224 protein-coding genes, 2 tRNA genes and 4 pseudogenes are annotated in these 214,729 nt (G+C 61.7%); 139 read left to right on the top strand and 91 right to left on the bottom strand.

What is annotated here, in order from left to right:
• The 28 genes from NKH33_RS13105 to rplQ form a co-directional block, all read left to right on the top strand.
• Window positions 1–86, top strand: an 86-nt coding sequence (locus NKH33_RS13105; RefSeq protein ID WP_455749504.1) for an EF-Tu C-terminal domain-related protein, incomplete at its 5' end; no start/stop codon positions are given.
• 63 nt (window positions 87–149) lie between these two features.
• Entirely contained in the window at window positions 150–458 is a 309-nt protein-coding gene (gene rpsJ / locus NKH33_RS13100) for a 30S ribosomal protein S10 (protein ID WP_006205468.1), read from the top strand.
• A gap of 96 nt (window positions 459–554) precedes the next feature.
• Window positions 555–1,283, top strand: coding sequence for a 50S ribosomal protein L3 (gene rplC / locus NKH33_RS13095; RefSeq protein WP_352451050.1), 729 nt, complete (start codon window positions 555–557; stop codon window positions 1,281–1,283).
• The gene (rplD, locus tag NKH33_RS13090) at window positions 1,283–1,903 is read left to right on the top strand and encodes a 50S ribosomal protein L4 (protein ID WP_023675140.1); all 621 of its coding nucleotides are present in this window, start codon (window positions 1,283–1,285) and stop codon (window positions 1,901–1,903) included. The genes rplC and rplD overlap by 1 nt, the downstream gene beginning before the upstream one ends.
• A complete protein-coding gene (locus NKH33_RS13085; protein WP_023675139.1) occupies window positions 1,900–2,193 on the top strand; it encodes a 50S ribosomal protein L23 in 294 nt (97 codons plus the stop codon). The genes rplD and NKH33_RS13085 overlap by 4 nt, the downstream gene beginning before the upstream one ends.
• A gap of 22 nt (window positions 2,194–2,215) precedes the next feature.
• A complete protein-coding gene (gene rplB / locus NKH33_RS13080; protein WP_023675138.1) occupies window positions 2,216–3,049 on the top strand; it encodes a 50S ribosomal protein L2 in 834 nt (277 codons plus the stop codon).
• A 16-nt stretch (window positions 3,050–3,065) separates the two neighbouring features.
• Window positions 3,066–3,344, top strand: coding sequence for a 30S ribosomal protein S19 (gene rpsS, locus NKH33_RS13075; protein ID WP_006205463.1), 279 nt, complete (start codon window positions 3,066–3,068; stop codon window positions 3,342–3,344).
• A gap of 2 nt (window positions 3,345–3,346) precedes the next feature.
• The gene (gene rplV / locus NKH33_RS13070) at window positions 3,347–3,736 is read left to right on the top strand and encodes a 50S ribosomal protein L22 (protein ID WP_006205462.1); all 390 of its coding nucleotides are present in this window, start codon (window positions 3,347–3,349) and stop codon (window positions 3,734–3,736) included.
• Window positions 3,736–4,461, top strand: a complete 726-nt coding sequence (gene rpsC, locus NKH33_RS13065) for a 30S ribosomal protein S3 (protein ID WP_023675137.1) — start codon at window positions 3,736–3,738, stop codon at window positions 4,459–4,461. Before rplV ends, rpsC begins: the two co-directional genes overlap by 1 nt.
• Before the next feature lie 27 nt (window positions 4,462–4,488).
• Window positions 4,489–4,902, top strand: a complete 414-nt coding sequence (gene rplP, locus NKH33_RS13060) for a 50S ribosomal protein L16 (RefSeq protein ID WP_006205460.1) — start codon at window positions 4,489–4,491, stop codon at window positions 4,900–4,902.
• A 13-nt stretch (window positions 4,903–4,915) separates the two neighbouring features.
• On the top strand, window positions 4,916–5,116 hold the full coding sequence (gene rpmC / locus NKH33_RS13055) for a 50S ribosomal protein L29 (RefSeq protein ID WP_006205459.1): 201 nt from the start codon (window positions 4,916–4,918) through the stop codon (window positions 5,114–5,116).
• A gap of 11 nt (window positions 5,117–5,127) precedes the next feature.
• Window positions 5,128–5,367: a 30S ribosomal protein S17 gene (gene rpsQ, locus NKH33_RS13050; protein WP_023675136.1), complete on the top strand. Its 240-nt coding sequence runs from the start codon at window positions 5,128–5,130 to the stop codon at window positions 5,365–5,367.
• Between the two features lie 82 nt (window positions 5,368–5,449).
• A complete protein-coding gene (gene rplN, locus NKH33_RS13045) occupies window positions 5,450–5,818 on the top strand; it encodes a 50S ribosomal protein L14 (protein ID WP_006205457.1) in 369 nt (122 codons plus the stop codon).
• A 12-nt stretch (window positions 5,819–5,830) separates the two neighbouring features.
• On the top strand, window positions 5,831–6,145 hold the full coding sequence (rplX, locus tag NKH33_RS13040) for a 50S ribosomal protein L24 (protein ID WP_254817150.1): 315 nt from the start codon (window positions 5,831–5,833) through the stop codon (window positions 6,143–6,145).
• Entirely contained in the window at window positions 6,138–6,716 is a 579-nt protein-coding gene (gene rplE, locus NKH33_RS13035; protein ID WP_008875670.1) for a 50S ribosomal protein L5, read from the top strand. The genes rplX and rplE overlap by 8 nt, the downstream gene beginning before the upstream one ends.
• Before the next feature lie 27 nt (window positions 6,717–6,743).
• Window positions 6,744–7,049, top strand: coding sequence for a 30S ribosomal protein S14 (gene rpsN / locus NKH33_RS13030; protein WP_352451046.1), 306 nt, complete (start codon window positions 6,744–6,746; stop codon window positions 7,047–7,049).
• 12 nt (window positions 7,050–7,061) lie between these two features.
• Window positions 7,062–7,460, top strand: a complete 399-nt coding sequence (gene rpsH, locus NKH33_RS13025; protein ID WP_006205453.1) for a 30S ribosomal protein S8 — start codon at window positions 7,062–7,064, stop codon at window positions 7,458–7,460.
• A gap of 89 nt (window positions 7,461–7,549) precedes the next feature.
• The gene (gene rplF / locus NKH33_RS13020; RefSeq protein WP_023675133.1) at window positions 7,550–8,083 is read left to right on the top strand and encodes a 50S ribosomal protein L6; all 534 of its coding nucleotides are present in this window, start codon (window positions 7,550–7,552) and stop codon (window positions 8,081–8,083) included.
• Between the two features lie 85 nt (window positions 8,084–8,168).
• Window positions 8,169–8,528, top strand: a complete 360-nt coding sequence (gene rplR / locus NKH33_RS13015) for a 50S ribosomal protein L18 (RefSeq protein WP_023675132.1) — start codon at window positions 8,169–8,171, stop codon at window positions 8,526–8,528.
• Window positions 8,529–8,611: 83 nt separating this feature from the next.
• On the top strand, window positions 8,612–9,175 hold the full coding sequence (gene rpsE / locus NKH33_RS13010; protein ID WP_006333394.1) for a 30S ribosomal protein S5: 564 nt from the start codon (window positions 8,612–8,614) through the stop codon (window positions 9,173–9,175).
• Between the two features lie 24 nt (window positions 9,176–9,199).
• Window positions 9,200–9,397: a 50S ribosomal protein L30 gene (gene rpmD, locus NKH33_RS13005; RefSeq protein WP_006205449.1), complete on the top strand. Its 198-nt coding sequence runs from the start codon at window positions 9,200–9,202 to the stop codon at window positions 9,395–9,397.
• 22 nt (window positions 9,398–9,419) lie between these two features.
• Window positions 9,420–9,893: a 50S ribosomal protein L15 gene (gene rplO, locus NKH33_RS13000; RefSeq protein ID WP_292660428.1), complete on the top strand. Its 474-nt coding sequence runs from the start codon at window positions 9,420–9,422 to the stop codon at window positions 9,891–9,893.
• 191 nt (window positions 9,894–10,084) lie between these two features.
• Window positions 10,085–11,425, top strand: a complete 1,341-nt coding sequence (secY, locus tag NKH33_RS12995) for a preprotein translocase subunit SecY (protein ID WP_352471807.1) — start codon at window positions 10,085–10,087, stop codon at window positions 11,423–11,425.
• A complete protein-coding gene (locus NKH33_RS12990; RefSeq protein WP_352471809.1) occupies window positions 11,422–12,033 on the top strand; it encodes an adenylate kinase in 612 nt (203 codons plus the stop codon). The genes secY and NKH33_RS12990 overlap by 4 nt, the downstream gene beginning before the upstream one ends.
• Window positions 12,034–12,231: 198 nt before the next feature.
• Window positions 12,232–12,600, top strand: coding sequence for a 30S ribosomal protein S13 (gene rpsM / locus NKH33_RS12985; RefSeq protein WP_006205445.1), 369 nt, complete (start codon window positions 12,232–12,234; stop codon window positions 12,598–12,600).
• A 139-nt stretch (window positions 12,601–12,739) separates the two neighbouring features.
• Entirely contained in the window at window positions 12,740–13,129 is a 390-nt protein-coding gene (gene rpsK / locus NKH33_RS12980) for a 30S ribosomal protein S11 (protein ID WP_006205444.1), read from the top strand.
• A 104-nt stretch (window positions 13,130–13,233) separates the two neighbouring features.
• On the top strand, window positions 13,234–14,244 hold the full coding sequence (locus NKH33_RS12975) for a DNA-directed RNA polymerase subunit alpha (RefSeq protein WP_023675128.1): 1,011 nt from the start codon (window positions 13,234–13,236) through the stop codon (window positions 14,242–14,244).
• Window positions 14,245–14,360: 116 nt separating this feature from the next.
• Complete coding sequence (rplQ, locus tag NKH33_RS12970; protein WP_023675127.1) at window positions 14,361–14,792, top strand: 50S ribosomal protein L17; 432 nt, start codon at window positions 14,361–14,363, stop codon at window positions 14,790–14,792.
• 64 nt (window positions 14,793–14,856) lie between these two features.
• On the opposite strand, the gene NKH33_RS12965 is transcribed toward rplQ, so the two are convergent.
• Window positions 14,857–15,483 (bottom strand): hypothetical protein, encoded by a 627-nt coding sequence (locus NKH33_RS12965; protein WP_352919821.1) that lies wholly within the window; start codon window positions 15,481–15,483, stop codon window positions 14,857–14,859.
• Between the two features lie 132 nt (window positions 15,484–15,615).
• On the opposite strand from NKH33_RS12965, the gene NKH33_RS12960 reads away from it, so the two are divergent.
• From NKH33_RS12960 to NKH33_RS12915, 10 genes are all read left to right on the top strand, one after another.
• Window positions 15,616–17,103, top strand: coding sequence for a DegQ family serine endoprotease (locus tag NKH33_RS12960; protein WP_352919818.1), 1,488 nt, complete (start codon window positions 15,616–15,618; stop codon window positions 17,101–17,103).
• A 43-nt stretch (window positions 17,104–17,146) separates the two neighbouring features.
• Window positions 17,147–18,457 (top strand): replication-associated recombination protein A, encoded by a 1,311-nt coding sequence (locus tag NKH33_RS12955; protein WP_352919815.1) that lies wholly within the window; start codon window positions 17,147–17,149, stop codon window positions 18,455–18,457.
• Window positions 18,458–18,593: 136 nt separating this feature from the next.
• A complete protein-coding gene (locus NKH33_RS12950; RefSeq protein ID WP_352919812.1) occupies window positions 18,594–19,424 on the top strand; it encodes an aspartyl/asparaginyl beta-hydroxylase domain-containing protein in 831 nt (276 codons plus the stop codon).
• Window positions 19,425–19,455: 31 nt separating this feature from the next.
• On the top strand, window positions 19,456–19,842 hold the full coding sequence (crcB, locus tag NKH33_RS12945; RefSeq protein ID WP_352833520.1) for a fluoride efflux transporter CrcB: 387 nt from the start codon (window positions 19,456–19,458) through the stop codon (window positions 19,840–19,842).
• A 125-nt stretch (window positions 19,843–19,967) separates the two neighbouring features.
• Entirely contained in the window at window positions 19,968–20,339 is a 372-nt protein-coding gene (locus NKH33_RS12940) for a CrcB family protein (RefSeq protein WP_352919809.1), read from the top strand.
• On the top strand, window positions 20,336–20,674 hold the full coding sequence (locus NKH33_RS12935; RefSeq protein ID WP_352451038.1) for a DUF190 domain-containing protein: 339 nt from the start codon (window positions 20,336–20,338) through the stop codon (window positions 20,672–20,674). Before NKH33_RS12940 ends, NKH33_RS12935 begins: the two co-directional genes overlap by 4 nt.
• A 62-nt stretch (window positions 20,675–20,736) precedes the next feature.
• Window positions 20,737–21,717 (top strand): RluA family pseudouridine synthase, encoded by a 981-nt coding sequence (locus NKH33_RS12930; protein WP_352451037.1) that lies wholly within the window; start codon window positions 20,737–20,739, stop codon window positions 21,715–21,717.
• A 68-nt stretch (window positions 21,718–21,785) separates the two neighbouring features.
• The gene (locus NKH33_RS12925; protein ID WP_502906732.1) at window positions 21,786–22,643 is read left to right on the top strand and encodes a DMT family transporter; all 858 of its coding nucleotides are present in this window, start codon (window positions 21,786–21,788) and stop codon (window positions 22,641–22,643) included.
• Window positions 22,644–22,645: 2 nt separating this feature from the next.
• Window positions 22,646–23,437 (top strand): ATP12 family chaperone protein, encoded by a 792-nt coding sequence (locus NKH33_RS12920; protein WP_352919803.1) that lies wholly within the window; start codon window positions 22,646–22,648, stop codon window positions 23,435–23,437.
• A gap of 186 nt (window positions 23,438–23,623) precedes the next feature.
• The gene (locus NKH33_RS12915) at window positions 23,624–25,513 is read left to right on the top strand and encodes an MFS transporter (RefSeq protein ID WP_352822244.1); all 1,890 of its coding nucleotides are present in this window, start codon (window positions 23,624–23,626) and stop codon (window positions 25,511–25,513) included.
• 75 nt (window positions 25,514–25,588) lie between these two features.
• On the opposite strand, the gene NKH33_RS12910 is transcribed toward NKH33_RS12915, so the two are convergent.
• A complete protein-coding gene (locus tag NKH33_RS12910) occupies window positions 25,589–25,783 on the bottom strand; it encodes a DUF2735 domain-containing protein (protein WP_352451032.1) in 195 nt (64 codons plus the stop codon).
• A 319-nt stretch (window positions 25,784–26,102) separates the two neighbouring features.
• On the opposite strand from NKH33_RS12910, the gene NKH33_RS12905 reads away from it, so the two are divergent.
• The gene (locus NKH33_RS12905; RefSeq protein WP_023717535.1) at window positions 26,103–27,143 is read left to right on the top strand and encodes a glutamine synthetase beta-grasp domain-containing protein; all 1,041 of its coding nucleotides are present in this window, start codon (window positions 26,103–26,105) and stop codon (window positions 27,141–27,143) included.
• A 115-nt stretch (window positions 27,144–27,258) separates the two neighbouring features.
• Here NKH33_RS12905 and glnA read toward each other — a convergent pair whose 3' ends face one another.
• Both glnA and NKH33_RS12895 read right to left on the bottom strand, forming a co-directional pair.
• Window positions 27,259–28,668 carry a type I glutamate--ammonia ligase gene (gene glnA, locus NKH33_RS12900; protein ID WP_352457514.1) on the bottom strand — a complete coding sequence of 470 codons (1,410 nt, stop codon included), beginning with the start codon at window positions 28,666–28,668 and terminating at the stop codon, window positions 27,259–27,261.
• A 54-nt stretch (window positions 28,669–28,722) separates the two neighbouring features.
• Window positions 28,723–29,061 (bottom strand): P-II family nitrogen regulator, encoded by a 339-nt coding sequence (locus NKH33_RS12895; RefSeq protein WP_019857988.1) that lies wholly within the window; start codon window positions 29,059–29,061, stop codon window positions 28,723–28,725.
• Window positions 29,062–29,418: 357 nt separating this feature from the next.
• On the opposite strand from NKH33_RS12895, the gene NKH33_RS12890 reads away from it, so the two are divergent.
• The 3 genes from NKH33_RS12890 to NKH33_RS12880 are packed head-to-tail and all read left to right on the top strand — an operon-like array spanning window position 29,419 to window position 32,947.
• Window positions 29,419–30,948, top strand: a complete 1,530-nt coding sequence (locus NKH33_RS12890) for an NAD(P)H-hydrate dehydratase (RefSeq protein WP_352471820.1) — start codon at window positions 29,419–29,421, stop codon at window positions 30,946–30,948.
• Window positions 30,945–32,819 (top strand): hypothetical protein, encoded by a 1,875-nt coding sequence (locus tag NKH33_RS12885; protein ID WP_352919800.1) that lies wholly within the window; start codon window positions 30,945–30,947, stop codon window positions 32,817–32,819. The genes NKH33_RS12890 and NKH33_RS12885 overlap by 4 nt, the downstream gene beginning before the upstream one ends.
• Window positions 32,774–32,947: a hypothetical protein gene (locus NKH33_RS12880; RefSeq protein WP_352919798.1), complete on the top strand. Its 174-nt coding sequence runs from the start codon at window positions 32,774–32,776 to the stop codon at window positions 32,945–32,947. Before NKH33_RS12885 ends, NKH33_RS12880 begins: the two co-directional genes overlap by 46 nt.
• Window positions 32,948–32,991: 44 nt before the next feature.
• On the opposite strand, the gene NKH33_RS12875 is transcribed toward NKH33_RS12880, so the two are convergent.
• Genes NKH33_RS12875 through NKH33_RS12865 form a run of 3 tightly spaced genes read right to left on the bottom strand, consistent with a single transcriptional unit; the run spans window position 32,992 to window position 35,604 of the window.
• Window positions 32,992–33,675, bottom strand: coding sequence for a M48 family metalloprotease (locus NKH33_RS12875; protein ID WP_352919795.1), 684 nt, complete (start codon window positions 33,673–33,675; stop codon window positions 32,992–32,994).
• Window positions 33,651–34,064, bottom strand: a complete 414-nt coding sequence (locus NKH33_RS12870; RefSeq protein ID WP_352919792.1) for a hypothetical protein — start codon at window positions 34,062–34,064, stop codon at window positions 33,651–33,653. Before NKH33_RS12870 ends, NKH33_RS12875 begins: the two co-directional genes overlap by 25 nt.
• 7 nt (window positions 34,065–34,071) lie before the next feature.
• Entirely contained in the window at window positions 34,072–35,604 is a 1,533-nt protein-coding gene (locus tag NKH33_RS12865; protein ID WP_352919789.1) for an acyl-CoA carboxylase subunit beta, read from the bottom strand.
• Between the two features lie 387 nt (window positions 35,605–35,991).
• On the opposite strand from NKH33_RS12865, the gene NKH33_RS12860 reads away from it, so the two are divergent.
• Complete coding sequence (locus tag NKH33_RS12860) at window positions 35,992–37,410, top strand: DEAD/DEAH box helicase (protein ID WP_352833540.1); 1,419 nt, start codon at window positions 35,992–35,994, stop codon at window positions 37,408–37,410.
• A gap of 101 nt (window positions 37,411–37,511) precedes the next feature.
• On the opposite strand, the pseudogene NKH33_RS12855 reads toward NKH33_RS12860, so the two are convergent.
• Window positions 37,512–37,664, bottom strand: a pseudogene (locus NKH33_RS12855) (alpha/beta hydrolase); the annotation flags it as partial.
• Between the two features lie 28 nt (window positions 37,665–37,692).
• Entirely contained in the window at window positions 37,693–38,514 is an 822-nt protein-coding gene (locus tag NKH33_RS12850) for an SDR family oxidoreductase (RefSeq protein ID WP_352502944.1), read from the bottom strand.
• Window positions 38,515–38,729: 215 nt separating this feature from the next.
• Here NKH33_RS12850 and NKH33_RS12845 point away from each other — a divergent pair, with 215 nt between their 5' ends.
• The 6 genes from NKH33_RS12845 to NKH33_RS12820 all read left to right on the top strand — a co-directional run bounded on the left by NKH33_RS12845 (window position 38,730) and on the right by NKH33_RS12820 (window position 43,465).
• Window positions 38,730–39,764, top strand: a complete 1,035-nt coding sequence (locus NKH33_RS12845) for a cysteine synthase A (RefSeq protein WP_352457507.1) — start codon at window positions 38,730–38,732, stop codon at window positions 39,762–39,764.
• The gene (locus NKH33_RS12840; protein ID WP_352502943.1) at window positions 39,764–40,507 is read left to right on the top strand and encodes an alanyl-tRNA editing protein; all 744 of its coding nucleotides are present in this window, start codon (window positions 39,764–39,766) and stop codon (window positions 40,505–40,507) included. The genes NKH33_RS12845 and NKH33_RS12840 overlap by 1 nt, the downstream gene beginning before the upstream one ends.
• A gap of 35 nt (window positions 40,508–40,542) precedes the next feature.
• Window positions 40,543–41,394, top strand: a complete 852-nt coding sequence (gene sseA, locus NKH33_RS12835; RefSeq protein WP_352613573.1) for a 3-mercaptopyruvate sulfurtransferase — start codon at window positions 40,543–40,545, stop codon at window positions 41,392–41,394.
• Window positions 41,395–41,399: 5 nt separating this feature from the next.
• Complete coding sequence (locus tag NKH33_RS12830) at window positions 41,400–41,963, top strand: GNAT family N-acetyltransferase (protein WP_352448953.1); 564 nt, start codon at window positions 41,400–41,402, stop codon at window positions 41,961–41,963.
• Between the two features lie 150 nt (window positions 41,964–42,113).
• Window positions 42,114–42,920: a 4-hydroxy-tetrahydrodipicolinate reductase gene (gene dapB, locus NKH33_RS12825; RefSeq protein ID WP_352448952.1), complete on the top strand. Its 807-nt coding sequence runs from the start codon at window positions 42,114–42,116 to the stop codon at window positions 42,918–42,920.
• Window positions 42,921–42,997: 77 nt separating this feature from the next.
• A complete protein-coding gene (locus tag NKH33_RS12820; protein ID WP_352705489.1) occupies window positions 42,998–43,465 on the top strand; it encodes a DUF1203 domain-containing protein in 468 nt (155 codons plus the stop codon).
• A 246-nt stretch (window positions 43,466–43,711) separates the two neighbouring features.
• Here NKH33_RS12820 and ald read toward each other — a convergent pair whose 3' ends face one another.
• A complete protein-coding gene (gene ald / locus NKH33_RS12815) occupies window positions 43,712–44,827 on the bottom strand; it encodes an alanine dehydrogenase (RefSeq protein WP_352502940.1) in 1,116 nt (371 codons plus the stop codon).
• Window positions 44,828–44,984: 157 nt separating this feature from the next.
• On the opposite strand from ald, the gene NKH33_RS12810 reads away from it, so the two are divergent.
• The gene (locus tag NKH33_RS12810; protein WP_023675099.1) at window positions 44,985–45,458 is read left to right on the top strand and encodes an Lrp/AsnC family transcriptional regulator; all 474 of its coding nucleotides are present in this window, start codon (window positions 44,985–44,987) and stop codon (window positions 45,456–45,458) included.
• A gap of 13 nt (window positions 45,459–45,471) precedes the next feature.
• On the opposite strand, the gene NKH33_RS12805 is transcribed toward NKH33_RS12810, so the two are convergent.
• Entirely contained in the window at window positions 45,472–46,128 is a 657-nt protein-coding gene (locus NKH33_RS12805) for a 5-formyltetrahydrofolate cyclo-ligase (RefSeq protein WP_352471829.1), read from the bottom strand.
• A 180-nt stretch (window positions 46,129–46,308) separates the two neighbouring features.
• Here NKH33_RS12805 and NKH33_RS12800 point away from each other — a divergent pair, with 180 nt between their 5' ends.
• The 7 genes from NKH33_RS12800 (at window position 46,309) to NKH33_RS12770 (ending at window position 53,111) form a co-directional block, all read left to right on the top strand.
• Window positions 46,309–47,574, top strand: a complete 1,266-nt coding sequence (locus NKH33_RS12800) for an NAD(P)/FAD-dependent oxidoreductase (protein ID WP_352919783.1) — start codon at window positions 46,309–46,311, stop codon at window positions 47,572–47,574.
• Window positions 47,575–47,705: 131 nt separating this feature from the next.
• Window positions 47,706–49,685: a bifunctional 2',3'-cyclic-nucleotide 2'-phosphodiesterase/3'-nucleotidase gene (locus tag NKH33_RS12795; protein WP_352919780.1), complete on the top strand. Its 1,980-nt coding sequence runs from the start codon at window positions 47,706–47,708 to the stop codon at window positions 49,683–49,685.
• Window positions 49,686–50,056: 371 nt separating this feature from the next.
• Window positions 50,057–50,191 (top strand): hypothetical protein, encoded by a 135-nt coding sequence (locus tag NKH33_RS12790; protein WP_292655342.1) that lies wholly within the window; start codon window positions 50,057–50,059, stop codon window positions 50,189–50,191.
• Window positions 50,192–50,294: 103 nt separating this feature from the next.
• Entirely contained in the window at window positions 50,295–50,582 is a 288-nt protein-coding gene (locus tag NKH33_RS12785; RefSeq protein ID WP_254817185.1) for a Dabb family protein, read from the top strand.
• Between the two features lie 306 nt (window positions 50,583–50,888).
• Window positions 50,889–51,776, top strand: coding sequence for a VOC family protein (locus NKH33_RS12780; protein WP_352541999.1), 888 nt, complete (start codon window positions 50,889–50,891; stop codon window positions 51,774–51,776).
• Complete coding sequence (gene kdsA, locus NKH33_RS12775) at window positions 51,773–52,624, top strand: 3-deoxy-8-phosphooctulonate synthase (RefSeq protein ID WP_352542000.1); 852 nt, start codon at window positions 51,773–51,775, stop codon at window positions 52,622–52,624. The genes NKH33_RS12780 and kdsA overlap by 4 nt, the downstream gene beginning before the upstream one ends.
• Window positions 52,625–52,745: 121 nt before the next feature.
• A complete protein-coding gene (locus NKH33_RS12770) occupies window positions 52,746–53,111 on the top strand; it encodes a PRC-barrel domain-containing protein (protein WP_023675091.1) in 366 nt (121 codons plus the stop codon).
• Between the two features lie 92 nt (window positions 53,112–53,203).
• Here the strand turns inward: NKH33_RS12770 and NKH33_RS12765 are convergent, their stop codons facing one another.
• A complete protein-coding gene (locus NKH33_RS12765) occupies window positions 53,204–53,326 on the bottom strand; it encodes a hypothetical protein (protein ID WP_084642452.1) in 123 nt (40 codons plus the stop codon).
• A gap of 202 nt (window positions 53,327–53,528) precedes the next feature.
• On the opposite strand from NKH33_RS12765, the gene eno reads away from it, so the two are divergent.
• From eno to NKH33_RS12710, 11 genes are all read left to right on the top strand, one after another.
• Window positions 53,529–54,803 carry a phosphopyruvate hydratase gene (gene eno / locus NKH33_RS12760; protein WP_352471834.1) on the top strand — a complete coding sequence of 425 codons (1,275 nt, stop codon included), beginning with the start codon at window positions 53,529–53,531 and terminating at the stop codon, window positions 54,801–54,803.
• Window positions 54,804–54,937: 134 nt separating this feature from the next.
• Window positions 54,938–55,258: an FtsB family cell division protein gene (locus tag NKH33_RS12755; protein ID WP_352874372.1), complete on the top strand. Its 321-nt coding sequence runs from the start codon at window positions 54,938–54,940 to the stop codon at window positions 55,256–55,258.
• A gap of 222 nt (window positions 55,259–55,480) precedes the next feature.
• On the top strand, window positions 55,481–56,470 hold the full coding sequence (gene pdhA, locus NKH33_RS12750) for a pyruvate dehydrogenase (acetyl-transferring) E1 component subunit alpha (RefSeq protein WP_352815660.1): 990 nt from the start codon (window positions 55,481–55,483) through the stop codon (window positions 56,468–56,470).
• Between the two features lie 15 nt (window positions 56,471–56,485).
• Window positions 56,486–57,889: a pyruvate dehydrogenase complex E1 component subunit beta gene (locus tag NKH33_RS12745; RefSeq protein WP_352919777.1), complete on the top strand. Its 1,404-nt coding sequence runs from the start codon at window positions 56,486–56,488 to the stop codon at window positions 57,887–57,889.
• Window positions 57,890–57,907: 18 nt separating this feature from the next.
• Window positions 57,908–59,284, top strand: a complete 1,377-nt coding sequence (locus NKH33_RS12740) for a pyruvate dehydrogenase complex dihydrolipoamide acetyltransferase (protein WP_352919774.1) — start codon at window positions 57,908–57,910, stop codon at window positions 59,282–59,284.
• A 17-nt stretch (window positions 59,285–59,301) separates the two neighbouring features.
• Window positions 59,302–59,721, top strand: a complete 420-nt coding sequence (locus NKH33_RS12735) for a hypothetical protein (protein ID WP_352448942.1) — start codon at window positions 59,302–59,304, stop codon at window positions 59,719–59,721.
• Window positions 59,718–60,356, top strand: a complete 639-nt coding sequence (locus NKH33_RS12730) for an SGNH/GDSL hydrolase family protein (RefSeq protein WP_352502931.1) — start codon at window positions 59,718–59,720, stop codon at window positions 60,354–60,356. The genes NKH33_RS12735 and NKH33_RS12730 overlap by 4 nt, the downstream gene beginning before the upstream one ends.
• A gap of 11 nt (window positions 60,357–60,367) precedes the next feature.
• Window positions 60,368–61,813, top strand: coding sequence for a dihydrolipoyl dehydrogenase (gene lpdA / locus NKH33_RS12725; RefSeq protein ID WP_352919770.1), 1,446 nt, complete (start codon window positions 60,368–60,370; stop codon window positions 61,811–61,813).
• 98 nt (window positions 61,814–61,911) lie between these two features.
• A complete protein-coding gene (locus NKH33_RS12720) occupies window positions 61,912–62,169 on the top strand; it encodes a GlsB/YeaQ/YmgE family stress response membrane protein (RefSeq protein WP_352919768.1) in 258 nt (85 codons plus the stop codon).
• A 137-nt stretch (window positions 62,170–62,306) separates the two neighbouring features.
• Entirely contained in the window at window positions 62,307–63,272 is a 966-nt protein-coding gene (gene lipA / locus NKH33_RS12715) for a lipoyl synthase (protein ID WP_352471839.1), read from the top strand.
• 10 nt (window positions 63,273–63,282) lie between these two features.
• Window positions 63,283–63,744, top strand: coding sequence for a type II toxin-antitoxin system RatA family toxin (locus tag NKH33_RS12710; protein ID WP_352471840.1), 462 nt, complete (start codon window positions 63,283–63,285; stop codon window positions 63,742–63,744).
• On the opposite strand, the gene NKH33_RS12705 is transcribed toward NKH33_RS12710, so the two are convergent.
• Together NKH33_RS12705 and NKH33_RS12700 are read right to left on the bottom strand one after the other, a co-directional pair.
• Window positions 63,720–64,229 carry a CinA family protein gene (locus NKH33_RS12705; protein WP_352833569.1) on the bottom strand — a complete coding sequence of 170 codons (510 nt, stop codon included), beginning with the start codon at window positions 64,227–64,229 and terminating at the stop codon, window positions 63,720–63,722. The two genes, NKH33_RS12710 and NKH33_RS12705, sit on opposite strands and share 25 nt — an antisense overlap.
• A complete protein-coding gene (locus NKH33_RS12700) occupies window positions 64,226–65,446 on the bottom strand; it encodes a bifunctional 2-C-methyl-D-erythritol 4-phosphate cytidylyltransferase/2-C-methyl-D-erythritol 2,4-cyclodiphosphate synthase (protein ID WP_352502929.1) in 1,221 nt (406 codons plus the stop codon). The genes NKH33_RS12705 and NKH33_RS12700 overlap by 4 nt, the downstream gene beginning before the upstream one ends.
• Window positions 65,447–65,627: 181 nt before the next feature.
• Between NKH33_RS12700 and dusB the strand changes: the two genes are divergently transcribed.
• From dusB to hflX, 8 genes are all read left to right on the top strand, one after another.
• A complete protein-coding gene (gene dusB, locus NKH33_RS12695) occupies window positions 65,628–66,653 on the top strand; it encodes a tRNA dihydrouridine synthase DusB (protein WP_352542008.1) in 1,026 nt (341 codons plus the stop codon).
• On the top strand, window positions 66,650–67,792 hold the full coding sequence (locus NKH33_RS12690; RefSeq protein ID WP_023675075.1) for a two-component system sensor histidine kinase NtrB: 1,143 nt from the start codon (window positions 66,650–66,652) through the stop codon (window positions 67,790–67,792). The genes dusB and NKH33_RS12690 overlap by 4 nt, the downstream gene beginning before the upstream one ends.
• Window positions 67,789–69,249 (top strand): nitrogen regulation protein NR(I), encoded by a 1,461-nt coding sequence (ntrC, locus tag NKH33_RS12685; RefSeq protein WP_254817199.1) that lies wholly within the window; start codon window positions 67,789–67,791, stop codon window positions 69,247–69,249. The genes NKH33_RS12690 and ntrC overlap by 4 nt, the downstream gene beginning before the upstream one ends.
• 128 nt (window positions 69,250–69,377) lie before the next feature.
• Window positions 69,378–71,663 (top strand): sensor histidine kinase NtrY-like, encoded by a 2,286-nt coding sequence (locus tag NKH33_RS12680; protein WP_352502927.1) that lies wholly within the window; start codon window positions 69,378–69,380, stop codon window positions 71,661–71,663.
• Window positions 71,653–73,014: a nitrogen assimilation response regulator NtrX gene (gene ntrX, locus NKH33_RS12675; protein WP_352471845.1), complete on the top strand. Its 1,362-nt coding sequence runs from the start codon at window positions 71,653–71,655 to the stop codon at window positions 73,012–73,014. The genes NKH33_RS12680 and ntrX overlap by 11 nt, the downstream gene beginning before the upstream one ends.
• A gap of 88 nt (window positions 73,015–73,102) precedes the next feature.
• A complete protein-coding gene (locus NKH33_RS12670) occupies window positions 73,103–73,966 on the top strand; it encodes a D-amino-acid transaminase (protein ID WP_352682711.1) in 864 nt (287 codons plus the stop codon).
• A gap of 145 nt (window positions 73,967–74,111) precedes the next feature.
• Entirely contained in the window at window positions 74,112–74,357 is a 246-nt protein-coding gene (gene hfq, locus NKH33_RS12665) for an RNA chaperone Hfq (RefSeq protein ID WP_006202172.1), read from the top strand.
• Window positions 74,358–75,749: a GTPase HflX gene (hflX, locus tag NKH33_RS12660; protein ID WP_352502925.1), complete on the top strand. Its 1,392-nt coding sequence runs from the start codon at window positions 74,358–74,360 to the stop codon at window positions 75,747–75,749. It begins immediately after the preceding gene.
• Window positions 75,750–75,755: 6 nt separating this feature from the next.
• On the opposite strand, the gene mazG is transcribed toward hflX, so the two are convergent.
• Both mazG and NKH33_RS12650 read right to left on the bottom strand, forming a co-directional pair.
• Window positions 75,756–76,580: a nucleoside triphosphate pyrophosphohydrolase gene (mazG, locus tag NKH33_RS12655; protein ID WP_352471848.1), complete on the bottom strand. Its 825-nt coding sequence runs from the start codon at window positions 76,578–76,580 to the stop codon at window positions 75,756–75,758.
• Window positions 76,581–76,716: 136 nt separating this feature from the next.
• Complete coding sequence (locus tag NKH33_RS12650; RefSeq protein WP_352919764.1) at window positions 76,717–77,901, bottom strand: amino acid aminotransferase; 1,185 nt, start codon at window positions 77,899–77,901, stop codon at window positions 76,717–76,719.
• 218 nt (window positions 77,902–78,119) lie between these two features.
• On the opposite strand from NKH33_RS12650, the gene NKH33_RS12645 reads away from it, so the two are divergent.
• Genes NKH33_RS12645 through NKH33_RS12630 form a run of 4 tightly spaced genes read left to right on the top strand, consistent with a single transcriptional unit; the run spans window position 78,120 to window position 80,742 of the window.
• A complete protein-coding gene (locus NKH33_RS12645; protein WP_502896504.1) occupies window positions 78,120–78,653 on the top strand; it encodes a sigma-70 family RNA polymerase sigma factor in 534 nt (177 codons plus the stop codon).
• On the top strand, window positions 78,650–79,423 hold the full coding sequence (locus NKH33_RS12640; protein WP_352471852.1) for an anti-sigma factor family protein: 774 nt from the start codon (window positions 78,650–78,652) through the stop codon (window positions 79,421–79,423). The genes NKH33_RS12645 and NKH33_RS12640 overlap by 4 nt, the downstream gene beginning before the upstream one ends.
• 24 nt (window positions 79,424–79,447) lie before the next feature.
• Window positions 79,448–80,155, top strand: a complete 708-nt coding sequence (locus NKH33_RS12635; RefSeq protein WP_352919760.1) for a Bax inhibitor-1/YccA family protein — start codon at window positions 79,448–79,450, stop codon at window positions 80,153–80,155.
• Window positions 80,156–80,187: 32 nt separating this feature from the next.
• Window positions 80,188–80,742, top strand: coding sequence for a DUF2076 domain-containing protein (locus tag NKH33_RS12630; RefSeq protein WP_352542012.1), 555 nt, complete (start codon window positions 80,188–80,190; stop codon window positions 80,740–80,742).
• 102 nt (window positions 80,743–80,844) lie between these two features.
• On the opposite strand, the gene NKH33_RS12625 is transcribed toward NKH33_RS12630, so the two are convergent.
• From NKH33_RS12625 to NKH33_RS12585, 9 genes are all read right to left on the bottom strand, one after another.
• Complete coding sequence (locus NKH33_RS12625; RefSeq protein ID WP_352471855.1) at window positions 80,845–81,435, bottom strand: hypothetical protein; 591 nt, start codon at window positions 81,433–81,435, stop codon at window positions 80,845–80,847.
• 203 nt (window positions 81,436–81,638) lie between these two features.
• Entirely contained in the window at window positions 81,639–82,457 is an 819-nt protein-coding gene (locus NKH33_RS12620) for an MBL fold metallo-hydrolase (protein ID WP_023675062.1), read from the bottom strand.
• Window positions 82,458–82,460: 3 nt separating this feature from the next.
• Entirely contained in the window at window positions 82,461–83,255 is a 795-nt protein-coding gene (locus NKH33_RS12615) for a TatD family hydrolase (protein WP_352919756.1), read from the bottom strand.
• Window positions 83,255–84,838 (bottom strand): methionine--tRNA ligase, encoded by a 1,584-nt coding sequence (gene metG, locus NKH33_RS12610; protein WP_352772954.1) that lies wholly within the window; start codon window positions 84,836–84,838, stop codon window positions 83,255–83,257. Before metG ends, NKH33_RS12615 begins: the two co-directional genes overlap by 1 nt.
• Window positions 84,839–84,960: 122 nt before the next feature.
• The gene (locus tag NKH33_RS12605; RefSeq protein ID WP_352682722.1) at window positions 84,961–86,016 is read right to left on the bottom strand and encodes a DNA polymerase III subunit delta'; all 1,056 of its coding nucleotides are present in this window, start codon (window positions 86,014–86,016) and stop codon (window positions 84,961–84,963) included.
• Window positions 86,013–86,687, bottom strand: coding sequence for a dTMP kinase (gene tmk / locus NKH33_RS12600; protein WP_352682724.1), 675 nt, complete (start codon window positions 86,685–86,687; stop codon window positions 86,013–86,015). The genes NKH33_RS12605 and tmk overlap by 4 nt, the downstream gene beginning before the upstream one ends.
• Before the next feature lie 64 nt (window positions 86,688–86,751).
• A complete protein-coding gene (locus tag NKH33_RS12595) occupies window positions 86,752–87,912 on the bottom strand; it encodes a D-alanyl-D-alanine carboxypeptidase family protein (RefSeq protein ID WP_352471861.1) in 1,161 nt (386 codons plus the stop codon).
• A gap of 101 nt (window positions 87,913–88,013) precedes the next feature.
• Window positions 88,014–89,237, bottom strand: coding sequence for a septal ring lytic transglycosylase RlpA family protein (locus NKH33_RS12590; protein WP_352919751.1), 1,224 nt, complete (start codon window positions 89,235–89,237; stop codon window positions 88,014–88,016).
• Window positions 89,238–89,511: 274 nt separating this feature from the next.
• Window positions 89,512–90,243, bottom strand: coding sequence for a hypothetical protein (locus NKH33_RS12585; RefSeq protein ID WP_352919748.1), 732 nt, complete (start codon window positions 90,241–90,243; stop codon window positions 89,512–89,514).
• Between the two features lie 460 nt (window positions 90,244–90,703).
• Between NKH33_RS12585 and NKH33_RS12580 the strand changes: the two genes are divergently transcribed.
• From NKH33_RS12580 to rimO, 4 genes are all read left to right on the top strand, one after another.
• Window positions 90,704–90,793, top strand: a tRNA-Ser gene (locus tag NKH33_RS12580).
• Window positions 90,794–91,069: 276 nt separating this feature from the next.
• Complete coding sequence (locus NKH33_RS12575; RefSeq protein ID WP_352471864.1) at window positions 91,070–91,477, top strand: DUF930 domain-containing protein; 408 nt, start codon at window positions 91,070–91,072, stop codon at window positions 91,475–91,477.
• 190 nt (window positions 91,478–91,667) lie between these two features.
• Window positions 91,668–92,327 (top strand): TerC family protein, encoded by a 660-nt coding sequence (locus NKH33_RS12570; RefSeq protein WP_023675054.1) that lies wholly within the window; start codon window positions 91,668–91,670, stop codon window positions 92,325–92,327.
• Between the two features lie 152 nt (window positions 92,328–92,479).
• Complete coding sequence (gene rimO, locus NKH33_RS12565) at window positions 92,480–93,793, top strand: 30S ribosomal protein S12 methylthiotransferase RimO (protein WP_352448918.1); 1,314 nt, start codon at window positions 92,480–92,482, stop codon at window positions 93,791–93,793.
• Window positions 93,794–93,857: 64 nt separating this feature from the next.
• Here the strand turns inward: rimO and NKH33_RS12560 are convergent, their stop codons facing one another.
• The 8 genes from NKH33_RS12560 to NKH33_RS12525 form a co-directional block, all read right to left on the bottom strand.
• Window positions 93,858–94,925 (bottom strand): BMP family ABC transporter substrate-binding protein, encoded by a 1,068-nt coding sequence (locus tag NKH33_RS12560; RefSeq protein WP_352542018.1) that lies wholly within the window; start codon window positions 94,923–94,925, stop codon window positions 93,858–93,860.
• A gap of 47 nt (window positions 94,926–94,972) precedes the next feature.
• Complete coding sequence (locus tag NKH33_RS12555; RefSeq protein ID WP_352448916.1) at window positions 94,973–95,947, bottom strand: ABC transporter permease; 975 nt, start codon at window positions 95,945–95,947, stop codon at window positions 94,973–94,975.
• Complete coding sequence (locus NKH33_RS12550; RefSeq protein ID WP_352448966.1) at window positions 95,947–97,059, bottom strand: ABC transporter permease; 1,113 nt, start codon at window positions 97,057–97,059, stop codon at window positions 95,947–95,949. The genes NKH33_RS12555 and NKH33_RS12550 overlap by 1 nt, the downstream gene beginning before the upstream one ends.
• The gene (locus NKH33_RS12545) at window positions 97,056–98,648 is read right to left on the bottom strand and encodes an ABC transporter ATP-binding protein (protein WP_502898600.1); all 1,593 of its coding nucleotides are present in this window, start codon (window positions 98,646–98,648) and stop codon (window positions 97,056–97,058) included. The genes NKH33_RS12550 and NKH33_RS12545 overlap by 4 nt, the downstream gene beginning before the upstream one ends.
• Window positions 98,649–98,800: 152 nt before the next feature.
• On the bottom strand, window positions 98,801–99,778 hold the full coding sequence (locus tag NKH33_RS12540) for a quinone oxidoreductase family protein (RefSeq protein ID WP_352919744.1): 978 nt from the start codon (window positions 99,776–99,778) through the stop codon (window positions 98,801–98,803).
• 18 nt (window positions 99,779–99,796) lie between these two features.
• Window positions 99,797–100,573: a phosphatidylcholine synthase gene (gene pcsA, locus NKH33_RS12535; protein WP_502896505.1), complete on the bottom strand. Its 777-nt coding sequence runs from the start codon at window positions 100,571–100,573 to the stop codon at window positions 99,797–99,799.
• Window positions 100,574–100,608: 35 nt separating this feature from the next.
• Window positions 100,609–101,223: a DUF1326 domain-containing protein gene (locus NKH33_RS12530; RefSeq protein WP_352471871.1), complete on the bottom strand. Its 615-nt coding sequence runs from the start codon at window positions 101,221–101,223 to the stop codon at window positions 100,609–100,611.
• A 14-nt stretch (window positions 101,224–101,237) separates the two neighbouring features.
• Window positions 101,238–102,134 (bottom strand): DUF2182 domain-containing protein, encoded by an 897-nt coding sequence (locus NKH33_RS12525; RefSeq protein WP_352919741.1) that lies wholly within the window; start codon window positions 102,132–102,134, stop codon window positions 101,238–101,240.
• A gap of 103 nt (window positions 102,135–102,237) precedes the next feature.
• Between NKH33_RS12525 and NKH33_RS12520 the strand changes: the two genes are divergently transcribed.
• Entirely contained in the window at window positions 102,238–103,446 is a 1,209-nt protein-coding gene (locus NKH33_RS12520; RefSeq protein ID WP_352502442.1) for a UbiH/UbiF family hydroxylase, read from the top strand.
• A gap of 221 nt (window positions 103,447–103,667) precedes the next feature.
• On the top strand, window positions 103,668–103,991 hold the full coding sequence (hspQ, locus tag NKH33_RS12515; RefSeq protein ID WP_023675043.1) for a heat shock protein HspQ: 324 nt from the start codon (window positions 103,668–103,670) through the stop codon (window positions 103,989–103,991).
• A 110-nt stretch (window positions 103,992–104,101) separates the two neighbouring features.
• Here hspQ and NKH33_RS12510 read toward each other — a convergent pair whose 3' ends face one another.
• On the bottom strand, window positions 104,102–104,731 hold the full coding sequence (locus NKH33_RS12510) for an invasion associated locus B family protein (RefSeq protein ID WP_352873374.1): 630 nt from the start codon (window positions 104,729–104,731) through the stop codon (window positions 104,102–104,104).
• A 231-nt stretch (window positions 104,732–104,962) separates the two neighbouring features.
• On the opposite strand from NKH33_RS12510, the gene NKH33_RS12505 reads away from it, so the two are divergent.
• A complete protein-coding gene (locus NKH33_RS12505) occupies window positions 104,963–106,783 on the top strand; it encodes an extracellular solute-binding protein (RefSeq protein WP_352919738.1) in 1,821 nt (606 codons plus the stop codon).
• Between the two features lie 23 nt (window positions 106,784–106,806).
• Entirely contained in the window at window positions 106,807–107,484 is a 678-nt protein-coding gene (locus NKH33_RS12500; protein ID WP_352471875.1) for a DsbA family oxidoreductase, read from the top strand.
• Between the two features lie 6 nt (window positions 107,485–107,490).
• Here the strand turns inward: NKH33_RS12500 and NKH33_RS12495 are convergent, their stop codons facing one another.
• Window positions 107,491–107,925 carry a hypothetical protein gene (locus tag NKH33_RS12495; RefSeq protein WP_352613631.1) on the bottom strand — a complete coding sequence of 145 codons (435 nt, stop codon included), beginning with the start codon at window positions 107,923–107,925 and terminating at the stop codon, window positions 107,491–107,493.
• Window positions 107,926–108,549: 624 nt separating this feature from the next.
• Between NKH33_RS12495 and NKH33_RS12490 the strand changes: the two genes are divergently transcribed.
• Window positions 108,550–110,439 carry an ABC transporter ATP-binding protein/permease gene (locus NKH33_RS12490; RefSeq protein ID WP_352682747.1) on the top strand — a complete coding sequence of 630 codons (1,890 nt, stop codon included), beginning with the start codon at window positions 108,550–108,552 and terminating at the stop codon, window positions 110,437–110,439.
• 268 nt (window positions 110,440–110,707) lie between these two features.
• On the top strand, window positions 110,708–112,072 hold the full coding sequence (mgtE, locus tag NKH33_RS12485) for a magnesium transporter (RefSeq protein WP_352919733.1): 1,365 nt from the start codon (window positions 110,708–110,710) through the stop codon (window positions 112,070–112,072).
• Between the two features lie 58 nt (window positions 112,073–112,130).
• Here the strand turns inward: mgtE and gor are convergent, their stop codons facing one another.
• The 3 genes from gor to rpiA form a co-directional block, all read right to left on the bottom strand.
• Window positions 112,131–113,519, bottom strand: a complete 1,389-nt coding sequence (gene gor, locus NKH33_RS12480; protein ID WP_352919730.1) for a glutathione-disulfide reductase — start codon at window positions 113,517–113,519, stop codon at window positions 112,131–112,133.
• Between the two features lie 117 nt (window positions 113,520–113,636).
• On the bottom strand, window positions 113,637–114,215 hold the full coding sequence (locus NKH33_RS12475; protein ID WP_352448901.1) for a DUF2059 domain-containing protein: 579 nt from the start codon (window positions 114,213–114,215) through the stop codon (window positions 113,637–113,639).
• On the bottom strand, window positions 114,202–114,933 hold the full coding sequence (gene rpiA, locus NKH33_RS12470; protein WP_023675034.1) for a ribose-5-phosphate isomerase RpiA: 732 nt from the start codon (window positions 114,931–114,933) through the stop codon (window positions 114,202–114,204). Before rpiA ends, NKH33_RS12475 begins: the two co-directional genes overlap by 14 nt.
• A 144-nt stretch (window positions 114,934–115,077) precedes the next feature.
• Between rpiA and NKH33_RS12465 the strand changes: the two genes are divergently transcribed.
• Together NKH33_RS12465 and NKH33_RS12460 are read left to right on the top strand one after the other, a co-directional pair.
• Entirely contained in the window at window positions 115,078–115,761 is a 684-nt protein-coding gene (locus tag NKH33_RS12465; RefSeq protein ID WP_352919728.1) for a phosphoglycolate phosphatase, read from the top strand.
• Between the two features lie 103 nt (window positions 115,762–115,864).
• Window positions 115,865–115,939, top strand: a tRNA-Val gene (locus NKH33_RS12460).
• A 108-nt stretch (window positions 115,940–116,047) separates the two neighbouring features.
• Here NKH33_RS12460 and NKH33_RS12455 read toward each other — a convergent pair.
• The gene (locus NKH33_RS12455; RefSeq protein ID WP_502906731.1) at window positions 116,048–116,773 is read right to left on the bottom strand and encodes a DUF4145 domain-containing protein; all 726 of its coding nucleotides are present in this window, start codon (window positions 116,771–116,773) and stop codon (window positions 116,048–116,050) included.
• A 292-nt stretch (window positions 116,774–117,065) separates the two neighbouring features.
• A protein-coding gene (locus tag NKH33_RS12450; protein ID WP_352919724.1) for an IS3 family transposase occupies window positions 117,066–118,255 on the bottom strand; the annotation gives its coding sequence in 2 pieces (ribosomal slippage) (window positions 117,066–118,006 and window positions 118,006–118,255; 1,191 coding nt in all).
• 202 nt (window positions 118,256–118,457) lie between these two features.
• Between NKH33_RS12450 and NKH33_RS12445 the strand changes: the two genes are divergently transcribed.
• Window positions 118,458–118,601: an H-NS family nucleoid-associated regulatory protein gene (locus NKH33_RS12445; protein ID WP_352919827.1), complete on the top strand. Its 144-nt coding sequence runs from the start codon at window positions 118,458–118,460 to the stop codon at window positions 118,599–118,601.
• A 1-nt stretch (window position 118,602) separates the two neighbouring features.
• On the opposite strand, the gene NKH33_RS12440 is transcribed toward NKH33_RS12445, so the two are convergent.
• Window positions 118,603–119,625, bottom strand: coding sequence for a hypothetical protein (locus tag NKH33_RS12440; protein ID WP_352919721.1), 1,023 nt, complete (start codon window positions 119,623–119,625; stop codon window positions 118,603–118,605).
• A 13-nt stretch (window positions 119,626–119,638) separates the two neighbouring features.
• Window positions 119,639–120,121: a hypothetical protein gene (locus NKH33_RS12435; protein WP_352919719.1), complete on the bottom strand. Its 483-nt coding sequence runs from the start codon at window positions 120,119–120,121 to the stop codon at window positions 119,639–119,641.
• A 518-nt stretch (window positions 120,122–120,639) separates the two neighbouring features.
• Here NKH33_RS12435 and NKH33_RS12430 point away from each other — a divergent pair.
• The 3 genes from NKH33_RS12430 (at window position 120,640) to NKH33_RS12420 (ending at window position 122,534) form a co-directional block, all read left to right on the top strand.
• Window positions 120,640–120,891, top strand: coding sequence for a PepSY domain-containing protein (locus NKH33_RS12430; RefSeq protein ID WP_023675031.1), 252 nt, complete (start codon window positions 120,640–120,642; stop codon window positions 120,889–120,891).
• 127 nt (window positions 120,892–121,018) lie between these two features.
• Entirely contained in the window at window positions 121,019–121,495 is a 477-nt protein-coding gene (locus tag NKH33_RS12425) for a hypothetical protein (RefSeq protein WP_352682807.1), read from the top strand.
• Window positions 121,496–121,585: 90 nt separating this feature from the next.
• Window positions 121,586–122,534, top strand: a protein-coding gene (locus NKH33_RS12420; RefSeq protein WP_352503943.1) for an IS630 family transposase whose coding sequence is annotated in 2 segments (ribosomal slippage) — window positions 121,586–121,921 and window positions 121,923–122,534 — 948 coding nt in all. Because the reading frame shifts where the segments join, the coding sequence is not laid out codon by codon here.
• Window positions 122,535–122,555: 21 nt separating this feature from the next.
• Here the strand turns inward: NKH33_RS12420 and NKH33_RS12415 are convergent.
• A complete protein-coding gene (locus NKH33_RS12415; protein WP_352919716.1) occupies window positions 122,556–124,448 on the bottom strand; it encodes a L,D-transpeptidase family protein in 1,893 nt (630 codons plus the stop codon).
• 219 nt (window positions 124,449–124,667) lie between these two features.
• On the bottom strand, window positions 124,668–125,414 hold the full coding sequence (locus NKH33_RS12410; protein ID WP_352471883.1) for a 3-oxoacyl-ACP reductase family protein: 747 nt from the start codon (window positions 125,412–125,414) through the stop codon (window positions 124,668–124,670).
• A gap of 98 nt (window positions 125,415–125,512) precedes the next feature.
• Between NKH33_RS12410 and NKH33_RS12405 the strand changes: the two genes are divergently transcribed.
• Complete coding sequence (locus NKH33_RS12405) at window positions 125,513–126,127, top strand: TetR/AcrR family transcriptional regulator (protein WP_352919713.1); 615 nt, start codon at window positions 125,513–125,515, stop codon at window positions 126,125–126,127.
• A 33-nt stretch (window positions 126,128–126,160) separates the two neighbouring features.
• Here the strand turns inward: NKH33_RS12405 and NKH33_RS12400 are convergent, their stop codons facing one another.
• Window positions 126,161–127,069, bottom strand: coding sequence for an alpha/beta hydrolase (locus NKH33_RS12400; protein ID WP_352682765.1), 909 nt, complete (start codon window positions 127,067–127,069; stop codon window positions 126,161–126,163).
• A 47-nt stretch (window positions 127,070–127,116) separates the two neighbouring features.
• Here NKH33_RS12400 and NKH33_RS12395 point away from each other — a divergent pair, with 47 nt between their 5' ends.
• Window positions 127,117–127,569, top strand: a complete 453-nt coding sequence (locus NKH33_RS12395) for a MarR family winged helix-turn-helix transcriptional regulator (protein ID WP_254817243.1) — start codon at window positions 127,117–127,119, stop codon at window positions 127,567–127,569.
• A 26-nt stretch (window positions 127,570–127,595) separates the two neighbouring features.
• Here NKH33_RS12395 and NKH33_RS12390 read toward each other — a convergent pair whose 3' ends face one another.
• Complete coding sequence (locus NKH33_RS12390) at window positions 127,596–128,207, bottom strand: pyridoxamine 5'-phosphate oxidase family protein (RefSeq protein WP_352766587.1); 612 nt, start codon at window positions 128,205–128,207, stop codon at window positions 127,596–127,598.
• Between the two features lie 158 nt (window positions 128,208–128,365).
• On the opposite strand from NKH33_RS12390, the gene NKH33_RS12385 reads away from it, so the two are divergent.
• Window positions 128,366–128,872, top strand: a complete 507-nt coding sequence (locus NKH33_RS12385; protein WP_352919710.1) for a nuclear transport factor 2 family protein — start codon at window positions 128,366–128,368, stop codon at window positions 128,870–128,872.
• Window positions 128,873–128,896: 24 nt separating this feature from the next.
• Here NKH33_RS12385 and NKH33_RS12380 read toward each other — a convergent pair whose 3' ends face one another.
• The gene (locus NKH33_RS12380; protein WP_023717628.1) at window positions 128,897–129,250 is read right to left on the bottom strand and encodes a gamma-butyrobetaine hydroxylase family protein; all 354 of its coding nucleotides are present in this window, start codon (window positions 129,248–129,250) and stop codon (window positions 128,897–128,899) included.
• Window positions 129,251–129,448: 198 nt separating this feature from the next.
• On the opposite strand from NKH33_RS12380, the gene moaA reads away from it, so the two are divergent.
• Together moaA and NKH33_RS12370 are read left to right on the top strand one after the other, a co-directional pair.
• Entirely contained in the window at window positions 129,449–130,444 is a 996-nt protein-coding gene (gene moaA, locus NKH33_RS12375) for a GTP 3',8-cyclase MoaA (RefSeq protein WP_352502428.1), read from the top strand.
• A gap of 107 nt (window positions 130,445–130,551) precedes the next feature.
• Window positions 130,552–130,974: a hypothetical protein gene (locus NKH33_RS12370; RefSeq protein ID WP_352471889.1), complete on the top strand. Its 423-nt coding sequence runs from the start codon at window positions 130,552–130,554 to the stop codon at window positions 130,972–130,974.
• Window positions 130,975–131,011: 37 nt separating this feature from the next.
• On the opposite strand, the gene NKH33_RS12365 is transcribed toward NKH33_RS12370, so the two are convergent.
• The gene (locus NKH33_RS12365; RefSeq protein ID WP_352919706.1) at window positions 131,012–131,737 is read right to left on the bottom strand and encodes a DUF1579 family protein; all 726 of its coding nucleotides are present in this window, start codon (window positions 131,735–131,737) and stop codon (window positions 131,012–131,014) included.
• 197 nt (window positions 131,738–131,934) lie between these two features.
• On the opposite strand from NKH33_RS12365, the gene NKH33_RS12360 reads away from it, so the two are divergent.
• The 11 genes and pseudogenes from NKH33_RS12360 (at window position 131,935) to NKH33_RS12310 (ending at window position 140,007) form a co-directional block, all read left to right on the top strand.
• Window positions 131,935–132,291, top strand: a complete 357-nt coding sequence (locus NKH33_RS12360) for a hypothetical protein (protein ID WP_352448884.1) — start codon at window positions 131,935–131,937, stop codon at window positions 132,289–132,291.
• A 121-nt stretch (window positions 132,292–132,412) separates the two neighbouring features.
• A complete protein-coding gene (locus NKH33_RS12355; RefSeq protein ID WP_352919703.1) occupies window positions 132,413–133,333 on the top strand; it encodes a DMT family transporter in 921 nt (306 codons plus the stop codon).
• 58 nt (window positions 133,334–133,391) lie between these two features.
• Window positions 133,392–134,021, top strand: a complete 630-nt coding sequence (mobA, locus tag NKH33_RS12350) for a molybdenum cofactor guanylyltransferase MobA (RefSeq protein WP_352502423.1) — start codon at window positions 133,392–133,394, stop codon at window positions 134,019–134,021.
• Complete coding sequence (gene mobB, locus NKH33_RS12345) at window positions 134,018–134,527, top strand: molybdopterin-guanine dinucleotide biosynthesis protein B (protein ID WP_352774121.1); 510 nt, start codon at window positions 134,018–134,020, stop codon at window positions 134,525–134,527. Before mobA ends, mobB begins: the two co-directional genes overlap by 4 nt.
• A gap of 211 nt (window positions 134,528–134,738) precedes the next feature.
• A complete protein-coding gene (locus NKH33_RS12340; protein ID WP_352471894.1) occupies window positions 134,739–135,521 on the top strand; it encodes an ABC transporter substrate-binding protein in 783 nt (260 codons plus the stop codon).
• A 118-nt stretch (window positions 135,522–135,639) separates the two neighbouring features.
• Window positions 135,640–136,353, top strand: coding sequence for an ABC transporter permease (locus NKH33_RS12335; RefSeq protein ID WP_023675013.1), 714 nt, complete (start codon window positions 135,640–135,642; stop codon window positions 136,351–136,353).
• A complete protein-coding gene (locus tag NKH33_RS12330) occupies window positions 136,350–137,177 on the top strand; it encodes an ABC transporter permease (RefSeq protein ID WP_023675012.1) in 828 nt (275 codons plus the stop codon). The genes NKH33_RS12335 and NKH33_RS12330 overlap by 4 nt, the downstream gene beginning before the upstream one ends.
• A gap of 58 nt (window positions 137,178–137,235) precedes the next feature.
• Window positions 137,236–138,111, top strand: a pseudogene (locus NKH33_RS12325) (NAD(P)-dependent oxidoreductase); the annotation flags it as partial.
• 9 nt (window positions 138,112–138,120) lie between these two features.
• Window positions 138,121–138,825 carry a DNA alkylation repair protein gene (locus NKH33_RS12320; RefSeq protein WP_352919700.1) on the top strand — a complete coding sequence of 235 codons (705 nt, stop codon included), beginning with the start codon at window positions 138,121–138,123 and terminating at the stop codon, window positions 138,823–138,825.
• Entirely contained in the window at window positions 138,785–139,366 is a 582-nt protein-coding gene (locus NKH33_RS12315) for a GNAT family N-acetyltransferase (protein WP_352682780.1), read from the top strand. Before NKH33_RS12320 ends, NKH33_RS12315 begins: the two co-directional genes overlap by 41 nt.
• Before the next feature lie 68 nt (window positions 139,367–139,434).
• Complete coding sequence (locus tag NKH33_RS12310) at window positions 139,435–140,007, top strand: DUF3299 domain-containing protein (protein WP_352682782.1); 573 nt, start codon at window positions 139,435–139,437, stop codon at window positions 140,005–140,007.
• A gap of 11 nt (window positions 140,008–140,018) precedes the next feature.
• Here the strand turns inward: NKH33_RS12310 and NKH33_RS12305 are convergent, their stop codons facing one another.
• From NKH33_RS12305 to NKH33_RS12290, 4 genes are all read right to left on the bottom strand, one after another.
• Window positions 140,019–140,510, bottom strand: coding sequence for an Lrp/AsnC family transcriptional regulator (locus NKH33_RS12305; RefSeq protein ID WP_023675006.1), 492 nt, complete (start codon window positions 140,508–140,510; stop codon window positions 140,019–140,021).
• Window positions 140,511–140,711: 201 nt separating this feature from the next.
• Window positions 140,712–141,329, bottom strand: coding sequence for a uracil-DNA glycosylase family protein (locus tag NKH33_RS12300; protein ID WP_502901202.1), 618 nt, complete (start codon window positions 141,327–141,329; stop codon window positions 140,712–140,714).
• A gap of 13 nt (window positions 141,330–141,342) precedes the next feature.
• On the bottom strand, window positions 141,343–141,954 hold the full coding sequence (locus NKH33_RS12295) for a glutathione S-transferase (protein WP_352919697.1): 612 nt from the start codon (window positions 141,952–141,954) through the stop codon (window positions 141,343–141,345).
• A 41-nt stretch (window positions 141,955–141,995) separates the two neighbouring features.
• Window positions 141,996–142,619 carry a thermonuclease family protein gene (locus NKH33_RS12290; protein ID WP_352744177.1) on the bottom strand — a complete coding sequence of 208 codons (624 nt, stop codon included), beginning with the start codon at window positions 142,617–142,619 and terminating at the stop codon, window positions 141,996–141,998.
• A 75-nt stretch (window positions 142,620–142,694) separates the two neighbouring features.
• Between NKH33_RS12290 and NKH33_RS12285 the strand changes: the two genes are divergently transcribed.
• Entirely contained in the window at window positions 142,695–144,209 is a 1,515-nt protein-coding gene (locus NKH33_RS12285) for a sensor histidine kinase (protein ID WP_352919694.1), read from the top strand.
• Between the two features lie 4 nt (window positions 144,210–144,213).
• Here the strand turns inward: NKH33_RS12285 and NKH33_RS12280 are convergent, their stop codons facing one another.
• The gene (locus tag NKH33_RS12280) at window positions 144,214–145,212 is read right to left on the bottom strand and encodes a nicotinate-nucleotide--dimethylbenzimidazole phosphoribosyltransferase (RefSeq protein ID WP_352774145.1); all 999 of its coding nucleotides are present in this window, start codon (window positions 145,210–145,212) and stop codon (window positions 144,214–144,216) included.
• A 215-nt stretch (window positions 145,213–145,427) separates the two neighbouring features.
• On the opposite strand from NKH33_RS12280, the gene NKH33_RS12275 reads away from it, so the two are divergent.
• Entirely contained in the window at window positions 145,428–145,661 is a 234-nt protein-coding gene (locus NKH33_RS12275) for a DUF1289 domain-containing protein (protein ID WP_352919691.1), read from the top strand.
• 13 nt (window positions 145,662–145,674) lie between these two features.
• On the top strand, window positions 145,675–146,379 hold the full coding sequence (locus tag NKH33_RS12270) for a TIGR02281 family clan AA aspartic protease (RefSeq protein ID WP_352540527.1): 705 nt from the start codon (window positions 145,675–145,677) through the stop codon (window positions 146,377–146,379).
• An 8-nt stretch (window positions 146,380–146,387) separates the two neighbouring features.
• Here the strand turns inward: NKH33_RS12270 and dusA are convergent, their stop codons facing one another.
• Entirely contained in the window at window positions 146,388–147,380 is a 993-nt protein-coding gene (gene dusA, locus NKH33_RS12265; RefSeq protein ID WP_352815609.1) for a tRNA dihydrouridine(20/20a) synthase DusA, read from the bottom strand.
• Window positions 147,381–147,544: 164 nt separating this feature from the next.
• A complete protein-coding gene (locus NKH33_RS12260) occupies window positions 147,545–148,216 on the bottom strand; it encodes a GntR family transcriptional regulator (protein ID WP_352448871.1) in 672 nt (223 codons plus the stop codon).
• Window positions 148,217–148,356: 140 nt separating this feature from the next.
• Between NKH33_RS12260 and NKH33_RS12255 the strand changes: the two genes are divergently transcribed.
• The 8 genes from NKH33_RS12255 (at window position 148,357) to NKH33_RS12220 (ending at window position 157,177) form a co-directional block, all read left to right on the top strand.
• Complete coding sequence (locus NKH33_RS12255; RefSeq protein WP_352766565.1) at window positions 148,357–148,944, top strand: amino acid synthesis family protein; 588 nt, start codon at window positions 148,357–148,359, stop codon at window positions 148,942–148,944.
• On the top strand, window positions 148,937–150,736 hold the full coding sequence (locus NKH33_RS12250) for an alpha/beta fold hydrolase (RefSeq protein WP_352919687.1): 1,800 nt from the start codon (window positions 148,937–148,939) through the stop codon (window positions 150,734–150,736). Before NKH33_RS12255 ends, NKH33_RS12250 begins: the two co-directional genes overlap by 8 nt.
• A 5-nt stretch (window positions 150,737–150,741) precedes the next feature.
• On the top strand, window positions 150,742–151,800 hold the full coding sequence (locus NKH33_RS12245; RefSeq protein ID WP_352919684.1) for an LLM class flavin-dependent oxidoreductase: 1,059 nt from the start codon (window positions 150,742–150,744) through the stop codon (window positions 151,798–151,800).
• A complete protein-coding gene (locus NKH33_RS12240; RefSeq protein WP_352540532.1) occupies window positions 151,797–153,272 on the top strand; it encodes an aldehyde dehydrogenase in 1,476 nt (491 codons plus the stop codon). Before NKH33_RS12245 ends, NKH33_RS12240 begins: the two co-directional genes overlap by 4 nt.
• Window positions 153,273–153,355: 83 nt before the next feature.
• A complete protein-coding gene (locus tag NKH33_RS12235; RefSeq protein WP_352919680.1) occupies window positions 153,356–154,375 on the top strand; it encodes an ABC transporter substrate-binding protein in 1,020 nt (339 codons plus the stop codon).
• A 66-nt stretch (window positions 154,376–154,441) separates the two neighbouring features.
• Complete coding sequence (locus NKH33_RS12230; RefSeq protein ID WP_352919824.1) at window positions 154,442–155,302, top strand: ABC transporter permease; 861 nt, start codon at window positions 154,442–154,444, stop codon at window positions 155,300–155,302.
• Between the two features lies 1 nt (window position 155,303).
• A complete protein-coding gene (locus tag NKH33_RS12225; RefSeq protein WP_352919677.1) occupies window positions 155,304–156,104 on the top strand; it encodes an ABC transporter permease in 801 nt (266 codons plus the stop codon).
• Window positions 156,101–157,177 carry an ABC transporter ATP-binding protein gene (locus NKH33_RS12220; RefSeq protein WP_352575042.1) on the top strand — a complete coding sequence of 359 codons (1,077 nt, stop codon included), beginning with the start codon at window positions 156,101–156,103 and terminating at the stop codon, window positions 157,175–157,177. The genes NKH33_RS12225 and NKH33_RS12220 overlap by 4 nt, the downstream gene beginning before the upstream one ends.
• 585 nt (window positions 157,178–157,762) lie before the next feature.
• Here the strand turns inward: NKH33_RS12220 and NKH33_RS12215 are convergent.
• From NKH33_RS12215 to NKH33_RS12200, 4 genes are all read right to left on the bottom strand, one after another.
• Window positions 157,763–158,800 carry a phosphatidylglycerol lysyltransferase domain-containing protein gene (locus NKH33_RS12215; protein ID WP_352471917.1) on the bottom strand — a complete coding sequence of 346 codons (1,038 nt, stop codon included), beginning with the start codon at window positions 158,798–158,800 and terminating at the stop codon, window positions 157,763–157,765.
• Window positions 158,801–159,067: 267 nt separating this feature from the next.
• Complete coding sequence (locus NKH33_RS12210) at window positions 159,068–159,790, bottom strand: glycosyltransferase (RefSeq protein ID WP_352448862.1); 723 nt, start codon at window positions 159,788–159,790, stop codon at window positions 159,068–159,070.
• Between the two features lie 108 nt (window positions 159,791–159,898).
• Complete coding sequence (locus NKH33_RS12205; protein WP_352919674.1) at window positions 159,899–160,672, bottom strand: glycosyltransferase family 2 protein; 774 nt, start codon at window positions 160,670–160,672, stop codon at window positions 159,899–159,901.
• Window positions 160,673–160,785: 113 nt separating this feature from the next.
• The gene (locus tag NKH33_RS12200) at window positions 160,786–161,949 is read right to left on the bottom strand and encodes a glycosyltransferase family 4 protein (protein WP_352919671.1); all 1,164 of its coding nucleotides are present in this window, start codon (window positions 161,947–161,949) and stop codon (window positions 160,786–160,788) included.
• Between the two features lie 221 nt (window positions 161,950–162,170).
• On the opposite strand from NKH33_RS12200, the gene NKH33_RS12195 reads away from it, so the two are divergent.
• Window positions 162,171–163,151, top strand: a complete 981-nt coding sequence (locus tag NKH33_RS12195; RefSeq protein ID WP_352471921.1) for a glycosyltransferase family 2 protein — start codon at window positions 162,171–162,173, stop codon at window positions 163,149–163,151.
• Between the two features lie 30 nt (window positions 163,152–163,181).
• On the opposite strand, the gene NKH33_RS12190 is transcribed toward NKH33_RS12195, so the two are convergent.
• The 11 genes from NKH33_RS12190 to NKH33_RS12140 form a co-directional block, all read right to left on the bottom strand.
• Window positions 163,182–163,877 carry a sulfotransferase family protein gene (locus tag NKH33_RS12190; protein WP_352613686.1) on the bottom strand — a complete coding sequence of 232 codons (696 nt, stop codon included), beginning with the start codon at window positions 163,875–163,877 and terminating at the stop codon, window positions 163,182–163,184.
• 14 nt (window positions 163,878–163,891) lie between these two features.
• Window positions 163,892–164,671 carry a sulfotransferase domain-containing protein gene (locus tag NKH33_RS12185; RefSeq protein ID WP_352471923.1) on the bottom strand — a complete coding sequence of 260 codons (780 nt, stop codon included), beginning with the start codon at window positions 164,669–164,671 and terminating at the stop codon, window positions 163,892–163,894.
• 301 nt (window positions 164,672–164,972) lie between these two features.
• Window positions 164,973–166,151, bottom strand: a complete 1,179-nt coding sequence (locus tag NKH33_RS12180; protein WP_352919667.1) for a glycosyltransferase family 9 protein — start codon at window positions 166,149–166,151, stop codon at window positions 164,973–164,975.
• A complete protein-coding gene (locus tag NKH33_RS12175; RefSeq protein ID WP_352613690.1) occupies window positions 166,141–167,325 on the bottom strand; it encodes a glycosyltransferase family 9 protein in 1,185 nt (394 codons plus the stop codon). Before NKH33_RS12175 ends, NKH33_RS12180 begins: the two co-directional genes overlap by 11 nt.
• 9 nt (window positions 167,326–167,334) lie before the next feature.
• Window positions 167,335–168,516, bottom strand: coding sequence for a glycosyltransferase family 9 protein (locus NKH33_RS12170; RefSeq protein ID WP_352919664.1), 1,182 nt, complete (start codon window positions 168,514–168,516; stop codon window positions 167,335–167,337).
• Window positions 168,517–168,522: 6 nt separating this feature from the next.
• Window positions 168,523–170,310 (bottom strand): ABC transporter ATP-binding protein, encoded by a 1,788-nt coding sequence (locus NKH33_RS12165; RefSeq protein WP_352471929.1) that lies wholly within the window; start codon window positions 170,308–170,310, stop codon window positions 168,523–168,525.
• Window positions 170,311–170,547: 237 nt separating this feature from the next.
• Window positions 170,548–171,174, bottom strand: coding sequence for a class I SAM-dependent methyltransferase (locus tag NKH33_RS12160; RefSeq protein WP_352919661.1), 627 nt, complete (start codon window positions 171,172–171,174; stop codon window positions 170,548–170,550).
• 304 nt (window positions 171,175–171,478) lie between these two features.
• Window positions 171,479–171,733: a DUF6894 family protein gene (locus NKH33_RS33230; RefSeq protein ID WP_352977186.1), complete on the bottom strand. Its 255-nt coding sequence runs from the start codon at window positions 171,731–171,733 to the stop codon at window positions 171,479–171,481.
• Between the two features lie 215 nt (window positions 171,734–171,948).
• Window positions 171,949–172,173: a hypothetical protein gene (locus NKH33_RS12150; protein WP_352502409.1), complete on the bottom strand. Its 225-nt coding sequence runs from the start codon at window positions 172,171–172,173 to the stop codon at window positions 171,949–171,951.
• 261 nt (window positions 172,174–172,434) lie between these two features.
• A complete protein-coding gene (locus NKH33_RS12145; RefSeq protein WP_352919659.1) occupies window positions 172,435–172,980 on the bottom strand; it encodes a hypothetical protein in 546 nt (181 codons plus the stop codon).
• A gap of 6 nt (window positions 172,981–172,986) precedes the next feature.
• Entirely contained in the window at window positions 172,987–173,364 is a 378-nt protein-coding gene (locus NKH33_RS12140) for a hypothetical protein (protein ID WP_352919657.1), read from the bottom strand.
• On the opposite strand from NKH33_RS12140, the gene NKH33_RS12135 reads away from it, so the two are divergent.
• Window positions 173,357–174,682, top strand: a complete 1,326-nt coding sequence (locus NKH33_RS12135) for a methyltransferase family protein (RefSeq protein WP_352919655.1) — start codon at window positions 173,357–173,359, stop codon at window positions 174,680–174,682. The two genes, NKH33_RS12140 and NKH33_RS12135, sit on opposite strands and share 8 nt — an antisense overlap.
• Window positions 174,683–174,715: 33 nt before the next feature.
• Here NKH33_RS12135 and NKH33_RS33225 read toward each other — a convergent pair whose 3' ends face one another.
• Window positions 174,716–175,288: a DUF982 domain-containing protein gene (locus NKH33_RS33225; RefSeq protein ID WP_502893790.1), complete on the bottom strand. Its 573-nt coding sequence runs from the start codon at window positions 175,286–175,288 to the stop codon at window positions 174,716–174,718.
• Here NKH33_RS33225 and NKH33_RS12125 point away from each other — a divergent pair.
• From NKH33_RS12125 to otsB, 4 genes are all read left to right on the top strand, one after another.
• Window positions 175,274–176,335, top strand: a complete 1,062-nt coding sequence (locus tag NKH33_RS12125; RefSeq protein ID WP_352919652.1) for a glycosyltransferase family 4 protein — start codon at window positions 175,274–175,276, stop codon at window positions 176,333–176,335. The genes NKH33_RS33225 and NKH33_RS12125 overlap by 15 nt on opposite strands.
• 47 nt (window positions 176,336–176,382) lie before the next feature.
• On the top strand, window positions 176,383–178,545 hold the full coding sequence (locus NKH33_RS12120) for an amylo-alpha-1,6-glucosidase (protein WP_352540550.1): 2,163 nt from the start codon (window positions 176,383–176,385) through the stop codon (window positions 178,543–178,545).
• Between the two features lie 178 nt (window positions 178,546–178,723).
• Window positions 178,724–180,505, top strand: a complete 1,782-nt coding sequence (locus NKH33_RS12115; RefSeq protein WP_352919648.1) for an alpha,alpha-trehalose-phosphate synthase (UDP-forming) — start codon at window positions 178,724–178,726, stop codon at window positions 180,503–180,505.
• Entirely contained in the window at window positions 180,502–181,263 is a 762-nt protein-coding gene (gene otsB, locus NKH33_RS12110) for a trehalose-phosphatase (RefSeq protein ID WP_031211298.1), read from the top strand. Before NKH33_RS12115 ends, otsB begins: the two co-directional genes overlap by 4 nt.
• Window positions 181,264–181,280: 17 nt before the next feature.
• On the opposite strand, the pseudogene NKH33_RS12105 reads toward otsB, so the two are convergent.
• Window positions 181,281–181,490: pseudogene (locus tag NKH33_RS12105) on the bottom strand (ABC transporter ATP-binding protein); the annotation flags it as partial.
• On the opposite strand from NKH33_RS12105, the gene NKH33_RS12100 reads away from it, so the two are divergent.
• On the top strand, window positions 181,486–181,878 hold the full coding sequence (locus NKH33_RS12100) for an MmcQ/YjbR family DNA-binding protein (protein WP_352474256.1): 393 nt from the start codon (window positions 181,486–181,488) through the stop codon (window positions 181,876–181,878). The pseudogene NKH33_RS12105 and the gene NKH33_RS12100 sit on opposite strands and share 5 nt — an antisense overlap.
• Window positions 181,879–182,071: 193 nt before the next feature.
• Window positions 182,072–183,529 (top strand): NCS1 family nucleobase:cation symporter-1, encoded by a 1,458-nt coding sequence (locus NKH33_RS12095; protein ID WP_352474257.1) that lies wholly within the window; start codon window positions 182,072–182,074, stop codon window positions 183,527–183,529.
• A 30-nt stretch (window positions 183,530–183,559) separates the two neighbouring features.
• On the opposite strand, the gene NKH33_RS12090 is transcribed toward NKH33_RS12095, so the two are convergent.
• From NKH33_RS12090 to tpiA, 5 genes are all read right to left on the bottom strand, one after another.
• Window positions 183,560–184,099, bottom strand: coding sequence for a DUF1697 domain-containing protein (locus NKH33_RS12090; RefSeq protein ID WP_352795444.1), 540 nt, complete (start codon window positions 184,097–184,099; stop codon window positions 183,560–183,562).
• A gap of 10 nt (window positions 184,100–184,109) precedes the next feature.
• Entirely contained in the window at window positions 184,110–185,738 is a 1,629-nt protein-coding gene (gene pyrG / locus NKH33_RS12085; protein ID WP_352448839.1) for a CTP synthase, read from the bottom strand.
• A 147-nt stretch (window positions 185,739–185,885) separates the two neighbouring features.
• Window positions 185,886–187,007, bottom strand: a complete 1,122-nt coding sequence (locus NKH33_RS12080) for a L,D-transpeptidase (protein WP_352919645.1) — start codon at window positions 187,005–187,007, stop codon at window positions 185,886–185,888.
• A gap of 199 nt (window positions 187,008–187,206) precedes the next feature.
• On the bottom strand, window positions 187,207–187,659 hold the full coding sequence (gene secG, locus NKH33_RS12075) for a preprotein translocase subunit SecG (RefSeq protein WP_352919642.1): 453 nt from the start codon (window positions 187,657–187,659) through the stop codon (window positions 187,207–187,209).
• A 163-nt stretch (window positions 187,660–187,822) separates the two neighbouring features.
• Window positions 187,823–188,590, bottom strand: coding sequence for a triose-phosphate isomerase (gene tpiA / locus NKH33_RS12070; RefSeq protein WP_352795442.1), 768 nt, complete (start codon window positions 188,588–188,590; stop codon window positions 187,823–187,825).
• 142 nt (window positions 188,591–188,732) lie between these two features.
• Here tpiA and NKH33_RS12065 point away from each other — a divergent pair, with 142 nt between their 5' ends.
• Genes NKH33_RS12065 through NKH33_RS12045 form a run of 5 tightly spaced genes read left to right on the top strand, consistent with a single transcriptional unit; the run spans window position 188,733 to window position 194,163 of the window.
• Window positions 188,733–190,625: a SurA N-terminal domain-containing protein gene (locus NKH33_RS12065; RefSeq protein ID WP_352919639.1), complete on the top strand. Its 1,893-nt coding sequence runs from the start codon at window positions 188,733–188,735 to the stop codon at window positions 190,623–190,625.
• Window positions 190,622–191,632, top strand: a complete 1,011-nt coding sequence (gene trpD, locus NKH33_RS12060) for an anthranilate phosphoribosyltransferase (RefSeq protein WP_352919636.1) — start codon at window positions 190,622–190,624, stop codon at window positions 191,630–191,632. Before NKH33_RS12065 ends, trpD begins: the two co-directional genes overlap by 4 nt.
• A gap of 4 nt (window positions 191,633–191,636) precedes the next feature.
• The gene (gene trpC, locus NKH33_RS12055; RefSeq protein WP_352919633.1) at window positions 191,637–192,449 is read left to right on the top strand and encodes an indole-3-glycerol phosphate synthase TrpC; all 813 of its coding nucleotides are present in this window, start codon (window positions 191,637–191,639) and stop codon (window positions 192,447–192,449) included.
• A 2-nt stretch (window positions 192,450–192,451) separates the two neighbouring features.
• Window positions 192,452–192,958: a cyclic pyranopterin monophosphate synthase MoaC gene (gene moaC / locus NKH33_RS12050; protein WP_352474267.1), complete on the top strand. Its 507-nt coding sequence runs from the start codon at window positions 192,452–192,454 to the stop codon at window positions 192,956–192,958.
• Window positions 192,958–194,163 (top strand): molybdopterin molybdotransferase MoeA, encoded by a 1,206-nt coding sequence (locus NKH33_RS12045; protein WP_352919630.1) that lies wholly within the window; start codon window positions 192,958–192,960, stop codon window positions 194,161–194,163. Before moaC ends, NKH33_RS12045 begins: the two co-directional genes overlap by 1 nt.
• Window positions 194,164–194,170: 7 nt before the next feature.
• On the opposite strand, the gene NKH33_RS12040 is transcribed toward NKH33_RS12045, so the two are convergent.
• Window positions 194,171–195,001 (bottom strand): hormone-sensitive lipase, encoded by an 831-nt coding sequence (locus NKH33_RS12040; RefSeq protein ID WP_352502397.1) that lies wholly within the window; start codon window positions 194,999–195,001, stop codon window positions 194,171–194,173.
• Window positions 195,002–195,096: 95 nt separating this feature from the next.
• The gene (gene kynU, locus NKH33_RS12035) at window positions 195,097–196,344 is read right to left on the bottom strand and encodes a kynureninase (RefSeq protein ID WP_352919627.1); all 1,248 of its coding nucleotides are present in this window, start codon (window positions 196,342–196,344) and stop codon (window positions 195,097–195,099) included.
• Window positions 196,345–196,791: 447 nt separating this feature from the next.
• Between kynU and lexA the strand changes: the two genes are divergently transcribed.
• Window positions 196,792–197,526: a transcriptional repressor LexA gene (lexA, locus tag NKH33_RS12030; RefSeq protein ID WP_023674949.1), complete on the top strand. Its 735-nt coding sequence runs from the start codon at window positions 196,792–196,794 to the stop codon at window positions 197,524–197,526.
• Here the strand turns inward: lexA and NKH33_RS12025 are convergent.
• Window positions 197,520–199,984, bottom strand: a pseudogene (locus tag NKH33_RS12025) (ComEC/Rec2 family competence protein). The gene lexA and the pseudogene NKH33_RS12025 sit on opposite strands and share 7 nt — an antisense overlap.
• A 96-nt stretch (window positions 199,985–200,080) precedes the next feature.
• Here NKH33_RS12025 and gltX point away from each other — a divergent pair.
• Window positions 200,081–201,502 (top strand): glutamate--tRNA ligase, encoded by a 1,422-nt coding sequence (gene gltX / locus NKH33_RS12020; protein ID WP_352502394.1) that lies wholly within the window; start codon window positions 200,081–200,083, stop codon window positions 201,500–201,502.
• A 179-nt stretch (window positions 201,503–201,681) separates the two neighbouring features.
• Window positions 201,682–203,010 (top strand): citrate synthase, encoded by a 1,329-nt coding sequence (gene gltA, locus NKH33_RS12015; RefSeq protein ID WP_023674946.1) that lies wholly within the window; start codon window positions 201,682–201,684, stop codon window positions 203,008–203,010.
• Window positions 203,011–203,144: 134 nt separating this feature from the next.
• On the opposite strand, the gene lpxB is transcribed toward gltA, so the two are convergent.
• The 11 genes from lpxB to pyrH all read right to left on the bottom strand — a co-directional run bounded on the left by lpxB (window position 203,145) and on the right by pyrH (window position 214,530).
• On the bottom strand, window positions 203,145–204,311 hold the full coding sequence (gene lpxB, locus NKH33_RS12010) for a lipid-A-disaccharide synthase (protein WP_352919624.1): 1,167 nt from the start codon (window positions 204,309–204,311) through the stop codon (window positions 203,145–203,147).
• Window positions 204,301–205,203 carry an LpxI family protein gene (locus tag NKH33_RS12005; RefSeq protein ID WP_352919622.1) on the bottom strand — a complete coding sequence of 301 codons (903 nt, stop codon included), beginning with the start codon at window positions 205,201–205,203 and terminating at the stop codon, window positions 204,301–204,303. Before NKH33_RS12005 ends, lpxB begins: the two co-directional genes overlap by 11 nt.
• A 6-nt stretch (window positions 205,204–205,209) precedes the next feature.
• Entirely contained in the window at window positions 205,210–206,043 is an 834-nt protein-coding gene (gene lpxA, locus NKH33_RS12000; RefSeq protein ID WP_352474276.1) for an acyl-ACP--UDP-N-acetylglucosamine O-acyltransferase, read from the bottom strand.
• Window positions 206,044–206,056: 13 nt separating this feature from the next.
• Window positions 206,057–206,521: a 3-hydroxyacyl-ACP dehydratase FabZ gene (gene fabZ / locus NKH33_RS11995; RefSeq protein WP_352502391.1), complete on the bottom strand. Its 465-nt coding sequence runs from the start codon at window positions 206,519–206,521 to the stop codon at window positions 206,057–206,059.
• Window positions 206,514–207,572, bottom strand: coding sequence for a UDP-3-O-(3-hydroxymyristoyl)glucosamine N-acyltransferase (lpxD, locus tag NKH33_RS11990; RefSeq protein WP_352613730.1), 1,059 nt, complete (start codon window positions 207,570–207,572; stop codon window positions 206,514–206,516). Before lpxD ends, fabZ begins: the two co-directional genes overlap by 8 nt.
• A gap of 179 nt (window positions 207,573–207,751) precedes the next feature.
• Window positions 207,752–210,106: an outer membrane protein assembly factor BamA gene (gene bamA / locus NKH33_RS11985; RefSeq protein ID WP_352613732.1), complete on the bottom strand. Its 2,355-nt coding sequence runs from the start codon at window positions 210,104–210,106 to the stop codon at window positions 207,752–207,754.
• A 217-nt stretch (window positions 210,107–210,323) separates the two neighbouring features.
• Window positions 210,324–211,466, bottom strand: a complete 1,143-nt coding sequence (rseP, locus tag NKH33_RS11980) for an RIP metalloprotease RseP (protein ID WP_352919617.1) — start codon at window positions 211,464–211,466, stop codon at window positions 210,324–210,326.
• 103 nt (window positions 211,467–211,569) lie between these two features.
• On the bottom strand, window positions 211,570–212,403 hold the full coding sequence (locus tag NKH33_RS11975; RefSeq protein ID WP_352448820.1) for a phosphatidate cytidylyltransferase: 834 nt from the start codon (window positions 212,401–212,403) through the stop codon (window positions 211,570–211,572).
• Between the two features lie 3 nt (window positions 212,404–212,406).
• Window positions 212,407–213,129: an isoprenyl transferase gene (locus tag NKH33_RS11970; RefSeq protein WP_352448819.1), complete on the bottom strand. Its 723-nt coding sequence runs from the start codon at window positions 213,127–213,129 to the stop codon at window positions 212,407–212,409.
• 32 nt (window positions 213,130–213,161) lie between these two features.
• On the bottom strand, window positions 213,162–213,716 hold the full coding sequence (gene frr / locus NKH33_RS11965; protein WP_084640965.1) for a ribosome recycling factor: 555 nt from the start codon (window positions 213,714–213,716) through the stop codon (window positions 213,162–213,164).
• 91 nt (window positions 213,717–213,807) lie between these two features.
• The gene (gene pyrH / locus NKH33_RS11960; protein ID WP_023674934.1) at window positions 213,808–214,530 is read right to left on the bottom strand and encodes a UMP kinase; all 723 of its coding nucleotides are present in this window, start codon (window positions 214,528–214,530) and stop codon (window positions 213,808–213,810) included.
• Window positions 214,531–214,729 lie beyond the last annotated feature (199 nt).

Below are 214,729 nucleotides of genomic sequence, written 5' to 3'. Positions count from 1 at the left end.
TCGCCATGGAAGAGAAGCTGCGCTTCGCTATCCGTGAAGGCGGCCGCACCGTCGGTGCCGGCATCGTCGTCACCATCAAAGAGTAATTTGGACTTAAACCGATCTGTCGCGGGCGCTGCCCGCGCCGCGCCAGAACAAGGAAGTGACGCATGAACGGACAGAATATCCGCATCCGCCTGAAGGCGTTTGATCACCGGGTGCTCGACGCCTCGACACGGGAAATCGTGTCGACCGCCAAGCGCACCGGCGCCAACGTCCGCGGCCCCATTCCGCTGCCGACGCGGATCGAAAAGTTCACGGTCAACCGGTCGCCTCACGTCGACAAGAAGAGCCGCGAGCAGTTCGAGATGCGCACGCACAAGCGTCTGCTCGACATCGTCGACCCGACCCCGCAGACGGTCGATGCTTTGATGAAGCTCGACCTGGCCGCCGGTGTCGACGTCGAGATCAAGCTCTAAGGAACCAGAGGTCAGCGGGGCGACCCGGAACTCTGAAGGAACAAGAGGCGTGGAGGGGCGACAGCCCCGACAGGGAACTCTAAAGGAATTGAACCGATGCGTTCAGGTGTGATTGCAAAGAAGGTGGGAATGACCCGCATCTACAACGATGCCGGGGAACATGTTCCCGTCACTGTTCTCCAGATGGAGAACTGCCAGGTCGTGGCGCAGCGCACGCAGGAGAAGAACGGCTATACCGCCGTCCAGCTCGGCGTTGGCCTTGCCAAGGTGAAGAACACGTCGAAGGCGATGCGCGGCCATTTCGCGACCGCTTCCGTCGAGCCCAAGGCCAAGGTTGCCGAGTTTCGCGTCTCTGCCGACAACATGATCGATGTTGGCGCCGAGATCACCGTCGAGCACTTCGTCGTCGGCCAGAAGGTCGATGTGACGGGCACCACGATCGGCAAGGGCTTCCAGGGCGTCATCAAGCGGCACCACATGGGTGGCGGCCGCGCAACGCACGGCAACTCGGTGTCGCACCGTACACACGGCTCGACCGGCCAGCGCCAGGATCCGGGCAAGGTGTTCAAGGGCAAGCATATGGCCGGCCACATGGGCGACACCCGCGTCACCACGCAGAATGTCGAGGTCGTCTCGACCGACGCCGATCGCGGCCTGATCCTGATCCGCGGTGCGGTCCCGGGTTCGAAGGGTGCATGGATCCTGGTCCGCGACGCGGCCAAGGTGGCGCTTCCGGCCAATGCGCCGAAGCCCGCCGCGATCCGCGCCCTTGCGACTGACGGTGCCGCCACGAACGAGGCCCCGGCCACAGAGGGAGCGGAATAATGGACCTCAAGATTACAACGCTTGGCGGCAAGGACGCCGGCAAGCTGAAGCTCTCCGAAGAGATTTTCGGCCTCGATCCGCGTGAGGACATCCTGCAGCGCGTCGTGCGCTGGCAGCTTGCCAAGAAGCAGCAGGGCACGCACAAGGCCAAGGGTCGCGCGGAAATCGCCCGCACCGGCGCCAAGATGTACAAGCAGAAGGGTACGGGCCGCGCCCGTCACCATTCGGCTCGCGCTCCGCAGTTCCGCGGCGGTGGCAAGGCCCATGGCCCGGTCGTGCGCAGCCACGAGCACGATCTGCCTAAGAAGGTGCGTGCGCTCGGCCTGAAGCATGCGCTTTCGGCCAAGGCCAAGAGCGCGTCGATCATCATCATCGACGAGCTGAAGCTGACCGAGGCCAAGACCAAGGCGCTGATCGCGAATTTCGCGACGCTGGGCCTGAGCAACGCCCTGGTGATTGGCGGCGCCGAGCTTGACAAGAACTTCAAGCTGGCAGCGACCAACATCCCGAACATCGACGTGCTGCCCATCCAGGGCATCAACGTCTACGACATTCTGCGCCGCGGCACGCTGGTCCTTTCCAAGGCCGCCGTCGAGGCTCTCGAGGAGCGCTTCAAATGACCGACCTTCGTCATTACGACGTGATCGTCTCGCCGGCGATCACCGAAAAGTCGACCATGGCTTCCGAGCAGAACCAGGTCGTCTTCAACGTCGCCAAGAAGGCGTCGAAGCCGGAAATCAAGGCCGCCGTCGAAGCGCTGTTCGGCGTCAAGGTGATGGCCGTGAACACGCTTGTCCGCAAGGGCAAGATCAAGCGCTTCCGCGGCACGATCGGCCGCCAGAGCGACGTCAAGAAGGCGGTTGTGACGCTGGCCGAAGGCCAGTCGATCGACGTCGCGACGGGTCTCTGAGCAAGGTCGCGAGGACAGAACAATGGCACTGAAAAAATTCAACCCGGTAACGCCGAGCACCCGTCAGCTGGTCATCGTCGATCGCTCGGGCCTCTACAAGGGCAAGCCCGTCAAGGGTCTGACCGAGGGCCTGACCAAGTCGGGCGGCCGCAACAATTACGGCCGCATCACAGCCCGCTTCATCGGCGGCGGTCACAAGCGCACCTACCGCATCATCGACTTCAAGCGCCGCAAGTTCGACGTCGTCGGCACGGTCGAGCGTATCGAGTACGATCCGAACCGCACCGCCTTCATCGCGCTGATCAAGTATGACGATGGCGAGCTGTCCTACATCATCGCCCCGCAGCGTCTGGCTCCCGGCGACAAGATCGTGGCCGGTGAATCGGTCGACGTGAAGCCGGGCAATGCGATGCCGCTGGCCTCGATGCCGGTCGGCACGATCGTCCACAATATCGAGCTGAAGCCCGGCAAGGGCGCTCAGGTTGCCCGTTCGGCCGGCGGTTATGGCCAGCTCGTCGGCCGCGACCAGGGCATGGCGATCCTGCGCCTCAATTCGGGCGAGCAGCGTGTCGTCCACGGCTCCTGCATGGCCACTGTCGGCGCCGTGTCCAACCCGGACCACGGCAACATCAATGACGGCAAGGCAGGCCGCACCGTGTGGCGCGGCAAACGTCCGCACAATCGCGGCGTGACCATGAACCCGGTCGACCATCCGCATGGCGGCGGCGAAGGCCGCACCTCGGGTGGCCGCCATCCGGTTTCGCCCTGGGGCAAGCCGACCAAGGGCAAGAAGACGCGGTCCAACAAGGCGACCGACAAGTTCATCCTGCGCTCGCGCCATCAGCGCAAGAGCTAAGAAGAGGTAACGCCAAGTGACTCGTTCGATTTGGAAAGGCCCCTTCATCGACGGCTACCTTCTGAAGAAGGTGGACAAGGTTCGTGAAGGTGGTCGCAATGAGGTGATCAAGATGTGGAGCCGCCGCTCCACCATCCTGCCGCAGTTCGTCGGCTTCACCTTCGGTGTCTACAACGGCCAGAAGCACGTTCCCGTCTCGGTGAACGAGGACATGGTCGGTCACAAGTTCGGTGAATTCGCTCCGACCCGGACCTATTACGGTCACGGCGCGGATAAGAAGGCGAAGAGGAAATAATCATGGGCAAGGCCAAAGCTCCGCGCAGGCTTGCTGACAACGAAGCGCGCGCCGTGTTGCGCACGATCCGTATCAGCCCGCAGAAGCTGAACCTGGTTGCCGCGCTGATCCGCGGCAAGAAGGTCGCGACAGCGCTTTCCGACCTCGAATTCTCGGCCAAGCGGATTTCCGGCACGGTCAAGAAGACGCTGGAATCGGCGATCGCCAACGCGGAAAACAACCACGACCTCGACGTCGATGCGCTGATCGTGGCGGAAGCCTATGTCGGCAAGTCGATCGTCATGAAGCGGTTCCATGCCCGTGGCCGTGGGCGCGCCAGCCGTATCGAGAAGCCGTTCTCGCACCTCACGATCGTCGTTCGTGAAGTCGAAGAAAAAGGGGAGGCCGCATAATGGGCCAGAAAGTCAATCCGATCGGTCTGCGTCTCGGCATCAACCGCACCTGGGATTCGCGCTGGTTCGCGAACACCGGCGAGTACGGCAAGCTGCTGCACGAGGACATCAAGATCCGCAAATATCTTGAGAAGGAACTCAAGCAGGCTGCGATCTCGAAAGTCGTGATCGAGCGTCCGCACAAGAAGTGCCGCGTCACCATCCATGCGGCGCGTCCGGGCCTGATCATCGGCAAGAAGGGCGCCGACATCGAGAAACTTCGCAAGAAGCTCATGGAGATGACCAAGTCCGAGACGCATCTGAACATCGTCGAAGTGCGCAAGCCGGAGATCGACGCGACCTTGGTCGCCCAGTCGATCGCCCAGCAGCTCGAGCGCCGCATCGCGTTCCGCCGCGCCATGAAGCGTGCCGTGCAGTCGGCGATGCGCCTCGGTGCCGAAGGCATCCGCATCAACTGCGCCGGCCGTCTCGGCGGCGCCGAGATCGCGCGCATGGAATGGTATCGCGAAGGCCGCGTGCCGCTGCATACGCTGCGTGCCGACGTCGACTACGGCACGGCCGAGGCGAATACGGCCTACGGCATCTGCGGCGTCAAGGTCTGGGTGTTCAAGGGCGAAATCCTCGAGCACGACCCGATGGCTTCGGAGCGCCGCGCCACCGAGGGCGATCATGCGCATGGCGGTGGTGGTGAGCGCGAACGCGGTCGCCGTCGCGAAAACGCGTAAGACATTTAGGAATTTGGAGTTAGAACGATGCTGCAGCCAAAGCGCACAAAGTTCCGCAAGCAGTTCAAGGGCCGCATCCACGGTACCGCCAAGGGCGGCACCAACCTGGATTTCGGTGGTTTCGGGCTGAAGGCGCTTGAGCCGAACCGCGTCACCGCGCGTGAGATCGAGGCGGCCCGCCGCGCGATCACCCGCGAGATGAAGCGTGCCGGCCGCGTGTGGATCCGTATCTTCCCGGACGTGCCGGTGACGTCGAAGCCGACCGAAGTCCGTATGGGTAAGGGCAAGGGCGCGGTCGACTACTGGGCGGCACGCGTCAAGCCGGGCCGCATCATGTTCGAGATCGACGGCGTCAACGAGGAAACCGCCCGTGAGGCGCTGCGTCTCGGCGCGGCCAAGCTCTCGGTCAGGACGCGCTTCGTACAGCGCATCGCAGAATAAGGACGGGCTGATCATGAAAGCCGAAGACATCCGGACCAAGACCCAGGACCAGCTGACCGACGACCTGGCCAGCCTGAAGAAGGAGCAGTTCAACCTGCGCTTCCAGAAGGCCACCGGCCAGCTTGAGAAGACCGCGCGCGTGAGGCAGGTCCGCAAGGACATTGCGCGTATCAAGACCATCGCTGCGGAAAAGTCCGCGGCCAAGAAGGCTTAAGGACGAAAACCATGCCAAAGCGCATTCTGCAGGGCACCGTCGTCAGCGACAAGAACGAGAAGACGGTTGTCGTCAAGGTCGAACGGCGCTTCACGCATCCCGTGATGAAGAAGACCGTGCGCATGACCAAGAAGTACAAGGCGCACGACGAGAACAACGCCCACAAGGTCGGCGATCAGGTGTTCATCCAGGAATCGAAGCCGATTTCCAAGGACAAGCGCTGGGTCGTGGTGTCTTCGGACCAGGCCTGATCAGGGCCAACGAAACGAATTTTGGACAGACCGGGGAGGGGTGAGAAACCCGTCCCGTTAGAAAAGAAGAAGGCGGCCAGTCATGATTCAGATGCAAACAAACCTCGACGTCGCGGATAATTCCGGCGCCCGTCGTGTCATGTGCATCAAGGTGCTGGGCGGCTCGAAGCGGAAATACGCTTCCGTGGGCGACATCATCGTGGTGTCGATCAAGGAAGCCATCCCGCGCGGCCGCGTCAAGAAGGGCGATGTGATGAAGGCGGTCGTGGTTCGCACGGCCAAGGACATCCGCCGCCCGGACGGCAGCGTGATCCGTTTCGACAAGAACGCAGCCGTTCTCGTCGACAACAAGAAAGAGCCGATCGGCACGCGTATCTTCGGACCGGTTCCGCGCGAACTCCGCGCCAAGAACCACATGAAGATCATCTCGCTCGCGCCTGAAGTGCTGTAAGGAGCCGGACCAATGCAGAAGATTAGAAAAGGCGACAAGGTCGTCGTGCTGGCCGGCAAGGACAAGGGCCGTTCGGGCGAAGTCCTCTCGGTACAGCCGAAGGACGACACCGCGCTGGTGCGCGGCGTCAACCTGATCCGTCGTCACCAGAAGCAGTCCCAGTCCCAAGAGGGCGGGATCATCACCAAGGAAGCGCCGATCCAGCTGTCGAACATCGCGCTGGCCGACCCCAAGGATGGCAAGCCGACCCGCGTCGGCTTCATCTTCCAGAAGGACGGCAAGAAGGTGCGCGTCGCCAAGCGCTCGGGAGAAGTCATCAATGGCTAAGGCTCAAACCAAGCAGGCAACTGCCCAGAACACGCCGCGCCTCAAGCAGGTCTACAACGAGACCATCCGCAAGGCGCTGCAGGAGCAGTTCGGCTACGAGAACGAGATGCAGGTTCCGCGCATCGACAAGATCGTGCTGAACATGGGCGTCGGCGAGGCGACCGGCGATTCGAAGAAGCCTTCGATCGCGGCGGAAGACCTTGCGATGATCGCCGGCCAGAAGGCCGTCGTCACCCGCGCCCGCAACTCGATCGCCGGCTTCAAGGTCCGCGAGAAGATGCCGATCGGCGCCAAGGTCACGCTGCGCAAGGAACGCATGTACGAGTTCCTCGACCGCCTCGTGAACATCGCACTGCCGCGCGTCCGCGACTTCCGCGGACTTAATCCGAAGAGCTTCGATGGCCGTGGCAACTATGCCATGGGCATCAAGGAACACATCGTGTTTCCGGAGATCAACTACGACAAGGTTGATCAGATCTGGGGCATGGACGTCATCGTTTGTACGACTGCGAAGACGGACGACGAAGCCAGGGCATTGCTCAAGGCCTTCAACTTCCCCTTCCGCCAGTAACGGCAGCGAGAAAAGGAAAAATCTGAAATGGCAAAGACCAGCTCAGTCGAGAAGAACAACAGGCGCCGCAAGCTTGCGGACCAGTTCGCTGCCAAGCGCGAGGTGCTCAAGGCGATCATCATGGATCAGTCCAAGCCGATGGAAGAGCGCTTCCGCGCCCAGCTGAAGCTTTCGGCGCTGCCGCGCAACTCGGCCAAGACCCGCATCCGCAACCGCTGCGAAGTCACCGGACGTCCGCGTGCCTATTATCGCAAGCTCAAAGTATCGCGTATCGCGCTTCGTGATCTCGGCAATAACGGCCAGATCCCGGGCCTGGTCAAGTCGAGCTGGTAAGGAGGACATAACATGTCATTGAGCGATCCTCTCGGCGATATGCTGACCCGCATCCGCAACGCATATGGCCGCAAGAAGTCGAGCGTTTCGACGCCGGCCTCGCGCCTGCGTACCCGCGTCCTCGACGTGCTGAAGGCGGAAGGCTATATCCGCGACTACAGCCAGACCGACTTCGACAACGGCAAGTCCGAAATCGAGATCGAGCTGAAGTATTTCGATGGTGCGCCGGTGGTGCGCGAAATCGCTCGGGTCTCGAAGCCCGGCCGCCGCGTCTACGTTTCGGCCAAGTCGATACCGCACGTCGCCAACGGCCTCGGCATCGCCATCCTTTCGACGCCGAAGGGCGTGATGGCCGACCACGAAGCGCGTGAACAGAATGTCGGCGGGGAAATCCTCTGCCAGATCTTCTGATCTGGTATGTGACCCGGTTGGAAACAGGTTTTCGGGATCTAGTCCCGAAAGCCGAGACCTGAAACAAGAGAAGTGACGAGGACAACAAAATGTCTCGTATTGGAAAGAAACCCGTTTCGCTGCCGCAGGGCGTGACCGCGACCGTCAACGGCCAGACCGTGACGGCGAAGGGTCCGAAGGGCGAGCTGAAGTTCGTGGTGAACGACGAAGTGCTGGTCAAGATGGAAGGCAGCGAGATCGCTGTCCAGCCGCGCGACCAGACCAAGACTGCCCGTTCCAAGTGGGGCATGTCACGCACGCAGATCGTCAACATCCTGCAGGGCGTCAAGGACGGCTTCGAAAAGAAGCTCGAGATCACCGGCGTCGGCTATCGTGCCGCCATGCAGGGCAAGAACCTGCAGCTGGCGCTCGGCTTCAGCCATGACGTCGTCTACGAGACGCCGCAGGGCGTGACGATTTCGGTGCCGAAGCCGACGGAAATCACGGTGACCGGCATCGATAAGCAGCAGGTCGGCCAGGTTGCCGCCGAGATCCGCGAGTATCGCAGCCCCGAGCCCTACAAGGGCAAGGGTGTCCGCTATGCTGGCGAGAAGATCGTCCGCAAGGAAGGCAAGAAGAAGTAATTTTAACGCCGCGGGGAGCGGTCGCGGGAGGCTTGTCCTACCGCATATGGTTGCCCCCGTTTTTTGAAGGCAAGGAACTGATAGCATGGGCTCGAAAGAATCCACCCAACGCCGCGCTCAGCGCGTCCGCCGCCAGATCAAGAAGGTTGCCGGCGATCGTCCGCGCTTGTCGGTCCATCGCACATCGAAGAACATCTACGTCCAGGTGATCGATGACGCCAAGGGCCACACGATCGCGGCTGCTTCGACGCTCGAGAAGGAGCTCAAGGGTTCGCTCAAGACCGGCGCCGACACGGCGGCGGCCGCTGCCATCGGCAAGCTGATCGCCGAGCGTGCCTCGAAGGCCGGCGTCAAGGAAGTCGTCTTCGACCGCGGCGCCTACATCTACCACGGCCGTGTCAAGGCGCTTGCCGAGGCTGCCCGTGAAGGTGGTCTGAGCTTCTAAAAACGAAATTCGCCCCCGGCGACCCACAGAGGCGCCGGATATCATCATCAACCGTGCTTCCGGAAAAAAACAAGGAACAGGATATGGCACAGGAACGTAGGGATGGCGGCCGCGGCCGTGATCGCGAAGAGCGCGACGACGGCATGGTCGACAAGCTTGTCCACATCAACCGTGTCGCCAAAGTCGTCAAGGGCGGCCGGCGCTTCGGCTTTGCGGCACTTGTTGTCGTCGGCGACCAGAAGGGCCGCGTCGGCTTCGGCCACGGCAAGGCGCGCGAAGTGCCGGAGGCGATCCGTAAGGCGACCGAATCGGCCAAGCGCGACATGATCTTCGTGCCGCTGCGCTCAGGCCGCACGCTGCACCACGACGTCGAGGGACGCTGGGGCGCGGGGCGCGTTCTGCTGCGCGCCGCCAAGCAAGGTACCGGCATCATCGCCGGCGGCCCGATGCGCGCCGTTTTCGAAACGCTCGGCATGCATGACGTGGTCGCCAAGTCGATGGGTTCTTCGAACCCCTACAACATGGTTCGCGCCACGTTCGACGCGCTGAAGAGCCAGATGCATCCGAAGGATGTGGCTGCTGCGCGCGGCATCAAGTACTCGACTCTTCAGGCCCGCCGCGGCACCGCCGTTGCGGCTGAAGAATAGTCGACGCTGACCAGGGATTTGACCATGGCCAAGAAAGCAACCAAGACCATCACCGTCGAGCAGATCGGTTCGCCGATCCGCCGGCCGAAGGAGCAGCGCGCAACGCTGGTCGGCCTCGGCCTCAACAAGATGCACAAGCAGCGCACGCTGGAGGATACGCCCTCGGTGCGCGGCATGATCGCTGCCGTCCAGCATCTCGTCCGCGTCGTGGACGAGGGCTGAACCAGAGCGCAGGAGAACCCAGATGAAACTCAATGATCTGCGTGACAAGGACGGCGCGACGCACTCCAAGAAGCGTCTCGGCCGTGGCATCGGTTCCGGTTCGGGCAAGACCGCCGGTCGCGGCGTCAAGGGCCAGAAGGCGCGCTCCGGCGTCGCCGTCAACGGCTTCGAGGGTGGCCAGATGCCGCTCTACCGCCGCCTGCCGAAGCGCGGCTTCAACAATATCTTCGCCAAGAGCTTCACCGTCGTGTCGCTGGCCCGCATCCAGGCGGCGCTCGATGCCAAGAAGCTCGACGCCAAGACAGTTGTAACGGCCGAGGCGCTGGTTGCGGCTGGCGTCATCCGTCGCGTCAAGGACGGCGTGCGCATCCTTTCAGACGGCGACATCAAGGCCAAGCTTGCCTTCGACGTAGCCGGAGCCTCCAAGGCCGCGATCGAGAAGATCGAAAAGGCCGGCGGCTCGGTGAAGCTGCCTGAGAAGGCAGCCGCCGAGTAACGGCAATTTGAAGCACGGCCGGCAAAGGTGGAATTCGGTTTTGCCTGCGGTCGTGCTTTGATCCGACAGATGTGACGGCCGCATCAACGCGGCCGCTTGCATGTTTGCAGTCCGGAGCTTATCTCGTGAGTTTCGGTGACACGCGCCGCCTGAGCTGCGGGCATCGAGCGTGACCAAGCGGAGAATCAGGCATGGCTTCGGCTGCTGAACAACTAGCCTCGAATCTGAATTTTTCGGCCTTCGCCAAGGCCGAGGATCTGAAGAAGCGCATCTGGTTCACCATCGGCGCGCTGCTCGTCTACCGTCTTGGCACCTATATCCCGCTGCCCGGCATCAATCCGGACGCCTTTGCCCACGCCTTCTCGTCGCAGAGCAAGGGCGTGCTTGGCATGTTCAATATGTTTGCAGGCGGTGCCGTGCAGCGCATGGCGATCTTTGCCCTCGGCATCATGCCCTATATCTCCGCCTCCATCATCATGCAGCTGATGACCTCGGTCATTCCGTCGCTGGAAGCGCTGAAGAAGGAAGGCGAGCAGGGCCGCAAGATTATCAACCAGTATACGCGCTACGGGACCGTGCTTCTGGCGTTGGTCCAGGCCTACGGCATTTCGGTCGGGCTCGAGGGCGGAAACGGCATCGTCAACGATCCCGGCATCTTTTTCCGCATCTCGACCGTCGTCACGCTGGTCGGCGGCACCATGTTTCTGATGTGGCTCGGCGAGCAGATCACCGCCCGCGGCATCGGCAACGGCATTTCGCTGATCATCTTCTCCGGCATTGTCGCCGGCCTGCCGCGCGCCATCTCCGGTACCTTGGAGCTAGGCCGCACCGGAGCGCTGTCGACCGGCCTGATCCTGGCGATCATCGTGCTCGCCATTATCGTTATCGGCCTGATCGTCTTTTTCGAGCGCGCCCAGCGCCGCCTGCTGATTCAGTACCCCAAGCGCCAGGTCGGCAATCGCATGTTCCAGGGCGATACCTCGCATCTGCCGCTGAAGCTCAACACATCCGGCGTCATTCCGCCGATCTTCGCTTCGTCGCTATTGCTGCTGCCGGCGACCGTCGCCGGTTTCTCGCAGACAACGAACATGCCCGCTTGGGCCAGCACCATCCTGGCGTCGCTCGGTCATGGCCAGCCGCTCTACATGGCCTTCTACGCGGCGATGATCGTGTTCTTCGCCTTCTTCTACACGGCGATCGTCTTCAACCCGAAGGACACCGCGGACCAATTGAAGAAGCATTCGGGCTTCATCCCGGGCTATCGCCCGGGCGAGCGTACCGCGGATTATATTGACTATGTGCTCACCCGCATCACAGTCGTCGGCGCCATCTATCTGGTGCTGGTGTGTCTGCTGCCCGAGTTCCTGATTTCAGCGACTGGCGTACCGTTCTACCTTGGTGGCACTTCGCTCCTGATCGTGGTCAGTGTAACGCTCGATACGGTGGCGCAGATTCAGGGTCACCTGATCGCGCACCAGTATGAGGGCCTGATCAAGAAGTCGAAGCTGCGCGGGGGGAAAAAGGCCAGATGAGGTTGATATTGCTTGGACCGCCGGGGGCGGGCAAGGGGACACAAGCACTGAGACTGGTAGAACGACACGGCATCCCACAGCTTTCCACGGGGGACATGCTGCGTGCTGCTGTCCAGGCCGGCACCGAAGTCGGCAAGCGCGCCAAAGCGGTGATGGACGCTGGCGAACTGGTGTCCGACGCTATCGTCAACGCCATTGTGGCCGAGCGCATCGATCAAGCTGATTGCGCAAACGGCTTCATCCTTGACGGGTATCCCCGAACTCTGGTGCAAGCGGACGCCGTTGAGGAAATGCTGTCGGATCGCGGACTGGAGCTAGATGCGGTCATCGAATTTGTCGTCGATGACAAGGCGCTGGTTGGCCGAATCGTCAAGCGCGCCGAAGAAGCCAAGGCCGCAGGCCTGCCGGTGCGCAAGGACGACAGTCCAGCGGTGTTCGAAGAACGCTTGAGGGAATATTACAAGAAAACCTCGCCGCTGATCGGCTACTACTACGCCAAGGGTAAACTCAGGGGCGTCGATGGCATGGCCGACATCGATGCGGTGACGCAGCAGATCGAGGCGGTGCTCAGGGCGACGACCCGGCGGGTTGGCCAGGCGGCCGGCTAGAGAATCGAACGATTGCGCTTGACTGGAGCGGTCCGCTGGGGTATGGCGGCCCGTCTTCCTATCAGGCATGAGGCTTGCTTGTCCGCAAGGGCAAGGCAGGCCGCTTTGAACTGGAAACTCCCGCAAGGGCCGGCCTCCACCGGACGCGGGGCAACTTGAAGCGCCGGCTCGCCCGGCCTATATGGAGAAGAGAAGAACATGGCTCGTATAGCCGGCGTCAACATTCCGACCAACAAGCGCGTTGTCATTGCGCTTCAATACATTCACGGCATTGGCAAGAAGTTCGCCCAGGAGATCGTCGACAAGGTCGGCATCCCGGCCGAGCGCCGCGTCAACCAACTGACCGACGCGGAAGTGCTGCAGATCCGCGAGACCATCGACCGCGACTACCAGGTCGAGGGCGACCTGCGCCGCGAAGTGTCGATGAACATCAAGCGGCTCATGGACCTCGGCTGCTACCGCGGCCTGCGTCACCGTCGCTCGCTGCCGGTTCGTGGCCAGCGCACGCACACCAATGCGCGCACCCGTAAGGGCCCGGCCAAGTCGATTGCCGGAAAGAAGAAGTAATTTAGGGCAGTAAGGGGGTAGGGCAGTAAGGCAATAGGGACGGCAGACATACTGCCCTACTGCCATATTCCCCTACTGCCTTCTCCCTGGTGGAGCCGCTGGCATTACGGCGGTGTAGAGATCAACTGAAAGGACTATCATGGCCAAGGAAGCCGCTCGTGTTCGCCGTCGCGAACGCAAGAATATCTCGTCGGGCGTTGCCCACGTCAATTCGACCTTCAACAACACGATGATCACCATCACCGACGCACAGGGCAATTCGATTGCCTGGTCGTCGGCCGGAGCACAAGGCTTCAAGGGATCGCGCAAGTCGACCCCTTTCGCTGCCCAGATGGCTGCCGAAGATGTTGCCAAGAAGGCTCAGGAACACGGCATGCGCATGCTCGAGGTCGAGGTCTGTGGACCCGGCTCCGGTCGTGAATCGGCGTTGCGCGCACTGCAGGCAGCAGGGTTCACCATCACCTCGATCCGTGATGTGACGCCGATCCCGCACAACGGCTGCCGTCCGCGCAAGAAGCGCCGCGTCTAAAGAATTTACCGAACGCCGCGCGAGCGCCTCAAGGGCGCTCCTCCACGGCATTCCAGGTCGCCCGCCACGATTGGATGGTGGCGGGACAACGGAAGGAAAGCACTATGATCCAGAAAAATTGGCAAGAACTGATCAAGCCGAACAAGATCGAGTTCTCGTCGAAGAAGAAGACGCTGACCACGCTGGTCGCCGAGCCGCTCGAGCGCGGCTTCGGCCTCACCCTAGGCAACGCGCTGCGCCGCGTGCTTCTGTCTTCGCTGCGTGGCGCGGCTGTAACCGCCGTGCAGATCGACGGCGTTCTGCATGAATTCTCGTCCATCGCCGGCGTCCGCGAGGACGTGACCGACATCGTTTTGAACATCAAGGAAATCGCCATCCGCATGGAAGGCGACGGCCCCAAGCGCATGGTCGTCCGCAAGCAGGGACCGGGCGCGGTTCTCGCCGGCGACATCCAGACGGTCGGCGACGTCGAGATCCTCAATCCCGACCACGTCATCTGCACGTTGGACGAAGGCGCTGAAATCCGCATGGAATTCACCGTCGATACCGGCAAGGGCTATGTGCCGGCCGACCGTAACCGCGCCGAGGACGCGCCGATCGGGCTGATCCCCGTCGACAGCCTATATTCGCCGGTCAAGAAGGTCTCCTACAAGGTCGAGAACACCCGCGAGGGCCAGGTTCTCGACTATGACAAGCTGACCATGACCATCGAGACCGACGGTTCGATTTCGGGCGAGGACGCGGTGGCCTTCGCCGCTCGCATCCTGCAGGACCAGCTCGGCCTGTTCGTCAATTTCGACGAGCCGCAGAAGGAAGTCGCTGCCGAACAGGTTACCGAGCTTGCCTTCAACCCGGCGCTGCTCAAGAAGGTCGACGAACTCGAGCTTTCGGTGCGTTCGGCCAACTGCCTGAAGAACGATAACATCGTCTATATCGGCGATCTGATCCAGAAGACCGAAGCCGAGATGCTGCGCACCCCGAACTTCGGCCGCAAATCGCTGAACGAGATCAAGGAAGTCCTGGCGGCGATGGGCCTTCATCTCGGCATGGAAGTGCCGGACTGGCCGCCGGAAAACATCGAAGACCTCGCCAAGCGTTACGAAGATCAATATTAAGCATGATCCCGAACCGAAGGTCAGCGCAGCAAAAAGTTGCAGACTTTTCGGACAAGATCATGCGGCTAACCAACTGAGGCTCAGGCCTCTTGAAACCGCAATGAAGGAGAAGAGCCATGCGCCACGGATTTAAAGGCCGCCGGTTCGCCCGCAGCATAAGCCATCGCAAGTCGATGTTTGCCAACCTTGCCGTGTCGCTTATCGAGCACGAGCAGATCCTCACCACGCTGCCGAAGGCGAAGGATTTGCGTCCGATCGTCGAAAAGCTGGTGACGCTCGGCAAGCGCGGCGACCTGCACGCCCGCCGCCAGGTTATTGCCCAGATCGGCAATGAAGGCGTCGTCAAGCGCCTGTTCGATACCATCGCGCCGCGCTACGCCACCCGCAACGGCGGCTATCTGCGCATCATGAAGGCCGGCTTCCGCCACGGTGACAATGCCGCAATGGCGGTCATCGAATTCGTCGACCGCGACACCTCGGCCAAGGGCGCCGGCGACCGTGCCCGCATCGAGGCCGAAGGCACCGAAGAGGAAGCCGCAGCCGCATAAGGCTTGGTTTTTCTGAGTGAGTTTAAGGGGCCTGCGGCCCCTTTTTCATTGGGGTGGCTGCCTCTTACCGAGCAAAGTTGAGGTAGTTTCTTCCGCTTATTGACTTCCAATCAATCGCCTTTGTTATTTGCTCGATTGCGGGATGCGAATAGGAATAAATACTGTCGACCTCCGTTCGGTGATCGATATCGCTTATCAATTGGGACACAGTCACGCCGTTCAGATATTTTTCGGCGTCCCGATCTTCGATGAAGTCGGTATCAACGCGGAAATGAATCTGAATGGGACCCGCGCAGATGTTCAGGTCGATATCATTCCTCGATGCGACGTAGAAGACCATAGCTTCTTCTGGTGTCCACAGGCCTGCAGCCAGGAATTCCGATGGCTTTGTTCTGCTGTCGAACCCATCCATTGAAAGAGCAAATTGGTCGGTTATGCGCTCGGTCTTGCCGCGGATGGCATGCACATGTTCGATCTGAAACCAATTCAGATTGTGAGGCGGCTCGTTATCAAAGGAAGCTTCGAGCTGACCATATATCCAATAGACGGGAATCGTCTCGGCATACTTGGTGATCCAATCATCCGGCGCGCCGAACGCTTCGGCAATTTCGATCATTTTCATGCCGGGGATAACAGGCCCCAAAGTGCCGGTCACCAAAAAATCACGGAATGAAACGAGCTGTTTTTTCATTTGCCGACACGGCTTTCCGGTTTCGCCTCGACCTATAACTGCTTTGCCGCCCAAAATAATCGGATTTCAGCGGCTTAGCCTTTCATTTTGCACAATCGTCAGGACAATGGCGCCCGACTTGGAGGATTCGGAATGCGCGTTAAACGGCTGTCCCTTGTTCTGATCTGCGCCTTGATGGCGCTGGCCATCGTGCCGGCGGCCAGGCACGCGCTGGCGGAGGAGAACAAGCCAGACCCCGGTTTGTCCGACGTGCTGACGGATCTATTGCATGGCGTCGAAGGCGAAAACGCCACTTCCGGCCCCGACAAGCGCGTGCCGTTCGGCCGCGAGGAGGTGCAACTGTCCTTCGCGCCGCTGGTCAAGCAGACAGCGCCGGCCGTGGTCAATGTCTACGCCTCGCAAACCGCCAAGGTGACGTCGCCCTTCGACGGCGATCCGTTCTTCGAGGAGTTCTTCGGCCGTTCGCAGCCGCGCGCGCAGTCTTCGCTCGGTTCGGGGGTGCTGGTCGATCCCACCGGCGTTGTGGTCACCAATTTCCACGTCGTCAAGAACGCTGACCAGGTCAAGGTAGCGACCGCCGACGGGCGCGAATTCGACAGCAAGGTGCTGCTCAAGGATGAGACGCTCGACCTCGCCGTGCTCAAGATTTCTTCTGACAAGCCGTTCCCGGTGATCGCTATCGGCGATTCCGACGCGCTCGAGGTCGGTGATCTGGTGCTGGCGATCGGCAATCCGTTCGGTGTCGGCCAGACCACCACCAGCGGCATCATTTCGGCGGTGGCGCGCAGCCATATCGGCGTCTCCGATTCCAGCTTCTTCATCCAGACCGACGCCGCCATCAACCCCGGCAATTCCGGTGGCGCGCTGGTCAACATGGGAGGGCAGCTGATCGGCATCAACACGGCGATCTATAGCCGTAGCGGCGGCTCGATCGGCATCGGCTTTGCCATCCCTTCGAACATGGTTCGCGCCTTCGCCGACGCGGCTAAGGCCGGGCTCGACTTCTTCGAGCGGCCGTATGCCGGTGCCGAGTTCGAGGCGGTGACGCCGCAGATTGCCGAATCGCTCGGCATGGACAAACCGACCGGTGCGCTGGTTTCTTCGGTCGAAGAGGCGGGACCCGCCGCCAAGGCAGGGCTCAAGCCGGGCGACGTAGTGCTGTCGCTCAACGGCAAGCCGGTCGAGAGCGTCGGGGCGCTGGACTACCGGATGGCGACGCTGTCGATTGGTACGAATGCCAGCTTCGGCGTTCTGAGCAAGGGTCAGCAGGCGACGATGGACATCGCGCTGGAACGGCCGCCTGAGGGCGCCAAAGCGGCGGAACTCACATTGCGCGGCCGCAGCCCGTTTTCCGGTGCCAAGGTTGCTGAACTGTCGCCACGGCTTGCCCAACGGCTCGGTCTGCGCACCGATGCCAAAGGCGTCACCGTGGTTGACACCAACCGCGATTCGCCTGCTGCCGATTTTGGCTTCCAGCCAGGCGACATCGTGCGTGAGGTCAATGGCCTGACGATCGACAAGGCGGCGACCTTGGAACAGGTAGCCCAGCAGGATACGCGCTGGTGGCGCTTTACCGTCGAGCGCGGCGGGCAGATACTGCGCCAGGTGTTGCGTTACTGAGCCCGACCGTCAGCATGATCGGACTCCAGGCAGAAGAAGTTGCATGGCCGATCTGTTCAGTGTCGACGAACCGGAAAAGACGCCGCCCGGCAGGCCGCTGGCGGACCGTCTGCGCCCGAAGAACCTCGGCGAGGTCGTCGGCCAGGAGCATCTGACCGGACCCGACGGCGCGCTGACGCGGCTGATCGGCTCCGGCTCGCTCGGCTCGATGATCTTCTGGGGCCCGCCCGGCACCGGCAAGACAACGGTCGCACGGCTGCTTGCCGGCGAGACAAGCCTCGCCTTCGAACAGATCTCGGCCGTGTTTTCCGGCGTTGCCGACCTGAAGAAAGTGTTCGAGGCAGCGAAGCTGCGCCGCTCGAACGGCCGCCAGACGCTGCTGTTCGTCGACGAGATCCATCGCTTCAACCGCGCCCAGCAGGACAGTTTTCTGCCCGTGATGGAAGACGGCACCGTCGTGCTGGTCGGCGCCACCACGGAGAATCCATCCTTCGAGCTTAACGCCGCGCTTTTGTCGCGCGCGCGTGTGCTGGTCTTTCACTCACTCGGCGAGGACAGTATCGCCAAGCTGCTGGCGCGGGCCGAAGAGGCAGAGGGCAGGGCGCTGCCGCTCGATGAAGACGCGCGGGCGATGCTCATCCGCATGAGCGACGGCGACGGCCGCGCGGCGCTGACGCTCGCCGAAGAGGTCTGGCGCGCAGCGAAATCAAAGGAGGTGTTCGGCGCCGAAGCTCTGCAGCGCATCGTCCAGCGCCGCGCGCCGATCTACGACAAGGGACAGGACGGCCACTACAATTTGATCTCCGCCTTGCACAAATCGGTGCGCGGCTCCGACCCCGACGCGGCACTCTACTATCTCGCCCGCATGTTCGACGCCGGCGAAGATCCGCTTTATCTCGGGCGCCGGTTGGTGCGCATGGCGATGGAGGATATCGGGCTGGCCGACCCGCAGGCGCTCGTCGTCGCTAACGCCGCCAAGGACGCCTATGACTATCTGGGCTCGCCCGAGGGCGAACTGGCCTTCGCCGAGGCGACCGTCTATCTCGCCACCGCGCCGAAATCCAATGCAGTCTATACCGCGTTCAAGGCCGCCACACAGGCGGCGAAGGAATTCGGTTCGCTGCTGCCGCCCAAGCACATTCTCAATGCTCCGACCAAGCTGATGAAACAGGAAGATCACGGCGCCGGCTATCGCTACGACCACGACGAGCCCGACGCTTTTTCCGGCCAGGACTATTTTCCGGAGAAGATGGGAAGGCAGACATTCTACGACCCGCCCGAGCGCGGCTTCGAGCGCGATATCAGGAAGCGGCTGGATTATTGGGCCAAGCGGCGCAGCGAGCGGGAAAAGTAGCTGCCAGTCGCACACTGGTGTGATCGCCGTTGTCTGGCGGGATAAAAAACCCTATCAAGATGCGCCTTCGGCCGGCGGACAGGCCAGAAACGTACCGACGATATTCAGAACGGAATCGCGCCTGGCGCGTGGAAAAATGACAAAAAGAACTCGCAAGACCCTCCGGAAGTTCGCCATAGCGATCCCGCTGCTGGCGCTCGGCTTCTATTTCATTCCCATCCTGACGACAATTTTCATTGTCCTCGGCCTGATCGACGTGTTGCGCAACGACAACAAGAACTGGGCCCTGTTCAGTGGTTATTTCCTCGGCAACGGCATCTTCACCTGGCTGCTTTCGCCCTTCAATCTGCTGGTCGATCTGCTGTGCTACAGAAACCGCGGTGTCTGGAAACTGGACCAGTTTCCTCCGGACTATCAGCGTGAGGTCAACGAGGTTCTGGACGTCTTCAAAGCGCGCAAGGACGAGATCATCGCCGATATCGACGCCAATTTCGGCAGCGGCCGGCGCGGCATGTATGTCTACCAGTGGTATGGCAAGCACAAAATCGACAGCGTTGCCGAATTCAACAAGGATTTCAAATACATCAAGACCATCGCCGTGTCGGTGTTTAGGGGCAGGGAATCGACCTCCTGGCATTTCGGACCGCTGCGGCTCAGCCTGCGCATTCTCTACAATCTTCTCCCGGTGAAGGCCGAGGTTTTCGTCGAGTGCAACAACGCCAGGAACTACTGGCACGACAATCCGCTCTATATTTTCGACGACACGCTGCTGCACCGATCGGTCAACGAATATGATGGGCGCCGCTACTGCGTGTTCATGGACATCATCCGGCCATCGCCATTTCCCGGCCTGATTGCCGCTCTTCTCGCCATCGTTTCGGTCAGCGTCGAGCGCATCAATGCCATGTTCTACAAGAACTGGAAGATGATCGGCTCCAGCAAGCCGAAGAAGGCCGGAGCCGCCTGACACCATGGTGTGACCGGCGCGAGGGAGCACGATGTATCATCTGTTGCTTGTCTGCCTTGGTGGCGCGATCGGTGCAATGGCCCGCTTCTTCCTGTCCGGCTTCGTCGCCCGCCGGGTCGGCGAGACCTTTCCCTGGGGCACTATGGCCGTCAATGTCTCGGGAGCGTTTGCAATCGGCGTCGTTGCGCATGCGGTGGCGCGCGACGGCATGCCCGCCATCTGGGCCTTTACCGTTACCGGCGGCCTCGGCTGCTATACCACGGTTTCTTCCTTCAGCCTGCAGACGCTGGCGCTGGCGCGCGAGGGCGAATGGCGGCGCGCCGGCGGAAATGTGCTGCTTTCGGTTTTTCTGAGCCTCGGCGGCGTGACGCTAGGCTTTGCCGCCGGAAGTCTTCTGATTGGCGGCGGGGCGCGGTGAGCGGCCCGCGGAAGCTCCGCCACGACGGGACGGACACTGCCGCGGCAGGGCATGCGGCGCGCCTCATTGGCCGTCGCAGAACCAACGAAACGGTTCGGCTCTATGCGACCGTGGCCGCAGGCAGCATGATCGGCGGTGTGTTGCGGGCGCTTGCCTCATCGACGAGCACTGCCCTGTGGGGCGCTGGATTTCCCTTCGGCACGCTCCTCGTCAATATTGTTGGCTCGTTCCTCATCGGCTTCTACGCGACATTGACGGGACCGGATGGTCGCGTCTTCGCCGGTCCGCTGCAACGTCAATTCTTCCTGGCCGGCTTCTGCGGCGGCCTGACGACCTTCTCCGCTTTCAGCCTTGAAACACTCATCCTCGCGCAAGGGGGGAGGTTTGTGGCGGCGGGACTCAATATCGCGATCTCCGTGGTGGCCTGGCTTGCCGCCGTCTGGCTTGGCCACATCTTTGCAGTTCGGCTCAACCGGCTGAGAGGGTCCAGGCAATGAAGATACCAACACAGGCACAATTGCTGCGCATCTTTATCGGCGAAAACGACAGGGCAGATGGCCGTCCGCTGTATGAGGTTATTGTGCTGAGGGCCCGCGAAATGCAAATAGCCGGCGCGACCGTCCTGCGCGGCGCGATGGGGTTCGGCCATTCCAGCCGGCTTCACACCACGAAGATCCTCCGCCTATCGGAGGATCTGCCACTCGTCATCGAGATCGTCGATGACGAGGAAAAATTGGCCGCTTTCCTGCCCGTGCTTGAAACAATCATGACAAGTGGTTTGATTACGCTGGAGAAAGTTCAGGTTCTGCAATATGGAACCGACAACGAATAAGCGAGTGAGATTGCGGGTACCGGCGAATGCCGTTGCATGCCTGCAAAACGGCGATTGGAATCATGGCAGGCGTTGAACAGATCACAGTGGACGCCGGCGAGGCGGGCATGCGGCTCGATCGCTGGTTCAAGAGCCATTTCCCCGGTCTCGGTTTCGGTCATCTGCAGAAGCTGCTGCGTTCCGGCCAGATCCGCGTCGACGGCGGCAGGGTGAAGGCCGATACCCGCGTCGAAGCCGGCCAGACGGTGCGTGTGCCGCCGCTCGAAGTGGACAAGAAAGGCGAAAGCCCGCTCACCGGTCATTCGATCCGCAACCAGGGCGACGCCGACGTTTTGGCAAAGATGCTGATCCATGAGGACCCGAAGGTCTTCGTCTTCAACAAGCCGGCCGGCCTGGCAGTGCAGGGCGGCTCGGGCGTCACCCGCAATGTCGACGACATGCTGGAAGCCTGGCGCAACCAGAAGGGCGAGAAGCCGCGCCTGGTGCACCGGCTCGACCGCGATACGTCGGGCGTGCTGGTTGTCGCCCGTACAAGGCTCGCCGCCATGAAGCTCGCCGAAGCGTTCCGGGCGCGTGAGACGAAGAAAACCTACTGGGCGCTGGTCAAGGGCGTGCCGCCGAAGCGCGAGGACAAGATCTCGACCTGGTTGATCAAGGAACCGACGCCCGACGGCGATCGTGTGCGCATAGCCAAGCACGGCGAAAAGGGCGCCGATCACGCCGTGTCCTATTACCGCATAGTCGAGCAGGCGGCGCAGACGCTGTCCTGGCTGGAAATGGAACCCTACACCGGGCGCACCCACCAGCTTCGCGTCCATGCCGCCCATATCGGTTGCCCGATCATCGGCGACCCCAAATATTTCGAGGCCGACACCAATTGGGATTTTCCAGGCGGCATGCAGAACCGGCTGCATCTGCACGCGCGCCGCATCGTTATCCCGCATCCCGACAAGGGCTTTGTCGACGTCACCGCACCGATGCCGCCGCATATGCGCCAGAGCTGGAACCTGCTCGGTTTCGACGAGCAGAGTGCCGAGGACTAGCGCTGGTGGGCGTCGCCACAGAAACCCTCGACCGCCGTGACGCGGTCGATCTGGCGGCAGCCGCCATCATGGTTGGGCTGACTTTTTCCTGGGGGCTGAACTACGTCGCCGCCAAGATCTCCTATGCCGGCTACGATCCCGTTTTCCTGTCGATCGCCCGCTCGGTGATCGGCGGCTTGTGTGTTTTCGGCTGGTGCCGCTGGCGCGGCATTGCGCTGTTCACGCCCGACAAGACCCTCGTCGCCGGCATTCTGGCCGGCGCGCTTTTCGGTTTCGAGTTCCTGTTTCTCTATGTCGGGCTCGAGCACACCACTGTCGTGCGCAACACTTTGCTGGTCAACACCATGCCGTTCTGGATGCTGGTCGGCGGTCATTTCCTGCTGGGCGAAAGCATCACGGTACGCAAGCTCGTTGGTCTTCTGCTCGCTTTCGCCGGACTGATCGCGGTGTTTTCAGATAAACTGAGCGCCAATGGCGGCGCAACATTGGGCGGCGATTTGCTCAGTCTCGGTGCCGGCATTCTGTGGGCCGTGACCAATATCGTCATCAAGCGGTCGAAGCTGGTGACGGCCAGCGCCGAAAAGCTGCTGCTCTATCAGCTGGCCGGAGCCGCTGTCGTCGGCATTTTGGTGATGCCCTTTGCCGGGCCGCCCGTCCGCAGCTTTACTCTTCTGCCGACCTTGGCTCTGCTGTTCCAGGCCGTCTATGTCGTCGCCTTCACCTATGTGCTGTGGTTCTGGCTGCTGCGGCGCTACCCTGCATCTGGACTGTCGAGCTTCACTTTCCTGTCGCCGGTGTTTGGTGTGCTGTGCGGCGCCGTGTTCTTGAACGAGCCGCTGACCGTTCGTATCTTCCTGGCACTCGCCCTGATCGCCGCCGGACTCATCATCGTCAACCGGCCGGTCCGAAAACAAAGTCCCGGATGAGCATGCGCGATATATTGAACGACCTCGAAGCTGGAAAGCAGCTCTCCGATCCGGACCCGGTGCGTCGCGCCCAGATCCAGATGAAGACGCCGCTGCCGAAGCGCTTCTACAAGACCGTCGCGGTAGCACCGGTCGAAGACGGTTTTGCCGTCCATCTCGACGGCAAGCCCGTCCGCACGCCGGCCAAGGCGCTGCTGGCGCTGCCGACCGAAAAGGCGGCTGCTCTGGTCGCCGAGGAATTCGCCGCACAGGAGGAGACCATCAACCCGGTGACGATGCCGGTGATGCGTCTGGTCAATACGGCAATCGATGGCGTCGCCAGTGATCCCCAGGCCGTGCTGGAGGACATCCTGCGCTTTGCCTCGTCCGATCTGCTCTGCTACCGCGCCGATGCGCCCCAAGGACTCGTCGACCGGCAGAACGAGCTTTGGGATCCGGTCATCGACTGGGTGCGCAGCGCTCTCGGCGCCCGGTTCCATCTTGCCGAAGGCGTGATCCATGTCGAACAGCCGCGCGAGAGTATCGCGCTGCTTGGCCAGCATCTTGCCCAACGTGCCGATCCGCTGCGCCTTGCCGCCATCCACGTCATGACGTCGCTGACCGGATCGGCGCTGCTGGCGCTGGCCGTCGACTTCGGCGAGCTCGACGGCGAGGCGGCCTGGGCTGCCGGTCATGTCGACGAGGACTGGCAGGCCGAGCAATGGGGCCATGATGCCGAGGCCGTCGCGCACCGCGCGGCCCGCAAGCGCGACATGATGGCGGCAGTCACGCTGCTCGAAGCTCTCAAAGGCTGACCGCACCGTCGTTTCTATTTCGCACTGCACATTAGACCAAAGTCATAATCCCAAAGACGGTCTGCCTCTGGACGGCGCTTTCTGTCATTTTTGTACTGGTGGCTGCACTGAGTCTGCGTTCCGAGGAAACGCGGACGATGACGCGCAGCATCGAGGACTGATGGAATCACACGGGAGGATACGCTCATGGCAATGGCATCGACCGCCGGCAAAACAAGCCGCGGCATGACGCGCGAGGAGAAGAAGGTCATCTTCGCTTCCTCGCTCGGCACCGTTTTCGAATGGTACGATTTTTATCTCTACGGCTCGCTGGCAGTGTTCATTGGCTCGACTTTTTTCAGTCCAACCATTCCGGAAGCGACGCGCAATATTTTCGCGCTGCTGGCGTTTGCCGCTGGCTTCCTCGTGCGCCCGTTCGGCGCACTGCTGTTCGGCCGCATCGGCGACCTTGTCGGCCGTAAATACACTTTCCTTGTCACCATGACGATCATGGGCCTGTCGACCTTCCTGGTCGGCTTGCTGCCTGGCTATGCGACTTTGGGCATCGCCGCTCCCGTGATCCTGATCATCTTGCGCATGTTGCAAGGCCTGGCGCTCGGTGGCGAGTATGGCGGTGCCGCCACCTATGTCGCCGAGCATGCACCCGACGATCGCCGCGGCTACTACACGTCGTGGATACAGACGACGGCAACGCTCGGCCTGTTCCTGTCGCTGATCGTCATCCTGATCGTCCAGGGGTCGATGACCAAGGAAACCTACGCCGCCTGGGGCTGGCGCATTCCGTTCATCGTTTCCTTCCTCCTCCTCGGCATTTCGATCTGGATCCGGCTGTCGCTTTCTGAATCGCCGACCTTCCAGCGCATGAAGGACGAAGGCAAAGGCTCCAAGGCGCCGCTGTCAGAAGCCTTCGGTCAGTGGAAGAACGCCAAGATCGCGCTGCTGGCGCTGCTCGGCCTCACGGCCGGTCAGGCCGTAGTTTGGTACAATGGCCAGTTCTACGCGCTGTTCTTCTTGCAGAACGTGCTCAAGGTCGATCCGCAATCGGTCAACATCATGATCGCGATTGCTCTGGCTGTTGGCTCGATCTTCTTCGTCGTGTTCGGCTGGCTCTCCGACAAGATCGGCCGCAAGCCGATTATCATGGCCGGCCTTGCACTGGCGATCGTCTGCACCTTCCCGTTGTTCAAGGCGCTGACCTGGGCAGCCAACCCGGCGCTCGCCACAGCGCAGCAGAACACCCGTGCGACGGTGACCGCGGCACCGGGAGACTGCAAGTTCCAGTTCAACCCGGTGGGCACGGCGAAGTTCACCACGTCCTGCGATATCGCCACCTCGTTTCTGACCAAGAACTCGGTGCCTTATGACGTAGTGGCCACGGCAGCGCCCGGCACTGCTGCGTCGGTCAAAATCGGCAACGAGACGGTTGAGTCGTATGACGCCACCGCAGCCGGCGATCAAGCCAAGGCCAAGGACGCTGTTTTCGCCAAGGCGGTAAACACGGCGCTTCAGGACGGCGGCTATCCGCTGAAACGGGCAGCGGCGAAGGTGCCGGATCAGAAGCTCGAAGCCTTCATCGCGGCCAATCCCGAACTGAAGCTCGATGCGGCCGCGATCCGCGCCGGCGAGAAGGCGATGGTTCCGACCGACCAGGCGATCAAGGACAAGCTGCTGACTGCCGATGAGGCTGCGGGAGCTCCCGAGGTCACCGTCTACACCGTACCGGGCGGCGGTCCCTTCGCCATGTTCGCCGACCCGGCGGCGGTCAACTGGCCGATGACGATCGGTATCCTGCTCATCCTCGTGATCTTCGTCACGATGGTCTACGGGCCGATCGCCGCGATCCTGGTCGAGATGTTCCCGACCCGCATCCGCTACACCGGCATGTCGCTGCCCTACCATATCGGCAATGGCTGGTTCGGCGGGCTGCTGCCGGCGACGGTGTTCGCGCTCAGCGCCTACAAGGGCGATATCTACTACGGACTCTGGTACCCGGTGGTGATCGCGGCGATGTCGCTGATCATCGGCATGGTCTTTGTCAGGGATACGCTCGGAACGGACCTGCACACCAAACAGTAGCCGGCCTGTCCGGTTCAAAGCAAAGCCCGGCGCGAGCGCTCGCGCCGGGCTTTTTCAATTTATCGAGCGCAGGGCTTAGCTCTTCCGATCCTGGTTCGCTTCCTCGATCGCTGCCTCATGATACCAGGCACTTCCGAAATCCGTGCGGTTGCGCAACGAAGCAAGTTCTGCCGCGAACTTAGCCTTTCCGCTTAAATTTGAGGCAGAAGCGCGCGCTGCCACGGGGAACATCAGGATTTTGGCCGACTGACGAGTGGAAGTGATTTCCATTGTCGGTTTCCTTTCTTCGACAGAACCTTGCCGATTCAACCTTTCCCCAACATAGGTTCAGCAATCGAAATAGGCAATATGATTACGAAAAGATCAGTACTTGCATATTATTTGTGCAAAATGTGCTTGTGGATGATCCGAACGCAGCATGACAGCGGACCAGCGATTTTGGGCGGATACAACCTCACTTTTGCCGCATCCATCGCCGGCGAGAATGGCACACGAATTGCATTTTAGTAATCCGGCAGGTCGGCTGCTGGATAGGCCGGCTCGCCCCGGCGCCATCCAGGGTTCGGTGATCAAGCAACGAGAGGCTAGAATGACGAAATACAAGCTCGAGTACATTTGGCTCGATGGATACACCCCGGTTCCCAATCTTCGCGGAAAGACGCAGGTCAAGGACTACGCCGAGTTTCCGACGCTCGACCAGCTTCCGCTGTGGGGCTTCGACGGTTCTTCGACCATGCAGGCCGAGGGCCACAGCTCCGACTGCGTTTTGAAGCCGGTCGCCGTTTATCCGGATCCCGCCCGCACTAATGGCGCGCTCGTCATGTGCGAGGTCATGATGCCGGACGGCGTCACGCCGCATGCGTCCAACAAACGCGCCACCATCCTCGACGACGAGGGCGCCTGGTTCGGCTTCGAGCAGGAGTATTTCTTCTACAAGGACGGCCGCCCGCTCGGCTTCCCCGAGAGCGGCTATCCGGCGCCGCAAGGCCCGTACTATACCGGCGTCGGCTATAGCAATGTCGGCTCCGTCGCCAGGCAGATCGTCGAGGAGCATCTCGACCTTTGCCTTGCCGCCGGCATCAACCATGAAGGCATCAACGCCGAAGTGGCCAAAGGCCAGTGGGAATTCCAGATCTTCGGCAAGGGCTCCAAGAAGGCCGCCGACCAGATGTGGATGGCACGCTATTTGATGCAGCGCCTGACCGAGAAATACGGCATCGACATCGAATATCACTGCAAGCCGCTCGGCGACACCGACTGGAACGGCTCGGGCATGCATGCCAACTTCTCGACAGCCTATATGCGCGAAGTCGGCGGCAAGGCGTATTTCGAAGCGCTGATGGCGGCTTTCGACAAGAACCTGATGGATCATATCGCCGTCTACGGGCCGGACAACGACAAGCGTTTGACCGGCAAGCACGAGACCGCGCCGTGGAACAGGTTCAGCTATGGCATCGCCGATCGCGGTGCCTCGATCCGCGTGCCGCACTCCTTCATCAACAACGGCTACAAGGGCTATCTCGAGGATCGCCGGCCGAATTCGCAGGGCGACCCCTACCAGATCGCCTCGCAGATATTGAAGACGATCGCCTCCGTCCCGACCAGCGCCGAGGTTTCGGCCGCGGCTTGAGCATTCGTCATGGCGTGGACCTCAGGTCTGCGCTGTGACTTTCTCTCCAATCGCACCACAATAAAAAACCCCGGCGTCTCTGCCGGGGTTTTTTTATTGGCTGCAACGATCCGGATCACACCGAATAATACATATCGTATTCGACCGGATGCGGGGTCATTTCGAAGCGCATTACCTCGGCCATCTTGAGCTCGATATAGCTGTCGATCTGGTCGTCGTCGAAGACGCCGCCGGCCTTCAGGAAGCCGCGGTCCTTGTCGAGGCTCTGCAGGGCTTCGCGCAGCGAGCCGCAGACGGTCGGGATTTTCTTCAATTCCTTCGGCGGCAGATCGTAGAGATCCTTGTCCATCGGCTGTCCCGGGTGGATCTTGTTCTTGATGCCGTCGAGGCCGGCCATCAGCATGGCGGCGAAGGCGAGATAGGGGTTCGCGCCCGGATCGGGAAAGCGGACCTCGACGCGCTTGGATTTCGGCGATGAGCCGAACGGAATGCGGCAGGAGGCCGAGCGGTTGCGTGCCGAATAGGCGAGCAGCACCGGCGCCTCATAGCCCGGCACCAGGCGCTTGTAGGAGTTGGTCAGCGGGTTGGTGAAGGCGTTGATCGCCTTGGCATGCTTGATGATGCCGCCGATATAGAACAGGCAGCTTTCCGACAGGCCGGCATATTCGTTGCCGGCGAAGGTCGGCTTGCCTTCCTTCCAGATCGACTGGTGGACATGCATGCCCGAGCCATTGTCGCCGAACACCGGCTTCGGCATGAAAGTGGCCGTCTTCCCATAGGCGTTGGCGACCTGGTGCACGACATATTTATAGATCAGCATCTTGTCGGCGTTGCGGACCAGCGTGTCGAACTTGATGCCGAGCTCGTGCTGGGCGGCGGCCACTTCGTGATGGTGCTTTTCAACGCGCACGCCCATCTCGGCGAGCACGGTGAGCATTTCCGAGCGCATGTCCTGTGCCGAATCGACCGGCGGCACCGGGAAATAACCGCCCTTGATGCGCGGCCGGTGACCGAGGTTGCCGGTCTCGTAGTCGGTATCGTCATTGGACGGCAGTTCGGTGGAATCCAGCCTGAAGCCGGTGTTGTAGGGGTCGGCCTTATACTTGACATCGTCGAAGACGAAGAACTCGGCTTCCGGGCCGACGAAGATCTGGTCGCCGATGCCTTCGGCCTTCATGTAGGCCTCGGCTTTTTTAGCGGTGCCGCGCGGGTCGCGATTGTAGGACTCCCCGGAGATCGGATCGAGGATGTCGCACAGGATGACCATGGTCGACTGCGCGAAGAACGGGTCCATATGCACCGTATCGGAATCCGGCATCAGCACCATGTCAGACTCGTTGATCGCCTTCCAGCCGGCGATCGAGGAACCATCGAACATGACGCCATCGGCAAACATGTCTTCCTCGACCTCGACGACATCCATCGTAACGTGCTGCAGTTTGCCCTTCGGATCGGTGAAGCGCAGATCGACGAACTTAACGTCGTTGTCCTTGATCTGCTTCATGATGTCTTTGGCTGTCGTCATGTCCCTGCTTCCCTATGTGATGACGTTTTGAACATGGCCTTTTAACGGGAAAATTCAGACGGCGTCCATGCCGGTTTCGCCGGTGCGAATGCGCACCACTTCCTCGATATTGGAGACGAAGATCTTACCGTCGCCGATGCGGCCGGTCTGGGCCGCCTTGCGGATGGCTTCGATCGCGGCTTCGACCGCATCGTCGCCGAGCACGACTTCGATTTTCACCTTCGGCAGGAAGTCGACGACATATTCGGCGCCGCGATAAAGCTCGGTATGGCCCTTCTGGCGGCCAAACCCTTTGGCCTCGGTAACGGTGATACCTTGCAGGCCGGCCTCCTGAAGCGCTTCCTTCACTTCGTCTAGCTTGAACGGCTTGATGATCGCTTCGATCTTTTTCATGTAAAAAGTGGCCTCCACTGCCAAAAAAGACGGGTTGTGAGCCCCGCTTGCGCCTCAATCAAGCACGAACTGTGCCAATTGATGGGGCGCCGAACGGCCTCACATGATTTGGATACCATGCCACGCGGGAATGTACATTCGCGTCATTCGCAGCGTTGGATGCGCCATGAATGCCGCGAGCCTACACACCGCCGGTCCTGCCGTCCGCACAAAAATTGGGCAGATCGGGTATTTCATGGGCAGCTGCGCGCCGTCGTCCCGAACGATGTACGCCGCCAAATTGCTTGGAGACCTTCGTGGTTTGCGTCGGATCAAAAACTGGACAATGCTTGGGGAAATGATGTGCATGTCGCCCGCATGAGCAATGAACTTCTGTCTCCGTCCGAAATGGCTGAGGCCGACCGGCTGGCGATTGCCGCTGGTCCATTCGACGGCATCGGCCTGATGCGCAATGCCGGTGCTGCGGTTGCTGCCGTAGTACTCAAGCGCTACCCGAACGCAACGCGCGTCCATGTGCTTTGCGGCCCCGGCAACAATGGCGGCGACGGCTATGTCGTGGCGCGCATCCTTCGAGAGAGCGCCGTCGACGTCTCGGTATGGGCGTCCGGATCGCCTAAAGGCGGCAGCGATGCGGCAGTCGCTGCCTCGGAGTGCCCGGTTGAAGCTCGGCCGCTGTCGGATTTCGTTGCCGAGACGGGCTCGATCGTGGTCGATGCGCTTTACGGGGCGGGGCTGTCCAAGCCGCTATCCGGCGACCCCGCCAAGGCGATCGATAATGTGGCGGAGTTGAATTCGCCGGTCGTCGCGGTCGACCTGCCGTCGGGCGTCTCCGGTGAGAGCGGCAATGTCCTCGGTCAGGCTTTCCACGCCCGAATCACCGTGACCTTTGCGCGAAAAAAGCCAGGCCATCTTTTGTTACCGGGGCGCGAGCTGTGCGGCGAAATCGTGCTCGCTGATATCGGCATAAGCGACAGTGTTGTTGCGCAGCTTGAACCACGAACATTCGAGAACATTCCGGCGCTCTGGCTTGGCCGCTTTCCGGTTCCGGCCGTCGACGCCCATAAGTATAAACGCGGCCATGTCGGCGTCTTTTCCGGCGGGCCGTCGGCGACGGGTGCTGCGCGGCTGTCGGCGCTTGCCGCGGCCAGGAGCGGGGCAGGGGCCGTCACCTTGCTGTCGCCGGCGAACGCCATCCATGTGAACGCGGCGCATCTGACCTCGATCATGCTGCGCAAGCTAGACACTGTCGCGGATGTGGACGAATTCGTCGGCAGCCGCCGGCCATCGGCCTTCGTGCTCGGCCCGGGATTTGGCATTGGTGAGAAGACGCGCGAATTCGCCCTGGCCGTGCTGAATGGCGCCCATGGGCAGGGCGGCGGGATTGAGGCCTTGGTGCTCGACGCCGACGGCGTCACCTCGTTTCGCGACGCGCCGGATGCCCTGTTCGAAGCCGCCAGCCGGCCGAGCGCGCCGGCTCTGGTGATGACGCCGCATGACGGCGAATTCGCCAGGCTTTTTTCAGATATCGCCGAGGACAAGGACCTGTCCAAACTCGCCAAGGCACGCGCCGCAGCCGAACGGGCCAACGCCACTCTCGTCTACAAGGGTGCCGACACTGTGATTGCGGCCCCCGATGGCCGGGCAGCGATCAACGACAATGGCGCGCCTTGGCTGGCCACCGCCGGTTCGGGCGACGTGCTGTCGGGTATCATCGCCGCGCTGCTGGCGCAGGGCATGCCGGCCTTTGAAGCGGCCTGTGCGGCAGTCTGGATCCATGCCGAGGCCGGCAGCCGTTTCGGACCGGGGCTGATCGCCGAGGACCTGCCGCTGGCGCTGGTGCCGGTCCTGCGCGAGCTCGTTGAAAGCCGCGGGAAGGCTGCCGAATGAACCGCCTGATTGCGCTGCTCGTTGCGATCATTAGTGCCATATCCATGGCGCAGGCCGCGAACGCCGGAACTCCGCTGACCATCGTCGACGACCCGGCCGTTCTCGCCCAGCTTGACGCCAAGGGCTTTGGCCTCGCCGGCATTTTCGGCGTCGATGGCAAGGGCGATTTGAAGACGCTTTACGACAAGGCGCCGGCCTATCACGCGATCGTCGAAACGATTGCAAGCGACGTCGCGGCATTGCGGGCCGAGATGAAGGCCGGCGGGCGCACGCTCTACGAGGTGACCGACGGCAATGTCGGCCGCATCATGGACATGCGCTGGCTGAAGACCGAGGCGGCGCGCTTCCGGCTGGTCGGTATCGTCAACAGGCTCGACCGGCGCGATTTCACCGCGCTGAAAGGTGACGGAAGTTGCGGCGAGGTGCGCCTCATCTATCGCCTAGCTTACAGTTTCCGCAAAAACGGCAAGGTTCTGGCCTCGCGTCTGCCATTCAACTTCAACGCCGTCTACAGCGTGGCGCCCGATGTCGACGGCGGTTGTGTCGGCGTCGCGGGACGCTGGGCACCACAACTCGACGAGAGCGTCGATGCCGGCTGGCTGACCGGTGGGCCGCTGGAAAGGACGGCGCTCACCTTCAAGCAGCTCGAGCTCAATGCGCAAGTGGTGCGCTTCCCCTCCGGCCAGGAGACCGAATTCGGCGGGCAGGCTGCCTATCTCATGCGAATTTTCGGCATCGATGGAGCGGCTGTCAGCGAAAAGCCGCTGGAAAACACGCCCGACGCGGCACGTCTCGCCGAAGATGCTGCGCTGAAAGCAAGACTTGCCGACTATGTCCGCACCAATGTCGCGGCGGTCGATCTCGGCGTCTACGAGATTCCCGAGGAATTCCTGGCAAGGAAGGTCATCTCTTGGTCGACCTTCGGCAGTGCGAGGCAGGCCAACCACCTGTTCACGCCACTGTTCCAGTCCGCGGATTTCGCTGGTGTCGATTTCTCTGCTATGAAGCTGGTGCGCACGCCGGAGGCACTGGCCGAGCGGCTGGACAACGGCGCCTGCCAGGGCTGCCATCAGGCGGGCTCGACCGCCGGCTTCCATTTTATCGGACTTGACGACAAGACAACCTCGCCGCTCAACCGCATCGAGGTCGGCATCTCGCCGCATCTCCACGCCGACATCCCGCGCCGCGTCGCCTGGCTGCACGCGACTACCGACGGCAAGGAACCGAACCGCTTCCGCCCGCTGTCCTTCGCGCCGCCGGCGACATGGAACGATGCCGGCGAAATTGCCTATTCGCCGGCCGAAATGGCGATGCCGTGCTTCATGCCGGAAGATGCGGCCCGCTTCGGCGCGACATGGCAATGCGGTGGCGGCACCGTCTGCACGCCGTTGACAACCGCGTCCGGCGTGCGCACCAAGCTGGCGCAATGCCTGTTGCCCAAGGACAGCGAAGATATGTTTTCCGGCCACCCTTGTTTAACGGGATCCATCGCCAGCAACCCGGCACAGCCTTTCAATGACCGGTATACCATCACCGGTCAGTTCGCCGCGTTCGCACCAAGCATTTCGCGCGCCGCCTACACCTGCCGACGCCGAAGATCGGTGTGCCGGCGGGTATCGCCTATCGCGGCTGCGATGACCGGGATCGCAGCTTTGCCGCCTTCAAGACGGGCAAGCCGATGCCGAACGAGATTTGCGGGCTGGTTGGCGGCAAGAAATTCGACACCTGCGTGGCGACCAATAATTTCGATCAGTGCCTGGGCGGCGCCGTCAATCGCGGCAATCGTCCTGCCTGCTCGGCCGACCATTTCTGCCGCGAGGATTACATGTGCCAGTCGCTGCCGCCCGATACACCCGGTATCGGCAAAGTGAAGGGCATCGGCTTCTGCTCGCCGACCTATTTTATCTTCCAGATGCGCATCGACAATCACGCCACGCCGTGGTCGGGCGCTGTCCGCGCGACGATGGGAGCCGGGTTCGGAGCAGCGGAAGCGGAATAGGCCGACGACCCTGACATTGGCCGCAGTAGCTCTAGGGCGGACAGCTATCGATCGAGGTCGTCGGCGATGTTCGATGTCCATTCACCGTCGAAATGCCGGACGCGTTCGGCGACCACCTCATCGCTCAGCAGGCTCGACAAGGCGGAAACCAGAACTGGTTCTATCTCTGGAGCCGAGCTAAATCCAAGAGCATTCAAACGTTCGGACCAGGGCGGATGATCCGCGCTTTCGTTATCTGGCGCGTCCCAGGCCTTTTGCGCATATTCTTGCAGGATGGGAAGCCTCGACAGGTGACTGGCGGCCGCCAGAATTCTTTCGAGTGGTGGACGAGGCGGTACCATGGTGCCAAGCAGTTCACGTTTAAGCGGAATATACACTTGGTAATCGAAGAACGCACTGGCGGCACCGACCAGCAGCAGGGCGCGGGCCGCTTCATATGCATCGCCGGACATCGCTGCATGACGATCCGCGTCAATTTCCGCCCGCCGCGACAACCGTATTTCTTCGCGCTCCAGCGTGCGCGACAGCGGGCCAAGCATCCAGTAGAACAGGCTGCCCGAAACTGTTTTTCCCGGTGGGGCGAAGTCGAAGATTAGATCGAAGCTCTTTTCGAGTTCGGCCAGGTTGAGCCCGCCATTTGTATCTTTATTTTTCAGATGGGCGTCCTCATGGGCCAAGATCGCCGCAAACCCCTTTTGGTCGGTCACTGCGAGCAGCGGCAGGCCCACGGTGAGAATTGCCCTGCGACCAAGCAGGCCCAGAAACGGCCGCTCTTCACCGATGCTAGCGTTGAGATCGGGGGGCTCAGCACGATGGTAGTCCGGCTGGCGCGGTGTTTGCCGGCAATACTCTCCCAGATGGCCCATAATTTCGGGGCTGATTCCCGAGTAATCCCGTCCACCTTGCTGGGTCGAAAACCGGCGAACAATGTCCCGATCAACAGAACCATGCCCAGCATCGCAGCTGGGATCGCAACAACGCCAGCCGCGATGACGGCGAGCGGATGCCGGTCGAGAAACCAGAACCATAAGACTGTTGGGCAGAACAGCGGCAGAGCGAAAAGCAGGACGGCAAACCTGCCGAAGCGCGCTCCCATGTAGAAGACCAGGCGCGACATCAACCCCTCACAGCGGAATGTTGTCGTGCTTCTTCCAGGGGTTTTGCATATCCTTGTTGCGCAGCATCCTGAGCGCGCGGGCGATGCGGCGGCGGGTTGAATGGGGCATGATCACCTCGTCGACATAGCCACGCTCGGCGGCAACGAAGGGCGACAGGAAGCGATCTTCGTAAGCCTTTGTGTGTGCTGCAATTTTCTCCGCGTCGCCGATGTCCTTGCGATAGATGATCTCGACCGCGCCCCTGGCGCCCATCACCGCAATCTGCGCCGTTGGCCAGGCATAGTTCATGTCACCGCGCAAATGCTTTGACGCCATGACGTCATAGGCGCCGCCATAGGCCTTTCTGGTGATGACGGTGATCTTTGGCACGGTCGCTTCGGCATAGGCGAACAGAAGCTTGGCGCCGTGCTTGATCAACCCGCCATATTCCTGCGCGGTGCCGGGCAGGAAGCCTGGCACGTCGACGAAGGTGACGATCGGGATCGAGAAGCAGTCGCAGAAGCGCACGAAACGAGCCGCCTTGCGGCTGGCATCCGAATCGAGCACGCCGGCCAGCACCATCGGCTGGTTGGCGACGAAGCCGACGCTGCGGCCCTCGACACGGCCGAAGCCGGTGACGATGTTCTTCGCAAAATTCTGCTGGATCTCGAAAAAGTCACCCTCGTCGGCAACTTTAAGGATCAACTCTTTGATGTCGTAGGGTTTGTTGGCGTTGTCGGGGATCAGCCTGTCGAGCGACAGATCGTGATCGGTGACCGATTGGTAGCATTCGATCTCGGGAATTTCCGCCGTGTTGGATGCGGGCAGCAGATCGACCAGCCGGCGCATCTGCAGCAGCGCCTCGACGTCATTGTCGTAGGCTCCGTCGGCGATTGAGGACTTCGTCGTGTGGACGGAAGCGCCGCCGAGGCTTTCGGCGGTGACCGTCTCGTTGGTGACGGTCTTCACTACATCCGGCCCGGTGACGAACATGTAGGAGGTGTCGCGGACCATGAAGATGAAGTCGGTCATCGCCGGCGAATAGACGTCGCCGCCGGCGCAAGGGCCCATGATCAGTGAAATCTGCGGAATGACGCCGGAGGCAAGCACATTGCGTTGGAAGATCTCGGCGTAGCCGCCGAGGGCTGCCACGCCTTCCTGGATGCGGGCGCCGCCGGCGTCATAGAGGCCGATGATCGGCGCGCGATTGCGCAGTGCCATCTCCTGCACCTTCACCACCTTTTCGGCATGCGCCTCGGACAGCGAGCCGCCGAACACGGTGAAATCCTTGGCGAAAAGATAGACCGGGCGACCGTTGACGGTGCCCCAGCCGGTAACGACGCCGTCGCCGGCGATCTTGGTTTTCTCCATGCCGAAGTCGGTCGAGCGGTGCTCGACATACATGTCGAACTCCTCGAACGAGCCCTCGTCTAGAAAGACGTCTATGCGTTCGCGGGCGGTCAGCTTGCCCTTCTTGTGCTGGGCGTCGATGCGGGCCTGGCCGCCGCCCATGCGGGCGATCTCGCGGCGGCGCTCGAGTTCCTTCAGCACGTCCTTCATGACCGGTCCCCGAAACGGAAAGCTGCATTGTGGTAATCATGCCCGCGAGAGAGCGCAAGCGCCGCTTCCTCATGGCTTTTGCTGCGCTGCAACATCAGGCCCCTTGCATTTCGATGCGAACTGGGCCATATGCGGCGGCATAGGCGCTTGGGCCGGGACACTCCGGCCTTCTCGATGAATGAGACTGGTTGCGTCTGTTTTCCCTCTTCCCGACATATCGGCAAGGTGGCGAAAAAGCCCCGTGGCATGAAGCCTGCGGGCACGACAGCGCAGCCGTGCGGACGATGACGTCCGCCCGCCTTGTCGTTTCATGACAATTTTCGACGGCAGGTTGCGCCCTGCCGCCATCGATGTTTGCGGCCAGGAGCCGCATGAAAGAAGAATATTTTGACCAATGAAAACACTTTGACCGGTAAGGACACTGCGGAACCGAACGGTTTCGCCGCACTTGGAATCACCGGCGCACTGCTCAAGGCCACCAATGCCGCCGGCTTTACCGATCCGAAGCCGATCCAGGCCCAGGCGATCCCGCCGCAGCTCGAAGGCCGCGACATTTTCGGCATCGCCCAGACCGGCTCGGGCAAGACGGCGGCGTTCGCGCTGCCGATCCTGTCGAAGATCATCGCACTTGGTACCAAGCGCCGGCCGAAGACGGCCCGAGCGCTGATCCTGGCGCCGACACGTGAACTCGCGGTGCAGATCGAGGAGATGATCAAGCTGCTCGCCAAGGGCGCGCATGTCTCGACCGCGCTCGTGCTGGGCGGCGTCTCGCGCTTCAGCCAGGTGAAGAAGGTTGCGCCCGGCGTCGACATCCTGATCGCAACGCCCGGTCGGCTGACCGACCTTGTGCGTGAAGGCGACCTGATGCTTGCCGACACCAAATGGCTGGTGCTCGACGAAGGCGACCGCATGCTCGACATGGGCTTCATCAACGACGTGAAGCGCATCGCCAAGGCGACGGCGCCGGACCGTCAGACGGTGCTGTTCTCGGCGACCATGCCGGCCGAAATCGCCGAACTGGCGAAAGGCCTGCTGAAGAACCCGATTCGCGTCGAAGTCGCTCCTCACAGCACCGCGGCCGCCGAGATCGTGCAGGGCGTCGTCTTTGCCCGCACCAAGCAGAAGCGCCAGGTGCTGGCCAACATGCTTGCCGATGAGGCGATGAAGTCCGTCATCATCTTCTCGCGCACCAAGCATGGCGCCGACAGGGTGACCAAGGATCTCGAGCGCGACGGCTTCAAGGCCGCCGTCATCCACGGCAACAAGTCGCAGAATGCCCGTCAGAAGGCACTCAACGATTTCCGTGAGGGTTCGGTGCGCATTCTCGTGGCGACCGACATTGCGGCACGCGGCATCGACGTGCCCGGCATCAGCCATGTGGTGAATTTCGACCTGCCGGACGAGGCGGAGAGCTATGTCCACCGCATCGGCCGCACCGGCCGCAACGGCATGGACGGCATCGCTATCACACTCTGCGACCCGTCTGAAAACAGCAAGCTGCGTCAGGTCGAGCGCATCATCCGCACCAAGCTGCCGATCGTTGCCGACCATCTCGGCAGCCCCGATCCGCAGCGCAATCCCGCCGAGAAGCACGAGCGCAGCTTCGAACCGGCCAATGATCGCAACGACCACAATGGCCGTCGCGACGGCAGGCGGCCCGGCGGCGCAAACAACGGCTTCGGCAAGAAGCGGTTCGGCGACAAGCCGGCCTTTGCGGGCGAGCGCAAGCCGGAAGGCGCCAAGCCCTTCAAGGGCAATAACAAGCGCCGCTTCGGCGGTAAGCGGCCAGCAGCGCGGGCCGCATAATCTGACCGTGTTGCGGTCGGCCAAGCGTGGCTTGGTAGAATACGATTGAAGAGGGCGACCGGAGCGATGCTTCGGTCGCCCTCTTGCTTGGGGCCTTTGGTTCACTTTACCACCGCCTCGACCCACACGACGATCCGCTGCGCGAGGAAAGCCGTGGTCGATGGCGACAGCGCGTCGCCGGCAATGACGTGGTTGTCCGGGTCGCCGGTATCGTCGACCGGCACCAATTCATGTCCAGCGCCCCAGCGACCCGCAAACACGATCGCTCGCCCATCACCGATCCTACTCGACTGGCGGCTTGCGGTCGAAATTCAGCGGCCGCGCATTCCAGCGGGTGACCGTGCTGATCACCCATCGGCAGAACGGCCTCGGCAGCATCCTGAGCAGCTTCAGCGTCCAACTCAGGCGGCGTGGGAAAGTGACTTCGAAGCCGCCGTATTCGATGCCTTGCGCGATGCGGCGCGAGGCCAGATTGACAGGCATCAAGCCCGGCATCGGCAGGAAGTTCTTTTCGGTCAGCCGCGTGTCGACAAAGCCCGGATTAATCACCTGGATGCGGACGTTCATCTTGTCAAAATCGTATTTCAGCGACTCGGCCAGGATATTGACGGCCGCCTTGGTGCCGCCATAGGCGGCGGTGGTGGGCCAGCCGAAATAGGCGGTGACCGAACCGATCAGCACGACGTGGCCGCGCGAGCGCACGCGCATGCGTTCGATGACCGGCAGCAGGCCGTTGATGATGCCGAAATAATTGACTTCGAAAGACCGACGAAAATTGCGCGCCACAAGATCCTCGCCCGGCGTTGCGATATAGCTTCCCGCGTTGAACACTGCCAACACGATCGGACCGAGATCTTTCTCGATCGCCGCAACCGTCTTTGCCATGCGTTTTTCGTCGGTCACGTCGCAGGGAAAGGCTGCGACACGGCCCGCCATCTGCGCCGTTTCGACGATGAGCGTATCGATCGGATGGTCATCTGGCGCAGTCACCGCGACGACATAGCCCCGAGCGGCAAGATCCTTGGCCAGCGAACGGCCGATACCGCTGCTGCCGCCCGTAATCCAGGCGACGCCATGCTTCGGATTGGCCCGATAGAGTGTCATGTTGCGCCCCGCCGGCTCTTCTTAGCCTGTGCTCTACCGGTGAAGAAATCGAATGAAAAGAGTGCTTTTCGGTACATGGTTGAAATGAATACCGATCGGGCGCCCCTGGCTGCAGGAATTGCAGTGTGCGAAATGCGACTGGACCAGGCAAATTCTTGCCTTGAAACCGAAGCTTCGGGTTTCTAGGGTTTCGCCGCACCCACAAAGGAATCTCCATGCCCCGTTCTGTGATCGACGTGATCGGCAACACGCCCCTGATCCGCCTCAACAAGGCCTCGGAAGCAACCGGCTGCGAGATCCTGGGCAAGGCCGAATTCATGAATCCCGGGCAGTCGGTAAAGGACCGCGCCGGCCTGTTTATCATCCGCGATGCGGAGCAGCGCAGGCTGCTGCGGCCCGGCGGAGTCATCGTCGAGGGGACGGCCGGAAATACCGGCATCGGATTGACACTGGTTGCCAAGGCGCTCGGCTACCGCACGGTGATCGTCATTCCCGACACCCAGAGCCAGGAGAAGAAGGATACCATCAAACTGCTCGGCGCCGAGTTGATCGAAGTGCCGGCCGTGCCTTACAAGAACCCGAACAACTACGTGAAGCTGTCGGGCCGGCTGGCCGAGCAGATGGCCAAGAGCGAGCCGAACGGCGCGATCTGGGCCAACCAGTTCGACAATGTCGCCAACCGTGACGGCCATATCCGCACCACGGCCGAAGAAATCTGGAACCAGACCGACGGCAAGGTGGATGGTTTCGTGTCGGCGGTCGGTTCCGGCGGCACTCTGGCAGGCGTCGGTTTCGGGCTGAAGGCCAAAAACAACCAGGTCAAGATCGCGCTGGCCGATCCGCTGGGGGCAGCGCTCTATTCCTTCTACACCAGCGGCGAGCTGAAATCCGAGGGCAGTTCGATCACCGAAGGCATCGGGCAGGGGCGGATCACCGCCAACCTCCAAGGCTTTACACCCGATTTTGCCTTCCAGATCCCCGACGAGGACGCGCTGCCGATCGTATTCGACCTGATCCAGGAGGAGGGGCTTTGCGTTGGCGGTTCGACGGGCATCAACATTGCCGGCGCCATTCGCCTGGCGCGCGAGCTAGGCCCCGGCCACACTATCGTGACCATGCTTTGCGACTACGGCACGCGCTACCAGTCGAAGCTGTTCAATCCTGAATTCCTGCGCGAAAAGAAACTGCCGGTGCCGGGGTGGATGGAGCAACAGAGCACGATTTCAGTACCGTTCGAAAGGGTTGCGTGATGGCGCACAAGACCGAAGCGCTGTTTCGTGACGACGCCTATCTGGGGACGGCCGACGCCACCGTCGTCGCAGTCAATGATCGCGGCGGCATCATTCTGGACCGGACGGTGTTTTACGCCACATCGGGCGGGCAGCCGGGCGACACCGGCAGCCTCGAACGCGCCGACGGCACCGGCATAGCGATTGCCGCTACGATCACCGGCGAAACCAAGGACGAGATCATCCATGTACCGGCGCCGGAGCAGGCAGTTCCAAAGGTGGGCGAGCGCATGAGGCTTGCCATCGACTGGCCGCGGCGGCAGTTGCTGATGCGCATGCATTCTGCCTGCCACCTGCTTACCGTCGTCTGTCCGTTCCCGATCACCGGCGCCGCGGTTTCCGAGGACGACAGCCGTATCGATTTCGACATCCAGGATGCCGGCTTTACCAAGGAAGGCGTGACGGCCAGACTGATGGAACTGGTGCGAGCCGACCACCCGATCTTCACCCGGCTCATTTCCGACGAGGAACTGGCATCCAATCCGGGCCTGGTGAAATCCAAGAATGTGCGGCCTCCGGCCGGCACGGGAAGGATCCGATTGGTCTGCATCGGCGAGAACGCTTCGATCGACAGCCAGCCTTGCGGCGGCACCCATGTAAAGAGCACCAGCGAAATCGGCGAGATCCATATCGGCAAGATCGAGAAGAAGGGCCGCGAGAACCGGCGCTTCCGCATTCGCTTTGGTCCTATGCCGCCAGCCTGATATAGGACTGCGACGGGCGGGACAGGAGAGAAAAGATGGCCGACGACAGTCCTTTCACCATCGATGCCGATTGGTTACAGAAGCGGCTCGGCGAACCCGGCCTGACGATTGTCGACGCGTCCTGGTATCTGCCGGCGCAAAAGCGTGACGCGCGCGCCGAGTACGACGCAGCGCATATTCCAGGCGCCCGCTTCCTCGACCAGGATGCGGTTTCGGACCCCGACGCGGCTCTGCCGCACACGCTGCCGTCGCCGCAGCATTTCGCGCAATATGTCGGCGCGATGGGTATTTCGGCCGATGACACGATTGTTGTCTATGACGGGCCAGGGTTCTTTTCTGCACCGCGCGCCTGGTGGTTGTTTCGCGTCATGGGCGTGTTCCAGGTCTATATACTCGACGGCGGGTTCGATCGTTGGAAAGCCGCCGGACGGCCGGTGACGGCGGAGCCGACGAAGATCGCGCCTTGCGTGTTTTATGCCAACTTCGATGCCGCCCGCGTCGCCAGCCTTGCCGACATGCGCCGGATCGTCGAGACGGGGGAGAGCCAGATCGCCGACGCGCGCTCGCCTGGCCGTTTTGCCGGCACCGAGCCGGAGCCGCGCCCCGGCATACGCTCCGGCCATATGCCGGGCGCGCACAACGTGCCATTTTCGGCGCTTTCGGAAAACGGCGAATTGTTGCCGAAGGACAGGCTGCGCAAAGTGATCGAAGGAGCCGGCATCGACCTGTCGAAGCCGGTCGTCACCTCCTGCGGGTCGGGCGTCACCGCGGCAGCTGTCACGCTGGCTTTGGAGACGCTTGGCCATGCCGACAACAGGCTTTATGACGGTTCATGGACCGAATGGGGCGGGCTTTCCGACACGCCCGTCGTGACGGGCAAGGACTGACGGGGATGGAAGACGGATCGCTGGAAGACATCGACGTCACCGTGACGTTTCTCGAAATGCATGTGCCACCTGCCTATTCGCCGCCGCTGCCGTACAACCGCCAGATCGCGCTGCTCAAGACCAAAGACATTCCGCTGCATTTCTACCGCTATTTGATGGATCGGGTGGGCCGCAAATGGCACTGGGTCAATGTGCTGAGGCTGAGCGACGAGGAGCTTGCGGCGGGCATCCACCGCGAGGACCGCGACATCAGGGTGCTTTATCTGGATGGTGCGCCGGCCGGCTTCTTCGACCTCAAGCCGCATTTGCCGGAGGAAGTGGAACTCGCTTATTTCGGAATGATGGAGCACGCGACCGGGCAAGGCATCGGCCGCTGGTTCCTCGGTGCGGCAATCGCCGCGGCATGGTCGCACGGGCCAAAGCGGGTGACGGTGCAGACCTGCACCCTCGATCACCCAGCAGCACTGCCGCTCTATCAAAAACTCGGCTTTACGCCAGTGGCGCAAAAAAAGGAGGTCGTACATCCGATGTCTTTTGCCGAGCGCGCGGCCAGCGTCATGCGGCCCTGATTTTCAGGCCCGTTCATCCGAGCTTCAGCTTGTCTTTGCAATGTCCCAGAGCCTCTGGATCAACACTCAAAGGCGAGCCTGACTTGAATGAGCTTGGCTCTTTCCATATCGCTATCGTCTAAAAACCGATGGGTGATGGAGGATCGCACGATGGCAATACGCGTGGTAATGGCCGGCGCGACCGGCTGGGTCGGCAAAGCGCTGGTTCCGGCGATCGGGGCGCAAGGCGACATGGCGCTGGCCGGGGCTGTATCACGCAGCGGCGCGGGGCAGGATTCCGGTCTGCTGGTTGGTATGCCGGCTAATGGTATTGCCGTTTCGGCCTCGCTGGCCGAGGCGCTGGAGGCGCCGTCGGACGTGCTGGTCGACTTCACCAAGCCGCATGTCGTGAAAGACCATGTGCTGCTCGCCATCGACAACGGGCGGCACACGGTGATCGGCACGTCGGGACTGGGAGCTGCCGACTATGCCGAGATCGACGCCGCGGCGCGCGCCAATGGCGTCGGCGTTGTTGCCGCCGGCAACTTTTCCATCACCGCCACGCTGATGAAGCGGTTTGCACTTATGGCGGCAAAATACGTGCCGGATGTCGAGGTCATCGATTATGCTAGTGCAAAAAAGCCCGACGCGCCCTCCGGAACCGCACGAGAGCTTGCTGAAGCGCTGGCCGACATCCGCAAGGCCTCAACGGCAAAGCCGGTCTCCGAGGTCTCCGGCGTGCCGGCCACACGCGGTGGTGCGGTCGGCGCAGGCGAGGGGGTGCAAGTGCACGCGCTTCGCCTGCCGTCCTACATCCTGTCCTGCGAGGCGCTGTTCGGTCTGCCAGACGAGCGGCTGACCATACGCCACGACGCCGGCTCGTCCGCGGCGCCTTACGTGGCGGGCACGCTGCTCGCCATCAGACGGGTACAGCAGATCAAAGGTCTGGTTCGTGGTCTCGACGCGCTGATGGATTGATCCATTTCGGCAGGAATCGGGTGGGAAACTCTGTCTTGCGAGCATAATTTCCGGTCGACGACACCGGAGATTTTGCCATGACGCTAAAATTCAAACCCTTGCCAACCAATGCTGTCCGGGCACTTCAGCGCGGCGGGCCGGATGCTTATGGCTTGAAGCCAGAGCGGCAAGTTTCGGATGGCGACGGCGTGCCTTGCCGTCATTGCTTGAAAAATATTGCTGTGGGAGAAGCCTATCTTGTTTTGGCCTATCGGCCTTTTCCGGAGCTGCAGCCTTATGCCGAAACGGGGCCGATCTTTCTGCATGCGAAAGAATGCGAACGCGCCGCCGAGGGGAAAACGCTTCCCGAAATGCTCGAAAGCAGCGATTACATTGTGCGCGGTTATGGCAAGGACGACCGCATCGTTTACGGCAGCGGCGGCGTCATTCCGACCGACGCCATTGCCGCACGGGCAGAGACGTTGTTCGAACGCGACGACATCGCTTACGTCCACATCCGCTCGGCGCGCAACAATTGCTATCAGTGCCGGATCGACCGCGCGTAACCGGACAGTTGCACCGGCTTGGGGCTGTCGTACTCCCGTCGCATACAAGCGGTAGAAAGACACCATCGATCGATTTGCCGACCGCGGATGAACCGGCGGGAATTTTCGACTACCGAGGAAGCGGGGCTTTGGCTCCGCTTTTTTGTTGTCCGGTTATTCCGCGCGCCCGACACTTTTCAGTTTTTCGACATAAGAAAAACCCGTCGGACGACTCCGATGGGCACTGGAGAGGCAGATTCGGACAGCTCAGGCGGCGAGAACGGCCTTCGGTTCGACCAGCTCGTAACCGAGCGCTTCGGCCACCGCGCGATTCGTGATCTTGCCCTTGTGGACGTTCAGCCCGTTGCGCAGATGGTGGTCGTCTACCAGCGCCTTGAGGCCCTTGTCGGCGAGCTGCAGGCCATAATGCAGCGTCGCATTATTGAGCGCGTGGGCCGAGGTGACCGGCACCGCACCCGGCATGTTGGCGACGCAATAGTGGATGACGCCGTCGACCTCATAGGTCGGCTCGGCATGGGTGGTGGCGTGCGAGGTCTCGAAGCAGCCGCCCTGGTCGATGGCGACGTCGACCAGCACGGCGCCTTTCTTCATGCCCGACAGCATCTCGCGCGTCACCAGCTTGGGCGCTGCTGCCCCCGGGATCAGCACGGCGCCGACGACGATGTCAGCCGAAAAACATTCTTCTTCCAGCGCCTCGACGGTCGAGTAGCGGGTGTGGACGCGGCCGCCAAAGATGTCGTCGAGCTGACGCAGGCGCGGGATCGAGCGGTCAATGATGGTGACGTCGGCGCCAAGGCCGGCGGCCATCCGTGCAGCATGCAGGCCGACGACGCCGCCGCCGAGCACGGTTACCTTGCCGGGGAGCACGCCGGGCACGCCGCCAAGCAGCACGCCGCGGCCGCCATTGGCCTTTTGCAGCGCCGTTGCACCCGCCTGGATCGACAGGCGGCCGGCAACTTCCGACATCGGCGCCAAGAGCGGCAGACCGCCGCGCTCGTCGGTGACGGTCTCGTAGGCTATCGCGGTCACGCCGGAGGCCAGCAGGCCCTTGGTCTGCTCCGGATCCGGGGCAAGATGCAGATAGGTATAGAGGATCTGGCCGTCGCGGAGCTGAACCCATTCGTTGGGCTGCGGCTCCTTGACCTTCACGATCATGTCGGACTTGGCAAAAACGTCGGCTGCCGTCTTGGCGATCGTGGCGCCGGCGGCACGATACGCGTTGTCGTCGGCGCCGATGCCGGCGCCGGCGCCGGTCTCGATCAGCACTTCATGGCCATGCGCGACATATTCGCGGACCGAACCCGGCGTCAGGCCGACGCGATATTCGTGATTCTTGATTTCCCGGGGGCAGCCGATGCGCATCGTTTTTCTCCTGATCCGGCCCTTTGAGGCTCGTTCCCTGTCTAGAGATAGTGAACCACGAATCGTTCGGTAAGTGTTTGCGAATGCGCTTGCCTGAGAAGCCACTGTTCGATAATCGTTGCGCAAAACATTGGAATTGTCGCAGGAACCCGTAAAAATGCCGCTCGACAGGATTGATATCGCCATTCTCGAGACGTTGCAGAAGGATGGGCGGATACCCAATGCAGCGCTCGCCGAGAAGGTCGGCCTATCGCAGTCGGCCTGTTCGCGGCGGCTGGACAATCTGGAGAAATCCGGAACCATCCGCGGCTATCACGCCCGGCTGTCCAACGCCGCACTTGGGCACCAGATGACGGCGATCGTGCATATATCGCTGTCCGGGCAATTCGAGAAGACGTTGTCGGATTTCGAGGCAGCGATAAAGCGCTGCCCGAACGTCCTGTCCTGCCATTTGATGTCGGGCGAATATGACTACATCCTGCGCATAGCGGCAAAGGATCTCGTCGACTACGAACGTATCCACAAGGAGTGGCTGTCGGCAATGCCGCATGTGACGAAGATCAATTCGTCTTTTGCCTTGCGCGAAATCGTCGATCGCACAGCCGTGGGAATGAAGCCTGAACTCGCCTAGGCCCCGAACTCGCCTAGGCCTTGGATGCCTCAGTCACCACACGGTCCATCGGAATATCGTGCGGCTGCGGGTAGATGGTGGTGATGCGCTGCAACTCGTAGCCGACGCCGATGACCAGCGGCTTGAACGGCATCGCGGCAAGCGTGCGATCGAAGAAGCCGCCGCCATAACCCAAGCGGAACTGCCCGGGATCGATGCCGACGATCGGCGAAATGACGACGTCGGGCAACACCGGATCACCGTCAGCCGGTATCGGGATATTCCAGACGCCCTTCTCCAGCCGGTCTCCGTGGGCATAGGCGCGAAAGACAAGCGGCCGGTCTTTCTCGACGACGACGGGCAACGCCGTGCGCCCGCCTCGCGCGTTAACGGTTTCCATCCAAGGGCGCAGGTCCGGCTCGCCGCGAAACGGCCAGTAGAGGCTGACCAAACGGCCGGCGATGTCGCCGATCACCGCGTCGAGCCCTTCGGCAATACGCTGCGACATAGCTGCGCGCGTGTCGGCTGAAACGGCAAGGCGGGATGCGATCAACCGCTCGCGCTCGGCCTTGCGCCAGCGCCTTACGTCGGTCCAGTCGGATAGCGGCGCTTGAAACTCCGGATCGAGCTCGTGCATAAAACAAGGCGGCGAGGCGTACTGCGCTGAGCCTTCGTCTTCATCGCTAGCCATGCTTCACCTGCAATATACAGTTCCAACCAAGTCGTATCCGGGACGTAAGCTATATCCGGGAATGAGTCTGCAGCATGCGTATTCACGACATCAAGCGACGACTCCCACGCAGTTGCAGCGCAGGCATTGCTGCACTGCACAAGGATACTTACATCACCCTTGGCGAGAGGGATGAGTGAGATGAATACAGCCAACCATCACGTCGTCGTCGTAGGCGCCGGATTCGGCGGCCTCGAATTCACCCGCGCACTAGCCGGCTCACCGGTGCGCATCACGATGATCGACAGGCGCAATCATCACCTCTTTCAGCCGCTACTCTACCAGGTGGCGACGACGGCGCTGGCAACCTCCGAAGTCGCCTGGCCGATCCGCCATCTCCTGCGCAAACGCAAGGACGTGACGACGCTGCTTGCCACCGTGACTGGCATCGACCGCACCGGCAAGCGCGTGCTGCTGCAGGATGGCGGAGCGGTCGCCTACGACACGTTGCTGTTGGCCACCGGTGCGCGGCACGCCTATTTCGGCCATGACGAATGGGAGCCGTTCGCGCCGGGCCTGAAGACACTGGAGGACGCCACCACCATTCGACGGCGTATTCTTTTGGCTTTCGAGCAGGCCGAGCGGGAAACCGATCCCGCCCAGCGCCAGGCATTGCTGACCCTGGCGATCGTCGGCGGCGGGCCGACCGGCGTGGAATTGGCCGGCACGATTGCCGAACTGGCGCATGACACGCTGCGCGGCGAGTTCCGCAACATCGACACGCGCGAGACGCGTGTGGTGCTGATTGAGGCCGGCGAACGCATCCTTGCCAATTTCGCGCCGGAACTCTCCGATTATGCAACGAAGGCGCTCGAACGGCTCGGCGTGACCGTCGAACTCGGCCGGGCGGTTACGCGCTGCGATGCCGAGGGTGTCGTCTTCGGCGACACACATTTGCCGGCCAGGACAATCCTGTGGGCGGCGGGCGTCGCCGCTTCGCCGGCCGCCGAATGGCTCGGCGCGGCAGCGGACCGCGCGGGCAGGGTGCTTGTCGAGCCCGACCTCACTGTACCGGGAAACCCGGAGATTTTCGTCATCGGTGACGCAGCGCACGTCCTGCGGCCGGATGGCCGGCTGGTGCCGGGCGTCGCGCCCGCCGCCAAGCAGCAGGGACGGCATGTCGCCGCGACGATCAAGGCAAGGCTTACCGGTGACACGACACCGCGTCCTTTCAGCTACAGGCATGACGGCGACCTGGCGACGATCGGCAAGCGCGCCGCGGCCATCGATTTCGGCTGGATCAAGCTTACCGGCCGGCTTGCCTGGTGGCTATGGGGCTTGGCGCATATCTACTTCCTGATCGGCTTTCGTAACCGGCTTGCGGTTTCCCTGAGTTGGCTATGGATCTACTTCACCGGTCAGCGCAGCGCGCGGCTGATCACGCAGGGCGACGACGACAAGGGCTGATTGTTCGCTGCCGGACATTCATCGGCGCGTCACCTCCTCTTGATGGAATCGGCTTCTGGACTCGACTGGATTTCGGCGCGAAGCTTTGCTTCGGGCAGGACTTGTCACGTCGTGGAAGAAAGAGAAAACGAATGTCCCAATTGCGCCACCTCGTCTCACGCCGCGATTTCCTCGCCAGCGTCGCCGCCAGCGGAGCGCTGATCATGCTGCACCCGTTCTCCGCCCGGGCTCAAGCCAATCAGGCGCATCTGAGGATTATGGAGACGACCGACATCCACGTGAATGTGCTGCCTTACGACTACTACGCCGACAAAGCTAACGACACGATGGGGCTGTCGCGAACGGCATCGTTGATTGAAGCCGTGCGCAAGGAAGCAACCAACGCGATGCTGATCGATAATGGCGACCTTCTGCAAGGTAACCCGATGGGCGACTACATCGCCTACGAGAGGGGGATGAAGGATGGCGATCTGCATCCGGTCATGAAGGGCATGAACCTGCTCGGCTACGAATGCTCGACGCTCGGCAACCACGAGTTCAACTACGGCCTGTCGTTCATGGACAAGGTGCTGGCCGGTGCCAATTTCCCGTTTGTCTGCGCGAATTTGATCCGCGGCACGGAGCTCGCCGCGAACCCGCGCGACGACAGGCTTTATCTCAAGCCTTACGTCATCCTCGACAGGAAGATCAAAGACGGGTCGGGCGCCGAGCAACCGATCAGGATCGGCATCATCGGCTTCGTGCCGCCGCAGATCATGGTCTGGGACCTGAAAAATCTCGAGGGCAGCGTCAAAACACGCGACATCGTCGAGGCGGCCAAGGCGTGGGTGCCGCAAATGAAGGAAGAAGGCGCCGACATCGTCATTGCGCTCTCCCATTCCGGCATCGACGTGAAGCAAAGTGACATGATGGAGAACGCCTCCTTCTTCGTTGCCGGTGTCGAAGGTATCGATGCGGTGTTCACCGGTCACCAGCATCTGGTCTTCCCCGGCAAGAAGGACTTTCAGTCGCTGGAAGCCGTCGATACGGCGAAAGGCACGTTGCAAGGCAAGCCCGCCGTCATGGCCGGCTTCTGGGGCTCGCACATGGGGCTGATCGATCTGTTGCTGGAGCGCGACGGATCGACGTGGAAAATCGTCTCGGCGACCTCTGAGGCCAGGCCGATCTTTGAGCGGGTCGACAAAACGAACAAGCCGACCGTCGCGGACGACCAGCGCATCATCGACGCGCTCAAACAGGACCACGAGACGACGCTTGCCTATGTGCGCCGGCCGGTCGGCAAAACCTCGGCGCCGCTCTATTCCTATTTTGCGCTGGTCGCCGATGATCCATCGGTGCAGATCGTCAGCCAGGCGCAGAACTGGTACTTGAAGGACATCCTGAAGAACACAGAGTGGAAGGATATGCCGCTGTTGTCGGCGGCGGCACCGTTCAAGGCGGGCGGGCGCAACGGCGCCGACTATTACACCGACGTGGCGGTGGGCGATATCGCCATCAAGAACGTCGCCGACCTCTACCTCTATCCAAACACGGTGCGCGCCGTTGAAATCACCGGGGCAGAGGTGAAGGAATGGCTGGAAATGTCGGCCGGCATCTTCAACCGGATCGAACCGGGCAAAGCCGACCAGGCGCTCATCAACACTGACTTCCCATCCTATAATTTCGACGTGATCGACGGCGTCACATACAAGATCGATCTGTCGCAGCCACCGAAATATGATTCGAAGGGCGGGCTGGTGAATGCTGGCTCGACCCGCATCATTGACTTGATGTTCGACGGCAAACCGATTGATCCCAAGCGGAAATTCGTCGTCGCCACCAACAACTACCGAGCCGGCGGCGGGGGCAATTTCCCGGAGATCAATGCCTCGAAGATCATCTACGAAGCGCCCGACACCAACCGCGATGTGATCGTGCGCTATATCGTCAGCAAAGGCACCATCAACCCGTCGGCGGACGCCAACTGGTCGTTTGCGCCACTGCCGGGAACCCGCGTCGTATTCGAGACCGGCGCCAAGGCGAAGGAGTTTATTGCGCAAGTGAAGTCGCTGAAGATCGAGCCGGCGGGCGAGGGCGAAGCGGGCTTTGCAAAATACCGCATCACTCTTTGAGGCGAGGATTTGAACGTCGGCTCGAAACTGTCTCAGCGTTAAGATACTGCCCCGATACGGCCAATCCGTTTGAGACAGGGGGCCTCTTCAAGCAGGTGGTGCGAAACGCCGCTTGACGGCGGCATGACCAGATCCAGCGCGTCCGTCGAAATCCCGCCGGAATAATGGTGTGGCAGTCGGTCGATCGAGGCGGGAAGCGGTCGTCGAAGCCGAGCGGGGTTATCTTTCCAAGGCGCCCTGTGGCGGTAGCGCCATTCTGGCCAGCAAGCATCGCAGCAGACAGACCACAAAGGCCATTAAAATTCGGGGAGGGTCCCCAGCAGCGTTGGAATCGCTATGGTTGCAACCGTCCATATGCGCTAGTTTTAGTCATGCGTTATGTCATCGTCATCACGACCGTCACCTTTTTCCTGATCTGGGACGGCATTTACAACCAAGGCCGCTACCTCGACAGGACGGTCAGGGAGGTGACCCGCATCGTGCACTATGTAACCAGCATGGTGTAGTTTCTCTTCGCAGCTATGGTTCGCAGACGCGACAAACCTGCCGATTGACGGCACGCTGCCGCTGACACAAAAGAACGCCGGTCCAACGGTCGAGGAGGCTGGGTTGATCCGGCATATCGTTTTCTTCAGCGCACGGCATAAAGCGGATGTCGAGGCAGTGCGCACGGGCCTCCTGGCGCTTGGCAAGATACCTCATTCGCGTCATTTCGAGGTAACGCTCAACACCAAGGTCGACCCGCTCTCGGATGAGATCGATGTGGTCGTCTACGCCGAGTTCGAGGACGAAGCGGCGCTCGCCGCCTACAAGGCGCATCCGCTCTATGCAGAGACGACCAGCCGGGTCAAACCTCTGCGCGAATTACGCTATTCGGCCGACATCGTTGCAAGTTGACCGCCTCCCAAGGCAGATTTGACGTCGCGGAGGGGCTCCGCGCCGTAGCCCGCTTCACTCCGTCTGAGCCGCGGAGGTTTCGGTCGGATCGACGCCCGGCCGCTTTGGCGCGTTCCAGATCAGCACGGCGATAACTGCTATCGCAATAACGGCTAGGGCGATGAAAAGGTCTCTTCCCATAGCAATGAGCTAGGATGATTTTTGCGGGCGGCAAGTCGGCTCCTCGCGGCCGAGGCCTGCGATCGCCGCTGAGGCACCGGCTAAGCCCTTGAACCATTTTCAGGAATGAGGCACATCGCGCGGGACATGACCGAAAACACCCCCGCAAGGCCTCATCCGCTCGATCACCTGGTGCTGCCGACAGCAAGCCTCGATGTTGCGCGGGCGCGCTTGGCCCTGCTCGGCTTTACCGTTGCGCCGACAGGTATCCACCCTTTCGGAACGCAAAACTGCTGTGTCTTTCTCACCGACGGCACCTATCTCGAGCCGCTCGCGGTCGCTGACCGGCAGGCCGTGGCAACGGCGATCGCGAACCGCAATGTCTTTGTCGTGCGTGATCGCACGTATCGCGAAGAAAACGGCGATGAAGGATTTTCTGCCGTGGCGCTGGGCACCGAAAGCGCCGCCGCGGACCACGCGCGCTACATGGAAGCCGGTCTGTCGGCGGGAGACGCGCTAAGCTTTTCGCGCGCCTTCACCGATGCGGCGGGAAAGAGCGATACCGCATCGTTCAAACTGGCCTTCGCGGCTACAGGCAAGACAGCGGACGCTTTTCTCTTCGCCTGCGAGCGGATCAATGCGCCGAACGTCGACCGCACTGCGTTGCAGGCCCACGCTAATGGCGCAACCGGCATTGTCGAAGTCGTGGCAGTCACTGGCGAACCTTTCGAACAAGGCCGTTTGATTTCGATCGCAGCCGGAATCGAGGCGCAGGGCGGCGGCACTGTCTATGAGCTGCCGAATGCCGTCGTGACCGTTCTGGATCCTGCAGCCTATTCGGCACGCTTCGGCATTCCTGCCGGCGCACCATCTGAACTCCGCTTTGCTGGGATCGTCTTTTCGATTAGGCACGGCGATGCCGTCGCCAAGCTGCTTGCAGCCAATTCTGTGGAACACCACATGCGCGGCGGTGATACCATCGTGCCGCCGGCGCCAGGGCAGGGCGCAGCCTTCATTTTCCGGGAGATCGCATGAACAAGCTCAATCCACTGATGCCGAACTCTTCCGTTGCGGTCGGCAAAGTCATTTTCGGCAACAGCGCGCCCCTATCGCTGATCGCTGGTCCATGCCAGCTGGAATCGCGGCAGCACGCTTTCGACATGGCCGGTGCGCTAAAGGAATTGACCGACAGGCTCGGCATTGGGCTCGTCTACAAGACCAGCTACGACAAGGCCAATCGCACCTCGCTTGGCGGCACGCGCGGCGCGGGACTTGAAGCGGCAATGCCGATCTTCGACGACTTGCGCAAGAATTTTGCCTTGCCGATCCTGACCGACGTCCACACTGAGGAACAATGCGCGATCGTCGCGCTTCATGCCGATATCCTGCAGATTCCTGCCTTCCTCAGCCGCCAGACCGATTTGCTGATTGCTGCGGCAAAAACCGGCAAGGTGGTCAATGTGAAGAAGGGGCAATTCCTCGCGCCGTGGGACATGAAGAACGTCGTCGCCAAAATCATCGGCTCCGGCAACGCCAATGTCTTGGTCACCGAGCGCGGCGCATCCTTTGGTTACAACACCCTGGTGTCCGACATGCGGGCGCTGCCGATCATGGCCGAGATCGGCGCGCCGGTGATTTTCGATGCCACCCATTCCGTGCAGCAGCCGGGTGGGCAGGGCGGTTCGTCTGGAGGCGACCGGCGCTTTGTCGAGACGCTGGCGCGCGCGGCCGTCGCGGTTGGCGTCGCCGGCGTCTTCATCGAGACGCACCAGGACCCCGACAACGCGCCTTCCGACGGTCCCAACATGGTGCCGCTAAAGGATCTTCCCGCATTGCTTGAACGGCTGATGGCGTTCGATCGCGTTGCCAAAAGCGTGGGTTGAACCAGCAGTTGCGCCACAGCAGCGCCGCCAGGAAACTTTGAAGAATTTCGAACCCGCCTGGAACCTTAGCCCGCGGCCCTCATTGTCAAAATCTAATGTCAACGACGACGAGGAGCACACCATGACGACCCAGACGGGACACACCGAAGCCATCGCCGCTTCGCGGGTTATCGGCACATCGGTCTACAATACGGAAGGCACTCATATCGGCGACATCGAGGACGTCATGCTCGACAAACTGTCGAACGGAATCATGTTTGCCGTGATCGGTTTTGGTGGATTTCTCGGCATCGGCGAGAAATACCACGCCATTCCGTGGGCGAGCCTTGACTATGACGAGAACAAGGGCGGCTATGTCGTGCCGTTCACCAAAGACCAGCTGATGGCCGCTCCTTCCTATTCGATCAACGAGTTGACCGGCGCCGACGGCGAGGCCGCGCGTGATGCCTCATACAACTACTACAAGGTCGAGCCTTACTGGCACTGACCTTACTGGCACTGACCTTACTGGCACTGACTAAGTCTCCTGGAATCAAAAAGGCCCCCGGGAAATCGGGGGCCTTTCGATGTGGCGGGATGCTACTGCGCAATCTGCAGGGCCGGCAAAGGCGACGATCCCTGCGGGGGTTGCTGATTGTCGCACGACGTCAGGAACGCAGCCGCGATCAGGAACAAACTCACAATACCGCTCAACTGGGACATGGCGAAACTCCTCCTGTTTCGCCCCGCGCGACAACAGCCATAAACCAGAAACCGGCATGCCGCGTATGACAAATGATGACAGCGCTTCGTGCTTCGTGAATCCGTAGCGCACGGGCAATATTTGCAAGTGCCCCGATTGCGTTTCGCGGCGCTTTGGCTAAGAGGTGCGCGACGCTTCAATCGATCAATCGGGGACATCGCAATGACGGCCATCATCGACATTGTCGGGCGTGAAATCCTGGACAGCCGCGGAAATCCGACCGTCGAGGTCGACGTCGTGCTCGAAGACGGTTCGATGGGTCGCGCCGCGGTGCCTTCCGGCGCCTCGACCGGCGCGCATGAGGCGGTCGAACTGCGCGATGGCGGCCCCCGCTATCTCGGCAAGGGCGTGCTCACGGCGGTCGAGGCGGTGAACGGCGAGCTGTTCGAGGCGATCGGCGGCATGGAGGCAGAGAATCAGATCCATATCGACCAGACCATGATCGAGCTCGATGGTACGCCCAATAAGAGCCGGCTCGGCGCCAATGCCATCCTCGGCGTGTCGCTGGCTGTGGCCAAGGCTGCGGCCGAAGCGGCCGACCTGCCGCTCTATCGTTATGTCGGCGGCACCAAGGCCCATGTGCTGCCGGTGCCTATGATGAACATCATCAATGGCGGCGCGCATGCCGACAACCCGATCGATTTCCAGGAATTCATGATCCTGCCGATCGGCGCGCCGACGCTGCGCGACGGCGTGCGCTGGGGCTCGGAGATCTTTCATACGCTGCGAAAGAAGCTGAAGGACGCCGGCCATAACACCAATGTCGGCGACGAGGGCGGCTTTGCCCCCAACCTGAAGAGCGCGCCGGCCGCGCTCGACTTCATCATGGAATCGATCGAGCAGGCTGGCTTCAAGCCCGGCGAGGAGGTTGCGCTGGGCCTCGACTGCGCGGCGACCGAATTCTTCAAGGATGGCAACTACGTCTATGAAGGCGAGAGGAAAACCCGCGACCCGAAGGTGCAGGCCAGATATCTGGCCAAACTTGCTGCCGACTACCCGATCATCACCATTGAGGACGGCCTGGCGGAGGATGACTGGGACGGTTGGAAAATACTGACCGATCTCATCGGCAAGCAAACGCAGCTGGTTGGCGACGATCTGTTCGTCACCAACACGGCGCGGCTGCGCGACGGCATCCGCATGGGCGTCGCCAATTCGATCCTGGTCAAGGTCAACCAGATCGGCTCGCTTACCGAAACGCTCGACGCCGTCGAGACCGCGCACAAGGCCGGCTATACCGCGGTGATGTCGCACCGCTCGGGCGAGACCGAGGATTCGACCATCGCCGACCTCGCCGTTGCTACCAATTGCGGGCAGATCAAGACGGGCTCGCTGTCACGCTCGGATCGCATGGCCAAGTACAACCAGCTCATCCGCATTGAGGAGGAGCTCGGCAAGCAGGCGCGATATGCCGGCAAGTCGATCGTGAAAAGCTGATTTCGAGAGAAAATCCGTGGCGACGAGGGCGGGGACATTCCCGCCCTTTTTTGCTTCCAGGCACTGAATCCAACAGGCTGTAACCGTCCATTAAGCACAATCGGGCGACAAAGGCGGCGTAGAGGATTCGGACCATGTGGACACGCCAGCACAAGCAAAGAAACACCGGCCGGCTGATCATCCCCTCGCTCTGCGTGGTGTTCCTGACTTATTTCGGTTTCCATGCCTATCATGGCGAGTTCGGCATCTATTCCAAGTATCAGCTCGAAGCTGAGACTGCCGAATTGCAGGGCAGGCTCAATGCCGTCAGGGCGCGCCGGATCGATCTCGAGCGCCGCGTTCAGCTGATGCATGAGGGCACGCTGGAGAAGGACATGCTGGACGAGCAGGCGCGCAAGGCGCTTAATCTGTCCCACGCCGACGAGATCACCATCATGCTGCCGGTCGCAAGATAACTTGATCTCAGTTAATCAGCGATATTTGCAATGATTTTAATTGCTTAGATGCATGACAGCCATGCGTTTTCGGCATGGCGAAAGCCTTCCCTGCATGTTAGCCTGCCTCAAATCGGTGGGAGAGCTGATCTCCCTCGCTGTCCGCCAAGAGACGCCAACAGGGAGTGATGCATGGCCACCGCCACCAGAAAAGCGCCTGCCAAATCCAAATCAGACGGCAAGATGCCGGGCCTTTCCACCCCGAAGCCTGTTGAATTCACCAAAGACCAGGAGCTTGCCGCCTACCGGCACATGCTGCTCATCCGCCGCTTCGAGGAAAAGGCCGGCCAGCTTTACGGCATGGGCTTCATCGGCGGTTTCTGCCACCTCTACATCGGCCAGGAAGCGGTCGTTACCGGCATGAAGATGGCGCTGATCGACGGCGACCAGATGATCACCGCCTATCGCGACCATGGTCATATGCTGGCCATGGAGTTGTCACCACGCGGCGTCATGGCCGAACTGACCGGGCGCCGTAGCGGTCTGTCGAGAGGCAAGGGCGGCTCCATGCACATGTTCTCCAAGGAGAAGCATTTTTACGGCGGCCACGGCATCGTCGGCGCGCAAGTGTCGCTCGGCACCGGCATTGCCTTCGCCAACCGCTATCGCGACAACAACAATGTGACGCTGACCTATTTCGGCGATGGCGCGGCGAACCAGGGCCAGGTTTACGAAAGCTTCAACATGGCCTCGCTGTGGAAGCTTCCGGTGATCTACATCATCGAGAACAACCGCTACGCCATGGGCACCTCGGTCTCGCGCTCGTCGGCCGAGACGGATTTCTCGCACCGCGGCGCGTCCTTCAAGATTCCAGGCATCCAGGTCGACGGCATGGATGTGCGCGCTGTAAAGGCAGCCGGCGACCTCGCCGCCGAATGGTGCCGCGCCGGCAACGGGCCGCTCATTCTCGAAATGCAGACCTATCGTTACCGCGGCCATTCGATGTCAGATCCGGCAAAATACCGCTCCAAGGAAGAAGTGCAGAAAATGCGCTCCGAACGTGACCCGATCGAGCAGGTCAAAGCGCGGCTGCTCGACAAGAAATGGGCAAGCGAGGACGAGCTCAAGGCCATCGACAAGGAAGTCCGCGACGTTGTCGCCGACGCCGCAGAATTTGCCCAGAACGACGCGGAGCCGGATCCGTCCGAGCTCTGGACCGACATCGTACTTTAACGAGAGGGCAAGGACATGCCGATCGAAATTCTCATGCCCGCCCTCTCGCCGACCATGGAAGAGGGTAATGTTTCCAAGTGGTTGAAGAAAGAGGGCGACAAGGTCGCGGCGGGTGACGCCATTGCCGAGATTGAGACCGACAAGGCAACGATGGAAGTCGAAGCCGTGGACGACGGCACGCTTGCCAAGATCGTGGTTCCTGCCGGCACCGAAGGTGTCAAGGTCAACACGCTGATCGCTGTGCTGGCCGTCGATGGCGAAGACATCGACGAGGCAGGCGAAGGTATCGGCGAGGAGGCTGTTGAGGCGCAAGCAGCAGCGCCCGCGGCTGCTCCGCCCCCCGTTGCTGCTCCGGCCAAGAGCGAAGCGGCAGCACCTGTTGCCGCCGCACCCAGGCTGGAAATTGCCGCCGATCCGGACATCCCGGCCGGCACCGAAATGGTCTCGACCACGGTGCGTGAAGCGTTGCGCGACGCAATGGCTGAGGAAATGCGCCGCGACGGCGACGTCTTCGTCATGGGCGAGGAAGTCGCCGAGTACCAGGGCGCCTACAAGATCACACAAGGCCTGTTGCAGGAATTCGGTCCGCGGCGCGTAGTCGACACGCCGATCACCGAGCACGGCTTTGCCGGCGTTGGTGTTGGCGCGGCGATGGCCGGCCTGAAGCCGATCGTCGAATTCATGACCTTCAACTTCGCCATGCAGGCGATCGACCAGATCATCAATTCAGCCGCCAAGACGCTCTACATGTCCGGCGGCCAGATGGGCGCCCCGATCGTCTTTCGCGGCCCGAACGGCGCGGCTGCCCGCGTCGCCGCGCAGCATTCGCAATGCTATGCCGCCTGGTACAGCCATGTTCCCGGGTTGAAGGTGGTGATGCCCTATACCGCCGCCGACGCCAAGGGTCTGCTCAAGGCGGCGATCCGTGACCCGAACCCGGTCATCTTCCTCGAGAACGAAATCCTTTACGGCCACTCCTTCGACGTGCCGAAGATGGACGATTTCGTGCTGCCGATCGGCAAGGCGCGCATTCACAAATCCGGCAAGGACGTGACCATCGTCTCGTTCGGCATCGGTATGACCTACGTGATCAAGGCCGAGGCGGAGTTGCGCGGCATGGGCATCGATGCCGAGATAATCGACTTGCGCACCATCCGCCCGCTCGACTTCGACACGATCATCGCCTCGGTCAAAAAGACCAATCGCCTCGTGGTGGTCGAGGAAGGCTTTCCGCAGAACTCGGTCGGCGACCATGTCGCCAATCAGGTCTCGCAGCGCGCCTTCGATTTCCTCGATGCACCGGTCATTACAATTGCCGGCAAGGACGTGCCGATGCCCTATGCGGCGAACCTCGAAAAGCTGGCGCTGCCCAATGTCGGCGAGGTCGTCGAGGCGGTCAAAGCCGTCACGTATCGCTGAGCAGGGCGGGAGGACAAAATGCCGATCAACATCACCATGCCGGCGCTTTCGCCCACAATGGAAGAGGGCAACCTTTCCAAGTGGCTGGTCAAGGAAGGCGACAAGGTCTCGCCGGGCGACGTGATTGCCGAGATCGAGACGGACAAGGCAACGATGGAAGTCGAAGCCGTCGACGAAGGCACGGTTGCCAAGCTGGTGGTTCCGGCCGGCACTGAAGGCGTCAAGGTCAATGCGCTGATCGCGGTATTGGCGGCTGAGGGGGAGGATGCTGCTTCTGCCGTCAAAAGCGGTGATGGCGCTGCGCCGGCCAAGGCTGAGGCTCCGAAAGCGGAAGCCGCCAAAGCGGAAACATCAAAGCCCGAAGCGTCGAAGCAGGAGCCTGCCGCACCTACGCCTAAGGCGGACGCGGTGCCGGTCGCCAACGGCCACGCAAACGGTGAGCGCATCTTCGCCTCGCCGCTGGCCCGGCGCATCGCCAGCGAAGCTGGTATAGATGTCGCGGCGCTGACAGGCTCCGGCCCCCGCGGCCGCGTGGTAAAGGCCGATGTCGATGCCGCAATTTCCAGTGGCGGCGCCAAGGCGGCACCAGCAGCAAAAGCGGCGCCCGCCGGCGCTCCGGCGCCTGCGGCCGCAGCACCCAAACCAATGTCCGACGAGCAGGTGCTCAAACTGTTTGCCGAAGGCTCCTACGAGCTGGTCCCCCACGACAATATGCGCAAGACCATTGCGCGGCGGCTGGTCGAGGCCAAAACCACCATCCCGCATTTCTATCTGACGCTCGACTGCGAGCTCGACGCGCTTCTGGCCCTGCGCACGCAGATCAATGCGGCCGCCCCGGCGAAGAAGACCGAGAAGGGCGAAACGCCGGCCTACAAGCTTTCGGTCAACGACATGGTTATCAAGGCTCTGGCCATGGCGCTGATGGCGGTGCCGGATGCCAATGTGTCGTGGATAGAAAACGCCATGGTCAAGCACAAGCATGCCGATGTCGGCGTTGCCGTGTCGATCCCCGGCGGCCTGATCACCCCGATCATCCGGCGTGCCGATGAAAAGACGCTGTCCGTCATCTCCAACGAGATGAAGGATCTTGCCGGCCGCGCCCGTAGTCGCAAGCTGAAACCGGAAGAATATCAGGGCGGCACCACGGCGGTGTCCAATCTCGGTATGTTCGGCGTCAAGGATTTTTCTGCCGTCATCAACCCGCCGCATGCGACGATCCTGGCGGTCGGCGCCGGCGAGCAACGCGCAGTGGTGAAGAACGGCGAGATCAAGATCGCCACGATCATGTCGGTGACGTTGTCGACCGATCACCGCGCCGTCGACGGTGCGCTCGGCGCCGAGTTGCTCGTCGCCTTCAAACGCATGGTCGAAAACCCGATGGGCATGCTGGTTTAAGAGAGGGGAACAGGGCGGTGCGGAAATTCTTCACCAGCCTTTTTGCCTTTTTTCTTTCCGGTTTGGCGGGCGGATTGGTGGCGCAGTGGCTCGCCGTCGCCACCAATGCCGACGTAGAGTACATCCTTGTGTTCATGATCTCGGTTCTCGTCACCGTCCTCGTGACGGTCGCGTTCTTCATCGCACAATTCATGTCGGACCCACGACGGGCAACAAAGCTGACGGCGACCATAGGGGTAGCGTTTTTTGTGCTCGTTGGAGTTGCCCTGATCGGCTGGACTTTCTCCCAGCCCCCAGGCAAGAGCCAGTGGTCGGGCGATCTTCCCGTAGTCGCCGGTCTCGTTCTGCCGGGCATCGCTACAGTGCTGGTCCAGTGGCTTTTCGTGCGCTGGCGATTGGCGCGCTCGCAACCAGGTTTCGGCGGGGCAGGCACATGAAGACGGTCCTCTGCTACGGCGATTCGCTGACCTGGGGCTATGACGCGGCAAACCTCGGCCGTCATCCGCCGGCGGATCGCTGGCCGAGCGTGCTGCAGGCAACATTGGGCAGCGGCGTCGAGGTCATCGCCGAAGGCCTGAATGGCCGAACCACCGCCTTCGACGATCACTTGGCCGGGGCGGACCGCAATGGCGCAAGGCTGTTGCCAACAATCCTGACGACGCACGCACCGATCGACTTGATCGTCATCATGCTCGGAGCCAACGATATGAAGCCGTGGATTCACGGTAATCCGGTCGCGGCCAAACAAGGCATGCAACGCCTGATCGACATCGTGCGCGGTCACGATTACCCGTTCGATTGGCCGGCGCCGCAGATCCTGATCGTCGCGCCGCCCGTAGTCAGCCGCACGGAAAACGCCGAGTTCAAGGAAATGTTCGCCGGCGGCGATGACGCGTCAAAGCGGCTGGCGCCGCAATATTCCGCCCTTGCCGACGAGGCCGGCTGCGGCTTCTTCGATGCCGGCACGGTGGCCAAAACCACGCCGCTCGACGGCGTCCACCTGGACGCGGAAAACACGCGGAACGTCGGGCAAGCGCTGGCGCCGCTCGTGCGCCTCATGTTGGAATTGTGAAGGAGAAAGCCGTGGCTGAGAACTACGACGTCATCATCATCGGCTCCGGCCCCGGCGGCTATGTCACTGCAGTGCGTTCGGCCCAGCTTGGCTTCAAGACGGCGATCGTCGAGCGCGAGCACTTGGGCGGCATCTGCCTCAACTGGGGCTGCATTCCGACCAAAGCGCTGCTGCGCTCCGCCGAGATCATGCACTATTCGGATCATCTGAAGGACTACGGCCTGAAGATCGATGGCAAGGTCAGCGTCGACACAGCCGCCGTCGTCGATCGCTCGCGAAAGGTCTCGCTGCGGCTCAACGGCGGCGTCGGCTTCCTGATGAAAAAGAACAAGGTTGACGTCATCTGGGGCGAAGCCAAGCTGACCAAACCTGGCGAGATCGTCGTGTCGAAATCGTCGAAGAAGCCGATGGAGCCGCAGCCGCCGGCGCCCAAGGGCGTCAAGGGCGAGGGCACCTACAGCGCCAAGCATATCATTCTGGGGACCGGAGCGAGGCCGCGCGCATTGCCCGGCATCGAGCCGGACGGCAAGTTGATCTGGACCTATTTCGAGGCCATGGTGCCGAAAGAGATGCCGAAATCGCTGCTGGTGATGGGCTCGGGCGCCATCGGCATCGAGTTCGCCTCGTTCTACCGCACCATGGGCGCCGAGGTGACGGTGGTCGAACTGCTGCCGGCTGTGATGCCGGTCGAGGACGCCGAGGTCTCGAAATTCGCGCAGAAGCAGTTCGAGAAGCAGGGCATGAAGATCATTCTAGAAGCCAAGGTGACCAAGGTCGAGCAGGGCACTAACTCGGTCACGGCGCATGTCGAGATGAAGGACGGCAAGGTCGAGAAGATCACCGCCGATCGTATGATCTCGGCCGTCGGCGTACAGGGTAACATCGAAAACCTCGGCCTCGAGACGCTCGGCGTGAAGACGGACCGCGGTTGCGTCGTCGTCGACGGCTACGGCAAGACAAATGTGCCGGGCGTCTACGCCATCGGCGACGTTGCCGGACCGCCGATGCTCGCCCACAAGGCCGAGCATGAGGGCGTGGTCTGTGTGGAAAAGATCGCCAATTTCCCCGGCGTGCATGCCATCGACAAGCTGAAGATCCCGGGCTGCACCTATTGCAATCCGCAAGTCGCCTCGGTCGGACTGACGGAAGCCAAAGCGAAAGCCGATGGCAAGGACATCCGCGTCGGCCGCTTCCAGTTCGCCGCAAACGGCAAGGCGATTGCGCTGGGCGAAGACCAAGGTTTCGTCAAGACCATTTTCGACAAGAAGACCGGCCAGTTGCTGGGTGCCCACATGGTCGGCGCAGAAGTAACCGAACTGATCCAGGGCTTCGTCGTGGCGATGAATCTGGAGACCACCGAGGAAGAGCTGATGCACACGATCTTCCCGCACCCGACGCTGTCGGAGATGATGAAGGAGAGTGTACTCGACGCCTATGGCCGCGCACTGAATGCATGATAAATTAGTGGGGCGAGTCTCACACGGAAGACACAAAGGAACTCGACGGCAGAGCAATTCGTTTCGCAGGCATGATCCATCATACAAGGAGAGGGCATATGGAAATGAACGGCGTGGGCTGGGTTGCAGCCATCATCATCGGCGGCCTGGCGGGATGGCTCGCCGAGATGGTCATGAAGAGCAATACCGGCATCCTCATGAACATCGTTCTCGGCATTGTCGGCGCAATCGTGTTGAACGCCATCTTGCAGATCCTGAACATCGGCATCTTCGGCGTCGGCTGGATAGCCTATCTGATCACCGGCTTCATCGGTGCCTGCATTCTGATTGCGGTCGGACGACTGGTGCGCCGCTAACCTCTGTCGGCACTTGCTATGCGAAAAAGGCCACCGCGGCATGCGTGATCGCGGCCTTTTTCTTTTCGCCGAAAAGTCCTAGATGACGTGGGTAGAGCGAGCGCTGGACAAGCGCTTGCCAATGAGCCGGGTTTCACATGGTCACCGTCCTCGACACGATTGCCAATGCGCCGCGCCTGCGGCATCCCGAAAAGGCGCACAAGCCGGATCAGGACGTACTGCGCAAGCCTGACTGGATCCGCGTCAAGGCGCCGATGTCGAAAGGCTATGCCGAGACGCGCGAAATCGTGAAGTCTCACAAACTGGTGACGGTTTGCGAAGAGGCGGGCTGCCCCAATATCGGCGAGTGCTGGGAGAAGAAGCACGCCACCTTCATGATCATGGGCGAGATCTGCACGCGGGCCTGCGCCTTTTGCAATGTCGCCACCGGCATCCCGACCGCACTCGATCCCGACGAGCCGGCGCGTGTCGCGCATGCGGTCAAGCAAATGGGCTTGAGCCATGTCGTCATCACCTCCGTCGATCGCGACGATCTGGCCGACGGCGGGGCCCAGCATTTTGCTGATGTCATCCGTGCGATCAGGGCAGCAACCCCGTCGACGACGATCGAAATCCTGACGCCCGATTTCCTGCGCAAGGACGGTGCGCTGGAGATCGTGGTGGCGGCCAGGCCGGATGTTTTCAACCATAATCTCGAGACCGTGCCGTCTAACTATCTGACGGTTCGGCCGGGCGCGCGCTATTTCCACTCGATCAGGCTCTTGCAGCGGGTCAAGGAGCTTGACCCCTCGATCTTCACCAAGTCCGGCATCATGGTCGGCCTTGGCGAGGAGCGGAACGAAATTCTGCAGCTGATGGACGATTTGCGTTCGGCCAATGTCGACTTCATGACCATCGGCCAATATCTGCAGCCGTCGAAGAAGCACCATCCGGTGATCCGCTTCGTCACGCCGGAGGAATTCAAGTCCTTTGAGACGATCGGCAGGACCAAGGGCTTCCTGCTGGTAGCGTCGAGCCCGCTGACGCGCTCGTCGCACCATGCCGGGGACGACTTTGCCAGGTTGCGCGCGGCGCGCGAAGCGTTTCTCAAAAAGTCCGCCTAACACTGGTTTTATGCCACAATTCGAAGCCCATCGCCGCGTTGCGCATACGCCGGAGCAGATGTTCGCTCTGGTCGCCGATGTCGAATCCTATCCGCAATTCCTGCCGCTTTGCGAGGCACTGACGGTTCGCTCACGCAAGGAACGCGACGGGCGCACCTTGCTCATCGCCGACATGAGCATCGGCTACAAGGCGATCCGCGAGACCTTTACCACGCAGGTGCTGCTGAAGCCGGACGAGAACGCCATAGATGTCAAATACATCGACGGCCCTTTCAAATATCTGAGCAATGTCTGGCGCTTCGACCCGGCGGACGGCGCTGGTTGCAACGTCTGCTTCTTTATCGACTACGAGTTCAAGAGCCGCATTTTGGGTGCGTTGATGGGAACCATGTTCGACCGCGCCTTCCGCATGTTCTCCGAGGCGTTCGAGAAACGGGCCGAAATCATCTACGGCGCGCCATCGACGGCCTGATCCGCAGCGAGCGCGCGCAGACCCAGTTCAAGCGCATGACGGACCGTCTCCCTGCGGATGTAATCGCGGCCCTTGTCGGCGAACAGCTGGCATTCGCTGACTACCGGCCGGCCAGCCACGGCAACGCCGAACCAGACCAGGCCGACAGGTTTTTCCGCCGAGCCGCCGTCCGGACCGGCGATGCCGGTCACCGCCAGGGCGAGCCCGGCCGGCGAATGCGCCAAGGCTCCGGCCGCCATCTCCACCGCAGTCTCGCGCGAGACCGCGCCGTGCGCCTCGAGCGTAGCGGCCGAGACGCCGAGCATCTCGGTCTTGGCCTGGTTGGAATAGGTGATGAAGCCGCGATCGACCACCGCGGAAGAGCCGGCGATGTCGGTCAGCGCGGCGATGATCATGCCGCCGGTGCAGCTCTCCGCCGTCGCCAGCATCATGCCGCGCTGCTGGCAGGCCTTAAGCAGGGCATCTGCGAGACCGCTATTGCTCATTCAGGGACATCCCCTGGAAACACAACGCTGGCAGTCGCGATGGCCGCTATGCCTTCCTCACGGCCGACGAAGCCGAGCTTCTCATTGGTTGTCGCCTTGATCGAGATGCGATCGCGCGAAATTCGCAGCATTGCCGAAAGCGCTTCGGTCATGGCCTCGCGATGCGGGCCGACGCGCGGCGCCTCGCAGATCAGGGTGATATCGGCGTTGGCGATGCGTCCGCCGCGCGCGCGCACCAGCTTCACCGCGTGTTCGACGAAGATGCGTGAAGCGGCCCCTTTCCACTGCGGGTCGGAGGGCGGGAAATGCGTGCCGATGTCACCGGCGCCGCAGGTGGCGAGCAGGGCGTCGGTCAAGGCGTGGAGACCGACATCGGCATCCGAATGGCCGGACAACTTCCTATCGTGTGGAATGGCGACGCCGCACAGGGTGACATGGTCGCCGGGCACGAACGCATGGACGTCATAGCCATTGCCGGTTCGGATGTCGGGAAAACGCGGGGCGCTGGAAAGCCGCTGATCCGCCATTGCAATATCCCGTGCCCAGGTCAGTTTGACGTTGTCCGGCGAGCCGGGAACGATCTTCACCGGAATATGCGCCCATTCGGCGATTGCCGCATCGTCGGTGAAATCCGCTTTGCCCAGATGATGAGCCTTTTCGTGCGCAGCCAGGATCGGCCAGAACGGAAAGCCTTGCGGTGTCTGTGCGGCATGAAGCCCGGCCCTGGACACGGTTTCGCCGATCATGCCTTCGGCCGTTTCGCGCTTGAGCGTATCGGCAACCGGCAAGGCAGGCAGTGCCCCCTGGCGCTCGCCAATGGCGGCGATCGTGCGGTCTATCAGTTCCGCATCGACAAACGGCCGGGCCGCATCATGGATCAAGACCCGGCCCGGCGCATTGCTTCTCAACGCCAGCAGTCCAAGGCGGACGGACTCCTGCCGTGACGTACCGCCGGTCACCGCGACGACACGGTCGGCGTTCGCACCGGCCGCACGGCGGAAAAGCGCGCCGTCGTCGGCATGGATAGCAACGACGACAGGTCCAATCTTCGGATGCGTCAGAAAGGCGCCGAGCGTGCGTGCGATAACGGCGCCGCCGCCGATTTGCTGGTACTGCTTCGGCCCCTTGGCCTGTCCGGCGCGCGCGCCGCGGCCGGCAGCAACGATGACCACGGCGACCTTGTCGTCCGCAGCTTGCTTTTCGCTCGCATCTCTCATGCCGAGACGCTTAACGCATGATCCCGAAAAGTGGTATCGCTTTTGGAAGACCCAGGATTGATGCGGTGCGGCGATCCGTATTTTTCCCAAATGCGCCTTAATGTCACGACATTGCGCGTTGCACATTGCCGCCGTTCTGGCTAGAGAATGTGCAGCAACCGAAGGTGCTTGGTTTTTGTGCATGCCTGATGTGACCAAATTGGCTTCGCCGCTGGATGTGGGTGGCGTGAGAATCCGCAATCGCGTATTTCTCGCGCCCATGTCGGGCATCACCGACGAACCGTTCCGGCAACGCGCCCATGCGCATGGCGCCGGGCTGGTCGTATCGGAAATGGTGGCGAGCGGCGAGCTTGCAAAGGGCAGGGCTGGTTCCGGCCTGCGCATCCGTCATTCCGGGCTGCCTGTCCACATGGTCCAGCTTGCCGGCCGTGAGGCGGCGCACATGGCCGAGGGCGCGCGAATCGCAGCCGGCGAAGGCGCCGACATCGTCGACATCAACATGGGCTGTCCGGCCAAAAAGGTGACGGGCGGCTATGCCGGTTCGGCACTGATGCGAGATCTCGACCACGCGCTGTCGCTGATCGAAGCGGTAGTCGGCGCGGTCGACGTGCCGGTCACGGTCAAAATGCGGCTCGGCTGGGACGAAGGCGCGCTCAACGCGCCGATGCTGGCGCGACGCGCCGAGCAGGCCGGGGTGATGATGGTGACGGTGCATGGCCGCACACGTTGCCAGTTCTATCAGGGCACGGCCGACTGGCGTGCCATCGCACGCGTCAAGCAGGCCGTCTCGATCCCTGTGGTTGCCAATGGCGATGTCGGCTCGCCGGCAGAGGCTGCGTCGATCCTTGACCAATCCGGCGCCGACGCGGTGATGATCGGCCGTGCGCACTATGGCGCGCCGTGGACCGCCGGCAGCATTGTAGCGGCCGCGCTGGCCGAGCCGGTATCCGGCATGCCGGAAAGCCCGCAAGCGCTGACCGATTACGTCATTGCCCATTACGAAGACATGCTGACGCTCTATGGCGTGGAAAGCGGATTGCGCCAGGCGCGCAAGCATCTCGGCTGGTATCTCGACCGCCACGCCGCCACAAGCGACGACCGGCGCAAGGCCATACTCACGTCTTTCGAGCCTGGGCGCGTCATTTCCTTGCTGCGCGACGTATTTTCAAGCGCTCCCGAAGCAGCGAACCTGCGGAGTGCGGCATGAACGCCACCGTCACACAGAGCACGGATATGGCGGACGCCGCGCATATTGTGCTCAACACCATTCGTCGGCCGGTGATCATGGTCGATCCGCAAGGCTTCATCACCTTCGCCAATGCCGATGCCGAGGATTTTTTCCGTTCGAGCGCCACGATGCTCGCCCGCAACACGCTGCACAAGCTCATTCCTTTCGGCAGCCCGCTGCTGACGCTTGTCGACCAGGTGCGCGAGCGCCGGGCGCCAGTCAACGAATACCGGGTGGACGTGTCGTCGCCGCGGCTCGGCATCGAGAAGGTGGTCGATCTCTACGTCGCGCCTGTGACGGAATTTCCAGGCTCCGTCGTGGTAATGTTCCAGGAACGCTCAATGGCCGACAAGATCGACCGGCAGATGACGCATCGCGGTGCGGCGCGCTCGGTCACCGGCCTTGCCGCGATGCTTGCCCATGAGATCAAGAACCCGCTGTCCGGCATTCGTGGTGCCGCGCAGCTGCTTGAACTGTCGGCGTCCGACGAGGATCGCGCACTGACCAGGCTGATCACCGACGAGACCGATCGCATTGTCTCGCTGGTCGACCGCATGGAGGTGTTTTCGGACGAGCGGCCGATCGACCGCTACCCCGTCAACATCCATGTCGTGCTCGACCATGTCAAGGCAATCGCCAAGAACGGTTTTGCCAAGCGGATCAAGATATTGGAGGATTATGATCCATCATTGCCTCCGGTTTTTGCCAATCGCGACCAGCTCATCCAGGTCTTCCTCAATCTGGTAAAAAATGCCGCCGAGGCGATCGGCAGCGATCCACAGGGCGAGATCATGCTGTCGACCGCCTTCCGCCCGGGCATTCGCGTTTCTGTGCCCGGAACGCAGGACCGCGTGTCGCTGCCATTGGAATTCTGCGTGCGTGACAACGGTTCGGGTGTCTCCGAAGATATCCTGCCGATCCTGTTCGATCCCTTCATCACCACCAAGCCGAACGGCTCCGGTCTCGGTCTGGCGCTGGTCGCAAAGATCGTCGGCGAGCATGGCGGCATCATTGAATGCGAATCGACGCCGCGCGGGACCACCTTCCGTATCCTGATGCCGGCATGGAAAGAAACCCAGTTTGGCACCGACGACGACGGTGAAGGAGACCGCAAATGACCGTTCGCGGCAATATTCTCGTCGCTGACGACGATGCGGCCATCCGCACAGTCCTCAACCAGGCGCTTTCGCGCGTCGGTCACGACGTGCGCGTCACCTCCAATGCCTCGACGCTGTGGCGCTGGGTGGCGGCGGGCGAGGGCGATCTGGTCATCACCGACGTTGTCATGCCCGACGAGAACGCCTTCGACATGCTGCCGCGCATCAAGAAGGCGCGACCGGAACTGCCGGTCATCGTCATGAGTGCGCAGAACACGTTCATGACCGCGATCCGGGCCTCCGAAACCGGAGCCTATGAATATCTGCCGAAACCGTTCGACCTGACGGAACTGCTCAACATCGTCAACCGCGCGCTTTCCGAGCCGCGGCGGCCCAAGATCGATACGCGTGCCGACGAGCCGCCTGAAACGATGCCGCTGGTCGGCCGCTCGGCGGCCATGCAGGACATCTACCGCATGCTGGCGCGCATGATGCAGACCGACCTGACGGTGATGATCTCGGGCGAATCGGGTACCGGCAAGGAACTGGTGGCGCGCGCGCTGCATGAATATGGCCGTCGTCGTGGTGGCCCCTTCGTCGCCATCAACATGGCGGCGATCCCACGCGACCTGATCGAATCGGAACTATTCGGGCACGAGAAGGGCGCCTTTACTGGCGCACAGAACCGCTCCACTGGCCGTTTCGAGCAGGCCGAAGGCGGCACGCTCTTCCTCGACGAGATCGGCGACATGCCGATGGAAGCGCAGACGCGGCTGCTGCGTGTGCTGCAGCAGGGCGAATACACCACGGTCGGCGGCCGCACGCCGATCAAGACCGACGTGCGCATCGTGGCTGCCACCAACAAGGACCTGCGCACGCTGATCAATCAGGGGCTTTTCCGCGAGGACCTGTTCTACCGCTTGAACGTTGTGCCGCTCAGGCTGCCGGCGCTGCGCGAGCGCTCGGAGGACATTCCGGACCTCGTCCGCCACTTCTTCAAGCTCGGCGTCAGTGAAGGCTTGCAGACCAAGCGCATTTCCACCGGCGGCATCGAGCTGATGAAGCGCTACCCATGGCCCGGTAATGTGCGCGAACTCGAAAATCTCATCCGCAGGCTGGCCGCACTGTATTCGCAGGACGAGATCTCCGCGGAGATCATCGAGGCGGAGTTGAAGACCGGCGAAAGGCCTGTCGTTCCAGGTGGCGGCAACCTCATTCCCGACGACCTTTCCATCGGCCAGGCGGTGGAGCATTTCCTGCAACGCTATTTTGCCTCGTTTGCCGGCGACTTGCCCCCGGCCGGGCTCTATCAGCGAATCCTCTCCGAGGTCGAATATCCGCTGGTCCTCGCCTCGATGACCGCAACGCGCGGTAACCAGATCAAGGCTGCGGAATTGCTGGGGCTCAACCGCAACACGCTGCGCAAGAAGATTCGCGAACTCGGCGTCAACGTCTACAAGTCGTCCAGGCAGGTCTAGACGAATCCCTTTAAGAGCGCTTTCCAGGGGATCGATTGCCGAAAGATTTCCGTCTCGGCCACACTTGTTGCATAATCGCCACAATGCGTTGCATACATCCGACGCAATCACTGGCTCTAGACGGCGACATGGCCCTGCACGCACCGACACTGAGCAAATCGCTTTTCAGCAATACCGGCGCGCGAGACGGTCGCCGGCTGCTTGCGCTGCCGGGCGTGATCGCCGTTGCCGGTGCGCTGGTGACGGCGGCGATCTCCTTCGCCATTCTGGTCGGCGCGACGCCGATCACGCCCGACGCGAGGACGACGCTGGCGCTGATTGCGCTTAATGCGGCGTTCGTCCTGTTTCTGATCTTGCTGGTCGGCCGCGAGGTGCATCGCATCCTGATGGCACGCCGGCACGGCAAGGCTGCGTCGCGCCTGCATGTCCGCATAGTCGCGATGTTTGCGCTGGTCGCCGCCATCCCCGCGATCATGGTGGCGATCATCGCGTCGATCACGCTCGACATCGGCCTCGACCGCTGGTTCGAGATCCGCACCAAGACGATCGTCAATTCGTCGTTGTCGATCGCCGACGCCTATGTGCAGGAAAACGCGCGAAATCTTCAGGGCACGACGTTGTCGATGGCTTACGACCTCGACGCTTCGCGCACGCTCTACGGTCTCGATCGCACCGGGTTCCTCGATCTCATGAACAAGGAGGCGGTGGGACGCTCGCTGGCGCACGCAGCACTCATCAAGCCCGATGGTTCCTTCGTTATGAGCGCCAAGACCGACGCGGACTTTGCCATGCCGGAGCCGCCTGAGGGCGCCGTGGCAAGCGCTGCCGACGGCAAGCCGGTGCTGATAGAGCCGCGCACCCGCAACATCATGGGTGCGATCGTCAAGCTGCGCGAGATCGACGGGCTCTATCTCTACACCATCCGCCTCGTCGATCCCGAGGTGATCAAGGCACGGCAGATCGTCAAATCCAACACCGCCGAATATCGCGGTCTCGAAGACAATCGCCGCACCTCGCAAGTGGCTTTCGCGCTTCCCTATCTGTCGCTGACGCTGATCATCATCCTGTCTGCCATCTGGACCGGCATTGCGGTGGCCGACCGCCTGGTGCGGCCGATTCGTCAGCTCATCGGCGCGGCCGATGAGGTCGCCACCGGCAATCTCGACGTAGCCGTGCCTGTCCGCCCCTCCGACGGTGACGTCGCCTCGCTCGGCGACACCTTCAACAAGATGCTGATGGAGCTGAAATCGCAGCGCAACGAGATCCTGTCGGCCAAGGATTTGATCGACGAGCGGCGGCGCTTTTCGGAGGCGGTGCTTGCCGGCGTCACCGCCGGGGTCATCGGCGTCGATCCATATGGCATCGTCACCATCGTCAACCGTTCGGCGGAAACGATGCTGGCCATATCCGCCACGGCAGCGCTTGGGCAGAACCTTTCGGCCGTGCTGCCGCATGTCGGCCGCGTCTTCGAGATCGGCCGCAAGTCGGGCAAGCCGGTCTATCGCGAACAGGTCACCTTCTATCGTGCCGGCACTGAACGGACCTTCAACGTACAGATCACGATCGAAGCCGGCGACGACGGTTCGGAGGATAAATCCTACGTCGTTACAGTCGATGACATTACCGATCTGGTCCAGGCACAGCGTTCCTCCGCATGGGCCGACGTGGCGCGACGCATCGCCCACGAGATCAAGAATCCACTGACACCGATCCAGCTTTCGGCCGAGCGTATCAAGCGGCGTTACGGCAAAGTCATCACCGAGGACCGTGAGGTTTTCGATCAATGCACCGACACCATCATCCGGCAAGTGGAGGACATCGGCCGCATGGTCGACGAGTTCTCGGCGTTCGCCCGCATGCCGAAACCGGAAATGAAGGCCATCGATCTGCGCGATTCGTTGCGCGAAGCCTCGTTCCTGGTCGAAGTGAGCCGGGCCGACATCACCTTCGAGCGCGTCTTCGGCAATGAGCCGCTCAAAGGCACGTTCGACAGCCGGCTGATGGCGCAGGCTTTCGGCAACGTCATCAAGAATGCTGCCGAAGCCATCGACGGACTTGATGCAGAGGATCGTCCGCACGGCATAATCCGGATTCAAGCCGGGCGTCAGAATGGCGCGATTCGAATCGACGTCATCGACAACGGCAGGGGCTTGCCGCGCGAGAACCGGCAGCGCTTGCTCGAGCCTTACATGACGACACGCGAGAAAGGCACCGGGCTTGGCCTCGCTATCGTCAAGAAGATCGTGGAGGACCATGGCGGGCGACTCGAATTGCACGATGCACCAGCGGACTTCCACGATGGGCGGGGTGCAATGATCAGCATCATCCTGCCGGTTGCCGCCACCGTTCCGGTACGCGGCGAGGGCAAGACGGAACACGAAAAAGAAACTGAAAAGGTCGGTAATGGCGTCTGATATTCTCATCGTCGATGACGAGGAAGACATCCGCGAACTCGTCGCCGGCATCCTGAGCGACGAAGGTCACGAAACACGCACGGCGTTTGATGCCGACAGCGCGCTGGCGGCGGTCGCCGACCGGGCACCCAGGCTGATCTTCCTCGACATCTGGCTGCAGGGCTCGCGGCTCGATGGCCTGGCCTTGCTGGACGAGATCAAGACGATGCACCCGAACCTGCCGGTGGTAATGATCTCGGGCCACGGCAACATCGAAACGGCAGTCTCGGCCATCCGCCGCGGCGCCTATGATTTCATCGAAAAGCCATTCAAGGCCGACAGGCTGATCCTCATTGCCGAACGGGCGCTCGAAACCTCCAAATTGAGACGCGAGGTTTCGGATCTCAAGCTGCGCAGCGGCGAGACTTTCGACCTCATCGGCATGTCGTCGGCAATGAGCCAATTGCGCCAGACCATCGAGCGCGTCGCGCCGACCAACAGCCGCGTCATGATTATCGGCCCCTCCGGCTCGGGCAAGGAACTGGCGGCGCGCGCCATCCACGCACTGTCGGCGCGCAAGAGTGCACCGTTTGTGACGCTGAGCGCCGCCAACATCACGCCTGAGCGTATGGAGATCGAGTTGTTCGGCACCGAATCGAACGGCGTCGAACGCAAGGTCGGCGCGCTGGAGGAAGCCCATCGCGGCATTCTCTACATCGATGAAGTGGCCGACATGCCGCGTGAGACGCAAAACAAGATCCTGCGCGTGCTGGTCGAACAGCAGTTCGAGCGGGTAGGGGGCACCAAGCGGGTCAAGGTCGACGTGCGCATCGTCTCGTCGACCTCGCAGAACCTGGAAGCCATGATCGCCGACGGCCGTTTCCGTGAGGACCTTTATCATCGCCTGGCCGTGGTTCCGGTCATGGTGCCGGGACTGGCCGAGCGTCGCGAGGACATTCCTTATCTGGTCGACAATTTCATGAAGCAGATCGCTCGCCAGGCCGGCATCAAGCCGCGCCGCATCGGCGACGACGCGCTGGCGGTGCTGCAGGCGCATAACTGGCCGGGCAACGTTCGCCAGTTGCGCAACAATGTCGAGCGGCTGATGATCCTGGCGCGCGGCGACGATGTCGATGCGCCGATCACCGCCGATCTCCTGCCTGCCGAGATCGGCGACGTCATGCCGCGCACTCCAAACAAATCCGATCAGCACATAATGGCGCTGCCGCTGCGGGAAGCGCGCGAACAATTCGAGAAGGACTATCTGATCGCCCAGATCAACCGTTTTGGCGGCAATATCTCGAAGACGGCAGAGTTTATCGGCATGGAACGCTCTGCATTGCACCGCAAGCTGAAGTCGCTGGGCGTCTGACAGCCAAACCAGTCGTGGCCCACGCAATTATCGGTTACGGCGGTCTTGGAATCGCATAAGAAAGCTGGACTTCTTTCAGGGGTTAGCCATGCCGCGCATTGCGTATGTGAACGGGCGCTACGTCGCTCACGCCGAAGCTTCCGTGCATATCGAGGACCGTGGCTATCAATTCGCCGACGGCGTCTACGAGGTCTGCGAGGTGGCACGGGGCTTCATCGTCGACATGCCCCGCCATCTCGCCCGATTGAACCGCTCACTTGCCGAACTCTCGATCGATTGGCCGATCACGCGCGGCGTGCTGCCGCTCGTCATGCGCGAGGTGGTGCGCCGCAACCATGTCGTCGACGGCCTGGTCTATGTCCAGGTGACACGCGGCGTCGCCAGCCGCGAGTTTTTCTTCCCGCCGGCGGAGACGAAGCCGTCGCTGGTGGTGACTGCCAAAAAAGCCGATCCTGCAGCTGCCGCGAAGCGGGCCGAGAGCGGGATCCGGGTTATCACAGTGCCGGAGAACCGGTGGGATCGGGTCGATATCAAGTCGGTCGGCCTGCTGCCGAACGTGCTGGCCAAGCAGAAAGCCAAGGAAGCCGGCGCTCAGGAGGCCTGGTTCGTCGATGTCGACGGCACCGTCAAGGAAGGTGGATCGTCGAACGCCTGGATCATCACCGGGGATGGCGTGCTGGTGACGCGGCCGGCCGAGCACGGCATCCTGCGCGGCATCACCCGTACGACGCTGTTCGACGTGGCCGCCAAGCTCGGCCTGACGATCGAGGAGCGCGGTTTTTCGGTGGCCGAAGCCAAGGCCGCGCGCGAGGTTTTCATCAGCTCCGCGACCACGATTGCCATGCCGGTGGTGGCGATCGATGGCGCTCCCGTCGCCAACGGCCACCCGGGCTCGATAACAGTTTCATTACGGCAGGCCTTTTTTGACGTTGCGGAAAAAAGTCCAGCCTGATAACCGCACAGATGGAATGAACATCAATATATCTCGTTCTGCTTGTCGTTACTGACGGCAAGATGGTGTTTGCGTGCTTGACATGTGCCGGCTAATTTGGCGCATTGGCCTGCAAACCGAAGGGGATCGGCGAAAGACAAGAACAATGGCGGAACGATCGCAAAATCTTCAGGACCTGTTCCTGAATTCAGTTCGCAAGAGCAAAAATCCACTCACCATCTTTCTCATCAACGGCGTGAAGCTGACCGGCGTGGTCACTTCGTTCGACAATTTCTGCGTTCTGCTGCGTCGCGACGGCCATTCCCAGCTTGTCTACAAGCACGCTATTTCCACGATCATGCCGAGCCAGCCGGTTCAGATGTTCGATGGTGAGGAAAGCCAGGGCGCCTGATTGGCACGTGAGAAAGACGCGGACCGCCGCGTTCGCGGAAAACCAGCACATCAGACCGGGACAGAGGCCAACGGCCCGACCCGGGCGGTGGTAATCGTGCCGGTGCTTACCCGGCAGCCGCGTGGCGACGACGACACCAACCGCCCCCGCCTGACCCGTTCCGCCGAGGCTCGTCGCGACGAGGCCGTCGGCCTCGCCAGCGCCATCGACCTCGACCTGGTCCACACGGCGGTGGTGACCGTCAACGATCCACGCCCGGCGACCTTGCTCGGCAGTGGCAAGGTGGCGGAGTTCGCTGAGATCGTCAAAGAGGGCCACGCGGAAGTGGTCATTGTCGATCATCCGCTGACCCCGGTACAGCAGCGCAACCTCGAAAAAGAGTTGAACGCCAAGGTGCTCGACCGCACCGGGCTGATCCTGGAGATTTTCGGCGAGCGCGCCCGCACCAAGGAAGGCACGCTGCAGGTCGATCTTGCCCATCTCAACTACCAGAAAGGCCGCCTTGTGCGGAGCTGGACCCACCTCGAGCGCCAGCGTGGCGGCGCCGGCTTTCTCGGCGGCCCTGGCGAGACCCAGATCGAGTCGGATCGGCGTGTGCTGCAGGACAAGATCACCAAGCTGAAGCACGAGCTCGAAACTGTGCGCCGCACCCGCGACCTGCACCGCGCCAAGCGCAAGAAGGTGCCATTTCCGGTAGTGGCGATCGTCGGCTACACCAATGCCGGCAAGTCGACTCTGTTCAACCGGCTGACCGGAGCAGGGGTGCTGGCCGAAGACATGCTGTTTGCCACGCTCGACCCGACGCTGCGCCGCGTGCGTCTGCCGCACGGCACGCCGATCATCCTTTCCGATACGGTCGGCTTCATTTCCGACCTGCCAACGCATCTGGTCGCGGCCTTCAGGGCGACGCTGGAGGAAGTGGTCGAGGCAGACCTCGTCATTCATCTGCGCGACATCTCCGATCCCGATACGGCCGCGCAGGCCGAAGATGTCGAGCGCATCCTTGCCGATCTCGGCGTCGATGCCCGCGATAGCAAGCGCGTCATCGAAGTATGGAACAAGATCGACCGGCTCGACGAGGGCAACCGGGCGCGGCTGCTTGCCGATGGTGCTGACGGCAAGAAGGCACCGCCGATCGCCATATCGGCGGTAACCGGCGAGGGCATCGATGCGCTGAAGGCGATCATCGAGACGATGATGTCGGGCGAACTGGAGACCTTCACCGTCACACTCAAGCCCGACCAACTCGGCGTCGTCGACTGGCTTTACCGCAACGGCGACATCATCTCGCGCGACGACAATGAGGATGGCAGCGTAACCGTCGCGCTCAAGGCTACACACAGCGCTCGGCAGGAGATCGAAAGCCGATTGCGCCGTCAAAACAACGGGTAGAGGCGTTTACTTCGCGCTTTTTGCCTGCTGCCAGAGCGCTTCCATCTCGTCCAGCGTCGCCTCTTCGAGGCTGTTTCCCGACGCTTGCAGCGTCCGCTCGACATAGTGGAAGCGCGACCGGAATTTTTCGTTGGTGCCGCTGAGTGCCGCTTCGGAATCAATTTTGAGGTGCCGGCCGAGATTGACGACCGCAAACAGCATGTCGCCGAACTCGTCCTTGATCGGCGCAGTGTCGCCTTTGGCCAGCGCCTCGCGTAGTTCGCCGATCTCCTCCTCGATCTTGTCGAGGATCGGCGCCGCCTCGCTCCAGTCGAAGCCGACGCGGGCGGCCTTTTCCTGCAGCTTGAGCGCCCGGGTCAGCGCGGGCAGGGCGACCGGCACGCTGTCGAGAAAGCCCTTGCCATGGTCTTCCGGGTCGAGCCCACGGGCGAGGCGCGCACTGCGCTTCTCCGCCTTTTCCTCTGCCTTGATCTTTTCCCACATGCCCTTGGCCATGCCGGCGCTGCGCGCCTTGTCGTCGCCGAAGACATGGGGGTGGCGGCGGATCATTTTTGTGGTGATGGCCAGGACCACATCGCCGAATGAAAATTCGCCGGCCTCCTCGGCCATTTGCGCGTGGTAGACCACTTGCAGCAGGAGATCGCCGAGTTCATCCCGCAGATCGTCCAGATCGCCACGCGCAATGGCGTCCGCCACTTCGTAGGCTTCCTCGATCGTGTACGGCGCGATTGTCGAAAAGTCCTGCTCGATATCCCACGGGCAGCCGGTTTCCGGCGCCCGCAGCGCTGCCATGATCTCGATCAGTCGGGAAATGTCTTTCGAGGGTTTCATCTGGGAAACGCTATCCTGTACACGGCTGTGCGGCCAACGGCTTCAGCCGGTGAGGGCGCCTTGTCCACAGACGGGCCGCCAGACCATGATACGAAAGTGGAAGCCGGTTTCCGGAAGATCCTAGTTAGCAAAAGCATCAGTCGAGCACGGAGACTATCGCCTTGGCGAGCGCATCCATGCCGTCCTCGGGCAGGCCGGCAACGTTGATGCGGCTGTCGCCGACCATATAGATGGCATGCTCGGCGCGCAGCCGCTCGACTTGCGCTTCCGACAGGCCAAGCCGGGAAAACATGCCGCGATGGCTGGCGACGAAATCGAAACGGTCGGAGTTGGACTGCCGCCGCAGCGCCTCGGCGAACTGGACGCGCAGCCGCAGCATGCGCAGCCGCATCTCTTCAAGCTCTGCCTCCCAGTCGGAACGCAATGCGGGGTCTTCAAGCACGACGCGCACCGCCGCCGCGCCGTGGTCCGGCGGCATCGAATACATGGCGCGCGCCGCCGACAGCATCTGGCCCATCGCCAAATCCGCCTGCGCGCCACCTTTCGCCATGATCAGCGCTGCACCGACTCGGTCGCGATAGACGGCAAAGTTCTTCGAGCAGCTGGAGGCAACGACCATTTCCGGAACTTTTGCCGCCAGAAGGCGCAAGCCGGCGGCATCCGCATCAAGTCCCTCGCCAAAGCCCTGATAGGCGATGTCGACAAAGGGCAGCAGGCCGCGCTCAACGACAAGATCGGCAATGGCAGCCCATTGCCAGATGTCTAGATTGGCGCCTGTCGGGTTATGGCAGCAGCCATGCAACAATACGACGTCGCCAGGATTCGCGGTTCTCAATGCATTCAGCATGTCGTCGAAGCGAACCGCACCAGAAGCAGCGTCGAAATAGGGATATTCGCGTATCTGCAGGCCAGCGGCGCGCATCACCGGCATGTGGTTCGGCCATGTCGGATCCGACAGCCAGACCATCGCGTCGGTGCGGGTCCTTTTCAGCAGCTCTGCTACCAGCCGCAGCGCGCCGGAGCCGCCTGGCGCCTGCGCCGCACGAATGCGCGTCATGTCGGCGGCTGGGCCGAACACCAGCCTGGCCATCGCCGCGTTGAACGCGGTATCGCCGGCAAGGCCGAGATAGGTCTTGGTATTCTGGCCCTGCAGCAGCCGCTTTTCGGCTTCGCGTACCGCGCGCATCACCGGCGTCTTGCCGTCGCGATCCTTATAGACGCCGACCCCAAGATCGACCTTGTCGGGGCGCGGGTCGGCGCGATAGAGGCCGATCAAGGCCAGGATCTTGTCGGCAGGCGCGGGCTGGAGATTTTCGAACATCGATAAGGTTCCGTTGGCGGCGGAGTGATACGCAAACCGGCCGTGCTTTGCCAGCAGTTTCATATGCGCCAACTCGGCGCCGGTTTGCCTCGAAGGCGGCCGATACTATCTGGCGGGCGAGAGCGGGCCCGATATCTCCCAGGACGAGAACGCGGCGAGCCGTAAGAAAATTTCGGGGAGAGCGGGATTAACATCCCGACCTGCTCCGTAAACAGGACATGAAACGGCCGATGCCACGCTTCGATATTCTGGGACAGCTCGGTTCGCTGCGCCGCTATGCACGCTCGCTGACGCGCGACAGCGCCGATGCAGAGGATCTGGTGCATGATGCGCTGGTGCGTGCCTATGAGCGACGCGGCAGCTTCCGCTCCGGCGGAAATCTTCGCGTATGGCTGCTGTCGATCGTCCATAATGCATTCATCGACGGTCTGCGGTCCCGCAAATCCGAAGCAATGCGCATCGAACAGGCCGGCTATCTCGCCGAGGCGAATGTCCCGGCGCCGCAGGAACATTCGGTCCGTCTGGCCCAGGTGCGCGAAGCGTTTTTCGAATTGCCGGAGGAGCAGCGTTCGGCGTTGCATCTCGTCGCCATCGAGGGGCTTAGCTACAGCCAGGCCGCTGAGGTGAGTGGCGTGCCGCTTGGCACGCTGATGTCGCGCATCGGCAGGGCGCGTGCGGCCCTGCGCGAGATGGAGGACGCGGTGCCGGCACGCGCGAAAGGCCATCTGAAGATCGTCGGAGGTGGATCATGAACCAACTGCGCGATCCCGTCACCGACACTGATCTCGACGCCTATGTCGACGATCAGCTGGACGTGGCTCGTCGCATCGAGGTCGAGGCGTTCCTTTCGGCCCGCCCGGACGCGGCCGCGCGGGTGATGTCCGACTTACGGATGCGTGACGAATTGCGCGTGGCGCTTGCCGGATCGAAAGGCATGGCGCGGCCCGCGACGGCCGATGCTGCACGGCGGCTGGAGCGGGGATTGGCGCGCGGCCGCGTCCTTGGTGCTTTGCAGCGAGCTGCGGCAGTTGCTGTCTTCGTCGCTGCCGGCTGGCTTGCGAACGGGCTCATCGGACCGATATCGGTGACGGAAGTCGTCGCTTCGACCCATCCGCCGGCCTATGTGGAGGACGCGGTCCGGGCGCACCGCACGACGCTCGTGCGCGAGGCGATGTCGTCGCAACCCGAAGCACCCGGCTACAATGCCGACGAAATCCGCGCCGCGACGGCGATCGTGATGCCATCGCTGCCGGCGGACTGGACGGTCCGTGACGTGCAGATCTATCCATCGCAATTCGGACCGAGCGTCGAGATGGCTGTCGAGACGAAAGAGATGGGGCTGGTCTCGTTGTTCGCGATCAGGCCCGGAACATTCGACGTCGTCAAGCCGACCGTCGTTCCCTCGGGCGAAGTTTCCTCGGCTTATTTCCAGATCGGCGAGGTCGCCTACGCGGTCGTCGGACGCAGCGATGTCGGCGGTCTCGATCGCACGGCCGAAGCGCTCGCCAAAACGCTTTACTGATCGACCTGCAAGAAGGAGAACCACATGAACAATCTCGGATATATCGGGGCCGGAGCCCGAGCCGGAGCCGTCTACGATGAAGGCCTGCGCCGGCACATGCTGCGCGTCTATAACTATATGGGCCTTGGCCTCGTCGTTACGGGCGTGATCGCGTTCGTGGTGGCTTCCACGCCCGCTCTTTACGTGCCGATCTTCTCCACACCGCTGAAATGGGTGGTGATGCTGGCCCCGCTGGCCTTTGTGCTCTTGTTCTCGTTTCGGATGCAGGCGATGTCGGCAGCCGGCGCCCAGGCGATGTACTGGGCATTCTGCGCGGTCATGGGCCTGTCGCTGGCTTCCGTGTTCCTGGTCTTTACCGGCACCAGCATCGCACGCACCTTCTTCATCGCCGCCACCATGTTCGGCGCGACCAGCCTTTACGGGTACACGACCAAACGCGACCTGACGCAGTTTTCGTCGTTCCTGATCATGGGCCTGATCGGCGTGGTGATCGCCAGCATCGTCAATATCTTCCTGGGCTCGACCGCGCTCCAATTCGCGATCTCTGTGATCGGCATCGCCGTCTTCATAGGCCTCACCGCCTGGGATACCCAGACGATCAAAGAGCAGTATGCGGAAAACTTCGGCGCGGAATCACAGCAGAAACTCGCTGTCTTCGGTGCATTCTCGCTCTATCTGAACTTCATCAACATCTTCCAACTGCTGTTGAACTTCACCGGCGAGCGCGAATAGCCGGCGTTGAACCAAGACCGGAGTTGGACATCATGGACAGAAACGATCAGCAAGCGATCGGACAGCTCTTCGAGAAGTTGGCAAGCGCCGAGCGCCAGGCGCCCCCGCGCGATGCCGAAGCAGAGCGCTTCATCCAGGACCAGATCACCCAGCAGCCTGGGGCGCCATATTACATGGCCCAGACGATCGTGGTGCAGGAGCAGGCCCTGAACGCAGCTCAGGCGCGCATAGAAGAACTGGAGGAGCAGGCGCGGCAGCCGGCCGGCGGTGGACCGCTCAGCGGCTTCTTCGGCCGCAGCGGCGGCAGGCGCTCAGGCTCGGTTCCGCGGGTAGGGCGCACCGCCTCCGTTGCAACTGAAGGGCCGCAGGACACGCCACAGCGGGCAGGCGGCGGTTTTCTTGCCGGCGCCGCGCAGACCGCGATGGGCGTGGCGGGCGGCGTGCTGCTCGGCAACGCGATCGCCGGCGTGTTTGGCGGCAGCGAAGCGAAGGCAGCTGAACAGCCGACGCCGCAGCCGGACGAAGCCGATCAGGCAGGCGATGCCAGCTCCGACAATGGCGGTGACTTCGGTGATATGGAGTTCTGATGAGCGACCCAGACTGTGCCTGTACCGGCGCTGGGGACGATTGCGGGTAAGCATAGGCGAGATGGCGAGGGCAACATCCGGGAAGCGAGCCCTCGCCGGCGGCTAATAACCCAGGCGCTTCAGTTCAGCCTTGACCGCTGCGATCGTCTTGAAGCGGAAGTGCTTCGTTGTGCCGTCGCGCCAATGGCAGTCGCATGTGGCGTCGAACTTCCGGCTCGCTTTCAATTGAGTCAGCGCCTTCTGGCCTGGCTTGGGGCCATCGAAGATGCGAACTTCGTAGAGCGTCCCTTCGACATCGTAGTGCATCTGAGCCCAGGAAAGTATCACGATCAGTTCCTTTGCCGGGTCGTGGTCGGCGTTGGCGAGGCCGAGCGCGATGTCCGGTGTGTCGCCCTCTTGTTCACCGAGCGTGACCTGGATTGCGCGATATCTGTTGTCAGCTAGCCGTTGCAGCGCGACGAGCGGGCGTTCCGGATATTCCTCGGCGGTCTGGTAATCGACGAAGAGTGTCTGGAGGCCGTTCCAGCTCACGGCTGTGGTGTGCGGATCAGCATTGTCGGCGAACCCAACAACACGTTTGGCGAAAGCCAGGTCGTTCTCGCCTGGCGTACGACTGACATCCTGAGCTCGCGCATCGGTGAGCGCGCAGGCGAGGGTGAGGGCAAGACCTGCAAGCAGCGGAAGCGTCTTCATGATTCGCAATCCTAGCATGCCCGTTGCCCCACAGCGCTGTTGCGAACGTCTACGAGTGACCGGCCTGATCTCGCCGCCATCGGATGCTATAGGCGTAGTCGCATAAGATAGATTATGGAACTGGCATGGCCGATTGGATGTGACGTGAAGCTAGCACCTCGCGAGATCCAACTCGGGAACCCAGGCCATAAAATCTTGGTCTTTCACGCTGATTCGTAAGGGATTTCGATCGTCATGCCGTCATAAGCAGGCTCGACGTTGGCCGGCGTCTCGGCCATTACCGTAGCGTAGTCGAGTGGCACATGCATATGCGTCAGCACCGCGTTCTTCGGCGCCAGCCTTTCGATCCAGCCAAGCGCCTGGCCAAGCGACAGATGGCTCGGATGGACGGTGTATTGCAGCGCGTCGATGACCAGCATGTCCAGCCCGCGCAAACGCTTGGCGGTCGCCTCCGGAAAGTCGCTGACGTCAGGGCAATAGGCCAGCCCACCGATGCGGAAACCCAGCGAGGTGATGTCGCCATGGAGCTGCAGCAGCGGTTCGAGGGTGAGGGCGCCGCCCTCGCCTGCGATCACCACCGGCCTGTGGTGGTCGATGATATGGGCGTTGACGATCGGCGGATACGAACTGCCTTTCGGTGTTTCGAAACAGTAGCGGAACGCCTCGCGTAGGCGCAGCATGGTAGCCTGATCCGCATGGATGTCGATCCGGTGGCGCTGCTCGAGCACGAAGCCGCGCAAATCGTCGATGCCGTGGATATGGTCGGCATGCGGATGTGTATAGACCACCGCATCGATGCGCTTGACCGATGCCAGCAGCATCTGCTCGCGGAAATCCGGGCCGGTGTCGATGACGACCGTGGTCCGGGCGCCACTCGCCGCGATCCGCTCGACGAGCGCTGCGGTGCGCGTGCGCCGGTTCCGGGGGTTCGCGGGATCGCAATTGCCCCAGTCGCCGGTGATGCGTGGCGTGCCCGGCGATGAGCCGCAGCCGAGGACGGTAAGACGTAGCCGGTCGCTCATGCGTCAGGCGCCCGGCGCGCTCGGGCGCGGCATTTTCCTGAACAGCCGGAAGAAATTATCCGTGGTGATATTAGCGATCTCGGCCTCGCTGAAGCCGATCGTCTCCGCCAGCACCTTGGCTGCATACGCGACATAGGCGGGCTCATTACGCTTGCCGCGAAACGGGATCGGCGCAAGGTATGGCGCGTCGGTTTCGACCAGCAGACGGTCGCGCGGCACATCGGCGGCGACGGCGCGCAGCTCGGCGGAGTTCTTGAAGGTCAGGATACCGGAAAACGAGACGTAGCCGCCGAGCGCCACGCCGATCTCGGCCAGCCGACGCCCCGACGAAAAACAGTGCAGGATGAAGGGGAAGGCGCCCTTCCCCGTTTCTTCTTCGAGGATATCAGCCATGTCGTCGTCGGCGTCGCGCGAATGGATGACCAGCGGCAGACCGGTCACGCGCGCCGCGGCGATATGGGTGCGAAAGCCCTGCGCCTGTGCGTCGCGCGGCGCATGATCGTAGAAATAGTCGAGCCCGGCCTCGCCGATCGCCACCACTTTGCGATGAGCAGAGAGCCGCACCAGATCATCGACAGTGACGTCAAGCTCTTCGGCCGCATTATGCGGATGGGTGCCGACCGAGCAATAGACATCATCGAAAGTCTCTGCAATCTCAAGCACTTGGTTAAATCGCTTCACCCTCGTCGAGATCGTCACCATTCGGCCGATGCCGGCCGCTAGGGCGCGGGCGACGATGGCCGCCCGCTCTTCGGCGAAATCCGGAAAGTCGAGATGGCAGTGACTGTCGACCAGCATCAGGCGTTCGCGTCCTGCTTTTCGTAACGCGGAAAGACCGCCTCCGGCGCGGGCAATGCCGTGCCAGGCACCAGCGCATAGTCGGCGTGGACATGCGCAAAGTCACGGTTGTCTGCCGGCACCGCCAGCAGGTCGAGCAGCTTAGCAGCCGACCCCGGAACAAAGGGCTGGCAGAGCAGCGTCACGCGCCGGACGACTTCGATCGTCGTCCACAGAACTGTCTTCATACGCTCTGGATCGCTTTTGCTTAGCGCCCAGGGTTGCTGAGAGGCGAAATAGCGGTCAGCTTCGGCCACCACTCCGAAGATCGCCGCCAGCGCCAAATGGATGCCCTGATCCGCCATCGCCTTTCGCGCGACGGCGAGTGCCCCCACCGCTTGGTCGAGGATGGCGCTGTCGGCTTCGGTCAGTTCGCCGCGCTTTGGCACCGCGCCGCTGCAGTTCTTGGCGACCATCTTCAGCGAGCGCTGCGCCAGATTGCCGAGGCCATTGGCAAGGTCGGCATTGGTGCGGTTGACGATCGCATCATGGCTGTAGCTGCCGTCCTGGCCGAACGGCACTTCGCGCATGAAGAAATAGCGCACTTGGTCGAGGCCGTAGTGCTCGATCATCGCGAACGGGTCGACGACATTGCCGACCGACTTCGACATCTTCTCGCCACGGTTGAACAGAAAACCATGCGCAAACACGCGCTTCGGCAATTCGATGCCGGCCGACATCAGGAATGCCGGCCAGTAGACCGCGTGGAAGCGGATGATATCCTTGCCGATGACGTGGACGTTCGCCGGCCAGAAAGACCATCTCTCATTGGTCGGATCCGGATAACCGGCGGCGGTGATGTAATTGGTTAGGGCATCGACCCAGACATACATCACATGCTTCTCATCGCCGGGCACCGGCACGCCCCATTTGAATGTGGTGCGCGAGATCGACAGATCCTTCAGGCCGGATTTGACAAAGCTGATGATTTCATTGCGCCGCTCCGCCGGTCCGACGAACTCGGGGCTGTTCTCATAGAGCGCGAGCAGTCTGTCCTGATAGGCGGAAAGGCGGAAGAAATAGCTCTCTTCCTCGGTCCATTCGACAGGCGAGCCGAGCGGTTCGCGGCGCACGCCGTCGTCACCGACCTTGGTTTCGGCCTCGTCGAAATAGGCTTCCTGCCGCACCGAATACCAGCCACTGTAGCGGTCGAGGTAGATGTCGCCATTCTCAGCCATGCGCGTCCAGATCGCCTGGCAGGCCTTGTAATGACGCTCTTCGGTGGTGCGGATGAAAACGTCGTTCGAGCAACCGGTCGCTTCGAGCATCGAGCGGAAGATCGCCGAGTTGCGATCGGCAAGCGCTTTCGGCGTCAGGCCTTCGGCGTCCGCCGTCTGCTGCATCTTCAAACCGTGCTCGTCGGTTCCCGAGACGAAGAAGACGTCCTTGCCATCGAGCCGCTGGAAGCGGGCCAGCGTGTCGCTGGCGATGACATTGTAGGCATGGCCGATATGCGGCTTGCCGTTCGGATAGAAAATCGGCGTCGTGACGTAGTATTTTTCGCGTGCCATGGATGAGCCGTCATGAATGTCTGAATGAAAGATGTCGCGGTGAGATATCGCATCGAAACGGCAATTGCCATCCGACGCCAATGTGGTGGCTTCGAAGTTCCTGCGATTGATTGGGAATCAATACTCAGGGGCTTCAAAAGCCACGCCAGCGGCCGTCACATTCGCATTGCAGAATTCAGGCGGTCGATCATGGTCAGGGCGTGCTGCTTTTTGTCGAGGTTGTAGGTCTCGGTTTCAGATATAGCGTTCAAAGCCGCGTGCCAAGTATCCGACAGCGTTTTGGCTCGCGCGAGATCGCCGGCGAGCGCGGCCTGGCTGGCGCCGGCCGACAGCAGATCAAGCGCGCGGCGATTGAATATCTCGAACGGGATCGCCTGGTCGCGGCCGGCGACCGCCTCGGCAAGACGGTAGGCCGCCGCGACATCTAACTTCTTGGACATCACCAGAGCGTCGAGGGTGGCGGCGATTTCGAGCCCGCCATACTGCGTCAACAGGATCGCATTGCGCGCGCTGCCCCCTGACCGCTCCGCCAGCGCCGCGCGCGCCGCAGGATCCTCCGGTGGCGGCGGCTCGATGCCCTCCAGAACCGTCATCAAGCTCTCGGCATCGAGCGGCGCCAACCGCACCATCTGGCAGCGCGACCTGATCGTCGGCAGCAGACTGCCCGGCGCATGGACGATGAGGATGAATAAGGTGCGCGCGGGTGGCTCTTCAAGATTCTTCAGCAAGGCATTGGCAGCATTGGTGTTCATGTCGTCGGCGGGATCGACGATAACCACCCGGTAGCTGCCGTCGTGCGAGGTCAGCGACAGAAAACGGCTGACCTTGCGGATTTCGTCGACCGTGACCACTGTCTTGAAGCTCTTGGTCTTGTCGTTCACCGGGCGTGTAAGATGCAGCACCGAAGGATGCGCGCCGGTGGCGATCTGTCGAAACAGCGACGAAGCCGGATCTGGAACGGCAAGGCTTTCCGGCGCCTGCTCGAAGGCCGGGTGCTTCAACAGATGATGCGCCAGGTGAAAGGCCAGCGTCGCCTTGCCGATGCCAACCGGTCCGGCAAAGATCAGTGCGTGCGGCAGCTTTCCCGAGCGGTAAGCGGTGGCGAGCATGTTGGCCGCCTGCAGGTGACCGACAAGACGCGGCGTCTCGGATGGCTCGGGCACCCCGTCCAGCGTGTCGTGCTGTTCGGGCGCGATGCGTTCGAAAATCATGCTGGCGCCGCCTGCCTTCTTTGCGCCGGCATCATCCTCTCGAGAGCCGCGAAGACCGCGGCGGTAACGACATCCTCCACCGCATCTAGGTCGGCTGAGGCATCGACGACAACGCAGCGTTCGGGTTCAGCTGAGGCGATCGCGAGAAACGCCTCGCGCCGGCGTTGGTGGATGGCCAATGTTTCTTTCTCGAAGCGGTCCGGTCCGTTACTGCTGCCCCGCCGGGCGGTAGCGCGCCTCAGGCCCTCGGCCGGGTCGATGTCGAAGATCAGTGTCATGTCCGGCATCATGCCGTTGATGGCGACCTTCTCCAATGCGTCCATGAATGCCGGGTCGAGGCCGCCGGTGACGCCCTGGTAGACGCGCGAGGAATCCATGAAACGATCGCAAAGTACGACCGAACCGCGCTCGACTGCCGGCCGGATGACCTGTTCGACATGGTCGGAACGCGCAGCGGCGAAAAGCAGAGCTTCCATCTTGGGGCCGAACGGCTCGGCTGCGCCTGAAAGCAGGACATGCCTGACCGCCTCCGCGCCCGGCGAGCCACCCGGCTCACGTGTCACCAGCACATCGTATTTCTTGGCGCGCATCTTCTTTGCCAGCCGCTCGATCTGCGTCGACTTGCCTGCTCCTTCGCCGCCTTCAAAAGTGATGAAAAATCCGCGCGCCAAAGCCTTTGTCCATACTTCGGGGACCGTATAGTCCCGGCGGAAAAAAAGGTCCACCGCGACGGTGCTAACGCAGCCAGCCGACGGCCAGTTCCTTGGCGGCGTCGAGCGCGCGCTGCGGAAGCGAACCGACACCGATCGACTCGGCGGCAAACAGCGGCGTCTCCTGGCTCAGCGTATCGCCGATCCAGACGCGCAGCGTACCCACCGGCTGCCCCTCCTCCACCGGCGCTGCCACCGGTCCGTCATAGACGATCCTGGCGGTGAGCTTGTCGCGGTTGGTGATCGGCAGGAAGATCTGCACCGGTCCTTTTGCCTTTAACGCGACACCGGACTTGGCACCGCCAAAGACCTGGGCTTCGCCAACCACTTCGTCCTTGGCGAATACTTCAGTCTTCTCGAAGGAGCGAACGCCCCAGTCGAGCAGCTTTCGCGCTTCCTCAGCCCGCTCACGGTCGTTTGCCAGACCGCTCATCGCCGCGATCACCCTTGTGCCGTTGTGGCTGACCGAGCCGACAATGCCGAACCCGGATTGCTCGCTGGCACCGACCGCGAGCCCGTCGGCGCCTATGTCCATGGCCAGTAGCGGATTGCGGTTCCTCTGGGAAATCTTGTTCCAGGTAAAATCCTTCTGGCCGTAATAGCGGTAGAGATCCGGGTAGTTGCGCCAGATATGCAGCGCCAGAAGCGCGAGTTCGCGAACGCTCGTTTGCTGCCCATCGGCCGGCAGACCGGTGGAATTGACGAAAGTCGATTTCTGCAAGCCGATCTGGCGGGCACGCCCGGTCATCTGCGCCGCGAAGTTTGCTTCGGACCCGGCCATCCCTTCAGCGATGACGATACAGCCGTCATTGGCCGCCTGCACGGTCACGCCCTGGATCAGGTCTTCCAGCCGGATCGTCGACTTGAGCTTGGCGAACATGGTCGATGTCCCCGAAGGAGCGCCGCCTTTGCGCCAGGCGTTCTCGCTCACCACGAAGGTGTCATCGAGCGTCATGCGCCCTGATTTGATGGCGTCGAAAGCCACTTCCATCGTCATCAGCTTGGCCAGCGAGGCCGGCGGGATCAACCTGTCGGCGTCCTTGGAAAACAGCACGGTTCCGGTTTCGGCATCGATCATGAAGGCCTGGGCGGCCTTGGTCTCGAAAAGCTGAGCTGAGGCCTGCGCAAGCGAGAGCAGCAGCAGGCCGAGCGCCACAAGCCCGGTGAAAGGGTGAAAAGATTTCATCAGGTTCGACCAATGAGCCGGCGCTTTTGCAAGTTGGCAGAAGCTATCAGGCTTTTGCCTGGCGGATCAATCGCGCGCGAAAAAACCAGGCAGCCCCAAGCTCAGTTGCGTACAGCAAGCGCATCCGGCGCACCATGCGACCACGCTGCCTGCAGCATCTCGTCCAGGCTGCCACGACCGTCGGCAAAGAGGTTGACCGAGTACCAGTCCTTGCCTTCAAGTTCCGAGCGCTGGATTTCGGTCTTGCCGAAGCTGGAAAGCTGGGCCGCCACACGCTCCGCTTCGGCGGCATTCTCGAATGAACCCGCCGCGACATAGGCGGTGGGCGACCCGGCTGGAGGGGCTTGCCGCTTCCACGGTTGAAGAAGCTCGGCGGACGACATGCCGGTGCGATCCAGCCCGGCAAACGCGTTAGAGGCGCGCTGCACGCGCTCGTCGACGTAAGACAGCGACGCCATGGTGAACGGCGATTGCGCCGGCAGGTTGATCTCCGGACGCTCCGGCACGATCGGGCCGAAATCGGGCAGTACAATGTCTCCCGAAGCAGATGCTTGCACCGCCATGACAGGCCGTGCATCGGATCCCTGCCCGGAATTCGTCAGCTGACCGGGGAACGGCACGGCAGCAGCGCTCACCGGCAGGCTTGGCGACGGCCCATTCATCGCGACCATGACGCCGCTGGGCAGACCGTCCGACGGATCCGGCGCCCTGTTGCCTGGACGATACGAAGCCACCAGATACTGCCCGTCATTGCCTTCGAGCGGCGCACGGCCGACATATTCGACCTTCACCTCGGCCGTACCGACATTAGCATAATCGAGCATTTCAGCAGCGCGCTTCGACACATCGATGATGCGTCCATCATGATAGGGCCCGCGGTCGTTGACGCGCACGATCACCGAGCTGCCGGTCTTCATGTTGGTGACCCGCGCATAGCTCGGCAGCGGCATGGTCGGATGCGCCGCCGTCAGATCTGCCATGTCGTAGACTTCGCCGTTGGCCGTCAACCGGCCGTGGAAGGCCTCACCGTACCAGGATGCGAGGCCAACCTTGGCGTAACGCTTGTCTTCCTTCGGATAATACCACTTGCCGCGCACCTGATAGGGCTTGCCGAGCTGGTCGCGTCCGCGAGACGTCTTGAACATGACGCGCGGGCTGGCTTTCACGCCGTATTCGGCTTCGGAAAAATATTCCTTGGAGCGAGGTTTCTTGTTGACCATCGCCCTTTGCTGCGGCCCGGCACATGCTGCAAGAAAGGCTGCCGACAAGGCAAACAGCGCGAAAGCGGAAGCGCGACGAAGACGCGGGCGCGCCGTGGTCTGCATATTTTGATTGTCCCCTATAGCATCGACGAAGGCACCGCAGCATGAACGTCAGCGATGCCAAAGCACCCACTCCAGAAACGCCGGCGACGCCCTACCCCAATCCTTTTTGTGCGCAGGAATTGTTTATCACCGTATTAACCGATTGTGGTCGGAACCGGGCGAGATTGTGGCATGGACCGCCTCGCTGATCGGCATGAAAATCATCGCTTATCGATCAGAAACGCTCGTTGGTGGCGCACTTTGCCCCTGGCTTGGCGTATCTGCGAGCGCAGATTCAGGGACCGAAGATCACAAGTTCGGTGAACGTCAGATCTCCAGGTGCGGGTGGTCTGGGACCTTTGAAGTATTTCAGCCCCTTGTTGGGGCGGTACCATCCCACCAAACCTGGAATCGGCTCCTTGGCGTCGACAAAGCAAACCAGGATTCCGCGTCGCAAGAGAAAGCGCCCCATCGCGCCGGCGCAGCGGCTCAAATCCGCAAGCGAGCGGCAATAGATGACCTGATGGCACTGGATAACACCGTGCAACATTCGGCGCGGCATCAATACCAGGGGGAACGCTGCTCCGTCGCAAATGCAGATCAACGACAGGCAGCCCAGCGCGGCGTGTTCCGAGAGTATGTATCTCTCACTCTCGGGCAGCATCGCCAATTCCGGAAGATCGGGACGCACTTCGACCACGCGACATGACCGCTGCGCCGAACTCAAAGCCGGCAAGAAGGTAAATTGTCCGCTGGAGAAGAGCCGAAAGCCGAGCGCCCGGTTGGCTTTCAATGTCGCTTGTGCAGGCGAAATGTTCGTGTAGGTCACGTCCTTCCGCTTGAGAACCGCCGCAACCAACATGGCGCCATAGGGACGGAAATCTGCATCGACTGACCAGCTTGAAAGATTGCAGCGAATTTCCTCGCTCTCCGACCCCTGATAGCGAGCATAAAGGGTGAGCACAACGCCGACGATCCGACCGGCATGCTCCAAAGCAAAGCCATATTGTGGGAACTCGGCAACCACAGGCCGCTGCGACAAGCGGGTCAGAGCGTGTATCCAGTAACTCCGGTTACGCGCCGGAAAGCCCCTGCACAGGCAATCAACCACTCCCTCCCAGTCGGTTTCGCGGATTGGTCTACAGCGAAGACCGGGCGGGAGAGCGCCAAGTACGGCCAAAATCAACTCCAGAATACGATTTACTTACATGTGCCTAATGCGCTCCACATATCAGCGCTCAACGATTAATAGTCCGTGCGGGTTTTAAAAACGATTTTCCACACTCAGCACAAACACAGCTCGCCATGACGCTGCTCACCGCCCTGGATCGCGCCGAAAGGTGCGGCCGCCACGGTTGACTTGGCGTTGAATGCGGCTTTACAGGAATGGAGCGCGAACCGGTCGGGGAACGTCCTGGTGCCAATCCGGTACCGACAGCTCGAACCCGCTCCTCTCGCGATATCCTAAGTGATTGAAAAATCACCTTGGAGGGATGGCCGAGCGGTTTAAGGCACCGGTCTTGAAAACCGGCGTGGGTGCAAGCCCACCGTGGGTTCGAATCCCACTCCCTCCGCCATATCCGTCTTCAATCCTGCAGGCATGATGTCGAGTTTTCCGCTCGTCGGATTCTTTGACTGCCTGGGTTTAACAGGCCGGCCCGCTTCGGGGAGAACCGCCGCTCTGCCCCATGCAGCGCACCACCTCTCGCGTCGCTGAGATGCGACAGGTGCTGATCGTGGCAACGATACCAAAGTACCGGTGACACCATTGCGTAATCAACAACCTGCCACAAAGCGAAGACTGTCGCCCGCCGCGCAGCCGCGCTTCGTCGGGTTGCTTTCTCCGCGCGAATATGGTGCTTCTCCCGCCTATGAATAAACTATTTTCTGCGGTCCTCGCATGGATGATACTGGCTTGGCCGGCCAGCGCGATGGACAGCGCATTGCGCGCCGGCCTGCTGAAACTCGACCCGCAAACCCGGCTGGAGCAGCGATGCGACGCCGAAATTCTCGACCGGATTACCCGCGACGACCACAAATACAAAGCCGATCGTGTCGTCGCCTACGCTTTTGCGACGCCCGAAATGGGCGCCGATGCGATCAAGAGCCCGGGTGCTGCGTTTCGCAGCAAGGGACAGTGGTACCGGCTGAAATTCAAATGCGAAACAGCGCCGGACCATATGGAAGTCCTGCAGCTCCGCTACCGGATCGGTGATGAAATTCCGGAAAGCGACTGGCCCAAATACAATCTCTATAACTAGGCATTCACGACCTGTGGCCGCATTTTGTCGGTGTTCGGGCCGATCGTCGCAAACTCTGTATATTGCCGCAATAACGGGCGGTTTGCCGACCTTGTTCCAACCAGTCCCTTGACGCGCAGGAACCATACACGTTAGGCCCTCCAGGCATTCGACGCGAACGGTCGGCCAACCAGCAAGGGACTTCCAGTCGATGGAAATTTTCACTGCCGCGGGCTTCTCTGCCCTGCTCCAGGTCATCGCCATCGACCTCGTGCTTGCAGGCGATAACGCCATCGTCATCGGCTTGGCCGCGGCGGGCTTGCCGGTCGAGCAGCGCAAGAGAGCGATTCTCATCGGCGTGGTGGCGGCGACGGTGCTGCGTATCGGTTTTGCTGCGATCACCGTCACCCTGTTACAGATTGTCGGCCTGCTGCTGGCCGGCGGCATCTTGCTGCTGTGGGTGTGCTGGAAAATGTATCGCGAGCTGCGCACGTCGTATGCCGACGAGGTGGAGGCGACCGAAGCGCTGTCCAATTCCGATATCAACAGCGATGATATGGTGGCCGGCAAGGCGCGCAAGAAGACCTTGGGTCAGGCGGCATTGCAGATCGTCATCGCCGACGTGTCGATGTCGCTCGACAACGTACTGGCGGTCGCCGGCGCGGCGCGCGATCACTTCCAGGTGCTGGTGATAGGCCTCGTCCTGTCGATCGCGCTGATGGGCCTTGCCGCGAGCTTCATCGCCAAGCTGCTGCACCGCCATCGCTGGATCGCCTATATCGGCCTTTTGATCATCTTTTATGTCGCACTCGATATGATCTACCGGGGCGCGGTGGAAGTCTTGCCGCATGTCAGCAGTGCGGTGAGCTGACACGCCGACTCGAATTCTCATCGGCCGGCCTTTCAGCTTCGGCGAGCCTTCGGCGACGCTGGCGGTTGCGTTTCGCCGCAGCCGCTGCCCATACCAATGCCGCGACAAGTGTGATACTGCGCCGCCAATCCTGAAAATCCGGAAAAGCTTAGATGTCCGCCCCTCGCGTCAGTTTCGTCAGCCTTGGATGCCCGAAAGCCCTTGTGGATTCCGAGCGCATTATCACCCGCCTGCGCGCCGAAGGCTACGAGATCGCCCGCAAGCACGACGGCGCCGACCTGGTCGTCGTCAACACCTGTGGCTTCCTCGATTCGGCTCGCGACGAATCGCTCAACGCCATCGGCTCCGCACTTTCGGAGAATGGCAAAGTTATCGTCACCGGCTGCCTCGGCGCCGAGCCGGACGTCATCCGTGAAAGACATCCGAACGTCCTCGCCATCACCGGACCACAAGCTTATGAAAGCGTGATGGCGGCGGTGCATGAGGCTGCCCCCCCGAGCCATGATCCCCACATCGACCTTTTGCCGCCGCAAGGGGTCAAGCTCACGCCGCGCCACTATGCGTATCTCAAGATTTCGGAAGGCTGCAACAACCGCTGCACCTTCTGCATCATCCCGGCGCTGCGTGGCGACCTGGTATCGCGGCCGGCCGCCGACGTGTTGCGCGAAGCCGAGAAGCTGGCCAAGGCCGGGGTCAAGGAGATCCTCGTCATCTCGCAGGATACCAGCGCCTACGGCATCGACATCAAATACCAGACCAGCATGTTCGGCGATCGCGAAGTGCGGGCGAAATTCCTCGATCTATCGGAAGAACTGGGTAAGCTCGGTGTCTGGGTGCGCATGCACTATGTCTATCCCTACCCGCATGTCGCGGACGTCATTCCACTGATGGCCGAGGGCAAGATTCTTCCCTATCTCGATATCCCATTCCAGCACGCCTCGCCGCAGGTGCTGAAGAACATGCGCCGGCCCGCTCATGGCGAAAAGACGCTCGAGCGCATTCGCGGCTGGCGCGACGTCTGCCCGGACCTTGCCATCCGCTCCACCTTCATCGTCGGCTTCCCCGGCGAGACGGACGACGATTTCGAGATGCTGCTCGACTGGCTGGACGAGGCCAAGATCGACCGCGCCGGCTGTTTCAAATACGAGCCGGTCAGAGGCGCCCGCTCCAACGAGCTCGGCCTCGAGCAAGTGCCGCAGGAGATCAAGGAAGCCCGCTGGCACCGCTTCATGCAGCGCCAACAGAAGATTTCGGCAACGCAGCTAACCAAGAAAATTGGCAAGCGCCTGCCGGTCCTGATCGACGAGGCGCATGGCAATTCGGCCAAGGGCCGGACCAAATACGACGCGCCCGAAATCGACGGCTCGGTCCATATCCAGTCGCGGCGGCCACTGCGCGCCGGCGACATCGTCACGGTCAAGATCGAGCGCGCCGACGCTTACGACCTTTACGGCTCAGCAGTCTGATATTCCGTCCAAAATGAAAAAGGGCGCCACGTGGCGCCCTTTCGCTCGATATGTTTCCGACCGCCTACTGCGGCAGCTTGTCGTCGACGCCCTTCACGTAGAAATTCATGCCGAGCAACGTGGCGTCGTCGGCGACCTCGCCCTCCTTCAGCCAAGGTGTGCCGTCCTGCTTGGCGATCGGCCCGGTGAAGGGGTTCCAGCCGTCGGCGATCTTCTTGGTGGTGGCTTCGGCCATCGCCTTGACGTCGTCGGGCATGTTGGTGAACGGCGCCAGCTTGACGGCGCCGTCCTTAATGCCGAGCCAGACATTGTCTGGCTTCCAGGTGCCGTCGAGCGCCGCCTGGACCCGGCTGATGTAGTAGGGACCCCACTCGTCGGTCAGCGCGGTCAGCTGCGCGTGCGGCGCGAACTTGATCATGTCGGAGGACTGCCCGAAGCCGTGCAGCTTGCGCTCCTCCGCCACCTGCAAGGCAGCGGTCGAGTCGGTGTGCTGGACGACGATATCGGCGCCCTGGTCGAACAATGCCTTGGCAGCATCGGCCTCCTTGCCCGGATCGAACCAGGAGTTCACCCACACGATCTTCGCCTTGAAGTTCGGGTTGATCGACTGTGCGCCGAGCATAAAGGAATTTATGCCCATCACCACTTCCGGGATCGGGAAGGAAACGATGTAGCCGGCGACGCCCGACTTCGATTGCTTGGCGGCGATCTGGCCAAGCACGTAGCGGCCTTCGTAGAAACGCGCATTGTAGATGCCGAGATTTTCGGCCGTCTTGTAGCCGGTGGCGTGCTCGAACATCACCTTGGGGAATTTCTTGGCGATCTTCACTTCCGGGTCCATGAAGCCGAAGGACGTGCCGAAAATGATCTTGCATCCCTCGCGCGCCAGGCGCTCGAAGGCGCGGTCGGCATCGGGGCCTTCGGAGACGTTTTCGAGATAGGCGGTCTCGACTTTGTCGCCGAGTGCCTTTTCCACCTCGAGGCGGCCTTGGTCGTGCTGGTAGGAGTAGCCGAAATCGCCGATCGGGCCGGTGTAGACCCAGCACGCCTTCAGCTTGTCCGCCGCCTCGGCTGATGCCGCCAGCGACAATGCGGCCGTCGCCGCCATCAGGGCAATAAGCAGTTTTTTCATTGTGTTACCTCTCTGAGTTAAGCCTTGGAGCTTCCGTCTTTTTGTTGTCAACGATCCGGAACGAATGGCTGGCCCAAGGAGGCCGGCGTGTTCATCATCGTCAAACGCTTGTTGCGCGAGATTAGAACGAGAACCACGACGGTTGCCAGATAGGGCAGCGAAGAAAGCAGTTGCGAGGGAAACGATTTTAAGAACGCAATTAACTTGTAGAGCAACCAGGGCGCATCGACGAAGTCCTGCAGATTTATGGCTTGGACGTGAAGCTGGCCAACCCAGATCGCGCCGAAAATATAGGCGCCGGCCAGCACCCGCCATGGCCGCCAGGAGGCGAAGACGACCAGAGCCAGCGCGATCCAGCCGCGGCCGGCGGTCATGTTCTCCACCCATTGCGGTGTGTAGACCAGCGATAGGTGACCGCCGGCGAGGCCGGCACAAGCGCCGCCGAAAATCACTGAGAGATAGCGGTAGCGGATGACATGGATGCCAAGCGCATGGGCGGATGCATGGCTGTCGCCGATCGAGCGCAGCGTGAGCCCGGTGCGGGTCTTGAACAGGAACCACATGACGGCGGCGGTCAGCGCGATCGAGATGTAGAAGATTGGATCCTGGCCGAACAGCAGCCTGCCAACGACCGGGATTGCGGTCAGGCCGGGAATATCGAGGTTTGGCAGCCTTTCGCCGGGCTGGCCGACAAAATTCGTTCCCATCATGCCGGAAAGGCCGAGGCCGAGCAGTGTCAGCGACAGGCCGGTGGCCACCTGATTGGTGGCCAGCGACAGCGTCATGACGGCGAACAGCAGCGAGAACACTGCTCCCATGGTGATTGCCGCCAATAGCCCTATCCAAGGCGAGCCGGTGAGATAGCCGGCGCCGAAACCACCGACGGCACCCATGATCATCATTCCTTCGACGCCGAGATTGAGCACACCCGAACGTTCGACCACTAGTTCGCCGATCGCCGCGATCAGCAGCGGCGTCGCCGCCGTAGCGATGGTCAAGAGGATGTTGACGGTGATGTCCATCAGCGGGCTTCCTCCAGCTTCGGCCCTGCCTCAAGCTTCGGCGCGGAAAAGCCGGTCAGGCGAATGCGGTAATGGATGAGCGTGTCGCAGCCGAGCACGAAGAACAAAAGCATGCCCTGGAACACGCGCGCCACCTTGTCGGAGATGCCGAGCGCGCTTTGCACTGCCTCGCCGCCCAGATAGGTCAGCGCCAGCACAAGGCCTGCGGCGACGATGCCGAGCGGATTGAGCCGGCCGAGAAATGCCACGATGATAGCGGTAAATCCGTAGCCGGGCGAGATCACCGGCTGCAATTGTCCGATGGCTCCCGAGACCTCCGAAATCCCTGCAAGTCCGGCCAGTGCGCCCGACAGCAGGAAGGCGAAGAAGACCATGCGGTTAAGGCCAAACCCGGCGAAGCGCCCTGCCCTCGGGCTTGAGCCGAGCACGCGGACCTCGAAGCCTTTCAGCATACGACTCATCAGGATCCAGATCAGTATCGCCGCGATCAGCGCGAAGACAAATCCCCAGTTTGCCCGGCCGGATTCCGGGAGGAGTTCCGGCAGTATCGCCGAATCGTTGAACTGGATGGTCTGCGGGAAACCATGACCCTGCGGATCGCGCCACGGCCCGCGTACGAGCCAATCGAGGAAGAGCTGGGCGACATAGACCAGCATCAGGCTGGTCAGGATCTCGTTGGTGTTGAAGCGCGTCTTCAGCAGTGCCGGGATTGCAGCATAGGCGGCCCCACCGACCATGCCGAGCAGAAGCATCAGCGGCAGCACCAATGGGCCTTCGAACTGCGGAAACAGCACGGGGATGATCGAGCCGACAATGCCGCCCAGGATGAACTGGCCTTCGGCGCCGATGTTCCAGATGTTGGCCTTGTAGCAGACTGACAGTCCGACCGCGATCAGGATCAGGGGGGCGGCCTTGATCGCCAGCTCATGCAATTGCCAGACCTGGCTGATCGGTTCGATGAAGTAGATGCGGAACGCGGTCAACGGGTTGACGCCGAGCAGCGCGAACATGATGGCACCGGCAATGATCGTCAAAACGAAAGCGATGAAAGGCGAGAGTGCCGAAAACAGCATCGAGCGCTGCGGGCGTTTTACAAGTTCGAGGCGCATCAGGCCGTCTCCAGCTTATGTTCGGCATGACCGGGTTCGGCGCCGCCCATCAGCAGCCCGATTTTCTCGAATGTCGCTTCAGCTATCGGCAGCGGCTTCGACAGTTCGCCATTGTGCATGACCGTGATCGCATCGGAAATCTCGAACAGCTCGTCGAGGTCCTGGCTGATCACCAGCACCGCCGAGCCGCTGCGCGCCAGTTCGATCAGGGCCTGGCGGATGTGGGCCGCCGCACCCGCGTCGACCCCCCAGGTCGGCTGATTGACCACCAAGACGCTGGGCCGGCGGTCGAGTTCGCGGCCAACGATGAATTTCTGCAGATTGCCGCCCGAAAGAGCCGCAGCCTCCGGATCCGGCGCGCTCTTGCGCACGTCCATTGCCTTTATGATGCGCTGGGCAGCGGTATGGATCGCATCGCCCTTGACCATTCCACCGGCGCCGACAAACATCTTGCCATCGGTGGCGTGGCGCGACAGAAGCAGGTTCTCCGAAAGCTTCATGCGCGGTGCTGCGCCATGGCCGAGCCGCTCTTCCGGGACGAAGGCAGCGCCCATCAGACGCCTGCCGGTGATGGTGAGACCGCCGGCATCCTTGCCGCGGATGCGGACCGAGCCGGCATCCGGCTGCAGCACCTCGCCGGAAACGGATTCGAAGAATTCGCCCTGGCCGTTGCCGGCCACACCGGCAATGCCGATCACCTCGCCGGCGCGGACCTCGAGATTGATGTTCCTGAGCGGGATCGAGAACGGGGTCGCTGGCTTGCGGGTGAGTTCGCGGATTTGAAGCAGCACCGGCGCGGTCTCGATACCCTCGGCCGGCGCCCGCACCACGGCCAGCACTTCGTTGCCGACCATCATCCGCGCCAACGAAGACGCGGTTTCCTGGCGCGGATTGCAATGGCCGACCACCTTGCCGTGACGCAGCACGGTGGCGCGGTCGCAGATCCGTTTGACCTCTTCCAGCCGGTGCGAAATGTAGAGGATGGACTTTCCTTCCGAACGCAGCCGTTCGAGCGTCTCGAACAACTTATCGGCCTCCTGCGGCGTCAGCACCGAAGTTGGTTCGTCGAGGATGATGAGTTGCGGCGTCTGCAGCAGGCAGCGGATGATTTCGATACGCTGACGCTCGCCGACCGACAGATCACCGACCAGCGATAGCGGATCGAGAGGCAGGCCGTAACTGTAGGAGAGCGCCCTCGCCTTGGCCGCGATCGTGCTGATCGGCGAGCCGTCATCCAGCGACAGCGCGATGTTCTCCGCCGCCGTCAGCGCTTCGAACAGGGAAAAATGCTGGAAAACCATGCCGATGCCGAGCTTTTTTGCGGTGCCGGGGCTGGTGATCCTGACCGCCTGACCATTCCAGAAAATCTCGCCGGAATTCGGTTCCAGCGATCCAAACAGCATTTTCACCAGGGTCGACTTGCCGGCGCCGTTCTCGCCAAGCAACGCATGGATCTCGCCCTTGGCGATGTTGAGATCGACATGGTCGCACGCCGTCAACGTGCCGAATATCTTTGTGAGGCCGCGAACCTCAAGCAGGTTTGCGCCGTCCTGATCTGCACTCACGGTGCCTCCATCTGGTTTGCCAGACATGTTCTGTGTTCCCGCAAGCATCGTATGCGCGGGCTGCTCTCTACGGTAAGCGCCTCACGACTTGAAAGAGCTTCAAGAATTTCAGCGGAAACTCAAGCGGTAAAGAGCAGTTCGCAAGAACGGCGGCGTCGGCGGCCCGAAACTGCGGGCGCCTAAGGGATAAGTATTGTTGTCCCGGTGGTCCGGCGCTCTTCGAGATCGGAATGCGCTTTGCCGGCCTCGCTGAGCGCGTAACGCTGGTTGATCTTGATCTTGACGGCGCCGCTGAGCACCACACCGAACAAGGCGGCGGCGGAAGCTTCGAGGTCTTCGCGCTTGGCATTATAGACGAACAGTGTCGGCCGCGTTGCGAACAGCGAGCCCTTCTGCGCCAGCAACGAGATGCTGAAGGGCGGGATCGGCCCAGACGATTGACCGAAGCTGACGAAAGTGCCGAGCGGCCGCAGGCAATCGAGCGAGGCTGGAAATGTGTCGTTGCCGACTGAATCGTAGACAACGTCGCATTTCTTGCCACCGGTGATAGCGGCAACGCCGGCCACGAAATCCTGTTCGCGATAGTTGATCACGTGGTCGAAGCCATGCGCCTTGGCGAGCTCGATCTTGTCGGTGGAACTCGCCGTGCCGATCACTGTCGCGCCAAGATGCTTGGCCCATTGGCCGAGGATCAGCCCGACACCGCCCGCCGCCGCATGAAACAGGATCGTGTCGCCGGCTTTCACCTTGAATGTACGGCGCAACAGATATTCGGCGGTCATGCCCTTTAGCATCATGGCTGCGGCCTGTTCGTCACTGATGCCGTCCGGCACCTTCACCACGCGGTCGGCGGCGATCACGCGCTGCCCGGCATAGGCGCCGGTCGTCACGGCGTAGGCGATGCGATCGCCGGGTTTGAGCCAGTCGACATCCGAGCCGACATCCAAGACCACGCCGGCCGCCTCGCCGCCAGGGATCAGCGGAAATCCGCCCTGCGGCGGATAAAGGCCAGAGCGATAATAGACGTCGATGAAATTGAGACCGATCGCGGTATGCTTGACCAGGATCTGTCCCGAGCCCGGCTGCCCGGGATCGGCATCCTCATAGGTCAGGACCTCCGGGCCGCCATGGGCATGGATGCGGATCGCTTTGGACATCTTCTGGCTCTCTTGGGATCAGGCTTTCTTATCCGGCTTGGCGCCGAGATTTGGGAAGAACTGCATGATAGCGCCGATGCAGGCGAGGTAAAGCCCGGTGAACGTAATCCCGAACTTGATGAAATCGCTGACCTGCTCGCCCAGCACGCCGATCTGGTCGTAGAAGGAGGCAAGTGCGGCCTGCGCCAGCGCCAGCGCGCCGAAAGCGCACCAAAGCAGCGTCATGCCGAGATTGATTGGCCGCAGCCGCTTCACCCGCACCGGATGGATGAAATTGATCGGCACGAAGGTGAGAATGCCGGCCACCACGACCACGGCGAAAGAAACCCATTGTCCGGGCTCGATGACGAACAGCGTGAACACCACCATGTTCCAGACGACCGGAAAGCCCTTGAAGAAATTCTCCTTCGTCTTCATGCCGGTATCGGCATAGTAGATTGCGCTCGACACCACGATGATCGCCGCCGACAGGAACGACAGGCGCTCGCCCATGAAACCGCGCTGATAGAGCGCGAAGGCCGGAATCAACACGTAGGTCACGTAATCGATGATGTTGTCGAGCAGTTCGCCCGACCAAGTCGGCAGGATTTCCTTGACATCGAGCTTCCTGGCGATCGGCCCGTCGATGCCGTCGACGAAAAGCGCCAGCCCCAGCCACCAGAACATCGCCGTCCAGCGCTGCTCGCTTGCTGCCACCAGCGACAGAAACGCCAGGAATGAGCCCGACGCGGTCAAGAGATGGACCGAGAACGCCCGCGCCTGAGGCCATGTGACTTTCTTCTTCGGCCGCGGAATCCGGTCGGCGATTTTCCTGGCCGTCGTCTTCTTGCTCACGGGCCCCGCCAGTCCAGCTTGCAGATTTCGGCCGAACGGCCAGCAAAGTTCCAGTTGCGGCCAAAGGCCCGCATTTTGCTCTTGTCGGATTTGGCGACGATGATTTCCGGCGCAATCCAGTATTCCGAATTGCTGATGACCGTATCCTTGTCGCGATCCTTGCCGGTAATTGGCGTCACCGCACCATCGATGATCTTCGGTATCTGAAAGATGCGTGTTTTCTCACGCGTCTCGTAGGTGATCGGCACCTGCTCGGCACCGAGGAACTGTCCGACCAGGATGGAGAGCAGCGATGTGGTTCCACCGGCCTTGCCGGTGAATATCTTCGTCAGTCCCTTCACAGCGTAAACCGAGGCGCGCTTGTCGATGAACAGGCCCGCCGTCCAGTTGCCGCGGCTCATATAACCGGGGATTTCCATGACCAGCCCAAGATTGAGGCCGGACAGGTCGACCTCGCCGAAATGGCCGGCATCGATCCGGAACCCCGCCCAGGTTTGGCAATAGCCTTCCGTAGGCGGATGATTGCCGAGCGACAGAACGCAAGGGCAAAAAACCGTGCAATTGCAGGAAAGGATGAGCTCTCCCTTCATTGCCCAGTTTTGATCTGTCATCGAATTCTCCCCCCTCATGCCGAGACTACTAGTAGCGCGGCTGCCCAGACAAGCAGTATCGCACCGCCCAACCGCGTCGGCAGATTGCCTGCCGTCTGTTTTTCGACCAGGCTGAACAAGCCGACCAGCGCCATCCAGAACACGTTCATCACACCGACGGCAAACATTACCAGCATCAGCGCCCAGCAGCATCCAAGGCACCACAGGCCCTGCTCTATACCGAGCCGGAAAATGCGAATGGGCCTGGCGCTCCAGTTGGCGAACAGGACCGAGAACGGATTTCTGCACTTCACCAGACAGGCTTCCTTCAGCCAGCTGAACTGATAGAGACCAGCGATCGACAGTGCGGCTGCTCCGGCAATTCCAAGCAGCGGATCGAGCATCTGCCCGGATGACACGAATGCATGGACTGCGAGCGTCAGGGCAGCGAATATTGCCGAGGCGGCAAGCCAGACGCTCAAATATCCAGCGACAAGGATCAGCGGATGGGCAACGGGTTCCCCCTTGATCCGGGCGGTATCTGCGATCTCGCAATAAGTGCGGATCATCGGCGCCGCGGAGGGCAGCATGGTCGCGATGGCCATCAACAGCCACATCGCGGTGAGTGCCCCGCCTTGCGCGCCTACGCTTGCGCGAAGCGGCGCCGGCGCCAGGCAAAGGGCGAAGAAACGCGCAAGGAAATCCGGCAGCGGCAGTTGCGGCAGGTATTCCAGCACGGCGTCGCCGGGTACATCGGCGCCCGGGAGCCGGCTCACCGCCCCCCGAACTGCCATTGCGCCGAGAAGGAGCCAGGCAAGGGCGATGCCCATGCCGGCAACGACGCTCACCGTCAGTCGAGGGCTGCGCGCAACGCTCGCAATCGCGCGGCCGGTGCCGTCGAGGTGGCTGAAATCGTCTTGTTGGCCAGTCATGGCAACCGAATGGGCCGAATCGCCGCGTTGATCAAGCCGCATCACCTGATCTATATGGACCAGCAGGCCGGACGGGCCTCACCTCGCAATCCGGAAGCCGAATTTGAACCATCGGGAAACAGCACGGATACTGGTCGCCGGCAGCGGCCCTGCGGGGCTGATCGCGGCGCTTGGCTTTGCCGAGGCGGGCTTTCCCGTGACGCTCGTCGGACCCGACGCCGCCGGCCCCGACGGCCGGACGACAGCCTTGATGAACCCTGCCCTGAAGATGTTCGAACGGCTAGGGATCTTCGACGGAATCAGGCCGCACGCAGCGCCGCTCAAGGTGATGCGTATCGTTGACGCAACCAACCGGCTGATCCGCAGCCCGACAGTGACCTTTCGCGCCAGCGAGATCAACGAAGAGCAATTCGGGCTGAACTTGCCCAACAGCGTTCTCAACCGCATGCTAGCCGAGGCTGTCGCGCATTCGGGCATCGAATGGCGAAAGTCGATGGTGGAGGCATGGCGCCTCGATGCCGACCATGCCCATGCCGTTCTCGCCGACGGCAGCGAGGTTGAGGCATCGTTGGCAGTTGCCGCCGATGGCCGTCAGTCGCCGGCCCGCGAGGCAGCCGGCATCCGCACCTCGATCCGATCCTATCCGCAGGCGGCGTTGGTGCTCAATTTCGGTCACCGCAGCGACCATGCCTTCACCTCGACCGAATTCCACACCGAGACCGGTCCGTTCACACAGGTTCCCCTGCCCGGCAACCGGTCCAGCCTTGTCTGGGTGCTCGAACCCGATATCGCCAAGGACCTTGCAGCACTCGACGACGCTGAGCTTTCGACGCGGGTCGAACAGCGAATGCAATCGATGTTGGGCCGCGTGTCGGTTGAGCCCGGCCGGCAGGTCTACCCACTTTCAGCGGTGAGCCCGTGGCGGTTTGCGCATCGCCGCGTGGCACTTGTCGGTGAAGCCGCCCACGTGTTTCCCCCAATTGGCGCGCAAGGCCTCAATCTCGGCATCCGGGACATCGACGACCTGATTGGTGCCGCAAGCAGAAACCGCTCGGACCCGGGCGCCCCCAAGGCGCTTGCAGCCTATGATTTCAAGCGGCGGCCGGACATTCTGGCGCGCAGCAGCGCGGTCAACCTGCTCAACATGTCGTTGCTTTCCGACATGCTGCCGGCTCAGATGGTGCGCAGCGCTGGCCTTGGCGCGCTTGAGCGGTTTGCGCCGTTACGGGCGTTTTTCATGCGCGAGGGTCTTCGACCCGGCAGCGGTTTTGCGGCGTTTTTTGGCGGATTGCGAAAACCGGCTGAGCGATAGCGATCTTGGCCACCGCCCTTGATCCGCATCTCGCGATGCTCAACCCGGCATCAAGGGGATCGGGATTGAATTGACGCGGCGTCTGCGCCAAATAATGACGATGTCGACCTTAAGGTCTGGGCCAATCTTTGCCGGACCGGTGCGTAAGAATCTAAAGTCCTGGAGCGTTCCTTGCGTGTTCCAGGATGCGTGGCGTTCAAGAAGTTCAAGTGGTGAGTGCGATGAAGACAGCCAAATTCTCGATCGGACAGGTGGTTCGGCACCGGCTGTTTCCGTTCCGCGGCGTCATTTTCGACGTCGATCCGCAATTCGCCAATACTGACGAATGGTACGAGGCGATCCCCGCTGACGTGCGGCCGCGCAAGGACCAGCCTTTCTATCATCTGCTCGCCGAGAATTCCGAAACGGAATACATCGCCTATGTGTCCGAGCAGAATTTACTCGAGGACCGGTCGGGCGAACCGGTCCGGCATCCGCAGATTGGTGAAATGTTCGACAAGAAGCCGGACGGGCGCTACGAGCCGAAGCACCAATTGAGACATTGACTTAGTCGGAATCTGGCTGGCCTGAGACATGGCTGGACCCGACAAACAGCCGGTCCAAACGAAAAAAGCGGGGCATGAACCCGCTTTTTTATTCGTCCGAAACCCGTCGATCAGTTGGCGGCCTTCGCCTTTTCCTGCTCTTCCTTGAGCTTCTTGGCAAAGTCCTGATTGTTCTTGGCGACGAACTCCTGGAGCTTCTTCTGCCGGTCCTCGATGTCCGACTGCTGCAGCGGCGGGCCGTCGAAGGCGCCGCTGAAGCCGGTCAGCGCAATCTTGATCGGGTTCGGCTGGTTCTGGAAATTGACCGAGGTGAGCGTCAGCGCCGATCCCTTTTTGAAGGATGCGACAAGCTGATCGCTCAGCGGCACTTCCGCCACGCAGCGATCCGGAAAACAAATCACATAGTCGAGCTTCTGCGCCTTGCCGCCGTCGATCTGGAGGCCGATGCCGGGAGGAACGAGACGGCCGGTCGGAACCGTCACCTGGAACACCTTGCGGTTCACCTTGCCCTTCAATTCGATCAGGCTGACGCCGGTGATGAGCTGGCCGTTGCCAGCGGTGGTGATGTTCTGGACATTGCAGATGTCGACGTCTTCCTGCTTGGTGCAGGCCTTGAACCAGCCTTGCGGAATCTGCTGTTGCTGCTGCGCGGAAGCAGCGGGAATCCCGGCGCCCAGAATGCCGACCACGCCAGCGGCCATGACCGACAGGCGGTGCGCGTTGCTGTTCAGGCTCGTCATGTCGTGCATTCCTCTCAAATGATCCCGGAACCGGCTTGTTTCATGCCGTGTGGTCCAGCTACCTGTTGCCGAAATGAGGCAACAGAATGACTTCGGACGGCGTGTTACACTGCAAGCGGTGCCGAATCCAGCCCGGGTCTCGCGAATCTTGGCCAAGGGATAGGCTCAAGGGGTTGGCCGGTGCACGACCGGCTCATGTATGCTGCGCATCGAATCGGGAAGGAGACGGTCATGGGCCGCGTTGTCGTTTGGCTGATCGCCGCAATCTTGTTTGTCGGCCTTTCCCTGCAGCCGGCTCTGTCGGAACCGAAGCACGCGCTTGCCATGCAGGGCGAGCCGGCGCTGCCGGCCGACTATGATCATTTCAATTACGTCAATCCCGACGCGCCGAAAGGCGGCAGCATTACCTATTGCGTCGTCGGCCGCTTCGACAATCTCAATCCGTTCATCCTGAGAAGCCTGCGCACCACCGCGCGCGGCATGATGGATCAAGCCTTTGGCAATCTTGTCTTCGAGCCGTTGATGCAGCGCAACTACGACGAGGCCTTCAGTCTCTACGGCCTGCTCGCCGATACCGCCGACATGGATCCCGAGCGCAAGAGCATCGAATTCCACCTCGATCCCAACGCCAAATGGTCGGACGGCGAGCCGGTGACGCCGGAAGACGTGTTGTTTACCTATGACGTCTTCACCGAGAAGGGCCGGCCACCTTACAGCCAGCGAATGAAAGCGATTGCCAAGCTCGAAAAGACCGGCGACCGCAGTGTGCGCTTCACCTTCAACGACAAGGCCGACCGCGAATTTCCTTTGATCATTGCGCTGACGCCGATCATCCCGAAACACGCCTTCAACAAGGACACCTTCGACAGGACGACGCTAAAGCCGGTGATCGGCAGCGGGCCTTACACGGTGGCGCAAGTCGTGCCCGGTCAGCGCATCGTGTTCAAGCGCAATCCGGACTATTGGGGCAAGGACGTGCCGTCCAAGCGCGGCTTCGACAATTACGACCAGATCACCATCGAATATTTCCTCAACGCCAACGCCAAGCAGGAAGCGTTCAAGAAAGGCATCTGCGCCATTGACGACGACAGCGACCCGGTCAAACGCGAGCGCGATCTCGATTTTCCGGCCTTCCACAGGGGCGAGGTCATCGCCGAAACTTTCGATACCGGCATTCCGCCGGTGGTCAACGGTTTCCTGTTCAACACGCGGCTGCCGAAATTTTCCAATCCGGTCGTGCGGCGCGCGCTCGGCATGCTCTACGATTTCGAATGGGCCAACAAGAATCTGTTCGGCGGCAAATACACGCGCACGATGAGCTTTTGGCAGAATTCCGAGCTGTCCGCGCTCGGCCACCCGGCCAGCGAAAAGGAAAAGGCCCTGCTGGCCCCCTACCCCGGCCGAGTGCCCGCAGATGTCATGGACGGCACCTACAGGCCGCCCGCTACCGACGGCTCCGGCCAGGACCGCAAGGTGCTGAAGGCGGCATTCGAGCTGCTGAAGAGCGCGGGCTATACGGTGCAGGACGGCGCGATGCTCGATCCCGAGGGAAAGCCGTTCGGTTTCGAGATCCTGACCGCCTCGCAGGACGAAGAGCGACTTGCCGCTATCTATCAGCGCACCCTTGAGAAGCTCGGCATCGATGTCGGCATCCGCAGCCTCGACGGTGATCAGATCCAGTCGCGCAAGCAGCGTTTCGATTTCGAGGTGCTGGTCGGCTCGACCGGTTTCAACAACTCGCTGTCGCCCGGTATCGAGCAAACCGGGCGCTGGGGATCCGCTGCCGCCAAGGCCGAAGGCTCGTTCAACCTGGCGGGTGTCGCCGACCCCGCAGTGGATGCGGCGATCGAGGCGATGCTGAGAGCTCGTTCGAAGGAGGACTATGTAGCGGCCGTCCGCGTTCTCGACCGGCTGCTGATCTCCGGCAATTACATGGTGCCGACGCAGCACAACAACCAGCAATGGCTCGCTTATTGGAACTATCTGGAACATCCGCAAAAGACGCCCATATACGGTTATCAGTTGCCGACCTGGTGGCGCAAACCGAGGTGACCTCTTCACAACAGGAGATCAAGATGAACGACGAGAGCTCGATTACCGTCGATGTGGTCTCCGACGTCGTGTGTCCCTGGTGCTTTATCGGCCAGAAACGGCTCGACAAGGCGATTGCCGCCGTCGATATCGACGTTCACATACGCTGGCGGCCCTTCCAACTCGACCCAACAATCCCGCCCGAAGGCAAGAACCGCCGCGACTATATGGTGGCGAAATTCGGCAGCGAGCAACGCATCCGCGAAATCCATGCCCGGATCGAACCGCTGGGCGAGGCTGAAGGCATCTCCTTCGCATTCGACGCCATCAAGGTCGCGCCCAATACGCTGGATGCGCACCGTCTCATTCGCTGGGCCGGCACGGCCGGCGAGGCCATTCAGAACCGGCTGGTGCGCCGGCTGTTCCAGCTGAATTTCGAGGAAGGCGCCAATCTCGGCGATCATGCCGTGCTGATCGAAGCCGCCCGCGAGGCCGGCATGGATGCGTCCGTGGTCGAAACGCTTCTGCCGACCGACGCCGATGTAGAGGCCGTGCGCACCGAAATCGCCACCGCTTCGCGCATGGGCATATCGGGTGTGCCGTGCTTTCTGCTTGAAGGCAAATATGCGGTGATGGGTGCCCAGGACGCCGATACGCTCGCCGATGCACTCCGCCAGGTCGCCGCGGCCAAGGCACGCGGCGAACTGGAAACAGCGAACTGAGTCGGACTATTTCACGGTCACCTTGGCCTTGCTGACGAAAAAGCCATGGCCATGCTTGCCGGTGCAGGTCAATCCCTTGGTGGATGACTGGCAGGAAAATGGCCCCTTGCTCCAGCTGTTGCCGTAGGCCAGCCTGGTGACGCCGCCGCAGCAGCCTTGCTCGCCCGGATTCTTGATCAGCGTCGCCGGGCCTTTCGGGCCGAGGATGATCGTGACGTAGCTGGGCTCGACGCGCGAACAACTCAGTTCCGGTCCGCCATCCTGTGGCTCGTAGGTGCTGGTGCCGCCGTTCGGCGTGTAGATGCAGCCGATATTGCCGGACGGCGTGTTGAACTCGATCTGTCCCTCGGCATTTGCGGGAACGGTCTGGCTGCCGGCATATGTTTGCGGCAGCCAGAAAAATGTTGCGAGCGTCGCGACAAAAAATGTCCGTGCAAGCATGGCGAACTTCCCCCCGGTTCAAACCTGGATGCGTCCGGCAGGTTCAATCCGAAGCGCGTGTTTGTCAAACGCGGTTTGTGCGCGCTCTTAAAAAGGCACGGGCCAATTGATAGATCTTCATCCCGGACTGTGTCGGCAAAGTCATTGCTTGGCCGACTACGGGTCCTGACAAGGCGGCTTCAACCACGAATCATACGTCACGTTCTGGCCGCCGACGAGGCCGGACTGGCCGTGAAGGCGGTTCAGGCTGTGAAGATCGGCCGCTGGAAGGCGCTTCTATGTTCACAAAGCTGTGTGAAGACCTTCCCTTGGGGAAGATCTCTACTTGCTCGGGCGCAGGCAAGTAACTATTTGAAATTGCGTTGGTATTCCGCCCCTCGAAACGTGACGGCACAGCGCCGTGATCATTCATTCTGTTGCTCCACTGCAACGGCCGGCAAGCTAAGCCACCTGCGACTGGTGAAAAGCTAATGGAAAATGATCAATTGGTGTTACTGTCCGTAACAAAAGAAAAATCGTTTGGGCGGGATAGTGATTCGGGTCGATAGACCAACGCGACATTCAATATCGGAAAAATGGCTCCGCGGTGCCGCAAGGCAGTCGCCCCTGACGCCCGTATCGTCGATGCGCAGCTTCTGGGGGCTGATGCGGGTCTACTGGTTCTCGGACCGCTGGAGGGAAGCCTGGACGCTGACGCTGGTGATCGCGCTGATCATCGCGCTGTCCAGCAAAGCCGACGTCTGGTTTACGGTAGCTGGGGCTGAGCTGGCGACTTCGATCGCTTTTTTCCACGATGCCGCGAACACGACGCCACTCAAGACAATACTGACCAACGCCGGTTGGCTGGTGCTGCTGGTCCTGCTCAAGGACTTGGTTATTGCCGGCATTCACAACCTGGTTTCCAAGACATTGCATCGCAAATGGCGTGGCTGGCTGGACAGCCGATTCAACGAGGCCCTGCTCGACTCTAACCATACGCATTTCCATGCCCAGCATGGCTCTTCCGGGAATGCAGCTCCCGACAATATCGACCAGCGCGTGCAGGAATCCATCAAGGCCATGACTGGCGGAGCCATCGGGCTTGCTTCGGGTGTGCTAAGCGTCTTCGCTTCGTTCTACTTTCTCGGTGGCGAATTGCTGAAAAACTCTGTCGAGGTGAAGGGCCTGGAGTTTCTCGGCAGCTACGGCAGCGCCGTCCTTGCTCTCCTGGCAATCGCTGTGTATGTGCCGTTCAACACTTGGATCGCATTGAAACTCGGCCGAATGCTGGAGTGGCTAAACGTCAGAATGCAGCAGGCCGAAGGCAGTTACCGCAGCGAGTTGATCACATTCCTGCGCCGCAGTTTTCATGTCGCCGCATCGCAGGGCGAGAATGTGCAGAAGACTGTAAACAGCCAGCGTTATGCCGACATTGACCGTACCTGGGCCAGACTGAACATCGTCAATACTGGCTACGCCTCGTTCGAGCTGATCTATAATTTCATCGGTGCCAAGATTGTCGCTTTCGGGCCAGGGCTCGTGCCCTTCATCCACAACGGCCTCGACCTCAAGGGTTATCTGACAGCTTCCGGCCAGGTCGATAAGCTGATCAGCAACTGTTCGTGGTTCATCCATGTGATGCCGGACATCGCCACCTTGCGCGCCAACAGCCAGCGCGTCATCGAATTGGCGCAGGCAATCGAGAACGTGCAGCAGCCACAGGAATTCTATCAGCAGACCGGCCGGTCCGACTTCCGCTACGACCACCAGAACCCGGTTTTCGGACTGACCATCCAGAAGCTCGAACTGGCGCATCAGGGCGAGGACGCAACGCCCTTCCTGAGTGCCGCGAACTTGCGCTTCCGGCGTGGCGAGTGGACTTTCCTCAAGGGCGAATCCGGTTGCGGCAAGACCTCGCTCGTCAAGGCGATCAACGGCCTGTGGCCTTATGGCCGCGGCACCATCGTCTTCCCGGAAGGGGTCAGGAGTTTCTACGCCGCCCAGGAGGTGAAGCTGCAGCAGGTTTCGTTGAAGCAACTGGTCTGCCTGCCTGGTTCCGAGCATGATTACGCCGACATGCAGGTCGCATCCGCCCTGCACAAGGCCGGCCTCGGCGATTTCATCGAGCATTTGGCCGATGAGAGCCGTGAAGGAAAGATCTGGGATCAGGTTCTCTCGGGTGGGCAGAAACAGAAGCTGGTTGTCGCCCGCATCGTGCTGCAGCAGCCGGGATTGCTGTTCCTCGATGAAGCCACCGGCGCGCTCGACCCCGATGGACGGATCGCCTTCCACCAGGCGATCAAGGACAATTGCCCTGATGCAACCGTGATCTCGATCATGCATGAGGCGACGCCGCCGAGATCGCTCGCGGGCACCGAATTCTACCACAGCGTGGTTGCGATCGCCGACGGCGTCGCTACCAAGAAGCCGCTGGTTCCGAGCTTGCCGGTAGAGCTCACCACCATCCTCACGCAGCCGACACGGCCGGCCGAGGACAAGTGGCTGCGCTTTCCCCGCCGGCTGAAGCAGAGATAGCCGCGGCACCACTGCCGGCATCCAGCCACTGCCACGTAGCCCGATCACAGTCTCGCGATCCGCCGGTTTGCCGCCGTTTTAACCCGCTCTCGCGATTGACTCGGCAAGGCGCGCTCCTATGTTGCGCCGGCTTGCAGAATCTCAACTCGAACCCGCGAGCAGAAAGGTCACCGCGCCATGCCTGGAGACAGTCACAGTCGAACGCAACCGCCGTCCGCTTGACGTGACCTGACAGGCTCACGTCCTGCCGGACGGCAAGGAGTGAGCCATGAACGAGTTTTCCCCTGTCGCGGGCGGCGATGCCATCGCCATCGCTCGCGTACTTGCCAACGAACACGTCGCCGACATCGTCGAGGCCTTGAACCAGGAGCCCCGCGAGACGGCATCGGAGCTGCTTTGCGAAGTGCCGTTCGGGCGGCTGGTCGAGATCTTCGACCAGCCTGAACTCGACGGCGCATCCGAACTGGTCGAGGCGCTGCCCCGCATCAAGGCAGGCAGACTGCTTGCCGCCATGTCGGTCGATCGCGCCGCCGACATACTGCGCGATCTGAACGAGCCGGCTCGTTCCGAACTGCTTGGTGGCCTGGCGCCACCGCTGCGCGCGACGCTGCTTGCCATTCTCGGCTATCCCGAAGGCAGCGCCGCCTCGCTCATGACGACCGAATATGTCAGCGTGCCGCCGGACTGGAGCGTGGCCCGCACGCTGGATTATATCCGCAAGGTGGAGCGGACTCGCGAAACCGTCTACGCGATCTACATCGTCGATCCGCAAACGCATGTCCTGTTGCGCTCGACCAGCCTGCGTCGGCTGATCGCTGGCGGGCCCGACGAGCTGATCATGGCAATCGCGCCGGATCGTGCGCCTATCACCGTTTCACCGCTGACCGATAGTGAAAAGGTTGCTCAGCTGATCTCGAAATATGATCTGCTCGCCGTTCCGGTCGTGGACAACGGCAAACTGCTCGGCATCGTTACCATCGACGATATTATCGACACGATGATCGAGGAAACGACCGAGGATGTGCATCGTTTCGGCGGCATGGAGGCTCTCGACGAGCCCTATATGAAGATGGGCTTTCTGACGATGATCCAGAAACGCGCCGGCTGGCTGTGCGCGCTGTTTATCAGCGAGATGCTGACCGCCAACGCGATGCAGAGCTACGAGGGCGAGTTGGAAAAGGCGATCGTGCTGACCCTGTTCATTCCATTGATCATGAGCTCCGGCGGCAATTCCGGCTCGCAGGCGACCTCGCTCGTCATCCGGGCGCTGGCGCTGCGCGAGATCGGCCTTGGCGACTGGTGGCGGGTGGCATTGCGCGAGCTGCCCACCGGCCTGGTGCTTGGCTCGATTCTTGGCGTGGTCGGCGTCTGCCGCATCGCGCTCTGGCAGTATCTCGGCTTCTACGACTACGGCCCGCACTGGCCGCTGATCGCAATGACGATCGGCGCCACGCTCGTTGGCATCGTCACCTTCGGCTCGCTGTCTGGATCGATGCTGCCGTTCGCCCTGAAGCGCATGGGCTTCGACCCGGCCAGCGCATCGGCCCCGTTCGTCGCCACGCTGGTCGACGTCGCCGGGCTGGTGATCTATTTTTCTGTGGCGCTGGTGATCCTGCGCGGAACGTTGCTGTAAGAAAACGCACGCACTTCCAATCGCGGCAATTTCGTTGCCGCGATGGGTTGTCGTCGCGTCAGACGCGCTCACCATCTCTCACCCGGTAAGCCGGCTTGTACATGGTGACGAGTTCTTCCGCGGCGGTCGGATGCACCGCCATGGTGCGATCGAAATCATCCTTGGTCAGGCCGGCCTTCAGCGGTATGCCGAGAAGCTGCGCCATTTCGCCGGCATCCGGCCCGAGGATGTGGGCGCCGAGGACCTTTTTCGAGGCGCCGTCGACGACCAGCTTCATCAGCATTTTTTCGTCGCGGCCGGAAAGTGTGTGCCGCATCGGCCGGAAGGTGGCGCGGTAGATTTCAACATTCGAAAAGCGCTTTGCCGCTTCATCCTCCGACAGGCCGACCGTACCGATCTCGGGCTGCGAAAAGACTGCGGTAGCGATCGTGTCATGGTCGGGCGCCGTCGGCTTGTCCTTGAAGGCGGTCTCGACGAAGCACATCGCCTCGTGGATTGCCACCGGCGTCAATTGCACGCGATGGGTGACGTCACCGATTGCCCAGATGTTGTCGATGTTGGTGCGGGAGTATTCGTCGACGTGGATTGCCCCGGTTTTGGTCATCTCGATGCCGACGCCTTCCAGGCCCATGTTCTCGGTATTGGGAATGCGGCCGATGGCGAGCATGACCTGATCGACCGTCAGCACCGTGCCGCCGGTGACAAGCGCGTCGAGCCGGCCGTCAGGCCGCTTCCTGACCCACTCGGACACGGCGTGGCAGAGGATTTTTATCCCTTTCTTTTCCATCGTCTCGTGCAGCATGCGTCTGAGGTCCATGTCGAAACGGCTGAGGATCTCCTTGCCGCGGTAGACCAGCGTCGTATCGACGCCGAGGCCGTGAAAGATGTTGGCGAATTCGACGGCGATATAGCCGCCGCCCTCGATCATGATTGCCTTCGGCAGTTCCTTGAGGTCGAAGGCCTCGTTGGAAAAGATGCAGTACTCATGGCCGGGCAATGCCGGATGCGGCGCCGGCCGCCCGCCGGTAGCGATCAGGATCTGGTCGGCGGTAACGGTGCGATCCTCACCAAGAAGATGCACCACATGCCGATCGACCAGGGTGGCGCGCGAATGAAAGACCTCGCCGCCGGCGCCCTGCACGTTCTTCTTGTAGATGGCCTCCAGCCGGCTGATTTCGCGGTCCTTGTTGGCGACCAGCGTCTGCCAGTCGAAACGCGCCTCAGGCACCGTCCAGCCATAGCCGGCGGCATCGGCGAAATGCTCGGGGAATTGCGAGGCGTAGACGTAGAGCTTCTTCGGCACGCAGCCACGGATCACGCATGTGCCGCCATAGCGGTATTCCTCGGCGATGCCGACCCGCTTGCCGAGTGCCGCCGCAACGCGCGCCGCCCTCACTCCGCCGGAGCCGCCGCCGATGACGAAAAGATCGTAGTCGTAACCGGCCATGGCTGAACTCCTTGCCCCTCAAACCCCGAGACAGGTAGGCTGCCGACTATCAAAAGAAAAGCCCGGATTTGCCGGGCTTTTGGTCCAGTGGCGGTCAGGCGGCTCGGAAGTCCGCAATCAATTCGGTGTAGCGTCCGCGGGAGCTGCGCCATCGGCCGGAGCGGTACCGTCGGCAGGCGCAGCCGGCGCCTTGGCATTCGCCGCTGCACCCAGGGTCTCGCCGACCTGCTGGGCGAGATCGCGAGCCAGGCCGTTCTGCCAGATCTCGGCAGCCTTCACCAGTTCGCGCGTCACGATCGGGCCGTTGTCGAGCAGCTTCTTGCCGGAATCGGAATTGTAGAAGGCGGCAATTTCATTGAGTTCCTTTTCCGAGAACACCTTTGCATAGGCGAGCGCCGCTTCCTTTTCCAGGTCGGCGCGGCGCGATGCCAAGGCCATCGCCTTCTCGTTGATCGTCTTGGCGATCAGTTCCTGCATGTCCGGGTTCTTCTGGATCAGTTGCTGCTCCAGTGCCGCGGCTGCTTGCGGCAGGATGCTGTCGAACGTATCCGTCGCATGGATCGCCGCGACGGCGGCGCGCGCCGCCTTCAAATGCGCGTCGGTGACGTCCTGCGAGAATGCCGGCGACGAAAACGCGAAAACGGCCGAGGCCGCCAGAATGGCAAAAAAGCGGCCAACCCGGTTATGCAACATCATGATCGGTAAAACTCCCTGATTTTCGGGCGGCATGGACGGTTTGGATGCCGTCGCCGCCGGCTATGATGGCCGTTGATGCCAGCCCGATGAAAAGACCATGCTCGACCACGCCCGGAATGGCGTGGAGAGCATTCGAAAGCGCTCTTGTATCCGGAATGCGGCCAAAAGATGCATCGAGGATAAAATGGCCGCCGTCTGTAACAAATGGCTGGCTCCCCGTCATCCTCAATGTAACAGGGCCGGAAAGGCCAAGGTTTGCAGCCGCCGCGCCGACCGCAATTTCGGTGGCGCGCAGGCCAAACCGGTTGACTTCGATGGGCAGCGGAAAACGGCCGATCATCTCGACCATCTTGGAGCTGTCGGCGATGACGATCATGCGGGCGGAGGCCGCCGCGACGATCTTTTCGCGCAGCAGCGCACCGCCGCCGCCCTTGACCAACGTCAGCGCCGGATCGATCTCGTCGGCGCCGTCGATGGTGAGGTCGAGCTCGGGGGTTTGCTCGAGGGTGGACAGCGGCACACCAAGCTCGGTGCAAAGGACGGCGGTGCGCTCCGAGGTCGGCACGCCGATGACAGTCAGGCCGGTGGCGACCTTGTCTGCGAGCAGCCGCACGAACTCGTCCGCCGTCGTGCCGGTGCCGATGCCGAGCCGCATGCCATCCGTGACATGGGCAAGCGCTGCCCGCGCGGCCTCAACCTTCAATTGCCTCGCATCCATGCCGGGTCCCGAGATTTGTTTCGGCGCTCGTAGCATTTTTGCCGGGCTGGTCAAAGGACCTTGCCCGCGGTGGATAAGCCGTCTTGCCTGAACGGGCCGCAGCGGTTATCGCCTGCCGGCAATCAAATCGTCACAGGACAGGCCATGACCCGACCGATCATCGTGTTCGACCTCGACGGGACGCTGATCGACACGGCGCCGGACCTGCTCGACAGTCTCAACCACAGCCTTGCCGCCAGCCAGCTCGCGGCCGTCGACGAAGCCGGCTTCAAGCGCTTCGTCGGCCATGGCGGCCGGGTGATGATCGAGCGCGCTCACGCAGCGCAGCACAGGTCGCTGGCAGTGGAGGAGCACGACCGCCTGCTCAAGCTGTTTCTGGACCATTACACCGTTAACATCCCCGGCAAATCGCGCCCCTACCCTGGCGTCCCCGAGGCGATCGCACGGTTCGAGGCAGCCGGTTACCTGCTGGCCATTTGCACCAATAAATACGAGGCCAATTCGGTGGCGCTGATCGAGGCGCTCGGTATGACCAGGCATTTCGCGGCGATCTGCGGTCAGGATAGTTTTCCGTACCGCAAGCCCAACCCGCGCCATCTCACGCAGACCATCGCGCGCGCCGGCGGCGATCCGCACCGTGCACTGATGGTCGGTGATTCGCAGACCGACATCGACACGGCGAAAGCCGCCGGGATTCCGGTGGTGGCAGTCGATTTCGGCTACACCGATCGTCATGTGCGAGAGTTCGAACCGTCGGCGGTGATCTCGCATTTCGATTCGCTGACGCTCGATCTGGTACAAGGGCTGATGGCCGCGGCAGAGGGCTGAAAGCCGCCCATCGGGTGGACCGCCAAATGCCGACCGACAAGTGGTTGACTTAGCAGGCCGGCCTCCCTTATATCGCGGCGCGCTTGGCCTTCGGGCAACGAGCGGGCGATTAGCTCAGCGGGAGAGCACACCCTTCACACGGGTGGGGTCGCAGGTTCAATCCCTGCATCGCCCACCATTCAACCCCTTCAAACGTTGGATGAATTAGCCTCTACGGAAATGTCAGAAAAATCGCACTGGCGCGTGACTGGCGCGTAACCCGGAAAGCAGTCACGGCCTTTCGGCTTCACACCCTGCCTTTCGCCGCAATAAGCCGCTGTTTGATCCCTGAGAGTTTGGTCTTTCGCTGCCCAAACAGCTCCGCGATAGCATCTTGTAGAAGCTCAAAGCAGTCGAGCACAGCTTCCCGAGACGCTTTCCCTTCGTGGCTGCCAATGTTCCCCACATACCTCAGCGCATCAAAGGTATCGGCATGTTCAGGCTCAGATTTCTTGAAGGATGCAATCCGTGTTGCGAGGTCGCGGGCGGCAGGAACGCGCTGATGGTCGAGTATCTTTTCAACGATAATGCGAAGCCGGTTCGCACAGGCGCCTAGGTCAATCCAAAATAATGCGAAGGCTGTTGCGAATTCCCTCTTAAGCGGGTTCGGTGTAGCGTCTGGCACCGTGGCAAGTGGAGGAGCCGGATACATCCCTTTCGGCGTCAGAAGATAGAAAAAGCGGTCTTCGTCGCGGCCATAAGAGTTCCGTTCAGTAAGCTGCCGGTCGCCATGGACGGAAACCACCGTGCCGCACTTTTCGATACCGCATCGAAGGAACAGGCTGAAGTTTGAAACAATGTCCGGTAGCGATACCCAGTCAATCTCCACGGCTTTAACCCATGTGGTGGACGTCATGTGCCGAAGTGACTCAGGCAGATAGTGGAGGGTGCCTCGGTCGCACTCTGGGCAGGGGTATGCTGGGATATCGTGGTCCGGAAAGTTCTTCCCCCAAAGGTCGCGAGTCGCCGCCATCGTGCCCCTTCCCATTTTTGGCAACAGTATCCTCTGCTGAAACATCGGCCTAGTGCAGAATCTTGGCCGGAAGAACTCGACGCTCCCAGGTTCTCCACTGCCGCACCCACTTTGGGCGGGTGGCTGTGGGGGATGGCGTAGCCATCGGGTGCGGTTAGTATGTCCTTTATGTTGGCGAATGCGCCAAATGCAGGGGGTGAAGCATGGCAGATCACAACAACAATCTTGACCACGCAGCGGTCGCAGCCGGAGCTAAAGAGCGCTTCGAGACGGCTGACGTTGCCCCCAGTTTCTATCCAGTTTTGAGTTCGTTTCCGGCGTGGGTTGTGCCCTGCTGGGCGGGTGAAGCGACGGGCGCTGGCGCGGAGCCTTTGGCATCGCGCAGCGCGAGCGACCGTCGCAGATTGAAGGTGGTGGCGAACTCGGCCGGTGTCTGCCAGGCGATTTGGGAATGCGGCCGGGCGGTATTGTAGTCGGCGCGCCACAGGGCGATGGCGACGCGTGCCTGAGCCAGCGAAGTAAACAGCGTCTCATTGAGCAGTTCATCGCGTAGTCGGCCGTTGAAGCTCTCGATGAAGCCATTCTGCATCGGCTTGCCGGGCGCAATGTAATGCCATTCGACGCGGTTCTGATCCGCCCAGGAGAGGATGGCGTTCGAGGTGAACTCGCTGCCATTGTCGCTGACGACCATTCTCGGCCGGCCGCGCTCGGTGATGAGCCGGTCCAATTCGCGGGCAACCCGCATGCCCGAGAGAGACGTATCAATGATGAGTGCCAGGCACTCTCTCGTGCAGTCGTCGACGACGGCCAGGATGCGGAAGCGGCGCCCGTCTGTGAGCTGGTCGGATACGAAGTCGAGCGACCAGCGCTCGTCGGGCCTCAGCGGCACCACTATCGGCGCCCTGGTCCCGATCGCCCGTTTGCGGCCGCCACGGCGGCGAACGGCGAGCTTCTCCTCCCGATAGAGCCGGAACAGCTTCTTGCGGTTCACGACCAAGCCCTCCCGCCTCAGCATCACGAGAAGACGCCGGTAGCCGAACCGGCGACGCTCCTGCGCGATCGCCTTCATCCGCTCGCGAAGCTCGCGGTCGTCCGGCCTGCTGGTCTCGTAGCGAACCGTCATGCGGCAACAGCCGATGGCTTTACACGCCCGCCGTTCGCTCATCCCGAAGCCTTCCTTTAGGCGAGCGACAGCTTTCCGCTTGGCCGCGGGCGTCACCATTTCTTTCCCACAAGATCCTTCAACGCGGCATTGTCGAGCATGGCGTCGGCCAGAAGCCGCTTCAGCCGCGTGTTCTCGTCCTCCAGAGCCTTCAGTCGCCGAGCCTCGGAGACATCCATCCCGCCGAAGCGGGCCTTCCAGTTGTAAATCGAGGCGTCGCTGACCCCGTGCTTGCGGCACAGATCGGCAACCGATACCCCGGCCTCATGTTCCTTCAAAATTCCGATGATCTGCTCTTCAGAGAAGCGGCTACGTTTCATGTCCTGGTCCTCTCGATGGGCCAGAACGAACTTCAAACCGGATTAGATAAGAGGGGCAAGGTCAGCCCGTATCAAGGAATTGCAGGCCGAATTGCAGCTACTGACCGCAAGCAACGGCGGCGGGCATGGTGTTGGCAATAGCCGCACTGCGAGAGGTGGCGGGGATTCCTTCAACAACGGGCGCAAGACTGATGGCCCACGCGTGAACAGTGGTAAAACCCGCGTCAAGCCGCCTGTGGAATACAAGGACGATAAGGGCAACACTTGGACAGGTCGCGGAGCAACCCCAAAATGGTTGGCTGCTTACGAGGCTGAGGGCCGTAATCGCTCCGACTTCGCGGTCTGATTCAGCCCAGAATTATCGGGCGCCAATATCCATTGAGGAATTCGTTGCACTTCAGATCTGCGATTTCGATCCGTCGAACGTTCGTGTCGCCTCCCACCGATTGACGAACCCTATTTTCGATAGCAGCCCTGTTGGGCGCCGATATCATATAGCCTGTTCCGAAAATGCTTTTGGTCCGAGATTTTTCGATTGTCATCAGGTCCATATTCATATCCCCATAGGAGAACCCCAGGTACACGATTACCGCGGCTTCCGCGATCATTGCCCGTATCCTGCCGAGGACTGCTTCGTCCTCAATCCGTTCCGTGAATGTACGAATCTGAAACGCGATATCAGGAAGGTCGCGCGGCTCCACTTCTTGGCCAAACTTGATGCCACCTGGAGCTTGCCAAGGGAGGCGTCCGACTTGGCCGTAAGGGTGGATTATCTCCAGTCCCCGCAACACCTTCTGCGCTTCCGCAGGTTTCATGTGATAGTAGTTTTGAAGCGCTTGCTCCAGATAGTGCTCGATGCACCTGTCGTAATTGAAAGTGATTATGCTGACGTTGCTGAAAAGCCCACCGAGGTTAGCTCGCAGCGTTCCCTCGGTAGCCATTTTGAAAAACGTATTGTGCCAACTATCATCGATGTGCCGGAAGTCGATAATCTCATTCGTTCCATGAATCTTAGAGCCGCGTTCTGCTTCCAAGATGCTCTGGGAGATCCCCATCTTCCCCATAAAAACGGCGACATCGTTGTCTCCGTGGGTGTGCAGATAATTGTCGATTGAAACCGCGTTAGCCATTGCTGAGGAGAGAGCGCGCCCAGCCTGCATGAATTCGTTATTGCCTACCTCACTGCCCTGCTTCTTGAAATAGGACTTGGCGCCGTCGTAGATGCCCGTGTCGCCCTGAGTCGCCTCCCAACCGTTCGACTTGAAGTCCAGCTTCCTGCCAATGATTTTAGCTAGCTCCGTGCCCATCGGTAGGCCAACTTCCCGGCTGCCGCCTGCACCGACGACGAAAACGGTCTTTTTGGTGTACATCTTCCGCCTCTTGTCACGTAATCAAGCTTAGAAGCTGAAACACTGACCCCGAGATAACCAAAACGATTGCAGGGGCGTTGACACGACTCGACCGGCCGTGAATCGCCCAAGGTTCGACCGTCTGGCGATAGATAGCGAGTTCCGCGTGATCTGTGAGGGCTTGCGAAAGCCTAGTCGTGGCTTGCAACTCTTCGATCAAACAGGCGAGGTCGCTGAGAGTGACGGGCTGGCCCCGCCCTTGGCGTCGTAGTGTTTGATCTATGTTTTGCAACCCTGTTAGTCGCCGGCCCGCATGGCGGCGAAGTTCCGCAATGGAATTGGTTAGAGGGTCGTCAGGGGGTCTGGTGCGCATCGTCGCGTCGTGAATGCGTGTCATATCCCACGCGAGAAAAATAAACCCCAGGCAGTCAAGCGCCAGCCCGATAGCACCGCGCATAATTGGTGGCCCGAAAAGATTCGCCAGAGCAAGGAAGTCGTCATACGAACTGACAATCATCGGCAATCCCCCAGCAAGCGCAGCCGGTGACACTAGATGATTGTCGGGCAAGTTTTACAAGCGGCCCGGACGCTTGGTTGGCTGCCCCCCCGCTCTTCTCCTAACAGTCCCCGCGATATAAAGATTGCCCCGGTAAGGGGGCAATCTGCGCACTCTGGTGGGACTTTTCCTGTGAGGGCGGCGACAGTCCGACATTCACCCTGCTGGCATCGGGGTCGATCCCGCATAATTCCAGACAAGCTCTAGAGGGTGAGGTGCATTGACACGGGTCACGATCTTATTGTGCCCGCTCGCAGTTCCCTGGCCTGTCGGACAGGCGCTCTGACCCCCAAATGACCGCCGGCACTATTATGGCCGCGATGTTGAGGCGACGCATCATGATTTTAAGCAGTCGCCGTGTTCTTTCGGCAGCCATAAATCAGGTACGGACGGCGCCTCCTTGTAGCGCAACCCTCCGCGATCCCGGAACAAACCTGCATGGACGTGAGTTTCTGCTGATCGAGATGTGAGGGAAAGCCATGTCCAGACTTGTTTTGGCGGCCGCCGTGCTGCTTGTCGGCGGATCGGCCTTTGCCGCGGACGAAAATCCGGTGCCGCCGCAGAATGCCAAGAAGCTGTCGGAAATCATCGCCAAGGTCGAGCAGCGCGACGACTTCCGCTACATCAAGGAAATCGATTGGGACAGCGATGGCTACACCGTCATTTATTACACGAGCGACAAGGCCAAAGTTGAAATCACCTATGACCCGGTGACAGCCGCGCCGAAATGAAGCTGGCCGCCAACGGTCCAGATTCTAAAAAATGGCGCGCCTCGAAGGCCCCCGGCCTTCGGCACACGCTTGCGTAGACATGACTTTGATGGCTGACTGGGTGCTATCATTGCGCGCGGGGGTGGGCATGGCGACGGTAAAGCACGTATTGAAACGCTTTCTGATGATGCTCGCGGGTTATTTCATAGCGGTACTGGTTGGGCTGATCGCGGTGGCGGCGATCTATGGCGGGCTGAGTTCGCTGCCAAATGCGCCTAATTATTTCGACGTCATGGGTATCACCCCCGTTGCGGTGCTGCTGTTGCCGCCGCTCGGCATGTTCATCTATTTTCTGACGATCGTGCTGACCGGCCTGCAGACGCTGATCTTCGCACTGATTGCCGAGTTTTTCTCGCTGCGCAGTTTTTGGCTGCACATGGTCTTCGGCGCGGCGGCCGCTGTTGGCGGCTTCGCCTTGATCTGGCCCAGTGTACCGGATGACACGAACCCGGAGCGCTGGGCCGATATCGGCATCATTGCCGCCGCAGGCATTGTCGCGGGCCTGGTCTATTGGCTCATCGCCGGACGCGATGCCGGTTTCCGGCGTCCGCTGTTTCAGCGCTAGAGCGGTTCCTGATTTGACGGAATCGAAGGGGATTCCGGATCAGTCGGTTTTGTGATTCAAGATGCTGGCTGGAGTGGAGGCCAGAATCGGATGACGCGACCTCTTTCGGATGATCTTCGCGAACGTGTTGTAGCGGCGGTTTTGGGTGGCGAGAGCCGCCGGTCGGCCGCGAAACGGTTCGGCATTTCGGTTTCGGCGGCGGTGAAGTTGTTGCAGCGCCATCGGGCGACTGGCTCGGTTGCGCCTGGCAAGATGGGCGGACATCGCAAGAGGGTGCTGGAGCCGCACCGTGCCTTCATCGAGGCGCGTGTGCGTGAGACGCCGCATCTGACACTGCATGGTCTGAAGGATGAGTTGGCCGCACGCGGGGTCAAGGTCTCGCACAACGCGGTCTGGATGTTCTTGAGGCGCGAGGGCCTGAGCTTCAAAAAAAACGCTGTTCGCCCTTGAGCAGGCGCGCGCTGATATTGCCCGCAGGCGTCAGCGATGGCGCTCTTGGCAGGCCGGCCTCGATCCGCAGCATCTGGTCTTCATCGACGAGACCTGGATCAAGACCAACATGGCTCCGCTGCGCGGTTGGGGGCCGAAGGGCGAACGGCTGCGCGGCTTGGCCCCGCACGGCCACTGGCGCACGCTGACCTTCCTCGGCGCGCTGCGCTGCGATAGGCTCGCGGCACCTTGCGTCTTCGACGGGCCAATCAACGGCCAATGCTTCCGCGCCTATGTCGAGCAGCAGCTCATCACCGTGCTGAAACCCGGCGACATCGTCGTCATGGATAATCTGGGAAGTCATAAGTCGGCGGCCATCAGGCAGATGATCAAGGCGGCCGGCGCCAGGCTTTGGTACCTACCGCCCTACTCCCCAGACCTCAATCCGATCGAGCAGGCCTTTGCCAAAATCAAACACTGGATGCGCCAAGCTCAGAAACGTACCGTCGAGGACACTTGGCGCCACATCGGCCACCTCGTTGAAACGATCGAGGCAACCGAATGCAACAACTACTTCGCAAACGCCGGCTACGCTTCCATCAAAACGTGAAAGGCTCTAGAACCGCATTCGTCAGCTTGCCGGCGAACGCACCGCTTCCGTGCTGTCGAGCGCCTGCTGCAGCCTTGTATCGCGGCCGTAGACGTCGTTGAAGTATTCGACCTTGCCGGACAGGTCCGGCCACGCGGTGAAATAGGCGACATAGACCGGGATCTTGCGTGTCACGTCCTCGGTCGAATGTCCGTGTTTCAGTTTGTCCTCGATGTAGTCGACCGAGGTGCCGAGCACGGCAGCGGCCATGCCGCGCGGATCCTGCAAGCGAACGCAGCCATGGCTGAGCGCACGCATGTCGCGCTGGAAAAACGACTTCTGCGGCGTATCGTGCATGTAGATTGCATGCTTGTTGGGGAACAGTATCTTCAGCTCGCCCAGCGCATTGGCCTCGCTTGGCAGCTGGCGCACGCCGTAGGGTATCTTTGCGCCGTAGGCGCCCCAATTGACCGAGGACGAGGGAATGCGCTTGCCGCGGGCATCGACCACCTCGTAGCCGGCGCGGTCGAGATAGCCAGGATCCCGGCGCAGCCGCGGCAGCATCTCGTTGACCAGGATCGATTGCGGCACGCCCCAGTAGGGATGGAAGTCGACCTGCTCTATCTGGTCATAGAAGAAAGCAGTCTGGTTGGTGGGCCTGCCAACCACGGCGCGTGTCTTCAGCTTCTCCTCGCCATCATCGATATAGCTCGCGGTGAAAGCCGGCTGGTTGATGAAGACGCGCGGGCTGCCAAGGTCGGAAGGCAACCAGCGCAATTCTTCGAGCGCAACCCGAACCTTCTGAACTTTGTCGGCCTTGGACGTTCCGGCCAACGATGCAACGGTACGCGGGCCGATGACGCCGTCGCCTTTCATGCCGGCCCGTTTCTGCACCGCCTTGATCACCGGCACCAGCTCCGGATCGTAGACCTCGCTGGTAGCGAGCCTCGCCAGGACCTCGCCATAGGCGCCGCCCATCTCGTCATCGAGATTGCGCGCGATCTTTGTCAAAAGCTTCGGCAGCTCGGGGCTGGTCTGCCCCGGCTTCAACAGCAGATCGGGATCGATGGTGATTTCGTCTTCGGCGCTGGCCTGGAGCGCTTCCAGTTCGACGCGCAGCGCCTGATACTCGGAATTCTGTGGATGCCGTGACTCGAGATAAGTGCGCACTTGCTGGGTATGGGCCAGCGTCTTCAGCACCCCTTCCATGTCGAGCGGCTTCGGCGGAAAATCGTAGTAGCCGGTCATGCGGTTGGGATCGACGCGGCCGCTTTGTGCGTCACGGGCGTAGCGCAGGACACGCGCCGACAGCGCCATCTCGAAGCGGACCAGCTCTTTCAGGCGCTCATCGACATTGCCCGCCGATGTGCCTGCTGCCGGAACTTCAACGGTGTAGTCGGCGGGCGTCAGGCCGTAGCTCGCGGCCTCGCCCAGCACCCGCACGGCATCCTGGGCACGGCTGCTGGGACTGGTTCCCGTCACCCAGATGAAATCCGGATTGGCCGAGTAATAGGCGATCAGCGCCTTGGCGACGTCCTTCTCGGCGTAGAGGTCATAGCCGTCGAGGCCGGCAATGGCTTCGCGGAATGCAGCCCCGGTGGCCGCCGGCTCGAAAGCAGCGTCCTGAGGCGTTGCTGGTTCAGGCGCTGCCGACAGTGCCGAAAAATCGACGCGCACCAGCGGATCGCTCTTGTAGGTATAATAGGACGGGCCGCTGATTTGCGCACCACCACCGGAAGCGGCCGGCGCCTTGGGCTTCGGCTTGTATTTTGACGGTGGCGGCGGAAAGTCACTTTTCGGCGGTGCGTGTTTGACGCCGCCGCCGAAAAGCATGTCGAAGAACCCTTGCGCTTCAGCCTTCGGCGCCCCGAAGGCCAGCATTGCCGCGGCCACCGCAAACGGCAGCACGGTTGCTTTGTTTCCAAGGACTTTCATGGATCACCCGCTCCGGTTGAACCGGATCCCGTTCCGCACCGCTTTCACGGTCTCGCCCACCGCATGGCGGATGTAAGGCGTGACTACACTGATTCATACTGATTTCGTTAAGCTTTCATAAATTTCGGAACGTCTGTTGCAGAAGGGTTTCACAAGATCGTGACGGGTCGAGTCAATCCGTCATCGCCCCCGTTAATGATAGCGCCCGTGAGCCAAGCCTCAAGCGTTGGCGCCACCGTCGATGGTCAATGCCGTGCCTGTCACGAAGCGCCCTTCGGGACCGGCAAGCCAGGCGACCATGCCGGCGATCTCGTCGGCCGTGCCGAAGCGAGGCATCGCCATCTTCTGGCGCTGATGCTCGGCGTGCGGGCCGGCTGCCGGATTCATGTCGGTATCGGTCGACCCCGGATGGACGACATTGGCGGTGATGCCGCGCGGACCGAGATCGCGTGCAAAGGCCTTGGTCAGGCCAACCAAGGCAGCCTTGCTGGCCGAGTAGGCGCTCAGGCCGGCGTCCGTGGCACGCTCGGCCAGATTGCTGCCGATCGAGATGATCCGGCCACCCTCGCCCATATGCGCTGCTGCCGCCTTGGCGGCGACGAACGGGGCTCTGAGGTTGACCTCCATCGTCTCGTCGAAATCGGCAAGCGACAGGGCATCGATCGGCGCAGCGCGCCAGATGCCGGCGCTATTGACCAGGATGTCGAGCCGTCCGAAGGCTGTTGCTGCCTCATCGACTGCCGCCTCGATCGCCCCAGCATCGCGATTGTCGGCCTTGATGGCAAAGGCCCGGCCGCCGGCCGCCTCGATTTCCCTGACCACCGCACACGCCCCTTCCTCGCCATTTACATAGGTGATCGCCACGCCTGCGCCGTCGGCCGCGAGCCTTCTTGCGATCGCCGCACCAATGCCGCGGCTGCCGCCGGTGACGAGGGCGGCCTTGCCGTTCAAGCTTCTGGATGACATCTGCTTCTCCATTTTGTAGTGATTGATACATAAATATCTGCCAGCCTTGCTGAACCACGTCAACCGAATTATGTATCGATCAATACAGAAAGGATGCCATGCCGGAACGAGGCCGCCCCCGCACCTTCGATCGAGCCGCCGCCTTGCGGCGCGCAATGGAAGTGTTTTGGGCCAAGGGTTATGAGGGCGCGTCGATAAGCGACCTGACCGCTGCAATGGGCATCAACTCTCCCAGCCTCTATGCCGCCTTCGGCAGCAAGGAAGCACTGTTTCTCGAGGCAACCGAGCTTTACACGCGGGTCGAGGGAACCGAGATCTGGTCCGCGCTGGAAAAGGCGCCGACCGCGCGCGAGGCCGTCGAACGGTTCCTGCGGCAGACTGCCAGGGCCTATTCACAGAGCGGTCGTCCGCAAGGCTGCCTTATCACGCTCGGCGCATTGCACCAGGATTCAAGCCGCGGCGCCATCTGCGATGATCTGCGCCGTCGCCGCGCCGAAAACCGCGAAGCCTTGCTGAGACGCCTCGAGCGTGGCGTCGCCGAGGGAGAGTTGCCGGCCGATTTCGACTGCGGTACGGCCGCGACCTTCTACGCGACCGTGCAGCACGGCATGTCGATCCAGGCGCGCGACGGCGCGTCGCGCTCGGCTCTTCTGGCGACGGTGGCCGGGGCAATGGCGGCTTGGATAGCGATGGCCAGCACCGGGGCAGCGTGACGTCGAACCCGGCTGACAAGAACGATATTCAGGTTACTGCAGAGACGGCTCGAGCCTGCCGGCAACGAAGCCAACGGCACGCTCCGCCACACCCCTGTCGGCGAGAATGCGGCGGTGGCCGAGCCCGTCGGCCCAGTAAAGCCGCACATGGTCGCCGGCGCGCGTGTAGAGCCTTGCATGCTCGGCGGACACTTCGCGGTCGTCCGGCGCGTGGATCACCAGCGTCGGCAGCGGCGTGCTTGCGAGCTGGCGGTCACCGGTGAACTCGTGCAACGGCCGGCCGGCGATGCGCTCGACCCGGTCGGCCATGGCGGCCTGCGAGCGCGAGCCGACATTCAGCATGCGGCTGAAATCAGCGAAGATCGCCGGCAGCGAGCTCGGCGCGGCGATAAGCACCAGCCGCCCGGCCGCCAATCGCGGGATGTTCCTGATCGAACCGGCGACGGCGTTGGCGGCAACGGCACCACCGAAGGAATGGCCGACAATGGCCGCGAACGGGCCGAACCATTCGCCGGCAACCCGTGCCGCATCGACCGCGCTGACCAGGGTAAGCCGGCGGCCCTGCGACTGGCCGTGGCCCGGCAGGTCGAGCGAGACCACCTTGTAGCCGGCATCGCGATAGGCTTCGATCAGCGTGCGCATGTATTCGGTGCGCGAACGCCAACCATGGATGACGAGCACGGTGCCGGCAGCCGCCCTGCCCGGCTCGGGCCGGAACTCATGCACCATGACGCAGCCGGTTCTGGTCTTTAGCCGATGATGGCGTGCCTGGGTCATGAAATCGGCGGCGCGGTCGATTGCGCGGCGCTCGCCTTCGCTCAAGCTTTTCTCGTGCGGCGTGCGGCAGAACAGCTCGAATGCAGCACGCCCGGTGAGTCGCGGTGCCACATGCTCAGCCACGCCGAACGTGCCGCGGATGACCTTCAGTCCAAATGATGCCATAGTGGCGATCCATTCATTGGTTCAAGCATGAACATAATAGTTCAAACATGAACATTAAGCAAGACCTGCCCTGGGACAACCCGCGTTTTCGCAACTGGGTCGCGGTGGCGCGCGCCTGCCATGTGCTGGAACGCACCCTGGCGGTGAAGCTTGCGCCGCTCGACCTGAAGCCGGCGCAGCTCGACGTGCTGATGAACCTCTACCGTCATCCCGGCATGTCGCAGCACGACCTCGCTCGCCGGCTGCTGGTCGGCCGCTCCAACATCACCATGCTTTTGCCGCAGCTGGAGACCCGCGGTCTGCTGCGCCGCGAGGGCGACGAGAAGGACAAGCGCGTGCTGCGGCTTACGTTGACCGAGGCCGGCGAGGCACTGCTGATGCAGGCGCTGAAGGTCCATATGGCGCTGATCGAGAAGGCGATGAGCCAGTCGACGCCGGAACAATGCGACATGATCGGCGAACAGATGCGTAGGGTTGCCGAGGTTTTGAAGACCGCCTGACAGCCCAGTGCTCCACCACCAATGCTTCACCACATCGATTTTTTCGCGCGCTCTGGCCATTCCTTGTCGTAGACCTCGCCGTCAATGTTCTTGCGGCTGGTGATTTCCAGGATTTGGCCGGGAGTCGGCAGCGATCTCGGGTCGACATGCCTTGCCGGATTCCACAGTTCCGATCGGTGGATGGCGCGGGCGCACTGGAAATAAACCGCATCGATCTCGATGATCGTCACCGAGCGCGCCGGCTTGCCCTCGACAGCGAACGAGGCGCAGAGCCCGGTATCGGTGGTGATGTGGGCGCGGCCATTGACGCGCAGCGTCGTGCCGGAACCCGGCACCAGGAACAGGAGCGCGACGCGCGGATCGCGAAGGATGTTCCTTAGCGAATCGGCACGGTTGTTGCCGCGCCGGTCCGGCATCATCAGCGTTTTCGGATCATGGATGCGGACGAAGCCGGCGAGATCGCCGCGCGGCGAGCAGTCCAGCCCTTCTGGCCCGCAGGTTGCGAGCGCGGCAAACGGCGAAGCCTCGATGATAGCTGCGTATTCGCGAATCAGCTGGTCGAGTTCCTTGACCACTGACGCTTCACCAGGCAGGCCATAGAGCGCTTCGAGCTGTTCGACGCTGGTGATTATCGACATGTTTTCGTCTCCAAACCGTTGCCGGCGCTACTCCAGATGCATGACGTTTTCACGACAAGTGCCCGTTTGCCGGTCATCAGGAAACGGGTGTCGAGGCAACGCAAACAAGGGCAACCGCTTTACCTGCATGATCGTGCCAACGGATACGGAGGTCAAAAATGGATAAACCGCTCGACCGGCGACGCACCGCCATGGAACTTATTGAAAACATGTTCAATGTTGAAATGCGTTTCCTGCAATCAGGGTCGGAGAGCCTCGATGTGCTTGCCGGCGCATTTATTGAAAACATGTTCAATGTTGAAATGCGTTTCCTGCAATCAGGGTCGGAGAGCCTCGATGTGCTTGCCGGCGCATTTCATGCCGAGATTGTCGTGCATGAGCCGCGCTCCCTGCCCTATGCCGGTGACTGGAACGGCCTCGACGGCGTTGGCGCCCTTTTCCGCAAAATGCGGGAAATCTGGAGCGACGTGGCGGTGGAGGACCTTCAGGTCGCCCAAAACGATGACACGGTGTTCATGAGCTGCTCGCTTTCGCTGACATCGCGGGCCAATGGTGCAACCATCAAACAGCCGTTTGCCGAAGTCTTGCGCTTCAAGGATGACCGGCTGATCGAAGGCACGCCGTTTTATCACGACACCAGCGAGATACTGGCGATCCTGCGTTGACCTGAGAGTCCTGCGGGATCCCATTCAACGGTCGCGGCTCAGCCCCTTCTCTTCCAGTTCGGCGAGATAGGCGGCCCAGCGTGCATCCTTCTCATGACCCAGCGTATGCAGGTAATTCCAGGTGAAGATGCCGGTATCATGGAAATCGTCGAAGGTGATGCGCACGGCATAATTGCCGACCGGCTCGATCTTCAGAATCGCTACATTGCGCTTGCCGGGAACGGTGACGCGCTGTTCGGGCGAATGGCCCTGCACCTCGGCCGATGGCGAGGCGACGCGCAGAAGCTCAGCCGGCAACTCGAACGGCTGATGGCCCGGAAAGGTGACGGAAAGCAGCTTGCGGTCCTTCGAGACCCTGAGTTCCTTTGGCGCTGTCATGCTGGTGGATCCTGCGGAGAACTGCCCTTCCTACGCCGCTTCGCGTCGAGGGAAAAGGCCGTTTCAGAACTTCCGACATGATCTGTCGGCGTCGGAATGTTACCGAAGATCACGAGCTTCTATCTTGAATGCCAAGTTGGTTCGTATCACATAGCCATATATAACGAAGCCGTTCACGGCCACGGAAAGCGCATACGCATGGATATGATCGATCCTTTCGGTCGCACGATTACCTACCTGCGCGTGTCGGTCACCGACCGCTGCGATTTCCGCTGCACCTATTGCATGGCCGAGGACATGACGTTCCTGCCCAAGAAGGACCTGCTGTCGCTGGAAGAGCTCGACCGGCTCTGCACGGTCTTCATCGAAAAGGGCGTGCGCAAGCTCCGCCTCACCGGCGGTGAGCCGCTTGTGCGCAAGAACATCATGCACCTGGTACGCCAGCTTTCGCGGCATCTCGAGAGTGGTGCACTGGAAGAGCTGACGCTGACCACCAACGGATCGCAGCTTTCCCGCTTTGCCGCCGAGCTCGCCGACTGCGGCGTCAAGCGCATTAACGTCTCGCTCGATACCCTCGATGCCGACAAATTCCGCCAGATCACCCGCTGGGGCAATCTGGACAAGGTCATGGACGGCATCGACGCCGCGCAGGCGGCCGGGCTAAAGGTAAAGCTCAATGCCGTGGCGTTGAAGGACTTCAATGACGCCGAATTGCCTGAAATGCTGCGCTGGGCGCATGGCCGCGGCATGGATCTGACGGTCATCGAAACCATGCCGATGGGCGAGATCGATGCCGACCGCACCGACCAGTATTTGCCGCTGTCGCTGCTGCGCGCGGCTCTCGAACGCCAGTTCACGCTAAGCGACATTCCCTACAAGACCGGTGGCCCGGCCCGCTATGTCCAAGTCGCCGAGACCGGCGGGCGGCTGGGCTTCATCACACCGATGACGCATAATTTCTGCGAAAGCTGCAACCGGGTCCGGCTGACCTGCACCGGCACCCTTTACATGTGCCTCGGCCAGGAAGATGCGGCCGACCTGCGCGCGCCGCTGCGTGCGTCGGAAGGCAACGAGCTGGTCGCCGGTGCCATCGACGAAGCAATCGGCCGCAAGCCCAAAGGCCACGACTTCATCATCGATCGCCGCACCAACCGTCCGTCGGTGTCGCGGCATATGAGCGTCACCGGCGGCTGATTTTTGGCCGATTTCGTGCAAGAATAATCGCCTTGGCACCGGCTTCGAGGCAAGGCGTGCAGCGGTTTTTTGCAATCCCGACGTTTTTCGGAGTGATGGCGGCCACCATGGCATTTGCCGCGCCATTTACCTACACGAACGAGCGCTTCGGCACCGTCTGCACCTTTCCGGATGAAATCTTCACTCTTCGCCAGCCTGAGCCGGACAATGGCGATGGACAACAATGGCTCACTGCCGATGGCGCCAGCCTGATCTGTTCGGGTATCCTCAACATCGATGACGACACCCCGACAGCCTTCGTCTCCGCCGAGAGGGCCAGCAAGGAACCTGGCTACAGGATCACCTACAGCAAGACCGGCAAGGACTGGGCGGTGCTGTCGGGCATCAAAGGCGAGAACATCTTCTACGAACGCCGCCTGTTCGGAAAAGACGGTGTCATCCATACGGTCTGGATCGAATATCCGCCTACCCTGAAATCGAAATACGACCCGTTCGTCGGAGCCATCGCCGGCAGCCTCAAAGGACCATGAGCATTCGGTCACATCTGGAGCATTCGCAGCCTGATAATCAAGGCTGGCGCGTGTAGTCATATCGTACGGCAAGCCATTTTTTGCCGCTGCCATTGGCCTGGAGGAAATGTTGCTCGGCCACTTCGTGATTGTCGCCGTCCCTGGAAATGACGAAATCGGAGGCCGTGAACCGCCCTTCGACCTCGGGGCCGAAGCCGACGAAACCAAGCGGCTGGAACAGGAGTGAAATCTTGCCGTCCTCCTCACCACCAAAACTCCAGGCGGGCATGATCCCTGCCGGGAAACGGGTGTCCATGGAGACATACTTCCAGCGGCCCTCCACTCGGTCATAGCTCAAATAGGCTATCCGCTGGAAGTCCGGCATTTTCGACCCGGGCGCCGGGCGCATCACCTCCTGCATGAAGGGACCGATCATCGTGCGCTCGGCCACCAGCCCGGTCATGACGATCGGCTGCGCACCGGGCGTTGGCCAGATCGTGTTGACGACGGACCATTTCCCGACGCGGCGAGCGAGCTCATCCGCTTCGTGACCCGGCGTGGACATCCGTTCGACTGCCGACGCCGAAGCGCCGTTCTCGGCGAACGCAGGCGCTATCGCCATCAGGATGACGGCCAGGGCAGAAGAGAACCGGAAAGCCGACGAAACATGCCGCCTGCTGCCTGTGCCAAGCCAGTCCGCATTGCCTCGTGCATTCATCATGGACCATCTCCCCAACACGATCAGAAGCTTACAATGACCAATTTGGTGAATCTTGCCGAGCAAATTTGATCTCGTCGAAATATTTCCTCGCGCCGCAGTGTGATAAATTTGCCCTCCGGACCCATCCTTTAGAACGGCACCTTTTTTGGGGTCACACCCAGAAAAGGTCTTGTCCGCAAACGGTCACCGGATTTACCGCAAGCCCATTCGGGCCTAGCCTCTGCTCTGGAGCGGTTCTTCGCCCAGTGGGGGAATACGATATGCGCAAACTCATTCTTTCTCTTGCATTGCTCAGCCTCGCGGCCCTGCCCGCGGCGGCCCAGTCGATCGGCGGCACCTATGCCGTGGCCGGCACCAATTTCGATGGGTCGTCCTATGGTGGCGACGCGACGATCACGCTGACCAGCGAGACGACCTGCACGATCCATTGGGAGACAGGCGGCTCGTCCTCGGACGGTATCTGCATGCGCAACGATGATGCCTTCTCCGCCGGTTATGTCATGGGCAAGGCGGTCGGTCTTGTCGTCTACAAGGTGCAGGACGACGGCTCGCTGCGTGGCCTGTGGACGATCGCCGGCAAGGAAGGCAACGGCACCGAGGTACTGACGCCCAAATAAGCCCTGCCGCTCTTGCGCGACAGATGTTACGGGCCATAGAAAGGCTGTGGCCCAGCCCTTTGACGTTGCTGTTTTGCGGGTGCCTGCTAGACGCTTGCTGCAGGACTCACCGGTAATCGCCTTGCCTCTTTCGCCAAACCTGCGCGGCGCGTTGTTCATGATGGTGGCCATGGCTGGTTTCACCCTCAACGACGCTATCACCAAATTCTCGTCGGAATCGATGAACATGGCGCAGGTCATGCTGATCCGCGGCGCCTTCGCTTCGCTTTTCGTTGGCCTGCTTGCGTGGCAACGCGGCGCGCTTGCCCGGCCAGGTTCGATGCTGCAGCCGACCGTTGCGCTGCGCGTCGCCGGCGAGGCCGGCGCCACGGTGTCCTTCCTGGTTGCTCTGGCGCATCTTCCGATCGCCAATGTCTCCGCCGTGCTGCAGGCGCTGCCGCTGGCGGTGACGATGGGCGCAGCACTTGTGTTCAACGAGGGCGTCGGCTGGCGGCGCTGGCTGGCTATTGCCGTCGGTTTTGCCGGCGTGCTGATCATCGTGCGGCCGGGCTTCGAAGGGTTCAGCGTCTTTCCTCTGCTGGCGCTGGCCAGCGTGGCATGCTGTGCGGTGCGCGATCTCGCCACCAAGCGGATACCGCAGGCAATTCCGACATTGCTGGTGTCGAGCGCCACCGCCCTTGCCATGACGTTTCTGGGCGCGGCATTGCTTTCACCGATGGGCGGCTGGACACCGATGACGGGACAAAGCACGGCGTTCCTGGCGCTGGCGGCGGTGCTCGTGCTCATCGGCTACCACTTCATCATCACGGCGATGCGGGTGGGCGATATCTCCTTCATCGCGCCGTTCCGCTACACCGCCCTACTCTGGTCGATCCTGCTTGGCTTCACGATCTTCGGCGACGTCCCGGATCTGCCGATGATCGTCGGTGCCACGATCATCATCGCGTCGGGCCTCTATGCACTCTACCGCGAACGGATCGTCGGCCGGCGAAAGACAGCCGCCGAAAGCACTGGACCGGACATGGCGCCGGACGGCATATAGAGTGACTGTCGACGACTGTCTGATTTGAAAACTGGATTTTGGGTCTAGGCAGCAAACGATGGGCCGACATATCGCAGGGATCATTCTGGCCGGCGGCCGGTCGAGCCGGATGGGCGGCGGCGACAAGACGCTGCTTGCGCTGGGCGACGGCACCCTGCTCGACCGTGTCGTTTCGCGCCTTGGCCCGCAGGTCGGACCGCTTGCGCTAAACGCCAATGGCGATCCGACACGGTTTGCCGCGACGGGGCTTCCGGTGCTTGCCGATACCGTCAAAGGTTATGCCGGGCCGCTTGCCGGGATCCTGACCGGCCTCGAATGGGCTTCCGACACGACCTGCCAGGCGCTGGTCACGGCTGCCGGCGATACGCCTTTCCTGCCGAGGGATATGGTCGAGCGGCTGCTCGCGGCAGCCTATGCGCGCTCTGGCTCGATCGCCGTTGCTTGTTCCGGCGGCAAACGGCATCCGACCTTTGCACTCTGGCCGCTAGGGTTAGATCAGGCCTTGCGACAATTTCTCGTCGAGGAAGACAACCGGCGCGTTGCGGCGTTCATCGACCGGCACGGTTTTGTCGAGGTGGAATTTCCCATCCTGAAATCGGGCGGGGCCGAGGTCGATCCGTTCTTCAACATCAACACTCCCGACGACCTTGCCCAGGCCGCGCATCTGTTGCAGAGCATCGAACCATGAAAAGACGTATCTTCGGCATCACCGGCTGGAAGAACTCCGGCAAGACGACATTGACCGAAAAGCTGGTGGCCGAGTTCGTCCGGCGCGGCTGGAAAGTGTCGACGGTAAAACACGCCCATCATGATTTCGACATCGACAAACCCGGAGCGGACAGCTTTCGCCACCGGCAGGCGGGAGCAGTGGAGGTCGCGGTCGTGTCGGGCAGGCGCTGGGCGCTGATGCACGAATTGCGCGGCGAGGACGAGCCGACGCTGGACGCAATCCTGTCACGGCTGGCACCCTCCGATATCGTGCTGGTCGAGGGTTACAAGCGCGAGGCGCACAAGAAAATCGAGACGCGACGGCTCGAGGCCAAGGACCGGACACCGCTCTCGGCAGGCGATCCACACATTGTCGCCATCGCGTCCGACTTCCACATTGTCGGCGAAGACCTGCCGGCCTTCGATCTCGACGACACGAATTCGATAGCTGACTTCATCGAGCGCGCCACCGGCCTGACGCGCTGAGATCGCGGCCGCAGGGGCTTCCGGCCACTTTCTCTCCATTCAGGCGTTTGACCCAGCGTCACCGTTTTCTGAACATGACCTTCCCTCAAGCGACGGTTTTGCAGTTGCTTTTTCTTGGGAAAGAATGGGAGTATCGCGCCAGCGGGCGGTCAAAAGCACCGCCCACAGAGCCGTTCGGGAACGACGGCCGGGACCAACAGAGAGGACCATTATGCGTATTGCACTGCGTATCGCGCTCGCCGCTTCGGCTGCGCTGCTGACGCTTGGCGTTGCCCAGGCGCAGGAAAAAACCTTGAGGATCGGCACCGAGGGAGCGTATCCGCCATTCAACAACCTCACCGCCGACGGCCAACTCGTGGGCTTCGATATCGACATCGCCAAGGCGCTTTGCGACGAGATGAAGGTGAAGTGCACCTTCGTCGCGCAGGACTGGGACGGCATCATTCCAGCCCTTCAGGCAGGCAAGTTCGACGCCATCGTCGCGTCGATGTCGATCACGCCGGAACGCGCCGAGAAGGTCGACTTCACCCACAAATATTACAATACGCCGCCGGCGATCGCCGCGCCCAAGGACACCGACATCAAGGGTGTCACCAAGGAAGATTTGGCCGGCAAAACGATCGGCGTGCAGGCGTCCACCACGCATTTCAACTATTCGACCAAGACTTATACCGACAGCACCGTCAAGCCGTACCCGACCGCACAGGAATACCAGCTCGATCTGGCCAATGGCCGGCTCGATGCCGCCAACGACGACGTCGTCGTGCTGCAGCAATGGCTGGATTCGCCGGACGGCGCCTGCTGCAAGCTGGTCGGCACAATCAAGCCGGTTATCGAAATCCACGGTCCGGGCGCCGGCATTGCCGTGCGCAAGGGCGAGACCGATCTGGTCAACCAGTTCAATGCGGCGATCGACGCCATCCGCGCAAACGGAAAGTACAAGGAAATCAACGACAAATACTTCAAATATGACGTTTATGGCGGCGAGTCCTGATCGACCGACATAGGAGGACGTGAACGGCGGGAGATTCCCGCCGTTCTTATAAGGACGCCGCGCACGAGGGGTGATGCGGTACGGGTCTCGAAGAGCCTCAAGGAGAACAGGCAGGCGGATGCAGAGCGCACTGACGCTTCTCAGTTGGGGACCCGAAGGCTGGCTCGACGACATCGCCGCGGGTGTATTTGTCACGGTATGTCTTGCGCTGGCCACTCTGCCCTTCGGGCTGACGCTCGGCTTTTTCGTGGCGCTGGCCAAACAATCGGAAGAGCCGTCGCTGAGACTGGCCGGGAACATCTACACCACGATTTTTCGCGGAATACCCGAGCTGCTCACCCTATTTCTCATCTTCTTCGGCATCCCATTGATCCTGCAGTACATTGTCCGGCTGGTGAGCCCTGGCACCTCCGCCGACGTCAACAGCTTCGTCGCCGGCATGATCGCGCTGTGCTTCATTTTCTCCTCTTATTCCAGCGAGGTGTTTTTATCCGCGTTCCGCGCCATTCCAAAAGGGCAATATGAGGGAGGCTATTCAGTTGGCCTGTCCAGCGGCCAGACGATGCGGCTGATCGTGTTGCCGCAGTTGATCCGCATCGCGTTGCCCGGACTTGCCAATCTCTGGCTTATCCTGCTCAAGGACACCGCGCTCGTCTCGGCCGTCGGGCTCAACGAGATCCTCCGGCAGAGCGGGGTTGCCGCTCGCGTCACCAAGCATGCCTTCCTGTTTTATGGCTTTGCCGGCCTGATCTATCTCCTGCTGGCGATCGTCTCCTCCTTCGGCATCAATGCGATCGAACGAGCGGTCGGCGGCAGCGAGGTCAAGAGATGAGCCTGGCCACCGACACGCTGAAGGTCGACCGGCCGCCGCCGCCCGCACGCGGCTGGTCGCGCCAACGCATCCTCGGCCATGTCCTGGTCGGCCTGTGGATCGCTCTCGGCATCGGCATGGTCGTCTACCTGGTCGCTGCGTGGAACCCGGAGTTCTTCCAGAAATATGCACCCGGCTACATATCCGGCCTCGGCATCACCCTGTTGCTGGTTGCCATCTCGATTGTGCTTGGCGCAATCCTGTCGGTGCCCATCGCCTATGCACGTATGTCGAAGAACCCGATCCTCTCGGGGTTTGCCTATGCCTATGTCTATTTTTTTCGCGGCACGCCGCTGTTGGCGCAGACCTTCCTGGTCTACTACGGGGTCGGCTCCTTCCGGCCGGAACTCGAGATGGTCGGCCTGTGGGGTTTCTTCCGCGAGGCGTTCAACTGCGCGATCTTCGCCTTTTCGCTGAATACGGCCGCGTACCAGGCCGAGATTTTGCGTGGCGCGATCGAGAGCGTGCCGAGAGGCCAGTGGGAAGGTGCCGCCTCGCTCGGCCTGCATAAACTACAGACGATGTGGAAAATCATCCTGCCGCAGGCGCTGATTGTGGCGCTACGCCCCTATGGCAACGAGATCATCCTGATGATCAAGGGCTCGGCAATCGTCGCCATTATCACGGTCTACGATTTGATGGGCATCACCCGGCTCACCTATGCGCGCACCTTCGACTTTCAGTCGTATATCTGGGCGGCGATCATCTATCTGATCATCGTGGAAACATTGCGCCACGGCGTCGAGTGGATCGAACGGCGCATCACCATCCACCTGCACCGCTGACTCCCATCACCTTGCCTGATCCGGTAAGAAGACCGCAAAGCAGGCTTCTAAGGGATTCGAAAACATGGCTTCGGTGGCATTTCTTGGTCTTGGCGTCATGGGTTATCCGATGGCCGGACATCTCAAGAACAAGGGCGGTTACGATGTCACCGTCTACAATCGTACCAGCGCCAAGGCCGAGCAGTGGGTTGCCCAGCACGGCGGCAGCTTCGCTGCGACGCCAGCGCAGGCGGCGGAGGGCAAGGACTTCGTCTTTTCCTGCGTCGGCAATGACGACGATCTGCGCTCGGTGACGACCGGCGCCGGAGGCGCCTTCAATTCCATGAAGAAAGGCGCCATCTTCATCGACAATACCACCGCATCGGCGGAGGTCGCGCGCGAACTGGCGCAGCAGTCGCAAGCGCTCGGGTTTGCGTTCCTCGACGCCCCGGTCTCCGGCGGCCAGGCAGGCGCCGAGAACGGCATGCTGACCGTGATGGTCGGCGGCGAGCCCGACGCCTTCGACAGGGCCAAGCCAGTCATAGATGCTTATGCCCGCATGGTCGGATTGATGGGACCGGCCGGGGCTGGCCAGCTCACCAAGATGATCAACCAGATCTGCATCGCCGGCCTCGTTCAGGGCCTGGCCGAGGGCATCCATTTCGGCAAGAAGGCAGGGCTCGACATCGAAAAGGTCATCGAGGTGATTTCCAAGGGTGCGGCCGGTTCCTGGCAGATGGAGAACCGGCACAAGACGATGAATGCCGGCAAATATGATTTCGGCTTCGCCGTCGACTGGATGCGCAAGGATCTTGGCATCTGCCTCGCCGAGGCCGACCGCAACGGCGCCAAACTGCCGGTGACGGCACTTGTCGACCAGTTCTACAAGGACGTGCAGGCGATGGGCGGCAAGCGCTGGGACACGTCCTCGCTGCTGGCGCGGCTGGAGAAATAGGATTTCACCGTGGCCGAGCTTTCGCCTCAATCCAGCGCCGATGAAATCGTTGCTCATCTGCGCTCGATCGCCTCGGAGGAAAATCGGCTTGGCATGCTGCGCTACGGCATCAAGATCGAACGTGCGCTCGGTATCTCGCATGGCGTGCAGCGGCAGATTGCCAAGAAAATCAAGCGCAACCATGAGCGTGCCTTTGAGCTTTGGCAGACAGGCATCATGGAGGCGCAGTTCATCGCTTCCGTGACAGCCGATCCGGAGCGGTTCTCCGCCGCGGATGCAAGACGATGGGCGGCGACTTTCGACTCGTGGGATATCGTCGACGGGGTCTCCGATCTCTTTGTCGACACGGATTGCTGGAAGGAATTGATCGCCGAATTCGCGGTCGACGAACGGGAACTCGTTCGACGCACGGCTTTTGCGATGATTGCCTGGTCGGTAGTCCACCGGAAGAAGGAACCCGAGACGACCTTCCTCGAATTCTTGCCGATCATCGAAGCGCATGCGACCGACGCCCGCAATTTTGTGAAGAAGGCCGTGAACTGGGCGCTTCGTTCGATCGGCAAGCGATCGATGAATTTGCACGGCCCTGCCCTTGCCGTGGCGCTAAAACTGGCGGCCTCGACAGACAGGACCGCACGCTGGATCGGCAAGGACGCCGTGAGGGAACTTTCCGATGCCAAGACGCTCGAGCGGCTCGCCGCCAGAAAAGCTTGACCTGAGCGAAGTGCGCTTCACGGAGGTGACGCAATCGACGCGCGCCGATTTCGAAAACCTGTTCGAGCAACCCGGCGGGCCGAAATACTGCTGGTGTATGGCTTGGCGCAATCTCGACCGCCGCGAGCATGTCGAGAACGACGAGAAGAAACGCGCGATGATGACGCTGATCGACGCCGGCACGCCGGTCGGCATTGTCGCCCAGATCGATGGCCGGACCGTCGGCTGGTGCTCGATCGCGCCGCGCGAGACCTACCGCAAGCTGTCACGGCAGCAGGACGATGGCGAGATGGGCATCTGGTCGATCGTCTGCTTCTTTGTGCCGAGAGCGTTGCGCGGCGGCGGGCTGGCAAGCGCATTGCTCGACGCGGCCATCGATCACGCCTTTGCCAAAGGCGCCAGGACGATCGAAGCCTATCCGGTCGACCAGGCGTCGCCGAGCTACAGCTTCATGGGTTTTCGGGACACGTTCGCCGCCCGCGGCTTTCGCGAGATCGGCATGACCGGCTCGCGCCGGCATGTGATGCGGCTTGAACGTTGACCTTGGCGACAGCGGCAGCTTTACTTGCTGGCATAGGCCGCAGATCAAGGCTCAACAATGGAGCAGCAATGAGCAACTGTCTCAAATCAGGAGCGATCCTGGCGGCCGCGGTGTTCGTGTCCATTGTGGCAGACAGCGCTTGCGCCGGGACGATGCATATTTTCTGGAAGGATCTGCGCCCGCCGACCCAGCCAGCCGCCGAAAGCGTCGGACTGCCGATGATTGCGGCCAAAATGCCCGATCATGGCGAGACGCTGTCTCTCCATCTGCAGGACAAGATCGTGCAGCTCGCAGGCTATGCGCTGCCAGTCGACCGCGATGGTGATCTCGTCTACCAATTCCTGCTGGTGCCGTGGACGGGAGCCTGCAGCCACATGCCGACGCCGCCGCCCAACCAGATCGTCCTCGTCACGCCTGCACACCCTTACAGGATGTCCGAGGCCTACCAGCCGGTTTCGGTGACCGGCGCCTTGCAACCGGGTATGGAGAAGAGCCAGCTTTTCATCCTTGACGGCGTCAGCGTCATCCAGTCAGGTTACACCGTGCACAAGGCCGAGGTGGTCAACGTCGATACGGTGCCGGACACGATCACGCTGCCGGTCAACTCGCCATGGACTTTCCTGAACAAAAAGAAGAACTAAACAGAAGAATCTCAGGCGGCGTTGGCGCCGGACTCCTTGTCGAGCATCATGTAATCCAGCGGCATCTCGGTCGTGTATTTGATCTGCTCCATGGCGAAGGAAGACGACACGTCGCGGATCTCGATCTTGGCGATCAGCCGCTTGTAGAAGGCGTCGTAGGCGGCGATATCGGGCACCACGACGCGCAAGAGATAGTCGACGTCGCCGCTCATGCGATAGAATTCGACCACTTCCGGGAATTCCTGGATGACCTCCGAAAAGCGCCGCAGCCATTCATGGCTGTGCGAATTGGTGCGGATCGAGACGAACACCGTGACCCGCACATTGACCTTTTCATGATCGAGGATGGCGACGCGCCGCTTGATGACGCCCTCTTCCTCGAGCTTCTGGATGCGCCGCCAGCACGGCGTCGTCGACAGGCCGACCTTCTTGGCGACGTCGGCGACTGCAAGCGTCGCATCCTCCTGCAGCAGGCGGAGAATTTTTCTATCAAGGCGGTCCATTGGATGCTCCCCTGATGCAAGTCGTCCAAGTGCGCAGCGGCCTTGGCACAACGACATGCATAAAAACAAGAATTTAACGCGCGTCCCCTCATGCGCGGCGCGCTTCGAGGAATGGATTACCATAATCCCTCTTGCTCGAGCCTATTACAAGAAAGAAATTCTGCCGCATAGTGCGAAAGCGAGTGATTTCTTGCTGAATGCCTAGCCGAGGCGATAGCGGATTTCCGATCTCAGAAAGGGCAGCAAATCCATTTCAAACCATGGATTGCGCTTCAGCCAGCCGGTGTTGCGCCAGGACGGGTGCGGCAGCGGCAGGACTTTCGGGTCGGTTGCCGCCGCCCAGATGGCACGCCAATCCATGACCGTTTCCGTCAGCGAGGGACGGCGCGCCGCGCCCATATGCCAGCTTTGCGCGTAGATGCCGATCGTCAGCACCATATCGACTTGCGGCATCAGCGCCATCAGCGATGTGCGCCAGGCCGGCGCACATTCGCGGCGCGGCGGCAGGTCGGCGCCCCTGGCGTCCTGACCGGGAAAGCAAAAGCCCATCGGCACGATGGCGAATTTGTCCGTGTCGTAAAATTCCTCGCTGCCGACGCCCAGCCAGCTTCGCAGCCGGTCGCCGGAGGCGTCGGTGAACGGCATCCCTGTAATGTGAACCTTGGTACCCGGCGCCTGGCTGGCGATCAGGATACGCGCACTCGAAGATGGCCTGAGCACGGGCCGCGGTTGGTGCGGCAGCGGCCTGGCGGCCGGCTTATCGACGCAGATGCGGCAGGCGCGTACCCTCGCCGCCAGGGCTTCCAACTCTTCGGTCATTCGGAACTCATTGTCAGGCGGCGGCACTCGGCCGGCTGGAGATTTCTCGATACCAGCGCAGCACGTTGGTGCACTCTTCGGGTACCTTGATGCGAGCCGGCTTCATGAAGTCGATGGCGACCAGCCCGGTGATGTCGGCGATCGAATAGGCATCGCCGGCGACGAATTCCCTGCTGGCGAGCTCAGTGTCCAGAAATCTCAGGAATTCGATCGCCTTCGGCTTGTTGGCCTCGCCCCATTCGGGGATTTGCGGGATCTCCCATTCCCTCATTGCGGGGTGGACGTGCCGGAACGCCGCAGCGACGCAGCCGAACAGATTGAACTCCACACGTCTTTGCCACATCTCGACGATCGCCTTGCCGAGCGCGCCACGCCCGAACAAAGCCGGCTCGGGGTGCAGTTCCTCGAAGTAACGACAGATTGCGACGGATTCGGTGATGACAGTGCCGTCGTCGAGCTCGAGCACCGGTAGACGCTTCAGCGGATTGCGCGAGCTGACCGGCTGCTCTTTGTGCTCCAGCGCGCCCATGTCGACGGGCACCAGCGGAACCTGAAGTCCCTTTTCGGCCAGAAAAATCCGAACCCGGCGTGGATTGGGCGCCCGCCCGCCGTCGAACAGCTTCATCTCTATCCTCCTCGTCCGTCCCGACGAACTATAGGCACAGCTCACCAGAAGCGAAAAATTTCGCGCAAGGCGTCGCCGATCGACGCCAAGGTACCGTGCTTTCTTTCAACCAGCTCGTGGCCGTGGCTCTCGCGCCAGTTCTTCGGCTCGTCGAAAGTTCCGCCCCAGATGCCGGCTTTGCCCGCGCGCGCAGCAGCTTCCTCGGTCTCAAAATCGCCAAAGGCGACCGCCCAGCCGGCCTCGACCTGTGCGCGGTTGAGATCCTTGCCGCCGGCCTTGCAGTCGCCGAGCAGCCTGCCGTAGCGGTCGCGCTGCCAGCCGCTGCAGGAGACGGCTTTGCCGGCGATCAACCGCACCAGGGACTGCCGCGCGAGCTTGCCGCAAGGATAGTCGGCACCGTCCTTGCGACAGATCTGCGAATATTCCGGCGCGTCGATGCCACGCATGCGGATGCGCTCGCCGCCGAGCGTGATGCTATCGCCGTCATTGACAGTGGCCGCGCCCTCCGTCTTGCGCGTCTCCACCCGGTCGAGGCGCGCCGCCAGGAGGATCAGCAGGCCGAGCACGATGAGTGTCAGCCCATAGTCCATCAGTCGGCGCCACAGGCTTCGCGGACGCGGCGCATAGTATCGCTGGCGCGGCCATCGCGACCACGAACGGCTCATATGGCAAACCGTTGGTTAATCATTCGAACGTAGCTTAACGATTTGAAATTGCTGCCCGCGTAAATTGAAGACTTCATGCCCCTGCAACGCTCGACCATGGCAGACAAGTTTATTGTGGACCGCAGGAAACGCCATCGCAACAGCGATGTCGCGCGCGCGGTGCGCAAGACGCGCGACCGTCTTTCGCAGCAAGCCGGAAATCCCGACTTCGACCGCGAGCTGTTGAAGCTCCACGCGCTTTCGATGACCGGCGGCGTGATCGTCATTCCGCTGCTCGTCCTGGCAACGGCCGCGGCAGGCTTGTTCGCGGGCATCGGCAAGGAGATCGGCGTCTGGGCGCTGTTCACATTCATCTGCTATACCATCGTTGCATTCATGGCCAGACGCGTCACTCAAGCGTCCGAGCTCAACCCGCTGGAAACGCATAGGGATTTCCTGATCGGCCATTTTCTGTGCGGGCTTGGCTGGGCCTGGTTCGCATGGCTCGGCTGCGAAGCTTGCCAAATGGATCAGTTCCAGGTCGCCAAGGCGGTGGTGCTGCTGCTCGCCATGTCGGCAACTGCGATCCTGGCCTCGTCCCTGCGCGGTGCGCTGTTGGCGACCTTCGCCCTCCCCGTCGCCATCTATGCTTATGCCAGTGCGAAATTATGGATGCCGGTCGAGGCGATCATGGCAGGCTTGCTGATCGCCTCGTTGCCTTTCTTCGCCTATGTAGCGCGCCAGCTCAACCGTTCCTCGCTGATGCTGCTGTCGTTCCGCTCCGAAAAGGATGCGCTGATTGCCGAACTGGAGACGGCGAAATCGATGTCGGACGAGGCACGGCGGCGGGCGGAAGACGCCAATCTGGCGAAATCGCGTTTCCTGGCCTCGATGAGCCACGAACTGCGCACACCGCTCAACGCCATTCTCGGCTTTTCTGAAGTGATGGCCAACGAGGTGCTCGGCCCGATGAGCAACCCGACCTATCGCGACTATGCCCGTGACGTGCACGACTCCGGACAGCATCTGCTCGACCTGATCAACGAAATCCTCGATTTGTCGCGCATCGAAGCGGGCCGCTACCAGCTCAACGAGGAGCCGATGATGCTGCTCTCAGTCGTCGAGGATTGCTGCCACATGATGGAGCTGAAGGCGCGCAACAAGGACATCCGCATCGTCCAGGATTTCGAAAACGCCTTGCCGCGCTTGTTCGCCGACGAACGCGCGGTGCGGCAGATTGCGCTCAACCTGTTGTCCAATGCCATAAAGTTCACCGCCACCGGCGGCGAAATCCGTGTGCGCGTCGGCTGGACGGCGGGCGGCGGGCAATATCTCTCCGTCAAGGACAATGGGCCGGGCATACCAGAAGACGAGATTCCGATCGTGCTTTCGGCCTTCGGCCAGGGCTCGATCGCCATCAAGAGCGCCGAACAGGGCACCGGGCTTGGCCTGCCGATCGTGCAAGGCTTGCTGGCCATGCATGGCGGCGAATTCCAGCTCCATTCCAGGCTGCGCGAAGGCACCGAGGCGATCGCCATCTTCCCGCTGAGCCGGGTGATGGAGGAACTGCCGGCGCTGCCGACCAAGGCGGTTGCCTCGCGCCGGCGCTGAATGCTTAACCGCGGACCGCCGCTGCCATGCCGGAGCTGGTCAGCGCGGCCGCCTTGACCAGGCCGGCGGCAAGAGCCGCCCCTACCGCCTCGCCTTGACTGACGCCCAGATCGAGCAGCGGGCGAAGGCCGAGGCGCTCGGCGGCCTTGGCGTGACCAGGCTCGGGCGACAGGCTTGCGAGGAGACAATGATCGAGCGCGGCGGGGTTGGCGGCATGTAGGACACCAGCGGCGGCAGTCACCGCAAACCCATCGAGCAGCACCGGGATCTTCTGCATCCGCGCCGCCAGAATGGCGCCGCAGATCGCGGCGAATTCCCGCCCGCCGACCCGGCGCAGCGCTTCCAGCGGGTCCTTGAGGCTCGCGCCGTGAAACGCGACCGCGGCATCGACCACCTCCGCCTTGCGCCTCTGCATCGCCGCGTCTGCCCCTGATCCAGGGCCGATCCAGTCGGCGCCGGTGCCGCCGAACAGTGCCGTGCAAAGGGCCGCGGCGACAGTCGAATTGCCGACGCCGAGGTCGCCAAGGCAAAGCAGGTCGGTGCCGCCGGCAATCGCTTCCATGCCGAAGGCCATGGTAGCGGCACAACCGCGCTCGTCCAGTGCCGCATCCTCGGTAATGTCGGTTGTCGGGATGTGCAGAGCCAGATCGAACACCTTCAAGCCGAGATCGTTGGCGATGCAGATCTGGTTGATTGCTGCACCGCCGGCAGCGCAGAGCTCGACTGCATTTGCCGTGGCGGCGGCCGGGCGCGGCGAAATGCCGTGGCGGGTGACGCCATGATTGCCGGCAAAGATCGCCACCAATGGCCGCGTCACCGCCGGCGGCGCGCGGCCGCTCCACCCGGCAAGCCAGGCGGCGATGTCCTCGATGCGGCCAAGCGAGCCTTTGGGCTTGTCTGCCTTGGCAAACAACTGGCGCACGCGGGCCTTGGCCGCCATATCTCCCGGCGGCAGGCTCACCAGGAGGTCGCGAAAATCGTCGAAAGGCAGCGCGCTGGTCATGTCGATGGCGATCGTCCGTGTGAATTGGTGAGCGGCATAGCCGCCTTGGCCAGCCGGCACAACCTCAGGCCGGCACAACCTCCAGGCCTGGCACAACTTCCAGGCCTGGCACAACTTCGAGGTAGTGACGCGAAAGCACCCATTGGCGGCGTTTCCCGGAGGGCTTGCATTGACTTTGTCGTTGCACCATGTGGAGGCTAGTCAAGGAATTCCTTATGACGGCCATCGAATCCCCGTGCATCCTGGTCTGCTCGATCGATATGAAAACCGGCTTCTGTTTCGGTTGCGGGCGCACGCGCGAGGAAATCGCCGCCTGGATCGACATGACCCCGCAAACCCGCCGCAGCGTCATGGCCGAGCTGCCGGCAAGGCTGGAAACGATCGAGCGACGCCCCCGCCGGGAAACCCGTCGCAGCCGCATGGCACGCGAACGCGACGCCCTCTCGTGAACCGGCCGCAGAGATGAACCGACTGCTGTGGATTCTGATCGTCGCGATCGGGGCAGGTGTACTCCTGCTCATGCTCAACGATTCCGCCGGCAGTACATTCGGCATTGAGAATTACGATTTCAGCCAGCTGATCTGGCTTAGCGCTTTAGCGGCGCTCGTCGGCGCCGGCCTGCTCAGATCGGGCAGACCGTTAGGCACCATGGCCCGCAGCCTCGGCGCCTGGGGTGCCATCGTGCTGGCGCTGATTGCCGGCTATCAGTACCGCTATGAGTTGCAGGATTTCGCCAGCCGCGTCACCGCCGGCCTTGTTCCCGGCAGTCCGCTGGCGCTGGGCGTGGAAGAAGGCCATGCCACCGTCACCCTGGACAAGGCCGGCAGCGGCCATTTCGAAGCGCGCGTCACGATCAACGGCACGCCGATCCTGACGGTTGTCGATACCGGCGCGACCAGCACCGTTCTGACCGCCGAGGACGCGCTGGCGGTCGGGTTCAATTCGGCGGCTCTCCGCTTCACCATACCGATCTCTACCGCCAACGGCATGACACGCGCGGCGGCGGTGCGAACCGACGAACTGTCGATCGGCGGCATCGTGCGCAAGGACATGCCCATCATGATCGCCGCACCCGGCACGCTCGGCCAGAGCCTGCTCGGCATGAATTTCATCGGCTCGCTATCGGGCTTCGACGTACGTGGCGATCGCATGATTTTGCGGGATTGAGTTTTTCCTCAGGCCGCCTCTGCGGTCCGGCCGAAATCGACCTCTGCAAAAGCCGCCTTGAGCACCTGCGGTCCGGCACCCGGCCTTGTCGCATCGGTGGACAGGATCTGCCGATAGCGGCGTGCACCGGGCAGGCCGTGAAACAGCCCGACCATGTGCCGGGTGACATGCCCGAGGCGTCCGCCCTGCTCGATATGGCGTGACGCATAATCCGCCATGGCATCGATCAGTGCGACAAAATCGAACGACTCAGCTGTGCTGCCGTAAAACGCGGCATCGATGCCGGTGAGTATCCCTGGCGTGTGATAGGCGGCGCGGCCGAGCATGGCGCCATCGACATGGTCGAGATGCGTCAGCGCCTCTGCGAGAGATTGAATACCGCCATTGATGCCGATGAATTTGTTTTGTTTTCTGGCTTTCAGCCGATAGACGCGGCCATAGTCGAGCGGCGGGATGTCGCGATTTTCCTTTGGGCTCAGTCCTTCCAGCCAGGCCTTGCGGGCGTGCACCCACAGCGCGTCGGCGCCGGCCGCGAAAACACCATCGGCCAACGCATCGAGTGCCGGTTCCGGATCCTGCTCATCGACGCCGATGCGGCACTTGACGGTGACCGGTATTTTCACCGCCGCCTTCATTGCGGCGACGCAATCCGCGACGAGCACGGGCGTCTTCATCAGGCACGCGCCGAAGGTGCCCGACTGGACGCGGTCGGACGGGCAGCCGACATTGAGGTTGATTTCATCATAGCCGAAGGCTTCGCCGATGCGCGCCGCCTCGGCCAGCTTTCCCGGATCGGCGCCGCCGAGTTGCAGCGCCAACGGATGTTCGTTGTCGTCGAAGCCAAGCAGCCGCTCGCGTGCGCCGTGGATGACCGCATCGGCCACCACCATCTCGGTATAGAGCAGCGCCTCGCGCGTCAGCTGGCGATGGAAGAACCGGCAGTGCCGGTCCGTCCAATCCATCATCGGCGCCACGGCAACTTTGTGGCGTAACATGTTCATTTTACTACTTTTCTGTCTCAGTCCGTTCGAAAGATGCACACCTAACTGACCCGATATACGATTTTGCCGCCGCAACTGAAAGCACATTGGCATGTCACACATGTCACTGTACGCACCAGTTAGATGCCTAGCCGTGGGACGATGGACCGCCGCCGGCATACCAGTCAGCCAAGGCGAAGTGTGTTGCGGGCGATCTGCCACGCGGATTCGACATGCCGCCGCGCCGCCTCCTCCGCCTCGTCCGGCCTGCGCGACCGGATTGCATCCATGATTTCGGTCATTTCGGCGATCGCCGGCTCGCGGCGGTTCTCCGACGCGATCGTCATTGAGCGGAGCTGGTTGATGCGGACATTCAGCCCCGTCACGATTTCCCAGGCAATGCGCTTGTCCGCCGCCTCGAACAGCGTTTCGTAGAACTTGGTCGTTGCCCGCATCACCTCGACAGGCGCACCGGACGCCCACGCCTCAAGCAGGTTCGTCAAGGCGGCATCGAGCAAAGCGATCTGCGCGTCCGTGGCCGTTAGGGCGCAAGCCCGCGCCGCGATGCCCTCGAGCAGCGCCCGCAATTCATAGATTTCGTCGGTGCGGCCGAGATCCGGCTTGGCCACGGCGGGTCCGTGGCCCGGTATCATCTGCACCAGGCCTTCCGCCTCCAGCTGCCGTAGCACCTCGCGCACGACGGAACGGCTTACCCCGAGCTGATCGCATAGCGGCCGCTCGACCAGCCTTTCGCCAGGCTGGAAATGGAAGCCCATGATCGCCTCACGCATGCGCTCCAGCGCCAGCGTCCTCAGCGTCTTGGCAGAGCGGTCGATCCGCAGCGTATCGCCTGACATTTTCTCTCCCTACCCCGATCCGGCCACAAAACAGATTCCATAGCCGATTGACAAGGCTTCTGGTGCTCCATAGTATGGTATACCATAAGATGATGTAAAGATTTCGGCGTTGCACAGCGCCGCGGCGACCGAGGACTTTCATGAAACCAGCCATTCGAAAGATCGTCACCTACATCGAGAACACGCTAATCGAGGGCGGCAAGGAAGCCCCAAAACCGCTGCGTCTGATCGGTGTCGCCGCTGTGCTGACAAATCCTTGGGCCGGCCGCGGTTTCACCGACGACCTGTCGCCGGAGATCCGCGCCATTGCTCCCGTCCTCGGTGAACTGCTGACCCGCGAGATTATCGCCGTTGCCGGTTCCGGCGAGGCGATAGAGGGCTACGGCAAGGCCGCGGTCTGCGGCACGGAGGGCGAGATCGAGCATGCATCGGCGCTGATCCATACGCTGCATTTCGGCAACCATTACCGTCGCGCGGTCGGCGCCAAGACCTATCTCGCCTTCACCAATCTGCGCGGAGGGCCGAACACCCCGATCATGATCCCGCTGATGGACAAGAACGACGAAGGCCGCCGCTCCCACTATCTGACCGTACATTTCCAGATCGGCGACGCGCCCGCGCCCGACGAGCTGGTGGTGGCGCTTGGCGCTTCGATTGGCGGCCGCCCGCACCATCGTATCGGCGACCGCTATCAGGACCTCAAGGAGGTCGGAGACCTGCATGGCTGACGTCGCTGCCACCGCATGGGTCCGGGACACGGCTCCGGACGGCACCGGCTTCATCCGCGCCGGCTCCGGCGCGCCGGTTCTGCTCATCCACGGTGTCGGCATGAACGCCGCAATCTGGCACGATCAGATCGTGGCGATGAAACACCATCATAACCTGATCGCCATCGACATGCTCGGCCACGGCGTTTCACCGCTGCCGCCGGAAGAAGCCAGCCTGTCGGATTTCGCCGATCAGGCGGTTCGCCTTCTCGACCATCTCGGCGTGGCGTCGGTGTCGATCGTTGGCCATTCGATGGGCGCGCTGGTCGCTCTGGAGATCGCCCTTCGCACCCCATCGCGCGTTCGCTCCATCGTCTGTCTCAATGCGGTATTCCGCCGCCCCGCGGCCTTGGCGCAGGCCGTACGCGAGCGTGCGGCCGCGCTCGGCACCCATGGCAACCCTTCCGCCATTGCGGCTACGCTTGCCCGCTGGTTCGGCGACCCGCTGCCGGCGAATCTTATCGGGGCGGCCTCTACCGCGCGCGCCGCCCTTGAAAGGGTCGACCCCGAAGGCTACGCGCGCACCTATCGCCTCTTTGCCCATGCCGACGCCGAGCATGCCGATGCCCTCCCCGGTCTTGCCGCGGCGGCTCTGTTCATGACCGGGTCGCAGGACAGCAATTCGACTCCGGCCATGTCGGCGGCGATGGCGAGGCTTGCGCCGCACGGCCAATGCCTCGTGCTCAATGGAGAAAGGCATATGATGGCAATGGCTTCACCTGAAAAAGTGACCAAACACATCATGGAATTTCTCGACACGGCAGGAGACGCTGGCGTGAAGCCGGAGACGGATGCAGTCTTTGACAGCGGCGAATTCCGGCGCGCGCTCGGCTCGTTCCTGACCGGTGTCACCATCGTCACAACGATCGGAGCGGAAGGCGAACCGCGCGGCTTCACCGCCAACTCCTTCACCTCGGTCTCGCTCGAGCCGCCGCTGGTGCTTGTCTGCATCGCCAAGAGGGCCCTGGGGCACAGTGCTTTTTCGACATCGAGAGGTTTCGCCATCAACATCCTGTCGGAGGACCAGAAGGCCCATTCCGGCATCTTCGCTTCCAAAGCAGCGGACAAGTTCGCGGCCGTGGCCTGGCAGCCGGGCCGGACCGGCAATCCGCTGATCGACGGCTCCGTTGCGGTGTTCGATTGCGGCATGGAGCAGCTGGTCGATGCTGGCGATCACTCGATCCTCATCGGCCGCGTCCACGACTTCAGCCACAACGGAGCCCAGCCCCTCGGTTATTGCAGAGGCACCTACGTCACGCCCGGCCTCAGCCAGGAGGCGCTGGCGGCGGCGCCCCCCAATACGGAGGTCGGCGCCATTCTCGAGAACGAGGGCCGTGTGCTGTTCTTCGCAACGGCCGACGGGTTTCATGAATTGCCTGCGGGGCGCGGACTGGGCACGCCCAACGATGCGCGCAGCCTCAAGGGGCGCCTTGCCGCCAGGGCCATAGACGCCCAGCTCGGCTTCCTTTTCGCGGTGTGGGACGATGCCGCCGAACCCTGGCGCACGCATGTTTATTATCGCGGAACGGCCGAGGGGTCCTATTCCGACGATCGCCAGATGCGGCTTGTCGACATCGAGCAGATCGCCGATCTGGAGATCGCCGATCCCGCGGTGCGTTCGATGCTTGCCCGCTATGCGCGCGAACGCACGGAAGATGCATTCGGCGTCTATGTCGGCAACGAGGTCGAAGGCGAAGTCCGGCCGCTCGCCAAGTCCTCGCCTTCTCAAATTTCTCTTTCCGGCCGCGGGTGAAGCCGATGAAATTTTCGCTTTTCGTCCACATGGAGCGATCGGATCCGGCCAAGCCGCATTCCGAGCTTGTCGGCGAGCTGGAGGACCTGGTTGTCCAGGCCGAAGAGGCAGGGTTCGAGACTGCCTGGATCGGCGAGCATCACGGGATGGAATTCACCATCTCGCCGAACCCGTTCATCAACATCGCCTGGCTCGCCGCCAAAACCAGGCGCATCCGGCTCGGAACAGGAACCATCGTCGCGCCGTTCTGGCACCCGATCAAGCTTGCCGGCGAAGCAGCGATGGCCGACGTCGTCACCGGCGGCCGTCTCGACATCGGCATTGCGCGCGGCGCCTACGCTTACGAATACCAGCGACTTTTCCCAGGCCTTGAGGCCTGGGTCGCCGGGCAGCGTATGCGCGAGATGGTGCCGGCGATCCGGGGCCTTTGGGATGGTGATTTCGAAGTCGCCGGCGAGTTCTGGTCGTTTCCTTCAACCACCTCGTCGCCCAAGCCGCTGCAAAAGCCTTATCCGCCGATCTGGGTGGCCGCACGCGATCCGAACTCGCACGACTTTGCGGTTTCCAGCAAATGCAACGTCCAGGTGACGCCGCTTGCCTCCGGCGATGGCGAAGTGGCCAGCCTGATGGAGCGTTTCAACGCGGCGTGCAATGCCCACCCCGACGTACCAAGGCCGGAGATTATGCTGCTGATGCATACTTTCGTCGCCGAGGATGCAGCGGAGGCTGACCGGCTCGCGCAGGATCTGTCGCAGTTCTACTGCCAGTTCGGCGCCTGGTTCCAGAACAAGAAGCCGGTGCACCAGGGCATAATGGAAGCGCTGACCGAAGACGAGATCGCGGCCATGCCGCAATATGCGCCTGACAAGATCAGGCAGAACCTGGTCATTGGCGAAGCCGACGAGGTGATCGCCAGGCTGAAGGCCTACGAAGCGCTCGGCTACGATCAGTATTCGATCTGGATCGACAGCGGCCTTTCCCATCGGCGCAAGAAGAAATCGCTGCAGCTCTTCATCGACAGGGTGATGCCGGCCTTTTCCGAACCGAAAGCCGGAACGCGATGAGCACCACTCAATTCAGGAACTATATTGACGGCAGCTTCGTCGAAGTGGCGGCGACCTTCGACAGCGTCGATCCCTCGACGGGCGCGCCATGGGCGAAGATGCCCGCTGCATCGTCTGATGACGTCGACCGCGCCGTCGAAGCTGCTCACCGGGCGCTTGGCTCCGGCACGTGGCCGGCAATGACGGCAACGGCACGCGGCAAGCTTCTGGTGCGGCTCGGCGATCTGGTGGTCGCCAATGCCGACCGGCTGGCGGAACTCGAGACGCGCGATACCGGCAAGATCATCCGCGAGACCCGCGCCCAGATCGCCTATGTCGGCGACTATTACCGCTATTATGGCGGGCTGGCCGACAAGCACGAGGGCTCGTTTGTTCCCATCGACAAGGCCGACATGGAAGTGACCATCCGGCCGGAGCCAATCGGCGTCGTAGCCGCCATTGTGCCGTGGAACTCGCAGCTCTTCCTGTCCGCCGTCAAGCTCGGGCCGGCGCTGGCGGCCGGCTGCACCATCGTTCTGAAAGCATCGGAAGACGGCCCTGCCCCGTTGCTGGCCTTCGCTGAACTCGTCCATGAGGCGGGATTTCCCGCCGGGACCGTGAACATCCTGACCGGCTTCGGCCACGATTGCGGTCACCGGCTGACCAGTCATCCGCTCGTCGCCCGCGTCGCCTTCACCGGCGGTCCCTCGACCGCTCGGCAGATCGTCAGGAATACGGCGGAAAACCTCGCCTTCACGACGCTCGAGCTCGGCGGCAAAAGCCCGGTCGTGGTGTTTGCCGATGCCGATCTGGACAGCGCCGCCAACGCGGTCGTTGCCGGCATCTTCGCTGCCACCGGCCAGAGCTGCGTCGCCGGCTCGCGGCTGCTGGTCCAGCGCTCCGTGAAGGACGAATTCCTCGACCGGCTCAAGCGCAAGGCCGAGGCGATCAGGATTGGCGATCCGCAGGATCCGGCGATCGAAATGGGACCGCTCGCCACCTCGCGCCAGCGCGAATGGATAGAGAAGATCATTGCTGAAAGCCTGGCCGCGGGCGGGCAACTGGTCACCGGCGGCATCCGCCCCGCGGGCATGGCGGACGGCTTCTATTACGCGCCGACGATTATCGACGCGCCTGATCAGACGCTTGCCTGCGTGCGCGAAGAGCTCTTCGGCCCGGTGCTCTGTGTGCTAGCCTTCGACAGCGAAGCTGAAGCGCTTTCGCTCGCCAACGACACGAAGTTCGGCCTGGCGTCCGGCGTGTTCACCACCAATCTGGCAAAAGCCCACCGCATGGCGCGCGGCATCCATGCCGGCGTTGTCTGGATCAACACCTATCGGGCGGTCTCGCCGCTGGTTCCGTTTGGCGGCTACGGCCAATCCGGGCTCGGCCGCGAGGGCGGCCTCGATGCGATCCGCGACTACACGCGTTCGAAATCGGTGTGGATACGCACCTCCGACGACCCAATTCCCGATCCTTTTGTCATGCGGTAGCCGCCGCTGGCCGGAGATGCGCGATCAAGGCGAAAACGACCGATCGCCAACAGACACCAACGAAAACAACAGAGGAGAACGACATGAAACTGATCATCACCGGCTTCCTTGCCGGATTTATTGCAACGACAGTTCTGGCAACGACGGCCGCAAAGGCCGAGGACATGGTCTTCACCAGCTGGGGCGGGACGACCCAGGAAGCGCAGACCAAATCCTGGGCCGAGCCGTTCACCGCTGCATCCGGCATCAAGGTCATGCAGGACGGCCCGACGGACTACGGCAAGCTGAAGGCGATGGTCGACAGCGGCAGTGTCAACTGGGACGTCGTCGACGTCGAGATGGATTTCGCCATCAAGGCGGCCAAGGACGGTCTGCTCGAGCCGATCGACTTCAAGACCGTGCCGAAGGCCGACCTCGATCCGCGCTTCACCACCGATCACGCCGTCGGCAGTTTCTACTATTCCTTCGTGCTCGCCTGGAACAAGGGCGCCGTTTCGGGTGAACCGGCCGGCTGGGCCGACATGTTCGACCTGACGAAGTTCCCGGGCAAGCGGACCTTCTACAAATGGTCGGCGCCCGGTGTCATCGAGATCGCGCTGCTGGCCGATGGTGTTCCGGCGGACAAGCTCTATCCGCTGGATCTCGATCGCGCCTTCAAGAAACTCGACACCATCAAGTCGGACATCGTCTGGTGGGGCGGCGGGGCGGAGTCGCAGCAATTGATCGCATCCGGCGAAGCAACATTCGGCCAGCTGTGGAACGGCCGCGTCTTCGCACTGGACAACGATGGCGCCGATGTCGGCGTCTCCTGGAACCAGAACCTGACCGCAGCCGACGTTCTGGTGGTACCGAAGGGTGCCAAGAACAAGGATACGGCGATGAAATTCCTCGCCGCGGCGAGCAGCCCCGCCGGTCAGGCCAAATTTGCCGAAGCCAGCGGTTATGCGCCGATCAACACCAAGGCCAAGGCAGAGATGCCGACCGATGCCGTGAAATCGCTGCCGGACGCTCATGTCGACGGACAGATCAATCTCGACATGAACTACTGGGCCGCCAATCGCGACACCATCGCCGCGCGCTGGTATGCCTGGCAGGCGAAATAAGCCCGCTCTTGAACCGCAATGGACGAGACGGTTCGCGCCGTCTCGTCCCGTAGCCGGGTCGCTGTCATGTCGGTCGAAACACGCCGGAACTTTGGAACGGTGCGGGTGCCGGCAGGTCTCAATGGCCTGCTGCCGGCCCTGATTCTGATTATGCTGTTCTTCATCGTCCCCGTGCTGGCGCTGCTTTTGCGCAGTGTCACGGAGCCCGAGCCAGGCTTGCAGAACTATGCTGCCCTGCTTGGTGACGGCACCTATGCGCGGGTGTTCTTCAACACATTCTTGGTCGCGGCGTTGGTCACCATCGTCACGGTCCTTGTCGCCTTTCCGGTCGCCTGGATGCTGGCGATCATGCCTTCGGGACTGGCCTCGATCATCTTCGGCATCATCATTCTGTCGATGTGGACGAACCTGCTCACCCGCACCTATGCCTGGATGGTGCTCCTGCAGCGTACCGGCGTGATCAACCGGACGCTGATGACCATCGGCGTCATCGACCAGCCGCTGCCGCTCATCAACAATCTCACCGGCGTCACTATCGGCATGGTCTATATCATGCTGCCCTTCATGATTCTGCCGCTGGTCGGCACGTTACGGGCGATCGATCCGATGACGCTGCGTGCGGCGTCGCTGTGCGGCGCAAGCCCTTTCCAGGCGTTCCGCCGCATCCTCGTGCCGCTGTCGCTGCCCGGTGTCGCGGCCGGCGGCCTGATGGTCTTCGTCATGTCGCTCGGCTACTTCGTAACGCCGGCACTGCTCGGCGGCACGTCGAACATGATGCTTGCCGAAATGATCGCGCAGATGGTCCAGTCGCTGCTCAACTGGGGGCTCGGCAGCGCCGCTGCCTTCATCCTGCTTGTCGTCACCATGGTTCTCTACGCACTGCAGCTGCGCCTTGTCGGTGCCAGGCGCACGAGCGGAGGCATCTGAGATGCTGCTCGACTATGACCGCATGGGTTGGCTGCGGGTTGCCCTGCTCGGCTTCACCGCGCTGGTCGCTGGCTTTCTTCTGTTGCCGGTGGTCTTCATTGTCCTGCTCTCCTTCGGCTCGTCGCGCTGGCTGGCTTTTCCGCCGCCCAGCTGGACGCTCAAATGGTACCAGGAGCTTTTTGCCGATCCGGCCTGGCTCGACGCCGCGCTGACCAGCGCTCGGATCGCCACCATGACGGCGATCCTGGCAATAGCGATCGGCCTGCTCGCCTCCTTTGCCCTGGTTCGCGGAAGGTTTGCCGGACGTGAGATCCTGCGCGGCCTGCTGCTGACGCCGATGGTGCTGCCCGTCGTTGTCTTCGCCATCGCCATCTACGCCTTCTTCCTTCGCCTTGGCCTCGGCGGCACCACCATCGGCTTCGTCATCGCCCACACCGTGCTGGCGCTGCCCTTCGCCATCATTCCGATCGCCACCGCGCTCGAAGGGTTCGACAAGTCGATCGAGGACGCGGCAATCGTCTGCGGGGCAAGCCCGCTCGAGGCCAGGCTCAGGATCACCTTGCCGTCGATCCGGATCGGCATCTTCTCCGCCGCGATCTTTTCCTTCCTCGCCTCGTGGGACGAAGTCGTGGTGGCGATCTTCATGGCCAGCCCCAGCTTGCAAACCTTGCCCGTCAAGATCTGGGGCAGTCTGCGGTCGGACCTCAGTCCGGTGATCGCCGCTGCCTCCAGCCTGCTGGTCGGGCTGACGCTTGCCCTGATGGTGATGACAGCGCTGCTGCAGCGAAAGTTCCGGACATGACCCACCCTTTCCTCTCCATCCGCAATCTGCGCAAGGCGTTCGGGGCGATCGTCGCCGTGCACGACGTCACGCTGGACATTCCCAGGGGCGAGTTCCTGACCTTCCTCGGGCCCTCCGGTTCGGGAAAATCGACGACGCTCTACGCGATCGCCGGCTTTCAGGACCCGACTTCCGGCGATGTCTTGCTGGAAGGAAAGTCGCTGCTTGCAGTGCCTTCGCACAAGCGCAACATCGGCATGGTCTTCCAGCGCTACACGCTGTTTCCGCATCTGACGGTGGCCGAAAACGTCGCTTTTCCGCTGCGGGTTCGCCGCCGGCCGGACGCCGAGGTGAAGAAAAAGGTCGCCGACATGCTGGCCCTGGTGCGGCTCGAAAGCTTTGCCGGACGCTTACCCGGTGCGCTGTCGGGCGGCCAGCAACAGCGCGTCGCGCTGGCCCGGGCGCTGGCCTACGATCCTCCGATCCTTTTGATGGACGAGCCATTGTCGGCGCTCGACAAGAAGCTGCGCGAGGAAATCCAGGGCGAAATCCGCCGCATCCATCGCCAGACCGGCGTCACCATTCTCTACGTCACCCACGATCAGGAAGAGGCGCTGCATCTGTCGGACCGAATCGCCCTGTTCAAGGATGGCCGCATCGAGCAGACCGGCACCGGCGAGGATCTCTATCTCAGGCCGGCGACCGATTTCGTCGCCGGCTTCATCGGCAATTCGAATTTCCTCGCCGCCGAACATCTCGGCACCACCAACGGCACGACAACGATCCGCATGACAGACGGTTCGGTCATATCCGGAGTCAGGGCCAACGGCACGTTCGGCAAAGGCCAGAAGACCAGGCTGATGATCCGGCCCGAAGCCTTTAGCATGGAGCGGAGCCCGGCGAGCGCGGAACTGAATGTCGAGATCGTCGACATCGCATTTTACGGCGAGCGCCGGCGGATCGTCGCGCGCATCGCCGCTGGACAGGAGGTTGACATCAGGCCGACCTCCGCCGCCATGCAATCGCAGGATGTGTGGCCCTGCAGCCGGCAGGTCTTTTTCGATCCCGCTGCTGCATTCCTGTTTCCGGCCTGACTAAGCCGCGGTGGATCGCCGCCCTTCAACGCTTCGCAGCGATGGAAGCGTGCTTGGGACAAGCTGTGGTTAGGTCCATCATCAGCTTCGGTCAGCAAGCGCGCAACGTGATCGACGCTGCAGTCGGCTGATTGGATGGCGGGCGCAACTCCTGTACCCATTGACAGTCGTCATGCTCGGTTGGAAGATGAAGAAGGTCCGCGGCGATAGCCATACGGGAAGGCAATGGTCCAACCGCCAGATACCGGACACCATCCTGGCAGCGTCGTCGCGGTCATCGTCATTTGTTTGATCATCGTTGCTTTGTTCTTCATAGGCTTCAGATACTCAAGGCCAGGCCAGGGTACCCTCGTTATTCCTGGCGGTACGCTGCAGCAACCGTGAATCCGACCCCTTGGCGCTGACGCGGAGCCGTTCTCAGGCCAAAGTGCCCCGGCGGGACTGGTGGACGCCGCAGAATGGGCCGGCGGTTCGCAGCCGGTCTTTTGCTTCCCGCCGCGGCATTCCTTTCCCACCTAAACAACCGAGCCTGACCGGTGTGAGGTCGACCATACTAGGAGACGACGAGCGCTCAGCCACCAGGCACTAGACGGCCCTGATCAGCCGGAGCAGAGAAAGCGCTTCGAAAAAGGTCCCCTTGCGAAAGGCAAGATAGGTCGGCTCTTCGACACCATGGAACCGGCGCTTGAAGGCCGCCTGCCCCTGCAGATTGAAGCGGGTGCGATTGACCCAGGGGGAGTCATAGGCACGCTGGAAGGCGTGCCGCCAGAAATCGCTTTCGGCAAACCCGCTAGGTCCGATTTCGACAAGCGGCGACAGGCCTAGGGTGACGACGGAAACACCTTCATCGCGAAAGCGGTCGACCGCGAATTTGGTCAGGCCGATCTCGGCATGCGCCGAGGCATCGATGTGCTTGCGCTTGAACGAGGTGGTGTAGCCGATGACCTTGCCGTCGCTGAACAGCGGATCGAAATCCAGCAAGGCCACGAGTTCCCCATCCGGACCGTGCAGGACGAAACGGCGCATATCGACGCCAAGGTGATCGGCAAAGGGCCTGTTGAGAAATCTCATCTCCCAGCGCTTGACAATGCGGTCGGCCCGCCAATTCTGGGAGAGCCTGGCAATCTCGTCGAGGAAGACAGTCCCGTTGTCCTCTGCGAAGGAAAAACCCTTCTTCAAGAGCCAGCGTTCGGAATAGCGCACTGTCTCATTGCGCTTTCCGGAAAAGTCGTGTCCGGGCAGGACAAGCCTAGTATCGACGCCGAGGCGGTTGACCTGATAGCCAAGCCCGGCAAGCACGCGCGCCGTCTGGTCGCCGATCTGCACAAACCACGGGCTGCCGGCAACCTCGATGAAACGTCTGATATAGTCGCGCCGATCGGCCGGGGCAGCCACTGGATCACCGAGCGCGAAATGATGTCGCGTTTTGCTGCCGTAAGCGATGTAGCCCTGGGCATCGCCGAAGTAGTGAAGCCCCCTCTGCACGGCGGTCGAATAGGCAAGGGAAAAATCACCATGGCGACGGACCAGCGCCAGGCGCTCGACATGGTTCAGCTGCAGCCGCGGTATTTTAGGCCCGCGGTTCTCCAGGAAACGATCGAGGCGTCTTCGCAGTGACGGCATGGTCGACTTTCGCGTGCCGGCTAGGCCGATGAAAGAGCTGACGGACTCCAAACCGATCATATTGGCGCGAGCTGAACCTTATCTCAGCGCGGCATGGTTACCCGGCCGGAGCCGCCAGATTCGTAGGTGCAATCTGCCCGGTCCCGCCCCCCGGCGGCAACACGTTGTCGACGCCCCGCGTCTAACGGCTGGTTGCTGCGCCCTTGGCGACATGAAAATCAATGCCACTTTCGGAAGCGCCCAGGTCACCTGCCAAACACGATGTTCTTATCGAACGGCGCTCTGAGAAGATTCCGCTTGATCGGAAGCCAGGAACTCGTCGCGTTCTGCTATCCACAAATCGGCGTAGTCGACATTCTGCCATTCGGCAAACCACGGGCCGCCGCTGGTATAGTGGACCGCCTTAGGTGTGCCGACCGCAGGCTTTTCATTCCAACCTTCGAGCCAATTCCACTCTACCGGCAATGAGCCCAAATCTTTGTCGGCAACCCACTGCATTCGGTGAAGATAGGCGCCACTTTCCTGATTCACGACCTCTGGCGTGAGCGATCTGACCGAAGGATGCGCGCAATTGAACAGCATCAGCGACGACCAGTTTTTCCGAGGATAGGACGTCTGGACCACACCATCCATCTTGGTTGTGGCCTTCGGCGTATAGTCATGCTGGACGCAATAGACCGCCTTGTCCGAGTCCGTATATTTCAGCAGGCCTGCGACGTCACCAAGCCACAGGAAATCGCAATCGCAAAACAGGGCCCAACCCGTGTAGTCGGCGAGAAAGGGCGTGAGGAAGCGCGTGTAGGTGAACTCCGTTGAGGCGAGCGGATCTTTTTCCCGCCAATATAGCCCGCGGGCACGCATCTCGTCCTGTTTGATCGGAATGACGGAGACAGGCGCCGACGCATGTTTGAGCAGCGAGTGTCGCGCGACGTCGTACGCGATCGGCTCACGGCTGTCCCATCCGATAAATACCCTAAACGCATCAGTCATATTCACTACCCTGGCTTTCGATTTTTACGGTCGTACACTAACTAGTTGGCGATGGCTCGGCAACAATTGCGGTCAACCAAGCCGGTTTCTCACAGATTTGTCCTGGCCTCAGCGTTGCTTTGTTGGGTGGACCGGGCCTCGCATTCCCAATGCGACACGGGCCCATTTCTGATAGGTGTAGCTGGCCGAATACGCGGCCACCATCGCACCAATGGAACCGTCCAGAAATCCCAGCCGGAAAATATAGCTGCGCACATAGGCCCAGACCGAGCGCAAAACCGCCTTGCCTATCGAGCTTTTTTTGCCCTCGGCAAGCAGTTGCGCGGCGGACGCTTCTGCGTACCGGCCGATCTTGTCGTGGGCATCTGCCAAGTCGGTAATGGAATCGTGCTCGATCGGCTGGGACAATCGGCTGACCTTCCCGTTCACCAATACCTTCTCGTGCACGGTGTCGTCGCTGAACCGCCCGGAGCGGCGACGGAAGAGCCTGAGCACCAGATCGGGCGACCAGCCGCTATGGCGGACAATGTGCCCGCAAAAGCGCGATCTTCTCGGTATTTCGAAGCCGTCATTGGCTTTTGGGTCGGCGATTGCGGCCCTTATTTCCGCGCCGAGCGGCGCCTCCACCCACTCATCGGCATCCAGCGAGAGGATCCAATCCCCCGTTGCCGCGGCCAGCGCACGGTTTTTTTGCGCGCCGAAACCGGGCCAATCAACGGTCATCAGGACCTTGGCCCCCAGAGCACCGGCAATCTCCCTGGTCCTGTCGCTGCTGTTGTTGTCGAGAACGACGATCTCATCGGCAAAATGGACCGACCGAAGGCATTGCGCGATGGACGCCTCCTCGTTGCGGGTGATGATAATGACCGAGAGCGCCGGCACGGTCAGAATGCTCCGGCATCAAGGCTGCCACCGTCATTCGAATGCATCTGCAGCATCGGTTTCCGGCCCGTTAGCAAACTGAGGGTACTAACCTAATTCAACAAAGTCGAAAATCATTTCAGATCAAGGCTTTCATAAATCGCCATCATTCGCTTGATCATGACATTGAAATCATAGTGTTCGGCCGCCGCTCTCACCCGGGCTGCGGTGTCAGGTCGTGACGACAACCGCAGCGCGTGCGCGAGCGCTGCAGCGAGGTCGCTTTCGCTGGCCGCATCGCAAACGAGCGTCGGCTCGAACCGCTCGACAAGCTCGCGCGCTCCACAGCCGGTGCTTACCACGGCGGGCAAGCCGCTGGCCATCGCTTCAATGACCACTGTGCCGAAAGGATCATAGATGGAAGGCAGCACGGCAATATCGGCCGCGCCGTACCACGGCAGCATGTCTTTCTGCGGCCCCAGCATCTTGAGCCGTGTGCCGAGACCGAGCCTGTCACCGGCCTGCCTGAAGGCGTTGGCGCGCGAATCATGGCCGATGACCCACAATTCAGGCTCGCCATCGAGCCTGGCGGCCGCCTTCATCAGTGCAAGCAGTCCTTTTCGCGCAAAGCCCGAGCCGACAAACAGGACGACCGGCCTGTTTTCGTCGACGTCGAGCCGCGCGCGGATTGTCGCCCGATGCTGTTGGCGCAGCTGCAGGTTGAAGCGGTCGAGATCCACCCCGTTGGGAATATGGTGCACATTTTCCGCCGGATAATCGTAGTGACGGACAATGTCCTCGGCGACCATCTTCGAAATCGCTATGACAGCTTTGAGCCGTGGGCTGGCATAGGTTGCGCGCTCGAGGCGCAGCGTCTGGCGGTGAAAGGGGCTCAGCGCCATTGCCGCCCTGCCAAGCCGCGTCTCGAAACGCCGCCGCTCGGCAAGATAGGCGGCATGAACGCCCTCCCCGGCCCGGAAGACATCGCAGCACGGGAGGCGATCGTTGCTCTGCACCAGCGCCGGCGGCATCTCGGCGATCTTGCGGCAGGCGGCTTGAGCAAAGGACGTCGCCCGCAGCGAACGCGGAAACCGCCGACCGGCACAATGGATGAACTCGATGCCTTCATAACGCGGCCAGTCGCCGGACAGCACGGCCACCCGCCGCTGACGCGCGGCGAATGCGGCCATGATGTTTTCCAACATGATCTCGCCGCCACCGAAGGGCGCATAACGCTGGCGCACGAACAGGATCGGCCTGTCGAATTGAATTTCGGTGCCACGAATGCCGGCGTACATAGGGTCTGGGCTCCGGCCTTGTTGCCATCTGACGATGTCTATAGAGGCCAGCTCGCATCGGCAACACTTGGAAAGCTCCCCCGCCGGAACTCAGAACAGGCCTGTGTCGATTGTCCGCAACTGCTTGCGATTTGCCTAACGGTGCTGCATGTAGAAATTAACTGCAAACAGCGGATCAGCGCCAGCTCCAGCCGGTGACCGCCATGAGGGGAATCGATGGCTTGAGCAAAGCAACCTGGCCCGCCATTGTCCGCCGGACGATTACCGACACCGCCATATATCGGCTGAGACACACCTTCGGAAGACGGGCAGAAGTGTCATCGCTGCGGCCGATAACGCCCCTTAAAGCGAATGACCTGCCTTTGATCCTCGTCATCCGCAACGAGGCGGACAGGCTACCCCCGTTCCTGAAGCACTATCGCGAACTCGGCGTCACCAGATTCGCCGTCCTCGATGATCGCTCGACCGACGGCACAGCTGAGCTTCTGGCCGAGCAGCCAGATGTCGATCTATTCAGCTCGCCGATCACCTATTCGCAGTCGGACCTGGGAAACCTTTGGCGACAGCGGATTGTGCAGATCTATGGTCAGCCTCGCTGGTATCTGACCGTGGATGCGGACGAATATCTTGTCTATGACGGCATGGATCAGCATCCGCTCGGTGCGATGGCCGACTGGCTGAAGCGGCGCGGAATGACACGCCTGCTGGCGCCGATGATCGACATGTATCCGAGCGGAAGCATCTGGGACGTACCCTTCGATCCCATCGTGCCGCCATGGCAAGTTGCAGACCATTTCGACGGCAGCGGCTATGAGGTGACGAGGAGCCCCCGGCATCTCAAGATCACAGGCGGCCCGAGAACCCGGCTTTTCGCCAGGCAGCACAAGTTGACCAAGTTTCCTCTGATATATGTTGATCGCCAGACGATTTTTACGTCGATTCACTCACCGCTGCCCTACTGGCGAAACTATATAAAGGGATTGGCTGGCCTGCTTCATTTCAAGTTCTTCGCCGATTTCAACGACAAGGCGCAGGTCGCGGTGGCGGAAGGTCAGTATTGGAACGGCGCTTCCAAATATCGCCAATATCATGAGGTATCGAGCGGTAAAGCCGCTCTCAGCGCGATGAGCGAACAGTCAATGCTGTACGAAGGCGCTCACAGCCTGTTCAAAACGGGTTTGATCGACAAAATTGATTGGTAGACGGCATTTCAAGCAGATGCCGAGCCGACATCATGCATAACCGAATGCTTTCATAAGCTGGGCACCTCGTCCTTGTACCAGGTCCTGTAGCTCGGCGTTTCCAAGTTCGGAGCGCCATCTTCCGCTCCCGTCATAGATCGGCTGATTGACCTGTTGGTTCCGGAGCACCGCATGTGGCGTCTCGCCGCTGGCGTCGGTCGGCTTGAACCACTGCTGCGGGTTCTTGTGATAGTCGAGGAGATCCGGCCTGAAAGTTACATCGAGAAAGCTGCATATCTGCTCGACGACTTTGGCCGGATTCTCGACTAGGTCCTCATAGCGATAGATCAGCACATCCGGCTTTCCCCGTTCCGCAAGAACCAGCGCATTGTCGTTGATCCAGCGGTCGAGAGCCTCCGTTGGGTCGCCAAGTCGTTTGATCAGGGACGCTACGACGTCGCGCCCATCTCGCACCGGCATGACGAAACGCGCACCGGGGACGAGCCGGCGAATGCGGGCGACACGGCGGATATGCCGCGGTGTCTTTTCAAGCAGCACGTTCTTTCCAGCATCGAGCGCCGCCCGCTTCAGTTTCCAGAAGCGGAACATGGCCAGTGGCGTCCACTTGAAGAAAATGTTGGTTTCCTGGAGCGGCAGGTAGACGTCGGGATGCGACGCAAGGATCGTCGCAATCAACGTCGTCCCGCTATGGCCGCAGCCGCAAATGAATCCGGTCCGCATCACCATGTCGGCAATGCTCCCTAACCCAAGGCGACCCGGGCGCGGTTATCGACGCGAGCGTAGCACAAGCCGTTCGTGCTAAAAACCTTGTCCAGCTTCTCCCAATATTCGAACTTAGCCAACTGCTCGTCACAATAGGCCACATCGTCCTCGGAAAGATATTCGCCGTAACCGCCTATCTTGCCCTTGCGCACCTTGAAGCTTTCGGGATCATTCGCATCGCGCGGCTGTAATATCTTGCCGTATCGATCGGACAGATCACCAGTCGATTCACTCACTTTCATCTTGTCGAACGTTCGGTTGTTCGCCACCTCGACAAGCGTCCGATCGTCAGCCTGCTGGTTCAGGAATCCAAGGATCGCGCGAAGGACACCAGCGGTATCCCGATGCATATCTTCATATTGAAGATACCGGATTTCGCGCATCCGGGGCATGGCCGCGAACCAATGCAGATTGAATCTGATGATCTTTTCAATCCCATGATTGTCGCTTCTGATAAAATCACTGAACGATCCCGCTGGAAGCATGTGGCGCTTCTGAACCTGAAAGTACCCTGAGACCACCGTATCTCTTGGATCGCGAACAAGCATTATTGTTCTTCTCTTTTTATACCGAGATTTATTCTCCTTGAGGCTCGATTTCGGTCGAAGTAACTTGTGGTCGGTTCCGTCGTGAATGTATTGAACTTCAACTCCGAGATCGTCCAGCATGACACGTAGCCAGGTGCGCCCCGATTTTGGAAAGGATACGATAAGAGGAAGAGGCGGCGCTTTGGCCTGGAAAAATTTTAGAAAGGACATGGGAGAGACCTCCTTTAGATTATCAGAGCTGGCGCCCGAACCGCTGCCGGCCAGACCAACCCCATTACTGGGCGCCTAAGCCTACGGCTAATTCGAACACAAGGCAGAAATGCCAGCAAGAATTGCGATCCTCTGCGGGGCGAATTGGCCTTTACTATATCCCGGTTCGGAATGCCTTATGTTTTTTGGCCTGCTGCGACGACTGTTCGACACGGGCGCTCCATTCCGCGATCCGTCGGCCGAACCCTTAATGCGGATCGCGTCGAAGCGTCTTCAGTGACACCCTTTCGGACGACAGGCATTAGCCACTCACTTTTGTGAGCCATGGCGCCAGGATGGCCTCAGCCTCGCCCATCACCACGGACCAGGGGCGTTCCCGTTTCGAGACCAGCACGGCCGATGGATAGTAGGGCGTGCGGTCGCCCTCGACCGGCCAGGAGCGCTTGAAGCCGTCGCCCAGAATGAAAACCGAGGGGATGCCGAGCGCGCCCGCCAGATGCGCTCCGGTATTGCTGATGGTCACCACGGCGTCCATCGCGGCAACCTGCGCGGCGAAAAGGTCCATGTCGACGAGCTGATCGACCGATCTGTCATGAAGAATGCGCTCCGGCTCACCGTCGGTCAGGAACTTCAGATCGGTCTCGATCTGGCCGTACTGCAGCGAGACGAACCGGAGGTCCGGTCGGCCTATCAGGTTTCGCCAGGCGGCAAGCGGCGGCAGGTCTTTGCCAGGATTCGAGCTGCCCCATGCGATACCGACCAACGGCCGTCCTTCATGCCGGTAGCGGGCGCGAAGTTCAGCGACCCGGGCCGGATCCGGCTTAAGGGGCACGAAATGCTCGCGGATCGTCGCCTCGTCGGTCTCGAAAACGGCAGTCAGATGCTGGACGCCGGCGAAGGCCTGCGCCTCGCCATAGGCAGCCTTGCCGTCAGCGCCGACCGGCCGCACATCGGCGGTCGGAAAAGTGCGCTGAAAGAGCGGTACCAGGCGGCGCTCGACCAGGACGATCGAACGGGCGGCGCGCCCCAACGCACAGCCGACGGAACTCGCATGATGGATCGCGGTGGCCAGACCCTGCTTTTCGGTTTCCATCAGATCGACAAGCAGTGTCTGGCCCGAAATATCCTGGCCCAGCCACTCGCCATCGACGCGGCCGTTGACGATGTGGCGTCGGGCGATCCTGAGTTCGGCGGCTGCGCCATAGGCGCCCATCCGCATCAGCGCCTTGCTGAGCTCGTCGATCAGGTGGACCTCGCCCCTCGACTTCGCAATGGATCCAAGAGCCAGGGCTTTCGGCAGTGCCGCCGGCCAATCGCGGGACTCGACGCTTCGCCGATAATCCGCCATCTGATCGGCAATGTCGCCGTCGCGCCAGCGAAGGAAGAGCTGCCGCCGGTGACGTCGGAACCAGACCTTGTATCTGTAGCCTGCAAGCGCGACAGCGCGGCGCAACCGGCCGAGAAGTTGGCTACCCTCCATCGCCAGCTCCGCCGATGATTTGCATGACCCGTCCGCCTGCTTCCTGCACTGCCGACGCCCAGGCTCGGCCGCCTTTTCGGACCAGTCGAACGCTCGGATATGCGGCGACGGTCTCACCGAAAGCAGGCCAGGACAGCCGAAATCCATCGTCGAGCATGACAATCGTCGGCACGCCGAGCGCTCCGGCGAGGTTGGCGCCGGTATTGCTGATCGTGACCACCGCGTCGAGCGCCGCAATTTGGGCGGCAAAGCGGTCCATGTCCGTCAATTGGTCGACTGAAGCGTCATGGATGATGCGCCCCGGAGCGTGGCGCTCGAACTCGGAGAGGGCCGGCCCGACATCGCCATATTGCAAGCTGACCAGGCGCCCCGGCAGGCTGCTGAACAGCGTCCGCCAATCGTCCAGAGCCGGCAGATCCTTGCTCTTGTTCAGGCTTCCCCAGGCAAATCCGATCAGGGGACCTGGGCCGCCATCGAGATAGGTGCCGCGCAGCTCGGCAACCAGTCGGCGGTCCGGCTCCAGCGGAACGAAGGGCGCGCGTGCCGCCGGGTCGTCCGGCCAGAAATGCTTTGCGAGTGTCTCGAAACCGGCAACGACGTCGGCGTCCACTGCCGCCATGTCCTCTTCCCCTTCAATCCTGACATCAAGCGCAGGATATGTTCTGCGATAAAGCGGTGCCAGTCGCGGCTCGACGAAGACAATGCATCGACCAGCAGCCGCGACCACTGGACCAAGCAGCGACGCGAACTGGAAAAAGATCGCCAGGTCGCCTTCGCGACGATCGACGAGAAGCGTGCGATCCGCAAGATCACTGCCATCCCAATCGGGTCTGCCGCGCTGCTTGCTCGCCGCCATCAACTGCCAGATGCGATTTCCTCCGTCGAGACGCCTCAGTCCGCGCCCCGCTTTCTTGATCAGGCCGAGATCGCCAAGCTGCTCACCAAGCGCGCCAAGCGCCAGTGCATGGTCGCGAGCAGTTTGCCAGTCACCACGCTGCACGCTTTCCTCCATCAGCCTCATATGCCTTTCGGCGCTTTCGTCGGCGTGGCGCGAGGGACGTCTAAGAAGTTCCTTTGCCCGCTCGAGAACCTTCTGCAGCCGCTTGCCGACGGCGCCTTGCGGGCGCAGATCGGCGGTTTTTGCCTTCTGAAGGATGGTTCGTCTGTTCTGCACGGCGATGTTCTATCGTCCTCGGGGAGCGTCGGAAAGCGTCGTCAGGATCGACGAGAGCCGCCGGCCGGCCTCGTCGAGCACCAGCGACCAAGGGCGTCCCTCCTTGCGAATGACAATGCCCTTCGGATACCAGGGTGTCCGGTCGCCGGTCACCGGCCATGCCGTCTGAAAATTATCGTCGATGAGGAAAACACTCGGCACGCCAATGGCTCCGGCAAGATGGGCAGCTGTATTGCTGATCGTCACGACAGCATCGAGTGCGGCGACCTGTGCGGCGAAACGGTCCATGTCGACCATCTGGTCGACGCTGTCGTCAAAGATCAGACGCGCGTCGTTGCCGTTGCGAAGGCGCCGCAACGCCGGCTTGACCTGCCCGTACTGGAGCGAAACGAATGTCGCTGGCGTCTGGGCGATGAACCGTGCCCATTCAGGAAAATCAGGCACGTCCTTGGTATGGGACTTGCTGCCCCAGGAGAGACCGACCAGCGGCAGATCCGTCATCGCCCGATAGCGCTTGCGGAATGCCTCGACGAGTTCAGGATCTGCCCGCAGCGGTACGAAGTCGGCAGCAAGCTTTTCGGCGTCGCGTCCGAACACCCAGGCGAGATCTTCGAAAGTCGCGTGTTTGTCGCCGACCACATCCCGCTGCGCCGGGACCACGGTCGCCTTCGGGAACGTTCGCTGCAGAATTGATACCAGGCGCGGCTCGACCCGGATTGTTGCGCTTTGCGCATAGGCAGCGGCAGCGCCGGCCAGTCGCGCGTGGCGGATAACCCGGCCAAGGCTGCGCGGGTCATCCTCCACAAGATCGATCAGCAGTGTATCCGATCCGAGATTCTCGCCGGTCCACTCGTTGGCGCTTTTCCCTTTCCGCAGCCGGCGAGCGGAAAGCCGAAGCTCAGCTGCCCGCGCAAAGTTGCCAAGGCGTTCGAACGCCTGGCCCGCCTTCTGCATCAGCTCGGGGTCGCGATTATGATCGGCCGTGACAGCCATCTCATTGGTACCGGCTTCAAGGCCTTTCCAGTCCCTGCGCACAATCAGTGCCGCAACCTTGGCCTGCAGCTCAAGAACGGAACGAGGCTGCTTGGGACCGGAAAACAATCCGCGCACCGCCTTTTTGTACCGGCGCACCTGAAGGCCCAGTCCACCAATCACATACCGGACATAGGAACCGTGATAAAAGCTGGTCATCGGCCTTCAGCGCAATACGCTCTGCCGCAGCTTTTTGCCGCTTTCGACCATCGGATCGGCCGTCTCCAGGTGGAATATCGAACGATATATCTCGCTGTGCTTGGAAAGCTGGTCATGCGTTCCAGCGTCGACAAGCTGTCCGGCGTCAAACACGAGAATACGATCGGCCGCCTTGATTGTAGACAGCCTGTGCGCAATGCAGATCACTGTGCGCTGAAATGTGTTGTCGAAGGCTGCCTCCATAACCGCCCGTTCGTTTTCACCGTCAAGCGCCGATGTCGCTTCATCATAGACGATTACCGCAGCATTCTTGAGCAGGGCGCGTGCGATGGCAACGCGTTGTTTCTGCCCGCCGGACAGGTTGGTGCCGCTTGGCCCGACAAGCGTGTCGAGCCCGTTTTCGAGCGCCGAAGCAAAGCTGGTGACCCGGGCGAGATTCGCAGCGGACTCGATTTCCTGATCCGTGGCATTCGGGCGGCCGTCGCGAATGTTGTCGCGGATCGAGCCTTCAAACAGGAAGACGTCCTGTGACACAAGTGCGATGTTATCGCGGACGTCGGCCAGGCTGATCTTCGAAATGTCCTTTCCGTCGATCAGGATCCTGCCCTTGTCCGGCTCCATCAGACGCAGGATCAGATTGACGATGGTGGTCTTGCCGGCGCCGGAGCGGCCGACGATCGCCAGCTTCTCACGAGGTCGCACATCGAAGGAAACACCCTCGAGCGCGGGGCTGTTGCCGTCATAGGAAAAGGCCACATCTTCAAAGCGGATACCACCATCGACGTCGGTCAGACGCTCGCCCGCGATCGCGAGTCGCCGCTGCTCGGGCGTGTCGATCAAATCATACATCTGCTCGACGGCGACCATTTGCTTCTGGATGTCGACATTGACCCGGGCCAACCGCTTGGCAGGCTCATAGGCAAGCAGGAACGCGGTAATGAAGGCCATGAATTCGCCGGGCGTCTTGCCGTTGCCGAGGGTCTGCCAGCTGGCGTACATAACGAAAAGCCCGATGATCACGCCGCCGCCGGTCTCCATCAATGGGCTCATCAATGCTGACGTCCGGTTGATCTGGATGCCACGTCTCTCCATCTTGCGGACGGCCTTTGCAAAGCTGGCGACGGCCTTGTCCTCGAGCTGGAAGGACTTGATGGTGCGGATGCCTTCGACGGCTTCCGTGCCGATCGACTGGACCTGCGCGGCCAATTCCGTCTCGCCCCTCGCCAGCGCCTTGAGCTTCCTGGTTATCGCGCCGACTGACAGGAACAGCATCGGCAGAACCGCCACGGATATCAGCGACATCACCGGGTCCTGCTTGACCATGACGCTGGCCAAGGCAATCAGGGTCAGCAGATCAGAGACGGCGCTGCTCGTGAGGGTGAGAATAACGGTCGCCCCGGCGCGCGCGTTGAACATGATTTTGGAGATGAATTTTGCCGGATGCTGGTTCGCGAAACGGCTGATGTCGAAACGCACCATTCGAGAAAATTGCCGGTTTTGCAGGTCCGAAACGATAGCCCGGCGAATCTTTCCCGTTGTGACGGTCTGGCAGTAGGCAGCTATGCCCTTGACCAGGAAAATGCCGATGATGACGACGCTGATACCCGATACAGCGGCAGCATCTCGCTCGACATAGATGGTGTTGATCATGACTTTCATGATCCAGGCCGTCGCGCCGACCGCGGCAGCAGCAGCGATCGAGCACAGCAAACCTGTCACATACAGCATCTTGTGCGGCGGCAGATTTTCGCCAATCAGACGCTTGATCAGCGGATATGCCGGGACCGTTGACACTCGTTTCTTTGCAATCATCTTGTCGCCGCCCGTTGCGATCCCGTCCGGTCTTCGTGTTGTCTTGAAGCACGAGACGGTTTCGATCACCTGTCTGTGGCTTCGTTCCCGACCGCAGTCAATGCCGAACCGGATCCTTGCACGTCATCGGCTTATGACTGTCGGTTCCTCGCGTCCGAGCATAGCGGATCCCAGCCACGCGGCTCTTGCGCCATTCGCCGTCGGCCGCGCTATGCCCGGTCAGTGTTTCGCGAGGACCATGAGATGGCTTCCAAGAGGCGATGTGTGATTGCTTTTGATTGAAAAGCCCACATCCGAAAGCACGGCGATCATCTCCTTATCCTTGCCAGGAGGGACGCGGGCAACGATCGTTTGAGCACGCCCGGCGATATCGCACAGCACGCGTCGCGCCTTGTCCGCGCCGAGGCTCCACTGCATGTGATGGTAGACCGCCAGCAGCATGACGATGTCGTACTGCGGTTTGAGAACATTTTGCAGCTTCCGGCTGCCAAGATCGAGACAATCGAACTGGCTTTGGACCGGACAACCCAGGAAGATCATCCTGGCCGTCTCGATATGCGGCTTGAGAATGTCGATCCCATGGATCGAACTCGGTCCTAGCTTGGATATCTCATAGGCGACAATACCCATGTTGCAGCCAACATCGAGAATGGATTTCCCGGCGTAGTCGACCTCTGCTGAGAATAGGCCGTCCAGTCTGTCGTCCCACGTTCCCTTGAATCTCTTTTGCTTATTTGACCACCACAAATCATTGTTCTCCAAAAACGGCGCCGGACTGGTTTCCTTGACGGAGGGGGACCGTGCGCCCGGCCTAACTCGGTCCAGTTGCTGGCGCGCAAACGACACTGTCCTGAGCGTCCTGTAAACGCAACCGCGGGAGAAAGGAACTCCTGATCACAGCATCCTGCGAAGACGTTTCGGTAAGTTGACGAACACCCGGCCCGACAAATCGACATACTGGTTGGAAATGGCAACGTCGCTTGGCGCCCCCGTAGGCAAGGCAAGCCATATTTGTTCTTGCTTTGTGCCGGCAGCTATGCTACTAATTTGGCTATGGTGCTGATTTGCACCAACGACCGTCTTGCCGCGACATGCGGTTTTTCAGCCAGGCTCGATCAAAGCTCGCCCGCATCGCGGGGCTTTTGGCCAATCACGGCCGAGTGCCGGCCTTTTCGGCAGCTTCCGAGAATGGAAATCGGAAAAGCAGCTTCCGGTTCTCGTCGCAGATTTCGAAGGAAAGACCTGTCAGGACCGGGCTGCCGCTGAGCAGGCCCTCGGCCAGGATTTCCTTGGCCGAGGCCATTGCGTTATCCTGAGCCGCGGACAAACCGTCCAACTCCTGACCCTCGAAATCTTCCGTCAAGCGGCCCTCATTGTTTCGGAAATGGAAAAAATATCTCGGCATGGCTGCTCCGGTCGGTCGGTTTCTCTAATGCATGTCGCGCAAAACTGTGCAGCGGTTTTGCGGCAACGACATGCACAAAAACAGGCACTTACAGCGCATCGCATGAGGCCGATCGACGCGATGCGCTTTAGTGGCGAGCGCCTCAGGAACAGCGTCGGATTTGTGCACGACAGCACCGTGCGATTTTGGCGTTGGGATTCATGGCGTTTAGGCCTTCATGCGTCAGGTCGATCGAACAGCACCCCCAGCCCGTGTTCGAACGCACATGCCGCAATCATGTCGTCCAGGACTTTTCCGGAGGCCGGGCAATTCGGCATGACAGCCCTGATCGCGATCTCAGCCGCTGCGGTGGAAACCGCATCGTGGCGCCTCTTCCTGGTCTCCATGTATTGCTCGAGCAGAATTTTCAGGCGCCGCGCGGCAATCTCGTCAACGACCATCGTTCTCCCTCGATTCGGCACAATCCGTCTTCCGGGTCTGTCCTCCGGGTGAAGGTCCGCTGCCATTGGGTAGCAGCGGACCACTCGGCTGGGTGAGCCAATGACCCGAGGCGGGGGTGTCTCGGACCGACACCACAATAGCTTCGGCAGGCCACTCGTTCCACAGACCGCTGTCGTTGGTAATTTTCGTACACTGAGCATTGCCGCAGACAGTCTGCGACCGTGGGACTTTTGCGTCATGCCCGTAGCCTGATAACCGGATCAGCTTCGGCTTCGATCGACATAGCTGTAGATGCCCGCGCCGATCGCGACCGCTCCTACAGTGATCAGAACCGATGGCACACCCATTAACGTGGCGATGATCCCCCAGACAATGGCGACGGCAATTGCGCCGGCCGTTCCCAGCACCAGTCTAAGCCGTTTCGACATTTTCCGTTTCCCCCAAAGTGCAGCTTCCTTTTTCTGGTCGAAATACCGCAATGCGGCAGCATTGTCTGCGCTTTGTTCAACTTTTTTCGCCGCCCCTGAGCCCGACCGCTGAGGCGTAAGCGATCCGTATGCGGCCTTGTTGCAAATACCCACTCGACAATCAGGAAGCTTGGGCGCGAGCCCGAGAAGCGAGGCGTCAGAAAGCGAGGTATCTATGCAAAATTTTCGGAATTTACTCCGGTTCTCGATCGTGGCCATGGCGGCCACGACAACCGCAATAGTGATCACCGGCCTTACCCCCGAGACAACCGAAGCGAATTTGATTTGCCATAGGTTGGTCTGCAAGAAAGCGAGCAATGAACACAGCGCTTTCGGCACCAAATATCAGCGCAAATGCACCTGCGAAAATATAAACGAGGGCGCCAACAACCATCGCTCCCCACACAACCTCAACAACAGGCCCATCGGCGGCTCAAGCAGCAGCAGTGGTTCGAGCGGCACCAGCAGTTCGAGCGGCAGCAGCGGATCCAGCGGCAGCAGCGGTTCAAGCGGCAGCAGCGGCTCCAGCGGCACCAGCAGTTCGAGCGGCAGCAGCGGTTCGAGTGGCACCAGCAGTTCAAGCGGCGGCAATGACGGAACAAGCAGCGGCGGCTCAAGCGGATCGAGCAGTAGCAGCGGATCCAGCGGCGGCAACGACGGGACAAGCAGCAGCGGTGGAGTGTAGCAGCTGCTCAGGTGGCACCAGCGGCGGCGGGTGGGCACACTACGTGACCCGTGGCGGCCGCCGACGACGATCAACCCTCATGACAACGGGAGTAGCAGCTTGACGCTCCAACCGAAATCCGCGACCGCGCCCCTCACCGGCCTTGCAGGACTGTTTGGTCTTGCGCTGGCCGTCGGAGTGCTCGTCAACAGAAGCTGGCCTGTGCATTTGCAGGCCATGACTGTCATTGCAGCTACCGCGGCAGCGATGATCGCGGTCGACACGGCCTATTTCCAGACGTTCCGGAGGCGTTCGACGGGATTGCAGGCGAAGCCGATGCGAGCGCTTGAAGTCGAGCGCGTCGTGCGCAAGCTCATCGGCTTCATCGTCACGCTCACGACCATTGCCGCAGTCTACTGGATAGTGCCGGAATACCGGCGCGGGTTTTACGCCCCCTACTGGGCGGCGCTTTTCGACACCTTGCCGGCGCTGCTCGTCGCCGCGCCGTTTTATGTTGCCTATGTCGACCGCCGGCAGACCGATCCGGAAGATTCATATGCCGAAATCGGTGCATTCGTCCTCAGCGGCGCCGTGCCGCAAAGGACCGAGCAGATACGCCAGCACGTGCGGAGCTGGATCGTCAAAGGCTTCTTCCTGCCGCTGATGTTCGTCTATCTGTGCTCCACACTGGGTTCGATCCTTGCCGGGCTGGAACAACCGTATCGATTCGACATCATGCGCTGGCACGCTTTTGCAATCGATCTCCTGTTCATGGTGGATGTTCTTGTCGCGGTCGTCGGCTACGTCTTCACGCTGCGCGTCCTCGACAATCATATCCGCACCGTCGAGCCCACCGTATTCGGCTGGCTGGTTTGTCTTGCCTGTTATGAACCCATCAACGCCGCCACCCGTGCCTACCTGAACTACGAAACGGGCGCCAACTGGACGGCGGTGATGCCCTCACCGGCGCTCCAGGTTTTCTGGGGGTCGGCGATCCTCTTCTGCATCTTGATTTTTGTCTGGTCCACCGTGAGCTTTGGCCTGAGATTTTCCAATCTCACCAATCGCGGAATCATCACCTGCGGACCGTATCGCTGGATCAAGCATCCGGCCTATGTTTCGAAAAACCTCTCCTGGTGGCTGGTCTCCCTACCTTTCCTCACCGCCGCAGGACCCGCTGAAGCGCTGCGGCACTCCGCCATCCTGCTCGCGCTTAATACCATCTACGCACTCCGCGCCATCACCGAGGAATGCCATCTGTCACGCGACCCCGATTACGTCGCCTATCGCGATTACATCAGCGAAAACGGCGCCGTTGCTCAGCTCAAACGACTGTTCGCGAAAGCGAGTCGGTCGCCGATCAGGCGCTCAGGCTGAATGCCCTTGCTCGGACCATCTGCGGCAGCTTGCCTATCGCCTCAAGGCGTGATCGCGATGCCGATCCTCGCCGCTCATCGGCAACGGCCGATCGCCCTCGAGCAGGCGGGTGATCCGGGCGAAGCCGGCAAAAGCCTTTCTCGCTTCCTCGGCCGACATCCGGCCGGCCATGGCCGCAGCGCAGCAATTCACGGCGCACTGGTAAACCGGCCCGCGCCGCCCGGCCGGCCATTTTCGCAAGAATGCCATCGCTTCGGCAACGCTGTCGATCTCCTCCACGGGCTGTCCCTGTCCGCGCAAAATCCGCACGGGCGAAAAGAATTGCAAGCGGTCCATCATTTCCTCCCCGTCGACCGGATGCGTGCGATCGAACCCCACTAAACTCGCGAACCCGACTTTGGTTCCCGGCAAAACATGGCTTGGCCTGAAAAATGTTTGCTGGACGAGACGAGCAACGGTCGACGCGCCCGGCAGCTCCAATTGGGTGACATCTTGCCCCAATTGGGTGGCATCTTGCCATTGTACGGGAACGTTAGCGCGGCTGATGCATTTCGATGCCACGAGCAGTCTTTTTGAGGGAAATGCCAAAACATGAGAATAGCCCATGTGGCGCCGCTCCATGAATCCGTGCCACCCCGGTTCTATGGAGGGACGGAGCGCATCGTCTCCTATCTGACCGAAGGATTGGTCGAGCTTGGCCATGACGTGACCCTGTTCGCCAGCGGCGATACCAAGACGTCGGCGAAATTGGTGGCGTGTCGCGAGCGCGCGCTCCGTCTCGATCCGCGCCCGCACAAATCCGAAACCGCGGCGCATCTCTCGATGCTCGCCGAGGTGAGGAGCCGTGCGCAACAGTTCGACATCATCCATTTCCATCTCAGCCACTTCCTGCATTTTCCTTTCTTCGAACACATGCCCGACCGGACGGTGACGACACCGCATGGCAGGCTCGACTATGTCGACCTGGCCCCGGCCTACGAACATTTTCCGCGCTTTCCGATGATCTCGATTTCGCGTAGCCAGAGAACCGGGCTACCCAGGGCAAATTGGCTGGCGACCATCCATCACGGGCTACCGATCAATACGTATGAGCCGACTTTCGAGACGGAGGTGGACGAGCCGTATCTGGCCTTTCTGGGCCGGCTGTCGCGCGACAAGCGCCCGGACCGTGCCATTGAGATCGCCTTGCGCTCCGGGCTGAAACTGAAGCTTGCGGCAAAGATCGGCGACGACGACCGCCCTTTTTTCCACGACACGGTCGAGCCGCTGATCGACGGCGACCGTGTCGACTATATCGGCGAGATCGAAGAGGACAGAAAAGCGGAATTCCTCGGCAAGGCGGCCGGCCTGCTGTTTCCGATCGATTGGCCGGAGCCGTTCGGTCTTGCCGCGATAGAGGCTATGGCCTGTGGCACGCCGGTGATCGCCTGGAAATGCGGTGCCCTGCCGGAGATCATCGACCACGGCGTGACCGGTTTCCTTGTCGATACGGTCGATGCTGCGGTCGCCTCGATACCGGAATTGCTGCGCCTCGACAGGCGACAGGTGAGAGCCGTGTTCGAAAACCGTTTTTCTGCCACGAGAATGGCCCACGACTATGTGGCTGCCTATGTGCGCCTGATCGGTACTCCCGGTGAAGCGAGAGCGTCCTGATCGGCGTCATTGTGGACGTTGGAACGAAACGACAGAGCTTGTGACGTATGAATCAACTCGACGAGCGTAAGCTTGATCCCGCCGTAGCCCTTGCCTCCCTCGACGAGGTTGCGCCCCGGGAGCCGCACCGGCTGTTCGCCCTCAAGCAAGCCGACTGCTTCGCGGTGGCCGACGCCTATGGCGACATCCGCGGCGCCGGCGATGGCTTTTTCCGAGACGACACGCGTGTGCTTTCGGAATTCCGGCTGACGGTCGGTGGCCGGCAAATGTCGTTGCTCGGCGCCTCGCTCAGCCAGGACAATGTGCTTTTCACCTCGAACCTGACCAATCTGCCGATCCAGAGTGTCGGTGGTCGCGACATTCCGCAGGGCGCGATCCACATAGAACGCGTCAGGCTGCTTTGGCAGGACCGGCTGTTCGAGCGCATCACCCTTTCCAACTACAGCCAGGAATCGTCGGCCATTCGGGTTTCCTTGCATTTCGCAGCAGATTTCCGCGACATGTTCGAGGTGCGCGGTTCGACCCGGCTCAAGCGCGGAATAGCCCACGCCGCCGAGACCAGTCCGACATCCGTGGTGCTTCGATATGACGGGCTGGACCAACTCGTGCGCCTGTCGGCGATCTCGTTCTCGCAGGCGCCGGACAATTTGACCGCCAGCCGCGCGGATTTCCTGGTTGCGGTGACGAAGCGCAGCAGCGAGGTCCTCTATATCGAGGTCGGCCCGGAAGTGGCGGAGACACCCGACCGCGACCGTTTTCGGGCTGCAGCCGCCCGCGCTCGCTTCGGCATGCGCGCCAAACGCCGCCACGGCGCGACGGTGCACAGTTCTGGCCGCGTCTTCAACGACTGGATCGAACGCGCGCGCGCGGACGTGGCGCTGCTGACCACCGAGCTTGCAACCGGACCTTACCCCTATGCCGGCATACCCTGGTTCTCGACGGCATTTGGCCGTGACGGGGTGATTTCCGCATTGCAGATGCTGTGGTTGAATCCTGGGCTGGCGCGCGGCGTACTCGCCTTTCTCGCCCAGCATCAGGCGACCGAAACGTCGCCGTTCAGCGATTCGCAGCCCGGCAAGATCATGCACGAGACCCGCAAGGGCGAGATGGCGGCACTGCGGGAGCTCCCGTTCGGCCGCTATTACGGCGGCGTCGATACCACGCCGCTCTATATTCATCTCGCTTGCGCCTATGCGGATCGTACCGGCGACATGGCGTTCGTCGACAGCCTGTGGCCATCGCTCTGTGCAGCGGCCGAATGGACGGAGGAGACAAGCCGCGCGACCGGCTTCGTTACCTACCAGCGCGGCGCCGAGACCGGCCTTGCCAACCAGGGCTGGAAGGACAGTTTCGATTCCGTCTTCCATGCCGATGGCCGCATGCCCAAGGGGCCGATCGCCCTGGTCGAGGTGCAAGGCTACGTCTTTGCCGCGTTCCGTGGGCTGGCGGCGCTCGCCCGCCGCCGCGGCGAGGACGACAAGGCCGATCATTGGGAGGAACGCGCCGAAACCATGCGCGCCGCGGTGGAACGCCATTTCTGGATGGACGATCTCAATTTCTATGCACTGGCGATCGATGGTGCAGGCGAGCTCTGCAAGGTACGGACGTCGAATGCCGGCCATCTTCTCTTTGTCGGGCTGCCCGAGCCGGAACGGGCGCAGATGGTCGCCGATCAGCTGCTCTCCGCGTCGTTCCACTCTGGTTGGGGCGTGAGGACGCTGGCCGACGATGCGATATTCTTCAATCCGATGTCCTACCACAATGGTTCGATCTGGCCGCACGACACCGCCATGTGCGGTGCAGGCCTGGCACGTTATGGCGTGCGCGACAGCGTGGTTCGGCTGATGAGCGGCACGTTCGAATCGGCTGTCCATTTCAACATGCGGCTGCCGGAACTGTTCTGCGGCTTTACCCGGTCGCCGGGCGAAGCGCCCATCGCCTATCCCGTCGCGTGCCTGCCGCAAGCCTGGTCAGCGGGATCGGCCTTCATGCTGATGCAGGCCTGCCTTGGGCTCGAAATCGACGGCTGGAACAGCGAAATCCGGGTCACCCGCCCAAGGCTGCCGATCGGCATCGACACGCTGACATTGCGGCATCTGGGTGTCGGCTCGACAGTGGTCGACCTCACATTTCAGCGTGTCGGCGACCGGGTCGTCGCCTTTCTTGCCGACCGGTATGAGGGGATGGTGCCGCTCATCGTGCGCACTTGATGCCGCCGCGCTGCGGCGCATCGAAAATGACGCGCGCGTTGCAATCGTCCGGAACCGATAGCCTCTTTGTGCGTTGCAAAAATGGGCGGGTGGGGACGCTGTCGTTGTCATACGGCGGCGAACCAGAAAACAAATAAAAAAAACGGCTATCGGCCGGCCGGAGGCGAGATCACATTCCATGTCAGATTATACTGTAAACCTGCTCTGGGTTTTGCTGATTGCAAGTTTTGGCTTTTCCGCTTTTGCCATTCTCCTGTCGATATCCCGCCAGCGCCGCGGTCGCGCAACGGCCGCCGCATACACGCCGAGCGAGGATGTCGCCTCGGAAGCGGCACGCAAGGTGCTGCGCGAGTTCGAAAAGAACGGCCAGTCCGCCGATGCGGCACTGGTCACGTGGTCGCCGGACACGTTGCGCAAGATCCTGGCCGACGACCTGCCGGACGCACAGGTCATCGTGGTGTCCAACCGCGAACCCTACATCCACAACATCAAGGACGACGGGGTCCAACTTTTGGTGCCGGCCAGCGGCCTGGTTTCGGCACTCGAGCCCATCACCCGCGCCTGTGCCGGCACCTGGATCGCCTATGGCGGCGGCACGGCAGACCGCCTCACCGTTGACAAGGACGACCGGGTGCAGGTGCCACCGGGCAATCCGTCCTACACGCTGCGCAGGGTCTGGCTGATGGAGGAGGAATATCAGGGCTATTATCTGGGCTTCGCTAATGAGGGCCTATGGCCGCTTTGCCATATCGCCTTCACTCGCCCTGTGTTTCGCGCCTCGGACTGGGACGCCTACGAGGCCGTCAACCGCAAATTCGCCGATACGGTGGTTGCCGAAGCCCGCAACGAACGGCCGATCGTGCTGGTGCAGGACTATCATTTCGCGCTGCTGCCGCGCATGATCCGCCAGCGCCTGCCGGACGCGATAGTCATCACCTTCTGGCATATCCCGTGGCCTAATTCGGAAGTATTCAGCATCTGTCCGTGGCGTGAGCGGATCCTGGAAGGACTGCTCGGCAGTTCGATCATCGGCTTTCATACCCAATTCCATGCCAACAACTTCACCGAAAGTGTCGACCGCTTTCTGGAGAGCCGGATCGAACGGGCAGACGCGGCAATCTCCTATGGTGGGCAGACCACATTGGTCCACGCCTATCCCATTTCCATAGAATGGCCGGCCCAATTGCTGGCAAAACTGCCGTCTGTGGAGGAGTGCCGCGCCAGCGTGCGCGACAGATTCGGCCTGTCTGCGGATACCAAACTATGCGTTGGCGTCGAGCGCCTCGACTACACGAAAGGCATTCTCGATCGCTTCCATGCCTTGGACGAATTGTTCACGAGATATCCCGAATGGATAGGCAAGGTGGTTTTCCTGCAGATCGCCGCGCCGAGCCGGGGGACATTGCCCGCCTACCAGCAACTCCACGACGAATGCCGCCGCTGTGCCGAGGAGCTCAACCGGCGCTATGGCAGCGAGACATACAGCCCTATCCTGATGGTCGCCGAACATCATCGGCAGGAGCAGGTCTACGAGGTCTATCGTGCCGCCGACATCTGTATGGTCACCAGTCTGCATGACGGCATGAACCTTGTCGCCAAGGAATTCGTCGCAGCGCGCGACGACGAACAGGGCGTGCTTTTGCTCAGCACCTTCGCCGGTGCCTCGCGCGAATTGCTGGAAGCACTGATCGTCAACCCCTACGATGCGGCCATGATGAGCGAGGCGCTGTTGCAGGCGCTGACGATGACGCCGGAAGAGCAGCGCGAACGTTTGCGGCCGATGCGCGAGATGGTCCGCGACAACAATGTCTACCGCTGGGCCGGCAGCATGCTGCTGGACGCCGCGCGCCTGCGCAAACGCGGCGATCTCGACAGGGTGACCGGAACCGGCGAGCGCCCGCCATCGAACACCAACAACGTCATCTCGATGTTCGAGCGGGCTCGGAAGGCAGCGTCGTGAAAAGCTTTGAACAACCACCGGCGTTGAACCTGTCGGAAGGGCAATGGGCGCTCTTCCTCGACATCGACGGAACCCTGCTGGAACACGCTGCCCATCCCGACGCGGTGTTCGTCGGCGAGGAATTGCGCAATCTGCTCGAACGCATCGAGCGGCGGCTGGATGGTGCGGTCGCCTTCATCACCGGCCGATCGATTCCCGCCGTGGACAAGCTGTTCCACCCGCTGAAGCTGCGGATTGCCGGACTGTATGGCCTGGAGCACCGGCTGACGCCGAGCGGTCCGATCGATGCCGCCGACGCGCCGGCCGACATCGCCGCCCTTGCGGACGAGATCGAGGCCGAACTGGGCAGCGGCAAGGTCTATGTCGAGCGCAAGGGGCCGGTCCTTGCCGTTCATACAAGAGCAGCACCGCAACTGCTTGCACCCGCAATCCAGCTCGTCGAACAGGCATTGGCCCGGCTTCCGAAGGGTTATCGGGTGCTTCCGGGAAACGCCGGCGTCGAGCTCATGCCTTTGGAAGCCGTCAAAGGTGCTGCCATCCGGCGTTTCATGGACATTCCGCCCTTTGTTGGCCGGCGGCCGATATTCCTCGGAGACGATACATCGGACGAACACGGTTTCGAGGCGATCAATGAAATTGGCGGCATCTCCATCCGCGTGAAGCCGAACGGACCGACGGCCGCAACCTATGTCCTCGACGACGTGACGGGCGCAATAGCCTGGCTCGAGGCCAGTTTCGAGACGTCGGCGGTGGCCTGATCGCGCCGTGGCCCGGTTCAGCTGATCTTCCCGTCCACTATGTGAATGCGGCGATCCATGCGTGCGGCCATGTCGAGGTCATGCGTGACTGCCACGACCGTCTTGCCGCGTTCGCGCACCAGATTCTGCAGGATTGTGAACACCTGCTCCGAGCTCTTGCTGTCGAGGCTCCCCGTCGGCTCGTCTGCCAGGATAGCCACCGACAGCGATGGAGGAGAGTTGATGAGTAGGAAATCGCGCGCTTCGACCGATGCCGTTCTCAAGGAACTACGCGCCTTCGGCCTCACCTATCCAGGCGCCGAGACAAAGAGTCCGTGGCCTGGTCACGACGATCTCGCGGTGAAAGGCAAGACCTTTGCTTATTTGAGCCTTGAAGGCGAACCGTTCAGCATCTCCCTCAAACTCCCCTACAGCGGCGACGAGGCGAGAAAGCTCCACTATGCGTCGCCGACGGAGTACGGCCTTGGCAAGAGCGGATGGGTGACGTTCGAACCAGCACCGGACGAACTGCCACCGATGGGACAACTGAAGTCATGGCTCGATGAGAGTTATCGCGCACAAGCGCCCAAAAAGCTTGCCGCCCTGATCACGCACAAGGTGGACTCTGGAGCTTAGGTCGAGCGATCGGTGTCACCCCACCGAATCGCCGGCGCTAGAAGCTCAACGACGCCACGCCGATAAGCGCGTTTCTCATTGAATGACTTTAAGCCAAAGCCGGCAAATCGTCTGCTTGCCGGTTCCCCTGCGTCAGGCTTAACCTGCGTGCCATGCGTGGAGGCGCGTGCGGTTGCAAGGGGAGGACATAGCAATGACAATACAAGGCGCATCACCGGACCTGTACAATGAGGATCTCGCTCCGGCGAAGGTTCGAAACTGGGGACCGTTCTCGATCTTCAACGTCTGGACGTCGGACGTCCACAGCCTGTGGGGCTACTATCTCGCTGCCAGCCTGTTCCTGTTCTGCGGCGGCTTCGTCAACTTCATCATCGCCATCGGTATCGGTTCGCTGATCATCTATGCGTTGATGAACATGGTCGGCTATGCCGGCGTGAAGACCGGGGTGCCCTACCCGGTCCTGGCGCGTGCCTCCTTCGGCATCTGGGGCGCCAACATACCGGCGCTGGTGCGCGCCATCGTCGCCTGCTTCTGGTACGGCGCGCAGACGGCGGCCGCCTCCGGGGCGATCGTAGCCCTGCTGATCCGCTCGCAATGGTTCGCCGACTTCAACCAGAGCACACATTTCCTCGGCCATTCCGGGCTCGAGGTGATCTGCTTCGCCGTCATCTGGGCGCTGCAACTCCTGATCATCCAGAAAGGCATGGAAACGGTGCGCCGCTTCCAGGATTGGGCCGGACCGGCGGTGTGGGTGATGATGCTGATCCTGGCGATCTATCTTTGCATCAAGGCAGGCACCTTCGCTTTCACCAGCGACATCCCGATGGATGTGCTGCTGGAAAAGACAAAGGACGCGGGCGTGCCGGGCACGCCGGGCTCCTGGACCTCGCTGTTTGCGGTGGCCGCGATCTGGGTGACCTATTTCTCCGCGCTCTATCTCAACTTCTGCGATTTCGCGCGCTACGCCCCCGACAAGGCATCGCTGCGCAAGGGCAACATCTGGGGCCTGCCGGTCAATCTTATCCTGTTCTCGCTGGTCGCCGGCGTTACGACGATCGCCGCCTTCGACGTCTATGGCGAGGTGCTGCTGCATCCCGACCAGATTTCGGCGAAATTCGACAGCTGGTTCCTGGCGGCGCTCGCAGCCCTGACCTTTGCGGTGGCGACGCTCGGCATCAATGTGGTGGCGAACTTCGTGTCGCCGGCCTTCGACTTCTCCAATGTCTTTCCACGCCAGATCGACTTCAAGAAGGGCGGCTACATCGCGGCGCTGATCGCGCTGGTGCTCTATCCATTCGCGCCCTGGGAAGGCAGTGCCGCCTCCTTCGTCAACATCATTGGCGCGACGATGGGGCCTATCTTCGGCGTGATGATGGTCGACTATTACCTGATCCGGAAGGGCGAGGTCGACGTCGAGGCGCTCTACAGGGAGAATGGCGAATTCCGCTTTCAGGGCGGCTGGCATGTCAATGCCTTCATCGCCGCCGGTATCGGCGCGGTCTTCTCCTCGATCCTGCCCAACTTCACCAGCCTGCTGCCGTCATGGTGGGGCGTCTATGGCTGGTTCTTCGGCGTGGCAATTGCCGGCGTCATCTACTACGTGCTGCGCACGATGGCACTCGGTGCCGGAGCCAGGATAGCCAAGGCCTGAACAGACTCGGGGCGGCGCGAGCCGCCCCGTTTATTCTGCGACCATCTTGGCCAGGCGGCGCACCGTATTCCAGTTGCGCGAGGTGCCGATGCCCAGGCGTTTGTGACTGACCGCCGCAAGCAGCCGCGAACTCGGCGTCTCGCTGGAAAAGACGATCCAGATGTCGCCGCCGACAATCCGCAGCTTCTCGTCCTTGCCGGCATACGCCTCAAGCGCCGCGGCGGTCTCGGCGGGAACGGGCGCCCGCATCACGCGCACCGCCACCTGGTCCGCGGCCTCAGCCGATTCGGCTGGGAACGGATTGCCGGCCGCCATCCTCAGCCAGCCGTCGGCGCGGCGCACGATGATGTCGACGTGGCGGCCGAAAGTCTTTGCGAACGCCGCCTCCAGCCGCTGCTCCAACGCCGCAAGTTCTGTTTCTTGCGCCTCGAAAACCAGATTGCCGGTCGCCACCAGCGTGCGCGGGTTATTCAGACCCAGGCCTTCGGCCATCGCCTTCAGATCGGACATGACGACCCGCCGCCCCTCGCCCAGGACAATGCTGTAGAGCAGCGCGACGTACGTTTGCATGGGCGGCTAGTTAGACCAGCCGCGACTGCTCTACCGCCGCCTCGATGAAGCTGGCAAACAGCGGGTGCGGATCGAGCGGCCGGCTTTTCAACTCGGGATGGTACTGCACGCCGATGAACCAGGGGTGGTCGGGATATTCGACCGTTTCCGGTAGCACGCCGTCCGGCGACATGCCGGCAAACACCAGGCCGCAATCCTCGAGCCGCTCCTTGTAGTCGACATTGACCTCGTAGCGGTGGCGATGGCGTTCGGAAATCTGGGTATCGCCATAGATCTCGGCGATCTTCGATCCCTTGGCGAGGTCGGCCTGGTAGGCACCGAGCCGCATGGTACCACCAAGGTCGCCGGTTTCCCTGCGCTTTTCCAGCATGTTGCCCTTCAGCCATTCGGTCATCAAGCCGACAACCGGCTCCTCGGTTGGACCGAACTCGGTCGATGATGCGTGCTCGACGCCGGCCAGCGAACGCGCCGCCTCGATGCAAGCCATCTGCATGCCGAAGCAGATGCCGAAATACGGCACCTTGCGCTCGCGCGCGAACTTCGCCGCCAGGATCTTGCCCTCCGAGCCGCGCTCGCCAAAACCGCCGGGGACGAGAATGCCATGGACCTTCTCCAGCCACGGCGCCGGGTCTTCCTTCTCGAATATCTCGCTTTCGATCCAGTCGAGCTTGACCTTGACCCGGTTGGCGAGGCCGCCATGCGACAGCGCCTCGATCAGCGATTTGTAGGCGTCCTTGAGGCCGGTATATTTGCCGACGACGGCAATGGTCACTTCGCCTTCCGGATTGTGGATGCGGTTGGACACCGCTTGCCACCGTTCCATGCGCGGCTTCGGCGCCGGATCGATGCCGAAGGCCGCCAGCACTTCCGAATCCAGCCCTTCATTGTGATAGGCCATCGGCACGTCGTAGATATGCGGGACGTCGAGCGCCTGGATGACGGCGCTTTCGCGGACATTGCAGAACAGCGACAGCTTTCTGCGCTCTTCCTTGGGGATCGGCCGGTCGGCGCGGACCAGCAGTATGTCGGGTGCAATGCCGATGCCGCGCAACTCCTTGACCGAATGCTGCGTCGGCTTGGTCTTCAGTTCGCCTGCCGTCGGAATGTAAGGCATCAAGGTCAGGTGGACGTAGACGGCGTTGTTGCGCGGCAGGTCGTTGCCGAGTTGGCGGATCGCCTCCAGGAACGGCATCGCTTCGATGTCGCCGACGGTGCCGCCGATCTCGCACAGCACGAAATCGTAGTCGTCATTGCCGTTGAGGACGAAATTCTTGATCTCGTCGGTGACGTGCGGAATGACCTGCACGGTGGCGCCGAGATAGTCGCCGCGCCGCTCGCGCTCGATGATGTTCTTATAGATGCGGCCGGTGGTGATGTTGTCCTGCTGGTTGGCCGAGCGGCCGGTGAAGCGCTCATAATGGCCAAGATCGAGATCGGTCTCGGCCCCGTCATCGGTCACGAAGACTTCGCCGTGCTGATAGGGCGACATCGTGCCGGGATCGACATTGAGATAGGGATCGAGCTTTTTGATGCGTGCGCGATAGCCCCGCGCCTGCAAGAGAGCCCCAAGGGCCGCTGCAGCAATGCCTTTTCCAAGTGAGGAAACCACGCCGCCTGTGATGAATACATATCGCGCCATGGGAGTCATCGCTTAACGCGGCCGAATTGATTCCGCCAGAGAAAAAACCGCCGCGAAGGCTTTTTCCCAAGAAGGCGCTCTGGTCGTTGGCGTATCAAAACAAAAGGGCCGGCGAGGCCGGCCCTTTTGGCACGATCTGTCAAAGCGTCAGATGATGACGACTTTGGTGCCTACTTTCACCCGGCGGTAAAGGTCCATGACGTGCTCGTTGATCATACGGAAGCAGCCATTGGAGGCGCTGGTTCCGATTGACTGCGGCGCGATGGTGCCGTGAATGCGCAGGTGGGTATCTTTCTTGCCGTCGTAAAGATAGATGGCGCGCGCACCGAGCGGATTGTCGCCGCCGCCGGGCATGCCGTCCTTGTACTGGCCATAGTGCTTGGGTTCGCGCTTTTGCATATCCAGCGTCGGAATCCAGCGCGGCCATTCCTGCTTGTCGCCGACGGCAACCGTACCCTTGAACTGCAGGCCTTCCCGGCCGACCGCGATGGCATAACGGCGGGCGGTTGACGATGATTCGACGAGGTAGAGACGACGGGCGCTGGTATCGATGACGATGGTGCCGGGGTTGTAGCCGGTGAATTCGACCTCCTGCGGCACGAATTCCGGCTTGACCTTGAACTGCCGCTTGACCTGCTTCCTTTCGAGCGCGGCGTCGAGCGCGCGTGTTTCCGGAAGCAGCGACATCGACGAAGAGGATGTGCCGCCGAACAGTCCCGCGAACAACCCGACGCTCTGCGGCTTCTGCCCGACCGGTTCGCTGCGCAACTCGCCATTGTTGCCGGTCAGCGCAACGTTCATGGCCTCGGCCGGGATCGGCTCGGCCGACTGGATCGGCGCAATGGGCGTAATCGGTTCGATGATGTTGACGGTCTTCTTCTTGGCCGGCGTGGCGTCAGCCACCTTGGCCGTTGCGAGCGGCTGGCTCTTCTTGGCAAGGAACGCCTGGCGTTCCGCATCGGCTTTGCCTTTCGCCGCCTCGCGCATCGCCAGCTTCCTGGCTTCGAGTGCCTTGGCGCGAGCGGCGTCCTTGTCGGCTGCGATCTTGGCTTCGATCTTGCGGATCTGCGCAAGGTCGTCCGGCGTCGGATCTTTCTTCTTCTTGAGAAGCTTCAATTGCGCTGCATCGCTTTTGGCAGCGACCTTGACGACGTCGGTTGTTGTTGCGGCTTTGTGGGCCGAGTTTGCCGTCGGCATGGCCGCGAAAGCGGGCGCACCTAGGCTGAGCACGGCACAAAGGCCGGCAAAAATGAAGCTGCGAAGCTGCATGGGGAAGATCCGATCGTTCAATGCTTGTTGCCCACGGCGTCGCCCGGCGCCCCCCAAGGACGCCGAGAATGCCGCGTGCAACGTATAATCGATTAGCCGGAAGCGCCTCAAGCGTGAGGCGCAGTCGAATCTTCATGATCGTGCGGCATTTGCCGCGACTGTGTTCAAACGACAACAGATCGCGGCATAAGTTGCCCTATTACTGGTTGGGGACCTGCGGCGTAGCCGGCGCGGTGGCGCCGTTTGTCGCTGGCGGCGTCGCCGGAGCGGTTGCCGGCGGCGTTGCTGCCGCGCCATTGCCGGACGGCGGGGTCGGCGCCGTGGTGCCTGAAGGCGGCGTCGGCGTCGTGGTTCCAGGCAATTGGTTGAGTACGCCCTTGCCTGCTCCGTCCGAGGTCGCCGGCACGCGATCGAGAATGTCGATCGGCTTCTCGCCATAGCGCGCAACGATCGACAGTGTCAGCGAGGTGACGAAGAAAGCGGCAGCCAGGATCGCCGTCGCCCGCGTCAGCGCATTGGCGGCGCCACGCGCGGTCATGAAGCCCGATCCGCCGCCGATGCCGAGGCCGCCGCCTTCGGAGCGCTGCAGCAGCACCACGCCGACAAGCGCGAGCACGACCATGAGGTGGACGACGATCAGTACGGTTTCCATAATTTACCCTGGCAAGGCCTTGTGCGGCCGCTGATTTGGAGGCGGCTCAATACAATGCTTTGACGGCATTTCCAAGCCCGTGGCCGGAATATGGGAAGCAATGCGTCCTTTGCAACGATTTCGACATCGGCCGTCCGCTCAAATGCAGCAACCAGCCCTTGTATCAAGCGATGTTTCGATAGGCTTCCGCGATGCCGAGGAAGTCCGCCGCCTTTAGGCTGGCGCCGCCGACCAGCGCGCCATCGACATTCCTGACGCCGAGCAACTCGATGGCGTTGGACGGCTTGACCGAGCCGCCGTAGAGAATGCGCATCTTGGCCGCCGTATTGCCGAGCTTCCGTGCCAGTTCTTCGCGGATATGCGCATGTGCCTCGGCGACGTCGGCGGCGGTCGGGGTCAAGCCGGTCCCAATCGCCCATATTGGCTCATAGGCAATGACGGTGTTGGAAGCCGTGGCGTTTGGCGGGACCGAGCCAGCGACCTGGCGCGACAGCACGTCGAGCGTGGCTCCTGCTTCTCGTTCGGCTCTTGTCTCACCAATGCAGATGATGGCCACCAGCCCGGCGCGCCATGCGGCGGAGGCCTTGGCCTGGACCAAGGCATCGTCCTCCTTGCGATCGGCGCGGCATTCGGAATGGCCGACGATGACATGGCTGGCACCTGCATCTTTCAGCATCTCGGCCGAAATGCAGCCGGTATAGGCGCCGCTTTCCTTGGTGTGGCAATCCTCTCCGCCGGCCCGCACCGGCGTGCGCGACAGAATCTCGGCGGCGTGCGCAAGCAAGGTCGCCGGCACGCAGACCACCGCTTCGGTCTCGGCGTCTAGCCCACTCATGAAGCCGTTGCCGATCATCCTGAGCTCGTTGAGCGAGGCGCTGGTGCCGTTCATTTTCCAATTGCCGGCGACGAGCGGGCGGATTCCAGTGGTCATGGGATTTGTTTCTCCGGGCAATTTCCAGCTGGCCCTCACTATCAAAATCAGGCCACAAAGCAATCGACAGTGGGCAGGAAGGGCGCTATTGCGCTTGTTTCAGACTCGGCGCATGCGAAATGCGCAAAAATCGGAAGTACTCATGCTTGGTATGTTGAGAAGCGCGGCGGGGACCTGGGTCGCGAAACTGCTGCTGTCATTGTTGGTGTTGAGCTTCGCCATCTGGGGCATCTCGGGGCGGCTGATGGGCGGTCTTGCCGGCCATGACGCCGTGATTACGGCCGGAGGCACCAAGGTCTCGATCAACGAATACCGCCTCGCCTACGATCGCCAGCTCAGCGTCATGTCGCAGCAATTCGGCCAGCGCATCAGCCGTGAGCAAGCGACGGCGCTCGGCATCGACAACCAGGTGCTGGCGCAACTCGTGTCGGGTGCCGTCCTCGACGAGCAGGCCCGCAAGCTCGGCCTCGGCCTGTCCAAGGACCGGCTCGCCGAACTGACGCGTGAAGACCCGGCGTTCAAAGGGCCTGCCGGAACCTTCGACAGGAGAACCTTCGAGTACCTGCTTCGGCAGGTCGGCATGCGGCCGGAAGACTATTTGAAGAACCGCGCCCAGGTCGCGGTCCGCCAGCAGATCGTCGAGGCGGTTTCGGACGGCCTCAAGGCCCCGGATACATTCTTCAAGGCGGTCGCGCTCTATCGCGGCGAAGATCGCACCATCGACTACCTGACCTTGCCGAAATCGCTGGTCGAACCGATAGAAGCGCCGTCCGACAGCGCGCTTTCGGCCTATTTCGAGGAAAACAAGAAAACCTACGCCGCTCCCGAATACCGCAAGTTCTCCTATGTCAGGCTCGAACCGGAAGACATCATGGATTTGAGCGCGGTGACCGACCAACAGGTCAGCGACGACTACAATAAGAACAAGGCGCGCTACATCACGCCGGAGATGCGCACCATCGAGCAGCTTGTGTTTAAGACACCTGATGCCGCAAAGGCGGCGCTCGATTCGCTCAGGACCGGCGCGACCTTCGACAAGATCGTCGCTGCCGAAGGCAAGACGCCGGCAGACACGCTGCTCGGCACGCTGGCCAAGGACAAGATCGCCGACAAGGCGGTCGCCGATGCTGCCTTCAAACTGAACGTCAATGAGGTCAGCCCGGTCGTACAGGGCGCCTTTGGTCCCGTTCTGCTGCGCGTCACCGACATCAAGCCCCAAGTGGTGAAGCCGCTGGCCGAAGTGTCCGAGCAGATCCGCAAGGACCTGGCACTGGGCGAGGCAAGCCGCATCTTGCTGGACGTGCACGACAATTACGAGGATACGCGCGCCTCGGGCAGTTCGCTCGCCGAGGCAGCCGCCAAATTGAAGCTGAAGGTCGTCACCATCGATGCCATCGACCGCACCGGCCAACGGCCGGATGGAAGCATCGTCAAAGACCTGCCGGAATCGCCGGCACTCATCAAGGCGGTGTTCGAATCCGAACCCGGAACCGACAATGAAGGCCTCACCACCGCCGATAACGGCTTCGTCTTCTACGACGTGAGCGCGATCACCCCTGCCCGCGACCGCACATTGGACGAAGTCCGCCAGAAGGTCGTGGCCGACTGGACCGCGGCGGAGACCACCAAACGGCTCACCGCAAAAGCACAGGAGCTCGAGAAGCGTCTCAAGGCTGGCGTCACGCTCGAGGTGATCGCCGGTGAGCTCAAGCTCGAAAAGCAGACCAAGCGCGGCGTCAAGCGCGATGCGGACGACGTCGATTTCGGCAAGGAAGGCGCCGCCGCGATGTTCGGCGTCGGCGAAGGCGGCACCGGGTTGATCCCCTCACCTACGGGCGACGGACAGATCCTGTTCAAGGTTGCCGAGGTGTTCGAGCCTGCCGGGGCCGATGCCAGCTCAGTGCCCCAGGACGCACAGAAGTCCTTCACCTCCGGCATGTCCGACGACCTGCTCGACCAGTTGGTGGCGCAGTTGCAGACGCAATATGACGTCCGCATCGATCAGGCGGCCGTAACCCAAGCCCTGGCCAGATGAGCGCGCTGAAGATCCACATCGCCAAGGTCGCCACCGGCAGCGCTCTTTCCTTCGAGGAGGCGCGCGAGGCCTTCGACATCATCATGTCCGGCGATGCCACCCCCGGCCAGATCGGCGGCTTCTTGATGGCATTGCGCGTGCGCGGTGAGACCGTCAGCGAGATCGCCGGCGCCGTCGCCACCATGCGCGCCAAGATGCTGCGTGTCGAAGCTCCCGAGGGTGCCATCGACATTGTCGGCACCGGCGGCGACAATTCGCATAGCGTCAACATTTCGACCGCATCCGCTTTCGTCATCGCCGGCAGCGGCGTGCCCGTCGCCAAGCACGGCAATCGCGGACTGTCCTCGCTGACCGGCGCCGCCGATGTGCTGATCGCATTGGGCGTCAAGATCGACATCCCTCCGGAGACGATCGGCCGCTGCATCCACGAGGCCGGCGTTGGCTTCATGTTCGCGCCGGCGCATCACCCGGCGATGAAGCATGTCGGCCCGACCCGGGTCGAGCTCGGAACCCGCACCATCTTCAACCTGCTGGGCCCGCTTTCCAATCCGGCGAGTGTCAGACGGCAGATGGTCGGCGTGTTCCTGCCCGAATGGATCATGCCGGTGGCAGAAACGTTGAAGGAACTTGGTGCCGACCATGCCTGGATCGTCCATGGCGACGGCTATGACGAGATCACCACCACCGGCGAGACACTTGTCGCCGAATTGGCCGGCGGCGAGATCCGCAGCTTTACGCTGACCCCGGAAGCCGTCGGACTGAAGCGGCACACCAAGGACGAGTTGCGCGGCGGCGACGCCGCCCACAACGCCCAGGCACTGCGCGACATGCTGGGCGGCGCCGCCGGCGCCTTTCGCGATACGGTGCTGATGAATGCCGGCGCCGGGCTGGTGGTGGCCGGCACAGCGACGACCCTCGCCGACGGCATGGTAACGGCGGCGCAGGCCATCGACAGCGGCCGCGCGCTGAAAGTGCTCGACAGGCTGATCGAGATTTCGAACGGTTAAGACCATGTCCGACATCCTGCGCAAGATCGAGGCTTACAAGCGCGACGAGATCGCGGCGGCCAAGGCACGCGTGTCATTGGCCGAGATCAAGGCACGGGCGACGGATGCCGACGCGCCGCGCGGCTTTCTTTCCGCCCTTGAAGCAAAGCGCAAATCCGACAGGTTCGCGCTGATTGCCGAAATCAAGAAGGCTAGCCCATCCAAAGGCCTGATCCGCGCCGATTTTGATCCGCCGGCGCTGGCCAGGGCCTATGCGAAGGGCGGTGCCGCCTGCCTTTCGGTGCTGACCGACGCACCCTCCTTCCAAGGCGCGCCCGAATTCCTCACCACTGCGCGCGCTGCCGTCGAACTGCCTGCCTTGCGCAAGGATTTCCTGTTCGACCCCTATCAGGTCTACGAGGCCCGGGCATGGGGCGCCGATGCCATCCTGATCATCATGGCCAGCGTCGACGACGCGTTGGCAAGAGAACTCGAAGCGACAGCGTTCGGGCTCGGCATGGACGCGCTGGTCGAAGTGCATGACGAGGCTGAAATGGAACGCGCGCTGCAGCTGTCGTCGCGGCTGATCGGAATCAACAACCGCAATCTCCGGACCTTCGAAACCAGCCTGCAGACCTCGGAGCGGCTGGCAGCGATGGTGCCGGCCGACCGCCATCTGGTCAGCGAGAGCGGTATCTTTTCGCACGACGATTGCCGCCGACTGGAGCAGAGCGGCATTGCGACTTTCCTGGTCGGCGAGAGCCTGATGCGCCAGCAGGACGTGGCCGCGGCAACGCGCCTGCTGTTGACGGGCAAGGCGCCGGCAGAGGCCGTTTGAGGATGGCGGCCACCCTCACCCATCTTGGCGCGCAGGGCGAAGCCAACATGGTCGATGTCGGCGACAAGGCTGTGACGGTGCGCACGGCAGTCGCAGAAGGCTTTGTCGCGATGCGGCCCGAGACGCTGGACATGATCCTCGCCGGCGACGCCAAGAAGGGCGACGTGCTGGGCACCGCGCGCATTGCCGGCATCATGGCGGCCAAGAAGACGCATGAACTGATCCCGCTTTGCCATCCGCTGCTGCTGACCAGGATATCTGTCGATATCGAGGCGGACGCCGCGCTGCCCGGCCTGAAGGTGACAGCATTGACCCGCGTCACCGGCAAGACCGGCGTTGAGATGGAGGCTCTGAGTGCCGTCTCGGTCGCTTGCCTGACCATCTACGACATGGCCAAGGCGGTCGACCGCGCCATGGTCATCTCCGGCATAAGGCTGGTTGAAAAGACCGGCGGCAAATCCGGCGACTACAAGATCACCGGAGACGGGGCCACCGAGGCAGGCCGATAATGGCGCTGGTCCCAGTTGCCGAGGCGCTCGAGCGCCTGCTGGACGGCGCAGCAGCGCTGCCGGGCGAACGCGTCGCACTGCTGGATGCCGCCGACCGCGTGCTGGCGGAGCCGGTTGTGGCGCTCCGCACCCAGCCGCCGTTCAACGCCTCCGCCATGGACGGCTATGCCGTGCGGGCGGCCGATATCGCGTCCGTACCGGCAAGGCTTTCGGTGGTCGGCATGGCGCCGGCCGGACGCGGCTTTGCCGGAACGGTGCAGCAGCGGCAGGCCGTGCGCATCTTTACCGGCGCGCCGCTTCCCGAAGGCGCCGACACTATCGTCATCCAGGAGAACGTCCGCGATCTCGGTGGCGGCAGCGTCGAAGTGACGGAACGGACGGTGCAGGGGCGCAACATCCGCCGCCTCGGGCTCGATTTCGCCAAGGGCGATGTCCTGCTGCCCAAAGGCCGCCTGCTCGACCCGGCGGCCTTGTCGCTGGCGGCATCGGCCAATCACCCCGAGGTGCGCGTGGTCAAACGGCCGCTGGTCGCCATCATCGCCACCGGCGACGAATTACTGCCGCCGGGCAGCGATCTTGGCCCCGACCAGATCATCTCCTCCAACGCCTATGGTGTCGCCGCTGCCGCACAGTCGGTCGGTGCGCGCGCGCTCGACCTTGGCATCGCGCCGGACCGCAGGGAGGCGATCGCTGCGCTGGTTGAAAAGGCCGTGAAGGCTGGCGCGAACGTCATCGTCACGCTGGGCGGTGCCTCGGTCGGTGACCACGACTTCGTCCATGACGTGCTGACCGGGCAAGGCATGACGCTCGATTTCTGGAAGATCGCCATGCGGCCGGGCAAGCCACTGATGTTCGGGCGGCTGGGAGACATTCGCTGCATCGGCCTGCCCGGCAATCCGGTGGCAAGCCTGGTCTGCACTCAGCTCTTCCTGAAGCCGCTGCTGGCGCGGCTCGGCGGCCGCGCCTTTCAGCAGGATATACGTCGGGCACGGCTCGGTGCCGCCATGCCGGCCAATGATCTCAGGCAAGATTATGTGCGGGCTGTTGTCATAGATGACGCCGGTACGCCCGTGGCGACGCCGTTCGGCATCCAGGACTCCTCGATGCTGAAAATCCTGGCCGATGCCAACGGGCTGATCGTTCGCGCGCCGTTCGCGCCTGCCGCGGCGGCGGGCTCCCCCTGCGACGTGCTGATGTTACGCTGAACCTGCCTCACTCCGAAATCAAGGTCCGGGTCAGCGGATGGTCTGGATCGGCCAAACCGTCGATGATGTTGAAATGATGCCGGTCAGGTTCGACCACCGAGCTGGTCGCGGAACCCAGGCCGATCCAGATGTTGGCCAGCAACGCGCTCTGACGCAGGAATTCGGCGCGCTCGCCGCCGCCGGCCCAGCAGGTCAGGCGGGCCTTGTCCATCGGGCGCAGCAGCACCGGACTTTCGGCCTGCGCCTCGGCCTCATCGATCGCCAGCGTCTCGTTCATGCCGGTGCGCATGATCGGGCGCAAATCGTGCACCCCCGAGATCGACACCACATGACGAACGCGCCGGACCACTTCGGTCGCCAGCGGCGTCGTCGCCGTAACCATCCGGCTAACAAGATGGCCGCCGGCCGAGTGCCCGGTCAGCATCAGCGGCCCTGCAACCATCGCCGCCGCCTTGCCGATCGCCGCGCCGACCTCCTTGACGATGCCGCCAATGCGTATCTGCGGACAGAGCGTGTAGGACGGCATCGCCACCGCATAGCCGCGATCAACAGGGCCAGCGGCAAGATGCGACCAGAAATTCTTGTCGAATTCCATCCAGTAGCCGCCATGAACGAACACCACGAGTCCCTTAGGCTTGATGGCCGGCAGGAAAAGATCGAGCCGGTTGCGTGGGTTGTCGCCATAGGCCATGTCGAGCCGCGCCCTGCCCTCGGTCGAAAGCACGTCGCGGAAAACCCGCGCGGGCTCGATCCAGGCCGCCGGCCAGCGATCGCTGCCGGCTATGTTGGCGCCGTTGGCATAGGCGTTGTCCCAATCGGCAATGTGACGTTCGAACACCCTGCGCCCTCCCTGGCATATGGCCCTGCAGCGTAGCCGTAAGCATCGCGCGGCGCGTCGTCGCCAGCCTCACGATTCCAGCTCTCGCATCAATCTCAAGTGACAGCTGCTTTGATGGCGAAGCGCGCATCCTTCCACGCACCGGTGTGCAGGATGTCCTCAAGCACTTTGACGGCCTGCCAGACATCGGCATAGCCGACATAGAGCGGGGTGAAGCCGAAGCGCATGGTCGATGGCGCGCGAAAATCGCCGATCACGCCACGTTCGATCAGCGCGCGCATGACCTGGTAGCCATGCTCATGCATGAATGAAATCTGGCTGCCGCGTTTTTCCCCATCGCGCGTGCTTTCGAGCGTGAGCCCGTAAGTGCCGCACTTTGCCTCGACAAGCTCGATGAACAGATCCGCCAGCGCGATGCTCTTCTTGCGCACCGCCGTCATGTCGACATCGTTCCAGATGTCGAGCGCGCCCTTCAGCGTGCGCATCGACAGGACCGGCTGCGTGCCGCACAGAAACCGGCGGATGCCGGTGCCGGCCGCATAGCCTGGCTCGAAGGCGAAGGGCCGTGCATGGCCCCACCAGCCGGTGAGCGGCTGCTGGATGTCGGAAAGATGCCGCTCAGCCGCATAGATGAAGGCAGGCGCGCCCGGGCCGCCATTCAGATATTTGTAGGTGCAGCCAACGGCAAAATCGGCGTTTGCCTTGTCGAGCTCGACTGGCATCGCGCCGGCGGTGTGGCAGAGATCCCAGACGATCATCGCCCCGGCTTCCTGAGCCCTGCGCGTCAGCGCCGGCATGTCGCGCAGTTCGCCCGACCTATAGTTGACGTGGTTGACCAGCACCACAGCGGTGCGTTCGTCGATCAGCTCTTCGATGGTCGGCGCGTCGACTCCCGAGAGGCGCAGCAGCGTATCTTTTCGCGTCGAAACCACACCCTCGGCCATGTAGAGGTCCGTCGGAAAACTATCGCCCTCGGCGACGATGACCTGCCGCTCCGGTCGCATGGCCATGGCGGCGTGCAGCAGCTTGTAGATGTTGACCGATGTCGTGTCGCAGACCACTGTCTGGCCGGCCGCGGCCCCGATCAGGCGCCCGAGCTGGTCGCCAAGTTCAAGCGGCATGTTGAACCAGCCGGCCGTGTTCCATGCGCGGATGAGATCATGCGACCATTCTTCGGTCGCGGCCTTGTGCAGTTCATCGAAAGCGGCACGTGAAGCAGCTCCTAGCGAATTGCCGTCGAGATAGATCACTCCTTGCGGCAACACAAAGCGGTCGCGCATCGCGCGCAGCGGATCCGCGGCATCCATCGCCTTTATGGCCACGAGATCGGGAATTCCTGTCATGATTTGTCTGCTCCCCCAAGATCCAACGCAACGCCGGACACGCATCGACTGTTCTTCCATTACTTGGTTGCGCGCAGCAAGGCTCCACCGGCGAGAAGCAGCCTGACCAGGCGGTGGAAACCGGGACTTAACCCGAGGTTGGCGTTTTGAGTTCGTTTCGTTCACGGTGCATTGACCAAACCGCACAGTCGATACGGGTTCAATTCCGTGCCTTTTGCCGACCGACGGCCGATGCCAGTGCCGCCTTCTAGGAGGCCAGAAGGGCGCAAACGAAAGCAGAATCAAGGCGATGAGGCTCGCGGCGGTGAAAATGCGTTACGCCGGTAGGGGACGTCGTTTGTTTCCCGAGCCTTAACGCATTCATTAAACTTTAAACAGTTGCGGAACACAACTGGAACAGATAGTGTTTGTTCTGGGTTTGTTTTTCTGATTCTGTTGGGGGTCGCTATGCTGACACGCAAACAACACGAACTGCTTATGTTCATCCACGAAAGGTTGAAGGAAAGCGGTATCCCGCCTTCATTCGACGAGATGAAGGAAGCGCTCGACCTGGCTTCCAAATCCGGAATCCACCGGCTGATTACGGCGCTGGAGGAGCGCGGCTTCATTCGCCGTTTGCCCAACCGGGCCCGTGCGCTGGAGGTGCTACGCCTGCCTGACTCGATCGCCCCCGGCCTCAATGCGGCACGCAAGTTCTCGCCGAGTGTCATCCAGGGCAGCCTTGGGCAAGGCGCCCCTCGGCAGGGCAAGCCGACATCGTCGCGCGTGCCCGCAGCCGGAAATGACGACGATGTCGTCGCCGCCGTTTCGATCCCGGTAATGGGCCGCATCGCTGCCGGTGTGCCGATCGACGCCATCCAGCACCAGACGCATTCGATTTCGGTGCCGCCGGATATGATCATGGGCGGCGAGCATTATGCGCTCGAGGTCAAAGGCGATTCGATGATCGAGGCCGGCATTTTCGACGGCGACACGGTGATCATCCGCAATGCCGATACGGCGAGCCCCGGTGAGATCGTGGTGGCACTGGTCGACGAGGAGGAAGCGACGCTGAAGCGGTTCCGCCGCAAGGGCGCCTCGATCGCCCTGGAAGCCGCCAATCCGGCCTACGAGACGCGCATCTTCGGACCAGACAGGGTCAAGGTGCAGGGCAAGCTCGTCGGACTGATCCGCCGCTACTGAGTTCCGCCCTTGGCGCCGGCTTTGGGATTGTCGGCCCTGCGGTATGGCGGCAGGCCCCGTGCCGCGCGTGAAAATTTCCGTTGCACGTGCCAGGGCCGGTATGATTTTTCGACGGCGAAGCGGATCTCGGCGCGTGTTGCCGCTTGTGGATCGAAATAGACGGCGGCACTTCCCGCGCGCGCCAGTTGCCGTTTGGTGACGACGAGGACCAGCCGGTCGTAGTAGCAGGGGTTATGGGCGGTGGCGTCGTCGATGACGATCAAGCTGGCAAAGGCGCAGGCTGGCCGCGCAGTATCGCGGTCCGTGGCTTGCGCGATGATCGCGCCGGATGGATGCCTGGCAAGGCAGAGGCCGTCCGTGCAAATGAACGGCATGCCCGGCGGCAGGTCGGCCGGATCGGCAATGTCGAATTGCGGGTCGTTCTTTCCAGGGGTTTCCGGCGCGACGATGGCCTCCGATGTGAGCGCGCGTTTCCAGTTGTCGATGGTGAACTCATTCGGGCGTGCCCGGTTGACCGCGAGTTCACCGCTGCCGATCGACAGCGCGACCAGCCGTGCGTCCTCCGAGACCAATACGTCGGGTATGCGTGTCTGCGTTGTCGTCAGCAAGCCGGCGAGCGCAAAAGGAAGTGCCGCCAGCCGCAACCACGTCGTCGCCATGCTGGCAATGACGAGGGCGATCGTCACCAGAAGGACGGATCTCAGCGAAATCAGCCCGACCGCATCGATCGGCGAGCGCTCCGAGATCCACCCGGACAGGGCGATCATCGCCGTCAGCCCCTTGCCCATGACATAGAGGAAAGGGCCATCCGCACCGAACGGCATCGCCAGCGCGCTGAGAACGGCGAAGGGCATGACGACCAGTGAGACGATGGGCATGATGGCCAGATTGGCGAACAGGCGAGCGGCGCCACGCGCTGGAAATGCCATATGGCGAAAAGCGCCGTGGCGCTCCCTGCAATGATCGAGGTCATCGCCAGACCGCACATGCCCAGCAGGACCTTTCGAGTGGCAAGGCGTAGCGGCGACTGCCGCGGCGGCGGCGTGGTGGCCCTCCCGGCGCGGTAATCGGACCAGCCTGCATAGGCGCCGACAAGGGCCGCCGTCGCGGCGAAGGACATCTGGAAACTCGGACCGACCACCTCGTGCGGCGACACCAGGATGACCGCGATGGCCGAGATCGCCAGGTTGCGCATGGTGAGCGCGGCCCGGTCGACCAGCACGGCGATAAGCATCACCGCCAGCATGATGAAGCTGCGTTCGGCCGCCACGACAATGCCGGAAAAGACGAGGTAGGCCGCAATCGAAAAAAGCGCGGCGGCCGCGGCATACTTCTTGACCGGCCGTCGCGATGAGAAATCGGGAAACAGCGCAAAGGCACCCCGCAGCAGCGCCATGATGGTGCCGGCGACCAACGCCATATGCAGCCCCGAGATAGAGATGATGTGGTAGATGCCGGTGCGCCGCATCGCTTCGTTGATCTCCTCGGGAATGCCGGCGCGCACGCCGACGATCAGCGCAGCAGCAATCTCGCCCTCGGCACCGCCGATGCGGCTGCGGATATGGTCGGCGATGGATTCGCGCGCGTCTTCGATCGCGGAAGAAAGCTGCGCGGCAAGCGGCATGCTGCCCGACGACACGACTTTCGGATTGCCGAGAAAAAAGCCGCTGCCGCCGATACCGGCGAAATAGCTGTCGAACGAGAAATCATAGCTGTCGGGCCGCACCGGGCCGGTCGGCGGCAGCAGCCGCACATAGCCGGTGATCTCGGAACCGGCGGTCAGCTCAGCCGGTATCTTCATCGCCGAAACGCGGACCCGTTCCGGCATGTAGCGCAGTGTCGGCCTGGCCGTTGAGATCACATCGATTGTCAGCCTGATGCGGCCGCTCGCCATGGGCTCGTACGATACAACGCGACCCGTCAGCCGCGTCGAGATTTCGGAGCCGAGCATATGCGTTCCGACACGCCATGTCTCGAACTTGGCGGCAAGTACGCCAAGCGCGCAGAGCAGCGCCACCATGAAGCACAGGCGCGTCCTGGGCCATGACCGCGAGACGACGGCACAAAGGGTCGCGAGGAGCGCGATTGCGATCGGCTGTGGAAAGGCCGGCTCCACCGACAGCCCGAAATAAACGACCACCCCGCATGCGAGGAACACCGGCACCAGCAGGAAGGCGATGCCGCGGTCGAGTTCCAGACCGGCCGCCGTGGTTACGCTGTTGCGGATACGGGACGGTGACGGGAGGCGGAAACGCCTGGGCAGGCGTACGATGGGCTCGCCCGCGGGCACGAGAACCGTTGCTGGGTCGCTGGCCGGCAGCGACGGAGCATCGAAGCGCGGAGCAGGTAGCAATGCCGGTGCCGGCAGGACAGGCGGGGGAGCGGCAAACAGCAAGCGTTCGCTGACGTCGCTGCCAACGTCCTCGCCCTCGCCCGCACCACGGCCTCGCACAGCCATCGGGTCTGCCCCTTGCGCCCTCGACCTCCTATGCTACATGAACGCGCAACGCGCGAAAGTCCGCAAACCCACTTCCTTCGCCCGCCTGAGAGTTCCATGCCCGATAAGGTCGTCACCCGTTTTGCCCCCTCGCCCACCGGCTATCTGCACATTGGCGGCGCGCGCACGGCGCTGTTCAACTGGCTGTACGCCAAGCACACGGGCGGCACGATGCTGCTGCGCATCGAGGATACCGACCGTGAGCGGTCGACGGATGCGGCGACGGCAGCCATTCTCGACGGACTTTCCTGGCTCGGACTCACCTGGGACGGCGCGCCTGTCTCGCAGTTCGAGCGCGCGCCGCGCCATCGCGAGGTGGCCGAGGAGCTGGTGCGCGTGGGCAAGGCCTATTACTGCTACGCGACGCCGGCGGAGCTGGAGGCGATGCGCGAGGCAGCGCGAGCCAAGGGGCTTCCGCCCCGCTATGATGGGCGCTGGCGCGACCGCGACCCGTCGGAGGCGCCGCCCGGCGCCAAGGGGGCGATCCGCATCAAGGCGCCGACAGACGGCGAGACGGTGGTGCATGACCGCGTCCAGGGCGACGTGCGCTTTCCCAACAAGGATCTCGACGATTTCATTATTCTGCGCTCGGACGGCAATCCCACCTACATGCATGCCGTCGTCGTCGACGATCACGACATGGGCATCACCCACATCATCCGCGGCGACGATCATTTGACCAACGCCGCACGCCAGACCGTAATCTATCAGGCCATGGGCTGGGAGGTGCCGTCGATGTCGCATATCCCGCTGATCCACGGTGCCGACGGCGCCAAGCTGTCGAAGCGGCACGGTGCGCTTGGCGTCGAAGCCTATCGCGCCATGGGCTACCTGCCGGAGGCGCTGCTCAACTATCTGGCGAGGCTTGGCTGGAGCCACGGCGACGATGAGATCATGTCGATCGCCGACATGATTACATGGTTCGACATTGGCGACGTCAACAAGGGCGCCGCCCGTTTCGACTTCGCCAAGCTCGAGGCGCTTAACGGCGTGCATATGCGCCGGATGAACGACGCGGCGCTGCTCGACATCTTCATCGCCACTCTGCCCTATCTAGAAGGCGGCCCGGCAATCGCCGCTCGCCTCGACGACAGACGCAGGGCGCAACTGCTTGCCGCGTTGCCGGGCCTGAAGGAGCGCGCCAAAACGCTGGTCGAACTTGTTGAAGGGGCTGCATTCCTTTTCGTCGAACGGCCGCTGCCGGTCGACGAGAAGGCGGCGGCGCTGCTCAGCGGTGAGGCGCGCGCGATCCTGCGGGGCGCTCATGCGGCACTAGCCACGGTTTCGGGGTGGTCTGCCGCCTCAGCCGAAGCCGCGATCCGCGACTATGCGCAGGCCGCCGGCCATAAACTCGGCGCCGTGGCCCAACCTTTGCGCGCCGCGCTCACCGGCAAAAGTACCTCGCCAGGTGTGTTTGATGTGCTTGCCGTGCTTGGCCGCGAGGAAAGCCTGGCGCGGATCGCTGATCAAATCGATTAGCAAACTGGCCCAAGAAGATTGGCATTGAAAGGTGTGTTTCGCAGTGCAACATTGGGTCTTGGCCTAATCTGCCGCGCAGATTCAATTGCGGGCGCAAATGTGCGTATTCCGATGCTTTTGACGTGTTGGGTTCAGATATTTTGCCTTTGCCGGCCTGAGGAAACAAAAAGGAGTTTGCTATGACCGAACCTGCGACAAAAATGGAATTTGGCGGCAAAACCCAGGCATCGACGGCCAAGCTGGAACTCGGCGGCAAAACCCATGAATTCAAGATACGAAGTGGTTCGGTAGGACCGGACGTCATCGACATCGGTTCGCTCTACAACACCGCCGGCGTCTTTACCTACGATCCCGGTTTTACGTCGACGGCGAGCTGCGAATCGGAAATCACCTTCATCGATGGCGATGCTGGCATTCTTTTGCACCGCGGCTACCCGATCGACCAATTGGCCGAGCACGGCGACTTCCTCGAAGTCTGCTATCTCTTGCTCTATGGTGAACTCCCGACCAAGGCGCAGAAGGACGATTTCGACTACCGGGTGACGCGCCACACTATGGTGCATGAGCAGATGTCGCGCTTTTTCACCGGCTTCCGCCGTGATGCGCATCCGATGGCGGTGATGTGCGGCGTGGTCGGCGCGCTGTCGGCCTTCTATCACGATTCCACCGATATCTCGGACCCCTATCAACGCATGGTCGCGTCAATGCGGCTGATCGCCAAGATGCCGACGATCGCGGCGATGGCCTATAAATACCACATCGGCCAGCCATTCATTTACCCGAAGAACGAGCTGAATTTCGCAGCCAACTTCCTGCATATGTGCTTCGCCGTGCCTTGCGAGGAATACAAGATCAATCCGGTGCTGGCCCGCGCGATGGAGCGCATCTTCATCCTGCACGCCGATCACGAACAGAACGCCTCGACTTCGACCGTCCGCCTGGCCGGCTCGTCGGGCGCCAATCCTTTTGCCTGTATCGCTGCCGGCATCGCCTGCCTGTGGGGTCCCGCACATGGCGGCGCCAACGAGGCAGCCCTGAACATGCTGGGCGAGATCGGTCATGTCGATCACATCCCGGAATTCATTGCGCGCGCCAAGGATAAGAACGATCCGTTCCGATTGATGGGATTTGGCCACCGCGTTTACAAGAATTACGATCCGCGCGCCAAGATCATGCAGAAGACCGCGCACGAGGTCCTGGGCGAGCTCGGCATCAAGGACGATCCACTGCTCGACATCGCCATGGAGCTGGAAAGGATCGCACTGACCGATTCCTATTTCATCGAGAAGAAGCTCTATCCGAACGTCGATTTCTATTCCGGCATCACGCTGAAGGCGCTGGGCTTTCCCACCACCATGTTCACCGTGCTGTTCGCGGTCGCCCGCACCGTCGGCTGGATCGCGCAGTGGAAGGAGATGATCGAGGATCCGCACCAGAAGATCGGTCGCCCGCGCCAGCTCTATACCGGCGCGCCGGAACGGGACTACGTGCCAATCGCGAAGCGGTGAAGGTGGTGAATGGTGAATGGTGAATGGTGAATGGTGAATGGTGAATGGTGAATGGTGAATGGGAGTAGCGAAGCGTCGCTCCCTGTCCATAGAAACCGCTATTCACAATTCACTATTCACAATTCATAATTCACTCACTTCCTCACCATCCCCATCACCACCCCCGCGGCAATCTCGCCTGACGGCTTGGCGGTTGCCATACGCCCGGCAATGTCGGCAAAACCATGCTTCTGCCAGGTGCGGTAGGCGGTATCGGAGCACAGCGCTTCCAACTGCCGCGCCAGATAATGCGGCCGCACATATTGATTGTAGTGTTCCGGCACAACCGGTCGGTCGGCAATGAGATTGGGCAAGGCTGCGCTCCATACTTTGATCAGCGGCTGCGCCATGCGCATGACCGGATCGAGCCGGTAGCAGGAGATCATTGGCACACCCGCCAGTGCCAGTTCCAGCGATACCGTCCCCGACGCGATCAGCGCCGCATCCGCCTTGCCGAAGGCCTGCCATTTGCGTTCGGCATCAAGGATGATCTCCGGCTTCTCGTCCCAGCTCGCGACCGAGGTCCTGACCAGGTCGGCGACGTGCGGCACGGTCGGCAACAGCAGGCGCAAGCGGTGCCCGCGCGCCCGCAGGATCGACAGCGTTTCGCCGAACGGCCCAACCAGGCGCCGCACCTCGCCGCGACGCGAACCTGGCAGTACAAGCAACGTTTTGACGTGATCTGCGGACAGGTCACGCGGCTGCGCCTGCGCCCTGGCGGCACTGATTATGCCCGGATCGTGTGCAAGGCGATGCCCGACATAGGTGCCGGGCGGCCCGCCCAGGCGAGCGAGTTCCTTCACCTCGAACGGCAGGATGCAAAGAATGTGATCGACATATGGCTTCATCGCCGCCGCCCTGCCCGGCCGCCACGCCCACACGCTCGGGCAGACATAGTGGACGATCGGGATAGTCGGATCGGCGGCACGCACCTTCTTGGCGACGCGCAGCGAGAAATCCGGACTGTCGATGGTGATAAGGCAATCGGGCTTTTCACCGGCACTCGCGTTTGCCGTCTGGCCGATCCGCCGTATCAGGCGCGGCAGGTCGCGCAGGATGGCGCTAAGCCCCATCAGTGCGATCTCGCTGCCGTCGAACAATGGCGCCAGGCCGAGCGCCTGCAAATGGCGGCCGCCGATGCCGACAAGCCGAACTTCGCGCCCGGTCATGCGCTTGAGCGCCTGCACAAGGTCGGCGCCAAGCAGGTCGCCGGACTCCTCGCCGGCGATGATGGCTATCTTCAACGGCCGCTCATTCGCCATGCGCCGGCTCCGCAGCAGGCAGGCCGATCACGAACAGGCCGAGCGCATTGGCACGTCCGATGGTGGCGGGACCTTCGAGCACTAGCGAGCGACCGGCTTCGACGGCAATGCCGGCCAGTCCGGCGGCATGCGCCGCCTCGACTGTCAGCGGGCCGATGGAGGGCAGATCGGCACGCAGTTCCTGACCGGGCTTGGCGCATTTGACCAGAACACCGCGGCTCCCGCCGGCCAGCCTGCCGTGCCCGCGCAACTCCCTTGTCCGCTCGAGCAGCCCGTCGGTGCCTTCGACGCCTTCCAACGCAATGGCGCGGCCGCCGACCGCAACAGCCGCTTGGCCGATATCCAGCGCGCCGATGGCTTTTGCCGCCGCGTGCGCCGCCTCGATGTCGCGCCAGTCGGATTTGCGTGGCGCCGCCTTGGTCAGCAGGCCTTCGGCGGCGACCAGCTCCGGCACGATCTCGTGAGCGCCGACGACCTTGATGCCGCTGCGCTCGATCCTGCGCACGAACAGTTTCAGCACCGTATCGTCCCCCCGGGTTACACCGACGAAGAGGCTGGGTAGCCACGCGAGCAGGCCCAAATTGAGGCGCATGGCGCTCAGCCTGGGGCGGCGCGTGATATGACCCGCGGTTACGAGATGCGTGACGTGGTGCCGCTTAAGGATCGGCAGCAGCGAGCCGACGTCTTCCAGCCTCAAGGTTGCCTGCTCATAGGGCTCGAAATCGCCTATGCGATCGACCTCGCCGGCCGCCATCACGACGAAGGGCAATTTGCCTTGCCGGGCGAGCGCTCGGGCAATTTCGACCGGGAGACTGCCGCCGCCGGCGATGATGCCGACCTTGGCATCTGGCACGAGATCAAGGCCTTTTCCGGCAGCCTCAATCTTCGTCATCTGCCCTCAGTCTTCATCATCGGTATCGTCGCCGTCGCTACCCTTGAGGGACGGCACGGCGTAGTGCCGCTTGCCGCGACCGGCGATGAAGTCGACGATCTTCATGGCAGTCGGCGACGAGGCGAATTCCGCCTTGGCAAATTCGATGTTTTCGCCGACGGTCCGGGAGCGATCGAAGATCGTCTTGTAGGCTTTGCGCAGCAAGTGGATCTCCGAACGCGGCAGGCCGGCGCGCTTCAGGCCAATGATGTTGAGGCCGCGAAGGCTGGCACGGTTGCCAACGGCGATGGCGTAAGGAATGACGTCGCCGACGATCGCCGAGCAACCGCCGAGAAAGGCGTTATCGCCGATGCGGACAAACTGATGAACCGCGGTAAGGCCGCCGATGTAGACATTGTCACCGACTTCGCAATGCCCGCCTAACGTCGCTTGATTGGCGAAGGTGGCGTTCTTGCCGACCACGCAGTCATGGGCAATATGGGCATAGGCAAGGAAATTGCCGTTGTCGCCGATCGTCGTCTCGCCGCGGCTGGAATCGGTGCCGACATGCATGGTGACACCTTCGCGGATCGTGCAGTTCTCGCCGATCACCAGCGTGGTACGGCCGCCCTTGTGCTTGGTGTTCTGCGGCGGCCCGCCCAGTATCGCCATCGGATAGACCTTGGTCGATGCACCGATGGTGGTCGCGCCAATCACCGAGACATGGCTGACCAGTTCGACGCGGTCGCCGATCACGGCGTCGGGGCCGACGTGACAGAAGGGCCCGATGCGGGCGCCTTCGCCGATTTGGGCGCCTGCCTCGATGACCGAGGATGGATGGATGACTGTCTGGATTTTCATTAGCATTCGTTTGTCAGCCGCTTGCGACCATCATCGCCGAGATCTCGGCTTCCGCCGCCTTGGCGCCATCGACGAGGGCCTCGCAAGCGAATTTGAGAAGATTGCCGCGTTTCTTGATTTTCTTCACATGAATTTTCAGCTGGTCGCCTGGAACGACCGGCTTCCGGAACTTGGCATTGTCGATGGTCAGGAAATAAACCAGCGACGGCTTTTCCGTACCAAGGCTGCGGATGCAGATGGCGCCGGCCGTCTGCGCCATCGCCTCGATGATCAGCACGCCGGGCATGACCGGCTGGTCGGGGAAATGACCTTGGAAATGCGGCTCGTTTATGGTGACGTTCTTGATGCCGACGGCGGATTCGTCGCCATCTATGTCGACAATACGGTCGATCATCAAGAACGGATAGCGGTGCGGCAGGAGCTTCATCAGCCGCATTATGTCAACCGCTTCGAGCGTCGCCGCTGCGATGTCAGCCATTTCCCCCCTCACCCTGTTTGCGCGTCCGTGCAAGTCTGCGCAAGGCCGCTATCTCGCGCATGGCTTCCGCCATCGGCTGCGCCGGATATCCTCCCCAAATCTCACCGGCAGGCACATTGCTCATAAACCCGCTTCTTGCCGCAAGCTTGGCCCCGGACCCGATGGTCAAATGATCCGCAAGGCCGACACCGCCACCCATGGTGACGTTGTCGCCTACCGTCACGGAACCGGAAATACCCGAAAGCCCGGCTATTATGCAATTGCGGCCGATGCGAACGTTGTGCGCGATCTGCACCAGATTGTCGATCTTGGTGCCCTGGCCGATGATCGTGTCGGACATGGCGCCGCGATCGACGGTCGTATTCGACCCGATCTCGACGTCGTCCTGGATGATGACGCGGCCGATCTGCGGAACCCGCTCCGGACCCTTGGCGCCGGCCACGAAACCGAAGCCATCCTGGCCGATCCTGGCACCGCCATGGATGATGACGCGATTGCCAATCAACGCATATTGCACGCTGGCACCTGGACCGACATAGCCGTCGCGGCCAATCTGCGAGGACGGACCGATGACCGCATGCGGGGCAATGACGGTCCCGCTGCCGATGGCAGCGCGCGGTCCGATGATCGCACCCGCTTCGATGATCGCGCCGGCCTCGACATGGGCGGTCGCATCGATATGGGCGTGCGGCGAGATACCGGTTTCGCCGGTCATCGGTCCAGGCGTTGCAGCCGCCGGAAAAAGCAGACGCCCGACCATTGCGAAGGCCTGCTGTGGGCGCGGATGCACCAGCACCGCGATGCCCGCCGGCGCCTTGCCGGCAAATTCGGCAGGGCAGAGAACCGCCGCCGCCCGCAGTGACTGCATCAGGGCGAAATTGCGCCTGCCATCGACGAAGACAAGGGCGTTCTCGCCGCCTTCGTTGGCGGGCGCCAGAGCCTCGATCGATACATCGTAGAGACCGGAATCAACAAGCGTCGAGCCGGTCAGATTCGCGACTTCGCCGGCCGTATACCGGCGTGAGGGCGCGAAGAACACCGGATCGGTCATTCCAGAAGCAATATCCAGCTAGCGCATGACCCGAAAATCGGAAATCGACCCTCGGAAAGGATCATGCGCAAATCAAAGTGCTACAACGTCCTTTGCGCGTCCGATAGGACGCGCTGCGCTGTAGTGTCGGATCACTGCCATCCGGATCCAAACGAGCCGGAAGCATCATTGCCCGCGCATCAGAAGCGGGTCGATATGCCGAAGTTGAATTCCTGCACGTCGTCGGTCTTTTCCTTCTTGACCGGGATCGCATAGTCGATGCGGATCGGGCCGAAAGGCGATGCCCACATCAAACCGACACCGACGGAAGCGCGCCATTCCATGCCGGTTGTCGAAGAATTGACAAGGCCACTTGCGATTTTGCTGCCGTAGAGCGTTGCCGCATCGGCGAACACAGCACCACGCAAACCGAAGCTTTCGGGGATGACCGGCAGCGGGAACTGCGCTTCCGCCGAGGCATTGAAGTAGGTGGTGCCGCCGAGATGGTCATTGCTGTTGTCCGAAGCAACCGGGCCGATGCCGCCGTATTCAAAACCGCGGATCATACGGTCGCTGCTCTGGAAATGGTCGAAGACGCGCAGATCGCCGTTGCCATAGCCTTGGACATGGCCGGCGCCGCCCGAAATGAGGCCCACCAGGTCCAATTGTTCGGACAGCGTCTGATAAATGCTGCCGCGCGCCGTGACCTTGATGAACTTGGCGTCGCCGCCGAGGCCGGCCACTTCCGTGCCAACATTGGCATAAATACCGTCATGCGGGTTCTTCATGTCGTCGATCGTATTGTAGATCAGGCCGAGACTGACCGAAGACTTGAGCCATGGGCTCTCGTTAACGCCGTTTTGGATCGCTTGGGACACGTCGCAACCGGCCGCTGGGTCGCAGCCCTCATCGAACTCGTACTTCTCTTGCGCAATATTATAAGCGAGTTGCGTCGAGATATTGTCTGTGATCGGCAGGCCGAAGCGAACGGTCGCGCCTGTCGTGTCGCTGTCGTAATGGTCGTAGTTTCGGCTCTGCTTGTAGATGTCGAAGCCGGCCGCGATGCGGCGTCCGAGGAAATAGGGTTCGGTGAAAGAGAAGCTGTAGTCGCGCGAGTTCTTGCCACCGCCCGCTGCCACCTTGATGAATTGGCCGCGACCGAGGAAGTTGCGCTCACTGACGGAACCTTCGACGGACGGACCTGACGTTTCACCGCCGCTCGAATAACCGGCGCCGACGGTGAACTCACCGGTCGATTTCTCGACCACATCCACCACCAGCACAACCTGATCCGGCTCAGAACCCGGAACGGTGGAAATTTCGACTTTTTCAAAATAATCGAGCGCTTCCAGCCGCCTCTTCGCGCGCTGGATGAGGACCTGATTGAAAGCGTCGCCTTCGCTGACATCGAACTCGCGGCGAATGACGTAGTCGCGCGTCCGATCGTTGCCGCGAATCTCGATGCGCTCGATATAGGCCTTGGTGCCCTGGTCGACCGTATAGACGACCGAGATCGTGTGGTTCTCGAAGTTGCGGTCGCCGCGCGGCGTCACCTGGGCGAAGGCATAGCCGGATCCAGCGACCTTTTCGGTCAAGGCGATGATCGTGTCCTCGACGTTCTTGGCGTTGTAGACATCGCCCTTGTGGGTCTCGACCACCGATTCAAGCGACTTGGCGTCGACCTCGGGGATCGTGCTTTCGACGCTGACATCCCCGAACGTATAACGCTCGCCCTCCTGCACCGTGATGGTGACGGTGTATTTGTTGGTTGTGTCGTCGAGTTCGCCGACAGCCGAGACGACCTGGAAGTCGGCATAGCCGTGATTATAATAGAAGCGGCGCAGCAGCTCCTGGTCGGCGCGCAGCTTGTCCTCGTCATAAACATCGTCGCGCAGCACGAACGACAGGAAGGACGAGCGCTTGGTGGAGATGATGTCCGACAGACGGCGGCTCGAATAGGCGCTGTTGCCGACGAAATTGATCGCGGCAATCTGGGTGCGGCCGCCTTCGTTGATGTTGAAGACCACGTTTACCCGGTTGTCGCCGAGATCCATGATCTGGGTGGTCACGGCGGCATCGTCGCGGCCGATACGCCGGTATGCGGCCTTGACCGCCTCGACATCGGCATCGAGTTGCTGTTGCGAGAAGGTGCCGCGCGGCTTCAATTGCACCGCGGCCTCAAGCGCGTTGTCCTTGAGCTTCTTGTTGCCCTGGAACAGCACCTGGTTGACGACCTGGTATTCGGACACCTTGATGACCAGCGTCGATCCGACCTGGTTGATCTGCACATCCGAAAACAGCCCGGTGCCAAACAGCGCCTTGACCGCATCGTCGATATCCGAACTGGAAAACGCCTTGCCGGGCTTGATCGTCACGTAATTGCGGATGGTGTCCGCGTCGACACGCTGATTGCCGGTGACTTCGACTCTGGAGACGACAGCCGCCTCGGCGGCCGATGTGGCAACGAACTGCACTGCGAGCGCGCCTGGTACAACCAGAGCGGCGGACATAGCCACCGCGGACGCGGCGCTCAAAAACTTGGATGCTGCCTTCATCGGGCTTTTGTACCTTTTCTCGAAGTCCCCACGGCGAGAAAACCGGACGTGCGGTAATTTCCCCTACCGTATTAACCGGATTTTCCCTACACGCAAGGCTTCTGGTTAATTTGTATTTACTTAACCCTGCGGCGTGGCTTTCGCGTCACGCATATCCCCACGCATGGTAAACGGCGTCTCAACATTGCTCGTGCCGAAGCCAAATTCCTTCATGATTTCAGCACCCAAACAGATCGTTCCAGAAAACAAAGCCCATGAACCCGAGCACCAATATGAGGCCGCTTCGGTAAGCCATTTCCATCATGCGTTCGGACACCGGCCGCCGGATGACAGCCTCCACGCCGTAGAACAGAAGATGCCCTCCGTCGAGGGGGGGAATCGGCAAAAGGTTGAGAATCCCTATCCCGACTGACAGGAATGCAACAAGCTGCACGAGCCATTCAAAGCCGAGCTTTGCCGCCTGACCCGACATCTTGGCGATCTTGATGGGGCCGCCCAGCTGGCACTTGTCCTCGCGACCGACAACGAAACGTTGCAGGAACTGGCCGGTACGCTGGATGACGTGTCCGGTTTCCTGGACCGCTGCCCCGACCGCCCCGGCCGGACTATAGGTGATCAGCCGCGGCTGGCCGAATTCCTTGTTGTTGACGACGCCGATCACGGCCACCTGGACCTTGTTGCCCAGTGCGTCTTGTTGTTCCATCAAGCGCGGCGTCGCCGTGACGGTAATTTCCTTGCCGGCGCGTAGCATGACGAAGGTGATGCTGTCGCCGGCGCGGCCAGAGACCAGACGCTGGACGTCGGCAAAGGTCTCGACCTTGCTGCCGTCGACGCTGACGAATCGGTCGCCGGGCATGATGCCGGCCGCGGCGGCCGGACTGCCGACGGTGACCTCAGCCACCATCGGCTCCAGCACGGGCCGGCCGTGGACGGAAAACAGCACGGCAAAGACGGCGATCGTCAGCAGGAAGTTGAACAGCGGCCCCGCCACGACGGTCGCCGCCCGCTTCCAGATCGGCTGCGTGTGGAAGGCAACCTTGCGTTCTTCGTCGCTCAGCGCCTCGATCTCCTCGGAGCTGGGCTGGCTCGACGTCGCGTTCATGTCGCCGACGAACTTGACGTAGCCCCCGAGCGGTATGGCGCAAAGCTTCCAGCGCGTGCCGCGGCTATCGTTGAAGCCGATGATCTCTGGGCCGAAACCGATCGAAAAGGCTTTTGCGCCGATACCGCACCAGCGCCCGACGAGGTAATGGCCCATTTCGTGGACAAAAACGACCACGGTCAGCACGAACAGGAAAGGCACCAGCGTGCCGAGGACAAAGCCCTCTGTGCTGAAAACCGCGTTAAAAATCTCGTTCAATTCATGCCCTCAAATTCATCCACGGCACAGATCACGCCGCGACTGTGACATCAATCCAGGCGAATCCATGGCGCAGCCTGCGCCGGCCCACCGACGATGCCGTTCAAACCGGAAACAGCCCCTGTGCCGGATGGTCGGCGGTCGCGGAAATCCAGCCGATGACGTATAGGGCGAAAGCCGCCGCGACAAGCCCATCTACCCGATCCATGATGCCGCCATGGCCGGGTATCAGCGTGCCGGAATCTTTACGGCCGTGGCGTCGCTTGACCCATGATTCGAACAGGTCGCCGGCCTGCGCGACAATCGAAAGCACCAGTGCGACCACGCCAAGCACGACGAGGTTGCCCGTTCCGGCTACGGCGGCCAGAAGCAGCCCGGCCACTACGCCGCCGACCAACCCACCGAGCGCCCCGCTCCGCGTCTTGCCCGGCGAGATCGACGGCGCCAGTCTTGGACCACCGATGGAGCGGCCGACGAAATAGGCAAAGATATCGGTCGCCCAAACCACGGCGAATAGGAACAGAATGGCCAGCAGCCCTGAATGGTCGCCGTCACGCAAGAAGGCCAGCGACAAGCCGGACACGGCCGCATAGGCAAGGCCGGATGCTTCCCACGGTCCTGCCCTGCGCATGGAAGAAGCGACGGCAGTGACAGCAACCAGAGCCGCGACGAGCGGCAGCAGCAAAGACGCAGGCAGGCCGGCGACGAGGGCACCAATAAAGACCACGATCAGCGCCTCGGGCAGAAAGCCGAGACCTGCCGTAGCACCAGCACCTGCCGGGGCAACGGGGCGGCTCATCCGCGTCCACTCGTAGAAGATCACCGCCGCCATGGCGGCGCAAAGCAACCGGAAGGACAGTCCGCCGAGCCAGGTCAGGGCAAGCGTGACGATGGCAAGCACGACGGCCGAAATGACCCGGAGTTGGAGGTTGCTCATTCCTCAGCCTGAGGCGACATCTTGGGCGGCAAGTCCGCCGAAGCGGCGCTCGCGGCCGGCGAAATCGCGCAGTGCATCGGACAGGTGCTCGCGACTGAAGTCGGGCCAGTAGCAAGGCAGGAAAACGAGTTCGCTATAGGCGGCCTGCCATAACAGGAAGTTGGACAGCCGAAGCTCGCCGCTGGTGCGGATGACCAGTTCCGGGTCCGGAATGCCCTCTGTATCGAGCGAGCTGGCAAAGGAATCGGCCGTGATCGCCTCGCTCTCGATCTCACCGCGCGCCACCGCCGCTGCGAGCTTGCGCGCGGTGCGCACGATCTCGTCGCGCCCGCCGTAATTGAAGGCAATGACCAGTGTCAGCGCCTCGTTGCCGAGAGTGAGCGTTTCGGCTTCCTCGAGCAGCCCCCTTATGTCGGGCTGCAGCCCTGCCCTGTCACCGATGACCCTGATCCGCACCCCACTCTGGTGCAGCTCGGCGAGGTCACGTCGGATGAAAAGCTTCAGCAGGCCCATGAGGTCGCTGACTTCGGATTTCGGCCGTGACCAGTTTTCCGACGAAAAAGCGTAGACGGTCAGGAAGGAGATGCCGAGGCCGGGGGCGGCGCGCACTGTCTTGCGCAGCGCCTCGACGCCGGCGCGGTGACCGGCCAGCCGCGGCAAGCCGCGCGCCTTGGCCCAGCGTCCGTTTCCGTCCATGATGATCGCGACATGCGCGGGCGTTGCCATATTCTCGCTTCCGGGCCAGGCGTGGCCAGACCCTAGACCTGCATGATTTCCGCTTCCTTGTCGGAAAGCAGGTGGTCGATGGTGCTGATTGTCTCGTCGGTCAGTTTCTGAACCTGGTCGGCCCGTTTGCGATGGTCGTCCTCACTGATGTCGCCGTCCTTTTCCGCCTTTTTCAGAAAGTCCATGCCGTCCCGGCGAACGTGGCGTGCGGCGACGCGGGCATTCTCGGCATAACCGTGCGAGATCTTGACCAGCTCCTTGCGGCGCTGTTCGTTGAGCTCGGGCAGCGGAATCCTGAGATTGGTACCGTCGACGATAGGATTGAAGCCGAGATTGGCTTCACGGATGGCGCGGTCGACTGCGCTGACCATCGACTTGTCCCAGACCGAAACCGAAATCATGCGCGGTTCCGGCACCGACACTGTTGCCACCTGGTTGATCGGCATGGTGGTGCCATAGGCCTGCACCTGGACGGCATCGAGCAGGTTGCTCGACGCGCGGCCGGTGCGCAGCGAAGCCAGATCATGCTTGAACGCGGCGATCGCCCCGTCCATGCGCCGTTTGAGATCGTCGTACTCGCCACTCATCATCGTCTCCTCGACCCGTTAACCCGGGTTCACTGCTTAGGCCCTGTTCGAGCCTCATCCGCAACCGGTCCCTTTCGGGTTCATGGTCCGGTCAATCGTCTGCGACAACCGTGCAACGGCCGCCGCCCCTCAGGATATCGCCGAAGCCACCCTTCTCGTGGATCGAATAGACGATTATCGGAATGTTGTTTTCGCGCGCAAGTGCAATCGCCGCCGTATCCATGATCGAAAGCCCGCGTTTGATGACTTCGTCATGGCTGATCCGCTCGAAACGTGTCGCATGCGGGTCCTTCTTGGGATCAGCCGAATAGACACCATCGACCTGGGTGCCCTTGAACAGAGCATCGGCGCCGATCTCGGCGGCGCGAAGGGCTGCAGCCGAATCGGTGGTGAAGAACGGATTGCCGGTGCCGCCGGCGAAGATGACGACCTTGCCCTGGTTCATATAGGCGGTCGCCTGACGCTGCGAAAAACTTTCGCAAAGCTCGGGCATGGCGATCGCCGACAGCACCACGGCGTCGACGCCGATCTTGTTGAGCGAGGTGCGCAACGCCAGCGAATTGATAACCGTGGCAAGCATGCCCATATGGTCGCCGGTGACGCGGTCTCCGCCTTTTGACGCAACCGCGACGCCACGGAAGATGTTGCCGCCGCCTATGACGACACCGACTTCGATGCCCAATGCGCGGGCCTCGGCGATGTCGGCGGCGATACGGTCGACCACCGATACGTCGATGCCGAAATGCTGCTCGCCCATCAACGCTTCGCCCGACGCTTTCAGCAAGACACGTCGGTAGAGGGGCTTCACCGTCATCTGGTCCTCGTCATCGTGCGTGTGACGCGTTTCGGTGCGCCCCGAAACACTGGGCGTTCCGATACACGAAGGGCGCCCCCGAGTGAAGCCGGGCCCCCCCCCGAAAATTTTAGACCTGGGCAAGGCAATGATTGACCGCACACCCCCCAAAAATGCACCCGGGTGGCCCAACCCCCCAAAAGATTACCCCCTAAACCCC

The sequence above is a fragment of the Mesorhizobium sp. M1182 genome (assembly GCF_040318335.1).
Taxonomy (GTDB): domain Bacteria; phylum Pseudomonadota; class Alphaproteobacteria; order Rhizobiales; family Rhizobiaceae; genus Mesorhizobium.
This window is presented reverse-complemented; position numbering and strand designations above follow the sequence as displayed.

Excerpts from the sequence above, each read along its gene's own strand:
- rpsJ (WP_006205468.1), top strand. The coding sequence starts at position 150 with ATGAACGGACAGAATATCCGCATCCGCCTGAAGGCGTTTGATCACCGG.
- rplC (WP_352451050.1), top strand. The coding sequence starts at position 555 with ATGCGTTCAGGTGTGATTGCAAAGAAGGTGGGAATGACCCGCATCTAC.
- rplD (WP_023675140.1), top strand. The coding sequence starts at position 1,283 with ATGGACCTCAAGATTACAACGCTTGGCGGCAAGGACGCCGGCAAGCTG.
- NKH33_RS13085 (WP_023675139.1), top strand. The coding sequence starts at position 1,900 with ATGACCGACCTTCGTCATTACGACGTGATCGTCTCGCCGGCGATCACC.
- rplB (WP_023675138.1), top strand. The coding sequence starts at position 2,216 with ATGGCACTGAAAAAATTCAACCCGGTAACGCCGAGCACCCGTCAGCTG.
- rplV (WP_006205462.1), top strand. The coding sequence starts at position 3,347 with ATGGGCAAGGCCAAAGCTCCGCGCAGGCTTGCTGACAACGAAGCGCGC.
- rpsC (WP_023675137.1), top strand. The coding sequence starts at position 3,736 with ATGGGCCAGAAAGTCAATCCGATCGGTCTGCGTCTCGGCATCAACCGC.
- rplP (WP_006205460.1), top strand. The coding sequence starts at position 4,489 with ATGCTGCAGCCAAAGCGCACAAAGTTCCGCAAGCAGTTCAAGGGCCGC.
- rpmC (WP_006205459.1), top strand. The coding sequence starts at position 4,916 with ATGAAAGCCGAAGACATCCGGACCAAGACCCAGGACCAGCTGACCGAC.
- rpsQ (WP_023675136.1), top strand. The coding sequence starts at position 5,128 with ATGCCAAAGCGCATTCTGCAGGGCACCGTCGTCAGCGACAAGAACGAG.
- rplN (WP_006205457.1), top strand. The coding sequence starts at position 5,450 with ATGATTCAGATGCAAACAAACCTCGACGTCGCGGATAATTCCGGCGCC.
- rplX (WP_254817150.1), top strand. The coding sequence starts at position 5,831 with ATGCAGAAGATTAGAAAAGGCGACAAGGTCGTCGTGCTGGCCGGCAAG.
- rplE (WP_008875670.1), top strand. The coding sequence starts at position 6,138 with ATGGCTAAGGCTCAAACCAAGCAGGCAACTGCCCAGAACACGCCGCGC.
- rpsN (WP_352451046.1), top strand. The coding sequence starts at position 6,744 with ATGGCAAAGACCAGCTCAGTCGAGAAGAACAACAGGCGCCGCAAGCTT.
- rpsH (WP_006205453.1), top strand. The coding sequence starts at position 7,062 with ATGTCATTGAGCGATCCTCTCGGCGATATGCTGACCCGCATCCGCAAC.
- rplF (WP_023675133.1), top strand. The coding sequence starts at position 7,550 with ATGTCTCGTATTGGAAAGAAACCCGTTTCGCTGCCGCAGGGCGTGACC.
- rplR (WP_023675132.1), top strand. The coding sequence starts at position 8,169 with ATGGGCTCGAAAGAATCCACCCAACGCCGCGCTCAGCGCGTCCGCCGC.
- rpsE (WP_006333394.1), top strand. The coding sequence starts at position 8,612 with ATGGCACAGGAACGTAGGGATGGCGGCCGCGGCCGTGATCGCGAAGAG.
- rpmD (WP_006205449.1), top strand. The coding sequence starts at position 9,200 with ATGGCCAAGAAAGCAACCAAGACCATCACCGTCGAGCAGATCGGTTCG.
- rplO (WP_292660428.1), top strand. The coding sequence starts at position 9,420 with ATGAAACTCAATGATCTGCGTGACAAGGACGGCGCGACGCACTCCAAG.
- secY (WP_352471807.1), top strand. The coding sequence starts at position 10,085 with ATGGCTTCGGCTGCTGAACAACTAGCCTCGAATCTGAATTTTTCGGCC.
- NKH33_RS12990 (WP_352471809.1), top strand. The coding sequence starts at position 11,422 with ATGAGGTTGATATTGCTTGGACCGCCGGGGGCGGGCAAGGGGACACAA.
- rpsM (WP_006205445.1), top strand. The coding sequence starts at position 12,232 with ATGGCTCGTATAGCCGGCGTCAACATTCCGACCAACAAGCGCGTTGTC.
- rpsK (WP_006205444.1), top strand. The coding sequence starts at position 12,740 with ATGGCCAAGGAAGCCGCTCGTGTTCGCCGTCGCGAACGCAAGAATATC.
- NKH33_RS12975 (WP_023675128.1), top strand. The coding sequence starts at position 13,234 with ATGATCCAGAAAAATTGGCAAGAACTGATCAAGCCGAACAAGATCGAG.
- rplQ (WP_023675127.1), top strand. The coding sequence starts at position 14,361 with ATGCGCCACGGATTTAAAGGCCGCCGGTTCGCCCGCAGCATAAGCCAT.
- NKH33_RS12965 (WP_352919821.1), bottom strand. The coding sequence starts at position 15,483 with ATGAAAAAACAGCTCGTTTCATTCCGTGATTTTTTGGTGACCGGCACT.
- NKH33_RS12960 (WP_352919818.1), top strand. The coding sequence starts at position 15,616 with ATGCGCGTTAAACGGCTGTCCCTTGTTCTGATCTGCGCCTTGATGGCG.
- NKH33_RS12955 (WP_352919815.1), top strand. The coding sequence starts at position 17,147 with ATGGCCGATCTGTTCAGTGTCGACGAACCGGAAAAGACGCCGCCCGGC.
- NKH33_RS12950 (WP_352919812.1), top strand. The coding sequence starts at position 18,594 with ATGACAAAAAGAACTCGCAAGACCCTCCGGAAGTTCGCCATAGCGATC.
- crcB (WP_352833520.1), top strand. The coding sequence starts at position 19,456 with ATGTATCATCTGTTGCTTGTCTGCCTTGGTGGCGCGATCGGTGCAATG.
- NKH33_RS12940 (WP_352919809.1), top strand. The coding sequence starts at position 19,968 with ATGATCGGCGGTGTGTTGCGGGCGCTTGCCTCATCGACGAGCACTGCC.
- NKH33_RS12935 (WP_352451038.1), top strand. The coding sequence starts at position 20,336 with ATGAAGATACCAACACAGGCACAATTGCTGCGCATCTTTATCGGCGAA.
- NKH33_RS12930 (WP_352451037.1), top strand. The coding sequence starts at position 20,737 with ATGGCAGGCGTTGAACAGATCACAGTGGACGCCGGCGAGGCGGGCATG.
- NKH33_RS12925 (WP_502906732.1), top strand. The coding sequence starts at position 21,786 with ATGGTTGGGCTGACTTTTTCCTGGGGGCTGAACTACGTCGCCGCCAAG.
- NKH33_RS12920 (WP_352919803.1), top strand. The coding sequence starts at position 22,646 with ATGCGCGATATATTGAACGACCTCGAAGCTGGAAAGCAGCTCTCCGAT.
- NKH33_RS12915 (WP_352822244.1), top strand. The coding sequence starts at position 23,624 with ATGGCAATGGCATCGACCGCCGGCAAAACAAGCCGCGGCATGACGCGC.
- NKH33_RS12910 (WP_352451032.1), bottom strand. The coding sequence starts at position 25,783 with ATGGAAATCACTTCCACTCGTCAGTCGGCCAAAATCCTGATGTTCCCC.
- NKH33_RS12905 (WP_023717535.1), top strand. The coding sequence starts at position 26,103 with ATGACGAAATACAAGCTCGAGTACATTTGGCTCGATGGATACACCCCG.
- glnA (WP_352457514.1), bottom strand. The coding sequence starts at position 28,668 with ATGACGACAGCCAAAGACATCATGAAGCAGATCAAGGACAACGACGTT.
- NKH33_RS12895 (WP_019857988.1), bottom strand. The coding sequence starts at position 29,061 with ATGAAAAAGATCGAAGCGATCATCAAGCCGTTCAAGCTAGACGAAGTG.
- NKH33_RS12890 (WP_352471820.1), top strand. The coding sequence starts at position 29,419 with ATGAGCAATGAACTTCTGTCTCCGTCCGAAATGGCTGAGGCCGACCGG.
- NKH33_RS12885 (WP_352919800.1), top strand. The coding sequence starts at position 30,945 with ATGAACCGCCTGATTGCGCTGCTCGTTGCGATCATTAGTGCCATATCC.
- NKH33_RS12880 (WP_352919798.1), top strand. The coding sequence starts at position 32,774 with ATGTGCCAGTCGCTGCCGCCCGATACACCCGGTATCGGCAAAGTGAAG.
- NKH33_RS12870 (WP_352919792.1), bottom strand. The coding sequence starts at position 34,064 with ATGTCGCGCCTGGTCTTCTACATGGGAGCGCGCTTCGGCAGGTTTGCC.
- NKH33_RS12865 (WP_352919789.1), bottom strand. The coding sequence starts at position 35,604 with ATGAAGGACGTGCTGAAGGAACTCGAGCGCCGCCGCGAGATCGCCCGC.
- NKH33_RS12850 (WP_352502944.1), bottom strand. The coding sequence starts at position 38,514 with ATGACACTCTATCGGGCCAATCCGAAGCATGGCGTCGCCTGGATTACG.
- NKH33_RS12845 (WP_352457507.1), top strand. The coding sequence starts at position 38,730 with ATGCCCCGTTCTGTGATCGACGTGATCGGCAACACGCCCCTGATCCGC.
- NKH33_RS12840 (WP_352502943.1), top strand. The coding sequence starts at position 39,764 with ATGGCGCACAAGACCGAAGCGCTGTTTCGTGACGACGCCTATCTGGGG.
- sseA (WP_352613573.1), top strand. The coding sequence starts at position 40,543 with ATGGCCGACGACAGTCCTTTCACCATCGATGCCGATTGGTTACAGAAG.
- NKH33_RS12830 (WP_352448953.1), top strand. The coding sequence starts at position 41,400 with ATGGAAGACGGATCGCTGGAAGACATCGACGTCACCGTGACGTTTCTC.
- dapB (WP_352448952.1), top strand. The coding sequence starts at position 42,114 with ATGGCAATACGCGTGGTAATGGCCGGCGCGACCGGCTGGGTCGGCAAA.
- NKH33_RS12820 (WP_352705489.1), top strand. The coding sequence starts at position 42,998 with ATGACGCTAAAATTCAAACCCTTGCCAACCAATGCTGTCCGGGCACTT.
- ald (WP_352502940.1), bottom strand. The coding sequence starts at position 44,827 with ATGCGCATCGGCTGCCCCCGGGAAATCAAGAATCACGAATATCGCGTC.
- NKH33_RS12810 (WP_023675099.1), top strand. The coding sequence starts at position 44,985 with ATGCCGCTCGACAGGATTGATATCGCCATTCTCGAGACGTTGCAGAAG.
- NKH33_RS12805 (WP_352471829.1), bottom strand. The coding sequence starts at position 46,128 with ATGGCTAGCGATGAAGACGAAGGCTCAGCGCAGTACGCCTCGCCGCCT.
- NKH33_RS12800 (WP_352919783.1), top strand. The coding sequence starts at position 46,309 with ATGAATACAGCCAACCATCACGTCGTCGTCGTAGGCGCCGGATTCGGC.
- NKH33_RS12795 (WP_352919780.1), top strand. The coding sequence starts at position 47,706 with ATGTCCCAATTGCGCCACCTCGTCTCACGCCGCGATTTCCTCGCCAGC.
- NKH33_RS12790 (WP_292655342.1), top strand. The coding sequence starts at position 50,057 with ATGCGTTATGTCATCGTCATCACGACCGTCACCTTTTTCCTGATCTGG.
- NKH33_RS12780 (WP_352541999.1), top strand. The coding sequence starts at position 50,889 with ATGACCGAAAACACCCCCGCAAGGCCTCATCCGCTCGATCACCTGGTG.
- kdsA (WP_352542000.1), top strand. The coding sequence starts at position 51,773 with ATGAACAAGCTCAATCCACTGATGCCGAACTCTTCCGTTGCGGTCGGC.
- NKH33_RS12770 (WP_023675091.1), top strand. The coding sequence starts at position 52,746 with ATGACGACCCAGACGGGACACACCGAAGCCATCGCCGCTTCGCGGGTT.
- NKH33_RS12765 (WP_084642452.1), bottom strand. The coding sequence starts at position 53,326 with ATGTCCCAGTTGAGCGGTATTGTGAGTTTGTTCCTGATCGCGGCTGCG.
- eno (WP_352471834.1), top strand. The coding sequence starts at position 53,529 with ATGACGGCCATCATCGACATTGTCGGGCGTGAAATCCTGGACAGCCGC.
- NKH33_RS12755 (WP_352874372.1), top strand. The coding sequence starts at position 54,938 with ATGTGGACACGCCAGCACAAGCAAAGAAACACCGGCCGGCTGATCATC.
- pdhA (WP_352815660.1), top strand. The coding sequence starts at position 55,481 with ATGCCGGGCCTTTCCACCCCGAAGCCTGTTGAATTCACCAAAGACCAG.
- NKH33_RS12745 (WP_352919777.1), top strand. The coding sequence starts at position 56,486 with ATGCCGATCGAAATTCTCATGCCCGCCCTCTCGCCGACCATGGAAGAG.
- NKH33_RS12740 (WP_352919774.1), top strand. The coding sequence starts at position 57,908 with ATGCCGATCAACATCACCATGCCGGCGCTTTCGCCCACAATGGAAGAG.
- NKH33_RS12730 (WP_352502931.1), top strand. The coding sequence starts at position 59,718 with ATGAAGACGGTCCTCTGCTACGGCGATTCGCTGACCTGGGGCTATGAC.
- NKH33_RS12720 (WP_352919768.1), top strand. The coding sequence starts at position 61,912 with ATGGAAATGAACGGCGTGGGCTGGGTTGCAGCCATCATCATCGGCGGC.
- lipA (WP_352471839.1), top strand. The coding sequence starts at position 62,307 with ATGGTCACCGTCCTCGACACGATTGCCAATGCGCCGCGCCTGCGGCAT.
- NKH33_RS12710 (WP_352471840.1), top strand. The coding sequence starts at position 63,283 with ATGCCACAATTCGAAGCCCATCGCCGCGTTGCGCATACGCCGGAGCAG.
- NKH33_RS12705 (WP_352833569.1), bottom strand. The coding sequence starts at position 64,229 with ATGAGCAATAGCGGTCTCGCAGATGCCCTGCTTAAGGCCTGCCAGCAG.
- NKH33_RS12700 (WP_352502929.1), bottom strand. The coding sequence starts at position 65,446 with ATGAGAGATGCGAGCGAAAAGCAAGCTGCGGACGACAAGGTCGCCGTG.
- dusB (WP_352542008.1), top strand. The coding sequence starts at position 65,628 with ATGCCTGATGTGACCAAATTGGCTTCGCCGCTGGATGTGGGTGGCGTG.
- NKH33_RS12690 (WP_023675075.1), top strand. The coding sequence starts at position 66,650 with ATGAACGCCACCGTCACACAGAGCACGGATATGGCGGACGCCGCGCAT.
- ntrC (WP_254817199.1), top strand. The coding sequence starts at position 67,789 with ATGACCGTTCGCGGCAATATTCTCGTCGCTGACGACGATGCGGCCATC.
- NKH33_RS12680 (WP_352502927.1), top strand. The coding sequence starts at position 69,378 with ATGGCCCTGCACGCACCGACACTGAGCAAATCGCTTTTCAGCAATACC.
- ntrX (WP_352471845.1), top strand. The coding sequence starts at position 71,653 with ATGGCGTCTGATATTCTCATCGTCGATGACGAGGAAGACATCCGCGAA.
- NKH33_RS12670 (WP_352682711.1), top strand. The coding sequence starts at position 73,103 with ATGCCGCGCATTGCGTATGTGAACGGGCGCTACGTCGCTCACGCCGAA.
- hfq (WP_006202172.1), top strand. The coding sequence starts at position 74,112 with ATGGCGGAACGATCGCAAAATCTTCAGGACCTGTTCCTGAATTCAGTT.
- mazG (WP_352471848.1), bottom strand. The coding sequence starts at position 76,580 with ATGAAACCCTCGAAAGACATTTCCCGACTGATCGAGATCATGGCAGCG.
- NKH33_RS12650 (WP_352919764.1), bottom strand. The coding sequence starts at position 77,901 with ATGTTCGAAAATCTCCAGCCCGCGCCTGCCGACAAGATCCTGGCCTTG.
- NKH33_RS12645 (WP_502896504.1), top strand. The coding sequence starts at position 78,120 with ATGAAACGGCCGATGCCACGCTTCGATATTCTGGGACAGCTCGGTTCG.
- NKH33_RS12640 (WP_352471852.1), top strand. The coding sequence starts at position 78,650 with ATGAACCAACTGCGCGATCCCGTCACCGACACTGATCTCGACGCCTAT.
- NKH33_RS12635 (WP_352919760.1), top strand. The coding sequence starts at position 79,448 with ATGAACAATCTCGGATATATCGGGGCCGGAGCCCGAGCCGGAGCCGTC.
- NKH33_RS12630 (WP_352542012.1), top strand. The coding sequence starts at position 80,188 with ATGGACAGAAACGATCAGCAAGCGATCGGACAGCTCTTCGAGAAGTTG.
- NKH33_RS12625 (WP_352471855.1), bottom strand. The coding sequence starts at position 81,435 with ATGAAGACGCTTCCGCTGCTTGCAGGTCTTGCCCTCACCCTCGCCTGC.
- NKH33_RS12620 (WP_023675062.1), bottom strand. The coding sequence starts at position 82,457 with ATGAGCGACCGGCTACGTCTTACCGTCCTCGGCTGCGGCTCATCGCCG.
- NKH33_RS12615 (WP_352919756.1), bottom strand. The coding sequence starts at position 83,255 with ATGCTGGTCGACAGTCACTGCCATCTCGACTTTCCGGATTTCGCCGAA.
- NKH33_RS12605 (WP_352682722.1), bottom strand. The coding sequence starts at position 86,016 with ATGATTTTCGAACGCATCGCGCCCGAACAGCACGACACGCTGGACGGG.
- NKH33_RS12595 (WP_352471861.1), bottom strand. The coding sequence starts at position 87,912 with ATGAAATCTTTTCACCCTTTCACCGGGCTTGTGGCGCTCGGCCTGCTG.
- NKH33_RS12590 (WP_352919751.1), bottom strand. The coding sequence starts at position 89,237 with ATGCAGACCACGGCGCGCCCGCGTCTTCGTCGCGCTTCCGCTTTCGCG.
- NKH33_RS12575 (WP_352471864.1), top strand. The coding sequence starts at position 91,070 with ATGGTGCTTCTCCCGCCTATGAATAAACTATTTTCTGCGGTCCTCGCA.
- NKH33_RS12570 (WP_023675054.1), top strand. The coding sequence starts at position 91,668 with ATGGAAATTTTCACTGCCGCGGGCTTCTCTGCCCTGCTCCAGGTCATC.
- rimO (WP_352448918.1), top strand. The coding sequence starts at position 92,480 with ATGTCCGCCCCTCGCGTCAGTTTCGTCAGCCTTGGATGCCCGAAAGCC.
- NKH33_RS12560 (WP_352542018.1), bottom strand. The coding sequence starts at position 94,925 with ATGAAAAAACTGCTTATTGCCCTGATGGCGGCGACGGCCGCATTGTCG.
- NKH33_RS12555 (WP_352448916.1), bottom strand. The coding sequence starts at position 95,947 with ATGGACATCACCGTCAACATCCTCTTGACCATCGCTACGGCGGCGACG.
- NKH33_RS12545 (WP_502898600.1), bottom strand. The coding sequence starts at position 98,648 with ATGTCTGGCAAACCAGATGGAGGCACCGTGAGTGCAGATCAGGACGGC.
- NKH33_RS12540 (WP_352919744.1), bottom strand. The coding sequence starts at position 99,778 with ATGTCCAAAGCGATCCGCATCCATGCCCATGGCGGCCCGGAGGTCCTG.
- NKH33_RS12530 (WP_352471871.1), bottom strand. The coding sequence starts at position 101,223 with ATGACAGATCAAAACTGGGCAATGAAGGGAGAGCTCATCCTTTCCTGC.
- NKH33_RS12525 (WP_352919741.1), bottom strand. The coding sequence starts at position 102,134 with ATGACTGGCCAACAAGACGATTTCAGCCACCTCGACGGCACCGGCCGC.
- hspQ (WP_023675043.1), top strand. The coding sequence starts at position 103,668 with ATGAAGACAGCCAAATTCTCGATCGGACAGGTGGTTCGGCACCGGCTG.
- NKH33_RS12510 (WP_352873374.1), bottom strand. The coding sequence starts at position 104,731 with ATGACGAGCCTGAACAGCAACGCGCACCGCCTGTCGGTCATGGCCGCT.
- NKH33_RS12505 (WP_352919738.1), top strand. The coding sequence starts at position 104,963 with ATGGGCCGCGTTGTCGTTTGGCTGATCGCCGCAATCTTGTTTGTCGGC.
- NKH33_RS12500 (WP_352471875.1), top strand. The coding sequence starts at position 106,807 with ATGAACGACGAGAGCTCGATTACCGTCGATGTGGTCTCCGACGTCGTG.
- NKH33_RS12495 (WP_352613631.1), bottom strand. The coding sequence starts at position 107,925 with ATGCTTGCACGGACATTTTTTGTCGCGACGCTCGCAACATTTTTCTGG.
- NKH33_RS12490 (WP_352682747.1), top strand. The coding sequence starts at position 108,550 with ATGCGCAGCTTCTGGGGGCTGATGCGGGTCTACTGGTTCTCGGACCGC.
- mgtE (WP_352919733.1), top strand. The coding sequence starts at position 110,708 with ATGAACGAGTTTTCCCCTGTCGCGGGCGGCGATGCCATCGCCATCGCT.
- gor (WP_352919730.1), bottom strand. The coding sequence starts at position 113,519 with ATGGCCGGTTACGACTACGATCTTTTCGTCATCGGCGGCGGCTCCGGC.
- NKH33_RS12475 (WP_352448901.1), bottom strand. The coding sequence starts at position 114,215 with ATGATGTTGCATAACCGGGTTGGCCGCTTTTTTGCCATTCTGGCGGCC.
- rpiA (WP_023675034.1), bottom strand. The coding sequence starts at position 114,933 with ATGGATGCGAGGCAATTGAAGGTTGAGGCCGCGCGGGCAGCGCTTGCC.
- NKH33_RS12465 (WP_352919728.1), top strand. The coding sequence starts at position 115,078 with ATGACCCGACCGATCATCGTGTTCGACCTCGACGGGACGCTGATCGAC.
- NKH33_RS12455 (WP_502906731.1), bottom strand. The coding sequence starts at position 116,773 with ATGGCGGCGACTCGCGACCTTTGGGGGAAGAACTTTCCGGACCACGAT.
- NKH33_RS12440 (WP_352919721.1), bottom strand. The coding sequence starts at position 119,625 with ATGTACACCAAAAAGACCGTTTTCGTCGTCGGTGCAGGCGGCAGCCGG.
- NKH33_RS12435 (WP_352919719.1), bottom strand. The coding sequence starts at position 120,121 with ATGATTGTCAGTTCGTATGACGACTTCCTTGCTCTGGCGAATCTTTTC.
- NKH33_RS12430 (WP_023675031.1), top strand. The coding sequence starts at position 120,640 with ATGTCCAGACTTGTTTTGGCGGCCGCCGTGCTGCTTGTCGGCGGATCG.
- NKH33_RS12425 (WP_352682807.1), top strand. The coding sequence starts at position 121,019 with ATGGCGACGGTAAAGCACGTATTGAAACGCTTTCTGATGATGCTCGCG.
- NKH33_RS12415 (WP_352919716.1), bottom strand. The coding sequence starts at position 124,448 with ATGAAAGTCCTTGGAAACAAAGCAACCGTGCTGCCGTTTGCGGTGGCC.
- NKH33_RS12410 (WP_352471883.1), bottom strand. The coding sequence starts at position 125,414 with ATGTCATCCAGAAGCTTGAACGGCAAGGCCGCCCTCGTCACCGGCGGC.
- NKH33_RS12405 (WP_352919713.1), top strand. The coding sequence starts at position 125,513 with ATGCCGGAACGAGGCCGCCCCCGCACCTTCGATCGAGCCGCCGCCTTG.
- NKH33_RS12400 (WP_352682765.1), bottom strand. The coding sequence starts at position 127,069 with ATGGCATCATTTGGACTGAAGGTCATCCGCGGCACGTTCGGCGTGGCT.
- NKH33_RS12395 (WP_254817243.1), top strand. The coding sequence starts at position 127,117 with ATGAACATTAAGCAAGACCTGCCCTGGGACAACCCGCGTTTTCGCAAC.
- NKH33_RS12390 (WP_352766587.1), bottom strand. The coding sequence starts at position 128,207 with ATGTCGATAATCACCAGCGTCGAACAGCTCGAAGCGCTCTATGGCCTG.
- NKH33_RS12385 (WP_352919710.1), top strand. The coding sequence starts at position 128,366 with ATGGATAAACCGCTCGACCGGCGACGCACCGCCATGGAACTTATTGAA.
- NKH33_RS12380 (WP_023717628.1), bottom strand. The coding sequence starts at position 129,250 with ATGACAGCGCCAAAGGAACTCAGGGTCTCGAAGGACCGCAAGCTGCTT.
- moaA (WP_352502428.1), top strand. The coding sequence starts at position 129,449 with ATGGATATGATCGATCCTTTCGGTCGCACGATTACCTACCTGCGCGTG.
- NKH33_RS12370 (WP_352471889.1), top strand. The coding sequence starts at position 130,552 with ATGGCATTTGCCGCGCCATTTACCTACACGAACGAGCGCTTCGGCACC.
- NKH33_RS12360 (WP_352448884.1), top strand. The coding sequence starts at position 131,935 with ATGCGCAAACTCATTCTTTCTCTTGCATTGCTCAGCCTCGCGGCCCTG.
- mobA (WP_352502423.1), top strand. The coding sequence starts at position 133,392 with ATGGGCCGACATATCGCAGGGATCATTCTGGCCGGCGGCCGGTCGAGC.
- mobB (WP_352774121.1), top strand. The coding sequence starts at position 134,018 with ATGAAAAGACGTATCTTCGGCATCACCGGCTGGAAGAACTCCGGCAAG.
- NKH33_RS12340 (WP_352471894.1), top strand. The coding sequence starts at position 134,739 with ATGCGTATTGCACTGCGTATCGCGCTCGCCGCTTCGGCTGCGCTGCTG.
- NKH33_RS12335 (WP_023675013.1), top strand. The coding sequence starts at position 135,640 with ATGCAGAGCGCACTGACGCTTCTCAGTTGGGGACCCGAAGGCTGGCTC.
- NKH33_RS12330 (WP_023675012.1), top strand. The coding sequence starts at position 136,350 with ATGAGCCTGGCCACCGACACGCTGAAGGTCGACCGGCCGCCGCCGCCC.
- NKH33_RS12315 (WP_352682780.1), top strand. The coding sequence starts at position 138,785 with ATGCCAAGACGCTCGAGCGGCTCGCCGCCAGAAAAGCTTGACCTGAGC.
- NKH33_RS12310 (WP_352682782.1), top strand. The coding sequence starts at position 139,435 with ATGAGCAACTGTCTCAAATCAGGAGCGATCCTGGCGGCCGCGGTGTTC.
- NKH33_RS12305 (WP_023675006.1), bottom strand. The coding sequence starts at position 140,510 with ATGGACCGCCTTGATAGAAAAATTCTCCGCCTGCTGCAGGAGGATGCG.
- NKH33_RS12300 (WP_502901202.1), bottom strand. The coding sequence starts at position 141,329 with ATGACCGAAGAGTTGGAAGCCCTGGCGGCGAGGGTACGCGCCTGCCGC.
- NKH33_RS12295 (WP_352919697.1), bottom strand. The coding sequence starts at position 141,954 with ATGAAGCTGTTCGACGGCGGGCGGGCGCCCAATCCACGCCGGGTTCGG.
- NKH33_RS12290 (WP_352744177.1), bottom strand. The coding sequence starts at position 142,619 with ATGAGCCGTTCGTGGTCGCGATGGCCGCGCCAGCGATACTATGCGCCG.
- NKH33_RS12285 (WP_352919694.1), top strand. The coding sequence starts at position 142,695 with ATGCCCCTGCAACGCTCGACCATGGCAGACAAGTTTATTGTGGACCGC.
- NKH33_RS12280 (WP_352774145.1), bottom strand. The coding sequence starts at position 145,212 with ATGACCAGCGCGCTGCCTTTCGACGATTTTCGCGACCTCCTGGTGAGC.
- NKH33_RS12275 (WP_352919691.1), top strand. The coding sequence starts at position 145,428 with ATGACGGCCATCGAATCCCCGTGCATCCTGGTCTGCTCGATCGATATG.
- NKH33_RS12270 (WP_352540527.1), top strand. The coding sequence starts at position 145,675 with ATGAACCGACTGCTGTGGATTCTGATCGTCGCGATCGGGGCAGGTGTA.
- dusA (WP_352815609.1), bottom strand. The coding sequence starts at position 147,380 with ATGAACATGTTACGCCACAAAGTTGCCGTGGCGCCGATGATGGATTGG.
- NKH33_RS12260 (WP_352448871.1), bottom strand. The coding sequence starts at position 148,216 with ATGTCAGGCGATACGCTGCGGATCGACCGCTCTGCCAAGACGCTGAGG.
- NKH33_RS12255 (WP_352766565.1), top strand. The coding sequence starts at position 148,357 with ATGAAACCAGCCATTCGAAAGATCGTCACCTACATCGAGAACACGCTA.
- NKH33_RS12250 (WP_352919687.1), top strand. The coding sequence starts at position 148,937 with ATGGCTGACGTCGCTGCCACCGCATGGGTCCGGGACACGGCTCCGGAC.
- NKH33_RS12245 (WP_352919684.1), top strand. The coding sequence starts at position 150,742 with ATGAAATTTTCGCTTTTCGTCCACATGGAGCGATCGGATCCGGCCAAG.
- NKH33_RS12240 (WP_352540532.1), top strand. The coding sequence starts at position 151,797 with ATGAGCACCACTCAATTCAGGAACTATATTGACGGCAGCTTCGTCGAA.
- NKH33_RS12235 (WP_352919680.1), top strand. The coding sequence starts at position 153,356 with ATGAAACTGATCATCACCGGCTTCCTTGCCGGATTTATTGCAACGACA.
- NKH33_RS12230 (WP_352919824.1), top strand. The coding sequence starts at position 154,442 with ATGTCGGTCGAAACACGCCGGAACTTTGGAACGGTGCGGGTGCCGGCA.
- NKH33_RS12225 (WP_352919677.1), top strand. The coding sequence starts at position 155,304 with ATGCTGCTCGACTATGACCGCATGGGTTGGCTGCGGGTTGCCCTGCTC.
- NKH33_RS12220 (WP_352575042.1), top strand. The coding sequence starts at position 156,101 with ATGACCCACCCTTTCCTCTCCATCCGCAATCTGCGCAAGGCGTTCGGG.
- NKH33_RS12215 (WP_352471917.1), bottom strand. The coding sequence starts at position 158,800 with ATGCCGTCACTGCGAAGACGCCTCGATCGTTTCCTGGAGAACCGCGGG.
- NKH33_RS12210 (WP_352448862.1), bottom strand. The coding sequence starts at position 159,790 with ATGACTGATGCGTTTAGGGTATTTATCGGATGGGACAGCCGTGAGCCG.
- NKH33_RS12200 (WP_352919671.1), bottom strand. The coding sequence starts at position 161,949 with ATGTACGCCGGCATTCGTGGCACCGAAATTCAATTCGACAGGCCGATC.
- NKH33_RS12190 (WP_352613686.1), bottom strand. The coding sequence starts at position 163,877 with ATGGTGATGCGGACCGGATTCATTTGCGGCTGCGGCCATAGCGGGACG.
- NKH33_RS12185 (WP_352471923.1), bottom strand. The coding sequence starts at position 164,671 with ATGTCCTTTCTAAAATTTTTCCAGGCCAAAGCGCCGCCTCTTCCTCTT.
- NKH33_RS12180 (WP_352919667.1), bottom strand. The coding sequence starts at position 166,151 with ATGGAGGGTAGCCAACTTCTCGGCCGGTTGCGCCGCGCTGTCGCGCTT.
- NKH33_RS12170 (WP_352919664.1), bottom strand. The coding sequence starts at position 168,516 with ATGACCAGCTTTTATCACGGTTCCTATGTCCGGTATGTGATTGGTGGA.
- NKH33_RS33230 (WP_352977186.1), bottom strand. The coding sequence starts at position 171,733 with ATGCCGAGATATTTTTTCCATTTCCGAAACAATGAGGGCCGCTTGACG.
- NKH33_RS12150 (WP_352502409.1), bottom strand. The coding sequence starts at position 172,173 with ATGGTCGTTGACGAGATTGCCGCGCGGCGCCTGAAAATTCTGCTCGAG.
- NKH33_RS12125 (WP_352919652.1), top strand. The coding sequence starts at position 175,274 with ATGAGAATAGCCCATGTGGCGCCGCTCCATGAATCCGTGCCACCCCGG.
- NKH33_RS33225 (WP_502893790.1), bottom strand. The coding sequence starts at position 175,288 with ATGGGCTATTCTCATGTTTTGGCATTTCCCTCAAAAAGACTGCTCGTG.
- NKH33_RS12120 (WP_352540550.1), top strand. The coding sequence starts at position 176,383 with ATGAATCAACTCGACGAGCGTAAGCTTGATCCCGCCGTAGCCCTTGCC.
- NKH33_RS12115 (WP_352919648.1), top strand. The coding sequence starts at position 178,724 with ATGTCAGATTATACTGTAAACCTGCTCTGGGTTTTGCTGATTGCAAGT.
- NKH33_RS12100 (WP_352474256.1), top strand. The coding sequence starts at position 181,486 with ATGAGTAGGAAATCGCGCGCTTCGACCGATGCCGTTCTCAAGGAACTA.
- NKH33_RS12095 (WP_352474257.1), top strand. The coding sequence starts at position 182,072 with ATGACAATACAAGGCGCATCACCGGACCTGTACAATGAGGATCTCGCT.
- NKH33_RS12090 (WP_352795444.1), bottom strand. The coding sequence starts at position 184,099 with ATGCAAACGTACGTCGCGCTGCTCTACAGCATTGTCCTGGGCGAGGGG.
- pyrG (WP_352448839.1), bottom strand. The coding sequence starts at position 185,738 with ATGGCGCGATATGTATTCATCACAGGCGGCGTGGTTTCCTCACTTGGA.
- NKH33_RS12080 (WP_352919645.1), bottom strand. The coding sequence starts at position 187,007 with ATGCAGCTTCGCAGCTTCATTTTTGCCGGCCTTTGTGCCGTGCTCAGC.
- secG (WP_352919642.1), bottom strand. The coding sequence starts at position 187,659 with ATGGAAACCGTACTGATCGTCGTCCACCTCATGGTCGTGCTCGCGCTT.
- tpiA (WP_352795442.1), bottom strand. The coding sequence starts at position 188,590 with ATGACCACTGGAATCCGCCCGCTCGTCGCCGGCAATTGGAAAATGAAC.
- NKH33_RS12065 (WP_352919639.1), top strand. The coding sequence starts at position 188,733 with ATGCTTGGTATGTTGAGAAGCGCGGCGGGGACCTGGGTCGCGAAACTG.
- trpD (WP_352919636.1), top strand. The coding sequence starts at position 190,622 with ATGAGCGCGCTGAAGATCCACATCGCCAAGGTCGCCACCGGCAGCGCT.
- trpC (WP_352919633.1), top strand. The coding sequence starts at position 191,637 with ATGTCCGACATCCTGCGCAAGATCGAGGCTTACAAGCGCGACGAGATC.
- moaC (WP_352474267.1), top strand. The coding sequence starts at position 192,452 with ATGGCGGCCACCCTCACCCATCTTGGCGCGCAGGGCGAAGCCAACATG.
- NKH33_RS12045 (WP_352919630.1), top strand. The coding sequence starts at position 192,958 with ATGGCGCTGGTCCCAGTTGCCGAGGCGCTCGAGCGCCTGCTGGACGGC.
- kynU (WP_352919627.1), bottom strand. The coding sequence starts at position 196,344 with ATGACAGGAATTCCCGATCTCGTGGCCATAAAGGCGATGGATGCCGCG.
- lexA (WP_023674949.1), top strand. The coding sequence starts at position 196,792 with ATGCTGACACGCAAACAACACGAACTGCTTATGTTCATCCACGAAAGG.
- gltX (WP_352502394.1), top strand. The coding sequence starts at position 200,081 with ATGCCCGATAAGGTCGTCACCCGTTTTGCCCCCTCGCCCACCGGCTAT.
- gltA (WP_023674946.1), top strand. The coding sequence starts at position 201,682 with ATGACCGAACCTGCGACAAAAATGGAATTTGGCGGCAAAACCCAGGCA.
- lpxB (WP_352919624.1), bottom strand. The coding sequence starts at position 204,311 with ATGGCGAATGAGCGGCCGTTGAAGATAGCCATCATCGCCGGCGAGGAG.
- NKH33_RS12005 (WP_352919622.1), bottom strand. The coding sequence starts at position 205,203 with ATGACGAAGATTGAGGCTGCCGGAAAAGGCCTTGATCTCGTGCCAGAT.
- lpxA (WP_352474276.1), bottom strand. The coding sequence starts at position 206,043 with ATGAAAATCCAGACAGTCATCCATCCATCCTCGGTCATCGAGGCAGGC.
- fabZ (WP_352502391.1), bottom strand. The coding sequence starts at position 206,521 with ATGGCTGACATCGCAGCGGCGACGCTCGAAGCGGTTGACATAATGCGG.
- lpxD (WP_352613730.1), bottom strand. The coding sequence starts at position 207,572 with ATGACCGATCCGGTGTTCTTCGCGCCCTCACGCCGGTATACGGCCGGC.
- bamA (WP_352613732.1), bottom strand. The coding sequence starts at position 210,106 with ATGAAGGCAGCATCCAAGTTTTTGAGCGCCGCGTCCGCGGTGGCTATG.
- NKH33_RS11975 (WP_352448820.1), bottom strand. The coding sequence starts at position 212,403 with ATGAGCAACCTCCAACTCCGGGTCATTTCGGCCGTCGTGCTTGCCATC.
- NKH33_RS11970 (WP_352448819.1), bottom strand. The coding sequence starts at position 213,129 with ATGGCAACGCCCGCGCATGTCGCGATCATCATGGACGGAAACGGACGC.
- frr (WP_084640965.1), bottom strand. The coding sequence starts at position 213,716 with ATGAGTGGCGAGTACGACGATCTCAAACGGCGCATGGACGGGGCGATC.
- pyrH (WP_023674934.1), bottom strand. The coding sequence starts at position 214,530 with ATGACGGTGAAGCCCCTCTACCGACGTGTCTTGCTGAAAGCGTCGGGC.